Raw genomic sequence first — 230,686 nt, 5'->3', positions numbered from 1 at the left:
TATCTTTTTATGCGTTCAGGTCTTGGCGGCATGATTATTGCTTTGATTATCGGTCTTATCTACGCTCTGACCATGATCTTTCAATCGACAGAGATTGTCATGTCTATGAATGGGGCGCGTGAGGTTGATGAGCAAACAGCACCAGACCTCTACCATGTAGTAGAAGATATGGCCATGGTCGCTCAGATTCCCATGCCGCGTGTTTTCATCATTGAGGATTCTTCTTTAAATGCCTTTGCAACAGGTTCCAATCCTCAGAATGCAGCAGTCGCAGCCACTTCGGGTCTTCTGGCTATCATGAATCGTGAGGAGCTAGAAGCTGTTATGGGGCATGAAGTCAGTCATATCCGAAACTACGATATCCGCATTTCGACCATTGCTGTCGCCCTTGCCAGTGCCATTACCCTTCTGTCTAGTATGGCAGGACGGATGATGTGGTGGGGTGGCGCTGGTCGCAGACGAAGTGACGACGATCGAGATGGAAATGGATTGGAGATTATCATGCTTGTTATCTCTCTCTTAGCCATTGTTCTGGCACCTCTCGCAGCAACCTTGGTGCAACTAGCCATTTCCCGTCAGAGGGAATTTTTGGCGGATGCATCCAGTGTGGAGCTGACTCGCAATCCTCAAGGGATGATCAATGCCTTGCGCAAGTTGGACAATAGCGAGCCGATGCATCACCATGTTGACGATGCCAGCAGCGCTCTGCACATCAATGATCCCAAGAAAGGTGGCGGACTACAAAAACTCTTTTATACCCACCCACCTATCTCAGAACGAATCGAACGCTTGAAACAAATGTAAACAAAATCCAGAGAAGTCTCTCTGGATTTTTGCTATGTTCAAAATTTATAAATCTTGTAAATCAACAACTTCCAAACCATTTTCTGTCAAACGATAGAGACTCGTACAGACCTCTTTTAAGAAGCGTCTGTCATGCGAAACAGTGATCAGACCACCAGGATAAGAGGCAAAGAGTTTTCTGATTTCAGGTTGAGAAGTAGGAGAAAAATTTCGTGTAGGCTCATCCAGAAGGAGAAAGTTTGGTTTGCGTAACACTAAATCCAAAAGTAGGAGTTTGCCCTGTTGACCACCAGATAAGGAGCGAATTTGGTGCTGCATTTCTGGATAGCTGAAATTGAGACTGGCTAAGTGAGATTGGATTTTCTGTAGTTCCTCTTTTTCCCCAGTTTTTCTGAGGTAGGCTATAGGAGATAGATCCAATTCCAGTTTTTTGTGGTAATCTTGTGGCATAAAACCAAGCGAAATTTCTCTTTTGTCGCTTAGTATTTGCTGCAACTTAGCTAACAGTGTCGATTTCCCAACGCCATTGGGGCCGATGATACCGATTTTTTCTTGACCACGGATAGTTAGTTGAAGTCCTTGAGTTAAAACTCGGTCGCCAATGGACAAATTTTCCTTTTCCAGTCGGATTAAGGCTTTAGAAGCTGGTAATGGTTGTATATCTGAGAAGAAAAGTTGGATTTGTTCTTCTTCAAGCGGCTTTTGGGTCATGGACTGAGCTGCCTTTTCGTAGCGCTTTTCTTGAGAGAGAACATTTTTCATCTTCTTAGCCAGTAGGCGCCCAGCAACATCATTTTTAGTGTTACGTAAGGCAGTTTCTACATTTTGCTTAACTCGGCGATGTTTTTCCATGGTTTTGTCATAGGCTTTCTGGTCGTTAGCAGCTTGCTGGCTTTGTCTGGCAAAACTAGCCTTTCTCTGCTCACTGTAGCGATCATAGTCTAAATGCTCTACTAGCGTTTCCGCTTCTTTCCGATGCTTGACCAGTCGTAAGTGGACAATAGTATCTGCCGTTTGAGAGAGAAAGTCTTCATCATGGGAAATGAAAATAACGGTTTGCCTCATCTTCTGTATCTGCCTTTTTAGCCAATCAACAGTCTCAAGGTCTAAGTCATTTGAAGGTTCATCTAAAAATAGAACTTCAAAAGGTTTAGACAATTCATGAATGAGTTGAACTTTTAAGGCTTCGCCTCCAGAGAGGCTGCCAATTTCTTGGTCACTAGCGAAGCGATCACTATCAAAATGTAACTCCTCAGCCAAACGATAGAGGATACTGTAGTCTAATTCAGTAGAATCCAAAAAGAAGTAGTCGTGTAGAGATCTTTCTTTCAGGTCTTCAGCTAGCTTTTGTGGAATGTAGGCCAGTGATTGAAGGTCAGACTGGAGGTCTCCCTTGATAGTGAAATCAGGCAAAGCTTCCCCCATTAAAGCTCGTAGCAAGGTTGATTTGCCATTTCCTTCTTCACCAATAATAGCAACCTTTTCCCCGTCTTGGATAGTCATGCTTAAGTCAGATATAAGGTCTCGTAAATCTTTGTTTTGTGTGATGGTCAGATGATTGATTTTTATCATATTCTTGCCCTTTCTAGAATGTCCATAGTGCATAACAAAAAGCTCTACTTTATCTAGTAGAGCCCAAAGTCACTGTCAAAAACTCTATTATCCATGTAAAAAATCCCGTCAAGCTAAGTCAGTCTAACCCTATCCAACCCAAGAGGAGCAGATGGTTAGCTTTCTAGTTTTTTGATTTTCAAAGAGGATAAAGTACCAGAAGATCTAGTACAAAAAGAGCATGCAAAAAGAGACAAAAACAAGATCTACTAAATAAAGATTCTTTATTTGATAGATTAGTTGTTCATGTCTCCCTTACCTCCGAGTATTAGTACCTCTATCCTATACCTTTCAGGAAATTTTGTCAATAGAAAACAAGTAATTTCAAGCTCTAAAAACCCAAAACAGGTCCATAGAGAGTCAATACGTGTTTGACATGTTCGTAGTGGAACTTGTCATAGTTGCGCCAAGCGGTGCGTGCTTGATCATTCAGTTTTAGACTACCTAGTCCAATCAGAAGACTGGTACGTTGGTAAAATTTCTCAAGGTTGATTAAGATACTATTATCCAACTTTTCTGCTTTTTTTAGTTCCTTAAGAGTAGTGTTTAGCAGTTCTTGTAGACGAAGATCATCGACTGTGCCTTGTTTGCAGCTTTGGTAGCTTTTATTTAACTCGGATAGGAGTTGGTAAGCTTCGTTAATCAGGGCTTTGTCTTCCATATGAGCATCCTCCTTGCTCTGATGTATTCTTGCCTATAGTATAGCACTAATCAGAAAATATGTCATAGTAAATATGTTAAAAAATTCGAATTTTAATTACAAAGTTTGGAAAGCTGACTTATAGCCTTTTCATGGTATAATCAAGTGAGTACATCTTTATGGAGGAAATATGAAGTTAAATATTCAAGAAATTCGTAAGCAGCCTGAAGGCCTACACTTTGAACAAACTTTAGACCTTGTCGTAGACTTGCGTAAACGTAATCAAGAAATTTTAGATGTCAAAGATATCCTAGTAGTGGGAAAGGTCCAGTACGAAGACCGTCTGTATTTCCTAGATTATCAGTTATCTTATACTATTGTCCTTGCTTCCAGCCGCAGTATGGAGCCAGTTGAGTTGGAGGAGTCTTATCCAGTGACAGAGGTCTTCATGGAAGGAGCAACCAACCAACTGGATCAAGAAGTTTTAGACGATGACTTGGTCTTGCCTATCGAAAATGGGGAAATCGACCTTGCTGAGAGCGTTTCCGATAATATCTTGCTCAATATTCCTATCAAAGTCTTAACAGCAGAAGAAGAAGCTGGTCAAGGTTTTGTGTCTGGAAATGACTGGCAAATCATGACTGAGGAAGAATACCAAGCCCAACAAGCAGTCAAGAAAGAAGAAAACAGTCCATTTGCTGGCTTGCAAGGACTATTTGACGGAGACGAATAATGGTCTTGTCAAAAAAACGAGCACGAAAGGTGCTAGAAGAAATCATTGCCCTCTTCCCAGACGCCAAACCCAGCCTTGATTTTACCAATCATTTTGAACTCCTGGTTGCGGTCATGTTGTCAGCTCAGACAACAGATGCTGCTGTCAACAAGGCTACACCAGGTCTCTTTGCAGCTTTTCCAACGCCTCAAGCCATGTCTGTCGCGACTGAAAGTGAAATTGCTTCGCACATTTCTCGCCTAGGACTTTATCGCAATAAGGCCAAGTTTCTAAAAAAATGTGCCCAACAGCTACTAGATGATTTTGATGGTAAAGTCCCTCAGACTCGCGAGGAATTAGAAAGTCTAGCGGGTGTTGGACGCAAAACAGCCAATGTAGTTATGAGTGTGGGCTTTGGAATTCCAGCCTTTGCAGTGGATACCCATGTTGAACGTATCTGCAAGCACCATGATATTGTTAAAAAATCAGCCACACCCCTTGAAGTAGAAAAACGTGTCATGGATATTCTGCCACCAGAGAAATGGTTGGCAGCCCATCAAGCCATGATTTACTTTGGACGGGCTATCTGTCATCCAAAGAACCCAGAATGCGATCACTATCCCCAATTATATGATTTTAGTTCGTTATAAGATAAAAATTTTATGTTTTTTTCTTGCATTGATCCATTCTTTGTGATATAGTAATAACAATAAAATATTCCTTTAAACCTGTCCCGTGAGGCAGGCAAGGAGTCGGATCAATAGATAGCCGAAGTCTATACTGTCTATAGTAAGGCTAGTTTGGCTATACATTCTGAAGTCTCCTTGTTTAAGGAGACTTTTCTTTTTGGAGGTTTGTCATGAGGACAAAAGAAGTTGTAGACGAATTGACCGTCAAACGAGCGATTACTCGGATTACCTACGAGATTATCGAACGCAACAAAGATTTAAATAGAATCGTTCTGGCTGGGATTAAAACACGTGGAGTTTTCATCGCCCATCGTATCCAAGAACGTTTGGAGCAGTTAGAAAATGTCTCTGTTCCCGTAGTAGAATTGGATACTAAACCTTTCCGTGATGATGTCAAAAGTGGGGAAGATACCTCTGTAATCTCTGTTGATGTGACAGATCGAGAAGTCATTTTGGTGGATGATGTGCTCTATACAGGTCGTACTATTCGTGCAGCTATTGACAACATCGTCAGCCACGGTCGTCCTGCTCGTGTAAGTTTGGCAGTCTTGGTTGATCGTGGCCATAGAGAACTTCCAATCCGTCCGGACTATGTTGGAAAAAACATCCCAACCAGTCGTTCTGAAGAAATCATCGTAGAGATGACAGAACTAGATGGACAAGACAGAGTACTAATCACAGAACAAGCCTAAACACCAAAAGGAGTAAAAAAATGTCAGAAAATCAACAAGCTTTGCAACATGTCGTTTCTATGGAAGACCTTACTGTAGAACAAGTAATGAAATTGATTAAACGAGGAATCGAATTTAAAAACGGAGCGAGTGCTTCTTATGAGGAACAACATATCGTTTCCAACCTTTTCTTTGAAAGTTCAACTCGTACCCACAAATCCTTTGAGGTAGCAGAACTGAAACTTGGACTTGATCTTTTGGATTTCGATGTGAAGACCAGTTCAGTGAATAAGGGTGAAACACTCTATGACACAATCTTGACGCTGTCTGCACTTGGAGTGGATGCCTGTGTCATTCGTCACCCAGAGGTGGACTACTATAGAGAATTGATTGCTAGCCCGACCATCACAACTTCGATTATCAATGGTGGGGACGGTTCAGGGCAACACCCTAGCCAAAGTTTGCTTGATTTGATGACAATTTATGAAGAATTTGGACATTTTGAAGGTCTTAAGGTGGCCATCGCTGGCGACCTAAACCACTCTCGAGTAGCTAAGTCTAATATGCAAATTCTTAAACGCTTGGGAGCGGAGCTTTACTTTGCAGGTCCTGAGGAATGGAGAAGTGAGGAGTTTGAACATTACGGTCGCTTTGTATCAATTGATGAGGTGATTGATCAAGTAGATGTTATGATGTTTCTTCGTGTGCAGCATGAACGTCATGAAATTGTGACAGGATTTTCAAAAGAAGACTATCATATCCAGCATGGTTTGACACAAGAGCGCTATGACCGTTTGAAAGAAAAAGCAATCCTTATGCACCCGGCTCCAGTCAATCGTGACGTGGAAATCGCTGATCACTTGGTAGAAGCACCGAAATCACGTATTGTTCAGCAAATGACCAACGGTGTCTTTGTCAGAATGGCAATTTTAGAATCTGTGCTGGCCTATAGAAAAGCAAAATAAGGCACAAAGCGTTAAAAGATGTCTGAGAGCATCAACGAGAGGTGAGTAGATGAAAAAACGACTTCTAGTATTAGAAGATGGTACAGTATTTGAAGGCAAGGCCTTCGGAGCAGATATTGACGTAACGGGGGAAATCGTCTTTAATACAGGGATGACTGGTTACCAAGAGTCTATAACAGACCAGTCTTACAATGGACAAATCTTAACCTTTACCTACCCTTTGGTGGGAAATTATGGAATTAACCGTGACGACTACGAGTCAATCACTCCTACCTGTAAGGGAGTAGTAGTTTTTGAAGAAGCGCGTAGAGCCAGCAACTGGCGCAATCAAATGACCTTGGATGAATTCTTGAAAGCGAAGAAAATCCCAGGTATCTCAGGAATTGATACCCGGGCTTTGACAAAAATTATCCGTAAGCATGGTACCATGCGTGCAACCCTTACGCATGTTGGTGATACGATGGACCATATCATAGACCAGCTCCAAGCGACAGTTCTACCGACAGATAATATCAAGCAAGTCTCTACTAAGACAGCTTATCCTGCTCCTGGAGTTGGATTGAGTGTCGTATTGGTAGACTTTGGTCTCAAACACTCCATCTTACGCGAACTATCTAAGCGTAACTGTAACGTGACCGTTGTTCCATACACAACAACAGCAGAAGAGATTCTCCATCTCCATCCTGACGGGGTCATGTTGTCAAACGGTCCAGGTAACCCAGAAGATGTTCCCCAGGCGCTCGATATGATTCGTGGTGTGCAAGGAAAAATTCCGATCTTTGGTATCTGTATGGGACATCAACTTTTTGCTATGGCAAATGGTGCTAAGACCTACAAGATGAAGTTTGGTCACCGTGGATTTAACCACGCGGTGCGTGAAATTGCAACAGGCCGAGTAGACTTTACTAGCCAGAACCATGGTTATGCGGTTAGCCGTGAGGATTTGCCAGAGCATTTGATTATTACCCACGAAGAAATCAATGACAAGTCAGTTGAGGGTGTGCGTCACAGATACCAACCAGGTTTCTCTGTGCAATTCCACCCAGATGCAGCTCCAGGACCGCACGATGCAAGCTATCTCTTTGATGAATTTATCGAAATGATGGAGTCGTTTAAATCTGCTAATCGCTGATATAGGAAACTCTGTCAGAGGCTTGTCGAACAAAAAGGCAAGTCCTTTCTTTTAGTTGAGCAATGAGATGCTGAAAATTTTTACACTCGATTTATTATTGAAAAATCATCGGAGAATTTATTTAATGTCGCTCTGTGAGGCGACGAATAGAAAGGAGAAGGGGGGTCCGTATTTTCTGAACTGAATACGGGCTACGGACGGTGCTAAAAAGATAGTTATTCCTAGAACTGATAGTTCTTCGTCATAACTCCTATTTTAGCTTTGTCCGCTTGACGCCCTTAATATCTTATAAATGCCTAAACGTACTGATATTCAAAAAATTATGGTGATTGGTTCTGGTCCGATTATTATTGGTCAAGCTGCTGAGTTTGACTATGCTGGGACTCAGGCCTGCTTGTCGTTGAAAGAGGAAGGCTATGAGGTTGTTTTGGTGAACTCAAACCCTGCAACCATCATGACGGATAAGGAGATTGCGGATAAGGTCTACATCGAACCGATTACACTCGAGTTTGTGACACGTATTCTCCGTAAGGAACGTCCAGATGCTTTGCTTCCAACTCTTGGGGGTCAGACGGGTCTGAACATGGCCATGGAATTGTCTAAAAATGGTATTCTAGATGAGCTTGGTGTCGAACTTCTCGGAACTAAGTTGTCTGCCATTGACCAAGCTGAGGACCGTGACCTCTTTAAACAATTGATGGAAGAGCTTGAGCAACCAATCCCTGAATCTGAAATTGTCAACACAGTGGAAGAAGCTGTTTCCTTTGCGGCATCAATCGGCTACCCAGTTATCGTTCGTCCAGCTTTCACACTTGGTGGTACTGGTGGTGGTATGTGTGCCAACGAGGAAGAATTGCGTGAAATCGCTGAAAATGGGTTGAAACTGTCACCTGTTACCCAATGTTTGATTGAGCGTTCGATTGCAGGTTTCAAGGAAATCGAATACGAAGTCATGCGTGACTCGGCTGACAATGCCCTTGTGGTTTGTAACATGGAAAATTTTGACCCCGTTGGGATTCATACAGGGGATTCCATCGTATTTGCTCCTGCGCAAACCATGTCAGACTATGAAAACCAAATGCTACGTGACGCGAGCTTGAGCATTATCCGCGCCCTCAAGATTGAAGGCGGATGTAACGTTCAGCTAGCACTCGATCCCCACAGCTTCAAATATTATGTCATCGAAGTAAACCCACGTGTGTCTCGTTCATCAGCCCTTGCTTCTAAGGCGACAGGTTACCCAATCGCTAAATTGGCTGCCAAAATTGCCGTCGGTTTGACCCTGGATGAGGTTATTAACCCAGTTACAGGTTCAACCTACGCTATGTTTGAACCAGCCCTTGACTACGTCGTTGCTAAGATTCCACGTTTCCCATTTGACAAGTTTGAAAAAGGTGAGCGTCGTCTTGGAACTCAGATGAAAGCAACTGGTGAAGTAATGGCTATCGGTCGTAACATTGAGGAATCTCTTCTAAAAGCCTGTCGCTCACTTGAAATTGGGGTTCACCACAATGAAATGCCTGAACTTGCAGCGGTTTCAGATGATGCTTTGATTGAAAAGGTTGTCAAAGCCCAAGATGACCGTCTCTTCTACGTTTCAGAAGCCATTCGCCGTGGTTACACACCAGAAGAAATTGCTGAATTGACTAAGATTGATATCTTTTATCTAGATAAACTCTTGCACATCTTTGAAATTGAGCAAGAATTGGGTGCCCATCCACAAGATGTAGAAGTCTTGAAAACTGCCAAACTTAATGGTTTCTCAGACCGTAAGATTGCTGAACTTTGGGAAACGACAGTCGATCAAGTTCGCCAACTTCGTTTGGAAAACAAGATTGTCCCAGTATACAAGATGGTCGATACCTGTGCGGCAGAATTTGAATCAGAGACTCCATATTTCTATTCAACCTATGGTTGGGAAAATGAGTCTATCAAGTCTGATAAGGAATCCGTTCTAGTCCTAGGTTCAGGTCCAATCCGTATCGGACAGGGGGTTGAGTTTGACTATGCCACTGTTCACTCTGTTAAGGCTATTCAGGCTGCTGGTTATGAGGCTATCATCATGAACTCAAACCCAGAGACCGTTTCAACGGACTTCTCTGTATCTGATAAGCTCTACTTTGAACCATTAACTTTTGAAGATGTCATGAATGTTATCGACTTGGAGCAACCAAAAGGCGTTATTGTTCAGTTTGGTGGTCAAACAGCTATCAACCTTGCAGAGCCTTTGGCAAAAGCAGGAGTGACCATTCTTGGTACACAAGTTGCTGACCTAGACCGTGCGGAAGACCGCGACCTCTTTGAGCAAGCCCTTAAAGACTTGGATATTCCACAGCCACCAGGACAAACAGCAACCAATGAAGAAGAAGCGGTTCTTGCAGCTCGCAAGATTGGCTTCCCAGTCCTCGTTCGCCCATCTTATGTCTTGGGTGGACGTGCTATGGAAATCGTAGAAAACGAAGAAGACCTTCGTTCTTACATGCGTACAGCTGTTAAGGCAAGCCCAGATCACCCAGTCCTTGTTGATTCATACATCGTTGGGCAAGAATGTGAAGTTGATGCCATCTCAGACGGAGAAAATGTCCTTATCCCTGGTATTATGGAACATATCGAACGTGCTGGTGTCCACTCAGGTGACTCAATGGCCGTTTACCCACCACAAACCTTGTCGCAAAAGGTTCAGGAAACTATCGCAGACTACACTAAACGTCTAGCAATCGGTCTTAACTGTCTCGGAATGATGAACATTCAGTTTGTCATCAAGGATGAAAAAGTCTATGTTATTGAGGTCAATCCACGTGCCAGCCGTACGGTTCCATTCCTTTCTAAGGTAACCAATATTCCTATGGCTCAGGTAGCGACTAAGCTCATTCTTGGGCAAAGTCTTGAAGAACTTGGTTATCAAGATGGACTCTATCTAGAAAGCACTCGCGTTCACATCAAGGCGCCAGTCTTCTCTTTTACCAAACTAGCAAAAGTAGACAGCTTACTAGGTCCTGAGATGAAATCGACAGGGGAAGTCATGGGTTCTGATACAACTCTCGAAAAAGCTCTCTATAAGGCTTTTGAAGCTTCTTACCTGCACTTGCCAACCTTTGGAAATGTTGTCTTCACCATTGCAGATGATGCCAAAGATGAAGCCTTGGACTTGGCTCGTCGTTTCCAAAATATCGGTTACGGTATCCTCGCTACAGAAGGTACTGCAGCCTTCTTTGCTAGTCATGGACTGCATGCCCAGCCTGTTGGTAAGATTGGTGATGATGAGAAGGATATCCCAAGCTATGTCCGTAAAGGAAAAATCCAAGCGATCATCAATACTGTCGGAACCAAACGAACTGCTGACGAAGATGGTGAGCAAATCCGCCGTTCAGCCATTGAACACGGTGTGCCACTCTTTACAGCCCTAGACACAGCAGATGCCATGCTCAAGGTACTAGAAAGTCGCAGTTTTGTCACAGAAGCGATCTAGTTGATAAATATTTTTCACAGTTTTAAAGCCAGCGTCAAAAAACGCTGGCTTTTACAATACTGATATTGCCTATTTCAACTATCATTTGTTTTCTTAGGAATCATTCTAAAATGTGATATAATAAGGGTGAATTGGAAATAGGTAAACTATTTTCATCATTCTTTCAAAAAAATATTCTATTAAGAAATATGTAAAGACAGATTAGAAAGTGGGAAATCCCTATGTCCTCTTATGAAAAAGTCTCTCTTTCTGAGATCAATCAATCTATTGAGACTCCAAATAACAATCATTTTTGGCAAAATCTAAAAGCATTCTTAGGACCTGGTGCACTTGTGGCAGTTGGCTACATGGATCCTGGAAACTGGATTACCAGTGTGGTTGGTGGTGCTTCCTACAAATATAGTCTCTTATTTGTTATTTTGATTTCCTCCATCATTGCCATGCAGTTACAACAGATGGCTGGAAAGCTCGGTATCGTGACTAGGATGGACCTAGCACAGGCAACAGCTCATCATGCTCCCAAATGGCTTCGCTATAGTTTATGGGTGATTTTAGAATTGGCTTTAATGGCGACAGACTTAGCTGAGGTTCTAGGCTCAGCGATTGCCTTAAATCTTTTGTTTAAAATACCGATTATGATTGCTATCCTCCTAACCGTTTTAGATGTATTTTTGTTACTTTTATTGATGAAATTTGGCTTCAAAAAAATTGAAGCCATTGTTACGACTCTTATTTTAACCATATTAGCCATCTTTACCTATCTTGTGGCCTTATCCAATCCAAGTATTCAGGGTATCTTTGGTGGTTATTTACCGACTCCAACATTATTTGAAACACCATTGCCAGGTCATGAAAGCCAATTGACCTTGGCTCTAGGAATTGTAGGAGCGACAGTCATGCCCCATAATCTCTATCTTCATTCATCCCTATCCCAAACAAGGAAAATCAATCACAAAGATAAGAAGGATGTGCGGAAAGCCGTGCGTTTTATGACATGGGATTCAAATCTTCAGCTGTCCCTAGCCTTTATTGTCAATTCCTTGCTTCTCATTTTAGGTGCCTCCCTCTTTTTTGGTCATGCATCTGAAATTTCGGCCTTCTCCCAAATGTACAATGCTTTACAGGATTCGACAATAGCAGGAGCAATAGCCAGCTCAACCTTGTCAACTTTATTTGCCCTGGCCCTCCTAGCAAGTGGCCAGAATTCGACCATTACAGGTACCTTGACAGGACAGATTGTCATGGAAGGTTTCTTACATCTAAGATTACCTCAGTGGCTTATCCGTATCGGTACACGTATTTTTGCCTTGCTCCCTGTGATTATAGTCGCCGTCTTGTTTGGGCATCAAGAAAAAACCTTGGATCAGTTATTGGTCTATTCACAGGTCTTTCTTTCAATCGCTCTTCCGTTTTCAATCTTCCCCTTAATCTATCTGACCTCTAAGAAGTCACTGATGGGAGAATTTACCAATGCCAAGTGGAACACAATCCTAGGTTACGCAGTTTCTATTATCTTGACCATTCTCAATATCAAGCTTCTTTTCGATATTTTTTAAACTTGTTCAAATTAGTTCACGGCACTAGCTTGAAGCTTGATATTGAGATAATAGTAGTGGTTGATTCATAAAAAGAAGTAAAAAAAAGAACAGTTGAAACTGTTCTTTTTTTTATTATTTGAGACCGTATTTTTTGTTGAAACGATCCACGCGTCCATCTGCTTGAGTGAACTTTTGACGTCCAGTGTAGAATGGGTGTGAGTCTGATGAAATTTCCACACGGATCAATGGGTAAGTTTCGCCTTCGAACTCAACAGTTTCGTTAGAGCGTTTTGTTGAACCGCTAAGGAATTTGTAACCAGTAGTTGTGTCCATGAAGACAACTGGGCGATATTCTGGATGGATATCTTTTTTCATTTTGCAATATTTCCTTTCTGCCATGGTCTCTTTGCGAGCCATAGATTGTTACCTTACTAGTCTATCAGATTCTGAAAAGTTTGGCAAGTATTTTATCAGTTTTTAAACAAGTTTTTTAACTTTTGATAGATGATTTCGTTTTCTTCTAGACTATAGGAATTGGCACCACTGGCTAATGGATGCCCTCCCCCGTCGTGTTGTTTGGCTATTTCATTGATAGGGGTGATTTTACTGCGCATTCGCACACGGAAGTGACCGTCAGCTTGCTCAACAAAGATAGCCCAAGCCTTAACAGTATCAATTCGGCCAGGTGCTCCGACAATCGCCGCTGTTTCAGAATCCGTAACCTTATATTTTTCCAAGATGTTTTGAGTAAGCAGAACGCGTGCGGCTCCATTCTCATCAACTTCTAAATGATCATAGACAAAGCCTTGCAGTTTTGCAATCTTGAAGCTCATGGTATCCATTTGACGAGACAATCCAGCAAAGTCAAAATCAACTTCTCGGAGCTGGCCAGCTATCCTAAAGGTACGAGCACTAGTTGATGGGTAGAGAAAACGCCCCGTGTCCCCGACAATTCCTGCATAGAGAAGTCGTGCCGCTTCACTAGACAAGGCCAGCTGATTTTCTTGAGCAAATAGGGCAATCATTTCACTGGCACTGCTTGAACTTGTATCGACCCAAGATAGGTCACCATAGATATCATCATTTGGATGGTGATCGATTTTGATGGTGAAAGCAGCTTGTTCATAGCGTTTATCATCGATACGAGGACGATTTGCTGTATCACAAATAATAGCAAGAGCTCCTTGGTAGTCACTGTCTTGGACAGTATCCATTTCCGCCATCCAAGTTAGAGTTGGTTCGTTAAAACCGACGGCTTTGATGGTTTTTTCTGGAAAATGGTGTTCGAGAAGAGCTTTCAAGCCCACTTGGCTCCCTAAGGCATCAGGATCTGGTTTCATATGACGATGAATGATAATGGTATCGTATTCTTTGATTTTCTCTAAAATTTGCTGGCAAATTTCCATAAATAACCTCAATTCTTTCTCATTTCATTGTAGCACAAGAATTTTTATTTTTAAAATGAAAAAGATATGATATAATGGAGAAAGATAAATTGAGGAGGACGATATGGCATTAGCAAAAATTGTATTTGCCAGTATGACCGGTAATACCGAAGAAATTGCAGATATTGTAGCAGATAAATTGCGTGACTTGGGATTGGATGTCGATGTGGATGAATGTACGACTGTTGACGCTTCAGACTTCTTGGAGGCGGACATCGCAATCGTTGCGACTTATACTTACGGTGATGGAGAATTGCCAGATGAGATGATGGACTTCTACGAAGACCTAGCAGATCTCAACTTGAATGGCAAAATCTACGGAGTTGTTGGTTCAGGTGACACCTTCTACGACGAATTCTGTAAGGCTGTCGATGACTTTGATCGTGTTTTTGTAGCGACAGGAGCAGAAAAAGGTTCAGAGAGTGTTAAAGTAGATCTTTCTGCTGAGGAAGAAGACATCGAACGCTTGGAACAATTCGCTGAAGAATTGGCTGCAAAAGTAGGATAAGAAACAAGCTGCGCTGACTGGAAGGAGTCGGTGCAGTTTTTAGTAGTTAAACTAGATTTTACTAGCCTATTTGGTGGCTTTTTGATACAATAATTCAAATAAAGGAGGAGACACTATGGATTTAGCTAGTATTCGGCAAGAAATTGATCAAATCGACGACCAAATCGTTAAGCTCCTAGAAGAACGAATGCATTTGGTTGAGGGTGTAGTTGCCTATAAGAAGGCCTCAGGAAAACCTATTTTAGATAGTAAGCGAGAAGAAGTCATTTTTGAAAAGGTAAGGAGTCGTGTAACCAATAAGAGTTACCAAGAAACCATTGTTGCGACTTTTTCAGACATTCTCAAACGTTCGCGTGATTATCAGGATCAAAATATCAAATGAAAAAAGAACAATTCTATCCGCTCGGGATTTTCCTAGCTGCCATGTTGGGAGGACTTGTCCGCTATCTGGTTTCCACTTGCTTACCAGCCAGTCCAGACTTTCCTTGGGGGACCCTCCTTGTTAACTATCTGGGAATTTTCTGCTTGGTCTATCTGGTGAAAGGCTATCTGGTCTATAAGGGAACTAGTAAGGGCTTGGTTTTGGCGCTGGGGACAGGATTTTGTGGTGGCCTGACAACCTTTTCTAGTCTAATGCTTGATGCTGTGAAACTGCTTGATACTGGGCGTTATCTTAGTTTAGGCATCTACTTACTTTTGAGCATTGGTGGAGGTCTGCTCTTGGCTTATGTTCTAGGGAGGAAGAAATGGTAATCGTTTATCTTGCAATCGCCTGCGGGTTCGGTGCCCTGGTGCGTTATTTCTTTTCCCGCTATAATCAAGCTTCTAAATTGCCACTAGGAACTCTAACTGCCAATCTTCTAGGTTGTTTTTTGATTGGCTTACTCTACAATCATGTGGAGTCCAAGGAAATCTATGCTATCCTAGCGACAGGTTTTTGTGGAGGGTTAACGACCTTTTCAACCTTGAATGACGAGCTGCAAAGACTAATCAGTGACAAGAAGGTATTTTATAGCTATTTTCTCTTAACATATCTAGGCGGTTTTCTAGCGATTTTTTTAGGAATTCTGCTATAAATTTCTTTACTTTTAGGTGGAAATTTGGTAAACTGTATCTTGTGTGTAATGGACGCACAAAAATACAGTTTATCCGCTGAGGAAGGTTCCTCAAGATTGACAAAGATAGGAGAATAAAATGAATCCATTAATCCAAAGTTTGACTGAAGGTCAACTTCGTACAGATATCCCATCATTCCGTCCTGGTGACACTGTTCGTGTACACGCGAAAGTTGTCGAAGGTAACCGTGAACGTATCCAGATTTTTGAAGGTGTTGTTATCGCACGTAAAGGTGCTGGCATCTCAGAAAACTACACAGTTCGTAAAATCTCTAACGGTGTAGGTGTTGAGCGTATCTTCCCAATCCACACTCCACGTGTTGAAAAGATCGAAGTTGTTCGTTACGGTAAAGTACGTCGTGCGAAATTGTACTACTTGCGTGCTCTTCAAGGTAAGGCAGCTCGTATCAAAGAAATCCGTCGTTAATTCGACTAAAAAACTCTGCTCATTCAGCAGAGTTTTTCTCTAGCTCCCTTAGTTCAATGGATATAACAACTCCCTCCTAAGGAGTAGTTGCAGGTTCGATTCCTGCAGGGGGCAGTAATTCAATCAAAAAGCACTGAATGAACAGTGTTTTTTTTTCTTGTCTTAAAATAGAAACCATTTCAGATGAAAATGGAGGTGTGGTATAATGGACATAGATTATTAAGGAGAAAAAAATGAAAAAAGATTTATTCTGGGTTATTAGTGTTATGCTAATGCTTTCGACACTTTTTGCGCTGAATGGGTGTAGTTTGGGTGGTGAGACCATTCCCAAAAACAGAACAAAAGAACAGTACGAATTTGAAAAAACTTTTGAACCTATATTTAAATTTTTAGAACAAGACAAGAAAGATTTTACGGGATTAAAGGCATACACTAGTAGAATTTATATAAAAAATCAAGATGAAGTCAAAAAATACGAAGTGGACCTAGATATTATTCAAGCTGATATTAAAGGTGATTACACAATAACACTTGGGGAGAATAACGAAACTGTTCCGGTTACATATTCTAATGGTAAGTTAAATTATGGGTCAGAGGTAACTCCTTTATATGATGAAGAAATTCTTAATTTAGTGGTACAAAGAGATTTCTTTACTTCTTTAGATGTAAAGGAGACCTTTAAGAGTGCAGAAACAGAACTTCGTGAGATTGTATATCAGCCAGAAAATAATTCTGACCTCTATAGACATCTAAAAAGCAAATATGATTTACCAGAGGAAACAACATGTATAGTATTATTAAATCATTCTAGCTCAACTATATATAGAGTAACTATTCAACTAAAATCTAATCAAAAGATTGTGCAAATTAGTAGTGTTATATTTGAAAAAGAATGAGGTTTTCATGAACGAAATTGAAAAGAGTAATCGTTGGATTAAAAGGAAAAGTTATTGAAAATACAATATAAATGTTAACTAGGGAGAGAATATGAAAAATCATAAATACTTATTTTGGGTTGTTAGTGTAATGCTAATGCTTTTGACACTTTTTGCACTGAATGGATGTGCTTTAGGTGAAGAAACTATTCCCAAAAACAGGACAAAACAACAGTACGAATTTGAAAAAACGTTTGAACCTATGTTTAAATTTTTAGAACAAGACAAGAAGGAGTTTACAGGACTAAAGTCATACACTAGTGATGTTTATATAAAAAATCAAGATGAAGTCAAAAGGTATGAAGTGGACGTAGATATTAATCAATCTGACATTAAAGGGGAGTATACAATAACACTTGGGGAGGATAAAGAAACTGTTCCTGTTACATATTCTAATGGTAAGTTAAATTATGAGTCAGAGATAAATCCTTTATTTGATGAAGAAATTCTAAATTTAATGGTTTCAAGAGATTATTTCGCTTCCTTAGATGTTAAAAAAACATTTAAGAGCGCAGAAACTGAATTGAGTGATATTATTTACCAATCAGAAAATCAATCAGAGTTATATAAGAAAATAGTGGAAAAGTATAACCTTCCATCTGACACAAAACTTTCAGTTAGTCTTGGATATGCGTACTATGACAGATACGATATCCTACTAAGTTTAGAATCTGAAGAAAAATTAGTTCAAATCAGTGCTGCAATTTATTTAGTGAAAGTAAAGTAATTTTTTTAAGTCAATCAAAAAGATTATAATTTAAAAAGAAACATAAATACTAATTTATAACTGATTTTTAATGAGCAAAAGGAGATATTATGTTAAAATCGTACAAGTGGATATTCCTTGCAGTTTCTGTGCCTTTTCTTATTATCATTCTGTCTTATTTGTTTATGAGGCAGCCATTTGGCAACACTGGTAAGTTTATTCATGATCATGAAGATTCTATCAAGAGCGAAATTCTTGCTGATATAGACAGTCAAGGACAGTATATAAAGTCTGTGACGCTTTTACCAGGTTCTGCGAGGGGGTCTTTTGATAATGGTGGAGATGTAGGTGGAAATTATCATATTTATTTTACAGCCTATGTTAATAATAATCGCAAGCAGTCAATGAAAGTAGAATTATACTTTCCTGATGCTGGTATACCTCCTTTTACCTTTATAAAACCCAATCCTTATAAATCTCCTGAAACTATGAAGAGATGGTACTTGTCAGTACAAGAGGTATCAAGTGACCCCTCGTGGGATTGGAAGCGAGAGCAAGATAAATTGAATGAAATTATGAATAATCTTTTGAATGTTGCTGTTAGCAAAGGCAAGGATGCATCCTGGCAAGTTCGAAAAGAAATTATGATTCGTTTTCTAAACAAATGGCTACAAGAACATGAGGAAAATTTCAAACTAGCTATCCAAACCAACCTGTATCGAAACGACCCAGAATTGGAACAGAAATTAGGAAAGATTCAAAGTATAAGTGTAAGTGAATATCAAATGTACATTCCTTCGAGAAATAGCGACATTCGTTTTGATGTTAGATTTGAGAAATATCCTGAAGAAGTAGCTACTATAAACGTTCGCTTGCATTCCCAAGGGGAACAATCAGTTTTTGAGGATCCCTCAGTAGCTGCAACTATTAGTTTTGAAAGAGAACGTTTTGCTATAAAAACGAATTACGATTCCAAGTTGTTTCCAATTTTTAATCAAAGTCGATTTGGTAATAGTAATGGAGAAATATCTTATAAGCTCCCAAAAGACTATGAAAATCAATTTTTAATTCCTTAACTATCAAGCAAGCCATTGTGCTTGCTTTTTCTTTATCTTTATCTTTATCTTTATCTTCTATCTCACAAGATGCTAATTGTGTGTTATAAGAGTATATGGAAAGAGAAAAAGAGCAAATGACCTGCACCCCAAAAGTGAGACAGAAAAATCCAACTTTTGGGTGTAGGTTATGATTAGTGTTTTTTTTCTTGTCTTAAAATGGAAACCATTTCAGATGAAAATGGAGGTGTGGTATAATAGGAGAAAGTATAAGTGCTTATTTGAAGGGGAATTTCTCTCCTTATTATATGGGATTGGATTGAGTATTAGGATCTAGATTCCTGAGAAGGAATAATGATGTTTGAGTAAAGAAGAAAATAGAATGAAAATTTCTGGGACAAGAGGTAACATTACATTCGACTATGAAAATGGTTATGTTTTAAAAGCAGAGGAAGAGTTGTTGACTGATAATAGTTTTCTTGTATATAGGTCAAGCATACAGAATTGGGAGCCACCATACAATCACATTCGTATCTCACAAAAAGAGATAGATAAACTCATCGAGGAAGTGAACTCCATGATGACTGAGCAAACAGTTCAGATCGAATTGATCTGAGTTAGAGTAGGAGAAGGATTAAGAAAATCAATTACAGCGAACAGATGCTCACATGGGAGTGGGATTCTACTGAAATAAAGATAGAATTACCAGATATCATTCATGCAGAATTTAATAAGGATGAGAACATGGTGAGTGTTTATAGTGGGGAAAACTTTATTAGCAAAACAATTTTCTACTTTATCTACTAAACAGAACATTTCACACCTTCTATGTATCAATTGTAAAATTAAAAACTATCAGGGAGTGGTTGATTCAACTGAATGATGCTAATGGACTAGGAGATGAATATGAGACTACTTTGTTAGGGCATAGTTCAGAGGGGGGGAGTAGAAGTGATCTGTTTTTTGACTAAGGAGAAATGATGGAAAAAATTCGTTTTACTTATGGAAATTTTCGTTATTTAGTATTTGAATTCAATCATCAATACTATCTACTTGATAGAAGACCATGTCATTTGATAGGATATCTTTTTCCACCTATAAATTGGCTTTTCTTTCAACATGTGTATCCCATTACATCGGATGAGTACTGTAAAATAAAAGAAAAAAATGGACGTGCTACAAAACTCACTGTTTCAGCTTCTCTCGGTGCTGGGCTGAGTATCTTTTTATATAATTGGTTACGCGTTAACAAGATTGATATTACTAAGTATTTTGAAGCGAATCTCTCAATTTTTACGAAAATGGCACTCTTTTTAATGACTTTTCTTTTAACATATGTTCTGGTTGAATTATGTTACTATTCTCGGAAAAGAAGGATGTTTTCTGTGCTAGGGCGCGAACTTAGGCATTTACAATACTATAAAATCACGCCAATAAGAATCGACTTTAAACAATTGCTAGGATTTATAGTGGTTTTTGGTGGACTGGCATTCTTTATGGCATTGTATTATTTTTACTCAGGTAACTTACTGTTTGGCTTAATGGCAAATGCAATCATCTTTCTATATTTGTTGGCTTCTAATGTTACCTTTAGAACTGAGAGACATCACTTATATAAAATGAATGGTAAAATACTAAAATAAGATGTAGCCGATATCGAGATACTCCTCATAGCTTGGGAAAAACTCATGTTTTCTTAGATTAGTAAGGATTAAAATGCAAAAAATAAAATTATATTATAAAGGGAATCTTCGATACCTATTATTTCATTATCAGGGGAAACATTATCTATTAGATAGATCCCCTAAACATTTTCTTGGATATTTCTGTTTGCCTTTAAACTGGTATTTTTATCAGAAAGTTTATGCTATCTCAGATGAAGAACTTTTTAAAATCGAAGAAAAAACTCTAAGGCGAGCAAATTTATCCTTCCAACATCATTAGCTGCAGGATTGGCAGTTTTTGTGAATGCCTGGACTCGTATGAATCATATTGATTTATTTGCCAACTTTTATGTTAATTTTCCGATAGTAACTAGTTTGCTTTTAGTAGTTATTGGTCTATTATTCTCTTTTAGTTTGCTTCAGCTTTTATATTCTAAAAAGAAAAAAAGTTTGGAAAAATTACTCAATAGATCATTGGGACAATCTAATTATTATAAAATAAAACCAGTAAATTCATCGCGTTTTTACGTAAAAATGCTTCTTTCACGACTAAGTTTCTTTGTTTTAGCTCTTATATTTGCCCTAGCTTTTATCTATATAAAAAATGTTGCCATGCTTTTGATAATGATTTTAACAATGTTCATTTTTCTAGCAACCATAAACGTTGCCTTTACACCTGGAGATGAACGGGAATATGAGATAGTTGAAGTTAAATCAAACCAGAGGAAAAATTAAACGAAGTGATTGAGGTTAAAACTAGATTCGGAGAAAAGTTCCAATTAAAGTATTCCTATGGTTGAACAACAATGGATAAAATCAATGGGTAAACTTCCAGATGGTTATGTATCGCCACTTAAGCAAAAGAGATATACAAATGCAACTGAGGCTCCTATAGTCGGAAGATGTGATCCAGTCCGAGGAAATGAAATGTTTTAAAAAAGCTTATATCTTTTGATTGCAAATCAATGGTTGTGGAGTGTTTGAGTAAGAAAGGGAGTGGAAAATGACGGAAAATAGTAAAAACTATAAAGAACGAGTTCATCTAGGAGAATTTAAGAACAAATTGGTCTATTATGACTTAAAGACAAAGAAATTGTATTTTTCAATTCCAGAAAGAACTTCTAAGACTCAACAGTACGTTATACTTCCCCTGGTGTTGCTCTTTCTTCCTTTTATCAGATTTCTGAATGGATTGACAATCTTTAGTATACCTGCTCACAAGTATCTTTATTTGATTTTATTCTCTTGTATTTCCTTACTTTTCGGGAAATCAGTGGATGTCTATCTTAAAAAAGACCTGGATTTGTATCCTACACTATTTACGGATATCGAGTACTTAGAATTCTTAGAAGTAGCACAGAAAAATGGAGCTGTCGTTTCCTCCGTTATCCATGGTAACTTTATTAGTTTGATAGCATCTTTGATAGTCTATCTTGTATACCCCCAATTTTTAGGATTATTTTTCTATTCTATGCTTTTGTTTATTCTCTATTTGTGTATGGTCAATAATTTGCATAAGCGTAAGAAAGTAGTGGAGAGATTGATAAAGATCTCATGCACCAACTAGATCATTTTGTTTTTGCCTATGATAAAGAAGAATTAAAAAAGTAAAGAAAGTTGATTTATATGACAACAGAAATGCAGCAATACAAAAATTGTAGGATATTAAAAAACAATAATGATTATGAGATTCTGTGGAGTAGAGGGAAAGAAGTGCTTAACTTTCCCATTAGCCAAAAATTAGCAGAACGTGTTTCAAAATCAGAAAAAGATGCTTTAGAAGTAATGTTTTATTGTGAACATCATCGTTGGCCAAAGGCAGATGAGTTAGAAGATTATAATCAATCGGATACGATTGTACATAGAGGCAATGGATTTATTGTATATGAGACAGACGGCTATTACGAAATTAGCTTCTTTAAAGAAATTGGCGGAGCCATGGGGCCAGAAGTTCGCTATCCTATCACTAAAGAACTGATGTATAGAGCATTTGAATCTTCTAGGGGAGCATACGAAGTCATGATTTATGCTGAAACAGGGCGCTGGCCTTTATGGTAAAGAGGATGACATCATATAATATTTATAGTTGTGATGTCTGGATGGTTATTTCTTGAGGGAAGCCCTTCGTTTGGAAAAATTCTTGGCATAATCGTGTCTGTAATACTTACAGCTATTATAACAGCAGGAATCATGGGTAGTTTCTTTTCTGTTTCCTATGCCAAGAAATATCCAGATAGAAGAGAATTGCAGTAGGCTCGTTGTTATCAATTTTAATAAAATTAGGGAGAAAATTAGATAAAGAAATCAATTTTTAAAGCAAGTTTTGAAGAGAGTTTAAATTTGGAAGATGATGGGTTTTTACAGTATCAGAAACAAGATTATTATAATAAACTTGGGAAAGCCTTTAAGAAAGGGAAACCCTCTTTTTGGTTTGGTATTAAAACTTTTATTCTTAGTTTGTTGTTTCCGATAGGTGCAAATTTCATGCTCCTTGCTGTTACCCTATCATTACAAAATTCTGATCCTAAAGATTTAAGGTTACCAGTTTCTCAGTATCCTTTGCTAACAGTCGAGCTTTATTTAATTTGCTTGTTAATTTGGTTGTTATTGGTATTAATGGGTAAATTCTTTAAACGGACGTTTATTCTCCCTTATCGTTATCGATTTCATATTATAACTTTTATAATATGGTTTGCGTTTGAATTTAATTTGCTGGCAACAACTCTCTCTTTACCTATATTATCAATATGGGGGATCTTAGTACTTTTGGGGCTTCTAGTATTGTTGACGTATGTAATGTTAAGAACAGAGCTTAGAAGTTTGAAAAAACGAATGTATGGAGAAGTTAAGTCACTTACCTTACAAGATAAAATTGCTAAAGGCCTTGCTATTTATGGAGCAGGTATATTGGGCTTGGCTGTGATTGTTAATTATATTTTCAAAGCTTTTTCTATTAATTTTTCATCTTCCATAACTGGTTTTGGTCTCTTTATATTTTGGATTCTGTTGAATATTGCTTTAATCGCTATGATTGTATTTATGGAGTTTCCTTTCTTTTTAGAAGGCTATTACAAGTGGAAATACCCTGAAGAATACCGCGAGTGGGAAGGGAAAACTTTAGAAGAGTGGTATGGAAAAAAGTCAAAAATGTACAAGGAACATGTTAAAAAATCTAAGAAGAGATAAAGGTTTATATAATTTTTGATAAAAGGAGAAAAAATGAAGAAGTTATTTGTCGTCATCTTGTTATTGATTCTTGGAGCCTGCTCTAATGGAAAGGAAGCAGGGGGGACAGAGAAAAGTACACGCGATACAGTTGTAAACAAAGAGAAAGAATTGAAATTTGTAGTAGCACCTCAATATGAAGGTAAAACATCTGATTTAATTGAACTTGGTAAAAAATTAACCAAAGAACATCCAGAAATTGGAAGTAAGGGAAGTATGGTTATCTACTTTACAGGAGCAGTTTCAGATGGTAGAGCAGCACTAATGCTCGTCAATAAAACTGATGTAGATATCAAAAAAGATTTGGAGTTTTCACTGAGTTGGTCCTATGATGGCAAGGCCATTTTTGATAATCAAAAGATTAGCTATACTATCAAGGATAGTGGTGAGCTACCTTCTTACACAACCACGTTAATTTTGTTACCACTTAATTCAGAACAATTGGAACTTGTTGACTCGATGTCAGATCCATCTAAGATGGCACTTTCAATGTCCGATGTGAAGAGCGTGGAATAAGATAGGAGTTGAATATGACAACAGAAACCATTTTATTCTTATTTGCTACCATCGTCATTCTTTTATCCTTGATCTTTTTATCTGGTACATATCTCTACCTTTATTTTCGGGATAAAAAGATGGTACGTCTTGCCAAATCGTCTGTTAAGGGAACGGTTGTGGGCTATAGTAATTTTCAGGCTGGGAATCCTCCGATTGTTGAATATACGGTTAACGGAACTACTTATAGCAAGCCATTACGGTATTTTATAATCAAAACGGTTTCGCTTCCATGAGGCCCTATAAGTACATCTGATAACTTTACAAGAGAGGACATGTTGGCAAATTCCCTAACCTTTTATCGTAATTCCTTTATATCCTTTAATAACTTAATGTGTACGCATTTTCCAGTCTATTCGAAGATGACGGTATGGTATGATCCTGAAAAACCAAACAGAGCTTATGTGGAACGATACTGTGGGATCAACAAACTTTATAAATTGTTGGGGATCGGAAGTGCTATATTGTTAATCATGGCCTACGCTATTGTAGTACTTGCTTATTTGTTAGGGAGATGAGGTATAGATGTCAAACGTTAGTATAGTTGAAGCAGAAGAAATAAACTTAAGTATTTATTGGTCAAATTTGAAAGCAACATTCAGTGCTGAGATACAATATTGTTAATAAAAAATTAGAACTAGTTTTCCTATATTTTTACGTTGATTAGGTGAGATAAATAGCTTATAATGAAACTACCTTTTACGATAGATTGATAGAAAGATGACTTTATCGAAGTAATTCTATTTTAAAAAAGAATATCGTTTATTCATATTCTTATTGAAATTGTAAATTGTCAACAAAAGGAAGGTTCGACTTTCATGATGAAAAAAATAGCTTTAATCCTAATATCTTTTTTTACAATCCTGCTAATTTTTATTGGACCAGCTCAAGCAGATTTAGCGATACCAGATAGACCTTCCAATGGTATTTATGATCCAAATCATTATTTATCAGGGGTTGTTTCGGATAAACTACAGGAACTAAATAGCAAATCAGAAATTCAAATTGGCATTTATATTGTTGAGGGTCTAAATGGTGAATCTTTAGAAGAATTGTCCAATACTATAGCCAGAACTTGGAAAATCGGTTATTCGGATTCAGATAAGGGTGCATTATTACTGATTGCTATAAAAGATAGAAAGTTTCGGATTGAAACTTCTAATAATCTAGCTATTACATTGACTGATATAAAGGCTAAGAAAATATTAGATGCCTCTCGTGATAAGATGCGAGCCAAAGACTATGACGGTGCTGTTCTTGATATAATCCAAAACATTTCCAATCAAGAGTATAAATTAGCTGATGCACCTGTAGTAGAGAGGAATTATTTACTAGCATTCTTCAAAAAAGTATGGAATATATTCGGAGGTGTTATTATCTGGGTTGGTATCATTTCTATTGTTACATTTTTGATTTCTGCTGTTTGTTATATATCTGATTTTTTTATGTATGGATCTACTTCAAATAGAAAGAGAAAATCCAATAAAATGTATGAGGGTAGTGATAAATTATTCCCCTATGATGCTGCCTTTATTAATGATGGTTCATGGTCGCAAAAAGCACTAATAGACTTCCGTAGTCAAAATAGAGGTAAGTATCCTGAGAAAAGTAGCAGTGACTCCTCATCGTCTTGGTCGAGTGACGATTGGTCTGGTGGTGGTTTTGATGGTGGAGGATCATCAAGTGATTGGTAATTTAGCATAGTTCATAGCAATTTACCTACCTAGATGAACGAACTTAATCACTTTAAAAAATGATGGGATAGAAAAACTATTGATTTGAAAAAACCGCTCTCCAGAGCGGTTTTCGTCTATTCTTATCTTTTTACAATACCCACGTTCGAATAGCATGGGCAACGCCGGATTCGTCGTTTGTTTTGGTGATGTATTTGGCGATTTTTTTGAGTTCTGGATTTCCATTTTCCATGACAACGGGGTTGCCAACGACTTCCAGCATGGTACGGTCATTCTCTTCGTCCCCAATCGCCATGGTTTCATCTTTGGTCAATCCTAGTTTTTCAGCTAGATGGGTAATAGCTGAACCCTTATCTACATTCTTTTTAAGGAGTTCGAGGTAGAAAGGAGCAGATTTGTTGATGGAGTAGCGTTCGTAAAATTCTGCTGGTATCTTTTCAATAGCAGCATCGAGGATTTCTGGTTCATCGATGAACATACATTTGACAATTTCCTTGCCATCCATTTCTTCAGGAGTGCGGTAAAAGATAGGCATGTTGACGAGAGTTGATTCGTGCACTGTGTATTTTCCGATATTGCGATTGGCCGTGTAGATACCGTCCTTGGTAATAGCGTGCATGTGGACACCGAGTTTGCGACTGAGAAATTCCATATCGAGATAGTCCTCATAGGCTAAAGATTCGCTGATAATCTCATGGCCAGTAGCAGTTTCTTGGACAAGGGCACCGTTGAAGGTCACGACATAGTCACCTTGGTCTCTCAACTGCAAGTCGTCCAGAAGTTTGGCAACACCTGCGATAGGGCGACCAGTTGCAATCACGACTTTGACACCGGCTTGTTTAGCGTCTTGGATGGCAGAAAAGACTTCAGGAGTAATCTCCTTTTTACTGTTAACCAGGGTACCATCGATATCGACGGCGATTAGTTTAATACTCATAAATTTCCTCTATTCGTTCTTAGTTGGGGTAAAATGATCGTTCTCAATCAAGTGTAAAAATTGCTGGGTAATGCTTGCGAAGATGCTGTTTTGGTCCAACATTTCTTTTGGGAAATAGAAACGATTATCTCCGTGGCGACTGCCAGCAAGGGATTGAACGATAGGAGACAGGCTAGAGAGTTCTGCCAGTTCTCCATTTTTTTGTAAAATCTCAATCTGTGTCCGTGGATTTTTAGATTCGGGACGATAGATATCATAAGGGAGGTCAAAGTTCTTATGAATGGCAGTGTAGTAGTCGGGATCAAAGCCGATGTCTTCAACCAGTTGTCTCATGGTTATGAGTTGGTCTTGATCTTCTTCTGAAAAAGTAATGGATTTAAAGACCTTGCGGTTGACAAAGCGTTGCGACAAGTCTGCAAGAATCTTATCAGGACTGGTCATCCAGAGTTGGAAGTAGGTATTCATCACGCCATCATCCAGAGCTAGATAGTCAGACAAGGTCACATTTTTTTCAAAAAAAGGTAACAAATGGGGGGAAGTGCGCGCAAAGAAATCCATGTTTTCAGGATAGAGCTCCTTGGCGCGTTTGAGGAGATTTTGTAGAAGAACTTCCATGGCACGTGTTGCTGGGTGGAAATAAACCTGCATATACATCTGGTAGCGACTGAGGACATAGTCTTCGATGGCATGCATGCCATTGCGCTGAAAGGCAATCCCATTTTCGACTGGACGAATGACTCGGAGGATGCGAGTCAGGTCAAATTCTCCATAAGATGCTCCTGTAAAATAGGAGTCGCGCAAGAGATAGTCCATACGGTCCGCATCGATCTGACTGGAAATGAGTTGCACGACCTGTTTATTAGGATAGGTATGGTCGATGACACTGGCAACCTTTTTGGGGAAATCAGGCGCTACTTGTAGCAGGACTTGGTGAATCTCTGTCTCAGGACTTTGGATGATTTCCTGGGTAATGGCCTCATGATCTGTATCGAAGAGATTTTCAAAAGTATGGGAGTAGGCACCATGTCCAAGGTCATGAAGGAGTGCAGCGGTCATGGTCAAGAGAGACTCAGCAGGATCCCATTCTTCAGGATATTTTTCTTCAAAAATCTCTGTGATACGTCGTGCGATCTCATAGACTCCTAGACAGTGAGAGAATCGACTGTGTTCTCCCCCGTGGAAGGTATAACTGGAAGTCCCTAGTTGTTTGATACGGCGCAGACGTTGAAATTCTTTTGTATTGATCAAGTCGTATATGACCTGATTGTTTACATGGATGTAGTTGTGAACTGGGTCACGGAATACTTTTTCGTTCATATGACCATTATAGCAAAAAGCTTGAGTTTTTGGTAAAATAGTAGAACAAGAGAGAAGAAAGAGGACCTGATGTGAAGATTCGGATGCGAAATAGGATTCAGTTTGATGAACAGTTGGAAGTCATTGACCAGCTCTATGACGTGGAAGTGCGTGAAAAAGGGGATTTTAGCTATTTACTCTTTTATAATGAGGAAAAGGAAAAAGTGGTTCTCAAGTTTCATGGTCAAGAACTGGTGATGACTCGTTTCTCGAGTCCCAAAACCATCATGCGTTTTCTCAAGGATAGTGATAGTTTAGCCTATATTCCCACACCAATAGGCATGCAGGAGTTTATCATTCAAACGAGTCACTACAAACTGGATGGGCAAAAGATTGAGCTAGCCTATCAACTGCAAAATCAAGAGGGACAACCCTTTGTCAGCTATCAATTAGAAATTAGTTGGGGATAAGAAAAAGGTTGGCAAATGCCAACCTTATTTGATATAGAGTTCTTGATTTTTTAGGATGATTTCACGAACACTTGCAAATTTCTTGAGTTTTTTAAGTTCTTCAGGATGGGAGACGAGAGTGATAACATAGCCCTCTTTGCCCATGCGACCTGTACGCCCAGCACGGTGAGTGTAGGTTTCGATATCTCTAGGAACATCAAAGTTTACGACGCATTCTAGGCTATCGATATCAATCCCACGAGCCAGAAGGTCTGTTGCAAGGAGCAGGGTTAGCTGCTTGTCCTTAAACTTTTCTAAGATGACTTTTCTAAATTTAACATTGACATCGCTAGCGAGGGAAACGGCCAAGACATCGCGATACTGTAGTTTTTCCTCAGCACTTCCAAGATCTGACAAGCTGTTAAAGAAGACCAGACCACGGAAATCCTCAACATGAGCTAGCTTTCGTAGCATATCCACTCGGTGACGTTGGTCTACCTGCATGTAGAAATGTTGAATGTTGTCTAGTTTTTGATTAGAGAGATCAATAGTGCGCGTGTTTGGTGCAATCTTTTCTTGGTCAAACTTGGTCGTCGCACTCATGTAGATGAGTTGGTGGTCACGAGGTGCGTAGTGAGTGATTTTCTCGACAAAGTGAATCTGAGAATCATCGAGCAATTGGTCAAATTCATCCAGGATGATGGTTTCCACATTCATCATCTTGATTTTTTTCAATTTAATCAACTCAAAGATGCGGCCGGGAGTTCCAATCAGAATCTCTGGTCCTTTTTTGAGGCGTTCAATCTGGCGTTTCTGACTTGAACCTGATAGGAAGAGCTGAGCTGTTAAACCGATGGCTTCTGCCCACGTTTTACACACGTCAAAAATCTGTCCAGCTAGTTCTGTATTTGGTGCTAGAATCAAGAGTTGCTGGGCTTTTTTCTTTTGTAGTCTGAGAAGACTTGGAAGTAAATAAGCTAGCGTCTTACCAGTTCCTGTTGGGCTCACTCCCAGTAGGTTTTCTCCAGCAAGTATAGGCTCAAATAGTTGAGTTTGAATGGGGGTAAATTCTTGGAAACCGAGCTGGTCGCTCAGTTCTTGCCATTCAGTCGGTAGTTTGGTTTTCATTTTTCTGCCTCAAATCTAATGCCAGCAGTCTGGCGCATAGTATATAGTAGCTCATGAATAGAGCTTGCATCATCCAGCCAAGTCTGGTAGATCGTCTGGTCTGGTTGCTGGATCATCTGAGCAAACGCAGCAACTTCCTCAGTCATCGTATGAGGAGCCTGTTGGATAGGGAGTTGAACTTGATTTCCTTGGTGGTCGCTAAAAATAGCTGAGCAGACATGTTCAATCGTGTTGAGGGTCAAGGTTCCATCTGCTGTGTAAATCTCACAAGGAAGATTGGAAGTGATGTTTTTCCCAGCTTTGATATGAACTTGAAAGTCTGGGTAGAAGAGGATACCGTCTCCATTCAGGTCAATGCTATTGTCAAGCTGTTGTGCCTGATAAGTCGCGGCTTGAGCCTTTCCAAAGAGGCGAATAGTAGCATAGAGAGGATAAATCCCCAAATCCATAAGGGCTCCACCAGCAAAACGATCTGAAAAGACATTTGGCGTCTGCCCAGCTAACAAGTCCGGCATTTTGGATGAATACTTAGCATAATTGAAATCAGCTCCCAACACTTGCTTGTCTGCCAAAAAATTTTTGATAGTGGTAAAAGCTTCCTCGTGGTAATTACGAGCTGCCTCAAAGATAAAACAATTATTTTTCTCAGCTGTCTGTCTCAAATCCAGCCATTCTTGTGGCTGCGTGACAGCTGGCTTTTCAAGAATGACGTGCTTACCAAAAGACAAGGCAGTCTTGGTTTGCACAAAATGCAAGGAGTTTGGACTGGCGATATAGACTACATCAAAGGAAGATTTAAAGAAGTCTTCTAATTGATTAAAGAGTTGGATATTCTGATAGCGAGAAGCAAAGGTTGCGGCAGTTTCTCGTTTTCTAGAATAGACTGCAACCAGCTGGTATTCTCCGCTAGCATGGGCTGCTTCTATGAAATGATGGCTGATAGCCCCTGTTCCGATGACACCTAATTTAAGCATAAATACTCCTTTTCCGACTTCAATTCCTTCCTTCATTATAACATACAAAAGAAGGACTATCCAACAGATGGTAAAAATTTTCAAATGGACTACGCTTTTCTCAAAGAAAGTGGTACAATATTTAGATAAATAGATGAAATGAGAAGGGGGAGAAAATGAGATTATTACCAATAAGAAAAATATCACGTCAGTCTAAAAGACTAGCGCTTTTTTTGACTTTTTGTGCAGGATATGTCGATGCCTATACCTTTATCGTGCGAGGGAATACCCTAGTAGCAGGCCAAACTGGGAATGTCGTCTTTCTCTCTGTAGGACTCATTCAACACAATGTGTCAGATGCCAGTGCCAAAGTAATGACCTTACTTTCCTTTATGATGGGGGTCTTTTTACTGACATTGTATAAAGAAAAACTACGAATAGTTAAAAAGCCGATTTTGTCCTTGATACCACTCGCGGTCTTATCCATAATCATTGGGTTTGTTCCCTTGTCAGTAGACAATATCTACTTAGTCCCACCTTTAGCCTTTTGTATGGGATTGGTGACAACAGCCTTTGGAGAAGTTTCGGGGATTGCCTATAATAATGCCTTTATGACAGGGAATATTAAACGAACCATGTTGGCTTTTGGGGATTATTTTCGAACCAAGCATACGCCCTTCCTACGTGAAGCCTTGATTTTTGTTAGCTTGCTTAGCAGTTTTGTCTTTGGAGTCATTTTTTCGGCTTATTTGACGATTTACTATCAGGAGAAGACAATTCTAGGTATTCCTCTTATGATGAGTATCTTTTACTTCAGCATGCTTTTTGCTTCTTGGAGAAAAAAAGGGAAAGAAAAAGCTTAAATTTGATTGATTTTACTTGTAAGAAAAAAGAAGATATGCTATACTTGAAGAGTTGACTATGCACAATCCTGTGCAACCGCACGAACATCGTTGCTCGTCGTATACAAAATTTAAACTTTGTTATGCTTAGAGCTCTTCTTTTAAGTGGTTCGTCCCACGATGCTAGGCGAGTCTTCACAAAAATACGGGGAAACCCTAAAAATCATAGGAGGTGCATAATGAGCACATACGCAATTATCAAAACTGGCGGAAAACAAGTTAAAGTTGAAGTTGGTCAAGCAATCTACGTTGAAAAATTGAACGTTGAAGCTGGTCAAGAAGTTACTTTTAACGAAGTTGTTCTTGTTGGTGGTGAAAACACTGTTGTCGGAACTCCACTTGTTGCTGGAGCTACTGTAGTTGGAACTGTTGAAAAACAAGGAAAACAAAAGAAAGTTGTTACTTACAAGTACAAACCTAAAAAAGGTAGCCACCGCAAACAAGGTCACCGTCAACCATATACAAAAGTTGTCATCAACGCGATCAACGCTTAATTTTTAAGGAGAACACATGATACAAGCAGTCTTTGAGAGAGCCGAAGATGGCGAGCTGAGGAGTGCGGAAATTACTGGACACGCCGAAAGTGGCGAATACGGCTTAGATGTCGTGTGTGCATCGGTTTCTACGCTTGCCATTAACTTTGTCAATTCCATTGAGAAATTTGCAGGCTATGAACCAATCTTAGAATTAAACGAAGATGAAGGTGGCTATCTAAAGGTTGAAATACCAGCGGATCTTCCTTCGCACCAGAGAGAAATGACGCAGTTATTCTTTGAATCATTTTTCTTAGGTATGGCAAACTTATCGGAGAACTCTTCTGAGTTCGTCCAAACCAGAGTTATCACAGAAAACTAACACGGAGGAAAACATTATGTTAAAAATGACTCTTAACAACTTGCAACTTTTCGCCCACAAAAAAGGTGGAGGTTCTACATCAAACGGACGTGATTCACAAGCGAAACGTCTTGGAGCTAAAGCAGCTGACGGACAAACTGTAACAGGTGGATCAATCCTTTACCGTCAACGTGGTACACACATCTACCCAGGTGTAAACGTTGGACGTGGTGGAGACGATACTTTGTTCGCTAAAGTTGAAGGCGTAGTACGCTTCGAACGTAAAGGTCGCGATAAAAAACAAGTTTCTGTTTACCCGATCGCAAAATAAAAAGGTTCAGTGAGCCTTTTTATCCCGAGCCTTAAAATGAAAAGGCGAGGAAGCTAGAAGTAGCATAAAATCAGGCTTTCCGAGTTTTCGGAGAGCCTATTTTTTGTTTTGATATCTATATTTAATTTAATAGAGAGTAGTTAGCTTTGAGTTTGTGATGGATATCTTTTCCTTTTTGGAAAAGTTCTGAAATATGGTATAATGAACAGATAGAGAAGTTGGGGGTAAAAGATGAACATTCAACAATTACGCTATGTTGTGGCTATTGCCAATAGTGGTACTTTCCGTGAAGCTGCTGAAAAGATGTATGTTAGTCAGCCGAGTCTGTCTATTTCTGTTCGCGATTTGGAAAAAGAGCTAGGTTTTAAGATTTTCCGTCGAACTAGTTCGGGAACATTTTTGACTCGTCGTGGAATGGAATTTTATGAGAAAGCGCAAGAATTGGTCAAAGGCTTTGATGTTTTTCAAAATCAATATGCCAATCCTGAGGAAGAAAAGGATGAATTTTCCATTGCCAGTCAGCACTATGACTTCTTGCCACCGACGATTACGGCTTTTTCAGAGCGCTATCCTGACTATAAGAACTTCCGTATTTTTGAATCAACTACTGTTCAAATTTTAGACGAAGTAGCCCAAGGGCATAGTGAGATTGGGATTATCTACCTCAACAATCAAAATAAAAAGGGCATCATGCAACGGGTTGAAAAGCTTGGTTTAGAAGTTATCGAACTAATTCCTTTCCAGACTCACATTTATCTTCGTGAAGGGCATCCTTTAGCACAGAAAGAGGAATTGGTCATGGAGGACCTAGCGGATTTACCAACGGTTCGTTTTACCCAGGAAAAGGATGAGTACCTATACTATTCAGAGAACTTTGTCGACACCAGCGCGAGCTCGCAGATGTTCAATGTGACGGACCGTGCTACTTTGAATGGTATTTTAGAGCGGACAGACGCCTATGCGACAGGTTCTGGATTTTTGGATAGTGACAGTGTCAATGGCATCACAGTCATTCGTCTCAAGGATAATCTAGATAACCGCATGGTCTATGTCAAACGGGAAGAAGTGGAGCTTAGCCAAGCTGGTACTCTTTTTGTAGAAGTCATGCAAGAATATTTTGATCAAAAGAGGAAATCATGAAAAAAAGAGGAATAGTAGCAGTCATTGTACTGCTTTTGATTGGGCTGGATCAGTGGGTTAAAGCCTATGTTGTCCAGCAGATTCCACTGGGTGAAGTGCGTTCGTGGATCCCCAATCTCGTTAGCTTGACCTATCTGCAAAATAGAGGGGCAGCCTTCTCCATGCTGCAAGATCAGCAGTGGTTATTTGCTGTCATTACACTGGTCGTCATGGTAGGTGCCATTTGGTATCTACATAAACACATGGAGGACTCTCTCTGGTTGGTTTTTGGACTGACCTTGATAATCGCTGGAGGTCTGGGTAACTTTATCGACAGAATGAGTCAAGGTTTTGTGGTGGATATGTTTCACCTAGACTTTATCAACTTTGCGATTTTCAATGTGGCTGACAGCTATTTGACAGTTGGTGTCATTGTTTTATTGATTGCAATGCTAAAAGAGGAAGTAAATGGAAATAAAAATTGAAACTGGTGGGCAACGTTTAGACAAGGCTCTGTCTGACCTGACAGAATTGTCACGCAGTCTCGCTAATGAACAAATCAAGGCTGGACAAGTCTTGGTTAATGGGCAAGCCAAGAAAGCAAAATACACTGTCCAAGAGGGGGATATCGTCACCTACCATGTGCCAGAACCAGAGGTTTTAGAGTATGTGGCTGAGGATATTCCGCTCGAAATTATCTACCAAGATGAGGATGTAGCCGTCGTCAACAAACCTCAAGGGATGGTGGTTCATCCCAGTGCCGGTCATACTAGCGGAACCTTGGTCAATGCCCTCATGTACCATATCAAGGACCTATCAGGTATCAATGGGGTTCTCCGACCGGGAATTGTTCACCGTATTGACAAGGACACGTCTGGTCTCCTCATGATTGCTAAAAATGATGAGGCCCACTTAGCACTTGCCCAAGAACTCAAGGATAAGAAGTCTCTACGTAAATACTGGGCGATTGTTCATGGCAATCTTCCCAATGATCGTGGTGTCATTGAAGCACCGATTGGTCGGAGCGAAAAAGACCGTAAGAAACAGGCTGTGACTGCTAAAGGGAAGCCGGCAGTGACGCGTTTTCATGTCTTGGAACGTTTTGGTGATTATACCTTAGTGGAGTTGCAACTAGAGACAGGACGTACCCACCAAATTCGTGTTCACATGGCTTATATTGGCCACCCAGTCGCTGGGGATGAGGTCTATGGTCCTCGCAAGACCTTGAAAGGATATGGACAATTTCTCCATGCTAAAACTCTAGGATTTACCCATCCGAGAACAGGTGAAACTATGGAGTTCACGGCAGATATTCCAGAGATTTTTAAAGAAACGCTGGAAAGATTACGTCAAACTGAGAATAGATAAAAGAGTTGAGATGCCTGTCTCAACCTTTTTTATTTCAAGTCTTTTCTATTTTAAAGCATTCATGTTATAATGGATAAATATGAAGAATCGGAGTGAGAATATGAAGTACAAACGAATCGTCTTTAAGGTGGGGACTTCGTCCTTGACAAATGAAGACGGAAGTTTATCAAGGAGTAAAGTAAAGGCAATTACCCAACAATTAGCTATGTTGCATGAAGCTGGGCATGAGTTGATTTTGGTTTCTTCTGGGGCAGTAGCAGCTGGCTTTGGAGCTTTGGGCTTTAAAAAACGTCCGACCAAGATTGCAGATAAGCAGGCTTCGGCTGCAGTAGGACAAGGTTTACTCCTAGAAGAATACACGACTAACCTCCTCATGCGCCAAATCGTCTCCGCGCAAATCTTGCTGACACAGGATGATTTTGTAGATAAACGTCGTTATAAGAACGCCCACCAGGCTTTGTCTGTATTGCTTCATCGTGGTGCAATCCCCATCATCAATGAGAATGACAGTGTCGTCATTGACGAACTTAAGGTGGGTGATAATGACACCCTGAGTGCCCAGGTAGCGGCGATGGTCCAAGCGGATCTTTTGGTTCTCTTGACTGATGTGGACGGCCTCTATACTGGCAATCCTAATTCGGATCCAACAGCCAAACGACTTGAGAAAATCGAGACCATCAATCGTGAGATTATTGATATGGCTGGTGGAGCAGGTTCATCTAATGGGACCGGTGGGATGTTGACTAAGATCAAGGCGGCTACGATCGCGACGGAGTCGGGTGTGCCAGTCTATATCTGCTCGTCCATGAAATCAGATGCCTTGATTGAGGCAGCGAACGAGACCAAGTACGGTTCCTTCTTTGTTGCGCAAGAGAAGGGTCTTCGTACCCAGAAACAATGGCTAGCCTTCTATGCTCAAAGTCAGGGAACGATTTGGGTAGATGGTGGAGCCGCAGAAGCACTTTCAAAAAACGGGAAAAGCCTCCTTTTATCAGGTGTGGTAGAAGTGGAAGGGAACTTCTCTTACCATGATATTGTCACAGTAGCAGATAAAGAAACAGGTCAATCTCTTGGAAAGGGACGTGTCCAATTTGGCGTTTCAGCCCTAGAAGATATGCTCCGTTCTCAAAAAGCTAAGGGAGTCTTGATTCACCGTGATGACTGGATTTCCATCACTCCTGAAATCCAGCTGCTCTTTACAGAATTTTAGAGGTGAACGATGGTAAGTACACAAGAACAATTTGAACAGGTACAGGCTGTTAAAAAATCAATTAACACTGCTAGTGAAACAGTGAAAAACCAAGCCTTGCTAGCCATGGCTGATCATTTATTGGCAGCTACTGAGGAGATTTTAGTGGCAAATGCCCTCGATATGGAAGTGGCCAAGGGGAAAATCTCAGATGTTATGCTAGACCGTCTTTATTTGGATGAAGGACGTATAGAAGCTATGGCAAGAGGGATTCGTGAAGTGGTTGCTTTACCAGATCCCATTGGTGAAGTCCTAGAGACAAGTCGTCTTGAAAATGGCTTGCTTATTACCAAGAAACGTGTGGCTATGGGTGTTATCGGTATTATCTATGAAAGTCGTCCAAATGTGACGTCTGATGCGGCTGCCTTGGCTCTCAAGAGTGGTAATGCAGTCGTTCTTCGTAGTGGTAAAGATGCCTATCAAACTGCCCGTGCTATTGTCACAGCCTTGAAGAAGGGCTTGGAGACGACTAGCATTCATCCTGATGTGATTCAACTAGTGGAAGATACCAGCCGTGAAAGTAGCTATGCCATGATGAAGGCCAAGGGCTATCTAGACCTTCTCATTCCTCGTGGAGGAGCTGGCTTGATCAATGCGGTGGTTGAAAATGCTATCGTGCCTGTTATCGAGACAGGAACTGGGATTGTCCATGTCTATGTGGATAAGGATGCAGATGAAGACAAGGCTCTGTCTATCATCAACAATGCTAAAACTAGCCGTCCTTCTGTCTGCAATGCTATGGAGGTCTTGCTAGTTCATGAAGACAAGGCAGCAAGCTTCCTTCCTCGCTTGGAGCGAGTGCTGGTTAAAAGTCGGAAAGAAGCCGGGCTGGAACCAATTCAATTTCGCCTAGATAGCCAAGCAAGTCAGTTTGTTTCAGGTCAAGTAGCTGAGGCCCAAGACTTTGACACCGAGTTTTTAGATTATATCCTAGCGATTAAGGTCGTGAGCAGTTTAGAAGAAGCGGTTGCGCATATTGAAGCCCACAGTACCCATCATTCAGATGCCATTGTGACGGAAAATGCTGAAGCTGCAGCCTACTTTACAGATCAAGTGGACTCAGCAGCGGTGTATGTCAATGCCTCAACGCGTTTTACTGATGGTGGGCAATTTGGTCTTGGATGTGAGATGGGGATTTCTACTCAGAAACTGCATGCGCGTGGGCCGATGGGCCTGAAGGAATTGACCAGCTACAAGTATGTGGTTACTGGTAACGGACAGATAAGGGAGTAAGAGATGAAGATTGGATTTATCGGTTTGGGGAATATGGGAGCTAGCTTGGCTAAGGCTGTTTTGCAGGCCAAGACGGATGCTCAGATTCTCCTTGCCAATCGTAGTCAAGCTAAAGTAGGTGCTTTCATCGCCAACTTCGGTGGTCAGGCTTCCAGCAATGACGAAATCTTCGCAGAAGCAGATGTAATCTTTCTAGGAGTTAAGCCTGCGCAGTTTTCTGAACTGCTTTCTCAATACCAGGCCATTCTTGAAAAACGAGAGAGTCTTCTTTTGATTTCCATGGCGGCTGGATTGACTTTGGAAAAACTGGCAAGTCTTCTGCCAAGTCAACACCGAATTATTCGCATCATGCCCAATACACCAGTGGCTATCGGCCAAGGAGTGATTAGTTATGCCTTGTCTCCTAATTGTAGTGTTGAGGACAGGGAACTTTTTTGTCGGCTTTTAGCCAAGGCTGGTCTCTTGGTTGAAATAGGAGAAGGCTTAATAGATGCTGCGACAGGTCTTGCAGGTTGTGGACCGGCCTTTGTCTACCTCTTTATCGAGGCTTTAGCAGATGCGGGTGTGCAGACAGGATTGCCAAGAGAAACGGCCTTAAAAATGGCAGCCCAAACAGTAGTTGGTGCTGGGCAAATGGTTCTCGAAAGCCAGCAACATCCTGGAGTTTTGAAAGACCAAGTATGCAGTCCAGGTGGTTCGACTATCGCTGGTGTAGCAAGTCTGGAAGAACATGCCTTTAGAGGTACAGTCATGGACGCAGTTCATCAATCTTACAAACGAACACAAGAACTAGGTAAATAAGAGGTGGCTTTGTCTGCCTCTTTTGTGGTCGATTGAATGGAGAAGACACAAAAAGATTGTCACAAAAACCTATTTTTTTGATAGAATAGAAGGTAGAAAAAAAGAAATGAGTTAGACATGTCAAAAGGATTTTTAGTCTCTCTTGAGGGACCAGAGGGAGCAGGGAAAACCAGCGTTTTAGAGGCTCTGCTCCCAATTTTAGAGGAAAAAGGAGTAGAGGTGCTGACGACCCGTGAGCCAGGCGGAGTCTTGATTGGGGAGAAGATTCGTCAAGTGATTTTGGACCCAAGTCATACTCAGATGGATGCTAAGACTGAACTCCTTCTCTATATTGCCAGTCGTAGACAGCACTTGGTGGAAAAAGTTCTTCCAGCACTTGAAGCTGGCAAGTTGGTCATTATGGACCGCTTCATCGATAGTTCTGTTGCTTATCAGGGATTTGGCCGTGGCTTGGATATTGATGCCATTGATTGGCTCAATCACTTTGCGACAGATGGCCTTAAACCCGATTTGACCCTCTATTTTGATATTGACGTGGAAGAGGGGCTGGCTCGCATTGCTGCCAATAGTGACCGCGAGGTCAATCGTTTGGATTTAGAAGGATTAGACTTGCACAAAAAAGTTCGTAAAGGCTACCTTTCTCTTCTGGACAAAGAAGGAAACCGCATTGTCAAGATTGATGCGAGTCTTCCTTTGGAGCAAGTTGTGGAAACGACCAAGGCTGTCTTATTTGACAGAATGGGCTTGGCTAAATGAAACAAGATCAACTAAAGGCTTGGCAGCCAGACCAGTTTGACCGCTTTGTCCGTATCCTAGAACAAGATCAGCTCAATCACGCCTATCTCTTTTCAGGTTTCTTTGGAAGCTTGGAAATGGCGCAGTTTTTGGCTAAGAGCCTCTTTTGTACGGATAAAGTAGACGTTTTACCATGTGAGAAATGCCGAAACTGCAAGCTGATTGAGATGGAAGAATTTCCCGATGTTACTTTGATTAAGCCAGTCAATCAGGTCATCAAGACAGAACGAATTCGGGAATTGGTGGGTCAGTTTTCCCAATCAGGGATTGAAAGCCAGCAACAGGTCTTTATTATCGAGCAGGCCGAAAAAATGCATCCCAACGCGGCCAATTCTCTGCTCAAGGTCATCGAAGAACCCCAGAGTGAAGTTTACATTTTCTTCTTGACCAGCGATGAGGAAAAGATGTTGCCGACTATCCGAAGTAGGACCCAGATTTTTCACTTTAAAAAGCAAGAAGAAAAGCTCATCTTGCTCTTAGAACAAATGGGGCTTGTCAAGAAAAAAGCGACTCTTTTAGCCCAGTATTGTCAATCACGTGCTGAAGCAGAAAAGTTGGCTAATCAGGCAAGTTTTTGGACCTTGGTCGATGAAAGTGAACGCCTGCTGACCTGGTTATTAGCCAAGAAAAAAGAAAGTTATCTTCAGGTTGCTAAATTAGCCAGCTTGGCAGATGACAAGGAAAAACAAGATCAGGTCTTGCGAATCCTCGAAGTCCTCTGTGGGCAGGATCTTCTGCAAGCAAGAGTACGGATGATTCTGCAAGATTTGCTAGAAACTAGAAAAATGTGGCAAGCCAATGTCAGCTTTCAAAACGCCATGGAATATCTGGTTTTAAAAGAAATATAAACTCAAAAATGAACGATAAAGAAAGGAAAGGGCTGTTTTATGGACAAAAAAGAATTATTTGACGCGCTGGACGATTTTTCTCAACAGTTATTAGTGACCTTGGCCGATGTGGAAGCCATCAAGAAAAATCTCAAGAGCCTGGTAGAGGAAAATACAGCTCTTCGCTTGGAAAATAGTAAGTTGCGCGAACGCTTAGGGGAGGTGGAAGCAGATACTCCCGTCAAGGCAAAGCATGTTCGTGAAAGCGTCCGTCGGATCTATAAAGACGGATTTCACGTTTGTAATGATTTTTATGGACAACGTCGAGAGCAGGACGAGGAATGTATGTTCTGTGACGAGTTGTTGTACAGGGAGTAGGCATGCAGATTCAAAAAAGTTTTAAGGGGCAGTCTCCCTATGGCAAGCTATATCTAGTGGCAACTCCGATTGGTAATCTAGATGATATGACCTTTCGTGCCATCCAGACATTGAAAGAGGTGGACTGGATTGCTGCTGAGGACACGCGCAATACAGGTCTCTTACTCAAGCATTTTGATATTTCGACCAAACAGATCAGTTTTCATGAGCACAATGCCAAGGAAAAAATTCCTGATTTGATTGGTTTTCTGAAGGCGGGGCAAAGTATTGCTCAGGTTTCTGATGCGGGTCTGCCTAGCATCTCGGATCCTGGTCACGATTTAGTCAAGGCAGCCATCGAGGAAGAGATTGTAGTAGTGACAGTTCCAGGTGCTTCTGCAGGGATTTCTGCCTTGATTGCCAGTGGTTTGGCACCACAACCACATATCTTTTACGGTTTTTTACCGAGAAAATCAGGTCATCAAAAGCAGTTTTTTGAAACAAAAAAAGATTATCCTGAAACACAAATTTTCTATGAATCGCCCCATCGTGTAGCGGATACGTTAGAAAATATGCTAGAAGTCTACGGTGACCGCTCGGTAGTCTTGGTCAGGGAATTGACCAAAATCTATGAAGAATACAAAAGAGGAAACATCTCTGAATTGCTGGAAAGTATTGCTGATACACCGCTCAAGGGCGAGTGTCTTCTCATCGTTGAAGGTGCCAGTCAGGATGTGGAGGAAAAGGATGAGGAGGACTTGTTCATAGAAATCCAATCCCGTATCCAGCAAGGCATGAAGAGAAATCAAGCCATAAAAGAAGTTGCTAAACTCTACCAGCGGAATAAAAGTCAGCTCTATGCTGCCTACCACGACTGGGAAGAAAATCAATCTTAACGATAGGGAAATGAGTCCAGTTTTAATCAATTCTGAGACCTCAGTTTAAGAAAAAATCAGTATTTATAAAGAACAGTGTAATCCTTTTACACTGCTTTTCTATTGCATAAATAAATTTGCTATATTGAAATCAAAAATCTTGAAAAGAAGCTTCAAATTTGATAGAATTGAGGCTGGTGTATACTGGAGTAAAACATATATAAAAGTGCATCTCTTTTATACCAATTAACCATCGAATTTTATCAAAAAACTCTTGAAAAGCCATTGACTGACTAGGCTTGATGCTTGTGTTTCCGTGAAATTCTTACTTAAGTATCAAGCTTTGTTAATGATCATGAGGTTAACAAAGAGTGGAATTTTTAAAAAAGGAAAGGAATAGAATGTTTCGAAGTAAAAAATTTAACAAAGATTTCGAGATCGTAGATGAGAAAAAGCGCTATAAGCTTTACAAATCGGGGAAAAACTGGGTAAAAGCCTCGAATTCCCAACTGGATCTCTTCCGTATCGGTGGGATGGGAGAAGTTGTCTCGACTAGCCTATCTGACACTGAAGAACTTGACCACGCTCACTTGAATGCCAACACGCTTGCAGGTATAGGGGCCATCTTAGCCGCCGGGGCCGCAGGTTTTGTTGTAACTCAAGAGCAAACTGTATATGCAGATGAGACATCTGAGTACAAGGAACCTGGTAAGGCAGTCATCGCAACTGAGCCCCAAGCTGATGCGACAACTGAAGCCAGCAATAACTCTATCATTGCCCAAGCACAAGCAGAAGTGAAGGAACAAGCAGAGCAAGACTCTGTATCTGTTTCTGAGTCAGTCAGTCAATCTGTAAGTGCTTCTCTTTCGACAAGCGTTTCTGTATCAGCTAGTCTATCAGCAAGTGCGTCAGCTAGCAGTTCAGTTACTACCAGCCAGTCAGCTGTAAGTCCTGCTTCTGAGTCAGCCTCTGTTAGTGAAACTCCATCGCAATCAGCGAGTGTGCAAGCATCTGCCTCAACTCCTGTCTCTGAGTCAGCATCTGCTAGCGCTCAACCTGCTCCTTCAGTAAGTGTCCAAACTTCAGCATCTCTAGCTGAAAGCACTAGCTCTGTTAGCGAGTCAGAAGTTCAAACCTCTGTCTCAACTTTGACCTCAGCATCCCTTGATGTCAAGACTGCTCCTGCTGAGAGCCTTGCGACCAGCAAGCTAGGTGACGCCTTGTCAAGCGCAACCCAACTCAGCAGCCAAGTGGCAACAACTAGCAATAACCTAGCAGCTGGTGTGATCGCTGATAAGAATCAAGCCCAAGGCAAGGATGCGCTCAAACAAGCTGAGAAGAGTCAAACGGTAGATAAGACCGTGACCACTTCACCAAAAGAGTCTGTCAGTGCTTCTGCTAGTGCCAGTCAATCAACAAGTGGATCGAATGTTTCTGTAGTGTCAAGTTTGTCTGTTGAACAGAGTGGATCGACGACAGCAATTGACCAGCAACCTTCTACTTCAAAAGAAGCAAAGAACCTTGAAATTGACTCAGCTGAATTAAAAATAACTGAAATTACTGGTAAGAATAGTGTTAGTGGAGTTCAATCAACTTCTGTCACAACTAGCTTAATTGAAGCTGCTTCGGTTGCATTAGCATCTTCAGAAGTCACTGCTAAACAACAAGAAGAAAACCGTAGGAAGTTGACCAATCTTTCAGCTGAAATAGGTGACTATCTAGCAAAAGCGGTTGATTTACCAAATACGGATTCAGCTCTTGCTAAGGCCAATGCTGCAGTAACAGAAATTGAAAAAGCCCTGACTGATCCAACTAGTGATTTAACAACAGTATTGCAAAAAGCTACTTCAGCGCGTAATTCGATTGTCAATGCTGTGTTGGCGGCTAATTCTGGTGTACATGATGTACGAAATGGGACAGTGATTACTAGAGGGGCACACCTACGTGCAGCTTCTAATCCACCTACAATCTCTATGCCATCTAATATCACAATTTATAATGATGAATCAGTTAATTTCCAGATAAGGCTGAATGATGATAAAGGGATGGATAAAATCACGGCTTCCCCATCCAATGCTATTATTACAGGTTTACATGCACCGAACTATCCAACTAGCAAGAAAGGGGGATTTGGAGATCTATCCACCTATGATCAATGGGGGAATAAATCAGGTGCCCAAACCACATACACTATTAACATAATAGGGACGGTGGGTCGTGAAAACGGAACTTGGAAACCCTATAAGCCTGGTACCTATGTTCTGGAGTACACAGTAAGAGATATTCATGGCCTGACTGCGACAGCACGTACGAATTTCCATATCAAAGGCTTCAACGAACGCCACAACCCAGTTAGTGGGGATACCGTTATTGTTAAGAATCCCTCTTCTTTGACTGTAAGTGAACGCAATCAAGTACTTGAAAAATTTAAAGAAAAAAACCAGTCGCTTTTATCTGGTAGTGATTTTACGAAAGATGGCGTAACCGGAACGATTGCGGTAGCTGAAAATGGGAATATTACCATTACCTACCGTGATAATACTACAACTGTTATCCCAGCTAATGTGGATGCTGTTCCAGTTCCAAGTGCGACGGTGACTCGTAACGGTCAAACTCTAACACCTGTAAATGGCAACTATATTGTGTACGCAGGAGACGATATTCAAATTAATTTCACTGCTACAGATAATAGCGGGCAATTATCAGAATTTAAGATCGTTTCAAATGCAGATGCAAATGGCTCAGCCCTTGGAAGTAATTTCTTTGAAGATAATAAATATGGGACGGGAACTGTAGAGCATTTAACGGGGAATATCACAGCGACTACTGCTAGTCCAGCCCGTATTACTGTAAGAGCTCATTTGAATGATAATCTAGAGTATGATAAAAATGGTAGAAATAGTTGGCAACGCAATGCAGTAGCAACGGATAAGGCTGGTAATAGTAATAGTGCAGGAAATGATTCACCGGGCAATGTCCGTATTGTGCAAGGTAGGCTGACAGATATTATGGAAGGAGTAGCACCGACTGAAACCTTCCAAGTAGAGAATGTTTCTCAATTAAATTCTCAAGAAAAAGCACGTATATTAGCAGCCGTTGAAAAATTAAATAATAAGCGGGAAAAACGTATAGACTCTTTCACTATTAGTGATAATAGAACAGTTACCATTATCTATAAAGATAAGACTACGGATACGATTACTATAAAACTTTCTGACAGTGATTATAAGAGTAGAAGTGCTTCAACTAGTCTAAGTCAAAGACAGTCAACCAGTGCATCGGTAAGTGCCAGCACTTTAGCGAGCGCATCGCTCAGCGCAAGTCGCTCAGCTTCAGCCAGCGTAAGTGCAAGTCGCTCAGCTTCAGCCAGTGTAAGTTCAAGCCGTTCAGCGAGTGCATCAGTATCTGCAAGTCGCTCAGCGTCAGCCAGCGTAAGTTCAAGCCGTTCAGCGAGTGCATCGCTTAGTGCGAGTCAATCAGCTTCGGCAAGCGTAAGCTCAAGCCGTTCGGCAAGTGCATCAGTATCTGCAAGTCGCTCAGCTTCAGCCAGCGTAAGTTCAAGTCGTTCAGCGAGTGCATCAGTATCTGCAAGTCGCTCAGCTTCAGCATCTGTAAGTGCTAGCCAATCAGCAAGCGCATCAGTATCTGCAAGTCGCTCAGCTTCAGCGTCTGTATCAGCTAGCCGAAGTGCATCAGCATCTGTAAGTGCAAGTCAATCAGCAAGCACATCAGTAAGCGCAAGCCAAAGTGCTTCAGCATCTGTATCAGCAAGCATCAGTGCGAGCCAATCAGCATCAAGCTCAGCAAGTGCTAGTCAAAGTGCTTCAGCAAGTGCAAGCGACTCAGCATCTGTATCAGCTAGCCAAAGCGCTTCAGCATCAGCATCAGTAAGCTCAAGCGCTTCAGCATCAGTATCTGCAAGCCAATCAACTAGCGTATCAGTAAGCTCAAGTGAATCAACTTCAGCATCAGTAAGTGCTAGTCAATCAGCTTCAGCATCAGTATCTGCAAGCCAAAGCGCTTCAGCATCAGTAAGCTCAAGTGAATCAGCTTCAGCGTCTGTATCAGCTAGCCAAAGCGCTTCAGCGTCTGTATCTGCAAGTCAATCAACTAGCGCATCAGTAAGCTCAAGCCAAAGCGCTTCAGCGTCAGTATCAGCTAGCCAAAGCGCTTCAGCATCAGTAAGCTCAAGTGAATCAACTTCAGCATCAGTAAGTGCTAGTCAATCAGCTTCAGCATCAGTATCTGCAAGCCAATCAGCTTCAGCATCTGTAAGTGCAAGCGAATCAACTAGCGCATCAGTATCTGCAAGTGAATCAGCTTCAGCATCAGTATCTGCAAGTCAATCAACTTCAGCATCTGTATCTGCAAGCCAATCAGCAAGCGCATCAGTATCTGCAAGCGAATCAACAAGCGCATCAGTATCTGCAAGTCAATCAGCTTCAGCGTCTGTATCAGCTAGCCAATCAGCTTCAGCATCTGTAAGTGCAAGCCAATCAGCTTCAGCATCTGTAAGTGCAAGCGAATCAGCTTCAGCATCTGTAAGTGCAAGCGAATCAACAAGCGCATCAGTATCTGCAAGTGAATCAACTTCAGCGTCTGTAAGTGCAAGCGACTCAGCTTCAGCATCAGTATCTGCAAGCCAAAGCGCTTCAGCGTCTGTAAGTGCAAGCGACTCAGCAAGCGCATCAGTAAGCTCAAGTCAATCAACTTCAGCATCTGTATCAGCTAGTCAATCAGCAAGCGCATCAGTATCTGCAAGTCAATCAGCTTCAGCATCTGTAAGTGCAAGCGACTCAGCTTCAGCATCAGTATCTGCAAGTGAATCAACTTCAGCGTCTGTAAGTGCAAGCGACTCAGCTTCAGCATCAGTATCTGCAAGCCAAAGCGCTTCAGCGTCTGTAAGTGCAAGCGACTCAGCAAGCGCATCAGTATCTGCAAGTCAATCAACTAGCGCATCAGTAAGCTCAAGTCAATCAACTTCAGCATCTGTATCAGCTAGTCAATCAGCAAGCGCATCAGTATCTGCAAGTCAATCAACTAGCGCATCAGTAAGCTCAAGTCAATCAACTTCAGCATCTGTATCAGCTAGTCAATCAGCAAGCGCATCAGTATCTGCAAGTCAATCAACTTCAGCATCTGTATCAGCTAGCCAATCAACTTCAGCATCTGTATCAGCTAGCCAATCAACTTCAGCGTCTGTATCAGCTAGCCAATCAACTTCAGCATCAGTATCTGCAAGTCAATCAACTTCAGCATCTGTATCAGCTAGTCAATCAGCAAGCGCATCAGTATCTGCTAGCCAAAGTGCTTCAGCATCAGTAAGCTCAAGCGAATCAACTAGCGCATCAGTATCAACTAGCCAAAGCGCTTCAGCATCAGTATCTGCAAGCCAATCAACTAGCGCATCTGTATCTGCAAGCCAATCAACTAGCGCATCTGTATCTGCAAGCCAATCAGCAAGCGCATCAGTAAGCTCAAGTGAATCAGCTTCAGCATCAGTATCAGCTAGCCAAAGCGCTTCAGCATCAGCATCAGTAAGCTCAAGCGCTTCAGCATCAGTATCTGCAAGCCAATCAACTAGCGTATCAGTAAGCTCAAGTGAATCAACTTCAGCATCAGTAAGTGCTAGTCAATCAGCTTCAGCATCAGTATCTGCAAGCCAAAGCGCTTCAGCATCAGTAAGCTCAAGTGAATCAGCTTCAGCGTCTGTATCAGCTAGCCAAAGCGCTTCAGCGTCTGTATCTGCAAGTCAATCAACTAGCGCATCAGTAAGCTCAAGCCAAAGCGCTTCAGCGTCAGTATCAGCTAGCCAAAGCGCTTCAGCATCAGTAAGCTCAAGTGAATCAACTTCAGCATCAGTAAGTGCTAGTCAATCAGCTTCAGCATCAGTATCTGCAAGCCAATCAGCTTCAGCATCTGTAAGTGCAAGCGAATCAACTAGCGCATCAGTATCTGCAAGTGAATCAGCTTCAGCATCAGTATCTGCAAGTCAATCAACTTCAGCATCAGTATCTGCAAGCCAATCAGCAAGCGCATCAGTATCTGCAAGCGAATCAACAAGCGCATCAGTATCTGCAAGTGAATCAGCTTCAGCGTCTGTATCAGCTAGCCAATCAGCTTCAGCATCTGTAAGTGCAAGCCAATCAGCTTCAGCATCTGTAAGTGCAAGCGAATCAGCTTCAGCATCTGTAAGTGCAAGCGAATCAACAAGCGCATCAGTATCTGCAAGTGAATCAACTTCAGCGTCTGTAAGTGCAAGCGACTCAGCAAGCGCATCAGTATCTGCAAGTCAATCAACTAGCGCATCAGTAAGCTCAAGTCAATCAACTTCAGCATCTGTATCAGCTAGTCAATCAGCAAGCGCATCAGTATCTGCAAGCGAATCAACTTCAGCATCAGTATCAGCTAGCCAATCAGCTTCAGCATCAGTATCTGCAAGTGAATCAGCTTCAGCATCTGTAAGTGCAAGCGAATCAACTAGCGCATCAGTATCTGCAAGTGAATCAGCTTCAGCATCAGTATCTGCAAGTCAATCAACTTCAGCATCTGTATCAGCTAGCCAATCAGCAAGCGCATCAGTATCTGTATCAGCTAGCCAATCAACTAGCGCATCAGTATCTGCAAGTGAATCAGCTTCAGCGTCTGTATCAGCTAGCCAATCAGCTTCAGCGTCTGTATCTGCAAGTCAATCAGCTTCAGCATCTGTAAGTGCAAGTCAATCAACAAGCGCATCAGTATCTGCAAGTCAATCAGCTTCAGCATCTGTATCAGCTAGCCAATCAGCAAGCGCATCAGTAAGCTCAAGTGAATCAGCTTCAGCATCAGTATCTGCAAGTCAATCAACTTCAGCATCAGTATCAGCTAGCCAATCAGCTTCAGCATCTGTAAGTGCAAGCGAATCAACTAGCGCATCAGTATCTGCAAGTCAATCAGCTTCAGCATCAGTATCAGCAAGCCAATCAACTAGCGCATCAGTATCTGCAAGTCAATCAGCTTCAGCATCAGTAAGTGCAAGCGAATCAACTAGCGCATCAGTATCTGCAAGTCAATCAGCTTCAGCGTCTGTATCAGCTAGCGAATCAACTAGCGCATCAGTATCTGCTAGCCAATCAGCTTCAGCATCTGTAAGTGCAAGCGAATCAGCTTCAGCATCAGTAAGTGCAAGCGAATCAGCTTCAGCATCAGTAAGCTCAAGTCAATCAACTTCAGCATCTGTATCAGCTAGCCAATCAGCAAGCGCATCAGTATCAGCAAGTCAATCAACTTCAGCGTCTGTATCAGCTAGCCAATCCGCTTCAGCATCTGTATCAGCAAGCCAAAGCGCTTCAGCATCAGTAAGCTCAAGTGAATCAGCTTCAGCATCTGTAAGTGCAAGCCAATCATCTTCAGCATCTGTATCAGCTAGTCAATCAACTAGCGCATCAGTATCTGCAAGCCAATCATCTTCAGCATCTGTATCAGCTAGTCAATTAACTAGCGCATCAGTATCTGCAAGTCAATCAGCTTCAGCGTCTGTATCAGCTAGCGAATCAACTAGCGCATCAGTATCTGCTAGCCAATCAGCTTCAGCATCTGTAAGTGCAAGCGAATCAGCTTCGGCATCTGTAAGTGCAAGTCAATCAACTAGCGCATCAGTATCAGCAAGCGTATCAGCAAGCGTATCAGCAAGCGTATCAGTAAGCTCAAGTCAATCAACTTCAGCGTCTGTAAGTGCAAGCCAATCAACTAGCGCATCAGTAAGCTCAAGTCAATCAGCTTCAGCTTCTGTAAGTGCAAGCGAATCAACAAGCGCATCAGTATCTGCAAGCCAAAGCGCTTCAGCATCTGTATCAGCAAGTCAATCAACTTCAGCATCTGTATCAGCTAGCCAATCAACTAGCGCATCAGTATCTGCAAGCCAAAGCGCTTCAGCATCTGTAAGTGCAAGCGAATCAACAAGCGCATCAGTATCTGCAAGTCAATCAGCTTCAGCGTCTGTATCTGCAAGCCAATCAACTAGCGCATCAGTATCTGCAAGCCAATCAGCTTCAGCATCAGTAAGTGCAAGCGAATCAACTAGTGCATCAGTATCTGCAAGCCAATCAACTAGCGCATCAGTATCTGCAAGCCAATCATCTTCAGCATCTGTAAGTGCAAGCGAATCAACTAGTGCATCAGTATCTGCAAGCCAATCAACTAGCGCATCAGTATCTGCAAGTCAATCAGCTTCAGCATCAGTATCAGCTAGTCAATCAGCAAGCGCATCAGTAAGCTCAAGTCAATCAGCTTCAGCATCAGTATCTGCAAGTCAATCAGCTTCAGCATCTGTAAGTGCAAGCGAATCAACTAGCGCATCAGTATCAGCAAGTCAATCAACTTCAGCATCTGTATCAGCAAGCCAATCAGCAAGCGCATCAGTATCAGCAAGTCAATCAACTTCAGCATCTGTATCAGCAAGCCAATCAGCAAGCCAATCAGCAAGCGCATCAGTAAGCTCAAGTCAATCAGCTTCAGCATCAGTATCAGCTAGCCAATCAGCAAGCGCATCAGTATCTGCAAGCCAATCAGCTTCAGCATCTGTAAGTGCAAGCGAATCAACTAGTGCATCAGTATCTGCAAGCCAATCAACTAGCGCATCAGTATCTGCAAGTCAATCAGCTTCAGCATCAGTATCAGCTAGTCAATCAGCAAGCGCATCAGTAAGCTCAAGTCAATCAGCTTCAGCGTCTGTATCCGCTAGCCAATCAACTAGCGCATCAGTATCTGCAAGCCAATCAACTAGCGCATCAGTATCAGCAAGCCAATCAACAAGCGCATCAGTATCAGCAAGCCAAAGCGCTTCAGCATCTGTATCAGCAAGTCAATCAACTTCAGCATCTGTAAGTGCAAGCGAATCAACAAGCGCATCAGTATCTGCAAGCCAAAGCGCTTCAGCATCTGTAAGTGCAAGCGAATCAACAAGCGCATCAGTATCTGCAAGTCAATCAGCTTCAGCGTCTGTATCAGCTAGTCAATCCGCTTCAGCATCTGTAAGTGCAAGCCAATCAGCAAGCGCATCAGTAAGCTCAAGTCAATCCGCTTCAGCATCTGTATCCGCTAGCCAATCAGCAAGCGCATCAGTATCTGCAAGCCAATCAGCTTCAGCATCAGTAAGTGCAAGCGAATCAACTAGTGCATCAGTATCTGCAAGCCAATCAACTAGCGCATCAGTATCTGCAAGTCAATCCGCTTCAGCATCAGTATCAGCTAGTCAATCAGCAAGCGCATCAGTAAGCTCAAGTCAATCCGCTTCAGCGTCTGTATCAGCTAGCGAATCAGCAAGCGCATCAGTATCTGCAAGTCAATCAGCAAGCGCATCAGTATCTGCAAGTCAATCAACTTCAGCATCTGTATCCGCTAGCCAATCAGCAAGCGCATCAGTATCTGCAAGTCAATCAGCTTCAGCGTCTGTAAGTGCAAGCGAATCAACTAGCGCATCAGTATCTGCAAGTCAATCAGCTTCAGCATCTGTATCTGCAAGTCAATCAGCTTCAGCATCTGTATCTGCAAGCCAATCAACTAGCGCATCAGTATCTGCAAGTCAATCAGCTTCAGCATCTGTAAGTGCAAGCGAATCAACTAGTGCATCAGTATCTGCAAGCCAATCAACTAGCGCATCAGTATCTGCAAGTCAATCAGCTTCAGCGTCTGTATCAGCTAGTCAATCCGCTTCAGCATCTGTAAGTGCAAGTCAATCAGCAAGCGCATCTGTATCTGCAAGTCAATCCGCTTCAGCATCTGTATCAGCAAGCCAATCAGCAAGCGCATCAGTAAGCTCAAGTCAATCCGCTTCAGCATCTGTATCCGCTAGCCAATCAGCAAGCGCATCAGTATCTGCAAGCCAATCAGCTTCAGCATCTGTAAGTGCAAGCGAATCAACTAGTGCATCAGTATCTGCAAGCGAATCAACTAGCGCATCAGTATCTGCAAGTCAATCAGCTTCAGCATCAGTATCAGCTAGTCAATCAGCAAGCGCATCAGTAAGCTCAAGTCAATCCGCTTCAGCGTCTGTATCAGCTAGCCAATCAGCAAGCGCATCAGTATCTGCAAGTCAATCAGCTTCAGCATCTGTATCAGCTAGTCAATCAGCAAGCGCATCAGTATCTGCAAGCCAATCAGCTTCAGCATCTGTATCAGCAAGTCAATCAACTAGTGCATCAGTATCTGCAAGCCAATCAACTAGCGCATCAGTATCTGCAAGTCAATCAGCTTCAGCATCAGTATCTGCAAGTCAATCAGCTTCAGCATCTGTAAGTGCAAGTGAATCAGCTTCAGCATCAGTATCAGCTAGCGAATCAACAAGCGCATCAGTATCTGCAAGTCAATCAACTTCAGCATCTGTAAGTGCAAGTCAATCAGCAAGCGCATCTGTATCTGCAAGTCAATCCGCTTCAGCATCTGTATCAGCAAGCCAATCAGCAAGCGCATCAGTAAGCTCAAGTCAATCCGCTTCAGCATCTGTATCCGCTAGCCAATCAGCAAGCGCATCAGTATCTGCAAGCCAATCAGCTTCAGCATCTGTAAGTGCAAGCGAATCAACTAGTGCATCAGTATCTGCAAGCGAATCAACAAGCGCATCAGTATCTGCAAGTCAATCAGCTTCAGCATCAGTATCAGCTAGTCAATCAGCAAGCGCATCAGTATCTGCAAGTCAATCAGCTTCAGCGTCTGTAAGTGCAAGCGAATCAACTAGCGCATCAGTATCTGCAAGTCAATCAGCTTCAGCATCTGTATCTGCAAGTCAATCAACTTCAGCATCTGTATCCGCTAGCCAATCAGCAAGCGCATCAGTATCTGCAAGTCAATCAGCTTCAGCGTCTGTAAGTGCAAGCGAATCAACTAGCGCATCAGTATCTGCAAGTCAATCAGCTTCAGCATCTGTATCTGCAAGTCAATCAGCAAGCGCATCAGTATCTGCAAGTCAATCAGCAAGCGCATCAGTATCTGCAAGTCAATCAGCTTCAGCGTCTGTAAGTGCAAGCGAATCAACTAGCGCATCAGTATCTGCAAGTCAATCAGCTTCAGCATCTGTATCTGCAAGTCAATCAGCAAGCGCATCAGTATCTGCAAGTCAATCAGCTTCAGCGTCTGTAAGTGCAAGCCAATCAGCAAGCGTATCAGTAAGCTCAAGTCAATCAACTTCAGCATCTGTAAGTGCAAGCCAATCAACTAGCGCATCAGTATCTGCAAGTCAATCAGCTTCAGCATCTGTAAGTGCAAGCGAATCAACAAGCGCATCAGTATCTGCAAGCCAAAGCGCTTCAGCATCTGTATCAGCAAGTCAATCAACTTCAGCATCTGTAAGTGCAAGCGAATCAACAAGCGCATCAGTATCTGCAAGCCAAAGCGCTTCAGCATCTGTAAGTGCAAGCGAATCAACAAGCGCATCAGTATCTGCAAGTCAATCAGCTTCAGCGTCTGTATCAGCTAGTCAATCCGCTTCAGCATCTGTAAGTGCAAGTCAATCCGCTTCAGCGTCTGTATCAGCAAGCGAATCAACAAGCGCATCAGTATCTGCAAGTCAATCAACTTCAGCATCTGTAAGTGCAAGTCAATCAGCAAGCGCATCTGTATCTGCAAGTCAATCCGCTTCAGCATCTGTATCAGCAAGCCAATCAGCAAGCGCATCAGTAAGCTCAAGTCAATCCGCTTCAGCATCTGTATCCGCTAGCCAATCAGCAAGCGCATCAGTATCTGCAAGCCAATCAGCTTCAGCATCTGTAAGTGCAAGCGAATCAACTAGTGCATCAGTATCTGCAAGCGAATCAACTAGCGCATCAGTATCTGCAAGTCAATCAGCTTCAGCATCAGTATCAGCTAGTCAATCAGCAAGCGCATCAGTAAGCTCAAGTCAATCCGCTTCAGCGTCTGTATCAGCTAGCCAATCAGCAAGCGCATCAGTATCTGCAAGTCAATCAGCTTCAGCATCTGTATCAGCTAGTCAATCAGCAAGCGCATCAGTATCTGCAAGCCAATCAGCTTCAGCATCTGTAAGTGCAAGCGAATCAACTAGTGCATCAGTATCTGCAAGCCAATCAACTAGCGCATCAGTATCTGCAAGTCAATCAGCTTCAGCATCAGTATCTGCAAGTCAATCAGCTTCAGCATCTGTAAGTGCAAGTGAATCAGCTTCAGCATCAGTATCAGCTAGTCAATCAGCAAGCGCATCAGTATCTGCAAGCCAATCAGCTTCAGCATCTGTAAGTGCAAGCGAATCAACTAGTGCATCAGTATCTGCAAGCCAATCAACTAGCGCATCAGTATCTGCAAGTCAATCAGCTTCAGCATCAGTATCAGCTAGTCAATCAGCAAGCGCATCAGTAAGCTCAAGTCAAAGCGCTTCAGCGTCTGTATCTGCTTCAATCAGTACTTCAGTATCAGCAAGCACAAGCTTGAGCAACAGCGTGTCTGCATCAATCAGTGCATCTGAATCAGCAAGCACAAGCTTGAGCAACAGCGTGTCTGCATCAATCAGTGCATCTGAATCAGCAAGCACAAGCTTGAGCAACAGCGTGTCTGCATCAATCAGTACTTCAGTATCAGCAAGCACAAGCTTGAGCAACAGCGTAAGTGCATCAATCAGTGCATCTGAATCAGCAAGCACAAGCTTGAGCAACAGCGTAAGTGCTTCAATCAGTACTTCAGTATCAGCAAGCACAAGCTTGAGCAACAGCGTAAGTGCATCAATCAGTGCATCTGAATCAGCAAGCACAAGCTTGAGCAACAGCGTGTCTGCATCAATTAGTGCATCTGAATCAGCAAGCACAAGCTTGAGCAACAGCGTGTCAGCTTCAATCAGTGCGAGCCACTCAGCAAGCACAAGCTTGAGCAACAGCGTGTCTGCATCAATTAGTGCATCTGAATCAGCAAGCACAAGCTTGAGCAACAGCGTGTCAGCTTCAATCAGTGCGAGCCACTCAGCAAGCACAAGCTTGAGCAACAGTGTGTCAGCTTCAATTAGTGCATCTGAATCAGCAAGCACAAGCTTGAGCAACAGCGTGTCAGCTTCAATCAGTGCGAGCCACTCAGCAAGCACAAGCTTGAGTAACAGCGTATCTGCTTCAATCAGTGCGAGCCACTCAGCAAGCACAAGCTTGAGCAACAGCGTGTCTGCTTCAATCAGTGCATCTGAATCAGCAAGTACAAGCTTGAGCAACAGCGTGTCAGCTTCAATTAGTGCGAGCCACTCAGCAAGCACAAGCTTGAGTAACAGCGTATCTGCTTCAATTAGTGCTTCAGTATCAGCAAGCACAAGCTTGAGCAACAGCGTGTCAGCTTCAATTAGTGCGAGCCACTCAGCAAGCACAAGCTTGAGCAACAGCGTATCTGCTTCAATTAGTGCTTCAGTATCAGCAAGCACAAGCTTGAGCAACAGCGTGTCTGCATCAATTAGTGCATCTGAATCAGCAAGCACAAGCTTGAGCAACAGCGTGTCAGCTTCAATCAGTGCGAGCCACTCAGCAAGCACAAGCTTGAGCAACAGCGTGTCAGCTTCAATTAGTGCTTCAGTATCAGCAAGCACAAGCTTGAGCAACAGCGTGTCAGCTTCAATTAGTGCATCTGAATCAGCAAGCACAAGCTTGAGCAACAGCGTATCTGCATCAATCAGTACTTCAGTATCAGCAAGCACAAGCTTGAGCAATAGCGTGTCTGCTTCAATCAGTGCATCTGAATCAGCAAGCACAAGCTTGAGCAACAGCGTATCTGCCTCAATCAGTGCTAGCCAATCAGCAAGCACAAGCTTGAGTAACAGCGTATCTGCTTCAATTAGTGCTTCAGTATCAGCAAGCACAAGCATGAGCAACAGTGTGTCTGCATCAATTAGTGCATCTGAATCAGCAAGCACAAGCTTGAGCAACAGCGTGTCTGCATCAATTAGTGCATCTGAATCAGCAAGCACAAGCATGAGCAACAGCGTGTCTGCATCAATTAGTGCATCTGAATCAGCAAGCACAAGCTTGAGCAACAGCGTGTCTGCATCAATTAGTGCTTCAGTATCAGCAAGCACAAGCTTGAGCAACAGCGTGTCTGCATCAATTAGTGCATCTGAATCAGCAAGCACAAGCTTGAGCAACAGCGTGTCAGCTTCAATCAGTGCGAGCCACTCAGCAAGCACAAGCTTGAGCAACAGCGTGTCAGCTTCAATTAGTGCTTCAGTATCAGCAAGCACAAGCTTGAGCAACAGCGTATCTGCTTCAATCAGTGCTAGCCAATCAGCAAGCACAAGCTTGAGCAATAGCGTGTCTGCTTCAATCAGTGCATCTGAATCAGCAAGCACAAGCTTGAGCAACAGCGTGTCAGCTTCAATTAGTGCGAGCCACTCAGCAAGCACAAGCTTGAGCAACAGCGTGTCTGCTTCAATTGGTGCTTCAGTATCAGCAAGCACAAGCTTGAGCAACAGCGTGTCTGCATCAATTAGTGCATCTGAATCAGCAAGCACAAGCTTGAGCAACAGCGTGTCAGCTTCAATCAGTGCGAGCCACTCAGCAAGCACAAGCTTGAGCAACAGCGTGTCAGCTTCAATTAGTGCTTCAGTATCAGCAAGCACAAGCTTGAGCAACAGCGTGTCAGCTTCAATTAGTGCATCTGAATCAGCAAGCACAAGCTTGAGCAACAGCGTATCTGCATCAATCAGTACTTCAGTATCAGCAAGCACAAGCTTGAGCAATAGCGTGTCTGCTTCAATCAGTGCATCTGAATCAGCAAGCACAAGCTTGAGCAACAGCGTAAGTGCTTCAATCAGTGCTAGCCAATCAGCAAGCACAAGCTTGAGCAACAGCGTAAGTGCTTCAATCAGTGCTAGCCAATCAGCAAGCACAAGCTTGAGCAACAGCGTATCTGCATCAATCAGTACTTCAGTATCAGCAAGCACAAGCTTGAGCAACAGCGTGTCTGCCTCAATCAGTGCATCTGAATCAGCAAGCACAAGCTTGAGCAACAGCGTATCCGCTTCAATCAGTGCTTCAGTATCAGCAAGCACAAGCTTGAGCAACAGCGTGTCTGCCTCAATCAGTGCAAGCAACAACTCAGGTAGCGGTTCAGGTTCAACAAGCACAAGCAATGACTCAGCAAGTCAATCAGTTTCAGCATCTGTATCAGCTAGCCAAAGCGCATCAGCTTCAATCAGTGCAAGCAACAACTCAGGTAGCGGTTCAGGTTCAACAAGTACAAGCAATGGTTCAGGCGATGCCTCAACTTCAGCAAGTACTTCAGCAAGCTTGAGCAACAGCGTATCTGCATCAATTAGTGCGAGCCAATCAGCAAGCACAAGCTTGAGCGACAGCGTAAGTACCTCAGCTAGCTTGTCTGACAGTGCTTCAATCTCAAGCGCTTTGAACCACTCACAAGCTCCTGCACAACAACCTGCTGGACCAGGACGCTCAAACGGTAGAAAACTTCCAAATACAGGAACTGCAAGTAACCAATTTGCTGGTCTTGGATTAGGAGTAGCTGCCTTGGCAACTGCCTCTCTTCTTGGCAAGAAGAAGAAATCAGCAGCTTCTGAGATGGATTTAGAAGACTAAGTCCCAGAAATCGACTAAAATGAAATTGCTGATATCATTTTAGCGATGAACACAAGAACCCCAGATGGCTCAAGGCTATCTGGGGTTTGTTTGTAGGCTCATTTTTAATCTATAGGCCTTTTTAGTTCTTTCTGCCTACCTTTTTTGTTATACTAGTAGAAGTGATTATCTATAGAAAGTTTATGGGAGGCTGTTACTAAAAGCTAAGAAAAAGAAGAGCGGATTTTTCTCTTCGGATTTTTCTCCCATAATGGTAAAAAAGTCTTATGTCTCAATCTCATATCAATGTTATCGGAGCAGGTTTAGCAGGTTCTGAAGCAGCCTACCAAATCGCAGAGCGTGGTATTCCAGTTAAACTCTATGAAATGCGTGGTGTCAAGTCAACACCCCAGCACAAAACAGACAATTTTGCCGAGTTGGTCTGTTCCAATTCTCTTCGTGGGGATGCTCTGACAAATGCGGTTGGGCTCCTCAAGGAAGAAATGCGTCGCTTGGGTTCTGTTATCTTGGAATCTGCTGAGGCTACACGTGTTCCTGCGGGGGGTGCCCTTGCGGTGGATCGAGATGGTTTCTCCCAGATGGTGACTAAGAAAGTGGCCAACCACCCCTTGATTGAGGTGGTTCGTGATGAAATTACAGAATTGCCGACAGATGTTATTACAGTGGTCGCTACTGGTCCTTTGACCAGCGATGCTCTAGCTGAGAAGATTCATGCCCTTAATGACGGCGATGGATTCTATTTCTACGACGCGGCGGCGCCTATTATCGATGTCAATACTATCGATATGAGCAAGGTCTATCTCAAGTCTCGTTATGACAAGGGAGAGGCAGCCTACCTCAATGCTCCAATGACCAAGCAAGAGTTTATGGATTTTCATGAAGCCTTGGTCCATGCGGAAGAAGTACCGCTCAATTCTTTTGAAAAAGAAAAGTACTTTGAAGGTTGTATGCCTATCGAAGTCATGGCTAAGCGTGGCATTAAAACCATGCTTTATGGTCCTATGAAACCAGTTGGTCTGGAGTATCCAGACGATTATACAGGCCCTCGTGACGGGGAGTTCAAAACACCGTATGCAGTTGTCCAGCTTCGTCAGGATAATGCGGCTGGTAGTCTCTACAATATCGTCGGTTTCCAAACCCACCTCAAATGGGGAGAACAAAAGCGTGTCTTCCAAATGATTCCAGGTCTTGAAAATGCGGAGTTTGTTCGTTATGGTGTCATGCACCGCAATTCTTACATGGATTCACCAAATCTTCTCGAGCAAACCTACCGTTCTAAGAAACAACCCAATCTCTTCTTTGCAGGTCAGATGACGGGTGTGGAAGGCTATGTTGAGTCAGCAGCGTCAGGCTTGGTTGCAGGTATTAACGCGGCTCGACTCTTCAAGGGAGAAAGCGCAGCTATCTTCCCAGAGACCACAGCGATTGGAAGTCTAGCTCATTACATCACTCATGCAGATAGCAAACATTTCCAACCAATGAACGTCAATTTTGGGATTATCAAGGAGTTGGAAGGCGAGCGTATCCGTGATAAGAAGGCTCGTTATGAAAAAATTGAAGAGCGCGCTCTTTCTGACTTAGAGGAATTTTTAACGGTCTAATTTTTTTGAAAGAATTGCTCATGGTACTATAAAAATCTAAGAAATTGTGATAAAATAGGTAGGATGAAAAAAGGAGAGTAAAAATGGCGAATCCCAAGTATAAACGTATTTTAATCAAGTTATCAGGTGAGGCTCTTGCAGGTGAACGTGGCGTAGGGATTGATATCCAAACAGTTCAAAAAATCGCAAGAGAGATTCAAGAAGTTCATAGCTTAGGTATCGAAATTGCCCTTGTTATTGGTGGAGGAAATCTCTGGCGTGGAGAACCTGCAGCAGAAGCAGGAATGGACCGCGTTCAGGCAGATTACACTGGAATGCTTGGGACCGTGATGAATGCTCTTGTAATGGCAGATTCATTGCAGCAAGTTGGTGTTGATACGCGTGTGCAAACAGCTATTTCTATGCAACAAGTGGCTGAGCCTTACGTACGTGGACGTGCTCTTCGCCACCTTGAAAAAGGCCGTATCGTTATCTTTGGTGCTGGAATTGGTTCACCTTACTTCTCAACAGATACAACAGCAGCTCTTCGTGCGGCTGAAATCGAAGCGGATGCCATTCTTATGGCTAAAAATGGCGTAGATGGTGTTTATAATGCCGATCCTAAGAAAGACAAAACAGCCGTTAAGTTTGAAGAATTGACCCACCGTGATGTTATCAACAAAGGTCTTCGTATCATGGACTCAACAGCTTCAACCCTCTCTATGGACAACGACATTGACTTGGTTGTCTTTAACATGAACCAACCAGGCAACATCAAACGTGTCGTATTTGGTGAAAATATCGGAACAACAGTTTCAAACAATATCGAAGAAAAGGAATAAGAAAATTATGGCTAACGCAATTGTAGAAAAAGCTAAAGAGAGAATGACCCAGTCTCACCAATCACTTGCTCGTGAATTTGGTGGTATCCGTGCCGGTCGTGCCAACGCAAGCTTGCTAGACCGTATCCACGTAGAATACTATGGAGTCGAAACTCCTCTTAACCAAATCGCTTCTATCACTATTCCAGAAGCGCGTGTCTTGTTGGTAACACCATTTGACAAGTCTTCATTGAAAGACATCGAACGTGCCTTGAACGCTTCTGATCTTGGTATTACACCAGCTAACGATGGTTCTGTAATCCGCTTGGTTATCCCTGCTCTTACAGAAGAAACTCGTCGTGACCTTGCTAAAGAAGTGAAGAAGGTCGGTGAGAATGCTAAAGTGGCTGTCCGCAATATCCGACGTGATGCTATGGATGAAGCTAAGAAACAAGAAAAAGCAAAAGAAATCACTGAAGACGAATTGAAGACTCTTGAAAAAGATATTCAAAAAGTAACAGACGATGCTGTTAAACACATCGACGATATGACTGCCAATAAAGAAAAAGAACTTTTGGAAGTCTAAAAATAAACAAAAAAACTCAGTTGGCATTGCTGGCTGAGTTTTATTCGAAAGAAGGAAATATGAATACAAATCTTGCAAGTTTTATCGTTGGACTCATCATTGATGAAAATGACCGTTTTTACTTTGTGCAAAAGGATGGTCAAACCTATGCACTTGCCAAGGAAGAAGGTCAACATACAGTAGGGGATACGGTCAAAGGTTTTGCCTACACGGACATGAAGCAAAAACTTCGCCTGACAACCTTAGAAGTGACTGCGACTCAGGACCAATTTGGTTGGGGAACCGTAACAGAAGTTCGTAAGGACTTGGGTGTCTTTGTGGATACCGGTCTACCCGATAAGGAAATTGTGGTTTCGCTTGATATTCTCCCTGAGCTCAAGGAACTCTGGCCAAAGAAGGGGGATCAACTCTACATCCGTCTTGAAGTGGACAAGAAAGACCGAATCTGGGGCCTCTTGGCTTATCAGGAAGACTTCCAGCGTCTGGCTCGTCCTGCTTACAACAACATGCAGAATCAAAACTGGCCAGCCATTGTTTATCGTCTCAAGCTGTCAGGGACTTTTGTTTACCTACCAGAGAATAACATGCTTGGTTTCATTCACCCAAGTGAGCGCTATGCAGAGCCACGTTTAGGACAAGTATTAGAAGCGCGTGTCATTGGTTTCCGTGAGGTTGACCGCACTCTGAACCTCTCCCTTAAACCACGTTCTTTTGAGATGTTGGAAAATGATGCCCAGATGATTTTGACTTACTTGGAAAGCAATGGCGGTTTCATGACCTTGAATGATAAGTCATCCCCTGAGGACATCAAGGCAACCTTTGGCATTTCTAAAGGTCAGTTCAAGAAAGTACTCGGTGGCTTGATGAAGGCTGGAAAAATCAAGCAAGATCAGTTTGGTACAGAGTTGATTTAGGCTTTCTAAGTATGATAAAGAAACTTGAAGAAATGAGTTTAGAGGAACTCTGGCAACTTTTTCCTATTTTTCTGGTAGAGCATAAATCAGAGTGGAAAGACTGGTATGAATCGGAAAAAGCAAATCTGAAAAAAATACTGGGTGAAAATGTCATTAAAAGAATAGAACATATCGGTAGCACTGCTATCCCTAATATTTGGGCCAAGAACATCGTTGATATTCTATTAGAAGTAGGCAAAATAGAGGATTTAGCAAAGGTCAGGGATCTATTGGTGAAGAATGGTTGGCTAGTGATGTCGGAGAGTCCTAGCAGGATTTCGCTAAATAAAGGCTACACAGAGCAGGGCTTTGCCGAAAAAGTTTTTCATCTACATTTGCGACTGATGGGAGATCATGACGAGATTTATTTTAGAGATTATCTCTGTCAGCATCCAGATATCGCTCAAGCGTATCAGGAATTAAAACTGGATTTGTGGAAAAAATTTGAACACAATCGTGATGCCTATACAGCTGCTAAATCAGATTTTATAAATCACTATGTGTCAGAGGCTAAGTCCAGGAATTTTCAAGAATCAGAAAAGTTTCATCAAAAAAGTCTTGATAGGAGAAAGAATTGAGAAAATCATTTTACACTTGGCTCATGACTGAGCGCAATCCTAAAAGTAACAGTCCCAAAGCCATCTTGGCAGACCTCGCTTTTGAAGAGTCAGCCTTTCCAAAACACACGGATGATTTTGATGAGGTGAGTCGCTTTTTGGAGGAACATGCCAGTTTCTCTTTCAACCTAGGGGATTTTGACTCTATTTGGCAAGAATACTTAGAACACTAGAGACAATGAGATGAGGCTAGTATTTTATTGTTCTCTTTGCTATAATAAAAAGAAATAAAAGGATTAGAGAGGTTCTTTATTTGAAGGAACATTCAATAGACATTCAACTGAGTCATCCAGATGACCTGTTTCATCTTTTTGGTTCCAATGAACGCCATCTTCGTTTGATGGAAGAAGAGCTTGATGTGGTGATTCATGCTCGTACGGAGATTGTCCAGGTTTTGGGAGAAGAAGCTGCATGTGAAGAAGCCCGTCAGGTTATCCAAGCCTTGATGGTTTTGGTGAATCGTGGGATGACTGTCGGTACGCCAGATGTGGTGACTGCGATTAACATGGTCAAAAACGATGAAATTGACAAGTTTGTCGCCCTTTACGAAGAAGAAATTATCAAGGACAATACAGGCAAGCCTATTCGTGTCAAAACCTTGGGTCAAAAAATTTATGTGGATAGTGTCAAACAGCATGATGTGACCTTTGGAATTGGACCCGCAGGGACAGGGAAGACCTTCCTTGCGGTTACATTGGCAGTGACTGCTCTTAAACGTGGGCAAGTCAAGCGTATTATCCTAACTCGTCCAGCAGTGGAAGCTGGTGAGAGTCTTGGATTTCTTCCGGGTGATCTAAAAGAGAAGGTGGATCCTTACCTTCGACCAGTTTATGATGCCTTGTATCAGATTCTCGGTAAAGACCAAACGACTCGTCTCATGGAGCGTGAAATCATTGAGATTGCTCCTCTTGCTTACATGCGTGGACGGACTTTGGATGATGCCTTTGTCATTCTCGATGAGGCGCAAAACACGACCATCATGCAGATGAAGATGTTCCTGACGCGTTTAGGTTTTAATTCTAAGATGATTGTCAATGGAGATATCAGTCAGATTGACCTACCGCGTAACGTCAAGTCAGGTTTGATTGATGCCCAAGAAAAGCTCAAGAACATTCACCAAATTGATTTTGTTCATTTTTCAGCCAAGGATGTGGTTCGCCATCCAGTTGTCGCTCAAATTATCCGAGCCTATGAGCCAGCTCCAATTAAAAATGAAGAACAGAACCAAGAAACAGAATAGCAAAAAAGAGCAGTTCAGATGAAACTGCTCTTTCTCGTATCTGTGTTAATTAGTTGATGTCTTTAGACAAGTTCATCAATCGAAGTGTGCTCTTTATCTAGCCCTTGGGCAACTGGAAGGCTGGTTAAGTATCCTTGATAAGTTGTAACTCCTTCACGTAAGCCTTGATCTTCAGTGATTGCCTTCTTAAAGCCTTTTCCAGCTAAGGCTTCGATGTAAGGAAGGGTGACATTGGTCAGGGCGATGGTAGAAGTACGAGCTACGGCACCAGGGATGTTGGCAACAGCATAGTGGAGTACACCGTGTTTTTTATAGACGGGTTCATCGTGTGTTGTCACACGATCTGCTGTTGCGATAACACCGCCTTGGTCAACGGCAACGTCAACGATGACGGAGCCTGGACGCATTTGTTTGACCATCTCATCTGTCACCAATTTCGGTGCTTTGGCACCAGGGATGAGAACCGCTCCAATCACCACATCAGCATCTCTCACACTTGCTTCGATGTTGAATGAATTAGACATAAGAGTTTGAATTTGGTTTCCAAAGACTTCTTCTAGAACCGAGAGACGTTTCGCACTGATATCTAAAATAGTCACTTGAGCACCAAGTCCAAGGGCGATGCGGGCAGCATGTGTCCCGACAACACCGCCACCGATAATGGTTACTTTTCCTTTTGGAACACCTGGTACACCACCAAGTAGGACACCAGAACCACCAGCTTGTTTGGTAAGGAAGTGAGCTCCGATTTGAACCGCCATACGACCAGCAACCTCACTCATAGGAACGAGGAGCGGTAGTTGTCCTTGATTGTCACGAACAGTTTCGTAGGCAATTCCTGTTGTTTTTGCTGCTAACATAGCATCTGCTAATTCTGGAGCAGCTGCCATGTGCAAGTAAGTGAAGAGGAGAAGATCATCGCGCAAGTATCCGTATTCAGAAGCTAGTGGTTCTTTTACTTTCACGACTAATTCGGCAGCCCAGGCTTCAGCAGCAGTAGCGACAATCTCAGCTCCTTGCTTTTGATAGACTGCATCAGTAAATCCTGAACCGAGACCAGCATTTGTTTCGATGAGGACACGATGTCCACGAGAAACTAAGCTATGGACACCAGCAGGTGTGAGGGCAACGCGGTTTTCATTATTTTTAATTTCTTTTGGAATTCCAATTAACATAGAGATAACCTACCTTTCAATTGACGGGATTATTTTAACTGTCACATTCCATTTTATAAATCAAAAATGTGATGGTTTTATTGTATATGAAACCGCTTCAAAAATCAAGAAAAACTTGTTATCAAAATTTATTTGTGCTAGACTAATGAGAATCAAGCTTTAATGGAGGAAAAAGTATGGAATCAATATTTGTGAAATTTGCCCAGTATCCGTCTATAGAAACGGAGCGGTTGTTGCTCCGACCTGTAACCTTGAATGATGCAGAAGCTATGTTTGAATATGCCTCAGACAGAGAAAATACGCGCTACACTTTTCCAACCAATCAAAGCTTGGAAGAAACCAAGAATAACATTGCTCAGTTCTACTTGGCTAATCCCTTGGGACGCTGGGGGATTGAACTAAAAAGCAATGGAAAATTTATTGGAACCATTGACCTACACAAGGTCGACCCTGTCCTTAAAAAGGCTGCAATCGGCTATATTATCAATAAAGACTATTGGAATCAAGGATTGACGACGGAAGCCAATCGAGCTGTGATTGAGCTGGCTTTTGAGAAGATTGGAATGAACAAGTTGACCGCCCTTCACGATAAGGAAAATCCTGCATCTGGCAAGGTCATGCAGAAATCAGGCATGCGCTTTTCCCATGCAGAACCATATGCTTGTATGGATCAACATGAAAAAAGTCGAATCGTCACAAGAGTTCATTATGTCTTGACCAAGGAAGACTATTTTGCAAATAAATAAGCAGTTGAAAAGATTTTTCAGCTGTTTTTTTCTTTCTCTTGCGAATAACTTAAGAGAGGAGAAAATATGGAAGTCATTATCGAGAAAATCAAAGAATATAAAATCATTGTCATCTGTGCAGGTTTGGGTTTGGCCTTAGGCGGTTTTTTCCTGCTAAAGCCAAGTTCACAAACATCTGTGAAAGAAACAAATTTGCCGGCTGAAGTTGCAGCCGTTTCAAAGGATTCATCGTCTGAAAAAGAAGTGAAGAAGGAAGAAAAGGAAGAATCTCCTGAACAAGATCTGATCACAGTAGATGTCAAAGGTGCTGTTAAATCGCCGGGGATCTATGATTTGCCAGTAGGGAGTCGGGTCCATGATGCTGTTCAAAAGGCAGGTGGATTGACAGAGGAAGCAGATAGCAAGTCGCTCAATCTAGCTCAGAAAATCAGTGATGAGGCTCTGGTTTACGTTCCTACAAAGGGAGAAGAAGCTAGTCAGCAGACTGCCTCTGGAACGACTCCTTCGACAAGTAAAGAAAAGAAGGTCAACCTAAACAAAGCTAGTCTGGAAGAGCTCAAGCAGGTCAAAGGACTGGGAGGTAAACGAGCCCAGGATATTATCGACCATCGTGAGGCAAATGGTAAGTTCAAGTCTGTAGACGAACTCAAGAAGGTCTCTGGTATTGGCGCAAAGACCATAGAAAAGTTAAAAGACTATGTTACAGTGGATTAAGAGTCTTCCTATCCCCTTAATCTATCTGGGTTTTCTATTACTTTGGCTTTACTATGCCATTTTCTCAGTATCTTATCTTGCTTTACTAGGCTTTGTTTTTTTGCTGCTCTGTCTCTTTCATCAATTTCCTTGGAAATCTGCAGGCAAAGTTTTAGCGATTTGTGGAGCCTTTGGCTTTTGGTTTCTGTTTCAAGCTTGGCAGCAGAGTCAAGCTAGTCAAAACCTAGCGGATTCTGTTGAGAGGGTACGAATTTTGCCAGATACCATCAAGGTCAATGGAGATAGTCTGTCCTTTAGGGGCAAGGCCGACGGCCGTACTTTCCAAGTCTACTATAAACTCCAGTCCGAGGAGGAGAAAGAGCAATTTCAGGCCTTGACAGATATTTATGAGATAGAACTAGAAGGAAAACTGTCCGAGCCAGAAGGCCAGAGAAATTTTGGTGGATTTGACTACCAAGCCTATCTGAAGACTCAGGGGATTTACCAGACACTAACTATCAAGAGAATCAAGTCACTTAAACAGGTTCGCAGTTGGGATATAGGAGAAAATCTGTCCAGTTTACGTCGAAAGGCTGTAGTTTGGATCAAGACGCACTTTCCAGATCCTATGCGGAACTACATGACGGGGCTTTTGCTAGGACATCTGGATACGGACTTTGAGGAGATGAATGAGCTTTATTCTAGTCTAGGGATTATCCATCTCTTTGCCTTGTCTGGTATGCAGGTGGGCTTTTTCATGGATGCCTTTAAGAAACTCCTATTACGATTGGGCTTGACTCAAGAAAAGTTGAAGTGGCTAACTTATCCTTTTTCCCTTATCTATGCAGGTCTGACAGGATTCTCGACTTCGGTCATTCGTAGTCTCTTGCAAAAGTTACTAGCCCAACATGGTGTTAAGGGCCTGGATAATTTCGCCTTGACGGTTCTTGTCCTCTTTATCATCATGCCCAACTTTTTCCTGACGGCAGGAGGTGTCTTGTCCTGTGCCTACGCTTTTATCTTGACTATGACAAGTAAAGAAGGGGAGGGGCTCAAGGCTGTTGCCAGAGAAAGTCTAGTCATTTCCTTAGGAATATTGCCCATTCTATCTTTCTATTTTGCAGAATTTCAGCCTTGGTCTATCCTTTTGACCTTTGTCTTTCCCTTTCTTTTTGACTTGATTTTCTTACCACTCTTATCTATCTTGTTTGCCTTTTCTTTTGTCTATCCTGCCGTTCAATTTAACCTTATCTTTGAATGGTTGGAGGGCATAATTCGCTTGGTTTCGCAGATGGCAAGCAGGCCTTTGGTCTTTGGACAACCCAATGCATGGCTATTGATTCTTCTCTTAGTTTCATTAGCCTTGGTCTATGATATGAGAAAAAATATCAAAAGACTAGCAGGGTTTAGTCTCTTTATCGTGGGGCTCTTTTTCTTGACCAAATATCCACTGGAAAATGAAATCACTATGCTGGATGTAGGGCAGGGGGAAAGTATTTTTCTACGGGATGTGACTGGTAAAACCATCCTCATAGATGTGGGAGGCAAGGCAGAATCTGATAAGAAAATCGAATCTTGGCAGAAGAAGGTAACTACTAGCAATGCCCAGAAAACCTTGATTCCTTATCTTAAAAGTCGAGGAGTAGCTAAGATTGACCAGCTGATTTTGACCAACACAGACAAGGAACATGTTGGAGATTTGCTGGAGGTGACCAAGGCTTTCCATGTCGGGGAGATTTTAGTATCAAAAGGAAGTCTGACACAGAAGGAATTTGTAGCAGAACTACAAGCGACTAAAATCAAGGTACGCAGTGTGACAGCAGGGGAGAACTTGCCGATTTTTGGCAGTCAGTTAGAAGTATTATCTCCAAGGGAAATTGGAGAAGCTGATGCCGATGATTCCTTGGTTCTTCATGGAAAACTTTTGGATAAGCACTTTCTCTTTACTGGAAACTTGAAAGGGAAGGGAGAGAAAGAACTTTTAAAGCAATACCCTGACATAGAAGTGGATGTCTTGAAAGCAGGCCAGCATGGTGCTAAAACTTCATCAAATCCAGTTTTCCTAGAAAAACTCAAACCAGAGATCACTCTTATTTCAGTGGGTAAGAACAGTCGTGCCAAGCTCCCCCATCAGGAAACCTTGACACGATTGGAATCCATCAAGAGTAAGATTTACCGAACCGATCAGCAAGGAGCCATTCGCTTTAAAGGATGGAATAGTTGGCGAATGGAAAGTGTTCGTTAGGAAGGAAATGTTATATATTAGTGAAATAAACTGAAAATCTGTTGCATAATACTGAGAAAAACGATATAATAAAAGCGTTTTCAATAGTAATGATATAAAGGCAATGAAAACCTTGAAAAATCAGAAAAAGTTGTTTTATTAGCCAGTTTGTTATCTATTGATCTTTTTCAGTCCAGCGTATCTGCTGTGACAATCACTAAGTTATCGGTATGATTACAATACCGCTTGGAAGTATAGTATGAATCACCACAGACATAAAAATGTGTAAACATTTCAAGATGGTCTGCTTATTACTCTATAATGACTATAAAGTTGGTCCGATTGGCATTATGTTCGCTATGAGGTCATTAACTACTAGACAGGAAACTATTAATCGTTAAAAATTGAGAAAAAGGAGGGCTGGATATGTTAACTCTTACTCATGTTACCTTAAAAACGCGACAAGTCATCTTGCAAGATGCGGATTTCACCTTTAAAAAGGGTAGGATTTATGGCCTTCTTGCTATCAATGGCTCGGGAAAGACGACACTGTTCCGAGCTATTAGCAAGCTGCTTCCCCTTAGTAGTGGACATATCGCAGCCTCTCCTTCTTTGTTTTATTATGAGAGTGTTGAATGGCTGGATGGAAACTTAAGTGGGATGGACTACCTTCGTCTCATAAAGAACATCTGGAAGTCAGGCCTGAACTTGAGTGATGAAATCGCCTATTGGGAAATGTCTGACTATATCAGCCTTCCTATTCGTAAGTATTCCTTAGGGATGAAGCAACGCTTGGTGATTGCCATGTATTTCCTCAGTCAGGCGAAATGCTGGCTCATGGATGAGGTAACAAACGGTTTAGACGAATATTATCGACAGAAGTTTTTTGATAGGCTGGCACAAATCAATAGACAAGAACAGCTGGTTCTTTTGAGTTCCCACTACAAAGAGGAGTTGGTGGAGATTTGCGATAGCATGGTAACCATTCGTCAGGGGCAGATAGAAGAGGTTCCGTTATGAAAGATATTAGCCTATTTTTGTTAAAGAAAGTTTTCAAAAGTCGCTTAAACTGGATTATCTTACTTTTATTTGCATCTGTACTCGGTGTTACCTTTTATTTAAATAGTCGGACTGCAAACTCAGTCAGCTTGGAGAATCGGTTGGAAACTCGTATTGCAGCCAACGAGAGAGCTATCAATGAAAATGAAGAGAAACTCTCCCAAATGTCTGACACCAGCTCGGAGGAATATCAGTTTGCTAAAGAAAATTTAGACATACAAAAAAATCTTTTGACTCAAAAGAAAGAAATTGTGGCTTTGTTAAAAGAAGGACGCTGGAAAGAAGCCTACTATTTGCAGTGGCAAGATGAGGAAAAGCGTTATGAAATTGTATCGAAGGAATCGACTTCTGACTCTGACTTTAAAATGGCGGTTGACCGCGAACGAAAGACTTACCAAGCCCTGTATCCCTTGAACATAAAAGCCCACAATTTAGATTATCCGACTCACGGGATTGATCAGATTCTCTGGATTTTAGAGGCTATCATCCCAACCTTGTTTGTGATTGCTATTATTTTTATGCTAACACAACTGTTCGCAGAAAGATATCAAAATAATCTCGACACAGCTCAGTTGTATCCTTTTTCAAAAGTGACATTTGCCTTGTCTTCTCTTGGAGTTGGGGTGAGCTATGTAACCGTGCTGTTTATCGGAATCTGTGGATTTTCTCTTCTAGTGGGAAGTCTGATAAGTGGTTTTGGACAGTTAGATTATCCCTACCCGTTCTATAGCTTAACCAATCAAGAGGTGACTATTGGGAAGATACAAGATGTGTTATTTCCTAGTTTGCTCTTAACTTTCTTGGCTTTTATTGTCATTGTGGAAGTCGTCTACTTGATTGCTTACTTTTTCAAGCAAAAAATGCCTGTCCTCTTTCTTTCCCTCATCGGGATTGTTGGCTTATTGTTTGGTATCCAAACGATCCAGCCTCTTCAGAGTATTGCACATCTGATTCCCTTTACTTACTTGCGTTCAGTGGAGATTTTATCTGGAAGATTACCTAAGCAGATTAATAATGTAGATTTAAATTGTAGCATGGGTATTGTCTTACTTTCTTGCCTGATTATTCTTTTGTTAGTGGGGATTCTATTTATCGAAAGATGGGGAAGTTCACGTAAAAAAGAAGTTTTTAATAGGTCTTAGCGTTCCTATATGGAAGGTGAGGAAAAAACTAACACAGGGAGGGAACCAACTAGGTTCTCTCTTTTTGATGCGGACATCAAGAAGAAAACAGAAATTTTTTGAAAAAATGACTTTTTATCTTGACAAGGGCTAGAAAACTTGGTATCATATAAAAGTTGAGAAAAGCAGAAGTGAGAGCTTCTCGCCTTGTGACATCAAGTTGCCTGGCCCTACGGATGAAAAGTTTCTAAGAAACGCTATCATAACGTGCGGGCTTGTATCATTACGAGCCCGCTCTTGTTTTTCTCTAATAATAAAAAAGAGGTGAAAACCATAGCAAAGCAAGACTTATTCATCAATGATGAAATTCGTGTACGTGAAGTTCGCTTGATCGGTCTTGAGGGAGAACAGCTAGGCATCAAGCCACTCAGCGAAGCGCAAGCATTGGCTGATAGTGCAAATGTTGACTTAGTATTGATTCAACCCCAAGCAAAACCGCCTGTTGCTAAAATTATGGACTACGGTAAGTTCAAATTTGAGTACCAGAAAAAGCAAAAAGAACAACGTAAAAAACAAAGTGTTGTTACTGTGAAAGAAGTTCGTCTGAGTCCAACTATTGACAAGGGAGACTTTGACACAAAACTTCGCAATGCACGTAAATTCCTTGAAAAAGGAAATAAAGTTAAGGTATCTATTCGCTTTAAAGGGCGTATGATCACCCATAAAGAGATTGGTGCAAAAGTTTTAGCCGAGTTTGCTGAAGCAACACAAGATATTGCCATCATCGAACAACGAGCTAAGATGGATGGACGCCAAATGTTCATGCAGTTGGCGCCAGCAACTGACAAAAAATAGTTGTCAGAAAGTTAAATAAAGGAGAAAAAATCATGCCAAAACAAAAAACACACCGCGCATCAGCTAAACGTTTCAAACGTACAGGTTCTGGTGGACTTAAACGTTTCCGTGCTTACACTTCTCACCGTTTCCACGGAAAAACTAAGAAACAACGTCGTCATCTTCGTAAAGCATCTATGGTGCATTCAGGAGATTTCAAACGTATCAAAGCAATGCTTACTCGCTTGAAATAATAGCCTAACAGTAAGTAAACAATTCTAGGAAATATTTGGAGGAAATAAAACATGGCACGTGTTAAAGGTGGCGTTGTATCACGCAAACGTCGTAAACGTATTCTTAAATTAGCAAAAGGTTACTATGGAGCTAAACACATCTTGTTCCGTACTGCAAAAGAACAAGTAATGAACTCTTACTACTATGCATACCGTGACCGTCGTCAGAAAAAACGTGACTTCCGTAAATTGTGGATCACTCGTATCAATGCGGCAGCTCGTATGAACGGACTTTCTTACTCACAATTGATGCATGGTTTGAAATTGGCTGAAATCGAAGTTAACCGTAAAATGCTTGCTGACTTGGCTGTTAACGATGCAGCAGCTTTCACAGCTCTTGCAGATGCAGCTAAAGCAAAACTTGGTAAATAATAATTGATAAGACTGGAACAGAATTGTCCCAGTCTTTTTAGAAATAAAGGAGAAAGCTATGGCTTCAAAAATGCTACACACCTGCTTGCGAGTAGAAAACCTTGAAAAATCAATCGCCTTCTATCAAGATGCTTTTGGTTTTAAAGAATTGCGTCGCAAGGATTTTCCAGATTATGCCTTCACCATTGTCTATCTAGGACTTGAGGGTGATGACTACGAGTTGGAATTGACCTATAACTATGACCACGGCCCTTACGTGGTAGGAGATGGCTTTGCCCATATCGCCCTCAGCACACCTGACCTTGAGGCTCTTCATCAAGAACATAGTGCCAAAGGCTATGAGGTTACAGAGCCCAAAGGCCTACCAGGAACCCCACCAAACTATTACTTTGTCAAGGATCCTGACGGCTACAAGGTCGAAGTCATTCGTGAAAAATAATCCAGTAAAGTCAAGTAGAATGTTCGTTTTCTACTTGACTTTTTTTCATCTAAAGAGTATACTAATACAAATTTAACCTTTAAGGGGAGTCCAGAGAGACTCACAAGGTGTCAGATAAAAGGGATAGGGGACTCTCTGTGGAGACTTTTTAAGTGTGTGCATGAGTTCTAGCCTAACCCAACTGAGGCCTTGCATTAGCAAGGCCTTTTCTTTATCTGCTCCCCTTAAATTTAAGGAGGAAAAGTCATGAATCCCACATGTAAGAAGCGTTTGGGTACCATTCGTTTGGAAACCATGAAGGTGGTTGCTCAGGAGGAAATCGCGCCGGCAATCTTTGAATTAGTCCTAGAAGGGGAGATGGTTGAAGCCATGCGAGCAGGTCAATTTCTCCATCTGCGCGTGCCTGATGATGCCCATCTCTTGCGCCGTCCTATTTCAATTTCATCTATTGACAAGGCAAACAAGCAGTGTCATCTTATTTATCGGATAGAGGGGTCTGGGACTGCTATTTTTTCAACATTAAGTCAGGGTGATACTCTTGATGTGATGGGGCCTCAGGGAAATGGTTTTGACTTGTCTGACTTGGACGACCAGAACCGAGTTCTCCTCGTTGGTGGTGGGATTGGTGTTCCACCCTTGCTCGAGGTAGCCAAGGAATTGCATGCGCGTGGTGTGAAAGTAGTAACAGTTCTCGGTTTTGCTAACAAGGATGCTGTTATTCTCGAAACGGAATTGGCCCAATATGGTCAGGTCTTTGTAACGACCGATGATGGTTCTTATGGCATTAAGGGAAATGTGTCAGTCATCATCAATGACTTAGAAAATCAGTTTGACGCCGTCTACTCATGTGGAGCTCCAGGAATGATGAAGTATATCAATCAAAGATTTCATGATCACCCAAGAGCCTATCTATCTTTGGAATCTCGTATGGCTTGTGGAATGGGGGCCTGCTATGCCTGTGTCTTAAAAGTGCCAGATAGTGAGACGGTCAGCCAACGCGTCTGTGAAGATGGCCCTGTTTTCCGTACAGGAACAGTTGTATTATAAGGAGAAAGTCATGACTACAAATCGTTTACAAGTTTCTCTACCGGGCTTGGACTTGAAAAATCCCATCATACCAGCATCAGGCTGTTTTGGTTTTGGTCAGGAGTATGCCAAGTACTATGATTTAGACCTTTTAGGCTCCATTATGATCAAGGCGACGACACTTGAACCCCGTTTTGGTAATCCAACTCCTAGGGTAGCAGAGACACCTGCTGGTATGCTCAATGCAATCGGCTTGCAAAATCCGGGTTTAGAAGCTGTTTTATCTGAAAAGTTGCCTTGGCTGGAAAGAGAATATCCTACGCTTCCCATCATCGCCAATGTTGTAGGCTTTTCAAAACAAGAGTACGCTGCCGTTTCTCGAGGAATTTCGAAGGCAGCAAATGTAAAAGCGATCGAGCTCAATATATCCTGTCCCAATGTGGATCACGGCAATCATGGACTTTTGATTGGGCAAGACCCTGATCTAGCTTATGAAGTGGTAAAAGCGGCTGTGGAAGCTTCCCATGTGCCAGTTTATGTCAAGTTAACCCCTAGTGTAACGGATATCGTCACCATCGCCAAAGCCGCAGAAGATGCAGGAGCAAGTGGGTTAACCATGATCAATACTCTAGTCGGTATGCGCTTTGACCTCAAAACCAGAAAGCCAATCTTGGCCAATGGAACGGGTGGGATGTCAGGCCCAGCAGTCTTTCCAGTAGCCCTCAAACTCATCCGCCAAGTCGCCCAAACAACAGACCTGCCCATTATTGGAATGGGAGGAGTAGATTCGGCTAAAGCTGCGCTAGAAATGTATCTGGCTGGTGCCTCTGCTATCGGAGTTGGAACAGCTAACTTTACCAATCCTTATGCTTGTCCTGATATCATCGAAAATCTGCCAAAAGTCATGGACAAATATGGCATTAGCAGTTTGGAAAATCTCCGTCGAGAAGTTAAAGCCAGTCTGAGATAAACTAGGTCTTCCTTATCGTCAACAAGACATAGAATCTTCATCAATTTGTAATATTTCCGTTAGTTAACTATGTTACAATAAGGTTTATAAAATAGTAATAGTGTAGATAGTTTTCTACTGAGGAGAATAAAATGAAGAAGATACTACTTGCAAGTACTGTCGTTCTTTCTATGGCAGGATTTGCAAAGACATCTGTATATGCTGAAGAATCTCAGGTTACGAAAAAAACTCAGACCACAGATGTAGTCGAGAAAAAAGAGGAAGCTACTCCGAAAAAGGAAGTTCCCCAAGTGGAGCCCAAGAAAGAGCCGGTTGTAAAAGAGGAAAATTCTTCTAAAGATGACTCATCCAAAAAGGAAAAAAAAGAGGAAGTTATCGAGGAAGTTATCAAGGAAGGTTGGAAAAAAGAGCAAGGAAACTGGCGTTTTTATGAAAATAACCAGCCTGTCGTAAACTGGAAAAAAATTGGTGACGTCTGGTATTACTTTGATAAAAATGGCATTATGCTCAGTAATACCATAGTTGATGATTACCTTGTCAAAGGTAACGGTGCTATGGCGGAAAACGATTGGGTGAAAATATCTGACCAATGGTACTATGCAACAGCTTCAGGCAAGATTTCTCGCAATAAATGGGAAAAGATTGAAGGCGTCTGGTATTACTTTGACAAAAACGGTATTATGCTCAGTAATACTATAATTGATGATTACCTTGTCAAAGGCAACGGTGCTATGGCAGAAAATGATTGGGTAAAAATATCTGACAAGTGGTACTATGCAACAGCTTCGGGCAAGATTTCTCGCGACAAATGGGAAAAGATTGAAGGTTCTTGGTATTACTTTGATAAGGATGGTGTCATGCTTAGTCGCACCATCTATAATGACTATCTCTTCCAAGGTAGTGGTGCCATGGCAGAAAATGATTGGGTGAAAATATCTGACAAGTGGTACTATGCAACAGCTTCAGGCAAGATTTCTCGCAACAAATGGGAAAAAATAAAAGGAACATGGTACTATTTCAATAGCGATGGTGTGATGGCAAGTAGCCAGTGGAAAAGTGACTATTATCTGAAAGATAGTGGCGCTATGGCGGAAAAAGAGTGGATTTTTGATAAATCCTACAATAGCTGGTTTTACTTGAAGTCAGGTGGGACCTACGCTTCACGTGAATGGATTGGTTCATACTACCTTAAATCAGGTGGCTATATGGCCAAAAATGAATGGATTTTTGACAAAGATTACGATGCTTGGTACTATCTAAAAGATGATGGTCGATATGTAACAGGTACTTTTACGATCAAAGGTAAAGAGTATTCCTTCCAGAATAATGGGAAGTGGATATCAGAGGCAAAATATTACAAAGTGAAACCGATTACTGCTTATATTTATAGCGCTTCTGGTGAAAGATTGAGTTATGTATCCAAAGGAACTATCGTCTCACTTGGAGATGTCCAATCTAAAAAAGATAGTCAAATACCAGTCAATGTTTCTGGTTTATCTGGCTTCATGAATAAAAGTGATTTAGAAGCTATTGATAAAGATAGTGAATTTGTCCCTCATTATACAAGTGATGGCAAGTATTTTTACCATGAGTTATCACCTTATGTAAGTCTCCGTGTTGCGCCACATAGCTCAGCTATGACTATTGGTAAGAAATATTATTCAACTGATGGAATTCATTTTGATGGCTTTACCATTGAAAATCCCTTCCTCTTTAGAAATTTGACTAAACCAAGTAATTACAGCGCAGCCGAATTGGATAAAGTTTATTCTTTGATGAATATTCGGGATAGTCGCCTCGCTGGTAAGGGTGCTATTTTTAAGGAAGCTGAGAAACGCTATGGTGTGAATGCTCTTTACTTAATGGCTCATAGTGCACTTGAGAGTGCTTGGGGACGGAGCCAGATTGCCAAGGATAAGAATAACTTCTTTGGAATTGCAGCTTATGATTCGAGCCCATATACCTCGGCCAAAAAATTTGATGATGTGGATAAGGGGATCCTCGGCGCGGCTAAGTGGATTCGTGAGAACTACATTGACTATGGACGAGACCATCTTGGAAACAAGGCTTCTGGTATGAATGTACGCTATGCTTCTGACCCATACTGGGGAGAGAAAATTGCCAGTATCATGATGACTATCAATAGCAAACTTGGTGGGAAAGACTAGGGAAGAACAAAATCGGGAACCATGATAGATTGGTTGTCGATTTTTTGTTATAATAAAAAAAGTAGACAACAAAGGAGACACTCATGACATTTGAAGAAATCCTGCCTGGATTAAAGGCTAAGAAAAAATATGTACGAACTGGTTGGGGAGGGGCTGAAAACTATGTCCAACTTTTTGACACCATCGAACAAAACGGAGTTGCACTTGAAGTGACGCCCTATTTTCTAATCAACGTGTCCGGAGAAGGGGAAGGTTTTTCCATGTGGAGTCCGACACCTTGTGATGTTTTGGCGACAGATTGGGTAGAAGTGCATGACTAAACGTGTATTGATCACGGGAGTGAGTTTAGGGATCGGTCTGGCTCAAGCTCGACTCTTTTTAGAGAATGGCTATCAAGTTTACGGTGTGGATCAAGTCGAAAAGCCAATCTTAGACGGTGATTTCCACTTTTTACAGAGAGATTTAACTCTTGATTTAGAGCCTGTTTTTGACTGGTGCCCTCAGGTGGATGTCTTGTGTAATACTGCAGGAGTTTTGGATGCTTATAAGCCCCTATTGGAACAATCAGCGCGGGAAATTCAAGAGATTTTTGAAATCAACTACATAACTCCTGTTGAGCTAACTCGACATTATTTGACAAAAATGCTAGAAAATAAAAAAGGAATTATTATCAATATGTGTTCGATTGCCTCAAGCCTAGCTGGCGGAGGTGGTCATGCCTATACCTCGTCTAAGCACGCCTTGGCTGGCTTTACCAAGCAGTTGGCTCTAGACTATGCAGAGGCAGGTATTCAGGTCTTTGGTATCGCTCCAGGAGCTGTTAAGACAGCTATGACCGCCGCGGATTTTGAGCCAGGTGGGTTGGCAGACTGGGTGGCTAGTGAAACGCCCATCAAGCGCTGGATTGATCCAGAGGAAGTAGCAGAGCTTAGCTTTTTCTTAGCAAGTGGAAAAGCAAGCGCCATGCAAGGACAAATCATTACGATTGATGGTGGTTGGTCTTTGAAGTAGGAGAAGTTGGATGGAAATCAAAAATCACTTTGGAGTCTATGGCATTTGCTTTGAAAATGAGAAGCTTCTCTGCATTGAAAAAACGAGAGGCCCTTATCAACATCGTTATGATCTACCGGGTGGTAGTCAGCAACTTGGTGAAGGACTGACGAAAACTCTGATTAGAGAAGTTTTGGAAGAGACAGGATATAAGCTTAAGGGTTACGCTAATCCTAGGATTTATGATGTGCTGGTTCAAGAAGATGGGCAAGACTTTGCAGTACATCATATCATGGCCTTTTATGATATAGTACTCGATTTTGAACACTCTCAAAATTCAATTCCTCAGGAGGTTCTTGATGGAAGTAATGATTCAGCAAATGTACTTTGGTTGAATTTGGAAGAACTTACTACAGAAAATGCATCGCCATTAGTTTTGAAGGTTAAGTCTGAATTACTAGGATTTCCAGAATTAGATATGACAAGCTATAGAAATTGGAAGGTGAGAGATGAAAAATTATTTAATGAATGAAAGTATATTTCAGTATCCTGAATCATTTAAAAAAATGGTAGAACTCAATTTAGTTGATTTTGATATTTGGTATTTTTTAGATTCAGAATGGGCGCTATCTCTGTACAAGGGGTTGCAGGAAAGGTATCCAACAAGAAAGTTGATTCCATTCGCTAAAAGAGGAGATTGTGATGATACTGCTTGTTTTGAAATAGGAAAGAGCAATAGGGTTCAACTCATTCATGACTTTGCTGCAGAAGGCTGGGAGCAACGGGAAGAGTTTAATGACTTTTGGGAATGGGGAGAATATGCAGTCAACTGCATGATAGAATATAATAAAGATGATGGGATAGAGTAAAGGCTTATTGTAAGTATTAAAAGGAGTAGATACATGAATGTTAAAGAACTAATCGAAGAGGTTGAAAACGATGCTGAGTTAGTATCGTATTTAAACCTGGTCCCCAAAAAGAATAAAAAAACTCAGATGGATGCTATGCATGTTCTCAATCGCTTAAGTTATATCTTGTATCTGTCCGATAATACTGCTTTAGCTCAGTCAATGATTGATAAAATGGTTCAAGTTAACTTTGACGGTGATTATCGCTATTGGGAACCTGTGCAAAATTCTGCTTTACTGGCTATTCTGATAGATGAAGAAAAATATCTAACACAAGTAAGAGATAGGATTCTCTATGCATTAAATTATAGTGATGAAGTGAGTGTATTTGGGAAAAGAAAGGTACACAAACGTTTTTTGACAGGTTTTAGATTAAACTCTCTTCAAACAGAGTTAGAGAAAGCCAAGGATGAAGTTTCGCAAATGAATAAAAGAATGGGAATCTTATTTCATTTATTGTATTTAAAAACTTTTTCCAATGAATTGGAAATCGATCGGGATTTAGTTAATAATGAGATTCAAAGCATGATTTTAATTCTTCGTGACTATATTTTAATAAATGGATTTAAGCAACTCTATCCCTTTAAATAAAAAAGTAAATGAAAAGGAGTACCCATGACACCTCAAGAAATGTGGAAAGCATACAAGCAAATCAACCCCTCTATCGGCGATGAGATAGATGCCTGGGCTTTTGGAGTGGAAGCCGATCTCTTGGCAGATTTGGTTTTAAAAGGCGAAAAGACAGCAACCGCCTCAGCCTACGATCTCTACGCATTAGAAGGCGAATCTCTACCGCAAGAAGGGACATTTGACGTCATTTTAGATAGTCAAAATCAGGCTGTCTGCATTGTCGAAATTACAAAGGTTTCCGTTCAGCCCTTTCATCAAGTTTCTGCTGACCATGCCTTTAAGGAAGGGGAAGGTGACAAATCCCTAGCCTATTGGCGTCAGGTTCATGAGGACTGTTTCGCTGACTGGCTGAGAGAGGCAGGACTAACTTTTACGCCTGACAGCAAGGTCGTTTTGGAAGAGTTTCGCAAGGTCTACCCTCTGTAGACAGATAGAAGGAAGAAAGTTTTGGAAATCGCCGCCCAATCCTTTTTTCTTAAGCAAAACATGATATAATAAGTTTGTTTGAAGAAGAGCAACAGCTCTTAAACTTAGAATAGGAGAAAACTATGCAAGCAGTTGAACATTTTATTACGCAATTTGTTCCTGAACACTATGATTTATTTTTAGACTTGAGTCGTGAGACCAAGACGTTTTCTGGGAAGGTGACCATTACTGGTCAAGCACAGGGTGACCGTATTTCCCTTCACCAAAAAGACTTGGAAATCGCTTCTGTAGAAGTTGCGGGTCAAGCTCGTCCGTTTACAGTTGACCATGACAATGAAGCCCTTCATATCGAATTGGCTGAGGCTGGTCAAGTTGAATTGATTATTGTTTTTTCAGGAAAAATTACAGACAACATGACAGGGATTTACCCTTCTTACTACACAGTTGATGGAGTGAAGAAGGAAGTCTTGTCTACTCAGTTCGAGAGCCATTTTGCGCGTGAAGCCTTCCCATGTGTGGACGAGCCTGAAGCCAAAGCAACTTTTGATCTTTCTCTACGTTTTGACCAAGCAGAAGGTGAATTGGCCTTGTCAAACATGCCAGAAATTGATGTTGAAAACCGTAAGGAAACGGGTATCTGGAAGTTTGAGACAACACCTCGCATGTCTTCTTACTTGTTAGCCTTTGGTGCTGGTGATTTACAGGGGGTAACAGCTAAAACTAAAAACGGTACCCTCGTAGGTGTCTACTCAACCAAAGCCCACCCACTATCTAACCTTGATTTCTCACTAGACATCGCCGTTCGCTCAATCGAGTTTTACGAAGATTACTACGGAGTTAAGTATCCAATTCCTCAATCTCTCCATATTGCCCTTCCTGATTTCTCAGCAGGTGCTATGGAAAACTGGGGTCTTGTCACTTACCGTGAAGTTTACTTGGTTGTGGATGAGAACTCAACCTTTGCTAGCCGCCAACAAGTTGCCCTTGTTATCGCTCACGAACTTGCCCATCAATGGTTTGGAAACCTTGTGACTATGAAATGGTGGGATGACCTTTGGCTCAATGAAAGCTTCGCTAACATGATGGAATACGTCTGTGTCGATGCCATCGAGCCAACTTGGAATATCTTTGAAGACTTCCAAACAGGTGGTGTGCCGGGAGCACTTAAACGTGATGCGACTGATGGCGTTCAGTCTGTCCACGTCGAAGTTAAACACCCAGATGAAATCAATACGCTCTTTGACGGAGCTATCGTCTATGCCAAAGGAAGTCGCCTCATGCACATGCTTCGTCGTTGGCTCGGCGATGCTGATTTTGCTAAAGGTTTGCATGCCTACTTTGAAAAACACCAATATGGAAATACCATTGGTCGTGACCTATGGAATGCCCTTGGACAAGCGTCTGGTCGTGATGTGGCAGCCTTCATGGATTCTTGGTTGGAGCAACCTGGTTATCCAGTTCTTACTGTTAAAGTTGAGAATGATGTCTTGAAGATTTCGCAAAAACAATTCTTTATCGGTGAGCACGAAGACAAGAATCGTCTCTGGGTTGTGCCACTCAACAGCAACTGGAAAGGATTACCAGATACACTCGAAACTGAAAGTATTGAAATTCCTGGCTATGCAGCTCTTCTTGCTGAAAATGAAGGAGCTCTTCGTCTCAACACTGAAAATACTGCCCACTACATTACCGACTATCAAGGAGACTTGTTAGAAGCTGTTCTTGCTGAGCTAGAGACACTTGATAATACAAGCAAACTGCAAATCGTGCAAGAACGTCGTTTGCTTGCTGAGGCAGGTCACATTTCTTATGCTGACTTGCTACCTGTGCTTGATAAACTTGCTAAGGAAGAGTCTTACCTTGTGGTTTCAGCTGTTTCTCAAGTGATTTCTGCCCTTGAGCGCTTTATTGATGAAGGAACAGAAACTGAGAAATCCTTTAACCGTCTCGTTGCTAAATTGGCTCGTCACAACTATGACCGTCTTGGTTTTGAAGCTAAAGATGGTGAATCAGATGAAGATGAATTGGTTCGTCAGTTGACCATTTCCATGATGATTCGCTCCAATGATGCAGAAGCTAGTCAAGTCGCTAGCCAAATCTTTGCGACTCACAAGGAAAATCTTGCAGGACTTCCAGCAGCAATTCGCGCTCAAGTTCTCATCAATGAAATGAAACACCATGAGACCAAGGATTTGGTGGCAACTTATCTGGACCTCTACACTCATGCGACGGATGCAGTCTTCAAACGTCAGTTGGCAGGGGCTCTTGCCTATAGTAAAGATACGGATAATATCCAAACCTTGATTAGTTCATGGAAAGATAAATTTGTGGTGAAACCACAAGACCTTTCTTCATGGTATCTCCAATTCCTAGGACACCAAGCTACCCAAGAAACTGTTTGGGTTTGGGCGCGTGAAAACTGGGACTGGATTAAGGCAGCCCTTGGTGGTGATATGAGCTTTGATAGCTTTGTCATCTTCCCATCGCATATCTTTAAAACAGATCAACGCTTGGCAGAGTACAAGGAATTCTTTGAACCACAACTCTCTGACCTTGCTCTTAGCCGTAATATCAAGATGGGAATCAAGGATATTGCAGCGCGTGTTGACTTGATTAAGCGTGAGAAAGCGGCAGTAGAAGCTGTTGTAGCCCAATATGCTAAAGCTTAATTCGTTCGAAATGTAAATAAAAACTCAACTTTCTATCTGAAAACAAGAGAGAGTTGAGTTTTTTTTAAGGCAATTTTGGTATAATAATCATAACAAGGAGGAGTTTCTGATGATAAAAATCTTATTAGTAGAAGATGACCTAGGTCTGTCAAACTCAGTATTTGACTTTTTAGATGATTTTGCTGATGTCATGCAGGTCTTTGATGGTGAAGAAGGACTTTACGAAGCTGAGAGTGGCGTTTATGACTTGATTCTGCTTGACCTCATGTTGCCTGAAAAAAATGGCTTCCAAGTTTTGAAAGAATTGCGTGAAAAAGGAATTACAACCCCTGTCCTTATCATGACTGCTAAGGAAAGTTTGGATGACAAGGGACATGGTTTTGAGTTGGGAGCAGATGATTATCTGACCAAGCCTTTCTACCTTGAAGAACTCAAAATGCGGATCCAAGCCCTTCTCAAACGTTCAGGTAAGTTTAACGAAAATACCTTGACCTATGGGGATATTGTCGTCAACCTTTCAACGAATGAAGTAAAAGTGGAAGATACTCCTGTGGAACTGCTTGGAAAAGAGTTTGAGTTATTGGTTTACTTCCTTCAAAATCAAAATGTCATTCTTCCCAAGACACAAATTTTTGACCGTCTATGGGGATTTGATAGCGATACGACTATTTCCGTTGTAGAAGTCTATGTCTCAAAAGTTCGTAAGAAATTGAAGGGGACAGCCTTTGCTGAGAATCTTCAAACCTTGCGTAGTGTCGGGTATATTTTAAAAGATGTTCAATAAACTAAAAAAAACATGGTATGCGGATGATTTCAGTTATTTCATTCGAAACTTTGGAGTGTTCACCCTGATCTTCTCTGCTATGACCTTGATTATCCTTCAGGTCATGCACTCGAGTCTCTACACTTCTGTAGATGAAAAACTACAAGCCCTTAGCACTAGCCCTCAAGCTGTCATCCAATTAGCCCTTAATCGGGCAACTGAAGAAGTCAAAGATATTCAACCAGCAACAGCGGATGCCAGCAAGGCTGAAATCAAGCCCAATGTCAGCTCCAATACGGAAGTCTTGCTCTTTGACAAGGATTTTAACCAACTCTTACTGGGTAACCGCTTTTTAGGCTTGGACAAGATCAAACTGGACAAGAAAGAGTTGAATCATATTCGGCAAATCCAAGTTGTCAATAGCTACGGTCAGGAAGAAACCTACCGAATGATCTTGATGGAAACAAATTCGTCCACTGTTTCAAGCAATGTTAAATATGCGGCGGTTCTAATCAATACCAGCCAGCTTGAGCAAATCAGCCAAAATCACGAGCATTTAATTGTTGTAGTCATGGCTAGTTTCTGGCTCCTGTCTTTAATTGCCAGTGTTTACTTGGCACGTGTCAGTGTCAAACCCTTGCTGGAAAGTATGCAAAAGCAGAAGTCCTTTGTTGAAAATGCAAGCCACGAACTGAGAACACCTTTGGCTGTTTTACAAAATCGTTTAGAGACTCTCTTTCGAAAACCAGAAGCGACGATCATGGAATCCAGCGAAAGTATTGCTTCTAGCCTCGAAGAAGTTCGGAATATGCGTTTCCTTACAACCAACCTTCTCAATTTAGCACGTCGAGATGATGGACTTAAGCCAGAAATAGCAGAAGTTTCTCCACAATTCTTTAAAACCACCTTTACCAACTATGAGTTAATTGCTTCTGAAAATGATCGAGTTTTTGACTATGAAAATCGGATTTATCGTCCCTTCATGACCGATCAGTTGCTCTTAAAACAACTCATGACCATCTTGTTTGATAATGCCATCAAGTATACCGAAGAAGATGGAAAAATTGAGTTTGTGGTTTATGCTACAGATCGCCACCTCTATCTAACAGTAGCGGATAATGGGATTGGAATCTCAGCTGCTGACAAGAAGAAAATCTTTGACCGTTTTTACCGTGTAGACAAGGCGAGAACCCGTCAGAAAGGTGGCTTTGGCCTTGGATTATCTTTGGCCAAGCAGATTGTTGATGCCTTACGAGGAACGATTAGCGTAAAAGATAACAAACCTAGAGGAACGATTTTTGAAGTTAAAGTCGCTATCCAATCTCCTCCAAAACGAAAGAATAAATAAAAAAGACAGTTTTATAACTGTCTTTTCAGATAACTAGAAAATAGGTTGGTAGTAGTACCAACCTTTATTTTAGAATCTTTTGTTTAATAATCTTTCGTTGAAGTTGTAAAAGTGCGAAGCTTGTTCCCATAGCAACAATAAATGATAAAGCTGTATTTAGTTTTAAGGCCAAAAAGATAAAACTAAAAAGTGCCATAAAAATACAAAAACAAGCAATATTTACAAAAAATAAAATCTCTTTTAAGCCAGGGCCGACTGGGGCTTCCGGTGTATAATCTTGATAAAGCGGAGTTTGTTTTGATTCGGGAATTTGTTCAAACTCATAAGCTTCTAATTTTCTTGCGGGCATGATTCTCTCCTTAACAGTACCTAACTATTTTATCATTTTTTATGCAGAGAATTGTTACAGAATGGTTACAAAACTACTAAAGTCTCTTATCATCTTCTAAGTCACTCTTCTTGACACCCACTAGAGAAAGTGATAACATGGATGCTACACTTAAAACAGATGACCTGACTTTCTCTATTATAAATATACTGAGAAAGGAAAGGATAACTTATATAAATTGATAGCAAGCTGAGGCTTTTTCCTAAGATGATTTGTTAAGTTGCTACCTGGATACTTTTGAAGAGTATTGGTAGGAGTTGTTTTGAATGGATGGAAGGACAGAGATTCTGTCTATTGGACTGGGTGGCCTTCTTGCTACCTCTCGGGAAAGTAAAAGGAGATAAGCATGTATCTTGCTATCAAAGAGATATTACGAAACAAACTTCGATATAGTTTGATTCTAACGACCATTTTTCTTATCGCTTTTATGGTCTTTTTTATGACCAGTCTAGCTCTTGGTCTTGTGCGAAACAACCGAGCAGCTATTGATAATTGGCAAGCAACAGGTGTCGTTTTATCCGACTACGCAAATGATAATTTGACGGCATCCTTTATTCCTGAAAAGGACTACAAGGATAAGAATTCTGAAGAGGCTGCTCCATTGGGCTATATGTTCGCTGTAACCAATCTAGTCGATGGTAGTGAAAAGATCAACGTTTCCATCTTTGCTCAAAACTGGGATTCTTTTATCTCTCCTAGTTTGACGGAGGGTCGTTATCCTGAAGGAGATGATGAGGTTGTCGTGGATCAGTCTTTTGAGAACTATGGGATGAAGCTAGGTGATGCCATTCAGCTCAATGGAAGCGAGGCAAGTTACAAGATTGTAGGCCTGACTCAAGGAAATAAATTTTTCACTGAGCCTGTTGTCTTTACGAGTCTGACAACTTATTGGACCTTACAAGGAACCTTGAAAGCCAATCGTTCCATCTCTGCCTTGGTATTGAAAAATGACATAGAAGTGGTCGGCGATGGACTGAAACAGATTTCCATCCCAAAAATGATATCAAAAATTCCTGGTTACACCCCTCAGGTTAATGTATTTTCAGGGATGATTCTCGCTATGATTGTCATCTCAGGCTTGATTGTAGGTATTTTTGTTTATATCATTACCATCCAAAAACTAGGACTATATGGAATAATGCGGGCTCAGGGTATACAGATCAAAACCATTGTTTGGTCTCTTTTCTGTCAAATCTTCCTCTTAGCTGGTATGGGGATTGCTTTAGCCTTGCTTTCTATTGGTGGAGTGATTTTAGTTTTACCAGCTACCTTCTTTTTCTACCCAAGTTGGATAGCCTACTCTGTCCTAAGCTTGGTGATTTGCTTGATGGCCCTTCTAGGTGGTGTCATTTCACTTCCACGCTTGCTAAAGGTGGACCCGATTACTGCGATTGCAGAATGATAAGGAGAATAGTATGACAGCATTGATTGAAATGACTCAAGTGACAAAAACGTATGGGGAAGGAAAGATGAAAGTCGTGGCCCTGCATGAAACGAATTTTCAGCTAAATGCGGGAGAGTTCGTTGCTATCGTTGGGCCTTCTGGCTCTGGAAAGACGACCTTTTTAACAACTCTTGGACAACTTCAGGAAGCATCGAGTGGAAAGATTTTGGTAAAGGGGAAAGAAACAGGCAATTTGACGGAGAAGGAGAAAACAGACCTCCGTTTTAGAGAGTTTGGCTTTATTCTACAAGCTTCAAACTTAATTCCTTTTCTAACGGTCAAGGAACAGCTGGATTTGATTGACAGACTGGATAAGGGGAAAAATAGTAAAAGTGATCGAAAAGAGTTACTTGACTTGTTGGATTTGGAAAAGGTACAAGATCAGTATCCCAAGGCTCTATCAGGTGGTGAACGTCAACGTGCGGCGATTGCCAGAGCGCTCTATAACAATCCGAGCATCGTTCTTGCAGATGAGCCGACAGCCAGTCTAGACACCGAGCGTGCTTACCAAGTAACGGAGATGTTGGCCGCCATTGCCCATGAACAAGGTAGAGGAGTTGTTATGATTACGCATGATACTCGTCTTCTTGATAAGGTTGATCGTATTTATGTTATGAACGATGGCCACCTAGTTGAAGAAACACATGTATAAAATAGAGTGAATAGTACAAGTTACTGTTCACTTTTTTGATTGGGAAAGATAGAGATATGTTTAACATTTTGTGAAACTCCCAGTAACCATAGCTGATTTTTGAGAAATATGGTATAATTTTTCTTATGGAAAAGATTATCATTACAGCAACTGCTGAAAGTATTGAACAAGTTGAACAGTTACTCGAAGTTGGCGTAGACCGTATCTATGTCGGTGAGAAAGATTTTGGACTTCGTCTGCCAACGACCTTTAGTCATGAAGACTTACGCACCATCGCTAAGTTGGTTCATGAAGCAGGCAAGGAATTGATTGTCGCGGTTAATGCCCTCATGCACCAAGATATGATGGACCGTATCAAGCCATTCCTAGACTTCTTGGAAGAAATCAAGACAGACTATATTACTGTTGGGGACGCAGGTGTCTTTTACGTGGTCAACCGTGATGGCTATTCCTTCAAGACCATCTACGATGCTTCAACCATGGTGACAAGTAGTCGTCAGATTAACTTTTGGGGTCAAAAGGCAGGAGCTTCTGAGGCGGTTTTGGCGCGTGAAATTCCATCTGCTGAACTCTTCAAGATGCCAGAGATTTTGGAAATTCCTGCTGAAGTATTGGTTTATGGAGCTAGTGTCATTCACCATTCTAAGCGTCCGCTCTTGCAAAACTACTATAACTTCACGCACATCGATGATGAAAAGACACGTAAACGTGACCTCTTCTTGGCAGAACCGAGTGACCCAGAAAGCCATTATTCCATCTTTGAAGACAATCATGGTACTCATATCTTTGCAAATAACGACCTTGATTTGATGACCAAATTGACAGAATTGGTGGAGCATGGTTTTACTCACTGGAAACTTGAGGGACTTTACACCCCAGGTCAGAATTTTGTAGAAATTGCTAAACTCTTTATTCAAGCGCGTGACTTGATCCAAGAGGGGAATTTCAGCCATGACCAAGCCTTCTTGTTAGATGAGGAAGTGCGCAAGTTACACCCTAAAAACCGTTTCCTCGACACAGGATTCTATGATTACGATCCTGATATGGTTAAATAGGACACCAAAACCCGAAATAAAAATGTTCGGGTTTTTCAAGTGTATCCATGAAATAAAAACGGATACATGTTATAATAAAAATAGCTCTTTAATGGAGGTGTTTAAGTGGAGAATCTGAAAAAGATGGCAGGTATCAAGGCTGCTGAGTTTGTCAAGGATGGTATGGTAGTCGGTCTGGGAACTGGCTCTACTGCCTACTATTTCGTAGAAGAAATTGGTCGTCGGATCAAGGAAGAAGGTTTGCAGATTACTGCAGTGACGACTTCCAGTGTTACTGGTAAACAGGCTGAGGGTCTGAACATCCCGCTCAAGTCGATTGATCAAGTGGACTTTGTCGATGTGACGGTTGACGGGGCGGATGAAGTAGATAGCCAGTTTAACGGAATCAAAGGCGGTGGTGGTGCCCTTCTGATGGAGAAGGTTGTGGCAACGCCCTCAAAAGAATACATTTGGGTGGTAGATGAAAGCAAACTAGTAGAGAAACTAGGTGCTTTTAAATTGCCAGTAGAAGTGGTTCAGTATGGTGCAGAACAGGTCTTTCGTCGGTTTGAACGAGCTGGCTACAAACCAAGTTTTCGTGAAAAAGATGGCCAACGTTTTGTGACCGATATGCAGAACTTTATCATTGACCTAGCCTTGGATGTCATTGAAGATCCGATTGCTTTCGGACAAGAATTGGACCATGTCGTTGGTGTCGTAGAGCATGGCTTTTTCAACCAAATGGTGGATAAGGTCATCGTAGCGGGACGAAATGGCGTTCAGATTTTAACTTCAACAAAAGGGAAATAAAAGGAGACAGACTATGTCAAAATTTAATCGTATTCACTTGGTGGTACTGGATTCTGTTGGAATCGGAGCTGCACCAGATGCCAATAACTTTGTCAATGCAGGGGTTCCAGATGGAGCTTCTGACACACTAGGACACATTTCCAAAACAGTTGGTTTGAATGTGCCAAACATGGCTAAAATCGGTCTAGGAAATATTCCTCGTGAAACACCGCTGAAGACTGTACCATCTGAAAGCAACCCAATAGGTTATGCAACAAAATTGGAAGAAGTATCACTTGGTAAGGATACCATGACTGGACACTGGGAAATCATGGGACTCAATATTACTGAGCCTTTTGATACTTTCTGGAACGGATTCCCAGAAGAAATCTTGACAAAAATCGAAGAATTTTCAGGGCGCAAGGTCATTCGTGAAGCCAACAAACCTTACTCAGGAACAGCTGTTATCGACGATTTTGGACCACGTCAGATGGAAACTGGGGAGTTGATTATCTATACTTCAGCTGACCCTGTTTTGCAAATTGCTGCCCACGAAGACATTATTCCTTTGGATGAATTGTACCGTATCTGTGAATACGCTCGTTCAATTACACTTGAACGTCCTGCCCTTCTAGGCCGTATCATTGCTCGTCCGTATGTAGGTGAGCCTGGTAACTTCACTCGTACAGCTAACCGTCGTGACTTGGCTGTATCTCCATTTGCACCGACTGTTTTGGATAAATTGAACGAGGCTGGTATCGATACTTACGCTGTTGGTAAAATCAACGATATCTTTAACGGTGCGGGTATCAACCATGACATGGGCCACAACAAGTCAAACAGCCACGGAATTGATACATTATTGAAGACCATGGGACTTGCTGAGTTTGAAAAAGGATTCTCTTTCACAAACTTGGTGGACTTTGATGCCCTTTATGGACACCGCCGCAATGCTCATGGTTACCGTGATTGCTTGCATGAGTTTGATGAACGCTTGCCTGAAATTATCGCAGCCATGAGAGAGAACGACCTTCTCTTGATTACTGCGGACCATGGAAATGACCCGACTTATGCGGGAACTGACCACACTCGTGAATATATTCCACTTTTAGCTTACAGTCCTGCCTTTAAAGGAAACGGTTTGATTCCAGTTGGACATTTTGCAGATATCTCAGCGACAGTTGCGGATAACTTTGGTGTTGAAACTGCCATGATTGGGGAAAGTTTCTTAGATAAATTGGTATAAGATGACGAGATATGCTTTACTTGTTCGGGGCATTAATGTCGGAGGGAAAAATAGGGTTGTCATGGCGCAACTTCGTCAAGAATTGACAGAGTTGGGACTGGAAAAGATTGAAACCTACATCAACAGTGGCAACATTTTCTTTACTTCGACTGTTCCCAAAGCCCAATTGGTTGAAAAGTTAGAGGCTTTCTTTGAAGTCCATTATCCATTTATTCAGAGCTTTTCTTTACTGGGTCTAGAGGACTTTGAGGCGGAGCTTGACAATCTACCAGATTGGTGGACAAAAGACATGGCACGAAAAGATGTCCTCTTCTACACGGAGGGCTTGGATGTGGATCAAGTCATCGAGAAAGTGGACAGTTTGGAACTGGAAGATGAAGTGGTTCATTTTGGAAGACTTGGGATTTTCTGGGGGAAATTTTCTGAAGAATCTTACTATGCAACTGCCTATCACAAGTACTTGCTAAAGATGCCTTTCTACCGCCAAATCACCATTCGCAATGCTAAAACTTTTGACAAAATCGGTCAAATGCTAAAAAATAATAAAGGAGACACACAATGACATTTTTAGACAAAATCAAGGAAACAGCTGCTTTCCTGAAAGACAAGGGGATCCTAGCGCCTGAGTTCGGTCTAATCCTTGGATCAGGACTTGGAGAATTGGCAGAAGAAATCGAAAATCCAGTTGTAGTAGATTATGCAGATATCCCAAACTGGGGTCGCTCAACAGTAGTCGGACACGCTGGGAAATTGGTCTATGGTGAACTTGCAGGTCGCAAGGTCTTGGCTCTTCAAGGTCGTTTCCATTTTTACGAGGGAAATCCTCTTGAAGTGGTGACTTTCCCAGTACGTGTCATGAAAGTTCTCGGATGTGAAGGTGTCATTGTAACCAATGCAGCTGGAGGTATTGGATTTGGTCCTGGTACCTTGATGGCTATCTCAGACCATATCAATATGACGGGGCAAAACCCATTGATGGGTGAAAACTTGGATGACTTTGGTCCCCGTTTCCCTGATATGTCTAAAGCCTACACTCCAGAATACCGTGCTACTGCCCATGAAGTGGCTAAGAAACTCGGGATTAAGCTTGATGAAGGTGTCTATATCGGTGTAACTGGTCCAACTTATGAAACACCTGCAGAAATTCGTGCCTATAAGACACTGGGAGCAGATGCTGTTGGTATGTCTACGGTTCCTGAAGTTATTGTGGCAGCCCACTCAGGCTTGAAAGTTCTGGGAATTTCATGTATTACTAACTTTGCGGCTGGTTTCCAAGAAGAACTCAACCACGAGGAAGTTGTAGAAGTGACTGAACGTGTTAAAGGTGACTTTAAAGGCTTGCTTAAAGCGATTCTTGCTGAATTGTAATCATGTTAATAGAATTGAGGAGTATTTTTCGAGAAATCCCTTATAATTTTAGATTATTCATAGCAGTAATTCTGCAAGGAATAGTTTCGGGTTTATCTGGTATATTTCTCCATTATCTTTTAGAGATGGTGGAGGGGCTAGCTTTTGGTCAGTCAGAGCATCATAGTGGATTTTTGACAGATGGAGTTTCCTCCTCACGGATAGGACTAAGTTTAATAATCGTGGGTCTTAGCTCGTCCTTAGTCTGGTACTTCTTGCAAAAAGGGTCGAAGATTTATTCCATCAAAGCTCAGATGAAGGATGAGACTTCACAATACAAGCTTCATTTTTTAAGACAGCTATTTCATTCAATTTGGCAGATTATTGCAGTTGGAGGGGGAGCACCTATTGGCAAAGAAGCTGCGCCATGAGAGATTGGAACTCTATTTGCCGGGCCAATTGGAAAAATATGTATACTGTCTATGAAGGATCGCATCTTTCTCCTTGCTTGTGGTGCTGGTGCTGGTTTAGCGGCTGTCTATCAGGTTCCATTAACAAGTGTTTTCTTCGTTTTTGAGACTCTAGGAATTACTCTATCTATCAAGCGATTTGTCTTAGTCGGTTTGACTACCTATGTGTCAACCTATACAGCAGGATTGGTTATTTCAGATCATGCTCTCTACCAGATTCCAGCTATTGCATGGTCATTAAAGGAAGTGTGGATTGTCCCTTTATTACTTCTTTTCTTAACCCCCCTAGCTTGGCTTTTTGGTCGTTCAAGTAAAGAAGTGTCTTCAAACAGGATAAAAGATAAACGAATACTTCTCACATTGCCCTCAGCTTTTCTTTTTCTTGTTGGTCTGGCAAGTTCCTTTCCGCATCTACTTGGCAATGGACGCATGATGGCTCAGGAAATTTTAAATGGTAGCAGTGGTCAAACAGTGCTTCTCATGTTTTTCCTAAAAGCAGTGGTCGTTCTTATTATCCTTTGGGCAGGGGCCTATGGTGGTACTCTTACGCCATCTTTTGCCTTGGGGATGGCTGGAGCTGCTCTCTTGGGCATGATTCTAGGCTTGGACAGTCAGCCAAGTATTTTGCTTTTGGGATCGGTTTGCTTTTTATCTGTGACCTTGAGGGCGCCCATTTCTGCAACCGGATTACTTATAGGTTTCACTGGGCTAGGTTTAGATTCTCTTCCGTATCTCTTAGTAACTGCTTTCCTAGCTTATGGTTTTGCAAAAGTGTTAGATCGCTTTCCTTGGGCTAGCATACTGTGTAAGATGTCAAAGAATAAAGTAATTAGGTAGGAAATACCCGTTTCTTCTAATCAAGGATTTATCTTAAAAGATTAAAAACTATTGTCAGTTTATCAATAACTGTTTGAAATAAAAATGTAGTAGGCTTATCGGAGTCATGATTGAATACGATTTTTCCTAGCTATGAAATATAAAAATAAAAAAAAGAAAGGTAGAGCGTATGTTCTGATTTGAACACGAGCGGAAAACTTTTCATAACAATAAAAGAAAGGATGGGTAAACCGTATTTGCTGAACTGAATACGGGCGGAGAACTGTGTAAAAAAGATAAACTGTCTAGCATCTGCGATGCTTCGTCAGTTTCCTATTTTTACTTTGTTCTCTGTCGCCCTTTATATCTTAACTATGTCTATCCATATTGCTGCTAAGCAGGGTGAAATTGCTGATAAAATTCTTCTTCCGGGGGATCCTCTTCGTGCTAAGTTTATTGCGGAGAATTTCCTTGAAGATGCTGTTTGTTTTAACGAAGTGCGTAACATGTTTGGCTACACTGGTACTTATAAGGGTCACCGTATATCTGTCATGGGAACTGGGATGGGAATGCCATCAATCTCTATCTATGCACGCGAGTTGATTGTGGACTACGGGGTGAAAAAATTGATCCGCGTGGGAACTGCGGGTTCGTTAAATGAGGATGTCCACGTCCGTGAATTGGTCTTGGCACAGGCTGCTGCAACCAACTCAAACATCATACGCAACGACTGGCCACAGTATGATTTTCCACAAATTGCAAGTTTTGACTTGCTAGACAAGGCCTACCATATCGCCAAAGAACTTGGTATGACCACCCACGTTGGGAACGTTTTGTCGTCAGATGTCTTTTACTCAAACTATTTTGAAAAGAACATCGAGCTTGGTAAATGGGGAGTCAAGGCTGTGGAGATGGAAGCAGCAGCTCTTTACTATCTTGCTGCCCAACACCACGTTGATGCACTTGCTATCATGACCATTTCTGATAGCTTGGTCAATCCAGATGAAGACACTACTGCAGAAGAACGCCAAAACACCTTCACCGATATGATGAAGGTTGGTTTGGAAACCTTGATTGCAGAGTAAAATGTAAACGAAAATCCTGATTTCAAGTGGAATCAGGATTTTTTCATAGATGCGATTTTTTCGGGGTCTGGTGTGACACGGAGGGTCTTTTGTCCTGTGTAGGTTACAAAACCGGGTTTTCCTCCAGTTGGTTTGTTGAGTTTTTTGACTTCTATCATATCCACTTGCACGAGATTTGACAAGCGCCCTTTGGAGAAGTAGGCAGCTAGTTCGGCCGCATCTGTTTTAACTTCATCAGATGGATCAAGATTCCCTGAGATGACGACATGGCTTCCAGGGATGTCCTTGGCATGGAACCAAAGTTCCTCCTTGCGAGCCATTTTAAAGGTTAGTTCCTCGTTTTGCAGGTTATTGCGTCCGACATAGATGATGGTCTTGCCATCGCTCGCCAGATATTGTTCTGGTTTTTTGCGTTTGTGGATTTTCTCCCGCTGTCTTCTTCGGATGAAACCTGTTTGGATCAATTCTTCACGGATTTCAGCGATTTCCTCCAGCCCAGCTTGGTTGAGAACCGTTTCAACGCTTTCCAGATAAAGAATGGTGGCCTTGGTTTCTTCAATCAGTTCAGTCAGATATTTGACAGCTTCTTTGAGCTTCTGGTAACGTTTAAAATAGCGTTGGGCATTCTGGCTGGGAGTTAGTGCCTTATCAAGAGCAATTGTGATAGGCTGATTGGTGTAGTAGTTGTCCAAGGTAACCTGATCTTGGTCATTAGGTACTTGGTGGAGGAAGGTTGTCAGCAATTCTCCTTTTTGACGAAACTCCTCAGCATTGTCTGTCGCCAGTAACTCTTTTTCTTGTTTTTTCAGCTTATGTCGATTTTTCTGAAGTTCATTTTCAACACGACGAATCAGTTCACTGGCTTGCTGCTTAACGCGGTCTCGTTCAGCCTTGTCCTTATAGTAGGTGTCCAGCAAGTCAGAAAGACTGGTAAAAGGCTCTCCTACACGATTGGCAAAAGGAACTGGACTGAAAGAAGTCTCTGTTAGGTAAGGTTTGGTTTCTTGTCCAAAAAAGTGACGGAAAGTAGACAGTTTGTCATGAACCAATAGACTTTCCAGTTCGTTTGCCGTATCTCGCCCCAAACCTTGAAAGAGACTTTGAAGATTTTTTGCAGTTAGTTCTTGGGTTTGCAGGATTTCAAAGAGCTTTTCATCCTTGACAGTAAAAGGATTGAGAGACTCGGTACTTGGTGGAGCGATATAGGTCGATCCAGGAAGCAAGGTGCGGTAGCTATTTTGTGAAAAGCCGACGTGTTTGATGACTTCGAGGATTTTATGGCTACTTTTATCTACGAGGAGAATATTGCTGTGTTTGCCCATGATTTCGATAATCAGAGTCGCCTGAATATGATCCCCAATTTCGTTTTTATTGGAAACGGTGATCTCCACGATACGGTCGTTTTCCACTTGCTCAATTGATTCAATCAGAGCACCTTGCAAATACTTTCTCAAAACCATGATAAAAGTAGAAGGTTGGGCTGGATTTTCAAAAGTCGTTTGCGTCAGCTGGACGCGACCAAAAACGGGATGAGCAGAGAGGAGCAGGCGATGGCTTTGGCGATTGCTGCGGATTTGCAAGACCAACTCTTGTTCAAAAGGCTGATTGATTTTTTGGATGCGACCATTGACCAACTCTCTTCGCAATTCCTCAACCATGTGGTGTAAAAAAAATCCGTCAAATGACATCGTTCTCTCCTTGTGATTGTATTCCATAGTATTATATCAAAAAGGTAGAATAAAATCATGGAAATATGGTATAATAAAGCCAAGTAAAGAGAATCGAGAAGTACATGTATATTGAAATGGTAGATGAAACTGGTCAAGTTTCACAAGAAATCTTGCAACAAACCCAAGAAATTTTGGAATTTGCAGCCCAAAAAATAGGAAAAGAAGACAAGGAGATGGCAGTCACTTTTGTGACCAACGATCGTAGCCACGAACTCAACCTCGAGTACCGTGATACGGATCGTCCGACAGATGTCATCAGCCTTGAGTATAAACCAGAGTTGGATATTGCCTTTGATGAAGAGGATTTGCTTGAAAATCCTGAATTAGTAGAGATGATGTCTGAGTTTGATGCCTATATTGGGGAACTTTTCATCTCTATCGATAAAGCACATGAGCAGGCTGAGGAATATGGTCACAGCTTTGAGCGTGAGATGGGCTTCTTGGCAGTACACGGCTTTTTACACATTAACGGCTACGATCACTACACTCCGGAAGAAGAAGCGGAGATGTTCGGTTTACAAGAAGAAATTTTGACAGCCTATGGACTCACAAGACAATAAACGAAAATGGAAAAATCGTGACCTGGTATCCAGTTTAGAATTTGCCATCACAGGGATTCTGACTGCGATCAAGGAAGAACGCAATATGCGAAAACATGCAGTGACGGCTCTAGTAGTTATCCTTGCAGGTTTTGTTTTTCAGGTGTCACGAATCGAATGGCTCTTTCTCCTAATGAGCATTTTCTTAGTAGTAGCCTTTGAGATTATAAACTCTGCTATTGAAAATGTGGTGGATCTAGCCAGTCACTATCACTTTTCTATGTTGGCAAAGAAAGCCAAGGACATGGCAGCAGGTGCCGTGCTTGTGGTTTCCCTTCTTGCCGCAGTGACAGGTGCACTTATCTTTCTCCCACGCATTTGGGATTTACTATTTTAAACAATAAGAGGAAATTATGACATTTAAATCAGGCTTTGTAGCCATTTTAGGACGTCCCAATGTTGGGAAGTCAACCTTTTTGAATCACGTCATGGGGCAAAAGATTGCCATCATGAGTGACAAGGCGCAGACAACGCGCAATAAAATCATGGGTATTTACACCACGGATAAGGAGCAAATCGTCTTTATCGACACACCTGGAATTCATAAGCCTAAGACGGCTCTTGGAGATTTCATGGTGGAATCTGCCTACAGTACTCTGCGTGAAGTGGATACTGTTCTATTCATGGTGCCAGCTGATGAGCCACGTGGTAAGGGCGACGATATGATTATTGAGCGTCTGAAAGCTGCTAAGGTTCCTGTGATTCTAGTGGTGAATAAGATTGACAAGGTCCATCCAGACCAGCTTTTGGCTCAGATTGATGACTTCTGTAACCAGATGGACTTTAAGGAAATTGTTCCTATCTCAGCCCTTCAGGGAAATAACGTTTCTCATCTAATCGATATTTTGAGTGAGAATCTGGAGGAAGGTTTCCAGTACTTCCCATCTGATCAGATCACAGACCATCCTGAGCGTTTCTTGGTTTCAGAAATGATTCGTGAGAAGGTTCTCCATTTGACTCGTGAAGAGATTCCTCACTCAGTCGCAGTAGTAGTTGACTCTATGAAGCGTGACGAAGAGACAGACAAGGTTCATATCCGGGCAACCATCATGGTTGAGCGCGATAGCCAAAAGGGCATCATCATCGGAAAAGGTGGCGCAATGCTCAAGAAAATTGGGACCATGGCCCGTCGTGATATCGAACTCATGCTAGGGGACAAGGTTTTCCTAGAAACTTGGGTCAAGGTCAAGAAAAACTGGCGTGATAAAAAGCTAGATTTGGCTGACTTTGGCTATAATGAGAAAGAATATTAAGTAGAGGTGGGCTCATGCCTGCTTCTTGTTTTTACGGAAGGAGGACTTATGCCTGAATTACCAGAGGTTGAAACGGTTCGTCGTGGCTTAGAGAAATTAATTTTGGGAAAGAAGATTTCTAGTATAGAGATTGCTTATCCCAAGATGATTAAGACGGATTTGGACGAGTTTCAAAAGGAAGTGCCTGGCCAAGTAATTGAGTCCATGGGGCGCCGTGGCAAGTATCTGCTTTTCTACCTGACAGATAAGGTATTGATTTCCCATCTGCGGATGGAGGGCAAGTATTTTTACTATCCGGACCAGGTTCCTGAACGCAAGCATGCCCATGTTTTCTTCCAGTTTGAGGATGGTGGGACGCTTGTTTATGAGGATGTGCGCAAGTTTGGTACTATGGAACTGCTGGCGCCAGATCTTTTGGGCGCCTACTTTGTTTCTAAAAAATTAGGACCTGAGCCAAGAGAGCAGGACTTTGATTTGCAGGTCTTTCAAACTGCTCTAGCCAAGTCTAAAAAGCCTATCAAATCCCATCTCCTAGACCAGACCTTGGTAGCTGGTCTTGGCAATATCTATGTGGATGAGGTCCTCTGGCGAGCTCAGGTTCATCCAGCTAGACCTTCCCAGACTTTGACGGTAGAAGAAGCGTCGGCTATTCATGACCAAACCATTGCTGTTTTGGGACAGGCAGTTGAAAAGGGCGGTTCCACCATTCGAACCTATACCAATGCCTTTGGGGAAGACGGAACCATGCAGGATTTCCATCAGGTCTATGATAAGACTGGTCAAGAATGTGCACGCTGTGGAACTCTAATTGAGAAAATCCAATTAGGCGGACGTGGAACCCACTTTTGTCCAACTTGTCAAAGGAGAGACTGATGGGAAAAATTATCGGAATCACAGGAGGAATTGCTTCTGGTAAGTCAACTGTGACAAATTTCCTAAGAGAGCAAGGCTTTCAAGTGGTGGATGCTGATGCAGTCGTCCATCAGCTACAAAGACCTGGTGGGCGTCTTTATCAGCTCTTAGTTCAGCACTTTGGACAGGAAATTCTCTTAGAAAATGGAGAACTCAATCGCCCTCTCCTGGCTAGCCTCATCTTTTCAAATCCTGAGGAGCGGGAATGGTCTAAACAAACCCAAGGAGAGATTATTCGTGAGGAATTGACTGCACTGAGAGAACAGTTGGCTCAGACAGAAGCGATTTTTTTCATGGATATTCCCCTGCTTTTTGAACAGGACTACAGTGCTTGGTTTGATGAAACATGGCTGGTCTATGTGGACTGTGATATACAACTAGAACGTTTCATGAAACGGGATCATCTTTCTAAAGAAGTAGCAGAGTCCCGTCTGGCCGCCCAGTGGTCTTTAGAAGAAAAGAAAAAATTGGCGAGTCATGTCCTGGACAACAATGGAAATCGAGATCAACTTCTAGATCAGGTATCTTTTCTGCTTGATGGAGGTGAACATGATGACAGAGATTAGTTGGAAAGAGAATCTTCGTGTCGCCTGGTTCGGTAGTTTTCTAACGGGAGCCAGTATTTCCTTGGTCGTCCCTTTCATGCCTATCTTTGTAGAGCAGTTGGGAATCGAGAGTAACCAAGTTGCTTTCTATGCTGGATTAGCTATCTCAGTTTCGGCAGTTTCAGCAGCTTTGATTTCTCCTATCTGGGGTATTCTTGCTGACAAATATGGTCGAAAGCCCATGATGATTCGAGCTGGGCTTGCTATGACCATCACCATGGGAGGCTTGGCCTTTGTGCCGAACATCTATTGGCTAATCTTTCTTAGATTACTAAATGGCGTATTTACAGGTTTCGTACCGAATGCGACAGCTTTAATAGCCAGTCAAGTTCCCAAGGATAAGTCTGGCTATGCTTTGGGGACTTTATCAACTGGAGTAGTAGCTGGAACCCTAACCGGGCCCTTTGTGGGTGGCTTGATTGCTGAAATTTTTGGTATTCGCAATGTCTTTTTATTGGTGGGTGCTTTCCTATTTTTAGCTGCAATCCTAACCATTTTCTTCATCAAGGAAGATTTTCAACCAGTAGCTAAGGAGAAGGCTATCCCAACAAAAGAGTTGTTTAGTTCTATTAAACACTCTCATCTTTTGATTAACTTGTTTTTAACCAGCTTTGTCATTCAATTTTCAGCTCAATCAATTGGTCCCATTCTAGCTCTCTATGTTCGGGACTTAGGGCAGACTGAAAATCTCCTCTTTGTATCTGGTTTGATAGTATCCAGTATGGGATTTTCTAGCATGATGAGTGCTGGAGTGATGGGAAAACTAGGAGATAAGGTGGGAAATCATAGACTTTTAGTTGCAGCGCAGATTTATTCAGTCATCATTTACCTTCTTTGTGCCCATGCAACCAGCCCCCTTCAACTTGGCTTGTATCGTTTTCTCTTTGGTTTGGGAACGGGTGCTCTGATACCAGGTGTTAATGCATTGCTTAGTAAGATGACTCCCAAAGTAGGCATTTCAAGGATTTTTGCCTTTAACCAAGTCTTTTTCTACCTTGGGGGTGTTGTTGGTCCCATGACTGGTTCAGCAGTAGCAGGGCAATTCGGCTACCACTCTGTTTTTTATGCGACAGCAGCCTGTGTAGCTTTCAGTTGTTTATTTAACTTAGTTCAATTTAGATCATTATTAAAAGTAAAGGAAATCTCGTGCGAGTAAAAATTAATCTCAAATGCTCCTCTTGTGGCAGTATTAATTACCTAACCAGTAAAAACTCCAAAACCCATCCAGACAAGATTGAGGTTTTAAAGTATTGTCCCAAGGAAAGAAAAGTAACCCTACATCTTGAATCTAAGTAGAATTTATGGTAAAATAATAGGGATTTTAAGGAGTTTGATATGTACAACCTATTATTAACCATTTTATTAGTATTATCTGTTGTGATTGTGATTGCGATTTTCATGCAACCAACTAAAAACCAATCCAGCAATGTATTTGATGCCAGCTCAGGTGATTTGTTTGAACGTAGTAAAGCACGTGGTTTTGAAGCCGTGATGCAACGTTTGACAGGTATTTTAGTCTTTTTCTGGCTAGCCATTGCCTTAGCATTGACGGTATTATCAAGTAGATAAGAAATGGGCAGGACTAGGTCTTTGCCTATTTTTATTTTTATACTCTTCAAAAATCAAATTCAAACCACGTCAGCGTCGGCTTGTCGTACTCAAGTACTGCCTGCGCCTAGCTTTCTAGTTTGCTCTTTGATTTTTATTGAGTATTAAATGATGTTTGAGAAGGTCTTACAGTAAAAGAAAATTAAAAATCTAGAAAGAAAACATGAAAGATAAAATTAAAGAATATTTGCAAGAGAAGGGGCGAGTGACGGTAAATGACCTGGCTCAGGTTCTCGGAAAGGATGGATCCAAGGATTTCCGTGAGTTGATTAAAACCCTGTCTCTGATGGAAAGAAAGCACCAGATTCGTTTTGAAGATGATGGTAGCCTTGCCTTGGATCAGAAGAAGAAACATGAAATCACCCTCAAAGGGATTTTTCATGCCCATAAAAATGGCTTTGGTTTTGTCAGTCTAGAAGGGGAAGAGGACGATCTTTTTGTAGGAAAAAACGATGTCAACTATGCCATTGATGGCGATACCGTTGAGGTGGTCATCAAGAAAGTCGCTGACCGTAACAAGGGAACTGCTGCCGAAGCCAAAATTATTGATATTCTAGAACACAGTCTGACAACTGTTGTCGGGCAAATCGTTCTGGATCAGGAAAAGCCCAAGTATGCGGGCTACATTCGTTCAAAAAATCAGAAAATCAGCCAACCCATCTATGTTAAGAAACCAGCTATCAAGTTGGAAGGTACTGAGGTTCTCAAGGTCTTTATCGATAAATACCCAAGTAAGAAACATGATTTCTTTGTTGCTAGTGTCCTTGATGTGGTGGGGCACTCGACTGATGCTGGGATTGACGTTCTTGAAGTCTTGGAATCCATGGATATTGTCTCAGAATTCCCAGAAGCTGCTCTCAAGGAGGTTGAAAGTGTGCCGAATGCTCCATCAGAGAAGGATATGGAAGGTCGTCTTGATTTGAGAGATGAGCTTACCTTCACCATTGACGGCGCAGATGCCAAGGACTTGGACGACGCAGTTCACATTAAGCCTTTGAAAAATGGCAATATGGAACTCGGAGTTCACATCGCGGATGTTTCCTACTATGTGACAGAGGGTTCTGCACTTGACAAGGAAGCCCTTAACCGCGCGACTTCTGTTTATGTGACAGACCGTGTAGTTCCAATGCTTCCAGAACGACTGTCAAATGGTATCTGCTCTCTCAATCCTCAAGTAGATCGCTTGACCCAGTCTGCTATTATGGAAATTGATAAACATGGTCGTGTGGTTCATTACACCATTACCCAAACGGTTATCAAGACTAGTTTCCGTATGACCTATAGCGCTGTCAATGACATCCTGGCTGGCGACGAGGAAAAAAGACAAGAGTTTAAGAAAATTGTTCCTGGTATCGAACTCATGGCCAAGCTTCATGAAAGGCTAGAAAACATGCGTGAGAAACGTGGAGCTCTCAATTTTGATACTAATGAAGCTAAGATTCTAGTGGATAAAAAAGGCAAGCCTGTGGATATCGTTCTTCGCCAACGTGGCATTGCAGAGCGGATGATTGAGTCCTTCATGTTGATTGCTAACGAAACGGTTGCCGAGCACTTCAGTAAACTGGACCTACCTTTCATTTATCGGATTCACGAGGAGCCCAAGGCTGAAAAAGTTCAGAAGTTTATTGATTATGCTTCGAGCTTTGGTTTGCGGATTTATGGGACTGCCAGTGAGATTAGCCAGGAGGCGCTTCAAGACATCATGCGTGCTGTTGAGGGAGAACCCTATGCGGATGTATTGTCCATGATGCTTTTGCGTTCTATGCAGCAGGCTCGTTATTCTGAGCATAATCATGGTCACTATGGACTAGCTGCGGACTATTACACTCACTTTACCAGCCCAATTCGTCGTTATCCTGACCTTCTTGTTCATCGGATGATTCGTGACTATGGACGTTCCAAGGACGTAGCCGAGCATTTTGAACAGGTTATTCCTGAGATTGCTACCCAGTCTTCTAATCGTGAGCGTCGTGCCATCGAGGCAGAGCGTGAAGTCGAAGCAATGAAAAAGGCTGAGTACATGGAAGAATACGTGGGCGAAGAGTACGATGCGGTTGTGTCTAGCATCGTTAAATTCGGTCTCTTTGTCGAATTGCCAAATACAGTCGAAGGATTGATTCACATTACCAATTTGCCTGAATTTTATCATTTTAATGAACGGGATTTGACTCTTCGTGGGGAAAAATCAGGAACAACTTTCCGTGTAGGACAGCAAATTCGAATTCGAGTTGAAAGAGCGGATAAGATGACAGGTGAGATTGACTTCTCTTATATCCCAAGTGAGTTTGATGTCATCGAAAAAGGTTTGAAACAAGCTGGGCGCAAAGACAGAGGTCGTGGTTCAAGTCGTCGTTCAGACAAGAAGGAAGACAAGAGAAAATCAGGGCGCTCAAATGATAAGCACAAGCATTCACAAAAGGATAAAAAGAAAAAAGGCAAGAAACCTTTTTACAAGGAAGTAGCTAAGAAAGGAGCCAAGTATGGCAAAGGGCGAGGGAAAGGTCGTCGCACAAAATAAAAAGGCGCACCACGACTATACAATCGTAGATACGCTAGAGGCAGGAATGGTCCTGACAGGAACGGAAATCAAGAGCGTTCGAGCTGCTCGAATCAATCTCAAGGACGGCTTTGCCCAAGTAAAAAATGGGGAAGTCTGGCTGAGCAATGTTCATATTGCCCCTTACGAAGAGGGCAATATCTGGAACCAGGAACCAGAACGCCGTCGTAAACTCCTGCTCCATAAGAAGCAAATTCAAAAATTGGAACAAGAGACCAAAGGGACAGGAATGACCCTTGTTCCCCTTAAAGTCTATATCAAAGATGGCTACGCCAAGCTTCTTTTAGGACTTGCTAAAGGGAAACATGACTATGATAAACGGGAGTCTATCAAGCGTCGTGAACAAAACCGCGACATCGCGCGTGTGATGAAAGCTGTCAACCAGCGTTAAGAAGAGGAAGTAAAATGGAAAAATTAATTGCCTATAAACGGATGCCCTTGTGGAATAAACAGACCATGCCTGAAGCAGTTCAGCAAAAGCACAATACTAAAGTCGGCACCTGGGGAAAAATTACTGTCTTGAAGGGGGCACTCAAGTTTATTGAGTTGACAGAAGATGGTGAGGTTCTAGCTGAGCACCTCTTTGAGGCAGGGGCTGACAATCCCATGGCGCAACCGCAAGCCTGGCACCGAGTAGAGGCTGCAACAGACGATGTAGAATGGTACTTGGAATTTTATTGTAAACCTGAGGATTATTTCCCTAAGAAATACCAGACCAATCCAGTCCATTCAGAGGTCCTAGAGGCTGTGCAAACGGTGAAACCAGGAAGAGCCTTGGATTTGGGTTGTGGTCAAGGCCGTAACTCTCTCTTTCTCGCACAGAATGGTTTTGATGTGACAGCTGTGGATCAAAATGAATTGTCCCTTGAAATCTTGCAAAGCATTGTGGAACAAGAGGATCTAGACATGCCTGTCGGACTTTATGATATCAATTCAGCCAGCATTAGCCAAGACTATGATTTCATCGTATCGACAGTTGTTCTGATGTTCCTACAAGCGGACCGCATTCCAGCTATTATCCAAAATATGCAGGAGCACACCACGGTCGGTGGCTATAATCTTATCGTCTGTGCCATGGATACAGAGGATTATCCTTGCTCAGTCAACTTCCCATTCACCTTTAAAGAAGGGGAGCTAGCCGACTACTACAAGGATTGGGAATTGGTCAAGTATAATGAAAACCCAGGACATCTGCACCGTCGTGATGAAAATGGCAATCGCATTCAATTACGCTTTGCGACTATGCTAGCTAAAAAAATCAAGTAAATCAAACCTATACCAGCGAATAGAAACCACTTTGCAAGGTCTCTATTCGTTTTTGTTTGCGTTGGTTGATTGGGGCGAGCAGGATTTTATGCTATACTAGAAGTAGGAAATCTGAGCAGTAGGGCTGTATTGCTGATACACTCAGCGCAAGAAAGTCTTTATGATGGAGGTGGTCGAATGACGAGTCTTTTGGTGGAATTGTATGATCGGCATGTATTGGAAAAGAATGTCTACCAAGCCTTTATCAGTGATTGTGACGAGATTCTTTTTCTATCTTTGATAAAAATAAGCAATGAAGAGAAAGTTTCTCTCCGTCAGTTTATCCTTGAAGAAGTCCCCCATATCCAGCGTGTGACCTTTCGTCAGCTATCTTTAGAACAATTAACAGACCAGTTAGATTATTGCCTTGCAGGCTATGACCAAGTCCTTCTCGATGTTTTTGGCGGAGATTCACTACTAGCCTTATCTCTCTATCAATATGGCTTGGATCGCCACCTCCCCATCGTAGCCATGGATGTCGAACGAGGAAAACAATACAAGTGGGTAGCCGGTCAGTTAGAAAAAGAAGATTTGGACATTCCAACCCTAAGCATCCAACAGCTGATAGCTTTGCGTGGTGGAAAAATGCTCAAATCCAAACGCCCTATCCACTCAGCTCAGCAAATTGCAGCCATCAAAAAACTAGCCAGCTCTGCCATTGCCAATCCTTCCCACTGGTATCAAGTGACCCAATTTTTCTCTTTAGCCAAGACCAATGACCTTCATGCTGAGACAGAAAAAATACTGGAAAACAACGGCAAGTATTATCACTATCCAGAATCCCTCATCCCTTTACTTGTGGAAGCGGGGATGCTTTGTATGGAAAGCGAAGATAAGAAACGAGTAGCCTACAGCTTTCCAAGTCAAGAAGCTCAAGTTTTTTGCCGCAACAAGGGGCATATTTTAGAGGTATATCTCTATCTCTTGGCGCTTGAATCGCAGCTGTTTGATGAGTGCATGATAGGTGGTGAGATTGATTGGAATGGCATCTTTCCAGAGGCAGACAATGTTCAAAATGAGATTGATGTTATTCTAAGAAAGGGGCGCTCGATTACCTTTATCTCATGCAAGATGACAGATTTATCAGTCGAAGCCATCAACGAACTAGAAGTCTACGCCAATCATTTTGCTGGGGAGAGTTGCCTCAAGTTAATTGTCTGTACGGGAAAAATCAATCCGGTTTATGCCAATCGCTGTCAGGAATACGGCGTGCTGGTCATTAGAAGCGAGCAGATTCCCAATCTCATTCCCATGCTAAAAAAATTTTCTAAGAGACAAAAAAGATAAGAGATAATATCATGAAAGGCTGGAATTCCAGTCTTTTTTGCTTCTTTTTCGAATAGAAAAGAAAAGGAGGTAGACCAATGTTTGTAGCCAGAGATGCCAAGGGAAATTTGGTAAATGCCCTCGAAAAAGACGTAACTAAACAGCCCTACACTTGTCCAGCCTGTGGGGGCGGACTACGATTACGTCAAGGACAGAGTATTCGAACGCATTTTGCCCATGAAAGGTTAAGATATTGTATGGCTATTTTTGAAAATGAAAGTCCAGAACACTTGGGCAACAAAGAGGCCCTTTATCACTGGGCCAAGAAGGACAATCAGGTGGTCTTAGAATATAGTTTGCCCGAGATCCAGCAGATTGCAGATATTCTCGTAAACGAGAGACTAGCGCTGGAGGTTCAGTGCAGTCCCTTGTCTAAAAATCTTTTAGGCAATAGAAGTCAAGGATACCGCAGTCAGGGCTATCAGGTTATCTGGCTACTGGGAGAAAAACTCTGGTTAAAAGAGAGACTTACACAACTGCAAAGGGGATTTCTCTATTTTAGTCAAAATATGGGTTTCTTTGTTTGGGAACTGGATCTCAAAAGGAAAATTTTGAGACTCAAATATCTTCTGCATCAGGATCTACGTGGCAAGCTTCATTTTCAGGTCAAGGAATTTCCCTTTGGCCAAGGAAATCTCTTGGAAATTCTACGATTCCCCTATCAAAAACAAAAACTGCCTAGTTTTACGGTTGCCCAAGATTCAACTATCTGTCACTACATTCGCCAGCAGTTGTACTACCAAACACCCTACTGGATGAAGAAACAGGAGGAGGCCTATCATCAAGGAGACAATCTATTAAACCGTCAACTAGACGACTGGTATCCTCAGGTCAGACCGATAGAATCAGGAGATTTTTTGCAGATTGAAACGGATTTGACTAGCTATTATAGAAATTTTCAGGCTTACTATCACAAAAATCCGAAAAATAATCGCCAAAAGCTCTATCCACCAGCCTTTTATCACTTATATTTCTCAAAAAATGTGGTAAAATAGAAAGGATGGAGGAATCTTATGGTATTACAACGACATGAAATAAATGAAAAAGATACATGGGATCTTTCAACAATCTACCCAACAGACCAGGCTTGGGAAGAAGCCTTGAAAGATTTAACTGAAAAAGTACAAATAGCATCTCAGTATGAGGGACATCTCTTGGACAGCGCAGACAGTTTGCTTGAGATCACAGAATTCTCACTCGACTTGGAACGCCAAGTTGAAAAGCTTTATGTCTATGCACATATGAAAAATGACCAAGATACGCGTGAAGCCAAGTATCAAGAGTACTATGCTAAGGCAATGACCCTATACAGTCAGTTAGAACAAGCCTTTTCATTCTATGAACCTGAGTTTATGGAGATTAGCGAAGAGCAGTATGCGGCCTTCCTAGAAGCTCAACCAAAACTCCAAGTTTACAAGCACTTTTTTGACAAGCTCTTGCAAAAGAAAGACCATGTTCTTTCGCAACGTGAGGAAGAATTACTTGCTGGAGCAGGAGAAATCTTCGGCGCTGCTAGTGAAACCTTCGCTATTTTGGACAATGCGGATATTAGCTTCCCATACGTTCTTGATGATGAAGGCAAGGAAGTGCAACTCTCACATGGTACTTACATCCGTTTGATGGAGTCTAAAAACCGTGAAGTGCGCCGTGGTGCTTATGAAGCCCTTTATGCGACTTACGAGCAATTCCAACACACCTACGCTAAGACTTTGCAGACAAATGTTAAGGTGCAAAACTACCGCGCAAAAGTTCGCAACTATAAGAGTGCTCGCCATGCAGCCCTCGCAGCCAACTTTGTTCCAGAAAGTGTCTATGACAATCTAGTAGCAGCAGTTCGCAAGCACTTGCCACTCTTGCATCGTTACCTTGATCTTCGTTCAAAAATCTTAGGTATTTCTGATCTCAAGATGTACGATGTCTACACTCCACTGTCTTCAGTAGAATACAGCTTTACTTATGAGGAAGCCTTGAAAAAGGCAGAAGAAGCCTTGGCGATCTTGGGTGATGACTACTTGAGCCGTGTCAAACGCGCCTTCAGTGAGCGTTGGATTGATGTCTATGAAAACCAAGGCAAGCGCTCTGGTGCCTACTCTGGTGGTTCCTATGATACCAATGCCTTTATGCTTCTCAACTGGCAGGACAATCTAGACAATCTCTTTACCCTTGTCCACGAAACGGGTCACAGTATGCACTCGAGCTATACTCGTGAAACCCAACCATATGTTTACGGAGATTACTCTATCTTCTTGGCTGAGATTGCCTCAACAACCAACGAAAATATCTTGACAGAGAAATTATTGGAGGAAGTAGAAGACGATGCGACTCGCTTTGCTATCCTTAATAACTTTTTGGACGGTTTCCGTGGAACAGTCTTCCGTCAAACTCAATTCGCTGAGTTTGAACATGCTATCCACCAAGCAGACCAAAATGGAGAAGTCTTGACAAGTGATTTCCTCAATAAACTATACGCAGACTTGAACCAAGAGTACTATGGACTCAGCAAGGAAGACAATCCTCAGATCCAATACGAGTGGGCACGCATTCCACACTTCTACTATAACTACTATGTTTATCAGTATTCGACTGGTTTTGCAGCTGCTTCAGCCTTGGCTGAAAAGATTGTCCATGGTAGTCAAGAAGATCGTGACCGCTATATCGACTACCTCAAAGCAGGTAAATCAGACTATCCACTCAATGTTATGAGAAAAGCGGGTGTTGATATGGAAAAAGAAGACTATCTTAACGATGCCTTTGCAGTCTTTGAACGCCGCTTGAACGAGTTTGAAGCCCTTGTTGAAAAATTAGGACTAGCTTAAGATGGTAGAGTCTTACAGTAAAAATGCCAACCATAACATGCGTCGTCCCGTCGTCAAGGAAGACATCGTAGAACTCATGCGCCAGCGTCAAAAGCAGGTGACAGGCTCCCTGAAAGAATTGGAGACCTTCGCTCGTAAGGAAAATATTCCCATTATTCCTCATGAAACAGTTGCCTACTTCCGTTTTCTCATGGAAACTATGCAACCTAAGAACATTTTGGAAATTGGAACAGCTATCGGTTTTTCGGCCCTCTTGATGGCGGAACACGCGCCAGATGCCAAGATTACAACCATTGACCGTAATCCAGAAATGATTGGTTTTGCCAAGGAAAACTTTGCCCAGTTTGACAGTCGCAAGCAAATCACCTTACTTGAAGGTGATGCTGTTGATGTTTTATCTACTCTGACGGAGACTTATGACTTTGTCTTTATGGATTCGGCCAAGTCAAAGTACATCGTCTTTCTGCCTGAAATCCTCAAGCACTTGGAAGTCGGTGGAGTGGTGGTCTTGGATGATATTTTCCAAGGAGGAGATGTTGCCAAGGATATCATGGAAGTCCGCCGGGGTCAACGCACCATTTATAAAGGTTTGCAGAGACTTTTCGACGCAACTTTAGACAATCCAGGTCTAACAGCGACTCTAGTTCCACTTGGGGACGGCATTCTCATGCTGAGAAAAAATGTAGCAGATGTGCAGCTTCCTGAGAGTGAATGATTTTTAGAAAAATTTAAGACAATTTAGTAAAATAGAGAAGGTAACTTACCATAAAAGGAGTAAACATGAAGAAAAAACTATTGGCAGGAGCCATTACCTTATTATCTGTAGCGACTTTGGCTGCTTGTTCAAAAAGTTCTGAAGGGGCTGACCTCATCAGCATGAAGGGTGATGTCGTCACTGAACACCAATTTTATGAACAAGTCAAAAACAATCCAACTGCGCAACAAGTCTTGCTTAATATGACCATCCAAAAAGTATTTGAAAAACAATATGGTTCAGAAGTGACTGACAAAGAGGTGGATGATGCCGTTGCTGAGGAACAAAAGAAATACGGCGATAGCTACAACAGCGTACTTCAACGTGCGGGTATGACTCCTGAGACTCGTAAAGCTCAAATTCGCACAAGTAAGTTGGTCGAATTGGCAGTTAAAAAAGCAGCAGAAAATGAATTGACAGACGAAGCTTACCAAAAAGCTTTTGAGTCTTATACACCAGATGTAACAGCTCAGATCATCCGTATGGATAATGAAGACAAAGCAAAAGAAGTGCTTGAAAAAGCAAAAGCAGCAGGAGCTGATTTTGCTCAGTTGGCAAAAGACAACTCAAATGATGACAAGACAAAAGAAAATGGTGGCGAAATCACTTTTGACTCGGCTTCTACAGAACTTCCAGAACAAGTCAAGAAGGCGGCCTTTGCCTTGGATGTGAATGGTGTCTCTGATGTTATCACAGCGACTGGAACACAAGCCTACAGTACCCAATACTACATTATTAAGCTAACCAAGAAAACAGAAAAATCATCAAACCTAGATGATTACAAAGAAAAATTGAAAACAGTCATTTTGACGCAGAAACAAAACGATTCATCTTTCGTTCAGAGCGTTATCGGAAAAGAATTCCAAGCTGCAAATATTAAAGTGAAAGATCCTGTTTTCCAAAATATCTTTGCCCAATACGTTGGTGGTGCAGACTCAAACTCAAGCAGTAGCTCATCAGCAGAATAAAAAAGAAAATACAAACTTTGTCTTGAAGTTTGTATTTTTTAGTAATCAGTTTCGGCCAAATAGCAAAATTCGAAGGATTGGAGGATAAGAGTTTTTTTCTTTCTGAAAAAATGGTATAATAGCAATCAAAACTAGAAAATAAAACGGAATTAGGAACAGTTTTCTCTGTTTCTATTAGAGTGGTGACATATGAAAATTAGTAAAAGGCACCTATTGAACTATTCCATTTTGATTCCTTACCTCCTTTTATCGATTTTGGGTCTAATTGTTGTTTACTCAACTACGAGTGCTACCTTGATCCAAGAAGGGAAAAGTGCTCTTCAGTTAGCTCGGAACCAAGGAATGTTTTGGGTAGTTAGTTTGGTTTTGATTGCCTTAATTTATAAACTGAAACTTGGTTTTTTAAGAAATGAACGCTTGATTTTTATCGTTATGTTTGTAGAGATGATTCTCCTAGCTTTGGCTCGGCTAATTGGAACCCCAGTCAATGGTGCCTACGGTTGGATTTCTGTAGGACCTGTAACGATTCAGCCTGCTGAATATCTTAAGATTATCATTATTTGGTACCTAGCCCATCGATTCTCAAAACAGCAAGATGAGATAGCTGTTTACGATTTCCAAGTCTTGACTCAGAATCAGTGGTTACCTCGAGCTTTTAACGACTGGCGTTTCGTTTTACTGGTTTTGATTGGTAGTTTGGGAATTTTCCCTGACTTGGGAAATGCGACCATTCTGGTCTTGGTGTCACTGCTTATGTACACAGTTAGTGGAATTGCCTATCGTTGGTTCTCGACTATTCTAACTCTCTTAGCAGGAAGTTCCATTTTAGTCTTGTCTGTCATTCGTCTTGTTGGCGTTGAGAAGTTTTCTCAAATTCCTGTATTTGGTTACGTTGCTAAACGTTTTAGTGCCTTCTTTAATCCCTTTAATGACTTGGCGGGTGCAGGACACCAGCTCGCAAATTCCTACTATGCAATGGTAAATGGTGGCTGGTTTGGACTTGGATTAGGAAATTCCATCGAAAAGCGTGGTTATTTGCCAGAAGCCCACACAGATTTCGTCTTTTCAATTGTCATCGAGGAATTTGGATTTGTAGGAGCGGGTATGATTTTGGCACTCCTCTTCTTCTTGATTTTGAGAATCATCCTAGTCGGTATTCGAGCTAAGGATCCCTTTAACTCCATGGTTGCTATCGGTGTCGGGGGGATGATCCTTGTTCAGGTCTTTGTCAATATCGGTGGAATTTCCGGTTTGATTCCTTCTACAGGGGTAACCTTCCCCTTCCTTTCACAAGGGGGGAATAGTCTCCTAGTCTTATCTGTAGCCATTGCCTTTGTACTAAATATCGATGCCAGCGAAAAACGTGCCAAACTTATCAGAGAATATGAAGGTCAAACTTCTGTTGCTCTATAAGGATTGAATGGAAAGGAAAGTTTATGTCACTTCAAAAATTAGAAAACTATAGCAATAAAGCAGTCGTCCAAGAAGAAGTCTTGATTTTGACAGAGCTATTAGAAGACATCACAAAAAATATGCTTGCGCCTGAGACTTTTGATAAAATCATGCAGTTGAAGGATTTGTCTACAAGCGAAGACTATCAAGGACTCAATAAATTGGTGACCAGCCTTTCAAACGAGGAAATGATCTATATTTCTCGCTATTTCTCAATCCTTCCACTCTTGATCAATATCTCTGAAGATGTGGATTTGGCTTTTGAGATCAATCATCAAAATAATGTGGACCAGGACTATCTAGGAAAACTGTCAACAACCATTAAGATGGTGGCTGAAAAAGAAAACGCGGCTGCAATTTTGGAGCAGCTGAATGTGGTTCCAGTTTTGACGGCCCACCCGACTCAAGTACAACGCAAGAGTATGCTGGATTTAACCAATCATATCCATACACTCTTACGGAAGTACCGTGATGTCAAACTCGGCTTGATCAACAAAGAAAAATGGCACACAGATCTCCGTCGTTACATTGAAATTATCATGCAAACGGACATGATTCGCGAGAAGAAATTGAAGGTAACCAACGAAATCACCAACGTGATGGAGTACTATCAGAGTTCTTTCTTGAATGCTGTTCCACGTTTGACGGCTGAGTATAAAAAATTAGCTAAAGAACAAGGTATCGAGCTCCAACATCCAAAACCGATTACAATGGGGATGTGGATCGGAGGAGACCGTGATGGAAATCCTTTCGTAACAGCGGAAACCCTCAACAAATCAGCCTTGACTCAGTGCGAAGTCATCATGAACTACTACGATGAGAAGATTTATAACCTCTATCGTGAATTCTCACTTTCAACCAGTATTGTGAATGTTAGTGACAAGGTTCGTGAGATGGCGCTCAAGTCTCAAGATAATTCCATTTATCGTGAAAAAGAACTCTATCGTCGTGCCCTCTTTGACATCCAAGCTAAGATGCAGGCAACCAAGACCTATCTTATCGAAGACAAGGATGTTCATCCAAGATATGCTACTGCAGATGAATTTTACCAAGATTTATTGGCCATCCGAGATTCTCTATTAGAGAACAAAGGTGAGTACCTGATTTCAGGAGAATTTGTAGAGTTGATGCAGGCGGTTGAAATCTTTGGCTTCTATCTTGCCTCTATCGACATGCGCCAAGATTCTAGTGTTCATGAAGCCTGTGTGGCAGAATTGCTAGCATCCGCAGGTATCAACGACCACTATAGCGATCTGTCTGAAGATGAAAAATGCGCCCTCCTATTAAAAGAATTGGAAGAAGACCCTCGTATCCTCTCAGCGACTCATGCTGAAAAGTCAGAACTGCTTGAAAAAGAACTCTCTATCTTTAAAGCCGCTCGCAAGTTGAAGGATAAATTAGGTGAAAACGTCATCCGTCAAACCATCATCTCTCACGCAACAAGTGTATCCGATATGCTAGAACTTGCAATTATGCTTAAGGAAGTCGGCTTGGTAGATGCTCAAAAAGCCCGCGTTCAGATTGTTCCCCTCTTTGAAACGATCGAAGACTTGGATCACTCGGAAGAAACCATGAGAAGATATTTCTCTCTTCCTTTGGCTAAAAAATGGATTGCTTCAAAAGACAACTACCAAGAAATCATGCTTGGCTACTCTGATAGTAACAAGGACGGTGGTTACCTGTCATCATGTTGGACTCTATATAAAGCTCAACAGCAACTGACTGCTATTGGAGACGAATTTGGCGTTAAAGTTACCTTCTTCCACGGTCGTGGTGGTACCGTGGGTCGTGGTGGTGGCCCAACTTATGAAGCTATCACATCCCAACCACTCAAGTCTATTAAGGACCGCATCCGTCTGACTGAGCAGGGAGAAGTGATTGGAAACAAATACGGAAACAAAGACGCTGCCTATTATAACCTTGAAATGTTGGTTTCTGCAGCTATTAACCGTATGATTACCAAGAAGAAGAGTGATACTAACACATCAAATCGTTATGAAGCTATCATGGATCAAGTAGTGGACCGCAGCTACGATATCTACCGTGATTTGGTCTTTGGAAATGAACATTTCTATGACTATTTCTTTGAATCAAGTCCAATCAAGGCTATTTCAAGCTTTAATATCGGTTCGCGTCCAGCAGCTCGTAAGACTATTACAGAAATCGGTGGTTTGCGTGCCATCCCTTGGGTCTTCTCATGGTCACAAAGTCGTGTCATGTTTCCTGGATGGTACGGTGTGGGATCAAGCTTTAAAGAATTTATTGATCAAGATCCAAAGAATATTGAGATTCTTCGTGACATGTACCAAAACTGGCCTTTCTTCCAATCTCTGCTCTCTAATGTGGACATGGTCTTGTCTAAGTCCAACATGAACATTGCCTTTGAATATGCCAAGCTCTGTGAGGATGAAGAAGTGCAAGCCATCTATTACACCATTTTAGATGAATGGCAATTGACCAAGGACGTTATTCTAGCCATCGAAGGTTATGACGAACTCTTGGCGGAGAACTCTTACCTAAAAGACAGTCTAAACTATCGTATGCCTTACTTTAATATCCTTAACTACATCCAGTTGGAGTTGATCAAACGTCAACGTCGTGGTGAATTGTCAGCAGACGAAGAAAGACTGATTCATACAACTATTAACGGAATTGCAACCGGTTTGCGTAATTCAGGCTGATATTCTACAAACTTTCTCTTTTTCAAGGGGAAGTTTTTGAATTGTTTAAAAAATTCTAAAAATAAGCTTGACAAGTAGTTGAAAAATGATATAATTTAAACATTCAGAAAGTAATCATGCTCATTTTTTAGAGAGTCTGTGGTTGGTGAAAGCAGATAGATGAAATTGATGAAATTGGGCTGAATGTACTTAAGAATTTGAAATCATAAAAATTCGGTGAGCACACCTTATAGTGCAACTCGTGAATGCGAGAAAGAGCGATAGGGATATTCCCTATAATTGAGGTGGCACCGCGCATCGACGTCCTCACACAAGTTTTTTGTGTGAGGACTTTTTTGTTGGAGGAGACTTATGGAATTTAAACGATGGCGTCGCTTGTTTTGTTTAAAAGAGCATTATACAAGTGATTTAAAAGGAGAAAAAATATGAAAAATAAACGTTTAATTGGAATTATCGCTGGATTAGCAGTATTGGTAGTAGCTAGTTTGATCTATTCATCTATGAACAAGCCAGCAGCTAAGGTGGAGCAAAAAGTTGCTAAGGTTGGTGTCCTTCAGTTTGTTAGCCACCCCTCTTTAGACTTGATTTACCAAGGAATTCAAGATGGACTAGCTGAAGAAGGCTATAAGGACGACCAAGTAAAAATCGACTTTATGAACTCTGAAGGTGATCAGAGCAAGGTTGCAACCATGAGTAAACAGTTAGTAGCAAATGGAAACGATGTAGTTGTTGGGATTGCAACACCAGCAGCTCAAGGACTTGCAAGTGCTACTAAAGATCTACCAGTTATCATGGCTGCTATTACAGACCCAATCGGTGCTAACTTGGTCAAAGATTTGAAAAAACCAGGTGGCAACATCACAGGGGTATCAGACCACAACCCTGCTGAACAACAAGTAGAGTTGATAAAAACCCTCACACCAAATGTCAAAACAATCGGCGCTCTTTACTCAAGTAGCGAAGATAACTCAAAAACACAGGTAGAAGAATTCAAGGCTTATGCTGAAAAAGCAGGTTTGACAGTCGAAACCTTTGCCGTTCCATCAACCAATGAAATTGCTTCAACAGTTAATGTCATGACAAGTAAGGTTGATGCGATTTGGGTTCCAATTGACAACACCATCGCATCCGCATTCTCAACAGTTGTTTCAAGCAACCAAACAGCTAAAAAGCCAATCTACCCAAGTGCCACTGCCATGGTAGAAGCGGGAGGATTAGCATCTGTAGTAGTTGACCAACACGATCTTGGAGTGGCTACTGGTAAAATGATTGCCAAAGTTTTGAAAGGTGAAAAACCAGCTGATACGCCAGTTAATGTCTTTTCAACTGGTAAGTCAGTGATTAACAAAAAACTAGCGCAGGAACTTGGTATCACCACTCCTGAGTCCGTTCTAAAAGAAGCAGGACAAGTGATTGAATAAAGATAAAGGAGGAGCTGGACACATCTCCTCCCATTTTTACTAAAGAAAGAAATGAGTGAAAGATTATGATAGTATCCATTATTTCTCAGGGAATGGTCTGGGCGATTTTAGGTTTGGGAATCTTTATGACTTTCCGAATTTTGAATTTCCCTGATATGACTACTGAAGGCTCTTTTCCTCTAGGGGGAGCAGTAGCTGTAACCTTGATAACACAGGGAATCAATCCATTTTTAGCAAGCCTAGCCGCAGTAGGAGCGGGATGTCTAGCTGGTATGGCGACAGGTCTCTTATATACCAAAGGAAAAATTCCAACTCTCTTATCAGGGATTCTGGTCATGACTTCTTGCCATTCCATCATGCTCATGATTATGGGGCGTGCCAATCTGGGGCTTCTTGGAACCAAGCAAATTCAGGATGTCTTACCTTTTGATTCGGACCTTAACCAACTCCTGACTGGACTAATCTTTGTAGCTCTTGTAATTGGTCTCATGCTCTTTTTCCTAGATACCAAACTAGGTCAGGCCTACATCGCTACAGGTGATAATCCTGATATGGCTCGTAGTTTTGGTATCAATACTGGACGTATGGAACTCATGGGCTTGGTTCTCTCAAATGGGATTATCGCGCTTGCAGGGGCCTTAATTGCTCAACAAGAAGGATATGCGGATGTTTCACGAGGTATCGGGGTTATCGTAGTTGGTCTAGCTAGCTTGATTATTGGTGAGGTTTTGTTTAAGAGTTTGACTCTGGCAGAGCGCCTCATGACCATCGTCGTTGGCTCTATCGCCTATCAGTTCCTCGTCTGGGGAGTGATTGCTCTTGGATTTAACACAAGTTATCTTCGTTTGTACAGCGCCTTGATTTTGGCAGTTTGTCTCATGATTCCAACCTTCAAAAGCAAATACCTGAAAGGAGTCAAGTTTAGCAAATGACAGCAATTGTAGAATTAAAAAATGCTACCAAAGTCATCACGAATGGCTTTGATGAGGAAAAAATCATTCTGAATGATGTTTCTCTTGAAATTTTCGAACATGATTTCATTACTATCCTAGGTGGAAATGGAGCAGGGAAGTCAACGCTTTTTAACACTATTGCAGGTACCTTACCTTTAACAAGTGGAAGTATCCGTATCATGGGCGAGAACGTGACGCATTTTTCACCTGAAAAGCGGGCTAAGTACCTGTCTCGTGTCTTTCAGGATCCTAAGATGGGTACGGCTCCTCGTATGACGGTGGCGGAAAATCTCTTAATTGCCAAGTTTCGTGGTGAGAAGAGAGGACTCCTTCCTAGGAGACTCTCAAGTCATAGGGAAGAATTTCAGGCTACCATTGAAAAAGTGGGGAATGGCCTTGAAAAACATCTAGATACTCCGATTGAATTTCTATCAGGTGGACAACGTCAGGCCTTGAGTCTCTTGATGGCAACCTTGAAGCGACCTGAGTTGCTCTTGTTGGATGAACACACAGCAGCCCTTGACCCAAAAACAAGTGTGGCCTTGATGGAATTAACAGATGACTTTGTCAGCAAGGACCATCTAACAGCCTTGATGATTACCCATCATATGGAGGATGCACTGAAGTATGGCAATCGTCTGATAGTCATGAAGGAAGGCCGTATCATCCAAGACCTCAATAAAGAAGAAAAAGCTAAGATGAAAATCTCAGACTACTATCAATTATTTGAATAGATGAGTTAAATAATCATCAAAAAATAGAGAAGAGAAACTTAGAAGCATTAAAGTGTTTCTGAGTTTTTTATCTCCTCTTTCTATATAGAAGAATAAGGCAAAGAGAATTACGGAAAGCGTATGAAATGGTTTACTTTTTTTCAGAAATAAGCTATACTAGTTTACGTGAAACTATGATAACATGGAGGTATTGTGTATGGTTGACAAGCAAGTCATTGAAGAAATCAAAAACAATGCCAACATTGTGGAAGTCATAGGTGACGTGATTTCTTTACAAAAGGCTGGACGGAACTATTTGGGGCTCTGTCCTTTTCATGGTGAAAAGACCCCCTCTTTCAACGTTGTGGAAGACAAGCAGTTTTATCACTGTTTTGGATGTGGTCGTTCAGGAGATGTCTTTAAGTTCATCGAAGAATACCAAGGCGTGTCCTTCATGGAAGCCGTTCAGCTCTTAGGAGAGCGCGTCGGTATTCAACTAGCCATGCCTGTCCAGTCTCGTCCTCAACAAGCTTCTCCCCATCAAGCTCTATATGATATGCATGAAGAAGCTGCCCGTTTTTACCATGCAATCCTCATGACGACCAAGATGGGAGAAGAAGCAAGGGCTTATCTATATAAACGAGGCTTGACGGATGATGTTCTGAAGCATTTCCAGATTGGACTGGCTCCGGCAGAGAGAACCTATCTCTATCAACGTTTGGCTGATAAGTTTGAGGAAAAGGATTTATTGGATTCGGGCTTGTTTTATCTGTCAGATGGCAATCAATTTTATGATACTTTTTTTGGACGTATCATCTTTCCTTTAACCAATGACAAGGGGCAGGTTATTGCCTTTTCTGGTCGTGTCTGGCAAGAAACTGATACTCAGACTGCTAAGTACAAAAATAGTCGCTCGACTGCAATTTTTAACAAGAGTTACGAATTGTATCATTTGGACAGGGCAAAAAAGGGAACAGGTAAGATTACAGAACTCTACCTGATGGAAGGCTTCATGGATGTGATCGCAGCCTACCGTGCTGGTATAGAAAATGCTGTAGCTTCCATGGGAACAGCCTTAAGCAAGGAGCATGTTGACCACCTCAAACGCTTTACTAAAAAAATTGTTCTCAGCTATGATGGCGACAAGGCAGGGCAGGCAGCAACAGCCAAGGCTTTAGAGGAGTTAAAAGACTTTTCAGTGGAGGTTGTTCGAGTACCTGATGCCATGGACCCAGATGAGTATTTACAAAAGAATTCTGCTGAAGACCTAGCTTACCTCTTAACAAAGACTCGTATCAGTCCCATAGAGTTCTATATTCACCAACTCAAACCTGAAAATAGTGATAACTTGCAGGCGCAAATCGAGTTCATTGAAAAGATTGCGCCCTTAATTGCCAAAGAAAAGTCTATCACTGCCCAGAATTCTTATATCCACATTCTGGCGGACAATCTACCTTCTTTTGATTACCAACAGGTAGAGCAAATTGTAAATGAAAGTCGGATTGTTCAGAGACAGGAGAGAGTCAAAGAACATCCTAAACCAGCAACGATTAGTTTACCTGTGACGCGGCAACTGACATCAGTCATGAGAGCAGAGGCTCATCTCCTTTATAGGATGGCTGAGAATCCACTTGTTTTAAATGACTACCGCTTAAGAGAGAATTTTTTCTTTGATACCCCAGAATTTCAGATTCTTTACGAATTATTAAGTGTAGAGGGAGAAATCGGATCAGAGGAACTTTCTCATCAGACTCCTGAGGTTGAAAATGCTTGGTACCACGTGCTTAGCTTGGATTTGCCAGCTGAGATGTCGCCTCAAGAGCTAGCGGAGGTCGAAGCGACTCGAAACCGTGCCCTCCTCAGCAAGGACAACTTACGAATTAAAAAGAAAGTGCAGGAAGCTAGTCATGTAGGAGATACAGACACAGCCTTGGAAGAATTGCAACGATTGATTTCCCAAAAGAGAAGAATGGAGTAATAATGGCAACAAAACAAAAAGAAGTAACTACATTTGATGTGCAAGTAGCAGACTTTATCCGTAACCACAAAAAAACAGGAACAGCAACAGATGATGAAATCAACTCAAGTCTGGTGATTCCTTTTACCCTAGATGCAGACGGGATTGAAGACCTTTTGCAACGGATTCAGGATGCTGGAATTTCTATCACAGACAACGAAGGAAATCCAAGTGCGCGTGTTCTTAGTACAGAAGAAGAACCAGAACTCAGTGATGAGGACTTGATTGGCTCAACTTCTGCCAAGGTTAATGACCCTGTCCGTATGTATTTGAAGGAAATCGGGGTTGTTCCTCTCTTGACCAACGAAGAGGAAAAAGAATTGGCCCTAGCAGTTGAAGCAGGTGATATCGAAGCTAAACAACGTCTTGCAGAAGCCAACCTTCGTTTGGTGGTTTCTATCGCTAAGCGCTACGTAGGGCGTGGCATGCAGTTTCTTGACTTGATCCAAGAAGGAAACATGGGCTTGATGAAGGCTGTTGACAAGTTTGACTATTCAAAAGGATTCAAGTTTTCAACTTATGCAACTTGGTGGATTCGTCAGGCAATCACTCGTGCCATCGCTGATCAGGCTCGTACTATTCGTATTCCTGTTCACATGGTTGAAACGATTAACAAGCTAGTCCGTGAGCAGCGTAATCTTCTTCAAGAATTGGGACAAGATCCAACACCTGAACAAATCGCTGAGCGTATGGATATGACACCTGACAAGGTGCGTGAAATCTTGAAAATCGCTCAAGAACCAGTATCGCTTGAAACACCGATTGGTGAAGAGGACGATAGTCATCTTGGGGACTTTATCGAAGACGAAGTGATTGAAAATCCAGTAGACTACACAACTCGTATCGTCTTGCGTGAGCAGTTGGATGAGGTTTTGGATACTCTTACAGATCGTGAAGAAAACGTTCTGCGCCTTCGTTTCGGACTAGATGATGGGAAAATGCGTACTCTTGAAGATGTTGGGAAAGTCTTTAACGTGACTCGTGAGCGTATTCGTCAGATCGAGGCCAAGGCTTTGAGAAAATTGCGTCAACCAAGTCGCAGCAAACCCCTTCGTGATTTTATTGAAGACTAAGAGTGAGGAATAACATGGCTTATACAGAAGAGCAAATTGAAACGATCAAAACACGCATTTTAAATGCTTTGGAAGAAGTCATCGACCCTGAGTTGGGGATTGATATTGTAAACCTAGGTTTGATTTATGAAATTCGTTTTGATGGTGAAACAGGTCACACTGAAATTGATATGACCTTGACAACTATGGGTTGCCCACTGGCTGACCTTTTGACAGACCAGATACACGATGCGATGACAGATGTGCCTGAGGTAACTAATACCGAGGTCAAATTGGTCTGGTATCCAGCTTGGACTGTTGAAAAAATGAGTCGCTATGCACGTATCGCCCTGGGAATTAAGTAAAGAGTAAGAAAAATGTGAGAGACGATTGGAAAATGAGGAAATCTCCTTCTTTTTCCTCTGGTCTCTTCTTTCTTTTGCTGATTTTCTAGAAATAAAATGGTATAATGAAAGGTATGGAAAACGAAAAATTGCGTGTCAATATGCTAAGTTCAAGTGAAAAAGTGGCTGGTCAAGGGGTATCAGGAGCCTACCGTGAGTTGGTACGTCTCCTTCACCGCGATGCCAAAGACCAGTTGATTGTTACGGAGAATCTTCCTGTAGAGGCAGATGTAACTCATTTTCACACCATTGATTTCCCTTATTATTTATCTACATTTCAAAAGAAGCGATCTGGGAGAAAAATTGGCTATGTGCATTTTTTGCCTGATACGCTTGAGGGGAGTTTGAAAATTCCATTTTTCTTAAAGGGAATTATCAAATGCTATGTTTTTTCATTTTACAACCGAATGGAACACTTGGTGGTGGTTAATCCCATGTTTATCGAGGATTTAGTAGCAGCTGGTATTCCACGTGAAAAAGTAACTTATATTCCAAACTTTGTAAATAAGGAAAAATGGCATCCACTACCAGCTGACCAAGTAGCAAAACTTCGTCAGGAAATGGATTTAGCTGAGAATCAGTTTGTTGTTGTCGGTGCAGGTCAGGTTCAGAAACGTAAAGGGATTGATGATTTTATCCGTCTTGCTGAGGAATTGCCAGAAATTACTTTTATCTGGGCTGGTGGTTTTTCATTTGGTGGAATAACAGATGGTTATGAACGCTATAAAAAAATCATGGACAATCCACCTAAAAATCTAATTTTCCCCGGAATTGTGTCACCGGAACGGATGCGGGAACTTTACGCTATGGCGGATCTGTTCTTGCTACCAAGTTACAACGAATTATTCCCTATGACCATCTTAGAGGCGGCAAGTTGCGAGGCGCCGATTATGTTAAGGGATTTGGACTTGTATAAGGTCATCCTTGAAGGGAATTATCGTGCTACAAGTGATGTTTCTGAGATGAGAGAAGCAATCCTAGAATACAAGAATGACCAGGAAGCCTTAAAAGACTTGAAAGAAAAAGCTCGCGAGATCTCCAAAGAGTACTCTGAGGAGCATTTGTTGGAAATCTGGTTAAAATTTTATCGAGAACAGGCTGCTTTGGGCAAAAAGTGAGGTAATTTATGCGAATTGGTTTATTTACTGACACCTATTTCCCTCAGGTTTCCGGGGTTGCGACTAGTATTCGGACTTTGAAAACTGAGCTTGAAAAGCAGGGGCATGCAGTTTTTATCTTTACAACGACTGATAAAGACGTGAACCGATACGAGGATTGGCAAATTATTCGAATTCCGAGTGTCCCTTTCTTTGCGTTTAAGGATCGACGATTTGCCTACCGAGGTTTTACAAAGGCGCTTGAAATTGCCAAGCAGTATCAACTTGATATCATTCATACCCAGACAGAATTTTCACTAGGTTTGCTTGGGATTTGGATTGCAAGAGAATTGAAAATTCCTGTTATCCATACCTACCATACTCAGTACGAAGACTATGTACATTACATTGCTAAGGGCATGCTAATTCGTCCGAGTATGGTAAAATATTTGGTGCGTGGCTTCCTTCATGATGTAGATGGCGTGATTTGCCCTAGTGAGATTGTTCGTGACCTTTTATCTAAATACAAAGTCAAGGTTGAAAAGCGTGTCATCCCAACTGGAATTGAGTTGGCTAAGTTTGAACGACCTGAGATTAAGGAAGAGAATTTAACTGCTCTTCGATCTAAGCTTGGGATTAAAGAAGACGAGAAAATGCTGCTGAGCCTTTCACGTATTTCTTATGAGAAGAATATCCAAGCAGTCCTAAACGCCTTTGTTGAGGTATTGAAAGAAGAAGATAAGGTGAAGTTGGTTGTTGCTGGAGATGGTCCTTATCTGGACAGTCTGAAGGAACAAGCAGTGAAATTGCAGATCCAAGATCATGTGATTTTTACTGGTATGATTGCTCCAAGTGAGACAGCCTTATACTATAAAGCGGCTGATTTCTTTATCTCTGCATCCACTAGTGAAACCCAAGGCTTGACTTATCTAGAGAGTCTAGCCAGTGGAACGCCTGTTATCGCTCATGGCAATCCTTATCTGGATAATCTGATCAGTGACAAAATGTTTGGAACCCTCTACTATGGAGAGCACGATCTTGCAGGTGCAATCTTGGAGGCCTTGATCGCCACTCCAGATATGAATGAGCAGAAGTTGGCTGACAAGTTGTATGAGATTTCGGCTGAGAATTTTGGGAAACGAGTTCATGAGTTTTATCTCGATGCGATGATTTCAAATAAATTTGAGCAGGAACTACGTGGCGACGAACCCATGACACAGCGATTCTTAAAAACTATTTTGTACCTACCTCAGCAGGCTGTTTCAGCTCCAGTTAAAGAGTCCAAACGAATATTAAAGGCTTCTAAAAAGCAGTTGTCTAGCATCCGAGATTACTGGAGAGATTAGTAAAAATATAGGAGAATAAAATATGGCAAAAAAATTTATGAGAAGTGGTAGGGATCAAAAAATTGGAGGCGTTTGCGCAGGTGTAGCCCACTATTTTGATATTGACCCTACTATTGTCCGTGTGATTTGGGGCGTTCTTGCCTTTTGTTATGGGGCAGGGGTACTTGCTTACTTGATTTTATGGGTAATTGCACCTGTTTCTAGCGAATATTAAAAGAGAATCAGAATAGAACAAAGAGAAATAAAAAGGAGTCCAGATGGCTTTTGGAGATAATGGAAAACGTAAAAAAACAATGTTTGAAAAAGTAACGCTTTTTGTCGTGCTAATTATGTTGTTTGTAACCCTTGCTGGTATCTTTGCGACAGCGCTTGGAGCTTTTAGCAGATTCTAAGCAAGTTGCTAAGATAGAAACAATAACTAATGACTGGATTTTCCAGTCCTTTTTAAAGCGAGAAGAAAATATGAGTATGTTTTTAGATACAGCCAAGATCAAGGTCAAGGCTGGTAATGGTGGCGATGGTATGGTTGCCTTTCGCCGTGAAAAATATGTCCCGAATGGCGGTCCTTGGGGTGGCGATGGCGGACGTGGTGGTAACGTTGTTTTCGTTGTAGACGAAGGCTTGCGTACCTTGATGGATTTCCGCTATAACCGTCATTTTAAGGCCGAATCAGGTGAGAAAGGGATGACCAAAGGAATGCATGGACGTGGTGCAGAAGATCTTCGTGTTCGTGTACCACAGGGGACTACTGTACGTGATGCGGAAACAGGTAAAGTCATTACAGACTTGATTGAACATGGTCAAGAATTTATCGTTGCTCATGGCGGTCGTGGCGGTCGTGGGAATATCCGTTTTGCAACACCAAAAAATCCTGCACCTGAGATTTCTGAGAATGGGGAGCCAGGTCAAGAACGTGAGTTGCAACTGGAATTGAAGATTCTAGCGGATGTCGGCTTGGTCGGTTTCCCATCTGTTGGAAAGTCCACTTTGCTTAGTGTCATTACTTCAGCTAAACCAAAAATCGGCGCCTACCACTTTACGACAATTGTGCCAAATTTAGGTATGGTTCGTACCCAATCAGGTGAATCCTTTGCAGTAGCTGATTTACCAGGTTTGATTGAAGGGGCTAGTCAGGGAGTCGGTCTGGGAACTCAGTTCCTCCGTCACATCGAGCGTACACGTGTCATCCTTCATATTATTGATATGTCAGCTAGCGAAGGCCGTGATCCATATGAGGACTACCTAGCGATCAATAAAGAGCTGGAGTCATACAATCTTCGCCTCATGGAGCGTCCACAGATCATCGTAGCCAACAAGATGGACATGCCTGAAAGTCAGGAAAATCTTGAAGACTTCAAGAAAAAATTGGCGGCAAACTACGACGAGTTTGAAGAACTTCCAGCAATCTTCCCTATTTCTGGTTTGACTAAGCAAGGTTTGGCGCCTCTTTTGGATGCGACAGCTGAATTGTTAGATAAGACTCCTGAGTTCTTGCTCTATGACGAGTCTGATATGGAAGAAGAAGCTTACTATGGCTTTGATGAGGAAGAAAAGGCCTTTGAAATTAGCCGCGACGATGATGCTACATGGGTACTTTCTGGTGAAAAACTCATGAAACTCTTTAACATGACCAACTTTGATCGTGATGAGTCTGTCATGAAGTTTGCTCGTCAGTTACGTGGTATGGGGGTTGACGAAGCACTTCGTGCGCGTGGAGCCAAGGATGGAGATCTGGTCCGAATTGGTAAATTTGAGTTTGAATTTGTAGACTAGGAGATTGATATGGGAGATAAACCGATATCATTCCGAGATGCAGATGGAAACTTTGTCTCTGCAGCAGATGTATGGAATGAAAAGAAACTAGAAGAATTGTTTAATCGTCTCAATCCCAAACGTGCTCTTAGATTAGCACGAGAAAAAAAAGGCAATGAGAAGGCTGATAAAGAAGAAAAATAGCCTATCGACATTGATAAAAGAGAACCCCGTGATTGTATTCATCACGGGGAATTTTTTAGTCATTGAAGAAAAATGGTGGCGCAAATTTTTTAAGAATTTCAAAGCAAGTCTGTGCTTCTTCAGCATTTTCACAGATAAGAAGGCAGACATCATCACCACATACGGTGGCAATGATTTGTTTGAAATCAAGTGCATCGAGAACAGCTCCAAACGATTGGGCAAGGCCTGGCAAGGTTTTGAGGACAACCTGATGCTGGACAGGACGTAGCATGACCAAGCCATCTTCCATATAGTTTTCCAAGCGTTTTTCCCATTTGGAGATGGAACCAGTATTTAAAACATAGTAAGAATGATCTGCTTCGCGAACCTTTGATAGATTCATGGTTTTGATATCGCGTGAGAGAGTGGCCTGTGTGACTTGAATATCATTTTCAGCTAGTAAAGCTTGCAACTCTGCCTGTGTATGAATCTTATTTTTGGCTACAAGCGCACGGATGAGTTGGTGTCTATGTTCAGATTTATTCATATGAGGCTGGCTCCTTTTATGAGGGGATGGTGATGGAGGATTGTGTGAGATCGACTGTTAAGTGATAGTCTGTATTATCACGGACAGTGATTTCAAAGTCGGTAGTATAGAGAACAAGGCGAAGTGTGTCACCTTTTTTCAGCTTGTAAATCGTAGGTTGTAGGTCAAATTGGATTTCCATCCATTTTTCAGCTTCTATGCTCTCAACAGTTAGTAAATCATTTCGATTTTGTAAATTAAGGTAGCCTTTGGAGATGACACGTTGAACACTTGGATTGAATGGCAGTTCGCAGAGATTTTCAAGCATATGGTAGCGACCGTTGTCAATGGTTCTAGCACTTAAAACAGCTGGATAAGGCTGTAGATATTTCTTTTGTCCAAGTTCCAGCAGTTGAGCAGATAATAAGCCCTTGTTTGTACTTGATTTGACACGAAGTTTCAGCTCCACTCGACCATTTAAGTGGATGTCATTGGTCACTGGAAGGTCAATGGTGATTTGATTGGCTTTTCCTTGGTAAAGCTCTGTGTTGAAGGTCTGGTAAGTCTTGCCATAACGCTCAAAATCCTTTTGATCATACTGGTTTTGAATCACTTTTTCTTCAGTTCCAAGAGAGAAGGTATGCAGTTCATCCTGCTTGCCAAAGTCACCAAGCCCCTGCCATGTTTGCGGTGCGGTATTGTCCTGCCAGATGACAGTAGGAAGTTGATAGCCTGAGTCAAGTCCTAACAATTTCTTACTTAACAAGGCATTCATGGACTCACGGAAGTCAATTGACTGCCAGTTGTTCATATAGACATGGGCACCATGATGGAAAAAGAGGTGCTTATTGATATGAGTTGGAAGGGCATGGAACATCTGGTAAACATGAAGAGGTTTGACATTCCAATCTTGAGAACCATGCGTAAAGACGACCTCAGCTTTAACCTTGTGAGCATTGAGCAGATAGTTGCGGTCATGCCAAAATTGATTGTAGTCACCAGTCTTGCGATCAAGAAGCCCTTTTACCTTTTCTAAGTCTGCCTGATGAGCTTCATTACCACGGATATAGTCACCAGCTAGGAGATTGCGGGAGTAGGTCAATTCAGCAAGTGAGTCAAAATCCTCACCTGGATAACCACCAGGGCTGGTCACAAGACCATTTTCCCGATAGTAGTTATACCAAGAGGAAATACCTGCTTCAGCGATGATCACTTCTAAGCCATCAACACCAGTTGTCGCAAGACCATTAGACATGGTTCCTAGATAGGAAATACCTGTTGTTGCAACTTTTCCGTTTGACCAGTCAGCCTTGATTTGACGTTTGCGCGTGTGGTCAGTAAAGGCACGACAACGGCCATTAAGCCAGTCAATCACATTTTTATATGCTTCAATCTGCTGGTAGTCCCCATTGGTCATGAGACCTTGGGAATCCTTGGTTCCAACACCCGATACATAGAGATTGGCAAATCCTCTTGGGAGGAAGTAATCGTTGAGAGTATAAGAACTATTGATGTGAGCTAGCTTTTCTTCAGTTTCAGAGACGGTTTCTGCTTGACCATGAGGCTCGACAAAATTCAGCTTAGGCTCCTCGAGCTCAATGGTGTGGGGTAGCTTGACCTCAAGCTCTCCTTCCATTTTGTAGAGAGCCTTGTCGCTGGCTGTGTCGTTGGTGCCTTGGTGATAAGGGCTGGCAGTCATAAGAGCAGGGACTTGTCCATCGTGGCGTGGACGAATAATGCTGACCTTGACTAAGTCAGGGAGTCCGTCTTTATCAGTATCCACACTGCTCTCGACATACACGACTTCACGAATGACATCATGAGTAGAGAAGGTTGCTAAGCTCTTGCCGTTAAAGTAGTGGTAGTGATTATCTTCTGCAATAAGCCCATCACTAACAAGCTGGTCAATGAGTGTATTTCCCTTTTTGGTTCGCGTATTTAGCAATTGATAAAGATTTTCAATGAGATCTCCATAAACAATAGGAAATCCAGTTTCTTTACGGAATTGTTCGGCGTCCTCAAAGTCAACAAGATAGCTAAATCCTAAAAGTTGAAAAGCCACAGTATAAAAAATCTCAGGAGTCAGGTCACAATCTGACTGAAAGAAGGTAAGGAGATCAGTCTCCTTGTCTGCAGCTAAGACAGACAAAGGATAGTCGGTATTTTTATAAGTGAAAAAACTCCAGCGGACAAATTGTTCAAGTTGTTTTTTTGATGCTTGTTCTGGTGCCAACCTCAAACCAAGCTGGGATAACTCGCGTAAAACTTGCGAATGAGAAACGTGAAGATAGCTGAATTGATTAAAACGCATGGCGCTCTCCTTTGGAAATATTCTAAATTTAGTATATCAAAAATAAGGTAAAAAAGATATTGTTGACCTGTGATGAAGTCACTTTAAAAGGAATGGTCTTCTACCTTTTCATTCTAGTTTTTAAAATGGTATAATAGTATTATATCTAAAGCAAGGAGGAGATGGAATGATTGCACAGCTCGACACCAAGACTGTTTATAGTTTTATGGAAAGTGTGGTTTCAATTGAAAAATACGTACAAATGGCTAAAGAATACGGCTATTCTCACCTTGCTATCATGGATGTGGATAATCTCTATGGAGCCTATTATTTTCTAGAAGCAACTCGTAAGCATGGCATTCAACCTTTAATTGGTCTAGAAATGACCTTGATTATAGACGAGAAGGAGATTTCTTTCCGTTTTCTAGCTCTATCTACTAAAGGTTACCAAGAGTTGATGAAGTTATCCACTTTAAAAATGACTGGACGAAAAAATTGGTCTGACTTCACCTCCCACCTCGAAGATGTTGCCATTATTGTTCCCTATTTTGAGGGGATCGAACACTTAGATTTAGGCTATGACTATTATATCGGTGTTAGTCCAGATACTCCTCAAGAAGTCTTTACTAGGCCCATTCTTCCACTCTATCAAGTCAATTCTTTTGAAAAAGAAGATATTCAAGTTTTACAAATCTTATCGGCAATCAAGGATAATGTCAGCCTAAGAGAAGTGAATGTGCATTCACAACAAGGAATCTTTCTACCTGCCTCAGACTTGGAAGCACGTTTTATGAATCGCTTCCCTCAGGCGCTTGCCAATCTCCAAGGTCTGATAGAGAATGTAAGCTATCAAATCGATCCAAGTTTAAAACTTCCTCGCTTTAATCCTGAAAGACCTGCAGTAGAAGAACTTAGAGAGAGAGCTGAGCAAGGTTTGAGTGACAAGGGGCTAACCTCAGCTACCTATCATGAGCGATTGAATGAAGAATTAACTGTGATTCATGATATGGGCTTTGACGACTATTTCCTTGTAGTTTGGGATTTGCTCCGTTTTGGACGTTCCCAAGGCTACTATATGGGTATGGGGCGTGGTTCTGCTGTGGGTAGCTTGGTGGCCTACTCACTTGACATCACAGGAATTGATCCGGTTGAAAAGAACCTGATTTTCGAGCGCTTTTTAAATCGTGAGCGCTACACTATGCCTGATATCGATATCGACATCCCAGACCTTTATAGGCCAGAATTCATTCGCTATGTTCGTGATCGGTATGGTAGTCAACACGTGGCACAGATTGTCACTTATTCGACCTTTGGAGCAAAACAGGCAATTCGTGATGTTTTCAAACGCTATGGCGTTCCAGAGTACGAATTAACAAATATTACGAAAAAAATCAGTTTCCGAGATACGCTAACGACAGCCTATGAAAAGAATTTACAGTTTAGGCAGGTCATAAATAGCAAAATGGAATATCAAAAAGCTTTTGAGATTGCTCGAAAGATTGAAGGGTATCCTCGTCAGACCTCTATCCATGCAGCTGGGGTCGTTATGAGTGACCAGGACCTGACAGACTATATCCCGCTCAAATACGGTGAGGATATGCTGATCACCCAGTATGATGCTCATGGTGTTGAAGCTAATGGCCTTTTAAAAATGGATTTCCTAGGTCTGCGTAACCTAACTTTTGTCCAAAAAATGCAGGAATTATTGGCTGAGTCAGAAGGTGTTCATCTGAAAATCGAAGAGATTGACTTGGAAGACAAGGCAACTCTGGCCCTCTTTGCTTCTGGGAATACTAAAGGAATTTTTCAATTTGAACAACCTGGCGCTATTCGACTTTTGAAACGAGTTCAGCCGCAAGTCTTTGAAGAGGTAGTTGCCACAACCTCACTCAACAGACCGGGGGCAAGCGATTATATTGATAACTTTGTCGCTCGGAAGCACGGCAAAGAAAAGGTGACAGTGCTAGATCCTGCCTTGGAGGATATTCTCTCATCAACTTATGGTATCATGCTCTATCAAGAGCAGGTCATGCAGGTAGCTCAGCGCTTTGGAGGTTTCAGTCTTGGTAAAGCCGATATTCTCAGACGAGCCATGGGTAAGAAAAATGCTAAAGAGATGCATTTGATGAAGGAAGATTTTATCTCTGGAGCTATGAAATTGGGGCATACAGAAGAAAAGGCCAACCAAGTTTTTGCAGTGATGGAAAAGTTTGCAGGCTATGGATTTAACAGATCCCACGCCTATGCCTACTCAGCACTGGCTTTCCAGCTTGCTTATTTCAAGACACACTATCCTGCTATTTTCTTCCAAGTCATGTTGAATTATTCAAGCAGTGATTACATTGTAGATGCATTGCAGATGGGCTTTGAAGTAGCTCCCTTAGCAATCAAAAGCATTCCCTATCATGATAAAATTGCTCAGAAGAAAATCTATCTTGGTCTAAAAGCCATTAAGGGAATGCCAAGAGATTTGTCTTACTGGATTATTGAAAATCGTCCTTTCTCAAGCATTGAAGATTTTGTCACACGTCTTCCCAAGAATTACAAGAAACTGTCGCTTTTGACGCCTTTGGTTGAACTAGGGCTTTTTGATGAATTTGACAAGAATCGCCAGAAAATCTTAGTGAACCTACCAAACTTATTTGTCTTTGTTGAGGAGTTAGGTGGACTCTTTGCGGATACAAATTATAGTTGGACTGAATCTGATGATTTTACTGAGGCAGAGAAATTTTACAAAGAGCAGGAACTGATTGGGGTAGGTATCAGTCCCCATCCTCTCCAAACTCTTGCCAAACAAGCCCTATATCCGATCACTCCAATCACTAATCTAACCGAGGGAGCTCAAGCCACTCTCCTAGTTGAAGTTCAAAAGATTAAAGTGATTCGAACCAAGAAAGGCGAGAGTATGGCCTTTCTACAGGTTCATGATAGTAAGTCTCGGATGGATGTAACTGTATTTTCAGACCAATATAGAAAATTTGCTTCCATTTTATCCGAAGGTAAATTTTACTACATCAATGGCAAAGTTCAATCTCGAGATGGTCGTCTGCAAATGATTGCACAAGATTTGAAAGAAGCAGTGGCGGAACGATTCTGGATTCAAGTTAAAAATCATGAAAATGATAAAGAGATTTCAAATATCCTAGAACAACATAAAGGCTCTATTCCTGTAATTATCAGGTATGTTGAGGAAGAGAAAACAATTGTTTCCTCCCAACATTTTGTAAAAAAAGATCCCCTTTTACAGGAAAAATTAGAGGGAATTGTTATGAAAACGATTTATCGCTAAAAATACGGAAAATAGAAGAATTTTCGATTTAAATATGGTATAATCAGTAAGAATGTTAAAAGAAAAAGGAGCATAAACCAAATGAAACGTATTGCTGTTTTGACCAGTGGTGGAGACGCCCCTGGTATGAATGCTGCCATCCGTGCAGTAGTTCGCCAAGCAATCTCAGAAGGAATGGAAGTTTTTGGTATCTATGATGGATACGCAGGTATGGTTGCCGGTGAAATTTATCCACTTGATGCTGCTTCAGTAGGAGACATCATTTCACGTGGTGGTACTTTCCTTCACTCTGCTCGTTACCCTGAGTTTGCAAAACTCGAAGGTCAACTCAAAGGGATTGAGCAATTGAAAAAACACGGTATCGAAGGTGTCGTAGTCATCGGTGGAGACGGTTCTTATCATGGAGCTATGCGCTTGACGGAGCATGGATTCCCTGCTATTGGACTTCCAGGTACAATCGATAACGATATCGTAGGTACTGACTTTACAATCGGATTTGATACTGCAGTTACGACTGCTATGGATGCCATTGATAAGATTCGTGATACATCATCAAGTCACCGTCGTACTTTCGTTGTTGAAGTAATGGGACGTAACGCTGGTGATATCGCTCTTTGGGCTGGTATCGCAACTGGTGCTGATGAAATTATCATCCCTGAAGAAGGCTTCAAGATGGAAGATATCGTAGCTAGTATCAAAGCTGGTTATGAGCACGGTAAAAAACACAACATTATCGTTTTGGCAGAAGGTGTTATGTCAGCAGCTGAATTTGGTCAAAAACTAAAAGAAGCTGGAGATACAAGTGACCTTCGTGTCACAGAACTTGGTCACATCCAACGTGGTGGTTCACCAACTGCTCGTGACCGTGTATTGGCATCTCGTATGGGCGCACACGCTGTTAAACTCCTTAAACAAGGAATCGGTGGTGTCGCTGTTGGTATCCGTAACGAAAAAATGGTTGAGAATCCAATTCTTGGTACAGCAGAAGAAGGAGCTTTGTTTAGCTTAACTGCAGAAGGTAAGATTATTGTTAACAACCCTCATAAAGCTGATCTTGAACTTTCTGCTTTGAACAAGAGCTTGTCCTAATCAACTTTCATTAATTTGGTAACATGACCATAAAAGGTCGAATTATATAAAGGAGTCACAAAAATCATGAATAAACGTGTAAAAATCGTTGCAACTTTAGGTCCTGCGGTTGAAATCCGTGGTGGTAAAAAATTCGGTGAAGACGGATACTGGGGTGAAAAACTTGACGTTGAAGCTTCAGCTCAAAATATTGCTAAATTGATTGAAGCAGGAGCAAACACTTTCCGTTTCAACTTCTCACACGGTGACCACCAAGAACAAGGTGAGCGTATGGCAACTGTTAAACTTGCTGAGAAACTTGCAGGTAAAAAAGTTGGTTTCCTTCTTGATACTAAAGGGCCTGAAATCCGTACAGAATTGTTTGAAGGTGACGCAAAAGAGTACTCTTACAAAACTGGTGAAAAAATCCGTGTTGCAACTAAACAAGGAATCAAATCAACTCGTGATGTGATTGCTTTGAACGTTGCTGGTGCCCTTGATATCTACGATGATGTTGAAGTTGGTCACCAAGTTTTGGTTGACGATGGTAAATTGGGTCTTCGTGTTTTCGCAAAAGACGATGCAACTCGTGAATTTGAAGTAGTCGTTGAAAATGACGGTATCATTGCTAAGCAGAAAGGTGTAAACATCCCTAACACTAAAATTCCTTTCCCAGCTCTTGCTGAACGTGATAACGATGATATCCGCTTTGGTCTTGAACAAGGTATCAACTTCATCGCGATTTCATTCGTACGTACTGCAAAAGACGTCGACGAAGTTCGTGCAATCTGTGAAGAAACTGGTAATGGTCACGTTCAATTGTTTGCGAAAATCGAAAACCAACAAGGTATCGATAACTTGGATGAAATCATTGAAGCTGCTGACGGTATCATGATCGCTCGTGGTGACATGGGTATCGAAGTGCCATTCGAAATGGTTCCAGTTTATCAAAAAATGATCATCACTAAAGTGAACGCAGCAGGCAAAGTTGTTATCACAGCAACAAACATGCTTGAAACAATGACTGAAAAACCACGTGCAACTCGTTCAGAAGTATCAGACGTATTTAACGCTGTTATCGACGGAACTGACGCTACAATGCTTTCAGGTGAGTCTGCAAACGGTAAATACCCACTTGAGTCAGTAACAACAATGGCTACAATTGACAAGAATGCTCAAACCCTTTTGAAAGAATACGGTCGCTTGTCGTTTGTTAACTTGGCACGTAATTCTAAGACTGAGGTTATGGCTTCAGCTGTTAAGGATGCGACAAACTCTATGAACATCAAGTTGGTGGTTACTCTTACTAAGACAGGTCACACTGCTCGTTTGATTTCTAAATACCGTCCAGATGCTGATATCTTGGCAATCACTTTCGATGAATTAACTCAACGTGGATTGATGTTGAACTGGGGTGTTATCCCAGTAACAACTGAACGTCCATCAAACACTGATGATATGTTCGAACTTGCCGAAAAGATTGCAGTAGAACAAGGTTTGGTAGAATCTGGTGATGATATGATTATCGTTGCAGGTGTACCGCTTGGAGAAGCTGTCCGTACAAACACAATGCGTATCCGTACAGTACGTTAATCTAAACTTTTAAAAGCCTATCATACCAAGCTTTTGTGCTTGTGTGATGGGTCTTTTTTCTATTTTAGAAGATAAAAAGAGGGAGAATTTTATTAAACAGAAATGGGAAAAATAGGAGAACTATGGTATAATAGAATGTAAAGACCTTTTTAGTAAATTTTGAAAGAGTATAACATGAGAAAAATTGTCATCAATGGTGGACATCCATTGCAAGGTGAGATCACCATTAGCGGTGCTAAGAATAGTGTTGTAGCATTAATCCCTGCTATTATACTGGCAGATGATGTTGTCACTTTGGATTGTGTCCCAGATATTTCAGACGTTGCTAGTCTTGTCGAAATTATGGAAATCATGGGAGCGAAAGTAAAACGCTACGATGATGTTTTGGAGATTGATCCTAGAGGTGTTCAGAATATTCCAATGCCTTATGGTAAGATCAATAGCCTTCGTGCATCTTATTATTTCTATGGAAGTCTTTTAGGTCGTTTTGGTGAAGCTACGGTTGGACTTCCTGGCGGATGTGATCTTGGTCCTCGTCCGATTGACCTTCACCTAAAAGCCTTCGAAGCCATGGGAGCCAAGGTAAGCTATGAGGGAGATAATATGAATTTATCTGCCCAAGGTAAGGGACTTCACGGCGCAAGTATTTACATGGATACCGTCAGTGTTGGTGCAACGATTAATACCATGATTGCGGCTGTTAAGGCTAAGGGACGGACTGTTATTGAAAATGCGGCTCGTGAACCAGAAATCATCGATGTGGCTACCCTTTTGAATAACATGGGGGCTCACATTCGTGGTGCAGGGACTGATATTATCATTATTGATGGTGTCGAGCAACTTCATGGAACGCGTCACCAAGTTATTCCAGATCGTATTGAAGCAGGAACCTATATTTCACTTGCAGCAGCGGTTGGTAAAGGAATCCGTATTAACAATGTTCTCTATGAGCATTTAGAAGGTTTTATCGCCAAACTAGAGGAAATGGGCGTTCGCATGACAGTCTCTGAGGATAGTATCTTCGTTGAAGAACAGTCTGATTTGAAGGCCATCAATATTAAAACTGCCCCCTATCCAGGATTTGCAACGGATTTACAACAACCAATCACACCACTTTTATTAACTGCTCAAGGTCGTGGTACTATTATTGATACCATTTATGAAAAACGTGTCAACCATGTCTTTGAATTAGCAAAAATGGATGCAAATATTGCGACTACAAATGACCATATTTTCTACACTGGTGGACGAACTCTACAAGGTGCCAAGGTGAAAGCTACAGACTTGCGAGCTGGTGCTGCACTTGTGATTGCTGGACTGATGGCTCAAGGCCAGACTGAAATTACAAATATTGAGTTTATCCTTCGTGGCTACTCAGATATTATTGAAAAATTACGTAGTCTTGGAGCAGATATTACACTCGTCGAAGACTAAGCCATTGAGGTGATTATGAATATTTGGACCAAATTAGCAATGTTTTCTTTCTTTGAAACGGAACGCTTGTATTTGCGTCCTTTCTTTTTTAGTGACAGTCAAGCATTTTACGATATTGCTTCAAATCCGGAAAATCTGCAGTTTATTTTTCCCAGTCAAGCAAGTTTGGAAGAAAGTCAGTACGCACTTGCCAACTATTTTATGAAGGCTCCTTTGGGTGTTTGGGCAATCTGCAAGCAAGACAATCAGGAAATGATTGGTTCCATTAAATTTGAAAAAATAGATGAAATCAAGAAAGAAGCTGAGATTGGATATTTCTTAAAAAAGGATTCTTGGTCACAAGGTTTTATGACAGAAGTAGTTACCAAACTTTGTCAGCTCTCATTTGAAGAATTTGGTCTAAAACAATTATCCATCATCACTCATCTGGAGAATCAAGCTAGTCAAAAAGTAGCCTTAAAATCGGGATTTAGCCTCGTCCGACAGTTTAAGGGAAGCGATCGCTATACACGAAAAATGAGGGACTATCTTGAATTTCGATACATAAAAGGAGAATTCAATGAGTAAACACCAGGAAATCTTAAGTTATCTGGAAGAGTTACCAATAGGAAAACGTGTCAGCGTTCGTAGTATTTCCAATCACTTGGGTGTCAGTGATGGAACGGCTTATCGTGCCATTAAAGAGGCTGAAAATCGTGGAATTGTAGAAACTCGACCTCGTAGTGGAACCATTCGTGTCAAATCTCAGAAAGTGGCTATTGAAAAACTGACCTATGCAGAGATTGCAGAAGTCACCTCCTCTGAAGTGTTAGCTGGTCAAGAAGGTTTGGACAGAGAATTTAGCAAATTCTCCATTGGGGCCATGACCGAGCAGAATATTTTGTCCTATCTGAATGATGGTGGTCTTTTGATCGTAGGTGACCGTACTCGTATTCAACTTTTAGCTCTGGAAAATGAAAATGCGGTCCTTGTAACAGGTGGTTTTCATGTGCACGAGGATGTACTAGCTCTTGCCAATAAAAAGGGTATTCCTGTTTTACGAAGCAAGCATGATACTTTTACAGTTGCGACTATGATCAATAGAGCTTTGTCAAATGTACAGATTAAGACAGATATTTTAACAGTTGAAAAGCTCTATCGTCCCAGTCATGAGTATGGTTTCTTAAGAGAAACGGACACAGTGAAAGACTATCTAGATTTGGTACGTAAGAACAGAAGTAGTCGTTTCCCAGTCATCAATCAGCATCAAGTGGTTGTTGGAGTTGTTACCATGCGAGATGCGGGGGATAAATCACCTAGCACAACGATTGACAAGGTGATGACTCGTAGTCTCTTCCTGACAGGATTGGCAACGAATATAGCTAACGTCAGTCAACGGATGATAGCAGAAGACTTTGAGATGGTCCCAGTCGTGAGAAGCAATCAAACTTTGCTCGGAGTTGTAACGAGACGAGATGTTATGGATAAGATGAGTCGTTCTCAAGTTTCAGCCTTGCCGACTTTTTCAGAGCAAATCGGTCAGAAGTTGTCTTATCATCACGACGAAGTTGTGATTACAGTTGAACCCTTTATGCTTGAGAAGAACGGGGTTTTAGCAAATGGTGTTCTTGCTGAAATTTTAACTCACATGACACAGGATTTGGTAGCAAATAGTAGACGCAATCTCATCATCGAGCAGATGCTAATTTACTTCTTGCAAGCTGTTCAGATAGATGATACTCTGCGGATTCAGGCTCGGATTATTCACCACACGAGACGTTCAGCTATTATTGATTATGATATTTATCATGGGCATCAGATTGTTTCAAAAGCAAATGTTACGGTTAAAATTAATTAGAATCTAGGAGAAAAAATGATAACTTTAAAATCAGCACGTGAAATCGAAGCCATGGACAAGGCTGGTGATTTCCTAGCTAGTATCCATATAGGCTTACGTGATTTAATTAAGCCTGGCGTGGATATGTGGGAAGTTGAAGAGTACGTTCGTCGACGTTGTAAAGAGGAAAATTTCCTTCCTCTACAGATTGGCGTGGATGGGGCAGTCATGGATTACCCCTATGCCACTTGTTGCTCTCTTAACGACGAAGTAGCTCACGCTTTTCCACGTCATTACATCTTGAAAGATGGGGACTTGCTCAAGGTTGATATGGTTCTAGGTGGGCCGATTGCCAAATCAGATCTCAATGTGTCAAAACTCAACTTCAATAATGTTGAGCAAATGAAAAAATACACACAAAACTATACTGGCGGTCTAGCAGACTCATGTTGGGCTTATGCGGTTGGTACACCGTCTGAAGAAGTGAAAAACCTGATGGACGTGACCAAGGAAGCTATGTATATAGGGATTGAGCAAGCAGTTGTCGGCAATCGCATCGGTGATATCGGTGCAGCAATTCAGGAATATGCTGAAAGTCGCGGTTATGGTGTCGTTCGTGATTTGGTTGGTCATGGTGTTGGTCCAACTATGCACGAAGAACCAATGGTTCCTAACTACGGTATTGCAGGCCGTGGACTCCGTCTCCGTGAAGGAATGGTGCTAACCATTGAACCCATGATTAATACTGGTGACTGGGAAATTGATACAGATATGAAGACTGGCTGGGCTCATAAGACTATTGATGGTGGCCTATCTTGCCAATATGAACACCAGTTCGTGATTACCAAAGACGGCCCTGTTATCCTGACCAGTCAAGGTGAAGAAGGAACTTATTAAAAATGAAGGGAGCTCGTACCGCCCCCAAAAAGTTAGACAGAAAAATCAGCTCTTTGTCAACTGTAGTGAGTTGAAATCAGCTAAGATCTAGAAAGGACGAATTTCGTCCTTTCTTTTTTGATGTTGAGAGCGATGAAAATCCTTTTTTTGAAGTTTTCAAAGTTCCGAAAACCAAAGGCATTTCGTTTGATAAGTTTGCTGAAATTATTAGTCGCTTTTCATTATAGATCTTATGGGACTTTTTTTCTACAATAAAATAGGCTCCATAATATCCATAGGGGATTTACCCATTACAAATATTATAGAGCTTTTTTTGTGCAAAATTTCTAAATAAACTGATTAAATTCCTATTTTTCCCTATCATTGTCCCTGTTTTTTCTGGAGTTTTGGAGCTATAATAGTCCTATCAAATCAAAGAATGGAGGAAGGCAATGGACAATGTAATCTTTTTTATCAGTGTTTTTCTTGCTGGAATTCTTTCCTTCTTTTCTCCTTGTATTTTACCTTTGTTACCAGTTTATGCAGGGGTCTTGTTGGATGACAAAGATGGTTCTCAGGCTTCTAGCGAAAAATTTTCAATCTCACTTGTTAGTTTGTTACGAACTCTGGCTTTCATAGTGGGAATTTCCTTTATTTTTATCTTGCTGGGTTATGGAGCTGGTTTTTTAGGCGATTTGCTTTATGCCTCTTGGTTTCAGTATGTGACGGGTGCAGTTATCATTCTTTTAGGCTTGCACCAGATGGAAGTCCTACATTTTCAGGGACTTTACAAGGAAAGAAGGCTACAATTAAAGAGACAGGGGCAAAAGGGTAACGGCTATAGTCAGGCATTTTTACTGGGGTTGACCTTTAGTTTTGCTTGGACGCCGTGTGTGGGGCCAGTTTTGGGGTCTGTTTTGGCCTTGGCGGCTTCAGGTGGTTCAGGAGCTTGGCAGGGAGCTGGTCTCATGTTAGTTTACACGCTGGGTTTGGCGCTACCATTTTTGGTTCTAGCTCTTGCTTCCAGCTATGTTTTGAAACATTTCCGAAAACTCCATCCTTACCTCGGAACCCTCAAAAAAGTGGGTGGTTTCCTCATTATCGTGATGGGAATCTTGGTGCTTTTGGGAAATGCTTCCATTTTGACTGCATTATTTGAATAGAGAGGAAAAAGAAATGAAAAAATGGCAAACATGTCTCCTTGGAGTAGGCTCAATCTGTTGCTTGGCAGCCTGTTCGGCTAAAAACATGTCAGACGAGTCTACTATGAAGGAGCAAACCAAAACCGAACAAGTCAGTTCACAAACTGCCACCAAGGGTCAGGCAGTCGCTGATTTTGAACTGATGGGAGTAGATGGTAAGACCTATCGTTTATCTGACTACAAAGGCAAGAAAGTCTATCTTAAATTCTGGGCTTCTTGGTGTTCCATCTGTCTAGCCAGCCTTCCAGATACGGACGAAATCGCTAAGGATGCTGGTGATGACTATGTGGTCTTGACAGTGGTGTCTCCTGGTCACAAGGGAGAACAAGCGGAAGCGGACTTTAAGAACTGGTACAAGGGATTGGATTATAAAAATTTTCCAGTTTTGATTGACCCGTCAGGTAAACTCTTGGAAAGTTATGGTGTTCGTCCTTACCCAACTCAAGCCTTTATAGACAAGGAAGGCAAGCTGGTCAAAACACAACCAGGTTTTATGGATAAGGATATGATTTTAAAGACATTGAAAGAAATGGGGTAGAGAAAGGCTATGAACGATAAAGTAAAACTTTTTGTCTTGGCAGGGGTCATTCTCCTAGCCATAACCGGTTTCTATTTTCTATTGATGCGAAATGCAGGGCAGACAGATAGCTCGCAAATTGAGAAAGCATCAGTTAGCCAAGGAGGAAAAACAGTGAAAAAAACAGAAGTGAGCAAAGACGCAGACTTGCACGAAATTTATCTAGCTGGGGGATGTTTCTGGGGAGTGGAGGAATACTTCTCACGCGTTCCTGGAGTGACAGATGCCGTTTCAGGTTATGCAAATGGTAGAGGGGAAACAACCAAGTACGAATTGATTAACCAAACAGGACATGCAGAGACTGTCCATGTCACCTATGACGCCAATCAAATTTCCCTCAAAGAAATTCTGCTTCATTACTTCCGCATTATCAATCCAACCAGCAAAAATAAACAAGGAAATGATGTGGGGACCCAGTACCGTACTGGTGTCTATTACACAGATGATAAGGATTTGGAAGTAATAAACCAAGTCTTTGATGAGGTGGCTAAGAAATACGACCAACCTCTGGCAGTTGAAAAGGAGCCCTTGAAGAATTTTGTGGTGGCGGAGGATTATCACCAAGACTACCTAAAGAAAAATCCAAATGGCTATTGTCATATCAATGTCAATCAGGCTGCCTATCCCGTCATCGATGCCAGCAAATATCCTAAACCAAGCGATGAAGAATTGAAAAAGACCTTGTCACCTGAGGAGTATGCAGTTACCCAAAAAAATCAAACAGAACGAGCTTTTTCAAACCGCTATTGGGATAAATTTGAATCCGGTATCTATGTGGATGTGGCCACTGGCGAACCTCTCTTTTCATCAAAGGACAAGTTTGAGTCTGGTTGTGGTTGGCCTAGTTTCACCCAACCAATCAGTCCAGATGTTGCCACCTACAAGGAAGATAAGTCTTACAATATGACACGCGTGGAAGTGCGGAGCCGAGTTGGAGATTCTCACCTTGGCCATGTCTTTACGGATGGACCAGAGGACAAGGGGGGCTTACGCTACTGTATCAATAGTCTCTCTATCCGCTTTATTCCCAAAGACCAAATGGCAGAAAAAGGCTATGCCTATTTACTAGATTATGTCGATTAAGAAGTCTTTCCTAAGCAGTTAGTGGAGAATTTTGCTATACTGATACTAGTAAGTGGTAAAGGAGCAGAGCATGACCTACACAATCTTAATCGTAGAAGATGAATATCTGGTAAGACAAGGCTTGACCAAACTGGTCAATGTAGCAGCCTACGATATGGAAATCATCGGTCAGGCTGAAAATGGAAGACAGGCTTGGGAATTGATTCAAAAGCAGGTGCCGGATATCATTTTAACTGATATCAATATGCCTCAGCTAAATGGCATCCAGTTGGCCAGTCTGGTCCGAGAAACCTATCCTCAGGTTCACCTAGTTTTTTTGACAGGTTACGATGATTTTGATTATGCCTTGTCTGCCGTCAAACTCGGTGTAGATGACTACTTGCTCAAACCCTTTTCGCGTCAGGATATTGAGGAAATGTTGGGGAAAATCAAGCAAAAACTAGACAAGGAAGAAAAGGAAGAGCAGTTACAAGATTTATTAACTGATAAGTTTGAGGGAAATCTGGCCCATAAAATCCAGTCCCATCTGGCTGATAGCCAGTTTAGTTTAAAGAGCTTGGCCAGTGACTTAGATTTTAGTCCGACTTATTTGAGTTCCTTGATTAAGAAAGAGTTGGGCCTGCCTTTTCAGGATTACCTGGTGAGAGAGCGTGTTAAACAAGCCAAGCTCTTGCTTCTGACCACAGATTTAAAGATTTATGAGATAGCCGAAAAGGTTGGTTTTGAAGATATGAACTACTTTACCCAACGTTTTAAACAGATTGCAGGTGTGACACCTCGTCAGTTTAAGAAAGGGGAAGGCCGATGAAGCGTTCTTCTCTTTTAGTCAGAATGGTTATTTCCATCTTTCTGGTCTTTCTCATTCTCCTAGCTCTGGTTGGGACTTTCTACTATCAATCGAGTTCATCAGCCATTGAGGCCACCATTGAGGGCAATAGCCAAACGACCATCAGCCAGACTAGCCACTTTATTCAGTCTTATATCAAAAAATTAGAAACCACCTCTACCAGTTTGACTCAGCAGAAGGATGTCCTAGCCTATGCTGAGAATCCTAACCAAGACCAAGTCAAGGGAATCCGAGATCTGTTTTTGACGATCTTAAAGGCAGACCAGGACTTGAAAACGGTGGTACTCGTCACCAAATCCGGTCAGGTTATTTCTACAGATGACAGTGTGCAAATGAAAACTTCATCTGATATGATGGCTGAGGATTGGTACCAAAAGGCTATTCATCAGGGAGCTAAGCCAGTTTTAACCCCAGCTCGTAAATCAGATAGTCAGTGGGTTATTTCTGTCACTCAAGAACTGGTTGATGCAAAGGGAGCCAATCTTGGTGTGCTTCGATTAGACATTTCTTACGAAACTCTGGAAGCCTATCTTAACCAACTCCAGTTGGGCCAGCAGGGCTTTGCCTTTATCATCAATGAAAACCATGAATTTGTCTACCATCCGAAACACACAGTCTATAGCTCAGCGAGTGAAATGGAGGCTATGAAACCCTACATCGAGACGGGGCAGGGCTATACGCTGGACCATCAATCCTACGTTAGTCAGGAACAGATTGCAGGAACAGATTGGACGGTTATAGGCGTGTCTTCGTTGGAGAAGTTAGACCAGGTTCGGAGTCAACTCATGTGGACCTTGCTTGCTGCTAGTGCCTTATCTCTTCTTGCCTGTCTCTGTTTGGTGTGGTTCAGTCTCAAGCGCTGGATTGCTCCCTTGAAGGATCTGAGAGAAACCATGCTGGAAATTGCTTCTGGTACACAAAATCTTCGTGCTAAGGAAGCTGGTGCCTATGAACTGAGAGAAGTGACTCGCCAGTTTAATGCCATGTTGGATCAGATTGATCAGCTGATGGCAGATGTTCGCAGGCAGGAAGAAACGACTCGGCAGTATGAACTTCAAGCACTATCAAGCCAGATTAACCCCCATTTCCTCTACAATACTTTGGACACCATCATCTGGATGGCTGAATTTCAGGATAGTCAGCGAGTGGTTCAGGTGACCAAGTCCTTGGCAACCTATTTCCGCTTGGCGCTCAATCAAGGAAAGTATTTGATTTCTCTTTCTGATGAAATCAATCATGCCCGCCAGTACCTCTTTATCCAGAAACAACGCTATGGTGATAAGCTGGAGTATGAGATTGATGAAGAACCTGACTTTGATAACCTAGTCTTACCCAAGTTGGTGTTGCAACCTCTTGTAGAAAATGCTCTTTACCATGGCATTAAGGAGAAGGAAGGTCAGGGCCATATTAAAGTTTCTGTTCAGAAAAAGGATACAGGGCTTGTCATCTGCATTGAGGATGATGGCGTTGGTTTCCAAGCTGCTGGCGATAGTAGTCAAAGTCAGCTCAAACGTGGAGGAGTTGGCCTTCAAAATGTCGACCAACGACTCAAACTTCATTTTGGAGACAATTACCAGATGAAGATTGATTCTGCACCCGAAAAAGGAACGACGGTTGAAATATACATCAATAAAATAGAAACAAGTTAGCTCCCAGTCAATTCTGGGAGTTTTGCTTTTTAAAATCAGAATGATTAGTTGGCCTTGATAAAATCAGTAAAAAAAGATATGATAGATAGTGACAAAAGAGCTATCAAGTATGAAGGAAAAAGACATTCAAAGAGCAACAAGCTAGATTGTAGAAGATGTATTAGAAAAGGCTAATTTGAAGCAAGGAGCTATCTTTGTTTTGGGCCTTTCTTCTAGCGAAGTTTTAGGTGGCCATATTGGCAAGGAATCCAGCTAAGAAATTGGGGAAATCATTGTGAAGATCATCCCATCCTAGATATCCTATAGGAAAAAGGAATTCACCTAGCTGTTCAAGGCTGTGAACACGTCAATCGGGCTCTGGTCGTTGAACGTCAAGTGGCGGAGCAGTTTGGTCTGGAAATCGTCAGTGTCCTTCCTACACTTCATGCAGGAGGTTCGGGTCAATTGGCAGCCTTTAAGTCTATGAAAGACCCTGTCGAAGTGGAGTTCATCAAGGCCCATGCTGGGTTGGATATCGGAGATACCGTAATTGGCATGCATGTCAAGCATGTACAGGTTCCGATTCGACCGGTACTACGTGAGATTGGGCATGCCCATGTAACGGCTTTAGCTAGTCGTCCAAAACTCATCGGAGGTGCGCGTGCACAGTATCCTGAAGACTTCATAAGAAAGTCATAAGTGGGCTGAAAGTTATCGTAAATTAGAGATGTTTCAAGTATGTAGAGGTATAAGGTTGGAAAATTGTGTTTATATCGTTTCAGGGCCCCCAGGCGTTGGAAAGAGCACTGTCAGCAAAGAGTTGGCCTATTCTTTTGACAAAAGTGCAGTGATAGAGGGGGATATGATTTACTTAATGATTAAAGGAGGTCTCGTAGCTCCTTGGGAAGATGATAGATTTTACATGGATTTGTTCTGGGATAATATCATCAGTCTGACCAATAATTTCTTGGATCGTGGCATTACTGTTGTGATAGAGTATGTCATATTTGAAGAGCAACTGAAGAAAATTGCAGCCTTCTTAAAAGAAAAACGAATTAAGCTAAAATATTGTGTCCTAATGGCTCAAGAAGAAACCTTGAAAGAGAGAGACTCTTCTCGAAAAGAAATTGAGAGAACAGGCGATTTATCAATCCAAGCAAGAAAAGAGTTTCTAGCTAAAAATAGTGATAAACATCATTTTCTATTCACGGATGATTTAGATATCAAGGAAACGGTAAACATCATTAAAACTTCAAATCAATTTTTAATTTCTGAACAGTAAAAGACATGGAGAGTAAGGGTATAGAAACCAAGACTCTCCTTTTTTTGTTGAATTCTTGTGCAAAGTACTCCAAACAAGACCATCTTTTACAAGAAGAAGGTGGGCTATCTGATGGAAATTGCCAAAAATAGAAAAAAGCAACTTAGAGAAGATTTTTAGTTATGGAAATCAATAAACAAAGCTGGATTTAGCTGTTCTAGGTTGGCCTTTTTGTGCTATACTTAGGATATGCATAGAAAAACAGTGATTGATTTTAGGGCTTTGGGTGAGAGATACACCTTTACCCAGCCCATCAGAGAGTTAAAAACGAGAGATTTATCAGAAGTGGCAGACTTGTTGGCACAAGTGGAAAGCTACCAAGAGCATGGAACGGATACCGTAGAAACATTGGATGAGAGGGATTTTAACCAGCATAACAGGGTCTAAACTAGGACGACCTTTATCTTCAGAATAAGTATCTGCGACTAAGTCATAGATGAAGGAAAAATCGATCACTTGCTCAACCTGACGAAGAAAATGGGCTTGCGGAACGAGTTCATCTAGCGTGTAAAAACCAACTTGATTGCGGTTATATTCGAGATTTTCTTTGTGAAACATAGGAAATACCTCACAACTTTTCTTACCTCTATTATACGACTTTACACAAAGAAAAGCCCTTAGAAATTTGTAGTCTAAGGACTTTGTCTTCAATCTGAGGAGCTTAGCTCCTTTTTTTGTGTTAAGTTTAGATAAAATAGACAAGCGTAGCAAAGTTGTCACAAATTTTTTCTTTTGTAGTAAAATAAGATTAGAATTTTGTGAAAGTAGGTAATTCGTTGGAGTCGATTATATTTCTAGTGTCCGTTTTTTTAGCTGGTGTTTTGTCCTTTTTTTCACCCTGTATCTTCCCTTTGCTGCCAGTCTATGCTGGTATTTTACTGGATGATCACGGAAATTCGAAAAGTTTTCGCTTTTTGGGAAGAGACGTCGCCTGGTCAGGCTTAATTCGGACCTTGTGCTTTATTGCAGGAATCTCCCTCATTTTCTTTATTTTGGGATTTGGAGCTGGATTCCTAGGGCACATGCTCTATGCAGACTGGTTTCGTTATGCTATGGGGACAGTCATTATTCTTTTAGGGCTTCACCAGATGGAAATCTTGCATTTCAATAAACTGGAAGTTCAAAAGACAGTCACCTTCAAACAATCAAAGTCAAATCACTATCTATCAGCCTTTTTGCTTGGGATAACCTTTAGTTTTGGTTGGACCCCTTGTATCGGACCAGTTTTGAGTTCGGTCTTGGCTCTTGCAGCTTCAGGAGGGAATGGTGCTTGGCAAGGAGCTATACTAACCTTAGTGTACACATTGGGAATGGCTCTACCTTTCCTTGTTCTGGCCTTGGCTTCGGGATGGATCATGCCCTATTTTAGCAAATTAAAACCCCATATGATCCTACTAAAGAAAATCGGGGGAGCTTTGATTATTTTGATGGGATTATTATTAATGCTAGGGCAGTTAAATGCCTTGTCAGGAATTCTTGGATAAAAGGAGAAAAAGATGAAAAAAGTTATTTTTGCTGGATTGAGCCTCATGTCTCTATTCTTGTTGATTGCCTGTGGTGAAAAAGAAACCAAACAAACGGAAAATCCTAAACAGTCTACTGTACAGCAAATCGCGGTCGGTAAGGATGCGCCAGACTTCACCTTGCAGTCTATGGATGGCAAAGAAGTGAAACTATCGGACTATAAAGGGAAAAAGGTCTATTTAAAATTCTGGGCTTCTTGGTGTGGACCTTGTCGAAAGAGTATGCCCGAGTTGATGGAATTAGCTGCAAAACAAGATCGAGACTTTGAAATCCTAAGTGTCGTTGCACCAGGTCTACAAGGTGAAAAAACAGTTCAAGACTTTCCAAAATGGTACCAAGAACAAGGCTACAAGGATATACCAGTTTTATATGATACGCAAGCAACTACCTTCCAAGCCTACCAAATTCGTAGTATTCCAACAGAATACTTAATTGACAGCCAAGGAAAAATCGGAAAAATCCAATTTGGAGCTATTAGCAATGCAGATGCGGAAGCAGCATTTAAAGAAATGAAATAAAATAAAGAAAAAATCGCGATTCTTCGCGATTTTTTATAGTTTTTCATTGATAAAGCGGATAAATTGATTCCACCAAACTTTTAAGAAGAAGGCTTTTTCAATTTTCTTTTCAGCGACCATTTCAAAAGAAGGTTTTTCAGAAGTGAGATAACCTTGACCGACCAAATCTTGGTCATCATAGGTTAGATGACCAACAACAGTTTCAGCTTCTAGTGGCGCTGTCTCGGCCTTGGTTTTTGGAGTAAACTGCAGGCTTGATGATGCTCGACTTCCCAATCGTTGTATGACAGTGATATCAGATTTAGCAACAGCAGTTACGGTATCTTCCTTCCCATCAAGTACAGAAACTTTGCTATCTTTGTAGGCCTCTCCCTTCTGGACAATCGTTTTGAGAGCATAATTAGATGTTATATAGTCCAAAAGAGAAGAAGTAGCAGTAAAGCGAGCGTAAGGATTACTGTTTTGCTGGTCAGCGTTTAAGACAACTGTGATAATTCGCATACCTTTTTCGGTAGTTGTTCCAACGAAAGAAGCTCCCGCCTTGTCTGTTGTACCAGTTTTGAGCCCATCAACTCCACCTCGATATGCTGGCATCCCTTCCAACATATAGTTAGTAGAGTGAATTTCCATACCAGCAAATGTTGATGAAGATTTCTTGGTGATTTCTAAAACTTGAGGGTAATCTCTGATGAGGTTTCGAGCGATGATTGCAACATCGTAAGCACTTAGTTTGTTTTCCTCATCCTTTTTAGAACCAGGATAGATATTATTTCCCAGTGTTTCGTTATTAAGTCCAGTAGTATTGACAATAGTAGCATCTTGGATACCCCATTCAAGAAGTTTCGCCCTCATCTTGTCAACGAAGTCTTTCTCTGAACCAGCAATTTTTTCAGCAAGAGCAATGGCTGCACTATTGGCACTTGATACTAGAGTTGCTTCCAATAATTGTTCCACTGTATACTTGCGCGCTTCCATAGGGACGTTACTCGCCTCAGAATTAGTTGTAAGTTTGTAAGGATAGTCCGAAATATCAACGGGTGTAGACAGACTGATGGTTCCTTGTTCCAAGGCTTCATAGACTAGGTAGACAGTGAGAATCTTGGTGATAGAAGCAATTTCTACAGGCTGATTTGCATCTTTCTCGTAGAGGATTTTTCCAGTTGTAGCCTCGACAGCAATGGCATGTTTAGCAGCAACGTCAAAATCTTGCGCAGATACAGTGGGGATGGCTGTACCAAAAATGATAAGAGTTAGTAAGGTTAAAATTATTTTCTTCATAGTAGTTTTATTCTATCACAAAGCGAAAAAATATTCTCGTTTTTATAGCAAAGCCATCTTATCTTTTTGAAGAATTATGGTAAAATAGAAAGAAGGAGGCGCCTATGTTCCGTAGAAACAAGTTATTTTTTTGGACAGCTGAAATTTTACTATTAACTCTTATTTTCTACCTTTGGAGAGAGATGGGAGCGATTGTCACACCTTTTGTGATGGTAGCTAATACCATTATGATTCCATTTTTGCTCGGAGGATTTTTCTATTACCTGACAAATCCCATCGTAACATTTCTAGAAAAGAAATGTAAAGTCAATCGTTTGATAGGTGTGCTCATCACTCTTTGTGCCTTGATTGGTACAATAGTAGTAGGGGTAGTCTACTTGCTACCGATTTTGATCAATCAGTTGACAAGCTTGATTATTTCTAGCCAGAATATCTATAGCCGCTTGCAAGATTTGATATATGATTTATCAATGAATCCAATCTTTCAAAATATTGATATTCAAAAAACCATTCAACAGTTGAATTTATCTTACGTTGATATTTTACAAAATATTCTCAACAGTGTGAGCAATAGTTTAGGCAGCGTTCTTTCAGCCTTGTTTAGTACAGTTTTGATTCTCATTATGACACCAGTCTTTTTGATTTATTTCTTGCTTGATGGTCATAAATTCCTTCCGATGTTGGAACGAACAATCCTAAAACATGATAAATTAAACTTCTCCAGTCTCTTGAAGAATCTGAACGCCACTATCGCACGTTATATCAGTGGGATTGCGATTGATGCTGTTATTATCGGATGTTTGGCTTATATTGGATACAGTACGATAGGGTTGAAATATGCTCTAGTCTTTGCTATTTTTTCTGGTTTGGCAAATCTGATTCCTTATGTTGGACCAAGTATCGGTCTGATTCCTATGATTATTGCCAATGTCTTTACTGATCCGCACAGAGTTCTCATTGCAGTAATTTATATGCTGATTATCCAACAGGTGGATGGGAATATCCTCTACCCTCGTATCGTTGGAGGGGTTATGAAGGTTCATCCAATCACCATTCTGGTCCTTCTCTTACTTTCTAGCAATATTTATGGTGTTATCGGAATGATTGTAGCAGTGCCAACATATTCTATCCTAAAAGAAATTACTAAGTTCTTGGCGAAATTATATGAAAATCATAAAGAAGCCAAAGAAAAAGAACTGGAAAAATCAGAATCAATCTAAAAATCAGGGAGACCTGATTTTTTTGATAAAAAGACTTGAGGTTAGACTGGTCAAAAGTGTTTTAAATGATTCTGTTGGAGAAGGAAAAGAATGGGAAATTATGAGATTTAGAATAATTCACAAAATGTGTGTAAAACACTTGCAATTTAGCTGAAATTTGATAAAATAGTAAGGAAAGTTAGACTGTATTGCCTACTGTCTATCTATAAAATATATTTTATTGGAGGCTTTTACTCAAATGGCAAAAGAAAAATACGATCGTAGTAAACCACACGTTAACATTGGTACTATCGGACACGTTGACCACGGTAAAACTACCCTAACTGCAGCTATCACAACTGTTTTGGCACGTCGCTTGCCTTCAGCAGTTAACCAACCTAAAGACTATGCGTCTATCGATGCTGCTCCAGAAGAACGCGAACGCGGTATCACTATCAACACTGCGCACGTTGAGTACGAAACTGAAAAACGTCACTATGCCCACATCGACGCTCCAGGACACGCGGACTACGTTAAAAACATGATCACTGGTGCCGCTCAAATGGACGGAGCTATCCTTGTAGTAGCTTCAACTGATGGACCAATGCCACAAACTCGTGAGCACATCCTTCTTTCACGTCAGGTTGGTGTTAAACACCTTATCGTCTTCATGAACAAAATCGACTTGGTAGACGACGAAGAATTGCTTGAATTGGTTGAAATGGAAATCCGTGACCTCTTGTCAGAATACGACTTCCCAGGTGACGATCTTCCAGTTATCCAAGGTTCAGCTCTTAAAGCTCTTGAAGGTGACTCTAAATACGAAGACATCATCATGGAATTGATGAACACTGTTGATGAGTACATCCCAGAACCAGAACGTGATACAGACAAACCATTGCTTCTTCCAGTCGAAGACGTATTCTCAATCACTGGACGTGGTACAGTTGCTTCAGGACGTATCGACCGTGGTACTGTTCGTGTTAACGACGAAATCGAAATCGTTGGTATCAAAGAAGAAACTCAAAAAGCAGTTGTTACTGGTGTTGAAATGTTCCGTAAACAACTTGACGAAGGTCTTGCCGGAGATAACGTAGGTGTCCTTCTTCGTGGTGTTCAACGTGACGAAATCGAACGTGGACAAGTTATCGCTAAACCAGGTTCAATCAACCCACACACTAAATTTAAAGGTGAAGTCTACATCCTTACTAAAGAAGAAGGTGGACGTCACACTCCATTCTTCAACAACTACCGTCCACAATTCTACTTCCGTACTACTGACGTTACAGGTTCAATCGAACTTCCAGCAGGTACTGAAATGGTAATGCCTGGTGATAACGTGACTATCGACGTTGAGTTGATCCACCCAATCGCCGTAGAACAAGGTACTACATTCTCTATCCGTGAGGGTGGACGTACTGTTGGTTCAGGTATGGTTACAGAAATCGAAGCTTAATTCGATTTAGTTCCCAGAAGAACAATTATTTAAGTCAGACACTAAAAGAATCTTGCTTTGCAAGGTTCTTTTTTTCTTCTTGCTCTATTTGAAGTGTCTCCACTCTAGCAGTATAATCGTTTTTTTGGTATAATAAAGGTTATGGAAATCGAAAAAACCAATCGCATGAATGCACTTTTTGAATTTTATGCCGCGCTCTTGACGGACAAGCAGATGAACTATATTGAGCTTTATTATGCAGATGACTACAGTCTTGCTGAGATTGCTGAAGAGTTTGGTGTCAGTCGTCAGGCTGTTTATGATAATATCAAGCGGACAGAAAAGATTCTAGAAGATTATGAGATGAAACTGCACATGTACTCGGACTACATTGTTCGCAGTCAGATTTTTGACCAGATCTTAGAGCGTTATCCCAAGGATGAATTTCTGCAGGCGCAGATAGAAATTTTAACAAGTATTGACAATCGGGAGTAATCATGGGCAGTCTAGTTATTTATCAAGGATTACCTTGCAAACTATTAGCCGCAGAGGAACCATTTCCTACTCGACTACAGATTATCTCGCCCAATGATATCTCCAAAGCTATGAAAATAGGTTTTAGCTGTTGGGGATATCCAAATGAAATCATGAAAGAAATCACACCCGAAGAACTTGAGTGTTTGCAACATTTCGGACGATTTCCACTGAATTGAGTAAATAGGAGAAAAAAATGGCATTTGAAAGTTTAACAGAACGTTTACAGAACGTCTTTAAAAATCTACGTAAAAAAGGAAAAATATCTGAGGCTGATGTCCAAGAAGCGACCAAAGAGATTCGCTTGGCCTTACTGGAGGCCGACGTTGCCTTGCCTGTTGTAAAGGACTTTATCAAGAAGGTTCGTGAACGTGCAGTAGGACACGAGGTCATTGATACCCTCAATCCTGCCCAACAGATTATCAAAATTGTTGATGAGGAACTGACAGCTGTTTTAGGTTCTGATACGGCTGAGATTATCAAGTCACCTAAGATTCCAACGATTATCATGATGGTCGGTTTGCAAGGGGCTGGTAAAACAACCTTTGCCGGTAAGCTAGCCAACAAACTCAAGAAGGAAGAAAATGCCCGTCCATTGATGATTGCGGCGGATATCTATCGTCCAGCTGCCATCGATCAGCTGAAAACACTTGGACAGCAAATTGATGTACCAGTGTTTGCTCTTGGAACTGAAGTTCCAGCGGTTGAGATTGTTCGTCAAGGTTTGGAGCAAGCGCAAGCCAATCACAACGACTATGTCTTGATTGATACCGCAGGGCGTTTGCAGATTGACGAACTCCTCATGAATGAGCTTCGTGACGTTAAGGCTTTGGCTCAGCCAAATGAAATTCTGCTCGTAGTTGATGCCATGATTGGTCAAGAAGCGGCCAATGTTGCCCGTGAGTTCAATGCTCAGTTAGAAGTAACTGGTGTCATCCTTACTAAGATTGATGGGGATACACGTGGAGGTGCGGCCCTATCGGTTCGTCACATTACTGGAAAACCAATCAAGTTCACTGGTACGGGTGAAAAGATTACAGATATTGAAACCTTCCACCCAGATCGTATGTCTAGCCGTATCCTTGGCATGGGGGATATGCTTACTCTTATTGAGAAAGCTTCTCAAGAATACGATGAGCAAAAAGCCCTTGAAATGGCTGAGAAGATGCGCGAAAACACCTTTGATTTCAATGATTTCATCGATCAATTGGATCAGGTGCAAAACATGGGGCCAATGGAAGATTTGCTTAAGATGATTCCAGGTATGGCCAACAATCCAGCCCTTCAAAATATGAAGGTGGATGAGCGCCAGATTGCGCGCAAACGTGCCATCGTGTCTTCGATGACACCTGAAGAACGTGAAAATCCTGATTTGTTAAATCCAAGTCGTCGTCGTCGTATTGCTGCTGGATCTGGAAATACTTTTATCGAAGTGAATAAATTCATCAAGGACTTTAACCAGGCCAAACAGCTCATGCAAGGTGTCATGTCTGGAGATATGAACAAGATGATGAAACAAATGGGAATCAATCCAAATAACCTCCCTAAGAATATGCCAAATATGGGAGGCATGGATATGTCTGCCCTTGAAGGCATGATGGGGCAAGGTGGTATGCCTGACTTGTCAGCTCTTGGAGGAGCAGGAATGCCAGATATGAGCCAGATGTTCGGTGGAGGTCTCAAAGGTAAAATCGGTGAATTTGCCATGAAACAGTCCATGAAACGCATGGCTAACAAAATGAAGAAAGCGAAGAAAAAACGCAAATAAAAAAGGAAAGCTGAAGTGCTTTCCTTTTTTATATAAAATATGTGCTTTCTATGATTAGGCAATTTTCTTAATCGAAAAATTACGAAATGGAAAGAGTAATTTCAAATCCTTGCATCCATTCGGATTTTACTGTGATGTCGATTTTTAAAGCATCTGCTAATTGTTTGACCAGATAGAGGCCCATGCCTGTTGATTTTTTCCTTGTCTCTCCTGAATCACCTGTAAAGCCTTTTTCAAAGATATGAGGGAGATCACAAGCTTTAACTCCGCAACCATTATCCCTAATAATCAGACTTGTGCGCCCCTTATCCTTTGATATAGAAATGCTGAGTTTGGGCTTGTCAGAGCTATATTTAAGGGCGTTGGCGAGGATTTGAGAGAGGATAAATTCAAAACTGCGTTGATCGGTGTAGCAGGTTCCTTGTATATTTTCTAGCTGAATCGTAAAATTCTTTTCTTTGAGTAAGGGATCAAAGTTTTCCAAGAGATCTTGGATACACTCTTTTAGGTCAAGGTCTTCAAATAGAAAATCATTTTTCTCACTTTTCACCCTGTAATAGAATAGGATTTGTGATACATTTCCTTGGATTTGATTCTTCACATAGTCCAACTTAAAAGCTGTATCCTTCGGCAGCTGGTCACTTTGATTATCCAAAAGGAGGGAAAGAAGCGATAGAGGGAGTTTAATCTCATGCGCCCATTTTTCAACATAGTCCTCGTATTCGGCTAGTAATGAGTTGAGCTTTCCTATTTCAGCCTGCTTTTGATAAAGTGTATCTGCCATTTGTTCAATGCTTTCTTTCTCTGAGGCACTTGATAAATGCAATAATTCAAGCTCAGTATCCGTCTTGGGATTGGCTATAAAGGCTTTATAGGCAGCGGATTTTTTTCTTTCTTTTCTTATCAGTAGGAATGATAGAATGAAAAAAAGCAGGACAGTAGTTAAAAGATAGAGAAGGATGAGGGCTTGAAACATTCTCACATCTGAAAGCCAAAGCAGAATCGCTGTGAATAGATCAAATGCTAAGAGAACAAGTAACCAGGGCAGGTAAGTAGCTAGATATTTAAGATTCTGTTTCATCTGGACTTTCCTCTTCTAGCTTGTAACCAATACCTCTGACAGATTTGACTTGAAGGGCAATGCCAGCCTGCTTCATCACTTTTTTCAGCCTTGCAATATTTACTTGAAGAGCATTTTCATCGATGAACTCAGTTGTATTCCACAGTTTCATGCTTAGTTCTTCTTTTGTGACGACAGAATCAGTTGCCACTAATAAGGTTTCTAACAATTTCCCTTGATTTTGAGGAAGTAAAATCGAATGTCCATTGATATAAAGGGTATAGGTATTTCTATCCAGCAGGAAATTATCTTTTTCAAGCAAATTTTGTCTACCTTCATAGCGTTTCAAGATATTTTCTATACGAGCCAAGAATCTTTCTTTTTTGAAAGGTTTTGTTAGATATTCATCTGCCCCTAATTTTAGGGCGTAGATCTCATCTTTTAGTTGTTCACGGGAGGTGAGAACCAATATTGGCACAGAGCGTTTTGACTTGAGATTTTTACAAATTTGAAAACCTGTTTCTCCTGGCAAATTCAAATCCAGTATGATTAGATCCGTATCGTATTGCAGTACTTGCTGGCTTGTATCTTTGAAGTCAGTCAACTTATCAACTTGATAACCCGTTTTCTCTAACAAAATAACAATTTCATCTCGAATCAAGGCTTCATCTTCAATAACCAGAATATGCTTCATATCGATTCCTCCTTTTCCTATTTTATTCTACCTTATTCATCTCTTTTGGGTTCCATTAAGGACAACAAGTACTTGTTGCTATTTTTCTTTACAATTCTGATATAGATGACTTCAAAGCCTGCTAAGAGCAGTACTATCAGCATGGCTGTGATAAATTTTTGCCCCATGGCCATTCTTGCACTGGCTGGTACTATTCCTGTGAGGAGGGAGCCCACTCCGAAGCTACTACTGATAAGTGCAAGGGCTATTGGCAGACCGAAATACCAATTGATTTGCTTTTCTGACGATTTACAAAGAGTTTCGTAGTTGGCTCCGAGATGGATCAAGGTTTGGTATCGTCTGTAGGATTGTCTTTGTCCCATCAAAAACTGAACGCCAATGATTGTATTTGCCACAACAAGGAAGATGATAGCCAGATAGATGGTGATATAGCTGGCAGAGATAATGTAAAATAATTGTCTTCCCATATTTTGTATATAGCTTTCATAGCCAAGAGAGGTTTGATTTAGCTTTTCATTCGTATCTGAGATAGCTCTCATCAAGCCTTTTTCCTTGACTAGCTCAGGAGCTAAGATACCGCTGACATAGTTCGAATAGTGACCGTCTGTATAGCTCATAAAGGTCTCATCTGGGACTATGAGGGCAACAGAGAGGGTGATTTCACGATCCGTTACAATTGGTAAAGACTCCACCTCTCCAATCAATTTTACATCATTTTCCATGACTTTGATTTGAGGCTTCGTCTTCAGAACAGAGTTGACGAGACTTTCATCTGGGAGAAAATCTTTCCCCATATACAAGTAGGCTTCCTTGCTAGTTAATTTTAGAGGAGGGAGATTGGCAGCCTTTCTAAGTTCATTGTATTCGGAAACTGGCATGAGGTGGGAATTAGTAGACTGTTTAAATTTATGGAGCAAAATTTCCTTGTTCTTGCTGCCTTTTTGCTTTTTCAACTCCTTGATGACCTCTTCGAAGGACACGGACTCGTGTTCTTTAGGTTTGCCGACTTTAATTTGCAGAATCTTTGAAAACTGTGATGCTAGTCCAGCAGCTTCAAGCTCTTTTTTAACTGTATTTACATCAAGATTTTCATCTGTTTCCTGCTTGCTATCTCTAAATGTATAATCCAATACGTGGGTTTGATTGCCTGAATTGCCACTTGCAATGGCAACACCTGCTCCAAAGAGGCACAAGGCAGAGAAGATTAAGAGAGAGCAGATAGCCAGTATAGTTGAGCGCTGGATAACTAATTCCTGAATCTGTCTAAAATTATAGGCATGAAGTTTTCGATTGTTTCCAAGCTTGACCAAAAAGTCTATAAATAAACGCATACCAAAGAAGAGGAGGATAGTTCCTAGAGTCCCCAAGAAAACAGTGATACCCATGGTTATGACACTTTTCCAAGCTCGTCCACTCATACCCATGTAATAGGCTGTTCCTAGAAGCAAAATCCCGAGGACAGAAGCAAGAAGGTACACACCCTTTGGGAGTAGTTTCTTCATCCCAGAAGGAGAATAGGATAGCAAGTTTCCGATTTCCTTATTAGCTGTTTTTGCACTTAAAAGGACAAAAACAGCTAATTTTACGGCTAGGAAGCCAATGACTGTATAGAGTAGAGCTGTGGTAGATAGAGAAAATTGATGTTCAATAATACCTAGTCCCACAATTTTAGCGGTTATTAGGCTGATCAGTTCTGAAATCAAGATAGAAATAGGAAGACCTATTCCAAGAGCAAGGATACTGTTTCTCAAATCCTCAAGCAGGAGTAGCAAGAAGAGTTTGCTTCTTCGCATGCCTAGTGTGAGATAGACACCAAATTCATGTTTTCTTCTTTCCATCTGCATACTGCTTGCGAAGTAGACTAGAAAAAAGAGAATAAAGAGCGTTGCTACGTAAAGAATAGGAATCATGCTAAAGAGTTTATTTACAGCGTGACTCTCTATTTGTTTTAGAAAGATCATCACATCTTGATGGGACAAAGAAAGGATGATGTAAAAGGAGATAATAGAAAGAACCATGGAACTGAAGTACAAGCCATTATTCTTTCGATCTCTCTTGCTATTTCTTGAGACTAATTTAGAAAACATTGCCATCACCTCCAGCTAGCGCTGCCATGACCTTTAGTATTCTGTGGTAAAAATCTTCTTGACTTTCTCTTGGATAATCGCGTCGGATTTCATGGAATAGTTTTCCGTCTTGGATAAACAAGATGCGGTTGCAAAAGCTGGCAGCGACGGAATCGTGTGTCACCATGAGAATGGTGGTTTCTTCCACTTGATTCATTTCGGATAATTTTTGCATCAAAATGGTTGCATTTTTTGAATCCAAAGCCCCTGTGGGCTCATCCGCAAATACAATCTTAGGGTCTAAAATCAAGGCACGAGCAGCAGCTACCCTTTGCCGTTGACCACCTGATAATTGAGATGGGAACTTATCCAGAAGTTCAGAAATATCCAGATATTGGGAAAGCAATTCTAATCGAACCTTACTTTCGTTGGCATCGACCTTGTGCAAAGACAAGGGAAGTAAAATATTTTCTTTGGCTGTCAGATTGTCCAAAAGCTCAAAATTTTGAAAGAGGTAACCGATTTCCTTACCACGATAATCAGCTAACTGACTACCTTTTAATTGACTTAAATCCTTATCTTGCATTTGAATGGAGCCGTCAGTTGGCTTTATGATAGTGGCGAGACAGTTAAGAAGGGTTGTTTTCCCAGAACCACTGCTCCCCATAATCCCTAAGAACTCACCTTTGACAACTTTAAAAGATATACCGTTCAAGGCTTTGGTGATATTCGGCTCTTTTCCATAATGCTTTGTTAATGATTCTACTCGTAAAATTGTTTCCATGTGAAACACCTCCATCTTTTGTTACTTTCATTATAATATGAATCAGAGTAGAATAACACTTACGGATGATGTAAGAAATCTTTATCGCTGATTTTTATAGTCAGGTTATTGGACTTATACTTACTATATTATAGCATGGTTTTAGGGATTTAAAAAGAGGAGTCTCGGAAGATACTCCAATTTAAAAGCAAATGCTATGAGAGAAGAAGTAACCAGAATGGCTGGAAAAGTAGTGGGGAGTGATAATAATATCAGAAAGAGTAAATTTAATGGGAATCAGCATAGAATTAAATTGCGTTAAATAGATAAGTGAATCTTATTTCTCTAACTAATAATATAACAGTAAATGAATTGATTTTACTGTTATTTTAATTTATAATTATAATAGGTCAAACTTTCAGTTTTTGTTTAGAAGTATATCTAATACAAAACATAAAACTATGTAATATTATATTAAGTTATTGGAGGATGCATTGATGCCAAGAAAAGGAGTGACTGTTTACGATTTATTGATTTCTTGCCCCGGAGATGTTAATGATTATCTTGAGTTAATTAAAGAAGCTGTTGATAACTTTAATAAACTTTATGGTAGTTTGAATAATATACAAGTATCAGTCAAGCATTGGTCAACGGATAGTTTTCCTGAGTCGGGTAATAAACCACAGGAATTATTAAATAAGCAAATTGTTAGGGACTGTGATGCAGCTGTTGCTATATTTTGGACAAGATTTGGTACTGCAACAGATAGGTATGGTTCTGGAACGGAAGAAGAAATTGAGGAGATGTTATTAGCAAAAAACAAGTTTTTATGTATTTTCTAGATATTCCTATAACTCCTTCAGAAATAAATGAGGAGCAATTTGCTGCTGTAAAAAATTTCAAAGAAAGATATAAGGATAGAGGAATATTTTTTACAGTTAAGGACAAAAGTGAATTTAAACGTCATTTTACAAATCACTTAACATTATATTTTTTAAATTTAGTTGACGAGAAAGAAACTTTTCAAAATGAACGATTAAAACCTCTTTTAACGATAAGAGATAAGAATACATCTTCCGACGAATGTTCTGTTCCTATAAAATTTAATTTACTAGAGTCAAAATTTTTAAATGAAAACTACAAGAAAATTATTGACTATATTGAAGAATTAAATAAAACTGTTATTTCTGAGGTTCCAACTAAAGTAGATAATAATACTAAAAAGTTGACTCTTTCTCTAAATGAAGAAGATAACGTTAATTTTCTGTCTAAAATAGCTGATGATGTGACTATTAGTGATGATTTTAAAAAACTCATAAACGATTTTGCAATCAAAGAGGAAATCAAACTACATGAGAATTTCTGGTGTTTAGGAAATTTGAAGAAACATAAAATTCAAGTGCCAACACCTTTCGGAAAAAGTGCGCCTTCGTATATTGGAACCGATGAAGAAAGGAACCGATTTTCTTTATTAAAAAAATTATACTGGGAAATAATATCATTCAATGAATACACAGAATATTTTACATTCATGGATAACATTGAATATATAGAGTTAATGGTTTCTAATATAGGTAAGACATATGATGAAGATATTGATATTAAACTAATTGTACCTAAAGGTTGTCTTTTGAAACAACATGACTTATTGTATCCAGGAGAAAATATAATAGAGGAGGTACAGGAAATTAAAATAGAAGAAATCCTATTTAAAATTGAAGAAACTGATACTGTTTGCGCATATGATTATCCTCAGCACCCCTTATTACGGTCAGAAGAAATAAATGTTTCTCCACTTCTAACATATAATAGAACATCTAGTTATGAAAGCCAAAAAAACTATTATAAAGATTCATTAAACGATATATTTATATACAGATATTTTGATAAACCAGAATCTGATATTTTAAGGTTTGATATTGAGTATTTGAAACATAACATTTCAATGGCATTTCCTTCTAAACTATTATTTAAAAAAGTTCCTAGAACAATTGAATATGAAATAACATCGAAGTTTACACCAGATATGGTGAAAGGAAAAATAAATCTAAAATCCGATTAATTTGCTAATAAAGTAGGTTGTTTTATAATAAATATATGAATAGGAACATGATTTAATGATGGTAAAATGAATCAGAAAAAAAGTTAAGTAGTGAGTTTGAAGTTAAAAATGATTTATATCGTGTTTATGAATTAAATGAAAATGATAGTGATTATTTCAGAATTGTTAGCGAATCAAAGAAGGGGGTATATGTAGAGAGTACTAAAACTGTTAAAAAGATTTTAGATTTAGACACTGAAAAATAGTTTTGGTGCTAAATTGGTGCTATGGGAAAAATAAAAACGCTGAAATCATTGATTTCAAGCGTTTTTTTGAATAACTTACTCTACTCCCACTCAACGGTTGCTGGTGGTTTACTTGTAATGTCGTAGACGATACGGTTAACGTGGTCTACTTCGTTTACGATACGTACTGAGATTTTTTGAAGGACTTCCCAAGGAATTTTAGCAAAGTCAGCTGTCATACCATCGATAGAAGTGATAGCACGGATTGCGATCGTGTAGTCATACGTACGACCGTCACCCATAACACCGACTGAACGAACACCTGTATTAACTGTGAAGTATTGCCAGATATCACGGTCAAGACCAGCTTTAGCGATTTCTTCACGAAGGATAGCATCTGATTCGCGGACTGTTTCAAGTTTTTCTTCAGTGATTTCACCCATGACACGGATAGCAAGTCCTGGACCTGGGAATGGTTGACGCCATACGATGTGGTCTGGCATACCAAGCTCTGTACCAAGGGCACGAACTTCATCCTTATAAAGAGTGTTCAATGGTTCAATCAATTCAAACTGCATGTCTTCTGGAAGACCACCAACATTGTGGTGTGATTTGATGGTTTGAGCAGTATCTGTACCAGACTCAATCACGTCAGTGTAAAGCGTTCCCTGAGCAAGGAATTTTACATCTTTTAGCTTACTAGCTTCGTCATCAAAGACATAAACAAACTCATTACCGATGATCTTCCGTTTTTGTTCAGGGTCAGAAACGCCAGCAAGTTTATCAAGGAATCGTTTAGCAGCATCTGCCTTGACGATATTCAACCCAAACTTACCACCAAGCATGTCCATAACTTGGTCTGCTTCCCCTTTACGGAGAAGACCGTGGTCTACAAAGATACAGATTAATTGATCACCGATTGCTTTTTGAAGAAGAACTCCAACAACAGAAGAGTCAACACCACCTGATAGACCGAGAAGAACACGCTTGTCACCTACAGTTTCACGGATTTTTTTGATCTGCATATCGATGAAGTTGTCCATTGACCAATCACCCTTAGCCTGACAGATGTTAAGGGCAAAGTTGCGCAGGATATCATTCCCATATACAGAATGGCGAACCTCTGGGTGGAATTGGATACCATAGATGTGCTTGTCAGGGTTTTCAATAGCTGCATAAGGACAGTCAGCAGATGTTCCAGTACGAACAAAATCAGCTGGAATCTCTGTAACAGCATCGCCATGGCTCATCAAAACAATCTGTTCTTCAGGAGTTCCTTCAAAGAGGGCAGAAGTGGTATGGGTAAGTGGTGATTGGCCATACTCACGGTTACCAGCATCACCTGCAGGGACGACTTTTCCTCCAAGTTTATGAGTTAAAAGTTGCATACCGTAGCAGATTCCCAAAATTGGAATGCCAAGTTCAAAAATTTCTGGGTCAATATCAAATGAACCATCTTCGTATACAGAGTTTGGTCCACCAGAGAGGATGATCCCAACAGGGTTAATCGCACGAACCTCTGCGGCTGAGATTTTGTGACTTTTTAGCTCTGAAAAAACACCAATTTCACGAATACGGCGTGAAATCAGCTGGTTGTATTGGCTACCATAGTCCAGCACGATGATTTTTTCGACATCTTGCAAATCAGTTGAAATGTTGCTCATCTTTTTCCTTTCTCAAAAGAAATATCTTCTTCAATATTCTATCACAAATAGGGGCGAATTACCAACTAAACAAGGCAAAGTTTGACTTTTTCTAATTAAATACGGTACAATAGAGAAAATATAGAAAAGAAGTGAAAATCATGTTACCAGCTTATATGAAAATCCACGATCAGATCAAGAAGGATATAGATGAGCATCATTGGAAAATCGGAGAGAGACTTCCAAGTGAGCGAGATTTAGCGGAACAGTTTCAGGTTAGTCGGATGACCTTGCGACAAGCTATCTCTCTCTTGGTTGAGGAAGGAGTTTTGGAGCGTCGTGTAGGAAGTGGAACCTTTGTTTCTAGTACTCGGGTCCAAGAAAAAATGCGGGGGACGACCAGTTTTACGGAGATTGTCAAATCTCAGGGGAAAGTTCCTTCCAGTCAACTCATTTCTTATAGAAGAACCATTCCAAATGAGCAAGAGGTCGCTAAGCTAGGGATTACTCCAACAGAGAATATTATCCGCATGGAACGGGTGCGTTATGCTGACCAAGTTCCGTTAGTCTATGAAGTAGCATCTATACCTGAGAAATTTATTAAGGATTTCAAAAAAGAAGAAATCACCAGTCATTTCTTCCAAACCTTGCAGCAGCATGGCTACCGGATTGGCAAATCCCAACAGACCATTTATGCGAGATTGGCTAAGGAAAAGATAGCTCATTATCTGGAAGTTGAAAAAGGGCATGCCATTTTAGCCTTGACTCAGGTCTCTTATCTTGAAGATGGGACGGCTTTTGAATATGTAAAAAGTCAATACGTGGGCGAACGTTTTGAATTTTATCTTGAAAATAACTAGTCTAGAAAGGCTAGTTTTTTGTTTTAGAAAAGATTAGAATTGTCAAAACAATCTGTCTAGGCTTGATTTTATCGCTTATTTACTATAAAATGAGAAGGAAAAACGTCAAACTTTTATATTGCAAATAGGAGAAAAAATGACAAAAACATTAAAACGTCCTGAGGTTTTATCACCTGCAGGAACTTTAGAGAAGCTGAAAGTAGCTGTTCAATATGGTGCGGACGCAGTCTTCATAGGTGGACAGGCCTATGGTCTTCGTAGCCGTGCTGGAAACTTTACCTTTGAACAGATGGAAGAAGGCGTCCAGTTTGCTGCTAAGTACGGTGCCAAGGTCTATGTGGCTGCTAACATGGTTATGCACGAAGGAAATGAAGCTGGTGCTGGAGAATGGTTCCGTAAATTACGTGACATAGGGATTGCGGCAGTTATCGTGTCAGATCCGGCCTTAATCATGATTGCAGCAACTGAAGCACCAGGTCTTGAAATCCACCTTTCCACTCAAGCCAGTGCGACTAACTATGAAACTCTAGAATTTTGGAAAGAACTTGGCCTAACTCGCGTGGTTTTGGCCCGTGAAGTCTCAATGGAAGAATTAGCAGAGATTCGCAAACGTACAGACGTTGAAATCGAAGCCTTTGTCCATGGAGCTATGTGTATTTCCTACTCAGGACGCTGTACGCTTTCAAACCACATGAGTATGCGTGATGCTAACCGTGGTGGTTGTTCACAGTCTTGCCGTTGGAAATACGACCTTTACGATATGCCATTTGGTCAAGAACGTAAGAGCCTTAAAGGTGAAATCCCAGAGGAATTTTCAATGTCAGCCGTTGATATGTCTATGATTGACCATATTCCAGATATGATTGAAAATGGTGTAGACAGTCTCAAGATTGAAGGTCGTATGAAGTCCATTCACTATGTTTCAACAGTAACAAACTGTTACAAGGCAGCTGTGGATGCTTATCTTGAAAGCCCTGAAAAGTTTGAAGCCATCAAACAGGACTTGGTGGATGAGATGTGGAAGGTAGCCCAACGTGAATTGGCAACAGGATTCTACTATGGTACGCCATCTGAGAATGAACAGTTATTTGGCGCTCGTCGTAAGATTCCTGAGTACAAGTTTGTCGCTGAAGTCGTTTCTTATGATGATGCGACCCAAACAGCAACCATTCGTCAACGGAATGTAATCAACGAAGGTGACCAAGTTGAGTTTTACGGCCCAGGTTTCCGCCATTTTGAAACCTATATCGAAGATCTTCATGATTCAAAAGGCAATAAAATCGACCGCGCTCCAAATCCAATGGAACTCTTGACGATCAAGGTTCCACAACCTGTGCAAGCAGGTGACATGGTCCGTGCTCTCAAGGAAGGGCTCATTAACCTCTATAAGGAAGACGGGACAAGCGTTACAGTTCGTGCTTAGATAAGGAAAAGTGAATGATTCAAGCTCATGGTTTATTGGTAGATGACGAAAGCAGGTGTGTTCACTACCATAGTGTAAAGGATATCGTCTCCCTCCAGTGTTATGAATGCAGGAAATACTACGCTTGCTATCAGTGCCACAATGCTATGGAAACGCATTTGTTTTCTCCTTATCCCTTGAGGCTTTCTGAGGATCGCCCGATTTTATGTGGGGCTTGTAAGAGGACAATGACTTTTCAAAAATATCAAAAACAGGTAGCTTGTCCTTATTGTAGCGCTCCATTTAATCCAGGTTGTAAACAACATCATTCATTTTATTTTAAATAGACAAAAATAGATCCAAGTTTTTAAGCTTGGGTCTTTTATTTTGCTTCAGAAACCTTAGTAAAAATACGGAGTTTCTTATGGAAACCGGTTAAAAATTTCTATACAATCGTACTAAAAATAGTAAAATTAGAAATAAATTATCTGAAACGCTTTCAATGTTAGTAAAAAGTTGACAAAAACAAATTTTAGGACTAAACTAAGTAAGTAAATTTAAATAAAAAAGGAGAATTTATAATGAATTTAACATTTTTCGGTCTTTGTCTTGCCTGTATGGGTGTATCCCTTGCAGAAGGATTTTTGATGAACGGTTTGTTCAAATCAGCAGCTCGCCAACCAGACATCATTCCACAATTGCGTAGCTTGATGATCATGGGGATTGCCTTTATTGAAGGAACTTTCTTTGTAACTCTTGTCTTTTCATTTATCATCAAATAAAGAGAAGTATAAATTGGAAAAAGGGAGGATTCTAGATGGAAGAAAGTATCAATCCAACCATCAATATCGGTCCTGTTACCTTTGATTTAACCTTGACAGCCTTAACCTTGCTGTCTGTGGCAGTTATTTTTGGCTTTATCTATTGGGCGAGTCGTAGTATGACTCTGAAACCCAAAGGGAAGCAAAATGTACTTGAGTATATTCATGACTTTGTTGTTGGATTTACAGAACCCAATGTTGGTTCACGGTACATGAAAGATTACTCACTCTTTTATTTGTGCTTGTTTCTTTTTATGGTCATCGCAAACAACCTTGGTTTGATGGCAAAACTTCAAATGACGGATGGTACTAACCTTTGGACTTCGCCAACTGCGAATTTGCAATTTGACTTGGCTTTGTCTTTTGGTATTATTTTGATGACCCACATAGAAGGGATTCGTCGCCGAGGCGTTAAAAAGTATCTAAAAGCTTTTGTGACACCAGGTTTCATGACACCGATGAATCTCCTTGAAGAAGTCACGAATTTCCTATCACTTGCTTTGCGGGTGTTCGGAAATATCTTTGCCGGGGAAGTGATGACAAGCTTGCTTATCTTGCTTTCTCACCAGGCCTTTTATTGGTATCCAATTGCATTTGTTACCAACCTTGTCTGGACGGCATTTTCTGTGTTCATTTCCTGTGTTCAGGCTTATGTGTTCACAGTCTTGTCTTCTATGTATCTAGGAAATAAAATTAATGATGAAGAGTAGAAAGGAGTAACTGATGCACGTAACAGTAGGTGAATTGATTGGTAACTTTATTTTAATAGCTGGCTCTTTTATCCTTTTGATCGTCTTAGTCAAAAAATACGCATGGTCAAACTTGACAAGTGTCTTCGAAGAACGGGCAGAAAAAATTGCTGCAGATATTGATGGAGCTGAACAAGCTCGTCAAAAAGCGGAAACTCTTGCTCAAAAGCGCGAAGATGAGTTGGCAGGTAGCCGTACCGAAGCTAAAACAATCATTGAGAATGCCAAGGAGACAGCAGAGAAGAGTAGAGCAGATATTCTGGCGGAAGCGAAACTAGAAGCAGGTCGCTTGAAAGAAAAAGCGAACCAAGAAATTGCTCAAAACAAAGCTGAAGCTTTACAAAGCGTTAAGGGTGAGGTAGCAGATTTGACGATTAGTCTAGCTGGAAAAATTATCTCACAAAACCTTGACGGTCAAACCCATAAAGAACTCATTGATCAGTACATCGATCAGCTAGGAGAAGCTTAATGGACAAAAAGACAGTAAAGGTAATTGAAAAATACAGCATGCCTTTTGTCCAATTGGTGATTGAAAAAGGAGAAGAAGACCGTATCTTTTATGACTTAGCTCAAATCAAGCAAGTCGCTGAAGAAACAGGCTTGCCTTCTTTTTTAAGTCAAGTGGCAGTAGCTGAGTCGGATAAGGAAAAAACAGTTCGTTTTTTCCAAGACTCTGTTTCACCTTTAATGCAAAACTTTATTCAGGTTCTGCTATACAATCACAGAGCGAATTTATTTTATGAACTAATTGTAGATTGTTTGAGTCGACTTGAAAAAGAAACCAATCGATTTGAAGTGACGATTGCCTCTGCTCATCCTTTAACAGATGAGCAGAAGGCACGGTTGCTCCCTTTGATTGAGAAAAAAATGTCTCTGAAAGTTCGGAGTATCAAAGAACAAATCGATGAAAGTCTAATTGGTGGTTTTGTCATTTTTGCCAATCACAAGACAATTGATGTGAGTATTAAACAGCAACTTCGTGTTGTTAAAGAAAATTTGAAATAGAAAGTGGTGTTCTTTTGGCAATTAACGCACAAGAAATCAGCGCTTTAATTAAGCAACAAATTGAAAATTTCAAACCCAATTTTGATGTGACTGAAACTGGTGTTGTAACCTATATCGGGGACGGAATCGCACGTGCCCACGGCCTTGAAAATGCCATGAGTGGAGAGTTGTTGATTTTTGAAAATGGCTCTTATGGTATGGCGCAAAACTTGGAGTCAACAGACGTTGGTATTATCATCCTCGGTGACTTTACGGATATCCGTGAAGGCGATACAATCCGCCGTACAGGTAAAATCATGGAAGTCCCAGTTGGTGATAACTTGATTGGACGTGTTGTGGATCCACTTGGTCGTCCAGTTGATGGTCTTGGAGAAATCCATACTGACAAGACTCGTCCAGTAGAAGCATCAGCTCCTGGTGTTATGGAGCGTAAGTCTGTTTCAGAACCATTGCAAACAGGTTTGAAAGCTATTGACGCCCTTGTACCGATTGGTCGTGGTCAACGTGAGTTGATCATCGGTGACCGTCAGACAGGGAAAACAACTATTGCGATTGATACAATCTTGAACCAAAAAGGTCAAGATATGATCTGTATCTATGTAGCGATTGGACAAAAAGAATCAACCGTTCGTACACAAGTAGAAACACTTCGTCAGTACGGTGCCTTGGACTACACAATCGTTGTGACAGCCTCTGCTTCACAGCCATCTCCATTGCTCTTCCTAGCTCCTTATGCTGGGGTAGCTATGGCAGAAGAGTTTATGTACCAAGGCAAGCATGTTTTAATCGTTTATGATGATCTTTCAAAACAAGCGGTAGCTTATCGTGAGCTTTCCCTCTTGCTTCGTCGTCCGCCAGGTCGTGAAGCCTTCCCAGGGGATGTTTTCTACCTCCACAGCCGTTTGCTTGAGCGCTCAGCTAAAGTTTCTGACGAGCTTGGTGGCGGATCAATCACAGCCCTACCATTTATTGAGACGCAAGCAGGTGATATCTCTGCCTATATCGCGACCAACGTGATTTCAATCACAGATGGACAAATCTTCCTTGGAGATGGTCTCTTTAATGCAGGGATTCGTCCAGCTATTGATGCAGGTTCATCTGTATCTCGTGTAGGTGGTTCCGCTCAAATTAAAGCCATGAAGAAGGTTGCTGGTACTCTTCGTATCGACCTTGCTTCATACCGTGAGTTGGAAGCCTTCACTAAGTTTGGTTCGGACTTGGATGCAGCAACTCAGGCTAAGTTGAATCGTGGTCGTCGTACGGTTGAAGTTCTGAAACAACCAGTTCATAAACCATTACCTGTTGAGAAACAAGTAACCATTCTTTATGCTTTGACACATGGTTTCTTGGATACGATTCCTGTAGATGACATTGTTCGTTTTGAGGAAGAGTTTCATGATTTCTTTGATGCACAACATCCAGAGATTTTGGAAACTATTCGTGAAACAAAAGACTTGCCAGAAGAAGCAGTCTTGGATGCTGCGATTACAGAGTTTCTCAATCAATCCAGCTTCCAATAAGAATAGAGGTGTCAGATGGCAGTATCTCTAAATGATATTAAAACAAAAATCGCCTCAACAAAAAATACTAGTCAAATCACTAATGCCATGCAAATGGTATCGGCTGCCAAGTTAGGTCGCTCTGAAGAAGCAGCACGCAATTTTCAAGTTTATGCTCAGAAGGTTCGTAAGCTTTTGACGGATATTCTACATGGTAACGGATCTGGTGGTTCTACCAATCCGATGCTCATCAGTCGTCCAGTTAAGAAAACAGGCTATATCGTTATTACTTCAGACCGTGGCTTGGTTGGAGGTTATAATGCTTCCATCCTTAAAGCTGTGATGGAGCTGAAAGAAGAATATCATCCAAATGGTGATGACTTTGAAGTTATCTGTATTGGTGGTATGGGGGCTGACTTTTTCAAGGCTCGTGGCATTCAACCAATCTATGAATTGCGGGGCTTGGCCGACCAACCAAGTTTTGATGAAGTTCGTAAAATTATTTCAAAAACGATTGAGATGTACCAAAATGAACTCTTTGATGAACTCTATGTCTGCTATAATCACCACGTCAATACGCTTACCAGTCAAATGCGTGTGGAGCAAATGCTTCCGATTGTTGACCTCGATCCGAACGAAGCAGATGAGGAGTATAGCTTGACATTTGAGTTGGAAACAAGCCGAGAAGAAATTTTGGAGCAATTGTTGCCACAGTATGCTGAAAGTATGATTTACGGGGCTATTATCGATGCCAAGACAGCTGAAAATGCTGCAGGTATGACAGCTATGCAAACAGCGACTGATAATGCTAAGAAGGTCATCAATGATTTGACAATCCAGTATAACCGTGCCAGACAGGCGGCGATTACACAAGAAATTACAGAAATCGTAGCGGGGGCTAGTGCCTTAGAATAAGGCTTTGCCTCCCTCGTATCAAAATGAACTTAGGCCCTAGATGAACTAGGAACCGACAGTATCTTATATAGAATAGGAGAAGGAGATGAGTTCAGGTAAAATTGCTCAGGTTATCGGACCCGTTGTAGACGTTTTGTTTGCAGCTGGGGAACCACTTCCTGAGATTAACAATGCACTTGTCGTCTACAAAAATGACGAAAGAAAAACAAAAATCGTCCTTGAAGTAGCCTTGGAGTTGGGTGATGGTATGGTCCGTACGATCGCCATGGAATCAACAGATGGTTTGACTCGTGGTATGGAAGTTTTGGACACAGGCTGTCCAATCTCTGTGCCAGTAGGTAAAGAAACTTTGGGACGTGTCTTCAACGTTTTGGGGGATACTATTGACTTGGATGCTCCTTTCGCTGAAGACGCTGAGCGTCAGCCAATTCATAAGAAAGCTCCAACTTTTGATGAATTGTCTACCTCATCTGAAATCTTGGAAACAGGGATCAAGGTTATCGACCTTCTTGCCCCTTACCTAAAAGGTGGTAAAGTTGGACTCTTCGGTGGTGCCGGAGTTGGTAAAACTGTCTTGATCCAAGAATTGATTCACAACATTGCTCAAGAACATGGTGGTATTTCAGTATTTACCGGTGTTGGAGAACGTACTCGTGAGGGGAACGACCTTTACTGGGAAATGAAAGAATCAGGCGTTATTGAGAAAACAGCCATGGTATTTGGTCAGATGAATGAGCCACCAGGAGCACGTATGCGTGTTGCCCTTACTGGTTTGACAATCGCTGAATACTTCCGTGATGTAGAAGGTCAAGACGTTCTTCTCTTCATTGACAACATTTTCCGTTTCACTCAAGCTGGTTCAGAAGTATCTGCCCTTTTGGGTCGTATGCCTTCAGCCGTTGGTTACCAACCAACACTTGCTACGGAAATGGGGCAATTGCAAGAACGTATCACATCAACCAAGAAGGGTTCTGTAACCTCTATTCAGGCCATCTACGTGCCAGCGGATGACTATACTGACCCAGCGCCAGCAACAGCCTTCGCTCACTTGGATTCAACGACTAACTTGGAACGTAAGTTGGTACAATTGGGGATTTACCCAGCCGTTGATCCGTTGGCTTCAAGCTCTCGTGCCTTGGCACCTGAGATTGTCGGAGAAGAGCACTATGCAGTTGCTGCGGAAGTCAAACGTGTCCTTCAACGTTACCATGAATTGCAAGATATCATTGCTATCCTTGGTATGGATGAGCTTTCTGATGAAGAAAAGACCTTGGTTGCCCGTGCCCGTCGTATCCAGTTCTTCTTGTCACAAAACTTCAACGTTGCGGAGCAATTTACTGGCCAACCTGGTTCTTATGTACCAGTAGCAGAAACGGTTCGTGGTTTTAAGGAAATCCTTGAAGGGAAACATGACCACTTGCCAGAAGATGCCTTCCGTGGAGTTGGTTCAATCGAAGACGTCATTGCTAAGGCAGAGAAAATGGGATTTTAAGAGGTGATCTATGGCTCAGTTAACTGTCCAGATCGTGACACCAGATGGCCTCGTCTATGATCACCATGCCAGCTTTGTATCGGTACGAACTCTGGATGGTGAGATGGGGATCTTGCCACGACATGAAAATATGATTGCGGTTTTAGCGGTTGATGAAGTAAAGGTAAAACGAATCGATGATGATACTCATGTGAACTGGATTGCAGTGAACGGAGGGATTATCGAGATTGCCAATGACATCATTACCATTGTAGCCGACTCAGCAGAGCGTGCTCGTGATATCGATATCAGCCGTGCTGAACGTGCTAAACTTCGCGCTGAACGTGAAATCGAAGAAGCTCAAGACAAGCACTTAATCGACCAAGAACGACGCGCTAAGATTGCTCTTCAACGTGCCATTAACCGTATCAATGTCGGAAATAAACTATAACCAAAAAATGAACTTGAATCTCAAGTTCATTTTTTGGTTATCTTAGTTCGCAAAGTTGATGCAAACTGCTTCAGGGACATGGAAGTCGTTAGAAAGCTCCGCAAGACGACCACTTTCAGGATTGCGCTTAAAGACCGTTGCATTATCAGAATCTTGATGAACAGCAATGAGAAACTCTTGATCAGGAGTTAGGTCGAAATCACGTGGATTTTGTCCATGTGTTGGTACGATTTCTAATAATTCCAGACTGCCATCAGCGAGGATTGTATAGACGGCAATGGAATCATGGCCTCGATTGGATGCATAAAGGTATTTACCATCTTTTGAGAGACGAATGGCAGCAGTAGCATTGAAATCCTCGTAACCATCTGGTAAGGTTGAAATGACTTGCATGCGTTCAAATTCACCAACCCCATCGTAAATCAAGACTTCAATGGTACTATTTAGTTCGCAGATGAGATAGGCAATCTTATAGTGGTGGTGGAAAACGATGTGGCGAGCACCTGCTCCAGACTGGCTGTGATAAGTGTGGAGCTTACTTAGTTTTCCTTCTGGGCTAACATCATAGGTCGTCACCTCGTCAGTACCTAGATCACATGTGACGAGATACTGATCAGGTGTTAGATCCGTAAAGTGTACATGTGGGGAAGATTGGTTTTCATGAGGACCTTGTCCGCTATGCTGGTCCCGATCCGTTTGGATGAGACTACCATCTGCTTGGCGCTGATAAACCAGAACTTGACCTTTGTGGTAGTTAGCTCCGTAAACGAGACTGCGCTTTTCATCCACTGCCACATAACAATGGGGAGCGCCTTCTTCAACCACATGATTTAACAAAGTACCATCGGTTTTGTAAGCAGCGATTCCACCTAAGCCATCCTGGCTCCCTACGGTGTATAAGTGTTGCTGTTGGTCAAAGGCAAGGTAGGTCGGACTTGGTTCAGCAGCAAAGAGTTCAAGATTTGCAAGCTGGCCTGTTTCTGTATCAAAATCTGCCTTGTAAATCCCTTTAGATGAGCGACGAGTATAAGTTCCAAAATAAACAGTTTCTTTCATGTCCATACCTCTTAATAATGATAAGTTCATTATACCACAAAATGACATTCAGGAAGTGTTCGTTTAATCTATGTAAGCACTTTAATAAGGGTTATTTCAGATTAAAAATGGTATAATGAAAGAATGACAGAAAGGATGTATTTATGGAACATAAAGAGAAACATTTTAGCCTATCTTGGTTTTTCAAGTGGTTTTTAGATAACAAAGCTATCACTGTATTTTTAGTAACCTTGTTACTGGGGCTAAACATTTTCATTCTAAGTAAGATTAGTTTTATCTTTTTACCCGTTTTGGATTTTTTAGGGGTTGTCATGTTGCCAGTTATTTTATCTGGTTTACTTTACTACCTCCTCAATCCGATTGTTGACTGGATGGAGAAACACAAGATCAATCGTGTCCTTGCCATTAGTATTGTTTTTGTCATTATTGGACTCTTTATCATTTGGGGTCTGGCAGTCGCAATTCCAAATTTCCAACGCCAAGTCTTAAATTTTGCAAAGAATGTGCCGACTTATCTTAAGGATGCTGATATGGTTATCAATGACCTTGTAACCAAACGCTTGCCAGATGATTTTAGACCGCAGTTGGAGCAGGTTCTTGCAAATGTTTCTACAGAAGCAACGATATGGGCCAGCAAAATTTCTTCTCAAGCCGTTAACTGGGTCAGCGCCTTTATCAGTAGCGTTTCTCAGGTGATTGTAGCGGTCATTATCGTACCTTTTATGCTCTTTTATCTTTTGAGAGATGGGAAAGGCTTGCGGGATTACCTAACTAAATTTATCCCAAACAAGTTAAAAGAACCTGTCGGACAAGTTTTGTCAGATGTTAATAAACAGTTGTCAAACTACGTTAGAGGGCAGGTTACAGTTGCTATTATCGTGGCGATTATGTTTATTATCTTCTTTAAGATTATTGGTCTCAGATATGCTGTCACTCTAGGTGTAACGGCTGGTATCCTCAATCTAGTACCTTATCTAGGTAGTTTCCTTGCCATGCTTCCTGCTTTGGTTTTGGGCTTGATTGCAGGACCTGTGATGCTTTTGAAAGTAATTATTGTCTTTATTGTTGAACAAACGATTGAAGGTCGCTTCGTTTCTCCGCTTATTTTAGGTAGTCAGCTAAATATCCATCCGATCAATGTCCTCTTTGTTCTCCTAACTTCAGGTTCTATGTTTGGTATTTGGGGAGTCTTGCTGGGAATTCCTGTCTATGCTTCTGCCAAGGTCGTTATCTCGGCTATCTTTAACTGGTATAAAAAAGTCAGCGGTCTGTATGAAGAGGAAGGGGAGGAAATCAAGAGTGAACAATAGTCAACGCATGCTCCAGGCTTTGGATGAACAGGATTTAACCAAGGCGGATCAGTATTTTCACAAAGCCCTCGAAACAGATTCAAGCGAAGTTCTTTACGAACTAGCAAGCTATCTTGAGGGAATTGGCTTTTATCCTCAAGCAAAAGAAATTTACCAAAATATTGTTACAGAATTTCCAGAGGTGAATCTGAACTTAGCAAGTATTGCTAGCGAGGATGGCAATGTTGAGGAAGCATTTGCTTACCTTGAGGAAATCACACCTGAAAGTGACTGGTATGTATCGGCTTTGGCCTTGAAGGCAGACCTCTATCAGTTGGAGGGATTGACAGATGTAGCGCGTGAAAAGTTACTGGAAGCCCTAAACTACTCAGACGATCCCTTATTAGTTTTTGGTTTGGCTGAGTTGGATAGCGAGTTAGGGAATTATCAGGAAGCCATTCAGGGCTATGCTCAATTAGACAATCGCTCCATCTATGAGCAAACGGGTGTCTCAACCTATCAGCGAATCGGCTACGCTTATTCCCAGTTAGGCAAGTTTGAAGCTGCTACAGAGTTTTTAGAAAAAGCCTTGGAACTAGAATACGATGACCAAACTGCCTTTGAACTAGCTAGTCTTTACTTTGACCAAGAAGAGTACCAAAAATCTGTTCTTTACTTTAAGCAGATTGATACCATTTCACCAGATTTTGAAGGATATGAGTATGGTTATAGTCAAGCTTTACACAAGGAACATCAGGTGGAAGAGGCCCTTCGTATCGCTAAACAAGGTTTGGAGAAAAATCCGTTTGAAACTCGGCTCTTGCTAGCAGCCTCACAGTTTTCGTATGAATTGCATGATTCTGGTGCTGCAGAGCAGTTTCTCCTTACTGCCAAAGAAGATGCAGAAGATACAGAAGAGATTATCCTTCGTCTCGCAACCATTTATATGGAACAAGAGCGGTTTGAGGATATTATCGCTCTCCAAAGTCAAGAACCTGAAAACGTCCTGACCAAGTGGATGATTGCACGTTCTTACCAGGAAATAGAGGATTTAGATAAGGCCTATGAGCTCTATCAAGAACTGTCGTCTGACCTCAAGGACAATCCAGAGTTTCTGGAGCAATATACTTATCTCTTGCGTGAATTAGGGTATTTTGAAGAAGCCAAGATGCAAGCAGAGGTATATTTAAAACTGATTCCAGATGATGTTCAGATGCAAGAACTGCTAGAAACACTTTAAAAATATCCTATAAAGCAAAACTGTATCTAGTCATTTTGATGGATGCGGTTTTTTTATTTTCAAAAGGAAACAGAATTTTTTTACAATAACCCTTGCTAAATTGTTTATTTATGCTATAATAGGAATAATTATTTTTAGGAGGTGCAGTATGTCTTATTTGTTTGAGATATTACCGAGTTTATTGAGCGGTGCAAGCATGACTTTACAGGTTTTTGTATTGGTCTTGATTTTTTCTATTCCCTTGGGCGTTTTGATTGCTTTTGCCTTGCAAGTCCATTGGAAACTCCTCCATTATCTGATCAACATTTATATCTGGATCATGCGGGGGACACCCTTGCTCTTGCAATTGATCTTTATCTATTATGTGCTCCCAAATATTGGGATTCGTTTGGATCGCCTTCCTGCGGCTATTATTGCCTTTGTTTTGAATTATGCAGCTTACTTTGCTGAAATCTTCCGTGGGGGGATTGATACCATTCCTAAGGGTCAATATGAGGCTGCTAAGGTCTTGAAGTTTAGCCCTTTTGCCACAGTGCGCTATATTATCTTACCACAGGTGACCAAAATTGTTCTACCTAGTGTATTTAATGAAGTCATGAGTTTGGTCAAGGATACTTCTTTGGTCTATGCCTTAGGTATTTCAGATTTGATTTTGGCTAGTCGTACAGCAGCCAACCGTGATGCTAGTCTGATTCCTATGTTCTTGGCAGGAGCAATTTACTTGATTTTGATTGGTATCGTGACTATCCTTGCCAAAAAAGTTGAGAAGAAGTACAGTTACTATAGATAGGAGGTTGCCATGTTAGAATTACGAAACATCAACAAGGCCTTTGGTGGCAAACAAATCTTAACTAATTTCAGCCTATCAATTCCTGAAAAGCAAATCCTCGCAATCGTAGGTCCATCAGGAGGCGGAAAAACAACCTTATTACGTATGTTAGCTGGACTGGAAACTATCGATTCTGGAGAAATCTACTATAACGGTGAATCTCTAGCTTTAGACGAACTAGAAAAGCGCAACCTACTAGGATTTGTCTTCCAAGATTTTCAACTTTTCCCTCATTTATCAGTTCTGGACAATCTGACCCTATCGCCTGTGAAAACTATGGGAATGAAGCAGGAAGAGGCTGAGAAGAAGGCGCGTGGACTCTTGGAACAGTTAGGACTAGCAGGGCACGCAGATGCTTATCCCTTCTCACTATCAGGTGGGCAAAAGCAGCGGGTGGCTTTGGCGCGTGCCATGATGATTGACCCAGAAATCATTGGTTACGATGAACCAACTTCTGCCTTGGATCCAGAATTACGCTTGGAAGTGGAAAAACTGATTTTGCAAAATAGGGAACTTGGGATGACGCAAATTGTGGTTACCCACGATTTACAATTTGCTGAAAATATTGCAGATGTATTATTAAAAGTAGAGCCTAAATAGGAGGAAAAATGATGAAAAAATTGATGCTTGTATTAGTCAGTCTAATGACTGCTTTGTTCTTAGTAGCTTGTGGGAAAAATTCTAGTGAAACTAGTGGAGATAATTGGTCTAAGTACGAGTCTAACAAGTCTATTACTATTGGGTTTGATAGTACTTTTGTTCCAATGGGATTTGCTCAGAAAGATGGTTCCTATGCAGGATTTGATATTGATTTAGCTACAGCTGTTTTTGAAAAATACGGAATTACGGTAAATTGGCAACCGATTGATTGGGATTTGAAAGAAGCTGAATTGACAAAAGGAACGATTGATCTGATTTGGAATGGCTATTCAGCTACAGACGAACGTCGTGAAAAGGTAGCATTCAGTAACTCATATATGAAGAATGAGCAGGTATTGGTTACTAAGAAATCGTCAGGTATCACGACTGCAAAAGATATGACTGGAAAGACTTTGGGAGCTCAAGCTGGTTCATCTGGTTATGCGGACTTTGAAGGAAAGCCAGCGATTTTGAAGGATATTGTCGCTAATAATGAAGCGAATCAATACCAAACTTTTAATGAAGCCTTGATTGATTTGAAAAACGATCGAATTGACGGCCTATTGATTGATCGTGTCTATGCAAACTATTATTTAGAAGCAGAAGGCGTTTTAAACGATTATAATGTCTTTACAGTTGGACTAGAAACAGAAGCTTTTGCAGTTGGAGCACGTAAGGAAGATACAACTCTGGTTAATAAGATAAATGAAGGATTTTCTAGTCTTTACAAGGATGGTAAGTTCCAAGAAATTAGTCAAAAATGGTTTGGAGAAGATGTAGCAACCAAAGAAGTACAAGAAGGACAGTGAGATAAAATAGTGGATGAGACTGCGTTTTGATTAGCAAAACGTAGTCTTTTTATCAATTGAGAAAGAGCATGATATCCATTTAATATAGCGGATTGAATCTGGAATAGTATACTGTGACTTCTAAAACATTGCTAGAAATTGATTTGACTTTCCCAATCAATTTGTTCAGATTTTATTTCATTTCACTATATTCTGGAAAGATTTTCTAAAATTTTTCCTCAAATTGAGTCTCTTTTCTTATCAAAAAACCTCTGGCAAAAACCAGAGGATAAGGGGTTATTTCATTGTTGGGAAGAGTAGAACGTCACGGATAGTGGTTGTATCAGTGAGGAGCATGCAGAGACGGTCAATACCGATTCCCAAACCACCTGTTGGTGGCATACCATATTCAAGGGCCTCGATGTAATCGTAGTCGATACCTGTTGCTTCGTCGTCACCAAGTTCTTTAGCTTTTGCTTGGGCTTCAAAACGGCTAAGTTGGTCGATTGGGTCGTTCAACTCGGTAAAGGCATTACCGTATTCCTTGGTCATGATGAAGAGCTCAAAGCGGTCAGTAAAGCGTTCGTCTTCAGGATTTTTCTTAGCGAGTGGAGACACAGCTACTGGATGTCCATAGACAAAGGTTGGTTGGATCAATGTTTCTTCGACAAATTCTTCAAAGAAGGCGTTGATAATGTGACCGACTTCAGTGTAATGTTTTTCAACTGGAACTTTCTTCTCAGCAGCGATAGCTTTAGCTTCCTCGAAGGTCATGTCTTGCCAGAAATCTACACCAGTAATTTCCTTGATAGCATCCACCATGTGAACACGTTTAAATGGTTCATTGATCTTGATTTCAGTACCTTGATAGTTAACTGGGCCATCACCTTTGACTGCCTTAGCAGCGTGTTGGATAATACCTTCAGTCAAGTCCATGATATCTTGGAAGTCTGCATAAGCTTGGTAAACTTCGATAGAAGTGAATTCAGGGTTGTGAGTAGCGTCCATTCCTTCGTTACGGAAGATACGGCCAATTTCATAGACACGTTCCATACCACCAACGATAAGACGTTTCAAGTGAAGCTCGGTCGCGATACGAAGTACCATGTCAATGTTTTGGGCATTGTGGTGAGTGATAAATGGACGAGCAGCAGCACCACCAGCTTCGTTGTGAAGAACAGGTGTTTCCACTTCAAGGAAACCTTTTTGATCAAGATAACGACGGATTTCAGAGATGATTTTTGAACGAGTGACAAAACGTTCAAAGCTTTCACGGTTAGAAATCAAGTCAAGGTAACGTTTACGGTAAATTGTTTCAACGTCAGTCAAACCGTGGAATTTTTCAGGAAGCGGACGAAGCGCTTTAGACAAGTGCGTTATGTGTGTGGCCTTGATAGAGAGCTCTCCCATATCTGTACGCATCACTTCACCTTCGACACCAAGGAAGTCACCGAGGTCAGCCTTTTTGAAGATTTCGTAGTTTTCTTCACCGACTTCATCTTTACGAACGTAGATTTGGATTTGACCTTCTCGGTCTTGAAGATGGGCAAAGCCAACTTTCCCTTTACCACGTTTAGTTACTAAACGTCCAGCGATAGTAGCAGTTTCATTTAATTCATGTAATTGTTCTTTATCAAGTTCCGCAAATTTATCTTTAAGTTCTTGTGAGTTAGCAGTACGTTCAAAACGTTTTCCGAAGGGATCAATTCCTTGCTCACGGAGCGCAGCCATTTTTTCACGGCGAACGATCTGCTGGTCATTTAGTTCTTCCATATGTTCTGTTGACATGGGTTCCTCCTAATTTTACTCAAAATTTGATACGATGAGTCATTTTTTACGATACTCCCATTTTATCATAAATAGTCAAGAAATTCACGGATATTCTTTGAAAACTAAAAAGAACTTGACCATTGGGATCAAGTTCGATTATTTTTCTTGATAGGAAGTGTCATTCCATCTTTCAAGAGTGAAGGTTTCAAAATCCTCGGTTTCTAAAACTGTCAGACTAGCATTTGCTAAACCACCTTCTTTGCGAAGATGAGCCTCTTTATAGCCTAGAAGAGTACGTAGGCTAGCAGTGAGATTTGCACCATGACCGACGATTAGAATGTTTTCAGCCGGACTTCCTTTCAGAGATTTGATAAATTGAATAGTACGCTGAGTCGTAGTGTAGAGGGATTCCGCTTCAAACATCTTCGTATCAAACTGAGCCAGATTAGAGCGAAAGGCCTTTATTTGTTGTGGATAGATGGCATTGAGCGTTGCGATTTTCAAACCTTCAAGTTTGCCAAGTTGCCATTCGCGTAGTTCTGGAATACTTTCTAAAGGACAGGGGGTCTGGAGTTGGCTTTGGATAATCTCAGCAGATTTGACTGCTCGAGGTAAATCACTTGAATAAATCTGATCAAAAGGAATATCCTTAAGATACTGGCCAAGTTGCTTTAGGATATCAATAGACTCTGGAAGAAGGGGAGAGTCGCCACTAGCACCTTGAAAACGTCCTTCAAGATTCCAGAGGGTGCGACCATGACGAACAAAATAGAGTTTCATGACTTACTTTCCTCCAAGATATCAGCAAAATCCGCTTTTACAAAGCTGGCTAAGTCTTGAGGTCGGATGATGATACTATGCCCGACTTCCCCAGCAGAGACGATGATTTTATCCAAATCCAAAGCTGTCTGATCAATAAAAATGGGATAATTGTGTTTCTGACGAATACCGACGGGGTTATTAGCCCCATGAATATAGCCTGTCGTTTTTTCTAGGTCTTTTTGAGGAATCATGCTCACTTTTTTATTGCCAGAAACCTTTGCTAGTTTTTTCTCAGCGAGGTGTTCTGTTATGGGAACGATTCCGATAATTGGCCCCGTTTTGTCCCCTAATAGAGCCAAGGTTTTAAAGATATGAGTTCGATCATATTCTGAAGGAAGTTCACCCTCAAGCGCGTTGATCTGAATACCAGTATGGTCAATACCCGCCTTGGTCAAGATTTGTTCTACCAAGGTTTTTTTAATCTTAACTTTCTTTGCCATTATTTATACTTATCCTCCAATTGACTCATCCAGATACCAAGCCAAATACCAAGTGCAAAGAAGAAGGCGATGAGAACATAGCTCACAATAGAAAGTCCAGTATATTGGATACTTTCAGCATTTCCAGCATTTGGAATCAAAATTAAGAGGGTGCTTGATAGAACAATTCCGATGATAAAGTGATAAACACGGGAGTGATAGTTGTTCAAGGCGTAATCCATTAATTTTGAAAAGATAATGAGGGTTGCTCCTGCACCAATCCCGATGGGAAGGAAGGTACCAAACAAATCAAAGGTCTTAAAACCAGTGAGCATTGGAGCGTACAGTCCTAAAATCAAGAGTAGATTTGACGGACTTAAACCAGGCACCAAGACACCAAGAGCTAAAAGAACACCTGCTAAGATGAAGTTTGCAAAACTAGCACTGAGTGAACCTACAACAAAATTGAGCGCGTAAAGACCCAATCCTGAAAGGATAAAGGTAGACCAGAACCAGACTAGGTCAATCTTATCACGATCAGATTCTCGAGTAGATTCTTTAAGGAGGCTAGGAACTGTACCGATGATAGCTCCAGCAAAGCTCCATAAAACATAGACTTGGTAATTTTCTAGCAGATACTCGATTGGATAGGAAAACAAACCAATGCCTAGCAACATCCCGATAGCTACTGGAATAAAGTATAGGACATTCTCTTTAAAATCTTTAAAGGGGTGAGCCAGAAAGCCAATCATTCGCTCGTAAATACCCAAAATAGCTGCTAAAACACCGCCAGAAATTCCCGGTAGGATAAATCCTAATGCGATGACGATTCCTTTAATAACTCGTGCAATCCATGAAAACATAATAAAATCCTCAATTTCATAAAATTCTTTCTCTATGCTATCAATTATAACACAGACGGGGAGAAAATGAAAAAACAAGTGAAAAAGTTTGTTATTTTCACTTGTCTTATGGTCTTAAAAATAGTTTTCTGAAAGTTTCTTCCTTGTCTTTGTCAGCAGAAATCAAATTGATGTCCAAATGATGTTCAAATCCTGCAATTCTCCCCTTAGATGTGTACTGGTGGAGATCATATTCCAGATCGGTATTTGGCTTCGTTTCAAAATAACCAGAGTTGGTTCCATAGGAAGGAATCCAAATAGCAGAGAACTTATCCGTACTGATACTGTGCTCTTGCATGAAGTAAACCCCAACGTAGATGCCGATGTTTTTAGCGCCGAGAGCTGCCAGTTTGGAACGAAAGGCCTCAACACCTTCATTCATATCAGACATTGTTTTTTCTTCAACATCTAACCAGTAGTAGCTAGGATTGTAGGGAGAAGCAGCATTATAGAAAACTTCAGCAGCCTTCTCCATATCTTCTTTACTTTTTCCAGCTACATAGGCATAAACCCCCACAGGGACATTCCGTTTTTGAAATTCTGATACGTGATTTTTATAGGCTTTATCGACACCATTGATAAAGGCAGCATCATTTGTTTCAGTGTGCTGAGCCCCATTGTGCACGCGAACGATAACACCAGAAATGTTTTGAGATAAGGTGTCGTAGTTAATCTCCTCAGGTCTTTGCCAACCAGAGACGTCGATAATGGGTTTGTCAAGATTATGCAAGGCTTGTGTTTCAACTTGAAGAGCATTTGGTTTTGTTTTGATAGGATGATCCTCAAAACTTGGTCTATTGAGGAGTAAAATCGCTATGAAAATTCCAAATAAACTAAAAATAATAGCTGGATGAATTTGTTTTCTCATACTTATTTAGTTTATCGTAAAAATTTAAAAAAATCAAAGGAAACAGTCTAGAAATGTAGACAAGTAGGGGAGATTTTCAGGAAAGCACCTGTTTGTTTGTTCTTTAAAAGTAAAATTATGGTATAATATAAGGGAATTTTTACAGAAAAGAGAATAGTATGTCAAATTATGCCATTATTTTAGCAGCGGGTAAGGGTACTCGCATGAAATCAGATCTTCCTAAGGTACTTCATAAAGTAGCAGGAATTTCGATGTTGGAACACGTTTTTCGTAGTGTTGGTGCTATTCAACCTGAAAAGACGGTTACCGTAGTGGGACACAAGGCTGAGTTAGTTGAGCGAGTCTTGGCTGGACAGACAGACTTTGTCACTCAATCGGAACAACTGGGCACAGGGCATGCTGTCATGATGGCAGAGCCCATTCTCCAAAATCGTTCTGGACATACCTTAGTCATCGCTGGGGATACTCCTCTGATTACAGGTGAAAGCTTGAAAAATCTCTTGGATTTCCATATCAATCACAAAAATGTAGCGACTATTTTAACGGCTGAAGCGGCAAATCCTTTCGGATACGGTCGAATTGTCCGCAACGATAATGCTGAAGTTCTTCGTATTGTTGAGCAGAAAGATGCCACTGATTTTGAAAAACAAATCAAGGAAATCAATACTGGAACTTACGTATTTGACAATGAACGCCTTTTTGAAGCCCTTAAAAACATCAACACTAACAATGCACAAGGAGAGTATTATATTACCGATGTGATTGGTATTTTCCGTAATGCGGGTGAGAAGGTTGGGGCCTATACTCTCAAGGATTTTGATGAAAGTCTTGGAGTAAATGACCGTGTAGCTCTTGCGACTGCGGAAGCAGTGATGCGTCGCCGTATTAATCAAAAACATATGGTCAATGGTGTCAGCTTTGTCAATCCAGATGCAACTTACATCGACATTGATGTCGAGATTGCTCCTGAAGTCCAAATCGAAGCCAACGTTACCTTGAAAGGTCAAACGAAGATTGGGGCGGAAACTGTTTTAACAAATGGAACTTATATCGTGGATAGCACCATTGGAGCTGGAGCTGTGATTACGAATTCTATGATTGAGGAAAGTAGTGTTGCGGACGGTGTGACGGTCGGTCCCTATGCCCACATTCGTCCAGGTTCAAGCTTAGCTTCCCAAGTTCACATTGGAAACTTTGTTGAAGTAAAAGGGTCGTCCATCGGTGAAAAGACCAAGGCTGGTCATTTGACCTATATCGGAAACTGTGAAGTAGGTAGCCATGTTAACTTCGGTGCAGGTACGATTACAGTAAACTATGACGGGAAAAACAAGTACAAGACTGTGATTGGCAACAATGTCTTTGTTGGTTCAAATTCAACTATCATCGCCCCTGTAGAACTTGGGGATAATTCTCTCGTTGGTGCTGGTTCAACCATTACCAAGAATGTTCCTGCTGATGCCATTGCGATCGGTCGTGGACGACAAGTTAACAAAGATGAGTACGCAACACGCTTGCCTCATCATCCTAAGAACCAGTAGGAGTTTGTCATGGAATTTGAAGAAAAAACGCTTAGTCGGAAGGAAATCTATGAAGGCCCTATCTTTAAACTAGTGCAAGACCAGGTGGAATTACCTGAAGGAAAGGGAACTGCCCAACGTGACCTGATTTTTCACAATGGAGCTGTTTGTGTTCTGGCCGTGACAGCTGAGGACAAAATCGTTCTCGTTAAGCAATACCGAAAGGCTATCGAGGCGGTTTCTTATGAGATTCCTGCTGGTAAACTAGAACTTGGTGAAAATGCTGATCCAATGGCAGCGGCACTTCGTGAATTGGAAGAAGAAGTTGCCTACACAGCTAAGTTAGAGCTCTTGTACGATTTCTATTCTGCGATTGGTTTTTGCAACGAAAAACTAAAACTCTACCTTGCTAGTGATTTGGTCAAGGTGGAAAACCCTCGTCCACAAGATGATGATGAAACCTTGGAAGTTTTAGAAGTCAGTCTAGAGGAAGCCAAGGATCTGATCCAGTCAGGTCATATCTGTGATGCCAAGACCATCATGGCGATTCAGTACTGGGAACTACAAAAGAAATAGAGGAGAAACCCATGGGAAAACCTTTATTAACAGACGAAATGATTGAACGTGCCAACCGAGGTGAGAAAATCTCAGGACCACCTCTTCAAGATGATGAGGAAACCAAGATCCTACCAACGTCTTCACAACATTTTGGTTATTCACGTTCTAAAGACCACGGTTTTAGTCAAGATACACTTACAATCGAAGTAGAACCAACGATTCATAAGAGCCGCCGCATTGAGAACACTAAGAGAAATGTTTTTAATTCAAAACTCAATAGAATTCTATTTGCGGTAATTTTACTTTTGATTTTGTTAATTTTAGCGATGAAACTCTTGTAATTGAAAGGACTTGAAATGAAAATTGGAATCATTGCTGCCATGCCAGAAGAACTCGTATATTTGACTCAGAATTTGGATAAACCTCAAGAAGTCCAAGTTCTCGGAAATACTTACTATACAGGGCTTATTGGCAAGACAGAAGTTGTTCTAGTTCAGAGTGGGATTGGGAAGGTCATGTCGGCTATGAGTGTAGCAGTGTTAGCTAACCACTTCCAAGTAGAAGCTATCATCAATACAGGATCAGCAGGTGCTCTTGCTGAAGGGATTGCTGTTGGTGATGTCGTGATTGCGGATAAACTTGTCTACCATGATGTGGATGTGACTGCTTTTGGCTATGCTTATGGCCAAATGGCGCAACAACCTCTTTACTTTGAATCAGACAAAACCTTTGTAGCCAAAATCCAAGAGAGTCTATCTCAGTTGGACCAAAACTGGCACCTAGGCTTGATTGCTACAGGAGACAGCTTTATAGCTGGGGATGATAAAATTGCTAGTATCAAATCCCACTTTCCAGATGTTTTAGCAGTTGAAATGGAGGGGGCAGCCATTGCTCAAGCGGCTCAGGCTCTTGACCTACCTTTCCTCGTCATTCGCGCTATGAGTGACAATGCCAATCACGAAGCCTCTATCTCTTTTGATGAGTTTATCATTGAAGCTGGCCGTCGTTCTGCCCAAGTTTTACTAGCCTTTTTAAAGGCTTTGAATTAAGCCAAAATTTGACAGTTTTTCTTGCTTATGATAAGATTTAAATAAAGAAAAGCTAGAAAACGTTTCAGAGGATATTATGAGTATTGAAATGACCGTCAGCGAGATTGCAGAGGTCTTAGGACTATCTCGTCAGGCAATCAACAATCGTGTCAAAGAACTTCCAGAAGAGGACACGAAAAAAAATGACAAAGGTGTAACTGTAGTTACTCGAAGTGGCTTAATCAAGCTAGAAGAAATCTACAAAAAAACGATTTTTGAAGATGAACCAGTCAGTGATGATGTCAAACAACGCGAACTGATGGAAATCTTGGTCGATGAGAAAAATGCTGAAATTCTTCGTTTGTACGAGCAACTCAAGGCCAAGGACCAGCAACTGGCAGAAAAAGATGAGCAGATGCGCATCAAAGACCGCCAGATTGCTGAAAAGGACAAACAATTGGACCAACAGCAACAATTAACTCTTCAAGCTATGAAGGATCAAGAAAGCTTGAAACTCGAGTTGGACCAAGCAAAAGAAGAAGTCCAAGCAACCAAAAAAGGCTTTTTTGCTCGCCTATTTGGAGGAAAATAAAGAAGCTGTTTGGGTTATTCACTAACCTAATAGCTTCTTTTCTTATTTGTAGTTTAAATCGAGTCGAAATTGAGGTAAAAGATGGAAAAATTAAGAGACTATATCGCCTTTGACTTAGAATTCAATCAACACGAAGGGGTTACCCATTTAATTCAGGTATCAGCAGTTCGTTTTCAAGATGGTCATGAAATAGATGCCTTTGATTCTTATGTCCATACCAGCGTGCCTTTAAAGAGTTTTATCAATGGTTTGACAGGAATTACAGCTGAAACCTTGAAAGATGCGCCAAAAGTAGAGCAAGTTTTAAAATACTTTCAGGGATTTGTTGGCAACTTACCCATTGTTGGCTACAATGCATCCAAGAGTGATTTACCTATTCTCTTGGAGCATGGCTTGGACTATCGTGACCAGTACAAGGTCGACCTATATGATGAGGCTTTTGAACGTCGTAGTTCCGACCTACACGGCATTGCCAACCTCAAACTGCAAACTGTGGCGAATTTTTTAGGCTTTAAAGGTCAATCACATAATAGTTTAGAAGATGCTCGCATGACAGCGCGTGTTTACGAAGCCTTTCTGGAGTCTGACGAAGGAAAACTATTATTAGAAGAACAGAGCAATCTATCCATGAATCCCTTTGGTGGGCTAGACTTATCTCAATTTCTAGACTAGGAGTGCTTATGAAACCTGAAAAACCTAAAAAACTAGGTTTTAGGAAAATTTACCTCAACCTAGATAAAGTTCTCTTCCTCTTTTTCTTAATTTTCATGATGGTGGAATATCTGTGGTTACCTCTCAATTCTTTTCTTGCTGGTCTTTTACTAAGCCAGACGGGCTATTTGTTTATTTCTTACAATAATATTTTTGCTATTATCACGAGTTCTCCTTTAATCAGCCTGGCCTTTCTCGTCTTGATTGTAATCAATCTTTTGGTGGCCTATTTCCAGATTTGCCTCCTCTTTATTGGGGCGCGTCACCTTCTCTACCACGAAAAGAGAACCTTGATTGAGTACAGTCGCAAAGTTTTCCAGCAAAGTTTTCTGTTCATGAAACGCTTGAGCTTCTGTAAGATGGCCTTTGTCTTCTTCTACGTAGCCATGCTCTTTCCTTTCATCAGGAAAATTTTAAAAATTTATTACTTAAATAAAATCGTTATTCCAGACTTTATCGTAACTTATCTGGAAGACAAGTACTGGCTAGTAGGTTTGATGATTTTTGCATCTGCTTGGATTTTGCTCTATGTGTCTGTCCGACTCATGTTTGTCCTTCCAAAGATTCTCTTTGAAAAGAAGACTGTGAGAGAGGGAGTAAAATTTAGTCTGCAAAAGACAAAAAAACAAGTTCTCTTTTATGCTTGGAACTTGCTACTCATTATTATTAAAACCTATCTCTTTTTCTTCCTCCTCTTGACTCCCTTGCTAATGGGACAGATTGTAATTGACAATTTAACACAGAAAGAATCACTGATTCTTGGAGTTATCAACTTTGTCCTGATAAAGAACATCCACTATATGGCGTTGACCTATTTCCTTGTTAAGTTTGTTTCCTTTTTGACAGGTGAGGAACTGGAGATTATGCCAAGAAGAAAAAAAGACCATTTGATGAGATGGGGAGTTATGGGCTGCGCTAGTATCTTTTTTGCGCTGGAAGGTTATATCTATCTGGAAGCTCCTGTGACAAATACCCCTTTAGTCATTTCACATAGGGGCGTTTCAAATAAAAATGGTGTACAAAACACTGTACAGTCTTTGGAAAAAACAGCGCAACTGAAACCAGATTTGATTGAAATGGATGTACAGGAGACCAAAGATGGTCAGTTTGTGATGATGCATGACGCCAATCTTAAGAACTTAGCAGGTATCAACGCTAATCCTCAAGACTTGACTCTAGAGGAGTTGACAGGGTTAGATATTTCTGAAAATGGCTATCGAACCAAGATATCTAGTTTTGATGACTATCTCAATCGCGCGAATGAACTTCATCAAAGATTGTTGATTGAAATCAAAACCAGTAAAAAAGACAGTCCACAAATGATGGAACGTTTTCTGGAGAAGTATGGCTCTATTATCAAGCAGTATGGTCATCAGATGCAATCACTAGACTATCATGTGATTGACCAAGTTTTGAAATATGATTCGACTATTCCAGCTTATTTCATCTTGCCTTATAATAGTATTTTCCCAAAAACCAAGGCAACTGGCTATACCATGGAGTATTCAACATTGGATGAATATTTTGTTACTAAACTTTGGTATACAGAACAAAAGCTTTACGTATGGACCATCAATAGCTCTGACGCACTTGATAAATCGTTGCAGTTGTCAGTGGATGGGATGATTACAGATGACACGGAGATGCTACAGGAGACTTTAGCAGCAGCTCAGGAAGATCCAGAATACACCGATCTCCTTTTGAAAAAAGCTACGGAGTTCTTTAATTTCTAACAGAGAAAAAAAGGAGAAGTGAACCTTCCTCCTTTTTCTGTAGGTGATTAGAATGGTAATTTTCCAGCGAAAGCACCTAGTTTTTTCTTAGTCGTTTCGTCGATTTGTTCTAGAGCAGCGTTGATGGCTTGAACGGTCATATCAGACAAGGTTTCTAGATCTTCTGGATCTACAACTGCTGGACTGAAGTCAATACTAACAACTTTTTTATCTCCAGTTAAGGTCGCTTGGACAAGGTCTTGAGCAGATTTTCCAACAAATTGCATAGCAGCGAGTTCTGCTTGACTTTGTTCCATTTGTTTTTGAAGTTTTTGTGCTTGGCGCATCATGTTTTGCATGTTCATCATAGTGATTTACAGTTTCCTTTTTCTATTATTTTCTTTTTTTATTTTATCAATTTTAGGGGTAAAAGTCTATTATTAGTTTTAGATAGCTAATATTAAATTTTCTGACAATTTGTTGAAAAACTAAGGAAAGGATGTTATAATGGAACGTAAAATAAATTCAGGCTTTCTGAACCAATAGGAGTAAATAATGAAAAAACTAGGTGTTGTCCTTTTATCTTCTGCTTTGCTATTGACAGCATGTGCAGTCCGTTTTGAAAAATCAACCGAGACAAGTGATTCATCTAAGGTGACAGGTTTATCAGATGACAAACAAAAATTGCTTGATAAGGCAACCGCAGATTATAAGACCTTTGTCCAAGGACAAATTGATAAACTCTTAACAGATACAGAAGGCTTTGTCCAGCTTTTGAAAGACGGAAAACTGGAGGAAGCCAAGAAAGCTTATCCACTTGTTCGTATGGCTTATGAACGTTCAGAACCAATCGCTGAGAGTTTTGGTGAGTCAGATGTCAAGATTGACTTCCGTTTAGCAGACTATATGGACGAAAACAAGACTGAGGAAGGTTGGTCAGGTTTCCACCGTATCGAGCGTATCCTTTGGGAAGAAAACACAACTAAAGGAACTGAAAGTTATGGCGATCAATTAGTCAATGATATCAAAGAATTGAAGGCTAAGATTGCAACTGTGGATGTGGACTACAAGGTTATGTTGACTGGAGCAGTTGACTTGCTCAATGAAGTAGCGACAAGCAAAATTACAGGTGAAGAGGAAATTTATTCTCACACAGACTTGTATGACTTCCGTGCCAATATCGAAGGTGCTGAGAAGATTTTCCAACTCTTTAAACCTTTACTAGAAAAATCAGATGCTGATTTAGTTAAAGAATTAGAAGCTGATTTCAAATCTGTTAATAGTTTGTTGGACAAACATATGACGGACAAGGAGCACTACAAACTTTATACAGACTTAACAAAGGAAGACACCAAAGAATTGGCTGAAGCCGTGACAAAACTTGGTGAACCTCTATCACAAATGGGTAAATTTCTTGATGGAGAATAAGCAGTATGACTAAGAAAGACGAAAATTTTTTTGAGAAAAAAATGGACCGTCGAGAATTTCTAAAAAAAGCGGGTATTGGAGGTGCTGGACTAGCACTTGGTCTCTCTGGTGCCTCCGCTTTTTTAGCGCCTAAGCTAGACAAACAGGAAAAAATCTCGTACGGTAATGAAAAGATTGACTTTTATGGGAAACACCAAGCGGGTATCACGACCCCTATGCAGAAGAATATCTATTTTGTTGTCCTAGATTTGCATACGATAGATAAAGATAAGATTATCCAGCTTTTTAAGGATTGGACAGATTATAGTAGCAAGTTGGTAGAAGGAGAATTGGTCAAAAAAGATGGTCAGAATGCTCTCTTGCCACCTAGTGACACTGGAGAAACCGTGGGGCTAAATCCTCATCGTTTAACGCTGACTTTTGGTGTGTCTGCTAGTTTCCTAAAAAAGATGAAATTAGAGCAAAAGCGTCCTCAACTTTTTAGGGATTTTCCACCCTTTCCAAAGGAGCAACTGCGTGAAAAATATACTGGGGGAGATATTGTTATCCAAGCCTGTGCAGATGACGAGCAGGTTGCTTTTCATGCTATTCGCAACCTCATTCGTAAAGGGAGAAATGCAGTGACCCTCCGTTGGAGCCAATCTGGATTTGCTGCTATTGGGGATCGTATGGAGACACCACGCAACCTTTTTGGTTTCAAAGATGGAACAGCCAATGTGACCAAAGAAAAGGATTTTGATCGTGTTGTCTGGGCCGACAGCAAGGACTGAATGGAAAATGGATCCTATATGGCTGTTCGCCGCATCCAGATGTTTCTCGATACCTGGGATCGAACCAATCTTGAAGAGCAAGAAAATACCTTTGGTCGTTATAAGGAAAGTGGCGCCCCTTTTGGGAAGAAGAATGAGTTTGATGAAGTAGATTTGAGTCTGTTGCCAGATGATTCGCATGTTCGATTAGCCAAAGAGGTAGAGAAGCCACTCTTACGACGATCTTATTCATACTCGGATGGAATTGATGATAAGACTGGACAATTTGACACGGGATTACTCTTTATTTCTTTCCAAAAGGATCCAGATAATTTTGTCAAGGTTCAAACCAACCTCGGAGCTACAGACAAGATGAATGAGTATGTAACCCACATTGGTAGCGGTCTTTTTGCCTGCTTTGGTGGAGTAGAGAAAGGAGGCTATATTGGTCAGAAATTATTGGAAGACTAACATTTGTTTCTTGGCTTTGTCTTTTCTCTTGTTAGCTAGTTCTCCTGTCGGTGCGAAGGAAAGTCTGAGTTCTTATTTTGTAAAGATTACCGATGCCTCTCAGGCTGTAAAAAATGGAAATCAGGCAGAAGCCAAGGCCCTAGTTAGAGAAATGGCGATGGATTTTGAAACAGTAGAACATGCTGATTCGGATGCTGGAAAGGCTGTCAAGGAGAAACTTGCTCTGTCAGGGGAGATTAGTGAAGAAAATCTGACACAAATCTCTTCTGCCCTTCTAGCTTTTGAAAAAGAACAAAATCCAATAGATCTGAATGCGGAGAAGGAAAAACTTGTCAGTCGCTTAAGACCACGTTTTGAGACTTTGGATAAGGCAGTTTCTTCCAAAGATATAGAGCAAGTCCGAGAAGCCTATAAAAAAATGAATTCAACTTGGACACTCAATGAAAGTGTCGTCCGCGATAACAGTACAGCTCATTATGGTCAAGTAGAAACAGCTATTTCTTTCTTACGGAGTAGCATTGAAACAGAGCCGACAGATTATAATGCAATTCAGTCTTCTTTTAATGACTTAAAAACTGCCATCGATAACTTCGTGGCTGGTAAAGAAGTGGCGACAAGTTCCTCTAATCTAAGTCTCAAAGACGGTATTGCCCTTTTGAAGAAGGCTTTGGAACAATTCCAAGCTGGTGACCAAGCATCAGGAGCAGCTAGTATGAAGGAATTCATCACTATCTGGCCAACGATTGAGGGTTCTGTTAGCACGACCAATCCTTCCCTCTACACCCGAGTCGAAAGCGAAAGTCCTGTAATCATGGTCAAGGGAAGTGAGAAGGAATATCAAGAAAAATTAGAAAAACTGATTGCGGATTTATCTCAAATTGATACGACTGCAAGCTACAATGCTTTTGATGCCATGCTCATTCTCTTACGTGAAGGAGTAGAGGCCCTCTTAATCGTCATGGCCTTGGTCACAACATTAAAAGCAGCCAAGATGCGTAAAGGGCTCAAGTGGGTATACGGTGGGGCCCTAACAGGTATCGTTGCGAGTCTAGTGATTGCATTTATACTACAAATTGCCTTTCCAGCTGTAACATCAGGGGCCAATCGTGAAATCATCGAAGGATCCGTTGGTATTTTTGCAGTAGTGATGATGATTTTGATCGGTATCTGGCTTCATAGCAAGTCCTCTGTCAAAAAATGGAATGACTTTATGGATTCGCAGATGAAAACGGTGACCAAAACAGGTTCATTCATTTCCATGTTTGCTCTTAGTTTTCTAGCTGTTTTTCGTGAAGGGGCAGAGACCATTCTATTTTACGTAGGTATTTTACCGAGAATATCTCGTTTTGAGTTTATCCTTGGTATTTCTCTAGCTTTGTTAGTCTTGCTGATTATTGCATTTCTGATGAACAAGGCGAGTCAATTCTTCCTACCTCATAAGGTCTTTTTCTTACTGACGTGGATGATTTATGCTCTTGCCTTCAAGATGCTAGGTGTTAGCGTACATGCTCTCCAGCTGACCAATATGGCACCTAACCACTTATTGACTGGTTTCCCTACTATCGACCTCTTGGGCATCTATCCAAGTTGGGAAGGTTTAGGAAGTCAGCTAGTCTTTTTGCTAATTGTTTTGGCTGTCACATTGAGACAGGGTGAAAAGTAGATGGATGCAAAAGAATTGACAATCATTGAACATCTGGTAGAATTTAGAAAGAGATTCATTGCTGTTATAGTCTGCTTTTTTATAGTTTTCTGCGGAGCTTTATTGTTTGCAGATCAGCTTTACTACTATCTAACTCAGTCCTTTAATCAAAAGTTGATTGTATTAGGTCCAAATGATATTCTGTGGATTTATTTGCGCTTGGCGAGTCTGATGTCCTTTACCATTACGCTACCTTTTACAGTTTATCAGATTTGGAGTTTTGTCAAACCAGGGCTGAAAATCGAAGAAGCAAGAGCAATCTTTGCCTATATTCCAGCTAGTTTTATTTGCTTTCTACTTGGACTAGCCTTTGGATTCTACTTTGTAACGCCTGCCTTACTTCAAGTGCTATTAGGACTTGGCGAAGGATTATTTGAAACTCAATTAACAGCGCAGAACTACTTAGACTTTGTTTTTCAAACAACTATTCCTTTGGCATTCATCTTTGAATTGCCAGTCATCATCGCTTTTTTAACGTCGATCGGCTTGATTGGACCAGGTCTCTTAGTTACCTATAGACGTTATGCCTACTTTATTTTATTGGTACTAGCTGTTATTTTGACACCAGCTGATTTTATTAGCGATCTAGCCATGACAATTCCTTTAATCTCGCTCTATGAGCTTAGTATTGTAATTAGCAAGAGGATAATAAAGAAAAAAATGAAAGGAGAAAAGAATGGGAATCTTACGTGATATCGGTGCTCCAGGATTGATTATCATCGTTCTAGGTGCACTCTTAATCTTTGGACCAAAACGTTTACCAGAACTGGGTGAATCAATCGGTAAAATGCTGTCTGAGTTTAAAAAGGCAGTTAAAGGAGCTGGTGACCAAGATCAGGAAAACTAATCTATTCCATCATCATGCATAAAAACAAGAAAGTTAGGAACTGTAGCTGTCTAGGTCTAGGTGAGCAGTTTCCTAGCTTTTTATTGTATTCTAAAAAATGTGTTTAAGCTTTCTTTAAGGTTTCTATTATATTCTAAAGAACTCTATATTAACCGAACGTTAAATGGAGGATTTAGAGGATAATCTATTTTTCTTTCTTAATTTGTTATGATCTTTTCAGATTTATTTGCATATTGTTCACTTTTCGGTCGAAATAGTGTGTTAATTCAACTAAATGACGCTCTATCTTTTCTTCATGATAACGATAGATTGTGATATAATAGATGGTAATGAGTTTTTTAGAATAAACTAAAGGAGAATATAAATGATCTATGCAGGGATCCTAGCCGGGGGAACTGGCACACGCATGGGAATTAGTAATTTACCAAAGCAATTCTTAGAATTAGGTGATCGTCCTATTTTGATCCACACAATTGAAAAATTTGTCTTGGAGCCAAGCATTGAAAAAATTGTAGTTGGAGTTCATGGAGATTGGGTTTCACACGCTGAGGACCTGGTTGACAAGTATCTTTCTCTTCACAAGGATCGTATCATCATTACCAAGGGTGGTGCTGATCGCAATAGCAGTATTAAGAAAATTATTGAAGCCATTGATGCCTACCGTCCAATTACTTCAGAAGATATCGTGATTACCCACGACTCTGTTCGTCCATTTATCACGCTCCGCATGATTCAGGACAATATCAAGCTTGCTCAAGATCATGATGCAGTTGACACAGTAGTAGAAGCTGTTGATACCATTGTTGAAAGTACCAATGGTCAGTTTATCACTGATATTCCAAATCGTGCTCACCTCTATCAAGGTCAAACACCTCAAACCTTCCGCTGTAAGGATTTCATGGATTTGTATGCTTCCCTATCTGATCAAGAAAAGGAAATCCTAACGGATGCATGTAAGATTTTTGTTATCAAAGGGAAAGACGTTGCCTTAGCCAAAGGCGAATACTCAAACCTTAAAATCACAACTGTAACAGACTTGAAAATCGCGAAAAGCATGATTGAGAAAGACTAAGGCTATGATTAATCAAATTTATCAACTGACAAAACCAAAGTTTATCAATGTAAAATATCAAGAAGAGGACATTGATCAGGAGAATCATATCCTGATTCGTCCAAATTATATGGCGGTTTGTCATGCGGATCAACGTTACTATCAAGGGAAACGCGATCCAAAGATATTGGCTAAAAAACTCCCTATGGCTATGATTCACGAATCTTGTGGAACTGTTATTTCCGATCCAACTGGGACTTATGAAGTCGGTCAAAAGGTAGTTATGATTCCAAATCAACCGCCTATGCAGAGTGACAAAGAGTTCTACGAAAACTACATGACAGGAACCTACTTCCTATCTAGTGGTTATGATGGCTTTATGAGAGAATTTGTCTCTCTTCCAAAAGACCGAGTCGTTTCTTATAATGATATCGAAGATACAGTTGCTGCCATCACCGAGTTTGTAAGTGTCGGTATGCATGCTATGGATCGATTCCTGCATCTTGCTCATAGCAAGAGAGAGCGCATTGCTGTTATCGGAGATGGTAGTTTGGCCTTTGTGGTTGCAAATATTATCAATTATACCTTGCCAGAAGCAGAGATTATCGTGATTGGACGCCATTGGGAAAAATTGGAGCTCTTCTCTTTTGCAAAAGAGTGCTACATCACGGATAATATCCCAGAGGATTTGACCTTTGATCATGGGTTTGAGTGTTGCGGTGGCGATGGTACAGGCCCAGCTATCAATGACTTGATTCGCTATATTCGTCCACAGGGAACGATTCTCATGATGGGAGTAAGTGAATACAAGGTTAATATCAATACACGAGATGCTTTGGAAAAAGGATTGTTATTAGTAGGCTCATCTCGTTCAGGACGCGTCGATTTTGAGAAGGCCATTCAAATGATGGAAGTTAAAAAGTTTGCGAATCGTCTGAAGAATATCCTTTATGTTGAAGAGCCTGTGAGAGAAATCAAGGACATTCACCGTGTCTTTGCTACAGACCTTAATACTGCTTTTAAAACAGTATTTAAGTGGGAAGTGTAGAAGATGGAGGTTAATTGTGGAGAAACTCATCAAAGAAAAAATTTCTTCTTTACTATCTGATGAAGAGGAAGTACTCAGTGTTGAACAGCTGGGAGGCATGACCAACCAAAACTATTTGGTCAAAACAACCAACAAACCCTATATTGTTAAGTTTTTCGGAAAAGGAACTGAAAAGCTCATCAATCGTCAAGATGAAAAATACAATCTTGAATTGTTGAAAGATTTGAATCTAGATGTCAAGAATTATCTTTTTGATATTGAGTCAGGAATCAAGGTAAATGAGTACATTGATTCTGCCACAACGCTTGATTCCACTTCAATCAAGACCAAGTTTGAAAAGATTGCACCAATTTTACAAACCATTCACTCTTCAGGAAAAGAGCTAAGAGGAGAGTTTGCTCCTTTTGAGGAAATCAAAAAATATGAATCCTTAATTGAGGGAAATATCCTTTACGCTAATTATGAAGCTGTAAGAAAAGATGTATTTTCACTAGAGAAAAGGTTGGCTGATTTGGGTGTTGACAGAAAGTCTTGTCATATCGACTTGGTACCAGAAAACTTTATCGAGTCACCCCAAGGACGCATGTATTTGATCGACTGGGAATACTCTTCTATGAATGATCCGATGTGGGATTTGGCAGCTCTCTTTTTGGAGTCTGAATTTACAAATCAGGAAGAAGAAGATTTCCTAACCTACTATGAGAGTGACAAAACTCCAGTATCTCGTGAAAAGATTCGAATCTATAAAATTTTACAAGATACTATCTGGAGTTTGTGGACAGTGTACAAAGAAGATCAAGGCGCTGACTTTGGAGATTATGGTGTGAGTCGTTACCAAAGAGCGGTTGACGGTTTGACCTATTATGGGGGTTAGGATGAAGAATAAAAATGGTGTTTCTTTTGGTCTGTTCTCAGGTATCTTCTGGGGGCTAGGTCTGACAATCAGTGCTTATATCTTTTCAATTTTTACAAATCTTTCCCCCTTTGTGGTGGCAGCGGCACATGACTTCTTGAGTATCTTTATTTTATTAGCTTTTCTCTTGATTAGAGAAGGAAAAGTTCGCTTGTCAATCTTTCTAAATATTCGGAATGTCAGTGTTATTATCGGAGCCTTGCTAGCTGGACCAATAGGAATGCAGGCCAATCTTTATGCAGTTAAGTATATCGGTAGTTCTCTTGCGTCTTCAGTATCAGCCATCTATCCAGCCGTTTCTGTTTTACTAGCATTTTTCATTTTGAAACACAAGGTATCTAAGAATACTGTGTTTGGTATTTTTTTGATTATCGCTGGTATTATTGCCCAGACTTACAAAGTTGAGCAGGTTAATTCTTTTTATATCGGAATTCTTTGTGCATTAGTTTGCGCCATCGCTTGGGGAAGTGAAAGCGTTCTTAGTTCCTACGCCATGGAAAGTGACTTGAGTGAAATTGAAGCACTATTAATCCGCCAAGTAACCTCATTCTTGTCATATCTTGTCATTGTCCTCTTTTCTCATCATTCATTTGCAGAAGTAGCAGATGGGCAATTGCTCGGTTTGATGTTAGTCTTTGCAGCATGTAATATGATTTCATACTTAGCCTACTACATTGCTATCAACCGTTTACAACCTGCAAAAGCAACTGGTTTGAACGTAAGCTATGTCGTATGGACAGTATTGTTCTCAGCAGTGCTTTTAGGTACACCACTCGATATGGTGACCATTGTTACATCGCTTGTTGTCATGGCTGGTGTTTATATTATTATTAAAGAATAAAGGAGAATAGCGTGAAAGCAATTATCTTGGCAGCGGGGTTGGGAACTCGTCTGCGCCCTATGACTGAAAATACCCCTAAAGCCTTGGTTAAGGTCAATCAAAAACCTTTGGTAGAATACCAAATTGAGTTTTTGAAAGAGCGAGGAATTGATGAGATTATTATTGTTGTTGGCTACCTCAAAGAACAATTCGACTACCTAAAAGAAAAATATGGTGTTCGTTTAGTCTTTAACGATAAGTATGCCGATTACAACAATTTTTACTCACTTTATCTCGTTAAAGAAGACTTAGCTAACAGCTATGTTATTGATGCGGATAACTATCTTTTCAAAAATATGTTTAGAAACGATCTTAAACGTTCGACCTATTTCAGTGTTTATCGTGAAGACTGTGAGAATGAATGGTTCTTGGTTTACGGTGATGACTATAAAGTTGAAGACATCATCGTTGATAGCAAGGCTGGTCGTATTCTGAGCGGCGTATCATTCTGGGATGCTCCAACTGCAGAAAAAATTGTTGGTTTTATTGACAAAGCATACGCAAGCGGCGAATTTGTTGATCTCTATTGGGATAACATGGTTAAGGATAATATCAAAGAATTAGATGTGTATGTTGAAGAATTAGAAGGCAACAGCATCTATGAAATCGATAGTGTTAAGGACTATCAAAAGCTAGAAGAAATTTTATCTTCCATTAACTAAATAACATTAGAATTAGTAACAAAAAGACCCATTTTGGTCTTTTTTTGTTTGAAATGCACGAAAATAGAATTTAAAAAGATTGTTTGATAATGATTGTAATTAATTAACAAAACACAATCAACAAAAAAGAAACAAAATAAAACAAAAAGTATTGACAACGATTTCATATAGTGTTATACTTATAACGTAAAAGTTAATTGAAAGAAGGGAAAATGTTATGGGATTAGATCATTTCTTTGACAAAGACCTCGTGTTTTGCTTAGAAGCGGATAATCAAGAACAACTCTTTGATCAGGTAGCAACCTTATTGGAAGAACGAAAAATCGTGACTCCAACTTATCGTGAAGCCTTGATCACGCGTGAAAAGTCATTTCCGACTGGCTTAGATATGGAATTTCTGGGAAAGGACTTGCCAAACGTAGCGATTCCTCATACAGATATTGTTCATAATCTGGCTGAGAAAGTAGTGGTTGTTCGATTAGAGAAACCAGTAACTTTTCACAATATGATTGCTCCTGATAAGGAAGTGGAAGTATCTCTACTCTTCTTTATCATAAACAACTCAAGTTCGAGTCAAACCAACATTCTTGCTCAGTTAATGGACTTCTTTACAGGAAATGGACATCTGGAAGATTTATCAAAAATTTCCGAACCAGAAAAACTTTATGCTTACATTGCTGAAGCAACAGCTTAAATCGTACATTATAAAAAATAAATCGGAGGAAATCCAAATGATTAAAATTCTCGCTGCCTGCGGTGCAGGTGTTAACTCAAGTCATCAAATCAAAAGTGCTCTTGAAGAAGAACTTTCAAACCGTGGTTACGATGTTCACTGTGATGCAGTTATGGTGAAAGATGTAAACGAAGACCTTATCAAGGGCTACGATATCTTTACACCAATCGCTGCAACAGATCTTGGTTTTGAACCAGGTATTCCAGTTATTGAAGCTGGACCAATCTTGTTCCGTATTCCAGCGATGAGCGCTCCAGTATTTGACAATATTGAGGCAGCTATCAAAGAACACGGACTAAGTTAATTATTATTTTGTAAGATTCCATAAAAATAAAGGGAGGAACTATTATGGATGTCATTATCGAACTAGCCAATAAGATTTTCAAGCCAGTCTTGGAAATGGGTGGTCCTATCATCATGCTGATCATCTTGACAGTATTGGCTCTACTTTTTGGAGTGAAATTCTCCAAAGCGCTTGAAGGTGGTATCAAACTTGCCATCGCACTTACTGGTATCGGTGCTATCATCGGTATGCTCAACGGAGCTTTCTCAGCATCTCTTGCGAAATTCGTTGAAAACACTGGTATCCAATTGAATATCACTGACGTTGGTTGGGCACCACTTGCTACGATCACTTGGGGATCTGCTTGGACACTTTACTTCTTGCTTGTGATGTTGATTGTCAACGTTGTGATGCTTGCAATGAAGAAAACGGACACACTTGACGTCGATATCTTTGATATCTGGCACTTGTCAATCACTGGTCTTTTGATCAAATGGTATGCAGACAACAATGGAGTTAGCCAAGGGGTTTCACTCTTCATCGCAACTGCTGCAGTTGTCCTTGTAGGTGTTTTGAAAATCATCAACTCTGACTTGATGAAACCAACTTTCGATGACCTTCTTAACGCACCAAGTTCATCACCAATGACTTCAACTCACATGAACTACATGATGAACCCAGTTATCATGGTCTTGGATAAAATCTTCGATAAAGTATTGCCAGGTCTTGATAAATATGACTTTGACGCTGCAAAATTGAACAAGAAAATCGGTTTCTGGGGATCAAAATTCTTCATTGGTTTCATTCTTGGTATCGTTATTGGTTTGATGGGAACTCCACACCCAGTTGCTGGTGTAGAAGGAGCTGATAAATGGGAACTTGTTATTAAAGGTTGGTTGAGCCTTGGTTTGACTGCCGGTGTCTGCTTGGAGCTCTTCTCACTTATCGGATCTTGGTTCATCGCAGCCGTAGAACCACTTTCACAAGGTATCACAAACGTTGCTACTAAACGTCTTCAAGGACGTAAATTCAACATCGGTCTTGACTGGCCTTTCATCGCTGGTCGTGCTGAAATCTGGGCTTGTGCCAACGTACTTGCTCCAATCATGCTAGTAGAAGCTGTGCTTCTTTCAAACGTAGGAAATGGTATCTTGCCTCTTGCAGGTATCATCGCCATGGGTGTAACTCCAGCTCTCTTGGTTGTTACTCGTGGTAAATTGCTCCGTATGATCATCTTTGGAACACTCTTGTTGCCACTCTTCCTTCTTTCAGGTACTCTTATCGCTCCATTTGCAACTGAACTTGCTAAAGGTGTAGGTGCCTTCCCAGAAGGTGTGAGCCAAACTCAATTGATCACTCACTCAACTCTTGAAGGACCAATCGAAAAACTATTTGGTTGGGCAATCGGTAATGCTACAACAGGTGATATTAAAGCAATCCTTGGTGCAGCAGCCTTCCTTGTATTCTATGTAGGTATCTTTGCTTGGTATAGAAAACAAATGATCAAACGTAATGAAGAATACGCAGCAAATGCTAAATAATTCGCTCCTATAAAATGTAAATTGTGAAAACTAGGTTGCCAATTTCCGACATTGGGAGTGGCAACCTAGTTTTTTATATAAAGATCTAAAAATAGTTGGAGAACATTATGGTAATTGAAATCAAATCAGACCAGTTAACGGTCCAGTTTAAAACCTTAGGTGGCGCCTTGTCGTCGATCAAGGATCGAGAAGGCATTGAGTATCTGTGGCAAGGAGATGCCACTTACTGGAGTGGACAGGCGCCAGTACTTTTTCCAATCTGTGGTTCTTTGAGAGAAGACACAGCCTTCTATAGCCACGAAAATGGAACAGAAACAAAAGGAAACATTCCTCGTCATGGTTTGGTCCGTAAAAAAGAATTTGACTTAGTTGATCAAACAGAAAACAGCGTAACCTTTGCTATCGAAGATGATGAGAATACTTATCAAAACTATCCTTATCATTTCCGTCTTGAAATCACTTATCTAGTGACCGGCAAGACTGTTCGTACTCAATACAAAGTCTTTAATAAAGAAACGAATAAAGTAATGCCATTCTTTATAGGAGGTCATCCAGGATTTAATTGTCCTCTACTCGATGATGAAGTCTATGAAGATTACTATTTAGAGTTTGAGAAAGAAGAGACTTGCTCTGTTCCACGTCCTTTCCCAGAAACAGGAATGTTAGACTTCCAGGATAGAAGTCCATGGCTAGAGGGGCAAAAAGTATTAGACCTTTGCTATGATTTGTTTAGTATAGATGCAGTGACTTTGGATGAGTTGCAATCTAAAACAATTGCCCTTCGTTCTCGTAAGCATGAGAAGGGATTAAAAGTACACTTCCAAGAGTTCTCAAATCTCATCATTTGGTCAACTTTGAATAAGGGACCATTCATTGCGTTTGAACCTTGGTCAGGTTTATCAACTTCACTTGAAGAAGGAAATCATCTAGAAGATAAGAAAAACGTTCGTCTCTTAGGACCAGGCAAAGTTGATCAGATTGGTTTTGATATTGAAATCTTTTAAATAAAAAATAAAACACAAAAACAAACATTAACTGTTGACTTTTTCCAAAAATAGGAGTATATTATGTTTGTAAGCAACAAATGATGTTTGTAACAAACAAATAATCACTTGTTATATTCTCTTTCGCGGAGAAAGATTGTTTCTAGGAAATTGATTTCCTGTATTTGGATAAGGTGTTATTCATCTCATTCAATCAAATTTGTCAATAAACTGCTAGAAAGTCTTTTGTAGGTAAACTGCTAGCTATAAAAGTCTTTACTGGCCTAGAATAATAAAAAGGAGTATACAATATGTCTATTGTTATCGGTGCAGATGCTGCAGGTTTAAGATTGAAAGAAGTTGTGAAAGACTTCCTGGAAAAAGAAAACTTCCACGTAGTGGATGTTACAGCAGAAGGCCAAGACTTTGTCGATGTGACTCTTGCTGTTGCTGCAGAAGTAAACAAAGAAGAACAAAATCTTGGTATCGTGATTGACGCTTATGGTGCTGGTCCTTTCATGGTCGCAACTAAAATCAAAGGAATGGTTGCTGCAGAAGTTTCAGATGAACGTTCAGCTTATATGACTCGTGGACACAACAACTCACGTATGATCACTATGGGTGCACAACTTGTTGGTGACGAATTGGCCAAAAACATTGCTAAAGGTTTTGTTAATGGTAAATACGACGGTGGACGTCATCAGATTCGTGTCGACATGTTGAACAAAATGTGTTAATTAGATTACAGTAAGAAAGGTAAGATAAAAATGAGAATTGCAATTGGATGTGACCACATCGTAACAGATGAAAAAATGGCGGTTTCAGAATTTTTGAAATCAAAAGGATATGAAGTCATCGACTTTGGTACATATGACCACACACGTACTCACTACCCAATCTTTGGTAAAAAAGTTGGTGAAGCCGTTACAAGCGGTCAAGCTGATCTTGGGGTATGTATCTGTGGTACTGGTGTTGGTATCAACAACGCTGTAAATAAAGTTCCTGGTGTCCGTTCTGCCTTGGTTCGTGATATGACAACAGCTCTTTATGCTAAAGAAGAACTCAATGCCAACGTTATTGGTTTTGGTGGTAAGATTACTGGTGAATTGCTTATGTGCGATATCATTGAAGCTTTCATCAATGCTGAATACAAACCATCTGAAGAAAACAAAAAATTGATTGCGAAAATCGAGCATGTTGAAACTCACAATGCTCATCAAGCAGATGCAAACTTCTTTACAGAATTCCTTGAAAAATGGGATCGCGGTGAATACCACGACTAAGAGGTGACGCATGATTTTAACAGTCACAATGAATCCATCCATTGATATTTCTTATCCTTTGGATGAATTGAAAATTGACACTGTCAACCGTGTGGTGGACGTGACCAAGACAGCTGGTGGTAAAGGGCTCAATGTTACACGAGTTCTTTCAGAATTTGGTGATTCTGTTGCTGCTACTGGTTTGGTCGGTGGTAAACTTGGTGAGTTTTTGGTTGAAAATATCGATAATCAAGTAAAGAAAGATTTCTTCTCCATTCAGGGAGAAACTCGTAACTGTATCGCTATTCTCCACGGAGACAACCAAACAGAAATCCTTGAAAAAGGACCCGAAGTTCTGGAACAAGAAGGGCAAGATTTCTTGGCTCATTTCGAAAATCTTCTTGACACTGTGGAAGTAGTAGCTATCTCAGGTAGTCTGCCAGCAGGTCTTCCAGTTGACTACTATGCAAGCTTGGTAGAACTTGCTAATCGCGCAGGAAAATCAGTTGTTCTGGACTGCTCAGGTGCAGCTCTTCAGGCGGTCCTTGAATCACCACACAAACCAACAGTTATCAAACCAAATAATGAAGAATTGTCTCAGCTTCTTGGGAAAGAAGTTTCAGAAGATTTGGATGAATTAAAGGAAGTTCTTCAAGAGCCTCTATTTGCAGGGATTGGGTGGATTATCGTTTCACTTGGTGCAAATGGTGCTTTTGCAAAACATGGGGATACTTTCTATAAAGTAGATATTCCTAGAATTCAGGTAGTCAATCCTGTTGGATCTGGTGACTCTACTGTGGCAGGGATTTCCTCAGGACTTCTTCATAGGGAATCGGATGCAGAACTCCTCATCAAGGCCAATGTCCTTGGTATGCTTAACGCTCAAGAAAAAATGACAGGTCATGTGAATATGGCTAACTATCAAGGTCTATACGACCAACTAATCGTAAAAGAGGTATAAAATGGTTTTAACAGAACAAAAACGTGTACGCTTAGAAAAACTCTCAGATGAAAATGGTATTATCTCAGCTCTTGCCTTTGACCAACGTGGTGCTTTGAAACGCCTCATGGCTCAATACCAAACGGAAGAGCCAACAGTTGCTCAAATGGAAGAACTTAAAGTATTGGTTGCAGATGAATTGACAAAATACGCATCATCTATGCTTCTAGACCCAGAGTATGGTCTCCCAGCTACAAAAGCGCTTGCTCCAAATGCTGGTCTTCTCCTTGCTTATGAGAAAACTGGTTACGACACAACAAGCACCAAACGCTTGCCAGACTGCCTGGATGTTTGGTCTGCAAAACGTATCAAGGAACAAGGTGCAGACGCTGTTAAGTTCTTGCTTTACTATGACGTAGACAGCGCTGACGAACTCAACCAACAAAAACAAGCCTACATCGAACGCATCGGTTCTGAGTGTGTGGCGGAAGATATTCCATTCTTCCTTGAAATCCTCGCTTACGATGAAAAAATCGCTGACGCAGGTTCTGCAGAATATGCGAAAGTAAAACCACACAAGGTTATCGGTGCCATGAAAGTCTTCTCAGACCCACGCTTCAATATCGATGTCTTGAAAGTGGAAGTTCCAGTCAATGTTAAATACGTTGAAGGCTTTGGTGATGGTGAAATTGTGCATACTCGCGAAGAAGCAGCAGCCTTCTTCAAAGCTCAAGACGAAGCAACAAATCTTCCATACATCTACTTGAGTGCAGGTGTGTCAGCTAAACTCTTCCAAGAAACACTTGTCTTTGCCCACGAATCAGGCGCAAACTTCAACGGCGTTCTTTGTGGACGTGCAACATGGGCTGGATCAGTTGAAACTTACATCAAAGACGGTGAAGCAGCAGCTCGTGAATGGCTACGTACAACTGGATTTGAGAACATTGACGAACTCAACAAGGTTCTTCAAACAACAGCGACTTCATGGACTGAACGTGTATAAGTTTTCCCCCTAATCTTAGGAACATTGATCTAAATAAAAATTTTTAAAAAAGTTGAATGTAAAGGTTTACAAAAAAACTTACTTGTGCTATACTTAAATCACAAGTTAATACAAGGTGAGTGTTACTAAGTAATATTAGGCATGATCACAGGTGGATTAGAAATCAAAGGATTTTCTAGTTCATTTGTGGTCATTTTTTGTACTCATATACCTTTAAGATATAAAAGGAGGTTGACATGTATCGAATTCTAAATCCAATGAATCACAATGTTTCACTTGTCAGAAATGATAAAGGAGAAGAGGTGATTGTAATTGGTAAAGGGATTACATTTGGAAAGAAGAAGGGGGATTTGATTGCTGAAAATCAGGTTGAGAAAATCTTTCGGATGAAGACAGAAGAGTCCAGAGAAAACTTTATGGCTCTTCTCAAAGATGTTCCGCTTGATTTTATCACAGTGACCTACGAGATCATTGATAATCTTTCTAAGAAATATCACTATCCGATTCAAGAATATCTCTATGTGACCTTGACAGATCATATTTACTGTTCTTATCAAGCTCTAACACAAGGAAGGTACAAGGATAGCAATCTGCCAGATATTTCTGCCAAGTATCCTGTCGCTTTTCAAATAGCAAAGGAAGCCTTTGAAATTTATCGTCAGAAGTTGACAGATCATTTCCCTGAGGATGAAATTATTCGGATCGCTTATCATTTCATCAATGCCGAAGGGGAGAACGAAGTTCAAGTGGTTGAGTCGATTGATAAGAGGAAAGAAATTCTCAGGAATGTTGAAGAAGTGCTGAAGAGTTACTCTATTCAACGAACTAAAGAGAATAACCATTTCTATGATCGCTTTATGATTCATCTCAACTATTTTTTGGATTATTTAGACCGTTCCAGAGATGATAATCAATCTCTTCTGGATATGGAAGATCATATTAAACAATCCTATCCAAAAGCGTTCGAGATTGGTTCCAAGATCTATGATGTGATTACGCAACATACGGGTCTTGATTTGTATAAAAGTGAACGAGTTTATCTAGTTCTACATATCCAACGTTTATTGTCATAAAAATTTAATTAAAAATACATAAGGAGCATTCTATCATGAATAGAGAAGAAGTAACATTGTTAGGTTTTGAAATCGTAGCCTATGCTGGCGATGCTCGTTCAAAACTATTGGAAGCCTTGAAGGCTGCTGAAGCTGGCGATTTTGCGAAAGCAGATAGCTTAGTCGAGGAAGCTGGTGGCTGTATCGCCGAGGCTCATCACGCGCAAACAAGTCTATTGACTAAGGAAGCAGCTGGTGAAGATTTGGCCTATAGTGTAACCATGATGCATGGCCAGGATCACTTGATGACAACTATCTTGTTAAAAGATTTGATGCACCATTTAATCGAACTCTACAAGAGAGGAGTTAAGTAATGAATAAATTAATTGAATTTATTGAGAAAGGAAAACCTTTCTTTGAGAAACTATCTCGTAATATCTATCTTCGTGCCATTCGTGATGGTTTCATTGCTGGTATGCCTGTCATTCTCTTCTCAAGTATCTTTATCTTGATTGCTTTTGTACCAAACTCATGGGGCTTTAAATGGTCTGATGAAGTTGTCAATCTCCTCATGAAACCTTATAGCTATTCAATGGGGATTCTGGCTCTCTTGGTAGCTGGTACAACAGCTAAGTCATTGACGGACTCAGTAAACCGTAGCATGGAAAAAACCAACCAAGTCAACTATATGTCAACACTGTTGGCTGCGATTGTTGGTTTGTTGATGTTGGCAGCTGATCCGATTGAAGGTGGCTTTGCAACAGGATTCCTTGGAACAAAAGGTTTGCTTTCAGCCTTCCTTGCTGCCTTTGTTACTGTAGCCATCTATAAGGTTTGTGTTAAGAACAACGTCACTATTCGTATGCCTGACGAAGTTCCACCCAATATCTCACAAGTTTTTAAAGATGTGATTCCATTCACTCTATCTGTTGTTTCTCTTTATGTCCTTGATTTACTTGCTCGCCAGTTTGTTGGAGCCAGCGTTGCAGAATCAATCGGTAAATTCTTTGCACCATTATTCTCTGCTGCTGATGGTTATCTAGGTATTACCATTATCTTTGGAGCCTTTGCCTTCTTCTGGTTTGTTGGTATCCACGGTCCTTCAATCGTCGAACCTGCTATCGCAGCTATTACCTATGCAAATGCTGAAGTCAACTTGAACCTTCTCCAACAAGGGATGCATGCGGATAAGATCCTTACTTCTGGTACACAAATGTTTATCGTTACCATGGGTGGTACTGGTGCAACACTAGTTGTTCCTTTCATGTTCATGTGGTTAACAAAATCAAAACGTAACCGTGCAATCGGACGTGCGTCTGTTGTTCCAACATTCTTTGGAGTAAACGAACCAATCCTGTTTGGTGCACCACTTGTCTTGAACCCAATTTTCTTTATTCCATTTATCTTTGCGCCAATTGCCAACGTATGGATCTTTAAATTCTTCATTGAAACGCTTGGCATGAACTCATTTACTGCCAACCTTCCTTGGACAACACCAGGTCCGCTCGGTATTGTTCTCGGTACAAACTTCCAATTCTTGTCATTTGTACTTGCTGCTTTGTTAATCCTTGTTGACGTAGCCATCTACTATCCATTCCTCAAGGTTTATGATGAACAAATTCTTGAAGAAGAGCGTTCAGGTAAAGCCAATGATGAATTGAAAGAAAAAGTAGCAGCAAACTTCAATACTGCCAAAGCAGATGCTATTCTTGAAAAAGCAGGTGTAGAAGCAGCGCAAAACACAATCACAGAAAAAACAAATGTTCTCGTTCTCTGTGCAGGAGGAGGTACAAGTGGTCTCCTTGCAAATGCTCTAAACAAGGCAGCTGCAGAGTACAAAGTTCCTGTTAAAGCAGCAGCTGGTGGCTATGGTGCTCACCGTGAAATGTTGCCTGAGTTTGATCTGGTTATCCTTGCTCCTCAAGTTGCTTCAAACTTTGAAGACATGAAGGCCGAAACTGACAAACTTGGTATCAAACTTGCTAAGACAGAAGGTGGCCAATACATTAAATTGACTCGCGATGGAAAAGGCGCTCTTGCCTTTGTTCAAGCGCAGTTCGAAGAATAAAATGTAAATAGCGAAGAAGTGAGATGGAGGAACTCCTCCCAACTATACCCCCATCTCATTTCTATTTCTTGAAAGGTGAATCAAATGACAAAAACACTTCCAAAAGACTTTATTTTTGGCGGAGCAACAGCAGCCTACCAAGCAGAAGGTGCTACACATACTGATGGTAAAGGGCCAGTCGCCTGGGACAAATACCTCAAAGATAACTACTGGTACACTGCTGAACCAGCCAGTGATTTCTATCACAAATATCCAGTTGACCTCAAACTTGCAGAAGAATATGGTGTCAATGGTATCCGTATTTCAATCGCTTGGTCACGTATCTTTCCAACTGGTTACGGGAAAGTCAATGCCAAGGGAGTTGAGTTCTATCACAAGTTGTTTGCAGAATGTCACAAACGGCATGTTGAGCCCTTCGTGACTCTTCATCACTTTGACACGCCAGAAGCACTTCATTCAAACGGAGATTTCCTGAATAGAGAAAACATTGATCACTTTGTGGATTATGCGGCCTTCTGTTTTGAAGAATTTCCTGAAGTTAACTTTTGGACAACCTTTAATGAAATTGGGCCGATAGGAGATGGTCAGTATTTGGTTGGGAAATTCCCTCCAGGTATTCAGTACGACCTTGCCAAAGTCTTCCAATCTCATCACAATATGATGGTGTCGCATGCGCGTGCAGTAAAACTTTTCAAGGATAAGGGATATAAGGGGGAAATTGGTGTGGTTCATGCCCTGCCTACTAAGTATCCTCTGAATCCAGATAATCCAGCAGATGTTCGTGCAGCCGAGTTAGAAGATATTATCCATAACAAGTTTATCCTAGACGCGACTTATCTAGGACGATATTCCGAAGAAACCATGGAAGGTGTCAACCATATCTTAGCAGTTAATGGTGGAAGCTTAGATCTGCGTGAAGAAGACTTCGCAGTCCTAGAAGCTGCAAAAGACCTGAATGACTTCCTCGGTATTAACTACTATATGAGTGATTGGATGCAAGCCTTTGATGGCGAAACAGAAATCATTCATAACGGTAAGGGTGAAAAAGGAAGCTCTAAGTATCAGATTAAGGGAGTTGGACGTCGAGTAGCTCCAGATTATGTGCCACGTACGGACTGGGATTGGATTATCTATCCTCAAGGTTTGTATGATCAAATCATGCGCGTGAAGAAAGATTACCCAAATTACAAGAAAATCTACATCACAGAGAATGGTCTCGGATACAAAGATGAGTTTGTGGATGGAACAGTCTACGATGATGGACGGATTGATTATGTTAAGAAACATATGGAAGTGATTGCAGATGCAATCTCCGATGGAGCCAATGTAAAAGGCTACTTTATCTGGTCGCTGATGGATGTCTTTTCTTGGTCAAATGGCTATGAAAAGCGTTATGGACTATTCTATGTTGATTTTGAGACCCAGGAGCGCTATCCAAAGAAATCGGCTCACTGGTACAAGAAACTAGCTGAGACACAACTTATTGATTAAAATTCAACAAAAATTCCCCACCAAAAGGCAGGGGAATTTTTATGGTTTTGATAAAAGAATGGTTGTTTGTTTCGACAGATCTTCAAATGTCTCCTGACTCAGTTTGGAATCTGAAACGATTGTATCAATCTCTGAGATATTGTAGAAAGTGTAAAAATCAAACTTATTAAACTTGCTGTGGTCTGCCAGTAAGTATTTTTTATTGGCATTGTTCAAGGCGATTCGTTGCGCTTCGCCCTCTTCCTCACTGAAGGTGGCAATAGCCTTATCCTTGATACCATTACAACTTACAAAAGCCTTAGAGAACTGAAGATTGGTCAAATCCTGTAAGGTAAGTGTTCCTACAAAAGCACCAGTGATAGAGCGATAATTTCCGCCAATCAAGATCAGATCTGTTAGTTTTCGTTCGTTTAGGATGAGAAAAACAGGAAGACTGTTTGTTACAACACGAATATTATCAATTGGGAGCTCACGAGCAAAACATTCTAAGGTTGTTCCTGGCCCGATAAAAATGGTTTCACCTTCGTCAATCAAATGACCTGCAAAACGGCTAATTTCTTGTTTTTCAGCAATCTGTAAGCCTTGTTTTTCGACGTTTGAGCGTTCGTTGTTTAATAGAGAACCTGTACGAAGTTTTTCAGCACCACCATGCACACGAACCAGCAAATCCTTATCTGCTAATTCTTGTAAGTAGCGGCGAGCTGTCATATCTGACACATCCAGACGCGTCATGATTTCTTTTACGGTAATGGTTCCTTTAGTATTCACTGTTTCTAAAATACTATCTAGTTTTTCTTGCTTCAGCATCCTTGTCACCTCGATTTCTACTATTATTATCTTACCATAAAACGCTCAATCAATCAAATAGAAAAAAACAAAACAAAACAAAAACAAAAATACCATGGTTGTTTTAAACAAACCATGATATTTTGAATGATTGGTCAAATTAGTCTAAACCGTAGTTGTAATCCTCATCTTGCATAGCTTCAACTTCACCAAGGAGGTAACCATTTCCGACTTGAGAGAAGAAGTCGTGGTTGGATGTTCCTGTTGAAATACCGTTCATAACGATTGGGTTGACATCATCAGCTGAATCTGGGAAGAGTGGATCTTGTCCTAGATTCATAAGGGCCTTATTGGCATTGTAGCGAAGGAAGGTTTTAACTTCTTCGGTCCAACCAACACCGTCATAGAGACTTTCTGTATAACCTTCTTCGTTCTCATAGAGGGTATAGAGCAGGTCGTACATCCATTCTTTAAGTTTTTCTTGCTCTTCTTCAGGTAATTCATTGAAACCGAGTTGGAATTTATAACCAATGTAAGTTCCGTGAACAGATTCGTCACGGATAATCAACTTGATAATTTCCGCAACATTGGCAAGTTTGTTGTTACCTAGATAGTAGAGCGGTGTAAAGAAACCAGAGTAGAAGAGGAAGGTTTCAAGGAAGACGCTGGCAACCTTCTTTTCAAGAGGCGTACCATTGAGGTAGATTTCGTTGATAATTTCAGCTTTTCTTTGAAGGTAGGGGTTAGTGTTGGTCCATTCAAAGATTTCTTCGATTTCAGCCTTGGTATTCAAGGTTGAAAAGATAGAAGAGTAAGATTTTGCGTGGACAGACTCCATAAACTGGATGTTGTTGAAAACAGCTTCCTCATGCGGTGTACGGATGTCTGAGCGAAGCGCCTGAACTCCTGTTTCAGATTGCATGGTATCCAAAAGGGTCAAACCACCAAAGACTTTTCCAACCAAGTCTTTTTCTTTGTTTGATAGTTTTCTCCAGTCGTCTAGGTCATTTGACAAGGGGATACGCGTATCGAGCCAGAATTGCTCCGTCAGCTTTTCCCAAGTTGATTTGTCGATGACATCTTCGATGGCATTCCAGTTAATGGCTTTGTAGTAAGTTTCCATTTGAAATCTCTTTCTGTATGTAATAATGCGATTGTCAAATCATCTCTATTTTATCATAGTCTGAGAAGAGTATCGCACAAAAAGTCGGAGGCCCGACTTTTTAGTTTTTCATAGTATTTAAGATACTTATCAAGTTTTGTCTGGCGAGTAACTTAATCAGTAATCTGAGAAAATGTAGTTTCCTCAAGCAAAAATTAAATCACACAACTTTCACATTGATTAGCGCCGACCTCTCCACCGTCGTCTGTAAAGGTACGGACGTAGTAAATTGACTTGATACCCTTGTTAAAGGCATAGTTACGAAGGATAGACAAGTCACGTGTCGTTTGTTTGTTTTCTTTCTTCCATTCATAAAGACCTTTTGGAATATCGCTACGCATGAAGAGGGTGAGTGAAAGCCCTTGATCCACGTGCTCTGTTGCAGCAGCGTAAACATCAATCACCTTACGCATATCCATGTCATAAGCAGAAGTGTAGTAAGGAATGGTATCTGTAGACAAGCCTGCAGCTGGATAGTAGATTTTACCGATTTTCTTCTCTTGACGTTCTTCGATGCGTTGCGTAATAGGATGGATAGAAGCAGAAACGTCGTTGATGTAGCTGATAGAACCATTTGGAGCTACAGCAAGGCGGTTTTGGTGATAAAGACCATCTGCTTGAACCTTTTCGCGAAGTTCAGCCCAGTCAGCAGCACTTGGAATAAAGACATCTTTGAAGAGTTCTTTAACACGGTCTGATTTTGGAACAAATTCGCCTGTCACATACTTTTCGAAGTAGCTTCCGTTAGCATAGTCTGATTTGTCAAAGTTGTGGAAGGTTACACCACGCTCGCGAGCGATATTGTTTGATTCTACCAAGGTCCAGTAGTTCATAAGCATAAAGTAGATGCTTGTAAATTCAACTGACTCAGGAGATCCGTATTCGATGAGTTGTTGGGCAAGGTAACTATGAAGTCCCATGGCACCAAGACCAAAGGTGTGAGCCAAACTATTTCCGTGGTCGATAGTAGGAACAGCTACGATGTGCGAACTATCTGTAACGAAAGTAAGGGCACGAACCATAGCGCGGATAGAACGACCAAAGTCAGGTGAGGTCATCATGTTGACCACGTTTGTTGATCCAAGGTTACATGAAACGTCTGTTCCCATTTGAAGGAATTCTTGAGCATCGTTGATCAAGCTTGGTTCTTGAACTTGAAGAATCTCAGAACACAAGTTACTCATGATGATTTTTCCATCAACAGGATTTGCACGGTTGGCTGTATCAATGTTGACTACATAAGGGTAACCAGACTCTTGTTGCAATTTAGAAATTTCAGTTTCCAAATCACGAGCTTTGATTTTTGTCTTGCGGATGTTTGGATTTGCGACCAATTCATCGTATTTTTCAGTGATGTCGATATAGTTGAACGGCACACCATATTCAAGCTCTACAGAGTATGGGCTAAAGAGATACATTTCTTCATTTTTACGAGCCAATTCGTAGAATTTATCTGGTACCACTACACCAAGTGAAAGAGTCTTCACACGAACTTTTTCATCGGCATTTTCTTTCTTAGTAGAAAGGAAGGCGATGATGTCAGGGTGAAAGACGTTGAGGTAGACAACCCCAGCACCTTGACGTTGCCCGAGTTGGTTTGAGTAAGAGAAGCTGTCTTCAAAAAGCTTCATAACTGGTACGACACCAGAAGCAGCACCTTCATAACCTTTGATAGGAGCTCCGGCTTCACGAAGGTTGCTGAGGGAAATTCCCACACCACCACCGATACGTGAAAGTTGAAGAGCTGAGTTGATGGAACGTCCGATAGAGTTCATATCATCAGTCACCTGAATCAAGAAACAGGATACCAACTCCCCACGACGAGCACGTCCAGCATTCAAGAAGGAAGGAGTAGCAGGTTGGTAGCGTTGGTGGATGATTTCATTGGCAATATCAGTCGCAATCGCTTCATCACCATCTGCAAAATATAGTGCGTTAAAGAAGACACGGTCTTCCATGCTTTCAAGATAGTATTCCCCGTCGTTAGTCTTCAAGGCATATTGATTATAGAACTTATAGGCAGCCATGAAAGACTTGAATTGAAAGTTTTGGTCCTTGATAAATTGATGCAATTCTTCCAAAAACTCTGAACGGTATTTCTTGATAAATGCTGTTTCAATGTAGTTGTGTTCAATGAGGTAGTTGATTTTATCAGTGATTGAATCAAAAACCATAGTGTTTGGAACCACATTTTCTTTAAAGAAGGCATCCAAGGCTTCTTTATCTTTATGAAGCATGATTTGTCCATTGACAGGACGGTTGATTTCGTTATTGAGACGGAAGTAAGTCACGTCCTCAAGATGTTTTAATCCCATAAAATTTCCCTTATCTAATTACAAAAGAAAGGCCTCTAAGTTAGCCCTAGAAGCAATTTCTTCTGGATGATGTACTAAGATTATGCTAATTGTTTCAGTTTTCCTGGTTGGAAACCTGAAAAGACTTCAGTTGGTGTTTGGATAACAGGAGCAGCGCTGAAACCAAGCTCTTTAACTTGGTCGATATACTCTGGTTGCTCGTCGAGATTGATCTCACGATAAGCGACATTGTTGCTATCCAAGAAACGTTTGGTCATTTTACATTGTACACAATTATTTTTAGAATAAACCGTTACCATTTCGTAACTCCTCATAAAATTTGATTACTTTCTTAGTATATCAGAAAAAAAAACTTTGTCAAACTTTTTAAACTAAATCTTGTGCCTAAAAGTTACAGTTTTAAAATTAAAATACAAGATATAGTGGTTTTTGAAAGAAGTTGAAAATGGCAAAAATCGTAAGAGCATGAATAAGTTTAGCGGAGACAATGCTTTAACAAAACTGAAACTGTAATATTAATGAAAAAAAGAAAGTCTCTGCACAAGATGTCCCTATATTTTGTATTAAAATATTTAAAAGATAACTAAAATGAAGATGTTAGATTATACTGCATTCATCCAAATAGATTATGAATTTCGTATTCTTGATAGAGAGTATATAACTGTAATTTTTGGGAAGTATTCGCTTTATGTGGTATACTAGTAGTGACCATAGAACTTATAGATAGGAATAAATTTAAAAATGAAGCTATGAAAAGAGTTTATAGCGATTACGATATTTAGGTATATAGACTATTTAAAAAATATAAAAGACAGTAGATGAGTTAGATAAATGTTGAATATGCAAAAACTATTAGAATAGAGTTATTCACTTTAGAAACTTATACTTACTGTGGAAATATATAGTATAATGTTGTTAGGGAAATAGGATTAATAGATTAATAAATGAAAGAATGCAAATCAGGAGGTGCGTGGTGAAAGAAAACGAGGTTATTTTAAAACGGCAATCTACTCGTGTATTTTTTAAGAATGGGGATACGGATTTTTTCTTTAATTGGTTGCTAGGAATCGGTGAAGTTTTTGGCTTCTCTCATGGAGAGCTGTATTATCTTGCTCAAAAGTTAGGTAATTCACCAAAACCTGATGACTGGAAAAATGAGTTTTTATCACATGTGAACTATCTTGAACAAAAGGTTAGTAATTTAGGTTTGAGTGAACAAACAAAGGCGCAGTATTATCTCGCACAGACCTACTCACTTCGATCGGCAATCCAGTTTACTGATCCATTTTCTGCCGAATACTTACCTATCGTTTGTCAAATGGAGAAGGCGTTCTCTAGTGCAATTCATTCACTAGGTACACCGATTGAAAAACTAACTATTGCTTATCAGGATTCCTACTTGCCTGGTTATTATCTTCATAGCGGTGATAATTGCCCAACGCTGATTATGATCGGTGGAGGTGATACTTATCGCGAAGATTTATTTTATTTTGCAGGATATCCTGGATGGATACGAAATTATAATGTTTTAATGGTTGACCTTCCTGGTCAAGGGAGCAATCCTAGTAGAGGGCTAATCTTTGGTGTGGATGCCTCTATTCCAATTTCATTATGCATAGACTGGTTGGAAAATAGAAATCCTAAACTAAATTATTTAGCCATTTATGGTGTCAGCGGAGGGGGATATTTTACCGCACAAGCTGTCGAAAAGGATCCAAGAATTCATGCTTGGATTGCTAGTACCCCTATTTACGACGTTGCAGAGCTCTTCAGAAAAGAATTCGGATCAAGTTTGAAAGCACCTAGTTGGTTAATAAATGCCATTTTAAAATTAGCTGGAAATTTGAATGAATCAGCAAATTTGAATCTTAAAAAGTATGCATGGCAGTTTGGTACTTCTGATTTTAAGAGTGCTATTGATGATGTATTTAACTATGCAAAGAATGTAGATTATAAAAAAATTCAATGCCCATGCCTGTTTATCATGGGAAAGGGTGAGGGTGCTGAACTGCAGCATCAAACTAAGGTAATTTATGAATCACTTAAATCTAAAAATCAACAAACTAAACTTCAAGTATTTGAGGCGGAAAGTGGTGCGGACGCTCATTGCCAAGTCAATAATTTAAGACTCGCCCATAATGTCGTTTTTGATTGGTTGGATACTTTATTTGAATGGAATCAATCAAAGTTTTAGTTCTACTTATACTACTTAGATATATCTACATTTTTACTGTTAGGTGCTACAAGCCTATTTTACTTTAAGTAGCAAATTGAATAAATTCTCTACTGTTGATGGTAAGAGTAGGTTTTAGAATTTCAGTATTTGATGAAGCCTTTTCAAATAATAGGTTGGCTGAGTTATATTAATTATAACTAAATAGTATTATTTTTTCATTATTTACTAGGATTGTCTTCTGATTGATATTAAGAGAAAATAGCTTTGAAAATTGAATTTTGATGATAACATTTTTGAACAATTAGTGTTTAGATATGCTATTTAATTGCTAGAGTGCTCATTATAATAGAAAAAGAAGTAATTTCATTTTCAGTAAAAGTCCATAAAATACTTGAAAAATTATCTTGAAGATGATATAATACAATCTTGTAAGGGTTATCACATATAACTCAAAAAGAAAACACTTAAAGGAGAGTCAAACTATGGCTTCTAAAGATTTCCACGTAGTGGCAGAAACAGGTATTCACGCACGTCCAGCAACATTGTTGGTTCAAACAGCTAGCAAATTTGCTTCAGATATCACTCTTGAGTACAAAGGTAAATCAGTAAACCTTAAATCTATCATGGGTGTTATGAGTCTTGGTGTTGGCCAAGGTGCTGACGTTACAATTTCAGCTGAAGGTGCAGATGCTGACGACGCAATCGCTGCTATCACTGAAACTATGGAAAAAGAAGGATTGGCATAAGGAAAATGACAGAAATGCTTAAAGGAATCGCAGCATCTGATGGTGTTGCAGTTGCAAAAGCATATCTACTCGTTCAACCGGATTTGTCATTTGAGACTGTTACAGTCGAAGATACAAACGCAGAAGAAGCTCGCCTTGATGTCGCTCTAAAAGCATCACAAGACGAGCTTTCTGTTATCCGTGAGAAAGCAGTAGGTACGCTCGGTGAAGAAGCAGCTCAAGTTTTTGACGCTCACTTAATGGTTCTTGCTGACCCAGAAATGATTAGCCAAATCAAGGAAACAATCCGTGCGAAGAAAGTGAATGCAGAAGCAGGTCTGAAAGAAGTAACAGACATGTTTATCACTATCTTTGAGGGCATGGAAGACAACCCATACATGCAAGAACGTGCAGCGGATATCCGCGACGTGACAAAACGTGTATTGGCAAACCTCCTTGGTAAAAAATTGCCAAACCCAGCTTCTATCAATGAAGAAGTGATCGTGATTGCGCACGACTTGACTCCTTCTGATACAGCTCAATTGGACAAAAACTTTGTTAAAGCTTTTGTAACCAACATCGGTGGACGTACAAGCCACTCAGCTATCATGGCACGTACACTTGAAATTGCTGCTGTATTGGGTACAAACAACATCACTGAAATCGTTAAAGATGGTGACATTCTTGCCGTTAACGGTATCACTGGTGAGGTTATTATCAACCCAACTGATGAGCAAGCAGCAGAATTCAAGGCTGCTGGTGAAGCTTATGCGAAGCAAAAAGCTGAATGGGCACTCTTGAAAGATGCACAAACAGTGACTGCTGATGGTAAACACTTTGAATTGGCTGCCAACATCGGTACTCCAAAAGACGTTGAAGGTGTCAATGACAATGGCGCTGAAGCTGTTGGCCTTTACCGTACAGAGTTCTTGTACATGGATTCTCAAGACTTCCCAACAGAAGATGAGCAGTACGAAGCTTACAAGGCTGTACTTGAAGGAATGAACGGTAAACCTGTTGTCGTTCGTACAATGGATATCGGTGGAGACAAGGAACTTCCTTACTTCGATATGCCTCACGAAATGAACCCATTCCTTGGATTCCGTGCCCTTCGTATCTCTATTTCTGAAACTGGAGATGCTATGTTCCGCACACAAATCCGTGCCCTTCTTCGTGCATCTGTTCATGGTCAATTGCGTATCATGTTCCCAATGGTTGCGCTCTTGAAAGAATTCCGTGCAGCTAAAGCAGTCTTTGACGAAGAAAAAGCAAACCTTCTTGCTGAAGGTGTTGCAGTTGCGGACAATATCCAAGTTGGTATCATGATCGAGATCCCTGCAGCAGCCATGCTTGCAGATCAATTTGCGAAAGAAGTTGACTTCTTCTCAATTGGTACAAATGACTTGATCCAATACACAATGGCAGCAGACCGTATGAACGAACAAGTTTCATACCTTTACCAACCATATAACCCATCAATCCTTCGTTTGATCAACAACGTTATTAAAGCAGCTCACGCTGAAGGTAAATGGGCTGGTATGTGTGGTGAGATGGCTGGTGACCAACAAGCTGTTCCACTTCTTGTCGGAATGGGCTTGGATGAGTTCTCTATGTCAGCGACATCTGTACTTCGTACACGTAGCTTGATGAAGAAACTCGACACAGCTAAGATGGAAGAGTACGCAAACCGTGCCCTTACAGAATGCTCAACGATGGAAGAAGTTCTTGAACTTCAAAAAGAATACGTTAATTTTGATTAATCGAAAGATCCCTGTAACTAAGTTGCAGGGACTTTTTTTGGTATTTTTAAAAGAAATTTCAGGAAAGCTGATTACATGAAACCTTTTAAAGAAAAAGTAGTGGAGCAGAATGAAAAATACTTAACTGGTTCATAAAATCCTTGACAAGTTGCAAATTTAGGAGTAAACTATTAACCAGTTAAGTAATAGAGAGGAGTTTCTGCAATTTAGAAATGAATTGCAAATAGAAATATCAAAAAGAAAGAGAGTTTCGATGAAAATTAATAAAAAATACCTTGCTGGTTCTGCGGCAGCTTTAATTTTAAGTGTCTGTTCTTACGAGTTGGGACTGTATCAAGCTAGAACAGTCAAAGAAAATAATCGTATTTCCTATATAGATGGAAAACAGGCGGCACAAAAAACGGAGAATCTGACTCCTGATGAAGTCAGCAAGAAAGAAGGCATCAATGCGGAGCAAATCGTCATCAAGATAACAGACATGGGCTATGTCACTTCGCATGGCGACCACTATCATTACTATAATGGCAAAGTCCCTTATGACGCTATCATCAGTGAAGAGTTGCTGATGAAGGATCCAAACTACCAGCTCAAGGACGAGGATATTATCAGTGAAATCAAGGGTGGTTATGTGATCAAGGTAGATGGAAAATACTATGTTTACCTTAAGGATGCAACCCATGCGGATAATGTCCGTACAAAAGAAGAAATCAATCGGCAAAAACAAGAACATAGTCAGCATCGTGAAAGAGGGACTTCAGCAAACGATGGTGCGGTAGCCTTGGCACGTTCACAGGGACGCTACACCACAGATGATGGTTATATCTTTAATGCCTCTGATATCATAGAAGATACAGGTGATGCCTATATCGTTCCTCATGGCAATCACTTCCACTATATTCCTAAGAGTGACTTGTCTGCCAGCGAATTGGCTGCTGCAGAAGCCTTTCTATCTGGTAGAAGTGGCCAATCAAATATGCCTACTTATCGCCGTACCAATAACAACAGTGCTAGCAGCGATGTAGATAGATGGACTCCATCCTATAATAATCAAGGCAACAGCTATAACAATCAAAGCAACAGCTATACGAACACGAACACAGCTAACAACAGTAGCGACGATAACCAAGCAAGTCAAAGTGATGAGGATATTGATGGCCTTCTGAAACAACTTTATGCCTTGCCACTCAGCCAACGACACGTAGAATCTGATGGCCTTGTTTTCGACCCAGCACAAATCACAAGTCGCACAGCCAGAGGTGTAGCTGTCCCTCATGGTAACCATTACCACTTTATCCCTTATGAACAAATGTCTGAATTGGAAGAACGAATCGCTCGTATTATTCCTCTTCGTTATCGTTCGAACCATTGGGTACCAGATTCAAGGCCAGAAGAACCAAGTCCACAACCGACTCCAGAACCTAGTCCAAGTCCGCAACCTACACCAAATCCTCAATCAGCTCCAAGCAATCCAATTGATAAAAAGTTGGTCAAACAAGCGATTCGAAAAGTAGCTGATGGCTATGTATTTGAGGAGAATGGAGCCTCACGTTATATTTCTGCCAAGGAACTTTCAGCAGAAACAGCAGCAGCCATTGATAGTAAACTAGCCAAGCAAGAAAGTTTGTCTCATAAGCTAGGAGCTAGGAAAACCAACCTCCCATCTGGTGATCAAGGATTTTACAATAAGGCTTATGATTTACTAGCAACAGTTCATCAAGACTTACTTGATAATAAAGGGCGTCAAGCTGATTTTGACGCTTTAGATAAACTGTTGGAACGACTCAATAATGACTCAAGTGATAAAGTGAAGTTGGTGGATGATATCTTGGCCTTTCTAGCACCGATTCGTCATCCAGAACGTTTAGGAAAACCAAATGCGCAAATTGCCTACACTGATGATGAGATTCAAGTAGCCAAGTTGGCAGGCAAGTATACAACAGAAGATGGCTATATCTTTGATCCTCGTGATATCACCAGTGATGAGGGGGATGCTTATGTAACTCCACATATGACCCATAGTCATTGGATTAAGAAAGATAGTTTGTCTGAAGCCGAAAGAGCGGCAGCCCAGGCTTATGCTAAAGAGAAAGGTTTGACTCCTCCTTCAACAGACCATCAGTATCCAGGAAATACAGAGGCTAAAGGAGCAGAAGCAATCTACAACCGCGTGAAAGCAGCTAAGAAGGTGCCCCTTGATCGTATGCCTTACAATCTCCAACATACTGTGGAAGTCAAAAACGGTAGTTTAATCATACCTCATTATGACCATTACCATAACATCAAATTTGAGTGGTTTGACGAAGGACTTTATGAGGCACCTAAGGGGTATAGTCTAGAAGATCTCTTTGCGACTGTCAAGTACTATGTCGAACATCCAAACGAACGTCCGCATTCAGATAGTGGTTGGGGCAATGCAAGTGACCATGTTCAAAGAAACCAAAATGGTCAAGCTGATACCAATCAAACGGGAAAACCATCAGAGGAGAAACCTCGAACAGACAAACCTGAGGAAGAAAAGCCACGCGAAGAGAAGCCTCAAAGTGAGAAACCAGAATCTCCAAAACCAACTGAGGAGCCGGAAGAAGAGTCACCAGAGGAACCAGAAGAACCTCAGGTCGAGACTGAAAAGGTTGAAGCGAAGTTGAGAGAGGTTGAAGAGCTACTTACAAAGATCCAAGACCCCATTATCAAGTCCAATGCCAAAGAAACTCTCACTGGCTTAAAAAATAACCTGCTATTTGGTGCTCAGGATAACAATACCATTATGGCTGAAGCTCAAAAGTTGTTGGCATTGTTAAAGGAGAGCAAATAGACGTAGTAGCATTTTCTAGATCCTAAAAACAGGATAGGAGAGCTAGAAAAGTTAAAATCGAAAAATGAGAACAGAATGTGAGTTCTAGTTCTCATTTTTTTCATGGAAATGTGCAAAATAACTTGACATATAATGTAAATAAAGATAAACTATTTACTAGTTAATTAAATGGTTAAATACTAGTTAAGGAGTAATGATGAAAAAAAGAACAATCCTATTATTGATGGCCAGCTTGTTGGCTCTTGTCTTAGGAGCATGTAGTCAAAAAGAAAAACAAGAAGCAAAAGGGATGAAGATTGTCACAAGTTTTTACCCAGTCTATACCATGGTCAAAGAGGTATCAGGTGACTTGAATGATGTTCGGATGATTCAGTCAAGTAGTGGAATTCACTCATATGAACCTTCAGCGAATGACATTGCTGCTATTTATGACGCGGATGTATTTGTCTACCACTCGCATACACTGGAGTCTTGGGCGGGAAGTCTAGATCCTAACTTAAAAAATTCAAAAGTTAAAGTTTTAGAAGCTTCTGAAGGAATGACGTTGGAGCGTGTACCAGGTTTGGAAGATGTTGAAGCTGGTGACGGTATTGATGAAAAAACACTCTACGACCCTCACACTTGGTTAGATCCAGAAAAAGCAGGTGAAGAGGTACAGATTATCGCTGACAAACTTTCGGAGATTGACAGTGCTAATAAGGAAACGTATCAAAAGAATGCCAAAAACTTTATCGCTAAAGCCCAAGAATTGACTAAGAAGTACCAGCCTATTTTTGAAAAAGCGAGTCAAAAGACTTTTGTTACACAACATACAGCCTTTTCTTATCTCGCTAAACGCTTTGGATTGAAACAACTTGGTATAGCAGGGATTTCCCCTGAACAAGAACCAAGTCCGAGACAACTAACAGAAATTCAGGAATTCGTTAAGACCTATAAGGTTAAAACCATCTTTACTGAGAGCAATGCTTCTTCTAAAGTCGCTGAGACCTTGGTCAAATCAACGGGAGTTAGTCTAAAGACACTCAATCCTTTGGAAGCAGATCCCGAAAATGACAAAACTTACTTAGAAAATCTAGAAGAAAATATGAATGTTCTTGCAGAAGAATTAAAATGAGGAGATGATAAAAATGAAGAAGAAATACCTTGCAGCAGGATCGGCTCTTGTCCTTTCCCTAAGCATTTGCATCTATGCATTGAACCAACACCAGATGGAAGGAAACAAAGATAATAACCGTGTGTCTTATGTCGATGGGAAACAAGACTCTCAAAAAACAGAGACCCAGACACCAGATCAAGTTAGCAAAAAAGAAGACATTCAGGCTGAACAAATTGTCGTGAAAATCACCGATCAAGGTTATGTGACTTCACACGGTGATCACTTCCATTATTACAATGGTAAAGTTCCTTTTGACGCGATTTTCAGCGAAGAGCTTTTGATGAAAGATGCCAATTATCAACTGAAAGATGCTGATATTGTCAATGAAATCAAAGGTGGTTATATTATCAAGGTGGATGGTAAGTATTATGTCTACCTTAAAGATGCGGCTCATGCTGATAATATTCGTACGAAGGACGAAATTGAGCGCCAAAAACAAGGTCATACTCATGATGCACCAACCTCTAACAGTGCAGTGGCGCTTGCTCAATCGCAAGGTCGCTATACCACTGATGATGGGTACATCTTTAATCCATCTGATATTATAGAGGATACTGGTGATGCTTATATTGTCCCTCATGGTGGACATTATCACTATATCCCAAAGAGTTCCTTGTCTGCTAGCGAATTGGCTGCTGCCCAAGCCTACCTCTCTGGAACTAGAAAACAGCCAAGTGTGACTGACTATCGTCCAAGCCAAAATGGAACCAGTCAAACCACTAATTCTAGTCAACAAACTGAAACACCAAGCAATCCAGAAGAGAACCTTCAGAATTTATTAAAACAGCTCTATGCACTTCCAAGTAATCAACGTTATGCAGAATCTGATGGCTTGATTTTTGACCCTGCTAAGATTTCAAGCAGAACACCGAGTGGCGTAGCGATTCCTCACGGAAATCACTATCATTTCATTCCGTATACAAAGCTTTCTGCTTTGGAAGAAAAGATTGCACGTATGGTTCAGTTGAGTGATGGTAATTCTACGTTTTCTCCATCTGTAAAAACAACTAAAGTCGATCAGCTACTTTCGACTCCACTGTTTAACAGAGGAGCAGAAAATCATTCTACAAATACAGGAACTTACTCAACAGATGATGGTTATGTCTTTAATCCAAATGATGTAGTGGAAGATACTGGGAACGCCTATATTGTAAGACACGGGAATCATTTCCATTACATCCCTAAGTCATCACTTACAACTGGACCTCAATCCTTGCCAAACAATACCACAAGGCCTGTACCAGTAGCTCCTTCACATCATGATGAAGAACATGATCATGGTTTTGCAGCTGACCGTGTCATTAGTGAAGATGAGCAAGGGTTTGTAGTTTCTCATGGAGATCACGCTCATTATTTCTTTAAGAAGGACTTGACTGCAGCCCAAATCAAAGCTGCCCAAGATCACTTGAAAAAAAATCATCAGTCTCAGCATGTTCAACCACTTGCAAAGACTGTGGAAAGTTTCTCAAGAGATGCTAGCGATGAAGAAAAAATCAAGTATATCTCACAGACTTACGGGGTTCCGCTCGAAGCAATTCGTATTTCAAATGGCTTCTTTGTCTTTGGAAATCCGGATCAAGCCTATGATCCAACCCATATCCATCCCTATGCTGTTCGAAAAGAACATGTTCGTATTCCTCTCCAAACTGGGAATCCAGAACTGGATTTCCTAAATGAACTTTATACGACTGCCCTACGTGATGGGGTATCTCCTTATAGTTTACAGGTAGAAAATGGTAGTTTTGTTATTCCTCATGGTGACCACAATCACTACATTAAGGTTCAGACCAAGGGATATGAGGTAGCATTAAAGAACAAGATTCCAGCCCTACAATCGACCTATCAACCTGGGGCTTTTGATGAACAAACTGTTCTATCTAAGGTGGATCAACTTTTAGCAGAAAGCAGAAGTCTCTACAAAGACCAGCCAATCATGCAGAGACGGGTTGAACTTGCTTTGGGGCAGTTCACCGAAAATATGAAAAAACTGGCAACAAACTCAACTGCTGGATACCTAGCAGCCTTGGATCTCTTTGATAAACAATACATCCATGTGGATCAAAGTGTGGCACCAGTTGAAACTTCACCTTTAGATAAGAAGTATCAATCCCTAGTAGATAAGATCAATACACTGGATACAGATACTTATGGCTTGCCTAAGAAAGATCTTTTGGTACATTTGCAGGAAGCTAAGCTAGCACAGGATGAGACAGAGTTGGCTGCCATTGAAGCGAAACTTCAGGCCTTGCAAGATTTCAGAGATCGAACAGGGGTTACAACAGTAGAGTACATCAAGTATTTCTATGAACATGTATCTGATGGTCGTTTGAGAGAAGAACTTCGGAACCGTGTTGCCCAGTTGACATGGGAACTTTACCAGTCACAATCTTTCCTCAAAGCAACCGACTTGAACAAGTTATTCCCAACTATTTACCAAACTAAGCTAGAAGTAGAAGAAGCTCTCAAAGAAGAACCCGTATCTACAAAAGCTGGTAAGACTATTCTAGATACGGAAAAAGTAGATAGTCAAACTGCTAAGACCGCCATCTATGAATTCCTAAAAGAACTCTACGGTGATTTTATGCCAGAAGAACGGGTTAGCCATGTTAAGAAGGAAGAAGTGGATGCTCTTCTAACAAAAGCTGCCCAACTCCTAGCGCGTGTCAAAGAAGACGGGGTCAAACAATCCCTAGCTGAAGAAGTAGCTAATATCAAAGCGGCTACTGAAAAGGAAAATGCAGACCTTGACGAAGCTAAAACACAACTTGAGGATCTTTTAAATCGTATTGCAGCAACTATCCAACGGGAAGAAAAACAGGCTGAACAAGATCCACAAACCGTGATTATCTATCAAAAACTCTATAATGTCTTGCTCTCTCTTCACAAGTACTTAGAGGATAACAAAGGATCCGATGCTGACTTTGAACGTGTTGATGCCCTATTTGATCAACTTGCAGCCAAAAGCAGTGATAAAGAAGGTCTCCTCAGTCTAGCTAAAGAAATCATTAGCTTGAACCAGGAACTCCGTTCAAAAGCAAGTGAAACTGATAGCCAATCTAAGTCCGAGAAAGACAGTGAAACAGCTGCTTCTCAACCAACAGAAAAGCAAGCACAAAGTGAGTCTGAGACAAGTGTTCAACCAAATGAATAAAAAGAAAGGCGAAGTAGCTGAGCTACCTCGTCTTTTTTAGTCTTTATAAGATACAATGCCAATGATGGTATCCACCGCACGCTCCATTGTCTGAAGGCTGACGTATTCAAAACGTCCATGCATGTTTTCACCACCTGCAAAGATATTTGGAGTTGGGATCCCCATAAAGGAAATCTTAGACCCATCTGTTCCACCACGAATTGGTTCGATAATTGGCGCGATCCCTAAATCTTCCATAACAGCTTTAGCAATGGTAACAGGCGTCATGTCTTTCTCGATGACTTCTTTCATATTGTAGTACTGGTCTGTCAGAGTCAAGCTAACGCGATCATTCCCAAGTTCTTGATTCATCTTGTCAGCAATAGACTGCATAGCTGCTTTACGTGCTTCAAAGGCATCCTTTTCAAAGTCACGGATGATGTAGCTTGCGCTCGCCTCCTCGACACTACCTGACACATCCATAAGATGATAGAAACCTTGGTAACCATCTGTCAGTTCAGGTCGGTCATTCTCAGGAAGTTGATTATGAAAATCAATCGCTAGCTGAAGGGCATTTACCATCTGGCCTTTAGCGGTACCAGGGTGAACATTACGTCCTTGGAAATGCAATTCAGCAGCAGCTGCTGAGAAAGTCTCGTACTGAAGCTCCCCTAGTGGGCCACCATCAACAGTATAGGCAAAGTCAACGTCAAAGTCTTCAGCATCAAAATTGTTAGCTCCAACACCGATTTCTTCATCTGGTCCAAAACCAACTCGAATCTCACAGTGTTTGATTTCGGGATGAGCAGTCAGATATTCAATAGCAGTCATAATCTCAGCGATCCCTGACTTGTCATCAGCACCCAGCAAGGTCGTGCCATCAGTTGTGATAAGCGTTTGACCTGGATATTTCTCAAGACTCTTAAAGTCAACTGGATCCAGTTTAAATCCAGAATCACCTAAGTCGATAGCTCCACCATCGTAATTTTCGATGACTTGCGGATTAACTCCCTCAGCATTAAAATCAGCAGTATCCATGTGGGAGATGAAGCCAATCTTACGTGTCAGGCTGGGATCATTAGCTGGTAAGGTACCAATTGCGAAACCATTCGGGAGGTAGTAAACATTTTGCAGACCAACACGTTTCATTTCAGGAATAAGAATATTGGTCGCAAAATCTACCTGGCTTTGCGTACTTGGAGTAGTAGTCGAGTGTTCATCGGAACGTGTATTGACCTTAACGTAGGTCAAGAAACGCTCTAAAAGGTTGGGATAAGTCATAAAAACTCCTTTAATATCATTTTTTTCATTGTATCATAGAATGGAGAGAAAGACAAAGAGAAGTAAATAAAAATAAAATGAATGAAAGCGTTTATTTATGATATATTTCATGGTACAATGGTAATTGAAAAAATATCACAAGGACATATCAATGAAAAAAGCAATTTTAATGATGACATTCGGTTCACCAGAAGAGATTACCTTTGAGAGTGTGGCGGATTTTTTTACCAATATTCGTCGTGGAGTTAGACCCGAAGATCACGAGATTCAGACTCTCTATGACAACTATGTTCGTATAGGTGGAACACCGCTTCAGAGGATTACACGTGAGGAGGTCAATTTAGTCAAGGAACGTTTAGGAGAAGAGTATGGCATCTACTTTGCTAACAAATTTTCTCGGCCCTTTATCCCTGATGTGATCAAGCAGATGGAGGCTGATGGTGTTGAAGAGTGTATTTGTTTGATTTTGGAACCACATTATTCCTTCTACTCGGTTATGGGGTATGAAAAGTTTCTGGAGAGCCAGCAAATACAATTTTTAGTCATTAAGGATTGGTATCAGCAACAGTCTTTGCTGGACTTCTGGACAGATGAGATTAGCAAAATTTTACGAAACCAGGTAGGAGAAGAGTCCTTTAAGGTAATTTTCTCAGCCCATAGTGTTCCAATTTTTGCCTTGGACTTTGGAGATCCTTATATCGATCAGATTTTCGATAATAGCAAGCTAATCGCTGAACAACTCGGATTGACGGGCGATCAGTATACCAACACTTGGCAGAGCGAGAGTGATATTGGAATTCCTTGGATCAAGCCAGATGTACTTGAGTATCTGAGAGAACAGAAACAACATCCAGAGCATTATATTTTTGTACCAATTAGCTTTATCAGTGAACATATTGAAGTTCTTTTTGATAACGATGTAGAATGTTATGAATTATGTCAAGAATTAGGTGTCACCTACCATCGACCACCTATGCCAAACACAGACTCTCGTTTAATTGATGCTTTAGTTGCTACTGTAAGAGCTAATGAACAAAAAGAATTTAAGGAATTTCTCCCAGAAGAAGAAACCTTTGATGAGCTAGCGCCTTCAGCAACTACTAAGGACATCATGGAGGAGACAGACGACCTTCAGATGCCAGAATTTGTCAAAAAACTCATTGAGAAAAAAGGCCGTGAAAATGTGAAGATGCCTTACTTGATTAAGAAAATGCTAGAAAAGGCTGGTAAATTGCCGAAAGAGTAAAGAGTAAAGAAAAAGGATTTAGCATGAAGCTAGATCCTTTATTTGTCTTATTTTTTCTCAAGAAGAGCTTTGATTTCTTGAAGGACTTCAAGTTCAGTTGGAGCAGCAGGTGTATCTTCGGCTGGCTCTTCTTTCTTAGTGAGGTTTTGAGCTTTTTCAACAGCTTTGATAACGAAGAAAAGGACAGTGCCAATCACTAAGAAGTTGATAACAGCACTCAAGAAGCTACCATAACCAACACCATTCCATGAAAGTTCAGCGATGCGTTCAACGTTCGCCGCTTTCAAAGCTGGGTTCAAGATAAGTGGAGTGATGATGTCATTTACAAGTGAAGTAACGATAGCACCAAAAGCAGAGGCGATGATCACACCGACAGCGAGGTCAACGACATTGCCACGAAGCAAAAATTCTTTAAGATCTTTTAACATTTTCATAATTTCCTTTCAAAAACTAATCTTAATTGTACCTGAAATACCTAAATATTGCAACCTTAATGCTTAATGACATCCATTTCATTTATAAAAAACGTATACTTTACTAAAAATATAGTTAAGAATGATAATCAAAACCTGCGCAATTAGCGTTTCGATGGTATTTACCTGATCTAGTTGTTCGTTGACAAATTGCCCGATAATATCGGGATAAGATGTAACAAAGATATAAGTTAAAAGAACGTCAAGACCAAGAGTAGAGAGACGAGCTAAGAAAAACTTAGCCAGGCGAGTCGGCCAATTCTTTCGCTTTTGTTTAAAGACGATAGTGTCATTTGTGATAAAAGCAAAGAGAATCCCAATGATATTTGCGAGTGCGGTTGCTAGGATTTCCTGGTGGCCGATATGGTAAATAAGCAAACGTGATAAAATCGAGATCAGAGTAGTAGCTCCACCGAAAAATAAGTAGGAGAGAATCTCGTTATCAAAGAAAGCTTTTATTTGATTTTTCATGGTTTTAGTATAGCATAAAGTCATATATTATGCTATACTGGTAAGGTTGATTCAATCAACCCTTGGTGCTTAGCTTCTTTCACCAAGCATATTTTACGCGGGAAACCGCCAAAGGAGAAAACATGAAAAAATTAACTGTTCGTGACATGGCAGATATTGCTATCGTTGCTGCTATCTATGTGGTTTTGACCATCACCCCACCCCTTAATGCCATTAGCTACGGTGCCTACCAGTTCCGTATTTCTGAGATGATGAATTTCTTGGCCTTTTACAATCCCAAATATATCATCGGTGTGACGATTGGATGTATGATTGCTAATTTCTTTAGCTACGGTCTAATAGATGTCTTTGTCGGTGGGGGATCTACCCTAGTTTTCCTTAGTCTAGGTGTATGGCTATTTAGCAAGTACAAGAAAGACTATCTGTTCAATGGTTTGATTCGAAAAGATCATTTCTTCTTTTCAATCCTCTTCTCAATTTCAATGATTACCATTGCAGCTGAACTCCATATCGTTGCAGAAGCTCCGTTCTTCTTGACATGGTTCTCTACGGGAATTGGTGAGTTTGCATCACTTATCGTAGGTGCGATTTTGATTGGTAAACTGGGACAGCGAATCGATCTAACAAAATAAGGAGTTTATAAGCTAGATTCTTGCTAAATCTAGCTTTTTTCATTCCATAAAATTAAAAGAGAGCGCTTGACAATAGCATAGAACTATAGTATACTTTTTAGGTAAGCTGATTTAGCTCAGTTGGCAGAGCGCATCCATGGTAAGGATGAGGTCGCCGGTTCAATCCCGGCAATTAGCATGATAGAGACGGAAAAACCTTGGGAGACCAAGGTTTTTCTTATACTTCTGTGAAAATGAAGCTAAAGAGTTTTGGCTATTGACAAAAGTGACTCTATCTAGTAGAATAGTAGTTGCGATGAGTCGATAGGTAGTCTTCGGATTACTATTGAGCATAAGGAGGTCATAACGCAGGAGCGGACCTTGATGAGTTGTGTGAACCTGCTCATCACATGAAGATGCCTCTTAGTCCCTAGTCGAATGGCTAGGGATTTTTAGTTTTCAGAAAATATAGTCTAAAAATGCTTTTCAATTTCTGGAAAAAGTAGTATAATACATCTATTATAGAAATTTTTAGAAAATTCCGAAAGAGGTTAGTTATGGGATATACAGTTGCTGTAGTCGGCGCGACAGGTGCTGTCGGAGCTCAGATGATAAAAATGTTGGAAGAATCAACACTTCCAATCGATAAAATCCGTTTACTTGCTTCTGCACGTTCAGCAGGCAAGACTTTGAAATTTAAAGATCAAGATATTACGATTGAAGAAACGACTGAGACCGCTTTTGAGGGTGTTGATATTGCACTCTTCTCAGCGGGCGGTTCGACATCTGCTAAGTATGCACCATACGCAGTGAAAGCTGGAGCGGTAGTAGTAGATAATACATCTTACTTCCGCCAAAATCCATATGTTCCTTTGGTTGTTCCAGAGGTCAATGCTCATGCACTTGATACCCACAACGGAATCATTGCCTGCCCAAACTGTTCAACAATCCAAATGATGGTGGCGCTTGAGCCTGTTCGTCAAAAATGGGGCTTGGACCGTATCATCGTTTCAACTTACCAAGCGGTCTCAGGTGCTGGTATGGGAGCGATTCTTGAAACACAACGTGAACTTCGTGAAGTCTTGAATGACGGTGTGAATCCACGTGATTTGCATGCGGAAATCTTGCCTTCAGGCGGTGATAAGAAACACTATCCTATCGCCTTTAATGCTCTTCCACAAATCGATGTCTTTACTGACAATGATTACACATACGAAGAGATGAAGATGACCAAGGAAACTAAGAAAATCATGGAAGATGACAGCATTGCAGTATCTGCAACATGTGTGCGTATTCCAGTCTTGTCAGCTCACTCTGAGTCAGTTTATATCGAAACAAAAGAAGTGGCTCCAATCGAAGAAGTGAAAGCAGCTATTGCAGTCTTCCCAGGTGCTGTTCTTGAGGATGATGTGGCTAACCAAGTCTACCCACAAGCCATCAATGCTGTCGGCTCACGTGATACCTTTGTTGGTCGTATCCGTAAAGACTTGGATGCTGAAAAAGGAATTCACATGTGGGTTGTTTCAGATAACCTCCTCAAAGGTGCTGCTTGGAACTCTGTACAGATTGCAGAAACGCTTCACGAACGTGGATTGGTTCGCCCAACAGCTGAGCTGAAATTTGAATTGAAATAATGTTTTAGGAGTTCGAATGAACTCCTTCTTTGAAATAGAGAGGTGTTTCACATGTCTTACCAAGATCTAAAAGAGTGTAAAATCATCACGGCCTTCATTACCCCCTTCCATGAGGATGGTTCCATCAACTTTGATGCCATTCCTGCCTTGATTGAGCATTTATTGGCCCATCATACAGATGGTATTTTGTTGGCTGGAACGACAGCTGAAAGTCCAACCTTGACCCACGATGAAGAGTTGGAACTCTTTGCTGCTGTACAAAAGGTTGTAAAGGGACGTGTTCCTTTGATTGCGGGTGTAGGTACCAATGACACACGTGACTCGATTGAATTTGTCAAAGAAGTAGCAGAATTTGGTGGATTTGCTGCAGGACTTGCAATCGTACCATACTATAACAAACCTTCTCAAGAAGGCATGTATCAGCACTTTAAAGCTATTGCAGACGCTTCTGACTTACCTATTATCATTTATAACATTCCAGGGCGTGTGGTTGTCGAATTGACTCCAGAAACCATGCTTCGCTTGGCTGACCATCCTAATATCATCGGTGTTAAAGAATGTACCAGCTTGGCCAATATGGCTTACTTGATTGAACACAAGCCAGAAGAGTTCTTGGTCTATACTGGTGAGGACGGAGATGCTTTCCATGCCATGAACCTTGGTGCGGATGGGGTTATTTCTGTTGCCTCTCATACAAATGGGGATGAAATGCACGAAATGTTTACTGCCATTGCAGAAAGCGATATGAAGAAAGCTGCAGCTATTCAGCGTAAATTCATTCCTAAAGTCAATGCCCTCTTCTCTTATCCAAGTCCTGCTCCTATTAAGGCGGTTCTTAACTATATGGGATTTGAAGCTGGACCAACTCGTCTACCTCTAGTTCCAGCACCAGAAGAAGATGCCAAACGCATTATCAAAGTTGTCGTAGATGGCGACTACGAAGCAACTAAGGAAACTGTAACAGGTGTCTTAAGACCAGATTACTAATAAAGACAATAAAATCCATGACCGCAAGAACGATCATGGATTTCTTATTTTCCTAAACAGAATTGGCTAAACAATTGAGTAATAAGCTCATCTGGCGCTGCATCACCAGTAATTTCTCCAAGAATTTCCCAAGTACGGGTCAAGTCAACTTGCAACAAATCAACTGGCATCCCAAGTTCTAGTCCTTCATTAACTGCTTGCAAGCTTTCAACAGCCTTCTCAATCAAGGAAATATGACGGGCGTTGGACAGGTAAGTTGCATCTTGCTCGACTAAACCAGCATTTTCAAAGAAGAGGTTGTTAATGCGTTCTTCAATCTTATCAATGTTTTGATTTTTAAGAACTGAGATACGAATGACATCTTCTGGAAGTTCGGAAGTTTCAATCGCTTCAGGCAGGTCAGTTTTATTGAGTAGAATAATGCGATTAGTGTCCTGACTGATTTCTAGGAGTTGGCGGTCTTGGGCGGTTAGTGGTTCACTGGCATTTAGAACCAGTAGAACCAAGTCAGCTTCCTTGAGGGCTTTTTTCGAACGCTCAACACCGATTTGTTCAACGATATCATCTGTTTCACGGATACCAGCTGTATCAATCAATTTGAGTGGGACACCGTTGATGTTGACGTATTCTTCGATGAC

231 protein-coding genes, 2 tRNA genes, 8 pseudogenes, 1 riboswitch and 3 other annotated features (2 of these 245 only partly in view) are annotated in these 230,686 nt (G+C 40.9%); of the genes and pseudogenes, 200 read left to right on the top strand and 41 right to left on the bottom strand.

The features are described from left to right. A protein-coding gene (gene htpX, locus EJF26_RS04125) for a zinc metalloprotease HtpX (protein WP_000895753.1) crosses the window boundary here: on the top strand, nucleotides 1-804 show its 3' portion. The gene continues 96 nt to the left of window position 1, outside the view; only the last 804 of its 900 coding nucleotides appear in the window; the start codon falls outside the window, past its left edge; the stop codon is at nucleotides 802-804. A 45-nt stretch (nucleotides 805-849) separates the two neighbouring features. Here the strand turns inward: htpX and EJF26_RS04120 are convergent, their stop codons facing one another. Both EJF26_RS04120 and EJF26_RS04115 read right to left on the bottom strand, forming a co-directional pair. Next, nucleotides 850-2,409 (bottom strand): ATP-binding cassette domain-containing protein, encoded by a 1,560-nt coding sequence (locus tag EJF26_RS04120; RefSeq protein WP_004246866.1) that lies wholly within the window; start codon nucleotides 2,407-2,409, stop codon nucleotides 850-852. A 337-nt stretch (nucleotides 2,410-2,746) separates the two neighbouring features. Continuing rightward, entirely contained in the window at nucleotides 2,747-3,076 is a 330-nt protein-coding gene (locus EJF26_RS04115; RefSeq protein WP_000389542.1) for a hypothetical protein, read from the bottom strand. Nucleotides 3,077-3,245: 169 nt separating this feature from the next. Here EJF26_RS04115 and EJF26_RS04110 point away from each other — a divergent pair, with 169 nt between their 5' ends. The 7 genes from EJF26_RS04110 to EJF26_RS04080 all read left to right on the top strand — a co-directional run bounded on the left by EJF26_RS04110 (nucleotide 3,246) and on the right by EJF26_RS04080 (nucleotide 12,249). Further along, nucleotides 3,246-3,788 (top strand): YceD family protein, encoded by a 543-nt coding sequence (locus EJF26_RS04110; RefSeq protein WP_000773205.1) that lies wholly within the window; start codon nucleotides 3,246-3,248, stop codon nucleotides 3,786-3,788. Beyond that, nucleotides 3,788-4,417 (top strand): endonuclease III, encoded by a 630-nt coding sequence (gene nth / locus EJF26_RS04105; RefSeq protein WP_000244442.1) that lies wholly within the window; start codon nucleotides 3,788-3,790, stop codon nucleotides 4,415-4,417. The genes EJF26_RS04110 and nth overlap by 1 nt, the downstream gene beginning before the upstream one ends. A gap of 209 nt (nucleotides 4,418-4,626) precedes the next feature. Beyond that, the gene (pyrR, locus tag EJF26_RS04100) at nucleotides 4,627-5,148 is read left to right on the top strand and encodes a bifunctional pyr operon transcriptional regulator/uracil phosphoribosyltransferase PyrR (RefSeq protein ID WP_001259299.1); all 522 of its coding nucleotides are present in this window, start codon (nucleotides 4,627-4,629) and stop codon (nucleotides 5,146-5,148) included. Between the two features lie 20 nt (nucleotides 5,149-5,168). Then, nucleotides 5,169-6,092 (top strand): aspartate carbamoyltransferase catalytic subunit, encoded by a 924-nt coding sequence (locus EJF26_RS04095; RefSeq protein ID WP_001293858.1) that lies wholly within the window; start codon nucleotides 5,169-5,171, stop codon nucleotides 6,090-6,092. 49 nt (nucleotides 6,093-6,141) lie between these two features. Further along, entirely contained in the window at nucleotides 6,142-7,224 is a 1,083-nt protein-coding gene (locus tag EJF26_RS04090) for a carbamoyl phosphate synthase small subunit (protein WP_000746720.1), read from the top strand. A gap of 292 nt (nucleotides 7,225-7,516) precedes the next feature. After that, a complete protein-coding gene (gene carB / locus EJF26_RS04085) occupies nucleotides 7,517-10,693 on the top strand; it encodes a carbamoyl-phosphate synthase large subunit (protein WP_004246843.1) in 3,177 nt (1,058 codons plus the stop codon). Between the two features lie 221 nt (nucleotides 10,694-10,914). Next, nucleotides 10,915-12,249, top strand: a complete 1,335-nt coding sequence (locus EJF26_RS04080) for an Nramp family divalent metal transporter (RefSeq protein ID WP_000100449.1) — start codon at nucleotides 10,915-10,917, stop codon at nucleotides 12,247-12,249. Between the two features lie 114 nt (nucleotides 12,250-12,363). On the opposite strand, the gene EJF26_RS04075 is transcribed toward EJF26_RS04080, so the two are convergent. Both EJF26_RS04075 and EJF26_RS04070 read right to left on the bottom strand, forming a co-directional pair. Continuing rightward, nucleotides 12,364-12,606 (bottom strand): type B 50S ribosomal protein L31, encoded by a 243-nt coding sequence (locus EJF26_RS04075; RefSeq protein WP_000710762.1) that lies wholly within the window; start codon nucleotides 12,604-12,606, stop codon nucleotides 12,364-12,366. 95 nt (nucleotides 12,607-12,701) lie between these two features. Further along, a complete protein-coding gene (locus EJF26_RS04070) occupies nucleotides 12,702-13,637 on the bottom strand; it encodes a DHH family phosphoesterase (RefSeq protein ID WP_000401783.1) in 936 nt (311 codons plus the stop codon). A gap of 103 nt (nucleotides 13,638-13,740) precedes the next feature. Here EJF26_RS04070 and EJF26_RS04065 point away from each other — a divergent pair, with 103 nt between their 5' ends. The 18 genes from EJF26_RS04065 to EJF26_RS03970 all read left to right on the top strand — a co-directional run bounded on the left by EJF26_RS04065 (nucleotide 13,741) and on the right by EJF26_RS03970 (nucleotide 25,560). Next, a complete protein-coding gene (locus tag EJF26_RS04065; protein WP_001162126.1) occupies nucleotides 13,741-14,184 on the top strand; it encodes a flavodoxin in 444 nt (147 codons plus the stop codon). Between the two features lie 115 nt (nucleotides 14,185-14,299). Continuing rightward, entirely contained in the window at nucleotides 14,300-14,566 is a 267-nt protein-coding gene (locus tag EJF26_RS04060; RefSeq protein ID WP_000362351.1) for a chorismate mutase, read from the top strand. Further along, nucleotides 14,563-14,937 carry a fluoride efflux transporter CrcB gene (crcB, locus tag EJF26_RS04055; protein ID WP_000712090.1) on the top strand — a complete coding sequence of 125 codons (375 nt, stop codon included), beginning with the start codon at nucleotides 14,563-14,565 and terminating at the stop codon, nucleotides 14,935-14,937. The genes EJF26_RS04060 and crcB (EJF26_RS04055) overlap by 4 nt, the downstream gene beginning before the upstream one ends. Beyond that, nucleotides 14,931-15,260, top strand: coding sequence for a fluoride efflux transporter CrcB (gene crcB / locus EJF26_RS04050; protein WP_000237400.1), 330 nt, complete (start codon nucleotides 14,931-14,933; stop codon nucleotides 15,258-15,260). The genes crcB (EJF26_RS04055) and crcB (EJF26_RS04050) overlap by 7 nt, the downstream gene beginning before the upstream one ends. Before the next feature lie 118 nt (nucleotides 15,261-15,378). Then, nucleotides 15,379-15,726 carry a 50S ribosomal protein L19 gene (gene rplS, locus EJF26_RS04040; RefSeq protein WP_001068669.1) on the top strand — a complete coding sequence of 116 codons (348 nt, stop codon included), beginning with the start codon at nucleotides 15,379-15,381 and terminating at the stop codon, nucleotides 15,724-15,726. A 42-nt stretch (nucleotides 15,727-15,768) separates the two neighbouring features. Then, a tRNA-Arg gene (locus tag EJF26_RS04035) sits at nucleotides 15,769-15,840 on the top strand. A gap of 119 nt (nucleotides 15,841-15,959) precedes the next feature. Further along, the gene (locus EJF26_RS04030) at nucleotides 15,960-16,622 is read left to right on the top strand and encodes a hypothetical protein (protein WP_000710932.1); all 663 of its coding nucleotides are present in this window, start codon (nucleotides 15,960-15,962) and stop codon (nucleotides 16,620-16,622) included. Between the two features lie 91 nt (nucleotides 16,623-16,713). Continuing rightward, nucleotides 16,714-17,388 (top strand): hypothetical protein, encoded by a 675-nt coding sequence (locus tag EJF26_RS04025; protein ID WP_000788526.1) that lies wholly within the window; start codon nucleotides 16,714-16,716, stop codon nucleotides 17,386-17,388. An 89-nt stretch (nucleotides 17,389-17,477) separates the two neighbouring features. Then, a complete protein-coding gene (locus EJF26_RS04020; protein WP_000920505.1) occupies nucleotides 17,478-18,443 on the top strand; it encodes a hypothetical protein in 966 nt (321 codons plus the stop codon). 340 nt (nucleotides 18,444-18,783) lie between these two features. Continuing rightward, entirely contained in the window at nucleotides 18,784-19,038 is a 255-nt protein-coding gene (locus EJF26_RS04015) for an Imm74 family immunity protein (protein WP_260467739.1), read from the top strand. 364 nt (nucleotides 19,039-19,402) lie between these two features. Further along, a complete protein-coding gene (locus EJF26_RS04005; RefSeq protein WP_000411547.1) occupies nucleotides 19,403-20,065 on the top strand; it encodes a DUF443 domain-containing protein in 663 nt (220 codons plus the stop codon). Between the two features lie 73 nt (nucleotides 20,066-20,138). Further along, entirely contained in the window at nucleotides 20,139-20,366 is a 228-nt protein-coding gene (locus EJF26_RS10050) for a DUF443 domain-containing protein (protein WP_255261618.1), read from the top strand. Between the two features lie 8 nt (nucleotides 20,367-20,374). Further along, entirely contained in the window at nucleotides 20,375-20,821 is a 447-nt protein-coding gene (locus tag EJF26_RS04000) for a hypothetical protein (protein WP_255261619.1), read from the top strand. An 891-nt stretch (nucleotides 20,822-21,712) separates the two neighbouring features. Next, nucleotides 21,713-22,144, top strand: a complete 432-nt coding sequence (locus tag EJF26_RS03990; protein WP_000206121.1) for a hypothetical protein — start codon at nucleotides 21,713-21,715, stop codon at nucleotides 22,142-22,144. A 282-nt stretch (nucleotides 22,145-22,426) separates the two neighbouring features. Further along, on the top strand, nucleotides 22,427-23,272 hold the full coding sequence (locus EJF26_RS03985; RefSeq protein WP_000389127.1) for a hypothetical protein: 846 nt from the start codon (nucleotides 22,427-22,429) through the stop codon (nucleotides 23,270-23,272). Nucleotides 23,273-23,305: 33 nt separating this feature from the next. Next, nucleotides 23,306-23,827, top strand: coding sequence for a hypothetical protein (locus EJF26_RS03980; protein WP_000732965.1), 522 nt, complete (start codon nucleotides 23,306-23,308; stop codon nucleotides 23,825-23,827). 14 nt (nucleotides 23,828-23,841) lie between these two features. Then, on the top strand, nucleotides 23,842-24,102 hold the full coding sequence (locus EJF26_RS10045; RefSeq protein WP_000206211.1) for a hypothetical protein: 261 nt from the start codon (nucleotides 23,842-23,844) through the stop codon (nucleotides 24,100-24,102). Nucleotides 24,103-24,687: 585 nt separating this feature from the next. Next, nucleotides 24,688-25,560 (top strand): TPM domain-containing protein, encoded by an 873-nt coding sequence (locus EJF26_RS03970; protein ID WP_125844912.1) that lies wholly within the window; start codon nucleotides 24,688-24,690, stop codon nucleotides 25,558-25,560. 130 nt (nucleotides 25,561-25,690) lie between these two features. On the opposite strand, the gene yidA is transcribed toward EJF26_RS03970, so the two are convergent. Beyond that, entirely contained in the window at nucleotides 25,691-26,497 is an 807-nt protein-coding gene (gene yidA, locus EJF26_RS03965; protein ID WP_000023492.1) for a sugar-phosphatase, read from the bottom strand. Nucleotides 26,498-26,506: 9 nt separating this feature from the next. Continuing rightward, the gene (locus EJF26_RS03960) at nucleotides 26,507-27,814 is read right to left on the bottom strand and encodes an HD domain-containing protein (protein ID WP_001003529.1); all 1,308 of its coding nucleotides are present in this window, start codon (nucleotides 27,812-27,814) and stop codon (nucleotides 26,507-26,509) included. 71 nt (nucleotides 27,815-27,885) lie between these two features. Between EJF26_RS03960 and EJF26_RS03955 the strand changes: the two genes are divergently transcribed. Continuing rightward, nucleotides 27,886-28,263 carry a YwiB family protein gene (locus EJF26_RS03955; protein WP_004246895.1) on the top strand — a complete coding sequence of 126 codons (378 nt, stop codon included), beginning with the start codon at nucleotides 27,886-27,888 and terminating at the stop codon, nucleotides 28,261-28,263. Nucleotides 28,264-28,287: 24 nt separating this feature from the next. Here EJF26_RS03955 and EJF26_RS03950 read toward each other — a convergent pair whose 3' ends face one another. Next, nucleotides 28,288-29,370, bottom strand: coding sequence for a DEAD/DEAH box helicase (locus tag EJF26_RS03950; protein WP_000850568.1), 1,083 nt, complete (start codon nucleotides 29,368-29,370; stop codon nucleotides 28,288-28,290). Next, complete coding sequence (locus EJF26_RS03945; protein WP_000915875.1) at nucleotides 29,367-30,344, bottom strand: Gfo/Idh/MocA family protein; 978 nt, start codon at nucleotides 30,342-30,344, stop codon at nucleotides 29,367-29,369. The genes EJF26_RS03950 and EJF26_RS03945 overlap by 4 nt, the downstream gene beginning before the upstream one ends. Nucleotides 30,345-30,499: 155 nt before the next feature. Between EJF26_RS03945 and EJF26_RS03940 the strand changes: the two genes are divergently transcribed. The 4 genes from EJF26_RS03940 (at nucleotide 30,500) to rpmA (ending at nucleotide 32,390) form a co-directional block, all read left to right on the top strand. After that, nucleotides 30,500-31,186 carry a YoaK family protein gene (locus tag EJF26_RS03940; RefSeq protein ID WP_001238355.1) on the top strand — a complete coding sequence of 229 codons (687 nt, stop codon included), beginning with the start codon at nucleotides 30,500-30,502 and terminating at the stop codon, nucleotides 31,184-31,186. Between the two features lie 64 nt (nucleotides 31,187-31,250). Continuing rightward, nucleotides 31,251-31,370, top strand: a sequence feature (ribosomal protein L21 leader region). A 34-nt stretch (nucleotides 31,371-31,404) separates the two neighbouring features. After that, nucleotides 31,405-31,719, top strand: a complete 315-nt coding sequence (rplU, locus tag EJF26_RS03935; RefSeq protein WP_000109137.1) for a 50S ribosomal protein L21 — start codon at nucleotides 31,405-31,407, stop codon at nucleotides 31,717-31,719. A 16-nt stretch (nucleotides 31,720-31,735) separates the two neighbouring features. Next, nucleotides 31,736-32,080 (top strand): ribosomal-processing cysteine protease Prp, encoded by a 345-nt coding sequence (locus EJF26_RS03930; RefSeq protein WP_000613705.1) that lies wholly within the window; start codon nucleotides 31,736-31,738, stop codon nucleotides 32,078-32,080. Nucleotides 32,081-32,096: 16 nt separating this feature from the next. Next, the gene (rpmA, locus tag EJF26_RS03925) at nucleotides 32,097-32,390 is read left to right on the top strand and encodes a 50S ribosomal protein L27 (protein WP_000916509.1); all 294 of its coding nucleotides are present in this window, start codon (nucleotides 32,097-32,099) and stop codon (nucleotides 32,388-32,390) included. Nucleotides 32,391-32,554: 164 nt separating this feature from the next. Here rpmA and EJF26_RS10040 read toward each other — a convergent pair. Next, nucleotides 32,555-32,629 (bottom strand): annotated as a pseudogene (locus tag EJF26_RS10040) (AraC family transcriptional regulator); the annotation flags it as partial. On the opposite strand from EJF26_RS10040, the gene EJF26_RS03920 reads away from it, so the two are divergent. The 14 genes and pseudogenes from EJF26_RS03920 (at nucleotide 32,622) to EJF26_RS10520 (ending at nucleotide 45,499) form a co-directional block, all read left to right on the top strand. Then, nucleotides 32,622-33,530, top strand: coding sequence for a LysR family transcriptional regulator (locus tag EJF26_RS03920; RefSeq protein WP_001025717.1), 909 nt, complete (start codon nucleotides 32,622-32,624; stop codon nucleotides 33,528-33,530). The pseudogene EJF26_RS10040 and the gene EJF26_RS03920 overlap by 8 nt on opposite strands. Next, complete coding sequence (lspA, locus tag EJF26_RS03915) at nucleotides 33,527-33,994, top strand: signal peptidase II (RefSeq protein WP_000745694.1); 468 nt, start codon at nucleotides 33,527-33,529, stop codon at nucleotides 33,992-33,994. Before EJF26_RS03920 ends, lspA begins: the two co-directional genes overlap by 4 nt. Next, nucleotides 33,978-34,877, top strand: a complete 900-nt coding sequence (locus EJF26_RS03910; RefSeq protein ID WP_000403223.1) for an RluA family pseudouridine synthase — start codon at nucleotides 33,978-33,980, stop codon at nucleotides 34,875-34,877. Before lspA ends, EJF26_RS03910 begins: the two co-directional genes overlap by 17 nt. Before the next feature lie 100 nt (nucleotides 34,878-34,977). Next, a complete protein-coding gene (proB, locus tag EJF26_RS03905) occupies nucleotides 34,978-36,087 on the top strand; it encodes a glutamate 5-kinase (protein WP_000875731.1) in 1,110 nt (369 codons plus the stop codon). Nucleotides 36,088-36,096: 9 nt separating this feature from the next. After that, entirely contained in the window at nucleotides 36,097-37,359 is a 1,263-nt protein-coding gene (locus EJF26_RS03900; protein WP_000255285.1) for a glutamate-5-semialdehyde dehydrogenase, read from the top strand. A gap of 3 nt (nucleotides 37,360-37,362) precedes the next feature. Beyond that, nucleotides 37,363-38,160, top strand: coding sequence for a pyrroline-5-carboxylate reductase (proC, locus tag EJF26_RS03895; protein ID WP_000689667.1), 798 nt, complete (start codon nucleotides 37,363-37,365; stop codon nucleotides 38,158-38,160). A 117-nt stretch (nucleotides 38,161-38,277) separates the two neighbouring features. Continuing rightward, nucleotides 38,278-38,916 carry a dTMP kinase gene (tmk, locus tag EJF26_RS03890; RefSeq protein ID WP_000033373.1) on the top strand — a complete coding sequence of 213 codons (639 nt, stop codon included), beginning with the start codon at nucleotides 38,278-38,280 and terminating at the stop codon, nucleotides 38,914-38,916. Then, nucleotides 38,913-39,803: a DNA polymerase III subunit delta' gene (locus tag EJF26_RS03885; RefSeq protein WP_000806721.1), complete on the top strand. Its 891-nt coding sequence runs from the start codon at nucleotides 38,913-38,915 to the stop codon at nucleotides 39,801-39,803. Before tmk ends, EJF26_RS03885 begins: the two co-directional genes overlap by 4 nt. Before the next feature lie 39 nt (nucleotides 39,804-39,842). Then, nucleotides 39,843-40,160: a DNA replication initiation control protein YabA gene (yabA, locus tag EJF26_RS03880; RefSeq protein WP_000358229.1), complete on the top strand. Its 318-nt coding sequence runs from the start codon at nucleotides 39,843-39,845 to the stop codon at nucleotides 40,158-40,160. A gap of 2 nt (nucleotides 40,161-40,162) precedes the next feature. Then, on the top strand, nucleotides 40,163-41,035 hold the full coding sequence (gene rsmI, locus EJF26_RS03875; RefSeq protein WP_001166886.1) for a 16S rRNA (cytidine(1402)-2'-O)-methyltransferase: 873 nt from the start codon (nucleotides 40,163-40,165) through the stop codon (nucleotides 41,033-41,035). A 380-nt stretch (nucleotides 41,036-41,415) separates the two neighbouring features. Then, nucleotides 41,416-41,514 (top strand): annotated as a pseudogene (locus tag EJF26_RS10340) (KxYKxGKxW signal peptide domain-containing protein); the annotation flags it as partial. A gap of 1,473 nt (nucleotides 41,515-42,987) precedes the next feature. Further along, nucleotides 42,988-44,157, top strand: a pseudogene (locus EJF26_RS10335) (sialoglycan-binding domain-containing protein); the annotation flags it as partial. A 604-nt stretch (nucleotides 44,158-44,761) separates the two neighbouring features. After that, a complete protein-coding gene (locus EJF26_RS10525; protein WP_221933271.1) occupies nucleotides 44,762-44,905 on the top strand; it encodes a hypothetical protein in 144 nt (47 codons plus the stop codon). Nucleotides 44,906-45,289: 384 nt separating this feature from the next. After that, nucleotides 45,290-45,499, top strand: a complete 210-nt coding sequence (locus EJF26_RS10520; RefSeq protein WP_221933270.1) for a hypothetical protein — start codon at nucleotides 45,290-45,292, stop codon at nucleotides 45,497-45,499. Here the strand turns inward: EJF26_RS10520 and EJF26_RS10515 are convergent. Beyond that, nucleotides 45,473-45,733 carry a hypothetical protein gene (locus tag EJF26_RS10515; protein WP_221933269.1) on the bottom strand — a complete coding sequence of 87 codons (261 nt, stop codon included), beginning with the start codon at nucleotides 45,731-45,733 and terminating at the stop codon, nucleotides 45,473-45,475. The genes EJF26_RS10520 and EJF26_RS10515 overlap by 27 nt on opposite strands. A 9-nt stretch (nucleotides 45,734-45,742) precedes the next feature. Further along, entirely contained in the window at nucleotides 45,743-45,943 is a 201-nt protein-coding gene (locus EJF26_RS10510; protein WP_221933268.1) for a hypothetical protein, read from the bottom strand. A 996-nt stretch (nucleotides 45,944-46,939) separates the two neighbouring features. On the opposite strand from EJF26_RS10510, the gene EJF26_RS10505 reads away from it, so the two are divergent. The 4 genes from EJF26_RS10505 to EJF26_RS10490 all read left to right on the top strand — a co-directional run bounded on the left by EJF26_RS10505 (nucleotide 46,940) and on the right by EJF26_RS10490 (nucleotide 49,489). Then, on the top strand, nucleotides 46,940-47,149 hold the full coding sequence (locus tag EJF26_RS10505) for a hypothetical protein (RefSeq protein WP_221933267.1): 210 nt from the start codon (nucleotides 46,940-46,942) through the stop codon (nucleotides 47,147-47,149). Between the two features lie 330 nt (nucleotides 47,150-47,479). Beyond that, the gene (locus EJF26_RS10500) at nucleotides 47,480-47,725 is read left to right on the top strand and encodes a hypothetical protein (RefSeq protein WP_221933266.1); all 246 of its coding nucleotides are present in this window, start codon (nucleotides 47,480-47,482) and stop codon (nucleotides 47,723-47,725) included. 1,062 nt (nucleotides 47,726-48,787) lie between these two features. Continuing rightward, a complete protein-coding gene (locus EJF26_RS10495; protein WP_221933265.1) occupies nucleotides 48,788-48,937 on the top strand; it encodes a hypothetical protein in 150 nt (49 codons plus the stop codon). A gap of 390 nt (nucleotides 48,938-49,327) precedes the next feature. After that, on the top strand, nucleotides 49,328-49,489 hold the full coding sequence (locus EJF26_RS10490) for a hypothetical protein (RefSeq protein ID WP_221933264.1): 162 nt from the start codon (nucleotides 49,328-49,330) through the stop codon (nucleotides 49,487-49,489). A gap of 285 nt (nucleotides 49,490-49,774) precedes the next feature. Here EJF26_RS10490 and EJF26_RS10485 read toward each other — a convergent pair whose 3' ends face one another. Then, complete coding sequence (locus EJF26_RS10485) at nucleotides 49,775-49,933, bottom strand: hypothetical protein (protein WP_221933263.1); 159 nt, start codon at nucleotides 49,931-49,933, stop codon at nucleotides 49,775-49,777. Between the two features lie 516 nt (nucleotides 49,934-50,449). On the opposite strand from EJF26_RS10485, the gene EJF26_RS10480 reads away from it, so the two are divergent. The 4 genes from EJF26_RS10480 to EJF26_RS10465 all read left to right on the top strand — a co-directional run bounded on the left by EJF26_RS10480 (nucleotide 50,450) and on the right by EJF26_RS10465 (nucleotide 52,009). Further along, a complete protein-coding gene (locus EJF26_RS10480) occupies nucleotides 50,450-50,599 on the top strand; it encodes a hypothetical protein (RefSeq protein ID WP_221933262.1) in 150 nt (49 codons plus the stop codon). A gap of 960 nt (nucleotides 50,600-51,559) precedes the next feature. Continuing rightward, nucleotides 51,560-51,709 carry a hypothetical protein gene (locus EJF26_RS10475; RefSeq protein WP_221933261.1) on the top strand — a complete coding sequence of 50 codons (150 nt, stop codon included), beginning with the start codon at nucleotides 51,560-51,562 and terminating at the stop codon, nucleotides 51,707-51,709. Continuing rightward, nucleotides 51,710-51,859, top strand: coding sequence for a hypothetical protein (locus EJF26_RS10470; protein ID WP_221933260.1), 150 nt, complete (start codon nucleotides 51,710-51,712; stop codon nucleotides 51,857-51,859). It abuts the gene before it with no gap. Next, complete coding sequence (locus tag EJF26_RS10465; protein ID WP_221933259.1) at nucleotides 51,860-52,009, top strand: hypothetical protein; 150 nt, start codon at nucleotides 51,860-51,862, stop codon at nucleotides 52,007-52,009. It begins immediately after the preceding gene. A 1,357-nt stretch (nucleotides 52,010-53,366) separates the two neighbouring features. On the opposite strand, the gene EJF26_RS10210 is transcribed toward EJF26_RS10465, so the two are convergent. Beyond that, entirely contained in the window at nucleotides 53,367-56,090 is a 2,724-nt protein-coding gene (locus tag EJF26_RS10210) for a coiled-coil domain-containing protein (RefSeq protein WP_313904171.1), read from the bottom strand. Here EJF26_RS10210 and EJF26_RS10205 point away from each other — a divergent pair. The 8 genes from EJF26_RS10205 to EJF26_RS03835 all read left to right on the top strand — a co-directional run bounded on the left by EJF26_RS10205 (nucleotide 56,032) and on the right by EJF26_RS03835 (nucleotide 62,356). After that, entirely contained in the window at nucleotides 56,032-56,559 is a 528-nt protein-coding gene (locus EJF26_RS10205; protein ID WP_312023111.1) for an LPXTG cell wall anchor domain-containing protein, read from the top strand. The genes EJF26_RS10210 and EJF26_RS10205 overlap by 59 nt on opposite strands. Nucleotides 56,560-56,825: 266 nt before the next feature. Beyond that, nucleotides 56,826-58,160, top strand: coding sequence for a methylenetetrahydrofolate--tRNA-(uracil(54)-C(5))-methyltransferase (FADH(2)-oxidizing) TrmFO (trmFO, locus tag EJF26_RS03865; RefSeq protein ID WP_000083352.1), 1,335 nt, complete (start codon nucleotides 56,826-56,828; stop codon nucleotides 58,158-58,160). An 83-nt stretch (nucleotides 58,161-58,243) separates the two neighbouring features. Next, the gene (gene pyrH / locus EJF26_RS03860; RefSeq protein WP_000002991.1) at nucleotides 58,244-58,981 is read left to right on the top strand and encodes a UMP kinase; all 738 of its coding nucleotides are present in this window, start codon (nucleotides 58,244-58,246) and stop codon (nucleotides 58,979-58,981) included. Nucleotides 58,982-58,988: 7 nt separating this feature from the next. After that, nucleotides 58,989-59,546, top strand: coding sequence for a ribosome recycling factor (frr, locus tag EJF26_RS03855; protein ID WP_001262236.1), 558 nt, complete (start codon nucleotides 58,989-58,991; stop codon nucleotides 59,544-59,546). Between the two features lie 59 nt (nucleotides 59,547-59,605). Continuing rightward, entirely contained in the window at nucleotides 59,606-60,460 is an 855-nt protein-coding gene (gene cvfB / locus EJF26_RS03850) for an RNA-binding virulence regulatory protein CvfB (protein WP_001095460.1), read from the top strand. Nucleotides 60,461-60,471: 11 nt separating this feature from the next. Then, nucleotides 60,472-61,077, top strand: a complete 606-nt coding sequence (locus tag EJF26_RS03845; protein WP_029745494.1) for a GrpB family protein — start codon at nucleotides 60,472-60,474, stop codon at nucleotides 61,075-61,077. Then, nucleotides 61,074-61,289, top strand: a complete 216-nt coding sequence (locus EJF26_RS03840) for a YozE family protein (RefSeq protein WP_001232085.1) — start codon at nucleotides 61,074-61,076, stop codon at nucleotides 61,287-61,289. The genes EJF26_RS03845 and EJF26_RS03840 overlap by 4 nt, the downstream gene beginning before the upstream one ends. An 80-nt stretch (nucleotides 61,290-61,369) precedes the next feature. After that, nucleotides 61,370-62,356, top strand: a complete 987-nt coding sequence (locus EJF26_RS03835) for a PhoH family protein (RefSeq protein ID WP_000658171.1) — start codon at nucleotides 61,370-61,372, stop codon at nucleotides 62,354-62,356. A gap of 62 nt (nucleotides 62,357-62,418) precedes the next feature. On the opposite strand, the gene ald is transcribed toward EJF26_RS03835, so the two are convergent. Continuing rightward, nucleotides 62,419-63,531 (bottom strand): alanine dehydrogenase, encoded by a 1,113-nt coding sequence (gene ald, locus EJF26_RS03830; RefSeq protein WP_000904717.1) that lies wholly within the window; start codon nucleotides 63,529-63,531, stop codon nucleotides 62,419-62,421. Between the two features lie 176 nt (nucleotides 63,532-63,707). Between ald and EJF26_RS03820 the strand changes: the two genes are divergently transcribed. The 21 genes from EJF26_RS03820 to EJF26_RS03715 all read left to right on the top strand — a co-directional run bounded on the left by EJF26_RS03820 (nucleotide 63,708) and on the right by EJF26_RS03715 (nucleotide 83,210). Next, nucleotides 63,708-64,277 (top strand): GNAT family N-acetyltransferase, encoded by a 570-nt coding sequence (locus EJF26_RS03820; RefSeq protein WP_000443761.1) that lies wholly within the window; start codon nucleotides 63,708-63,710, stop codon nucleotides 64,275-64,277. Between the two features lie 66 nt (nucleotides 64,278-64,343). Next, nucleotides 64,344-64,991 (top strand): helix-hairpin-helix domain-containing protein, encoded by a 648-nt coding sequence (locus tag EJF26_RS03815; protein ID WP_000452007.1) that lies wholly within the window; start codon nucleotides 64,344-64,346, stop codon nucleotides 64,989-64,991. Then, complete coding sequence (locus tag EJF26_RS03810) at nucleotides 64,975-67,215, top strand: DNA internalization-related competence protein ComEC/Rec2 (RefSeq protein ID WP_000942440.1); 2,241 nt, start codon at nucleotides 64,975-64,977, stop codon at nucleotides 67,213-67,215. The genes EJF26_RS03815 and EJF26_RS03810 overlap by 17 nt, the downstream gene beginning before the upstream one ends. A 405-nt stretch (nucleotides 67,216-67,620) precedes the next feature. Further along, nucleotides 67,621-68,214, top strand: coding sequence for an ABC transporter ATP-binding protein (locus EJF26_RS03800; RefSeq protein WP_000956988.1), 594 nt, complete (start codon nucleotides 67,621-67,623; stop codon nucleotides 68,212-68,214). Beyond that, nucleotides 68,211-69,395 (top strand): ABC transporter permease, encoded by a 1,185-nt coding sequence (locus tag EJF26_RS03795; RefSeq protein ID WP_000652065.1) that lies wholly within the window; start codon nucleotides 68,211-68,213, stop codon nucleotides 69,393-69,395. The genes EJF26_RS03800 and EJF26_RS03795 overlap by 4 nt, the downstream gene beginning before the upstream one ends. Before the next feature lie 156 nt (nucleotides 69,396-69,551). Further along, nucleotides 69,552-69,683 (top strand) — a sequence feature (ribosomal protein L20 leader region). A 15-nt stretch (nucleotides 69,684-69,698) separates the two neighbouring features. After that, nucleotides 69,699-70,229 (top strand): translation initiation factor IF-3, encoded by a 531-nt coding sequence (gene infC, locus EJF26_RS03790; protein WP_000848184.1) that lies wholly within the window; start codon nucleotides 69,699-69,701, stop codon nucleotides 70,227-70,229. Between the two features lie 32 nt (nucleotides 70,230-70,261). Beyond that, on the top strand, nucleotides 70,262-70,462 hold the full coding sequence (gene rpmI, locus EJF26_RS03785; protein ID WP_001125942.1) for a 50S ribosomal protein L35: 201 nt from the start codon (nucleotides 70,262-70,264) through the stop codon (nucleotides 70,460-70,462). A 51-nt stretch (nucleotides 70,463-70,513) separates the two neighbouring features. Then, complete coding sequence (gene rplT, locus EJF26_RS03780; protein ID WP_000124834.1) at nucleotides 70,514-70,873, top strand: 50S ribosomal protein L20; 360 nt, start codon at nucleotides 70,514-70,516, stop codon at nucleotides 70,871-70,873. 58 nt (nucleotides 70,874-70,931) lie between these two features. After that, nucleotides 70,932-71,312, top strand: a complete 381-nt coding sequence (gene gloA / locus EJF26_RS03775; RefSeq protein ID WP_000157143.1) for a lactoylglutathione lyase — start codon at nucleotides 70,932-70,934, stop codon at nucleotides 71,310-71,312. Between the two features lie 246 nt (nucleotides 71,313-71,558). Continuing rightward, nucleotides 71,559-72,359, top strand: a complete 801-nt coding sequence (locus tag EJF26_RS03770; RefSeq protein WP_001070096.1) for a dihydroorotate dehydrogenase electron transfer subunit — start codon at nucleotides 71,559-71,561, stop codon at nucleotides 72,357-72,359. Next, on the top strand, nucleotides 72,322-73,308 hold the full coding sequence (locus EJF26_RS03765; RefSeq protein ID WP_080563306.1) for a dihydroorotate dehydrogenase: 987 nt from the start codon (nucleotides 72,322-72,324) through the stop codon (nucleotides 73,306-73,308). The genes EJF26_RS03770 and EJF26_RS03765 overlap by 38 nt, the downstream gene beginning before the upstream one ends. A gap of 131 nt (nucleotides 73,309-73,439) precedes the next feature. Then, a complete protein-coding gene (locus tag EJF26_RS03760; protein WP_000722157.1) occupies nucleotides 73,440-75,476 on the top strand; it encodes a glucosaminidase domain-containing protein in 2,037 nt (678 codons plus the stop codon). Nucleotides 75,477-75,559: 83 nt separating this feature from the next. Next, nucleotides 75,560-75,796 (top strand): DUF2829 domain-containing protein, encoded by a 237-nt coding sequence (locus EJF26_RS03755; RefSeq protein WP_000141913.1) that lies wholly within the window; start codon nucleotides 75,560-75,562, stop codon nucleotides 75,794-75,796. Beyond that, the gene (locus EJF26_RS03750) at nucleotides 75,789-76,487 is read left to right on the top strand and encodes a 3-oxoacyl-ACP reductase (protein WP_000167098.1); all 699 of its coding nucleotides are present in this window, start codon (nucleotides 75,789-75,791) and stop codon (nucleotides 76,485-76,487) included. The genes EJF26_RS03755 and EJF26_RS03750 overlap by 8 nt, the downstream gene beginning before the upstream one ends. Nucleotides 76,488-76,497: 10 nt before the next feature. Next, nucleotides 76,498-76,998 carry an NUDIX hydrolase gene (locus EJF26_RS03745; protein WP_000403619.1) on the top strand — a complete coding sequence of 167 codons (501 nt, stop codon included), beginning with the start codon at nucleotides 76,498-76,500 and terminating at the stop codon, nucleotides 76,996-76,998. Further along, nucleotides 76,976-77,335 carry a hypothetical protein gene (locus EJF26_RS03740; RefSeq protein ID WP_000800853.1) on the top strand — a complete coding sequence of 120 codons (360 nt, stop codon included), beginning with the start codon at nucleotides 76,976-76,978 and terminating at the stop codon, nucleotides 77,333-77,335. Before EJF26_RS03745 ends, EJF26_RS03740 begins: the two co-directional genes overlap by 23 nt. A 33-nt stretch (nucleotides 77,336-77,368) precedes the next feature. Next, on the top strand, nucleotides 77,369-77,965 hold the full coding sequence (locus tag EJF26_RS03735) for a DUF6707 family protein (RefSeq protein ID WP_001101063.1): 597 nt from the start codon (nucleotides 77,369-77,371) through the stop codon (nucleotides 77,963-77,965). Nucleotides 77,966-77,989: 24 nt separating this feature from the next. Further along, the gene (locus EJF26_RS03730; RefSeq protein ID WP_000188803.1) at nucleotides 77,990-78,430 is read left to right on the top strand and encodes an ASCH domain-containing protein; all 441 of its coding nucleotides are present in this window, start codon (nucleotides 77,990-77,992) and stop codon (nucleotides 78,428-78,430) included. Between the two features lie 122 nt (nucleotides 78,431-78,552). Further along, nucleotides 78,553-81,099, top strand: coding sequence for a M1 family metallopeptidase (locus tag EJF26_RS03725; protein ID WP_001149137.1), 2,547 nt, complete (start codon nucleotides 78,553-78,555; stop codon nucleotides 81,097-81,099). Nucleotides 81,100-81,208: 109 nt separating this feature from the next. Then, the gene (gene ciaR / locus EJF26_RS03720) at nucleotides 81,209-81,883 is read left to right on the top strand and encodes a two-component system response regulator CiaR (RefSeq protein ID WP_000590630.1); all 675 of its coding nucleotides are present in this window, start codon (nucleotides 81,209-81,211) and stop codon (nucleotides 81,881-81,883) included. Then, entirely contained in the window at nucleotides 81,873-83,210 is a 1,338-nt protein-coding gene (locus tag EJF26_RS03715; protein WP_000482352.1) for a sensor histidine kinase, read from the top strand. The genes ciaR and EJF26_RS03715 overlap by 11 nt, the downstream gene beginning before the upstream one ends. A 64-nt stretch (nucleotides 83,211-83,274) precedes the next feature. Here the strand turns inward: EJF26_RS03715 and EJF26_RS03710 are convergent, their stop codons facing one another. Next, nucleotides 83,275-83,559, bottom strand: coding sequence for a DUF3270 domain-containing protein (locus EJF26_RS03710; protein ID WP_001111509.1), 285 nt, complete (start codon nucleotides 83,557-83,559; stop codon nucleotides 83,275-83,277). 385 nt (nucleotides 83,560-83,944) lie between these two features. Between EJF26_RS03710 and EJF26_RS03705 the strand changes: the two genes are divergently transcribed. From EJF26_RS03705 to deoD, 9 genes and pseudogenes are all read left to right on the top strand, one after another. Then, the gene (locus tag EJF26_RS03705; protein WP_000280274.1) at nucleotides 83,945-85,000 is read left to right on the top strand and encodes an ABC transporter permease; all 1,056 of its coding nucleotides are present in this window, start codon (nucleotides 83,945-83,947) and stop codon (nucleotides 84,998-85,000) included. A 13-nt stretch (nucleotides 85,001-85,013) separates the two neighbouring features. Next, nucleotides 85,014-85,694 carry an ABC transporter ATP-binding protein gene (locus tag EJF26_RS03700; protein ID WP_000125736.1) on the top strand — a complete coding sequence of 227 codons (681 nt, stop codon included), beginning with the start codon at nucleotides 85,014-85,016 and terminating at the stop codon, nucleotides 85,692-85,694. Between the two features lie 125 nt (nucleotides 85,695-85,819). Next, the gene (locus tag EJF26_RS03695) at nucleotides 85,820-86,749 is read left to right on the top strand and encodes a peptidase U32 family protein (protein ID WP_000411185.1); all 930 of its coding nucleotides are present in this window, start codon (nucleotides 85,820-85,822) and stop codon (nucleotides 86,747-86,749) included. Nucleotides 86,750-86,854: 105 nt separating this feature from the next. After that, complete coding sequence (rpiA, locus tag EJF26_RS03690; protein WP_000429262.1) at nucleotides 86,855-87,538, top strand: ribose-5-phosphate isomerase RpiA; 684 nt, start codon at nucleotides 86,855-86,857, stop codon at nucleotides 87,536-87,538. A 13-nt stretch (nucleotides 87,539-87,551) separates the two neighbouring features. Next, the gene (locus tag EJF26_RS03685) at nucleotides 87,552-88,763 is read left to right on the top strand and encodes a phosphopentomutase (protein ID WP_000033126.1); all 1,212 of its coding nucleotides are present in this window, start codon (nucleotides 87,552-87,554) and stop codon (nucleotides 88,761-88,763) included. Between the two features lies 1 nt (nucleotide 88,764). Then, nucleotides 88,765-89,325, top strand: coding sequence for a DUF1697 domain-containing protein (locus EJF26_RS03680; RefSeq protein WP_004245928.1), 561 nt, complete (start codon nucleotides 88,765-88,767; stop codon nucleotides 89,323-89,325). Continuing rightward, entirely contained in the window at nucleotides 89,322-90,131 is an 810-nt protein-coding gene (locus EJF26_RS03675; RefSeq protein WP_000143350.1) for a purine-nucleoside phosphorylase, read from the top strand. The genes EJF26_RS03680 and EJF26_RS03675 overlap by 4 nt, the downstream gene beginning before the upstream one ends. 2 nt (nucleotides 90,132-90,133) lie before the next feature. Next, nucleotides 90,134-91,417: pseudogene (locus EJF26_RS03670) on the top strand (chloride channel protein). A 353-nt stretch (nucleotides 91,418-91,770) separates the two neighbouring features. Further along, nucleotides 91,771-92,481, top strand: coding sequence for a purine-nucleoside phosphorylase (deoD, locus tag EJF26_RS03665; RefSeq protein ID WP_025168923.1), 711 nt, complete (start codon nucleotides 91,771-91,773; stop codon nucleotides 92,479-92,481). 32 nt (nucleotides 92,482-92,513) lie between these two features. On the opposite strand, the gene pavA is transcribed toward deoD, so the two are convergent. Then, nucleotides 92,514-94,169: an Rqc2 family fibronectin-binding protein PavA gene (pavA, locus tag EJF26_RS03660; RefSeq protein WP_000006751.1), complete on the bottom strand. Its 1,656-nt coding sequence runs from the start codon at nucleotides 94,167-94,169 to the stop codon at nucleotides 92,514-92,516. A gap of 104 nt (nucleotides 94,170-94,273) precedes the next feature. On the opposite strand from pavA, the gene ybeY reads away from it, so the two are divergent. From ybeY to EJF26_RS03510, 30 genes are all read left to right on the top strand, one after another. Beyond that, nucleotides 94,274-94,771, top strand: a complete 498-nt coding sequence (ybeY, locus tag EJF26_RS03655) for an rRNA maturation RNase YbeY (RefSeq protein ID WP_000275167.1) — start codon at nucleotides 94,274-94,276, stop codon at nucleotides 94,769-94,771. Beyond that, on the top strand, nucleotides 94,752-95,147 hold the full coding sequence (locus EJF26_RS03650; RefSeq protein WP_000378175.1) for a diacylglycerol kinase family protein: 396 nt from the start codon (nucleotides 94,752-94,754) through the stop codon (nucleotides 95,145-95,147). The genes ybeY and EJF26_RS03650 overlap by 20 nt, the downstream gene beginning before the upstream one ends. A gap of 16 nt (nucleotides 95,148-95,163) precedes the next feature. After that, the gene (gene era, locus EJF26_RS03645) at nucleotides 95,164-96,063 is read left to right on the top strand and encodes a GTPase Era (protein WP_000143272.1); all 900 of its coding nucleotides are present in this window, start codon (nucleotides 95,164-95,166) and stop codon (nucleotides 96,061-96,063) included. A gap of 48 nt (nucleotides 96,064-96,111) precedes the next feature. Continuing rightward, nucleotides 96,112-96,936 carry a DNA-formamidopyrimidine glycosylase gene (gene mutM, locus EJF26_RS03640; protein WP_001114612.1) on the top strand — a complete coding sequence of 275 codons (825 nt, stop codon included), beginning with the start codon at nucleotides 96,112-96,114 and terminating at the stop codon, nucleotides 96,934-96,936. After that, a complete protein-coding gene (gene coaE / locus EJF26_RS03635) occupies nucleotides 96,936-97,541 on the top strand; it encodes a dephospho-CoA kinase (RefSeq protein ID WP_000516175.1) in 606 nt (201 codons plus the stop codon). Before mutM ends, coaE begins: the two co-directional genes overlap by 1 nt. Further along, entirely contained in the window at nucleotides 97,528-98,736 is a 1,209-nt protein-coding gene (locus tag EJF26_RS03630; RefSeq protein ID WP_025168924.1) for a multidrug efflux MFS transporter PmrA, read from the top strand. Before coaE ends, EJF26_RS03630 begins: the two co-directional genes overlap by 14 nt. After that, nucleotides 98,727-98,876, top strand: coding sequence for a 50S ribosomal protein L33 (gene rpmG / locus EJF26_RS03625; RefSeq protein ID WP_001809104.1), 150 nt, complete (start codon nucleotides 98,727-98,729; stop codon nucleotides 98,874-98,876). The genes EJF26_RS03630 and rpmG overlap by 10 nt, the downstream gene beginning before the upstream one ends. 39 nt (nucleotides 98,877-98,915) lie before the next feature. Then, complete coding sequence (gene secG, locus EJF26_RS03620; RefSeq protein ID WP_000282517.1) at nucleotides 98,916-99,149, top strand: preprotein translocase subunit SecG; 234 nt, start codon at nucleotides 98,916-98,918, stop codon at nucleotides 99,147-99,149. A gap of 202 nt (nucleotides 99,150-99,351) precedes the next feature. Then, nucleotides 99,352-101,706 carry a ribonuclease R gene (gene rnr, locus EJF26_RS03615; RefSeq protein ID WP_000653284.1) on the top strand — a complete coding sequence of 785 codons (2,355 nt, stop codon included), beginning with the start codon at nucleotides 99,352-99,354 and terminating at the stop codon, nucleotides 101,704-101,706. After that, nucleotides 101,669-102,136: an SsrA-binding protein SmpB gene (gene smpB / locus EJF26_RS03610; RefSeq protein ID WP_001051742.1), complete on the top strand. Its 468-nt coding sequence runs from the start codon at nucleotides 101,669-101,671 to the stop codon at nucleotides 102,134-102,136. Before rnr ends, smpB begins: the two co-directional genes overlap by 38 nt. A gap of 14 nt (nucleotides 102,137-102,150) precedes the next feature. Continuing rightward, nucleotides 102,151-103,011 (top strand): SAM-dependent methyltransferase TehB, encoded by an 861-nt coding sequence (gene tehB, locus EJF26_RS03605; RefSeq protein WP_000413063.1) that lies wholly within the window; start codon nucleotides 102,151-102,153, stop codon nucleotides 103,009-103,011. Nucleotides 103,012-103,188: 177 nt separating this feature from the next. Then, on the top strand, nucleotides 103,189-104,337 hold the full coding sequence (locus EJF26_RS03600; protein WP_000202634.1) for a PDDEXK family nuclease: 1,149 nt from the start codon (nucleotides 103,189-103,191) through the stop codon (nucleotides 104,335-104,337). A 77-nt stretch (nucleotides 104,338-104,414) separates the two neighbouring features. Further along, entirely contained in the window at nucleotides 104,415-105,371 is a 957-nt protein-coding gene (locus tag EJF26_RS03595; RefSeq protein ID WP_000495882.1) for a competence protein CoiA, read from the top strand. An 18-nt stretch (nucleotides 105,372-105,389) separates the two neighbouring features. Further along, nucleotides 105,390-107,192: an oligoendopeptidase F gene (pepF, locus tag EJF26_RS03590; RefSeq protein WP_000244091.1), complete on the top strand. Its 1,803-nt coding sequence runs from the start codon at nucleotides 105,390-105,392 to the stop codon at nucleotides 107,190-107,192. A gap of 1 nt (nucleotide 107,193) precedes the next feature. After that, nucleotides 107,194-107,907: an O-methyltransferase gene (locus EJF26_RS03585; protein ID WP_000230398.1), complete on the top strand. Its 714-nt coding sequence runs from the start codon at nucleotides 107,194-107,196 to the stop codon at nucleotides 107,905-107,907. Nucleotides 107,908-107,972: 65 nt separating this feature from the next. After that, a complete protein-coding gene (gene prsA / locus EJF26_RS03580; protein WP_000727957.1) occupies nucleotides 107,973-108,914 on the top strand; it encodes a peptidylprolyl isomerase PrsA in 942 nt (313 codons plus the stop codon). Between the two features lie 189 nt (nucleotides 108,915-109,103). Further along, entirely contained in the window at nucleotides 109,104-110,327 is a 1,224-nt protein-coding gene (gene ftsW, locus EJF26_RS03575; RefSeq protein WP_000703365.1) for a cell division peptidoglycan polymerase FtsW, read from the top strand. Between the two features lie 23 nt (nucleotides 110,328-110,350). After that, a complete protein-coding gene (gene ppc / locus EJF26_RS03570; RefSeq protein WP_000058156.1) occupies nucleotides 110,351-113,047 on the top strand; it encodes a phosphoenolpyruvate carboxylase in 2,697 nt (898 codons plus the stop codon). A gap of 95 nt (nucleotides 113,048-113,142) precedes the next feature. Then, nucleotides 113,143-113,358: a binding site (T-box leader), on the top strand. A gap of 114 nt (nucleotides 113,359-113,472) precedes the next feature. Then, a complete protein-coding gene (trpX, locus tag EJF26_RS03565) occupies nucleotides 113,473-114,468 on the top strand; it encodes a tryptophan ABC transporter substrate-binding protein (RefSeq protein ID WP_000792176.1) in 996 nt (331 codons plus the stop codon). Nucleotides 114,469-114,533: 65 nt separating this feature from the next. After that, nucleotides 114,534-115,400 carry an ABC transporter permease gene (locus EJF26_RS03560; protein ID WP_000637246.1) on the top strand — a complete coding sequence of 289 codons (867 nt, stop codon included), beginning with the start codon at nucleotides 114,534-114,536 and terminating at the stop codon, nucleotides 115,398-115,400. Next, nucleotides 115,397-116,155, top strand: coding sequence for an ABC transporter ATP-binding protein (locus tag EJF26_RS03555; RefSeq protein ID WP_000125432.1), 759 nt, complete (start codon nucleotides 115,397-115,399; stop codon nucleotides 116,153-116,155). The genes EJF26_RS03560 and EJF26_RS03555 overlap by 4 nt, the downstream gene beginning before the upstream one ends. A 196-nt stretch (nucleotides 116,156-116,351) precedes the next feature. After that, nucleotides 116,352-118,112, top strand: a complete 1,761-nt coding sequence (dnaG, locus tag EJF26_RS03550) for a DNA primase (protein WP_000227884.1) — start codon at nucleotides 116,352-116,354, stop codon at nucleotides 118,110-118,112. A gap of 2 nt (nucleotides 118,113-118,114) precedes the next feature. Next, complete coding sequence (gene rpoD, locus EJF26_RS03545) at nucleotides 118,115-119,224, top strand: RNA polymerase sigma factor RpoD (protein WP_000201893.1); 1,110 nt, start codon at nucleotides 118,115-118,117, stop codon at nucleotides 119,222-119,224. A gap of 14 nt (nucleotides 119,225-119,238) precedes the next feature. Continuing rightward, nucleotides 119,239-119,568, top strand: coding sequence for a metal-sulfur cluster assembly factor (locus EJF26_RS03540; protein WP_000331930.1), 330 nt, complete (start codon nucleotides 119,239-119,241; stop codon nucleotides 119,566-119,568). A 113-nt stretch (nucleotides 119,569-119,681) separates the two neighbouring features. Then, complete coding sequence (locus EJF26_RS03535; protein ID WP_004246701.1) at nucleotides 119,682-120,725, top strand: glycosyltransferase family 4 protein; 1,044 nt, start codon at nucleotides 119,682-119,684, stop codon at nucleotides 120,723-120,725. A gap of 8 nt (nucleotides 120,726-120,733) precedes the next feature. Beyond that, complete coding sequence (locus EJF26_RS03530; protein WP_001219463.1) at nucleotides 120,734-122,050, top strand: glycosyltransferase family 4 protein; 1,317 nt, start codon at nucleotides 120,734-120,736, stop codon at nucleotides 122,048-122,050. Nucleotides 122,051-122,072: 22 nt separating this feature from the next. Next, nucleotides 122,073-122,264: a PspC domain-containing protein gene (locus tag EJF26_RS03525; RefSeq protein WP_001074503.1), complete on the top strand. Its 192-nt coding sequence runs from the start codon at nucleotides 122,073-122,075 to the stop codon at nucleotides 122,262-122,264. 43 nt (nucleotides 122,265-122,307) lie between these two features. Then, complete coding sequence (locus EJF26_RS03520) at nucleotides 122,308-122,442, top strand: DUF4044 domain-containing protein (RefSeq protein WP_000863854.1); 135 nt, start codon at nucleotides 122,308-122,310, stop codon at nucleotides 122,440-122,442. Nucleotides 122,443-122,512: 70 nt separating this feature from the next. Continuing rightward, a complete protein-coding gene (gene obgE / locus EJF26_RS03515; protein ID WP_000061650.1) occupies nucleotides 122,513-123,823 on the top strand; it encodes a GTPase ObgE in 1,311 nt (436 codons plus the stop codon). 9 nt (nucleotides 123,824-123,832) lie between these two features. Then, the gene (locus EJF26_RS03510; RefSeq protein WP_000502573.1) at nucleotides 123,833-124,006 is read left to right on the top strand and encodes a hypothetical protein; all 174 of its coding nucleotides are present in this window, start codon (nucleotides 123,833-123,835) and stop codon (nucleotides 124,004-124,006) included. 55 nt (nucleotides 124,007-124,061) lie between these two features. On the opposite strand, the gene EJF26_RS03505 is transcribed toward EJF26_RS03510, so the two are convergent. Together EJF26_RS03505 and EJF26_RS03500 are read right to left on the bottom strand one after the other, a co-directional pair. Then, nucleotides 124,062-124,532 carry an arginine repressor gene (locus EJF26_RS03505; protein WP_001043005.1) on the bottom strand — a complete coding sequence of 157 codons (471 nt, stop codon included), beginning with the start codon at nucleotides 124,530-124,532 and terminating at the stop codon, nucleotides 124,062-124,064. Nucleotides 124,533-124,548: 16 nt separating this feature from the next. After that, complete coding sequence (locus EJF26_RS03500) at nucleotides 124,549-126,822, bottom strand: Xaa-Pro dipeptidyl-peptidase (RefSeq protein WP_001211997.1); 2,274 nt, start codon at nucleotides 126,820-126,822, stop codon at nucleotides 124,549-124,551. 166 nt (nucleotides 126,823-126,988) lie between these two features. Between EJF26_RS03500 and EJF26_RS03495 the strand changes: the two genes are divergently transcribed. The 7 genes from EJF26_RS03495 (at nucleotide 126,989) to EJF26_RS03465 (ending at nucleotide 136,898) form a co-directional block, all read left to right on the top strand. Beyond that, nucleotides 126,989-130,090, top strand: a complete 3,102-nt coding sequence (locus tag EJF26_RS03495) for a DNA polymerase III subunit alpha (protein WP_000561562.1) — start codon at nucleotides 126,989-126,991, stop codon at nucleotides 130,088-130,090. Between the two features lie 81 nt (nucleotides 130,091-130,171). Further along, nucleotides 130,172-131,179: a 6-phosphofructokinase gene (gene pfkA / locus EJF26_RS03490; protein WP_000820874.1), complete on the top strand. Its 1,008-nt coding sequence runs from the start codon at nucleotides 130,172-130,174 to the stop codon at nucleotides 131,177-131,179. A 66-nt stretch (nucleotides 131,180-131,245) separates the two neighbouring features. Next, nucleotides 131,246-132,751, top strand: a complete 1,506-nt coding sequence (gene pyk, locus EJF26_RS03485) for a pyruvate kinase (protein ID WP_001042823.1) — start codon at nucleotides 131,246-131,248, stop codon at nucleotides 132,749-132,751. 174 nt (nucleotides 132,752-132,925) lie between these two features. Continuing rightward, the gene (locus EJF26_RS03480) at nucleotides 132,926-134,185 is read left to right on the top strand and encodes a UDP-N-acetylglucosamine 1-carboxyvinyltransferase (protein ID WP_001227075.1); all 1,260 of its coding nucleotides are present in this window, start codon (nucleotides 132,926-132,928) and stop codon (nucleotides 134,183-134,185) included. Nucleotides 134,186-134,200: 15 nt separating this feature from the next. Beyond that, nucleotides 134,201-134,752, top strand: a complete 552-nt coding sequence (locus tag EJF26_RS03475; protein ID WP_001028749.1) for a GNAT family N-acetyltransferase — start codon at nucleotides 134,201-134,203, stop codon at nucleotides 134,750-134,752. Continuing rightward, nucleotides 134,745-136,022, top strand: a complete 1,278-nt coding sequence (gene spxR, locus EJF26_RS03470; RefSeq protein ID WP_000033804.1) for a CBS-HotDog domain-containing transcription factor SpxR — start codon at nucleotides 134,745-134,747, stop codon at nucleotides 136,020-136,022. Before EJF26_RS03475 ends, spxR begins: the two co-directional genes overlap by 8 nt. A gap of 15 nt (nucleotides 136,023-136,037) precedes the next feature. Beyond that, complete coding sequence (locus tag EJF26_RS03465; protein WP_000631551.1) at nucleotides 136,038-136,898, top strand: methionyl aminopeptidase; 861 nt, start codon at nucleotides 136,038-136,040, stop codon at nucleotides 136,896-136,898. Nucleotides 136,899-136,978: 80 nt separating this feature from the next. Here EJF26_RS03465 and EJF26_RS03460 read toward each other — a convergent pair. Then, nucleotides 136,979-137,116, bottom strand: a pseudogene (locus tag EJF26_RS03460) (transposase); the annotation flags it as partial. Nucleotides 137,117-137,329: 213 nt separating this feature from the next. Between EJF26_RS03460 and ccdA2 (EJF26_RS03455) the strand changes: the two are divergent. The 7 genes and pseudogenes from ccdA2 (EJF26_RS03455) to EJF26_RS03425 all read left to right on the top strand — a co-directional run bounded on the left by ccdA2 (EJF26_RS03455) (nucleotide 137,330) and on the right by EJF26_RS03425 (nucleotide 143,496). Beyond that, nucleotides 137,330-138,040 (top strand): thiol-disulfide oxidoreductase-associated membrane protein CcdA2, encoded by a 711-nt coding sequence (gene ccdA2 / locus EJF26_RS03455; protein WP_000370902.1) that lies wholly within the window; start codon nucleotides 137,330-137,332, stop codon nucleotides 138,038-138,040. Nucleotides 138,041-138,053: 13 nt separating this feature from the next. Next, nucleotides 138,054-138,617 carry a redoxin family protein gene (locus EJF26_RS03450; protein WP_000759261.1) on the top strand — a complete coding sequence of 188 codons (564 nt, stop codon included), beginning with the start codon at nucleotides 138,054-138,056 and terminating at the stop codon, nucleotides 138,615-138,617. A 9-nt stretch (nucleotides 138,618-138,626) separates the two neighbouring features. Beyond that, nucleotides 138,627-139,739, top strand: coding sequence for a peptide-methionine (R)-S-oxide reductase MsrB (gene msrB, locus EJF26_RS03445; protein WP_000998584.1), 1,113 nt, complete (start codon nucleotides 138,627-138,629; stop codon nucleotides 139,737-139,739). 70 nt (nucleotides 139,740-139,809) lie between these two features. Then, nucleotides 139,810-140,547, top strand: a complete 738-nt coding sequence (locus EJF26_RS03440; protein WP_000222623.1) for a response regulator transcription factor — start codon at nucleotides 139,810-139,812, stop codon at nucleotides 140,545-140,547. Beyond that, nucleotides 140,544-142,235 (top strand): cache domain-containing sensor histidine kinase, encoded by a 1,692-nt coding sequence (locus EJF26_RS03435; RefSeq protein ID WP_000831086.1) that lies wholly within the window; start codon nucleotides 140,544-140,546, stop codon nucleotides 142,233-142,235. Before EJF26_RS03440 ends, EJF26_RS03435 begins: the two co-directional genes overlap by 4 nt. Nucleotides 142,236-142,380: 145 nt before the next feature. Further along, nucleotides 142,381-142,913, top strand: a pseudogene (locus tag EJF26_RS03430) (TIGR01440 family protein). 55 nt (nucleotides 142,914-142,968) lie between these two features. Further along, complete coding sequence (locus tag EJF26_RS03425) at nucleotides 142,969-143,496, top strand: AAA family ATPase (RefSeq protein ID WP_000426564.1); 528 nt, start codon at nucleotides 142,969-142,971, stop codon at nucleotides 143,494-143,496. 363 nt (nucleotides 143,497-143,859) lie between these two features. Here the strand turns inward: EJF26_RS03425 and EJF26_RS03415 are convergent. Continuing rightward, nucleotides 143,860-144,093, bottom strand: a pseudogene (locus tag EJF26_RS03415) (transposase); the annotation flags it as partial. 218 nt (nucleotides 144,094-144,311) lie between these two features. Between EJF26_RS03415 and ccdA2 (EJF26_RS03410) the strand changes: the two are divergent. Beyond that, entirely contained in the window at nucleotides 144,312-145,019 is a 708-nt protein-coding gene (gene ccdA2 / locus EJF26_RS03410; protein WP_025168927.1) for a thiol-disulfide oxidoreductase-associated membrane protein CcdA2, read from the top strand. A 12-nt stretch (nucleotides 145,020-145,031) separates the two neighbouring features. Further along, on the top strand, nucleotides 145,032-145,577 hold the full coding sequence (gene sdbB, locus EJF26_RS03405; protein ID WP_000755588.1) for a thiol-disulfide oxidoreductase-associated lipoprotein SdbB: 546 nt from the start codon (nucleotides 145,032-145,034) through the stop codon (nucleotides 145,575-145,577). 33 nt (nucleotides 145,578-145,610) lie between these two features. Here sdbB and pbp3 read toward each other — a convergent pair whose 3' ends face one another. Then, nucleotides 145,611-146,855: a D-alanyl-D-alanine carboxypeptidase PBP3 gene (pbp3, locus tag EJF26_RS03400; RefSeq protein ID WP_000720661.1), complete on the bottom strand. Its 1,245-nt coding sequence runs from the start codon at nucleotides 146,853-146,855 to the stop codon at nucleotides 145,611-145,613. 104 nt (nucleotides 146,856-146,959) lie between these two features. Between pbp3 and EJF26_RS03395 the strand changes: the two genes are divergently transcribed. The 5 genes from EJF26_RS03395 (at nucleotide 146,960) to ffh (ending at nucleotide 151,791) form a co-directional block, all read left to right on the top strand. Beyond that, complete coding sequence (locus EJF26_RS03395; protein WP_000489832.1) at nucleotides 146,960-148,075, top strand: AI-2E family transporter; 1,116 nt, start codon at nucleotides 146,960-146,962, stop codon at nucleotides 148,073-148,075. 238 nt (nucleotides 148,076-148,313) lie between these two features. Next, a complete protein-coding gene (tuf, locus tag EJF26_RS03390) occupies nucleotides 148,314-149,510 on the top strand; it encodes an elongation factor Tu (RefSeq protein ID WP_001040719.1) in 1,197 nt (398 codons plus the stop codon). Nucleotides 149,511-149,651: 141 nt separating this feature from the next. Further along, on the top strand, nucleotides 149,652-149,984 hold the full coding sequence (locus tag EJF26_RS03385) for a putative DNA-binding protein (protein WP_000402069.1): 333 nt from the start codon (nucleotides 149,652-149,654) through the stop codon (nucleotides 149,982-149,984). Nucleotides 149,985-149,986: 2 nt separating this feature from the next. Then, nucleotides 149,987-150,202 carry a hypothetical protein gene (locus tag EJF26_RS10020; protein ID WP_000535217.1) on the top strand — a complete coding sequence of 72 codons (216 nt, stop codon included), beginning with the start codon at nucleotides 149,987-149,989 and terminating at the stop codon, nucleotides 150,200-150,202. A 17-nt stretch (nucleotides 150,203-150,219) separates the two neighbouring features. After that, nucleotides 150,220-151,791 (top strand): signal recognition particle protein, encoded by a 1,572-nt coding sequence (gene ffh, locus EJF26_RS03375; RefSeq protein ID WP_000863610.1) that lies wholly within the window; start codon nucleotides 150,220-150,222, stop codon nucleotides 151,789-151,791. A 79-nt stretch (nucleotides 151,792-151,870) separates the two neighbouring features. On the opposite strand, the gene EJF26_RS03370 is transcribed toward ffh, so the two are convergent. Genes EJF26_RS03370 through EJF26_RS03355 form a run of 4 tightly spaced genes read right to left on the bottom strand, consistent with a single transcriptional unit; the run spans nucleotide 151,871 to nucleotide 156,395 of the window. Continuing rightward, nucleotides 151,871-152,872 carry a sensor histidine kinase gene (locus EJF26_RS03370; RefSeq protein ID WP_000812624.1) on the bottom strand — a complete coding sequence of 334 codons (1,002 nt, stop codon included), beginning with the start codon at nucleotides 152,870-152,872 and terminating at the stop codon, nucleotides 151,871-151,873. Beyond that, nucleotides 152,856-153,545 (bottom strand): response regulator transcription factor, encoded by a 690-nt coding sequence (locus EJF26_RS03365; protein ID WP_000680569.1) that lies wholly within the window; start codon nucleotides 153,543-153,545, stop codon nucleotides 152,856-152,858. Before EJF26_RS03365 ends, EJF26_RS03370 begins: the two co-directional genes overlap by 17 nt. Nucleotides 153,546-153,577: 32 nt before the next feature. Further along, nucleotides 153,578-155,632: an FtsX-like permease family protein gene (locus tag EJF26_RS03360; RefSeq protein ID WP_000491813.1), complete on the bottom strand. Its 2,055-nt coding sequence runs from the start codon at nucleotides 155,630-155,632 to the stop codon at nucleotides 153,578-153,580. After that, nucleotides 155,622-156,395 (bottom strand): ABC transporter ATP-binding protein, encoded by a 774-nt coding sequence (locus EJF26_RS03355; protein ID WP_000447872.1) that lies wholly within the window; start codon nucleotides 156,393-156,395, stop codon nucleotides 155,622-155,624. The genes EJF26_RS03360 and EJF26_RS03355 overlap by 11 nt, the downstream gene beginning before the upstream one ends. Nucleotides 156,396-156,871: 476 nt before the next feature. Between EJF26_RS03355 and EJF26_RS10015 the strand changes: the two genes are divergently transcribed. Both EJF26_RS10015 and EJF26_RS03350 read left to right on the top strand, forming a co-directional pair. Continuing rightward, nucleotides 156,872-157,216, top strand: coding sequence for a DUF4062 domain-containing protein (locus EJF26_RS10015; RefSeq protein ID WP_004246029.1), 345 nt, complete (start codon nucleotides 156,872-156,874; stop codon nucleotides 157,214-157,216). Next, on the top strand, nucleotides 157,204-158,436 hold the full coding sequence (locus EJF26_RS03350) for a hypothetical protein (RefSeq protein ID WP_004246746.1): 1,233 nt from the start codon (nucleotides 157,204-157,206) through the stop codon (nucleotides 158,434-158,436). The genes EJF26_RS10015 and EJF26_RS03350 overlap by 13 nt, the downstream gene beginning before the upstream one ends. Nucleotides 158,437-158,761: 325 nt before the next feature. Here the strand turns inward: EJF26_RS03350 and guaA are convergent, their stop codons facing one another. After that, complete coding sequence (gene guaA, locus EJF26_RS03345; protein ID WP_000065697.1) at nucleotides 158,762-160,324, bottom strand: glutamine-hydrolyzing GMP synthase; 1,563 nt, start codon at nucleotides 160,322-160,324, stop codon at nucleotides 158,762-158,764. 140 nt (nucleotides 160,325-160,464) lie between these two features. Between guaA and EJF26_RS03340 the strand changes: the two genes are divergently transcribed. From EJF26_RS03340 to EJF26_RS03290, 11 genes are all read left to right on the top strand, one after another. Next, nucleotides 160,465-161,163 (top strand): GntR family transcriptional regulator, encoded by a 699-nt coding sequence (locus EJF26_RS03340; protein ID WP_000936178.1) that lies wholly within the window; start codon nucleotides 160,465-160,467, stop codon nucleotides 161,161-161,163. A gap of 136 nt (nucleotides 161,164-161,299) precedes the next feature. Beyond that, nucleotides 161,300-162,586, top strand: a complete 1,287-nt coding sequence (locus EJF26_RS03335) for a peptidase U32 family protein (protein ID WP_000169099.1) — start codon at nucleotides 161,300-161,302, stop codon at nucleotides 162,584-162,586. Nucleotides 162,587-162,600: 14 nt separating this feature from the next. Then, on the top strand, nucleotides 162,601-162,912 hold the full coding sequence (locus tag EJF26_RS03330; protein WP_080563308.1) for a CHY zinc finger protein: 312 nt from the start codon (nucleotides 162,601-162,603) through the stop codon (nucleotides 162,910-162,912). A gap of 234 nt (nucleotides 162,913-163,146) precedes the next feature. After that, complete coding sequence (locus tag EJF26_RS03325) at nucleotides 163,147-163,347, top strand: F0F1 ATP synthase subunit C (RefSeq protein ID WP_001054552.1); 201 nt, start codon at nucleotides 163,147-163,149, stop codon at nucleotides 163,345-163,347. A 35-nt stretch (nucleotides 163,348-163,382) separates the two neighbouring features. Next, nucleotides 163,383-164,096, top strand: coding sequence for a F0F1 ATP synthase subunit A (gene atpB / locus EJF26_RS03320; RefSeq protein WP_000392857.1), 714 nt, complete (start codon nucleotides 163,383-163,385; stop codon nucleotides 164,094-164,096). 13 nt (nucleotides 164,097-164,109) lie between these two features. Then, on the top strand, nucleotides 164,110-164,604 hold the full coding sequence (gene atpF / locus EJF26_RS03315) for a F0F1 ATP synthase subunit B (RefSeq protein WP_000558541.1): 495 nt from the start codon (nucleotides 164,110-164,112) through the stop codon (nucleotides 164,602-164,604). Next, complete coding sequence (locus EJF26_RS03310; protein WP_000359022.1) at nucleotides 164,604-165,140, top strand: F0F1 ATP synthase subunit delta; 537 nt, start codon at nucleotides 164,604-164,606, stop codon at nucleotides 165,138-165,140. The genes atpF and EJF26_RS03310 overlap by 1 nt, the downstream gene beginning before the upstream one ends. Before the next feature lie 14 nt (nucleotides 165,141-165,154). After that, nucleotides 165,155-166,660 carry a F0F1 ATP synthase subunit alpha gene (gene atpA, locus EJF26_RS03305; RefSeq protein WP_000996627.1) on the top strand — a complete coding sequence of 502 codons (1,506 nt, stop codon included), beginning with the start codon at nucleotides 165,155-165,157 and terminating at the stop codon, nucleotides 166,658-166,660. A 15-nt stretch (nucleotides 166,661-166,675) separates the two neighbouring features. After that, nucleotides 166,676-167,554, top strand: coding sequence for a F0F1 ATP synthase subunit gamma (locus EJF26_RS03300; RefSeq protein ID WP_000301235.1), 879 nt, complete (start codon nucleotides 166,676-166,678; stop codon nucleotides 167,552-167,554). An 85-nt stretch (nucleotides 167,555-167,639) separates the two neighbouring features. Then, nucleotides 167,640-169,046 (top strand): F0F1 ATP synthase subunit beta, encoded by a 1,407-nt coding sequence (atpD, locus tag EJF26_RS03295; RefSeq protein WP_000094366.1) that lies wholly within the window; start codon nucleotides 167,640-167,642, stop codon nucleotides 169,044-169,046. A gap of 10 nt (nucleotides 169,047-169,056) precedes the next feature. Next, nucleotides 169,057-169,476, top strand: a complete 420-nt coding sequence (locus EJF26_RS03290; RefSeq protein ID WP_000068036.1) for a F0F1 ATP synthase subunit epsilon — start codon at nucleotides 169,057-169,059, stop codon at nucleotides 169,474-169,476. Between the two features lie 42 nt (nucleotides 169,477-169,518). On the opposite strand, the gene EJF26_RS03285 is transcribed toward EJF26_RS03290, so the two are convergent. Continuing rightward, nucleotides 169,519-170,532 carry a lactonase family protein gene (locus EJF26_RS03285; protein ID WP_000665612.1) on the bottom strand — a complete coding sequence of 338 codons (1,014 nt, stop codon included), beginning with the start codon at nucleotides 170,530-170,532 and terminating at the stop codon, nucleotides 169,519-169,521. Between the two features lie 143 nt (nucleotides 170,533-170,675). Between EJF26_RS03285 and EJF26_RS03280 the strand changes: the two genes are divergently transcribed. The 5 genes from EJF26_RS03280 to EJF26_RS03260 all read left to right on the top strand — a co-directional run bounded on the left by EJF26_RS03280 (nucleotide 170,676) and on the right by EJF26_RS03260 (nucleotide 175,338). Beyond that, nucleotides 170,676-171,842: an AI-2E family transporter gene (locus EJF26_RS03280; RefSeq protein ID WP_004245974.1), complete on the top strand. Its 1,167-nt coding sequence runs from the start codon at nucleotides 170,676-170,678 to the stop codon at nucleotides 171,840-171,842. Next, nucleotides 171,832-173,061 carry a tetratricopeptide repeat protein gene (locus EJF26_RS03275; protein WP_004246128.1) on the top strand — a complete coding sequence of 410 codons (1,230 nt, stop codon included), beginning with the start codon at nucleotides 171,832-171,834 and terminating at the stop codon, nucleotides 173,059-173,061. The genes EJF26_RS03280 and EJF26_RS03275 overlap by 11 nt, the downstream gene beginning before the upstream one ends. A gap of 148 nt (nucleotides 173,062-173,209) precedes the next feature. Next, complete coding sequence (locus EJF26_RS03270; protein WP_000120844.1) at nucleotides 173,210-173,851, top strand: amino acid ABC transporter permease; 642 nt, start codon at nucleotides 173,210-173,212, stop codon at nucleotides 173,849-173,851. A gap of 9 nt (nucleotides 173,852-173,860) precedes the next feature. After that, complete coding sequence (locus tag EJF26_RS03265) at nucleotides 173,861-174,490, top strand: amino acid ABC transporter ATP-binding protein (RefSeq protein WP_000891749.1); 630 nt, start codon at nucleotides 173,861-173,863, stop codon at nucleotides 174,488-174,490. Nucleotides 174,491-174,501: 11 nt separating this feature from the next. Continuing rightward, nucleotides 174,502-175,338 (top strand): amino acid ABC transporter substrate-binding protein, encoded by an 837-nt coding sequence (locus EJF26_RS03260; RefSeq protein WP_025168928.1) that lies wholly within the window; start codon nucleotides 174,502-174,504, stop codon nucleotides 175,336-175,338. Nucleotides 175,339-175,614: 276 nt separating this feature from the next. Here the strand turns inward: EJF26_RS03260 and lysS are convergent, their stop codons facing one another. From lysS to EJF26_RS03235, 5 genes are all read right to left on the bottom strand, one after another. After that, nucleotides 175,615-177,105: a lysine--tRNA ligase gene (gene lysS / locus EJF26_RS03255; RefSeq protein ID WP_000102438.1), complete on the bottom strand. Its 1,491-nt coding sequence runs from the start codon at nucleotides 177,103-177,105 to the stop codon at nucleotides 175,615-175,617. Between the two features lie 138 nt (nucleotides 177,106-177,243). After that, the gene (locus EJF26_RS03250; protein WP_000780801.1) at nucleotides 177,244-177,867 is read right to left on the bottom strand and encodes a histidine phosphatase family protein; all 624 of its coding nucleotides are present in this window, start codon (nucleotides 177,865-177,867) and stop codon (nucleotides 177,244-177,246) included. Further along, on the bottom strand, nucleotides 177,864-178,349 hold the full coding sequence (locus tag EJF26_RS03245) for an aminoacyl-tRNA deacylase (protein WP_001085908.1): 486 nt from the start codon (nucleotides 178,347-178,349) through the stop codon (nucleotides 177,864-177,866). Before EJF26_RS03245 ends, EJF26_RS03250 begins: the two co-directional genes overlap by 4 nt. Beyond that, nucleotides 178,349-179,191 (bottom strand): DUF368 domain-containing protein, encoded by an 843-nt coding sequence (locus EJF26_RS03240; protein WP_000493296.1) that lies wholly within the window; start codon nucleotides 179,189-179,191, stop codon nucleotides 178,349-178,351. Before EJF26_RS03240 ends, EJF26_RS03245 begins: the two co-directional genes overlap by 1 nt. A 106-nt stretch (nucleotides 179,192-179,297) precedes the next feature. After that, nucleotides 179,298-180,098 (bottom strand): glycoside hydrolase family 25 protein, encoded by an 801-nt coding sequence (locus EJF26_RS03235; protein WP_001231216.1) that lies wholly within the window; start codon nucleotides 180,096-180,098, stop codon nucleotides 179,298-179,300. A 158-nt stretch (nucleotides 180,099-180,256) separates the two neighbouring features. On the opposite strand from EJF26_RS03235, the gene glmU reads away from it, so the two are divergent. The 7 genes from glmU to EJF26_RS03200 all read left to right on the top strand — a co-directional run bounded on the left by glmU (nucleotide 180,257) and on the right by EJF26_RS03200 (nucleotide 186,237). Next, the gene (gene glmU, locus EJF26_RS03230) at nucleotides 180,257-181,636 is read left to right on the top strand and encodes a bifunctional UDP-N-acetylglucosamine diphosphorylase/glucosamine-1-phosphate N-acetyltransferase GlmU (protein WP_000073768.1); all 1,380 of its coding nucleotides are present in this window, start codon (nucleotides 180,257-180,259) and stop codon (nucleotides 181,634-181,636) included. Nucleotides 181,637-181,645: 9 nt separating this feature from the next. Continuing rightward, nucleotides 181,646-182,191, top strand: a complete 546-nt coding sequence (locus EJF26_RS03225; RefSeq protein ID WP_000393803.1) for an NUDIX hydrolase — start codon at nucleotides 181,646-181,648, stop codon at nucleotides 182,189-182,191. A gap of 11 nt (nucleotides 182,192-182,202) precedes the next feature. Then, nucleotides 182,203-182,514, top strand: a complete 312-nt coding sequence (macP, locus tag EJF26_RS03220; protein WP_000517871.1) for a cell wall synthase accessory phosphoprotein MacP — start codon at nucleotides 182,203-182,205, stop codon at nucleotides 182,512-182,514. A 15-nt stretch (nucleotides 182,515-182,529) separates the two neighbouring features. Continuing rightward, on the top strand, nucleotides 182,530-183,222 hold the full coding sequence (locus tag EJF26_RS03215) for a 5'-methylthioadenosine/adenosylhomocysteine nucleosidase (protein ID WP_004246174.1): 693 nt from the start codon (nucleotides 182,530-182,532) through the stop codon (nucleotides 183,220-183,222). Nucleotides 183,223-183,298: 76 nt separating this feature from the next. Then, a complete protein-coding gene (gene rocS, locus EJF26_RS03210) occupies nucleotides 183,299-183,793 on the top strand; it encodes a chromosome segregation protein RocS (RefSeq protein WP_000021247.1) in 495 nt (164 codons plus the stop codon). A gap of 81 nt (nucleotides 183,794-183,874) precedes the next feature. Further along, entirely contained in the window at nucleotides 183,875-184,465 is a 591-nt protein-coding gene (locus EJF26_RS03205; protein ID WP_000413622.1) for a 3'-5' exonuclease, read from the top strand. An 8-nt stretch (nucleotides 184,466-184,473) separates the two neighbouring features. Further along, nucleotides 184,474-186,237 carry a glycerophosphoryl diester phosphodiesterase membrane domain-containing protein gene (locus EJF26_RS03200; protein ID WP_000801699.1) on the top strand — a complete coding sequence of 588 codons (1,764 nt, stop codon included), beginning with the start codon at nucleotides 184,474-184,476 and terminating at the stop codon, nucleotides 186,235-186,237. 47 nt (nucleotides 186,238-186,284) lie between these two features. On the opposite strand, the gene EJF26_RS03195 is transcribed toward EJF26_RS03200, so the two are convergent. Further along, complete coding sequence (locus tag EJF26_RS03195; RefSeq protein ID WP_000981527.1) at nucleotides 186,285-186,584, bottom strand: YbaB/EbfC family nucleoid-associated protein; 300 nt, start codon at nucleotides 186,582-186,584, stop codon at nucleotides 186,285-186,287. A gap of 187 nt (nucleotides 186,585-186,771) precedes the next feature. On the opposite strand from EJF26_RS03195, the gene efeO reads away from it, so the two are divergent. The 22 genes and pseudogenes from efeO (at nucleotide 186,772) to lacG (ending at nucleotide 207,323) form a co-directional block, all read left to right on the top strand. Beyond that, on the top strand, nucleotides 186,772-187,644 hold the full coding sequence (gene efeO, locus EJF26_RS03190; protein WP_000733096.1) for an iron uptake system protein EfeO: 873 nt from the start codon (nucleotides 186,772-186,774) through the stop codon (nucleotides 187,642-187,644). A 5-nt stretch (nucleotides 187,645-187,649) separates the two neighbouring features. Next, nucleotides 187,650-188,864 (top strand): annotated as a pseudogene (gene efeB / locus EJF26_RS03185) (iron uptake transporter deferrochelatase/peroxidase subunit). Next, entirely contained in the window at nucleotides 188,839-190,527 is a 1,689-nt protein-coding gene (locus EJF26_RS03180) for an FTR1 family iron permease (protein WP_000252111.1), read from the top strand. Before efeB ends, EJF26_RS03180 begins: the two are co-directional and overlap by 26 nt. Then, complete coding sequence (tatC, locus tag EJF26_RS03175; RefSeq protein ID WP_000338946.1) at nucleotides 190,528-191,259, top strand: twin-arginine translocase subunit TatC; 732 nt, start codon at nucleotides 190,528-190,530, stop codon at nucleotides 191,257-191,259. Then, nucleotides 191,243-191,413, top strand: a complete 171-nt coding sequence (locus EJF26_RS03170; protein WP_000512109.1) for a twin-arginine translocase TatA/TatE family subunit — start codon at nucleotides 191,243-191,245, stop codon at nucleotides 191,411-191,413. Before tatC ends, EJF26_RS03170 begins: the two co-directional genes overlap by 17 nt. A gap of 364 nt (nucleotides 191,414-191,777) precedes the next feature. Beyond that, nucleotides 191,778-192,485: an IspD/TarI family cytidylyltransferase gene (locus tag EJF26_RS03165; RefSeq protein ID WP_000638512.1), complete on the top strand. Its 708-nt coding sequence runs from the start codon at nucleotides 191,778-191,780 to the stop codon at nucleotides 192,483-192,485. A gap of 4 nt (nucleotides 192,486-192,489) precedes the next feature. Then, nucleotides 192,490-193,512: a ribitol-5-phosphate dehydrogenase gene (locus EJF26_RS03160; RefSeq protein ID WP_000609901.1), complete on the top strand. Its 1,023-nt coding sequence runs from the start codon at nucleotides 192,490-192,492 to the stop codon at nucleotides 193,510-193,512. Between the two features lie 16 nt (nucleotides 193,513-193,528). Continuing rightward, entirely contained in the window at nucleotides 193,529-194,386 is an 858-nt protein-coding gene (locus EJF26_RS03155) for a phosphotransferase family protein (RefSeq protein ID WP_000413080.1), read from the top strand. 1 nt (nucleotide 194,387) lies between these two features. After that, a complete protein-coding gene (locus tag EJF26_RS03150; protein ID WP_000791826.1) occupies nucleotides 194,388-195,266 on the top strand; it encodes a DMT family transporter in 879 nt (292 codons plus the stop codon). Nucleotides 195,267-195,277: 11 nt separating this feature from the next. Then, entirely contained in the window at nucleotides 195,278-195,967 is a 690-nt protein-coding gene (locus tag EJF26_RS03145) for a sugar phosphate nucleotidyltransferase (protein ID WP_000643948.1), read from the top strand. A 217-nt stretch (nucleotides 195,968-196,184) separates the two neighbouring features. Then, nucleotides 196,185-196,661 (top strand): PTS sugar transporter subunit IIA, encoded by a 477-nt coding sequence (locus EJF26_RS03140; protein WP_000521968.1) that lies wholly within the window; start codon nucleotides 196,185-196,187, stop codon nucleotides 196,659-196,661. 37 nt (nucleotides 196,662-196,698) lie between these two features. Further along, nucleotides 196,699-197,004, top strand: a complete 306-nt coding sequence (locus EJF26_RS03135) for a PTS sugar transporter subunit IIB (RefSeq protein ID WP_000590551.1) — start codon at nucleotides 196,699-196,701, stop codon at nucleotides 197,002-197,004. 44 nt (nucleotides 197,005-197,048) lie between these two features. Continuing rightward, nucleotides 197,049-198,524 (top strand): PTS galactitol transporter subunit IIC, encoded by a 1,476-nt coding sequence (locus EJF26_RS03130; protein ID WP_000382509.1) that lies wholly within the window; start codon nucleotides 197,049-197,051, stop codon nucleotides 198,522-198,524. Nucleotides 198,525-198,631: 107 nt separating this feature from the next. Beyond that, nucleotides 198,632-199,528 (top strand): aldose 1-epimerase family protein, encoded by an 897-nt coding sequence (locus EJF26_RS03125; RefSeq protein WP_000234157.1) that lies wholly within the window; start codon nucleotides 198,632-198,634, stop codon nucleotides 199,526-199,528. Between the two features lie 290 nt (nucleotides 199,529-199,818). After that, the gene (gene lacA / locus EJF26_RS03120) at nucleotides 199,819-200,244 is read left to right on the top strand and encodes a galactose-6-phosphate isomerase subunit LacA (RefSeq protein WP_000029277.1); all 426 of its coding nucleotides are present in this window, start codon (nucleotides 199,819-199,821) and stop codon (nucleotides 200,242-200,244) included. 30 nt (nucleotides 200,245-200,274) lie between these two features. Continuing rightward, complete coding sequence (lacB, locus tag EJF26_RS03115; protein WP_001216908.1) at nucleotides 200,275-200,790, top strand: galactose-6-phosphate isomerase subunit LacB; 516 nt, start codon at nucleotides 200,275-200,277, stop codon at nucleotides 200,788-200,790. Between the two features lie 10 nt (nucleotides 200,791-200,800). Beyond that, nucleotides 200,801-201,730 (top strand): tagatose-6-phosphate kinase, encoded by a 930-nt coding sequence (locus EJF26_RS03110; RefSeq protein ID WP_000604258.1) that lies wholly within the window; start codon nucleotides 200,801-200,803, stop codon nucleotides 201,728-201,730. A 1-nt stretch (nucleotide 201,731) separates the two neighbouring features. Then, on the top strand, nucleotides 201,732-202,712 hold the full coding sequence (gene lacD, locus EJF26_RS03105; RefSeq protein WP_000244547.1) for a tagatose-bisphosphate aldolase: 981 nt from the start codon (nucleotides 201,732-201,734) through the stop codon (nucleotides 202,710-202,712). Nucleotides 202,713-202,948: 236 nt separating this feature from the next. Then, entirely contained in the window at nucleotides 202,949-203,785 is an 837-nt protein-coding gene (locus EJF26_RS03100) for a PRD domain-containing protein (RefSeq protein ID WP_000285740.1), read from the top strand. 35 nt (nucleotides 203,786-203,820) lie between these two features. Continuing rightward, nucleotides 203,821-204,138 carry a PTS lactose/cellobiose transporter subunit IIA gene (locus EJF26_RS03095; protein WP_001078319.1) on the top strand — a complete coding sequence of 106 codons (318 nt, stop codon included), beginning with the start codon at nucleotides 203,821-203,823 and terminating at the stop codon, nucleotides 204,136-204,138. Next, nucleotides 204,138-205,832 carry a lactose-specific PTS transporter subunit EIIC gene (locus tag EJF26_RS03090; RefSeq protein ID WP_001037364.1) on the top strand — a complete coding sequence of 565 codons (1,695 nt, stop codon included), beginning with the start codon at nucleotides 204,138-204,140 and terminating at the stop codon, nucleotides 205,830-205,832. Before EJF26_RS03095 ends, EJF26_RS03090 begins: the two co-directional genes overlap by 1 nt. 84 nt (nucleotides 205,833-205,916) lie before the next feature. Further along, nucleotides 205,917-207,323, top strand: coding sequence for a 6-phospho-beta-galactosidase (gene lacG, locus EJF26_RS03085; RefSeq protein ID WP_000169297.1), 1,407 nt, complete (start codon nucleotides 205,917-205,919; stop codon nucleotides 207,321-207,323). A 39-nt stretch (nucleotides 207,324-207,362) separates the two neighbouring features. Here the strand turns inward: lacG and EJF26_RS03080 are convergent, their stop codons facing one another. The 4 genes from EJF26_RS03080 to nrdH form a co-directional block, all read right to left on the bottom strand. Beyond that, nucleotides 207,363-208,130, bottom strand: a complete 768-nt coding sequence (locus EJF26_RS03080) for a DeoR/GlpR family DNA-binding transcription regulator (RefSeq protein ID WP_000917593.1) — start codon at nucleotides 208,128-208,130, stop codon at nucleotides 207,363-207,365. Between the two features lie 139 nt (nucleotides 208,131-208,269). Continuing rightward, a complete protein-coding gene (gene nrdF / locus EJF26_RS03075; protein WP_000451379.1) occupies nucleotides 208,270-209,232 on the bottom strand; it encodes a class 1b ribonucleoside-diphosphate reductase subunit beta in 963 nt (320 codons plus the stop codon). A gap of 194 nt (nucleotides 209,233-209,426) precedes the next feature. Beyond that, nucleotides 209,427-211,586: a class 1b ribonucleoside-diphosphate reductase subunit alpha gene (gene nrdE, locus EJF26_RS03070; RefSeq protein ID WP_000523270.1), complete on the bottom strand. Its 2,160-nt coding sequence runs from the start codon at nucleotides 211,584-211,586 to the stop codon at nucleotides 209,427-209,429. Between the two features lie 80 nt (nucleotides 211,587-211,666). Continuing rightward, nucleotides 211,667-211,885: a glutaredoxin-like protein NrdH gene (gene nrdH, locus EJF26_RS03065; protein WP_000259240.1), complete on the bottom strand. Its 219-nt coding sequence runs from the start codon at nucleotides 211,883-211,885 to the stop codon at nucleotides 211,667-211,669. Between the two features lie 674 nt (nucleotides 211,886-212,559). Between nrdH and EJF26_RS03060 the strand changes: the two genes are divergently transcribed. From EJF26_RS03060 to EJF26_RS03035, 6 genes are all read left to right on the top strand, one after another. Then, nucleotides 212,560-213,780 carry an alpha/beta hydrolase family protein gene (locus EJF26_RS03060; protein WP_000662008.1) on the top strand — a complete coding sequence of 407 codons (1,221 nt, stop codon included), beginning with the start codon at nucleotides 212,560-212,562 and terminating at the stop codon, nucleotides 213,778-213,780. Nucleotides 213,781-214,244: 464 nt separating this feature from the next. Beyond that, nucleotides 214,245-214,508 carry a phosphocarrier protein HPr gene (locus tag EJF26_RS03055; RefSeq protein WP_000146948.1) on the top strand — a complete coding sequence of 88 codons (264 nt, stop codon included), beginning with the start codon at nucleotides 214,245-214,247 and terminating at the stop codon, nucleotides 214,506-214,508. A gap of 5 nt (nucleotides 214,509-214,513) precedes the next feature. Further along, the gene (gene ptsP, locus EJF26_RS03050; protein ID WP_025168929.1) at nucleotides 214,514-216,247 is read left to right on the top strand and encodes a phosphoenolpyruvate--protein phosphotransferase; all 1,734 of its coding nucleotides are present in this window, start codon (nucleotides 214,514-214,516) and stop codon (nucleotides 216,245-216,247) included. Nucleotides 216,248-216,500: 253 nt separating this feature from the next. Next, nucleotides 216,501-219,059 carry a pneumococcal-type histidine triad protein gene (locus tag EJF26_RS03045; protein WP_000700234.1) on the top strand — a complete coding sequence of 853 codons (2,559 nt, stop codon included), beginning with the start codon at nucleotides 216,501-216,503 and terminating at the stop codon, nucleotides 219,057-219,059. Between the two features lie 196 nt (nucleotides 219,060-219,255). Next, nucleotides 219,256-220,173 carry a metal ABC transporter solute-binding protein, Zn/Mn family gene (locus tag EJF26_RS03040; protein WP_000747437.1) on the top strand — a complete coding sequence of 306 codons (918 nt, stop codon included), beginning with the start codon at nucleotides 219,256-219,258 and terminating at the stop codon, nucleotides 220,171-220,173. A 13-nt stretch (nucleotides 220,174-220,186) separates the two neighbouring features. Next, nucleotides 220,187-223,366, top strand: coding sequence for a pneumococcal-type histidine triad protein (locus tag EJF26_RS03035; RefSeq protein WP_000731451.1), 3,180 nt, complete (start codon nucleotides 220,187-220,189; stop codon nucleotides 223,364-223,366). Between the two features lie 36 nt (nucleotides 223,367-223,402). On the opposite strand, the gene pepT is transcribed toward EJF26_RS03035, so the two are convergent. Further along, nucleotides 223,403-224,626: a peptidase T gene (gene pepT, locus EJF26_RS03030; RefSeq protein ID WP_000222071.1), complete on the bottom strand. Its 1,224-nt coding sequence runs from the start codon at nucleotides 224,624-224,626 to the stop codon at nucleotides 223,403-223,405. A 151-nt stretch (nucleotides 224,627-224,777) separates the two neighbouring features. Here pepT and hemH point away from each other — a divergent pair, with 151 nt between their 5' ends. Further along, nucleotides 224,778-225,872, top strand: a complete 1,095-nt coding sequence (hemH, locus tag EJF26_RS03025; RefSeq protein ID WP_000709267.1) for a ferrochelatase — start codon at nucleotides 224,778-224,780, stop codon at nucleotides 225,870-225,872. A gap of 47 nt (nucleotides 225,873-225,919) precedes the next feature. On the opposite strand, the gene mscL is transcribed toward hemH, so the two are convergent. Together mscL and EJF26_RS03015 are read right to left on the bottom strand one after the other, a co-directional pair. Beyond that, nucleotides 225,920-226,300, bottom strand: coding sequence for a large conductance mechanosensitive channel protein MscL (gene mscL, locus EJF26_RS03020; RefSeq protein WP_000910209.1), 381 nt, complete (start codon nucleotides 226,298-226,300; stop codon nucleotides 225,920-225,922). Between the two features lie 84 nt (nucleotides 226,301-226,384). Further along, nucleotides 226,385-226,816, bottom strand: a complete 432-nt coding sequence (locus EJF26_RS03015; protein ID WP_004245858.1) for a GtrA family protein — start codon at nucleotides 226,814-226,816, stop codon at nucleotides 226,385-226,387. 28 nt (nucleotides 226,817-226,844) lie between these two features. Further along, a riboswitch (PreQ1 riboswitch) is annotated at nucleotides 226,845-226,941 on the top strand. Here EJF26_RS03015 and EJF26_RS03010 point away from each other — a divergent pair. The 4 genes from EJF26_RS03010 (at nucleotide 226,939) to dapA (ending at nucleotide 230,048) form a co-directional block, all read left to right on the top strand. Next, nucleotides 226,939-227,448, top strand: coding sequence for a QueT transporter family protein (locus EJF26_RS03010; RefSeq protein ID WP_000737311.1), 510 nt, complete (start codon nucleotides 226,939-226,941; stop codon nucleotides 227,446-227,448). (Overlaps the previous riboswitch by 3 nt.) Before the next feature lie 105 nt (nucleotides 227,449-227,553). Beyond that, a tRNA-Thr gene (locus EJF26_RS03005) sits at nucleotides 227,554-227,626 on the top strand. A 358-nt stretch (nucleotides 227,627-227,984) separates the two neighbouring features. After that, nucleotides 227,985-229,061 (top strand): aspartate-semialdehyde dehydrogenase, encoded by a 1,077-nt coding sequence (locus tag EJF26_RS03000; RefSeq protein ID WP_000542466.1) that lies wholly within the window; start codon nucleotides 227,985-227,987, stop codon nucleotides 229,059-229,061. Nucleotides 229,062-229,112: 51 nt separating this feature from the next. After that, nucleotides 229,113-230,048: a 4-hydroxy-tetrahydrodipicolinate synthase gene (dapA, locus tag EJF26_RS02995; protein ID WP_000121614.1), complete on the top strand. Its 936-nt coding sequence runs from the start codon at nucleotides 229,113-229,115 to the stop codon at nucleotides 230,046-230,048. A 44-nt stretch (nucleotides 230,049-230,092) separates the two neighbouring features. Here the strand turns inward: dapA and mnmE are convergent, their stop codons facing one another. Then, a protein-coding gene (gene mnmE, locus EJF26_RS02990; protein WP_000632743.1) for a tRNA uridine-5-carboxymethylaminomethyl(34) synthesis GTPase MnmE crosses the window boundary here: on the bottom strand, nucleotides 230,093-230,686 show its final stretch. Its footprint extends 780 nt past the window's final position; only the last 594 of its 1,374 coding nucleotides appear in the window; its start codon lies off the right edge, out of view; the stop codon is at nucleotides 230,093-230,095.

The sequence above is a fragment of the Streptococcus oralis subsp. dentisani genome (assembly GCF_007475365.1).
GTDB classification, from domain to species: domain Bacteria; phylum Bacillota; class Bacilli; order Lactobacillales; family Streptococcaceae; genus Streptococcus; species Streptococcus mitis_AX.
This window is presented reverse-complemented; position numbering and strand designations above follow the sequence as displayed.

Coding starts and splice junctions, on each gene's coding strand:
- EJF26_RS03260 (WP_025168928.1), top strand. CDS start 174,502: ATGAAAAAATTGATGCTTGTATTAGTCAGTCTAATGACTGCTTTGTTC.
- EJF26_RS03395 (WP_000489832.1), top strand. CDS start 146,960: ATGTTCCGTAGAAACAAGTTATTTTTTTGGACAGCTGAAATTTTACTA.
- EJF26_RS03160 (WP_000609901.1), top strand. CDS start 192,490: ATGATTAATCAAATTTATCAACTGACAAAACCAAAGTTTATCAATGTA.
- nrdH (WP_000259240.1), bottom strand. CDS start 211,885: ATGGTAACGGTTTATTCTAAAAATAATTGTGTACAATGTAAAATGACC.
- EJF26_RS10045 (WP_000206211.1), top strand. CDS start 23,842: ATGACAACAGAAACCATTTTATTCTTATTTGCTACCATCGTCATTCTT.
- EJF26_RS04115 (WP_000389542.1), bottom strand. CDS start 3,076: ATGGAAGACAAAGCCCTGATTAACGAAGCTTACCAACTCCTATCCGAG.
- rocS (WP_000021247.1), top strand. CDS start 183,299: ATGAGTATTGAAATGACCGTCAGCGAGATTGCAGAGGTCTTAGGACTA.
- EJF26_RS03240 (WP_000493296.1), bottom strand. CDS start 179,191: ATGTTTTCATGGATTGCACGAGTTATTAAAGGAATCGTCATCGCATTA.
- EJF26_RS03730 (WP_000188803.1), top strand. CDS start 77,990: ATGACACCTCAAGAAATGTGGAAAGCATACAAGCAAATCAACCCCTCT.
- ald (WP_000904717.1), bottom strand. CDS start 63,531: ATGTTAATTGGAATTCCAAAAGAAATTAAAAATAATGAAAACCGCGTT.
- glmU (WP_000073768.1), top strand. CDS start 180,257: ATGTCAAATTATGCCATTATTTTAGCAGCGGGTAAGGGTACTCGCATG.
- crcB (WP_000712090.1), top strand. CDS start 14,563: ATGAAAAAAGAACAATTCTATCCGCTCGGGATTTTCCTAGCTGCCATG.
- tehB (WP_000413063.1), top strand. CDS start 102,151: ATGGAAAAATTAATTGCCTATAAACGGATGCCCTTGTGGAATAAACAG.
- EJF26_RS03290 (WP_000068036.1), top strand. CDS start 169,057: ATGGCTCAGTTAACTGTCCAGATCGTGACACCAGATGGCCTCGTCTAT.
- lspA (WP_000745694.1), top strand. CDS start 33,527: ATGAAAAAAAGAGGAATAGTAGCAGTCATTGTACTGCTTTTGATTGGG.
- pavA (WP_000006751.1), bottom strand. CDS start 94,169: ATGTCATTTGACGGATTTTTTTTACACCACATGGTTGAGGAATTGCGA.
- EJF26_RS03465 (WP_000631551.1), top strand. CDS start 136,038: ATGATAACTTTAAAATCAGCACGTGAAATCGAAGCCATGGACAAGGCT.
- gloA (WP_000157143.1), top strand. CDS start 70,932: ATGGCTTCAAAAATGCTACACACCTGCTTGCGAGTAGAAAACCTTGAA.
- EJF26_RS03475 (WP_001028749.1), top strand. CDS start 134,201: ATGAATATTTGGACCAAATTAGCAATGTTTTCTTTCTTTGAAACGGAA.
- EJF26_RS10015 (WP_004246029.1), top strand. CDS start 156,872: ATGCCAAGAAAAGGAGTGACTGTTTACGATTTATTGATTTCTTGCCCC.
- EJF26_RS03700 (WP_000125736.1), top strand. CDS start 85,014: ATGACAGCATTGATTGAAATGACTCAAGTGACAAAAACGTATGGGGAA.
- EJF26_RS03800 (WP_000956988.1), top strand. CDS start 67,621: ATGTTAACTCTTACTCATGTTACCTTAAAAACGCGACAAGTCATCTTG.
- EJF26_RS03385 (WP_000402069.1), top strand. CDS start 149,652: ATGGAAATCGAAAAAACCAATCGCATGAATGCACTTTTTGAATTTTAT.
- EJF26_RS03500 (WP_001211997.1), bottom strand. CDS start 126,822: ATGCGTTTTAATCAATTCAGCTATCTTCACGTTTCTCATTCGCAAGTT.
- EJF26_RS03200 (WP_000801699.1), top strand. CDS start 184,474: ATGAAACCTGAAAAACCTAAAAAACTAGGTTTTAGGAAAATTTACCTC.
- EJF26_RS03215 (WP_004246174.1), top strand. CDS start 182,530: ATGAAAATTGGAATCATTGCTGCCATGCCAGAAGAACTCGTATATTTG.
- pepT (WP_000222071.1), bottom strand. CDS start 224,626: ATGACTTATCCCAACCTTTTAGAGCGTTTCTTGACCTACGTTAAGGTC.
- EJF26_RS03695 (WP_000411185.1), top strand. CDS start 85,820: ATGGAAAAGATTATCATTACAGCAACTGCTGAAAGTATTGAACAAGTT.
- smpB (WP_001051742.1), top strand. CDS start 101,669: ATGGCAAAGGGCGAGGGAAAGGTCGTCGCACAAAATAAAAAGGCGCAC.
- EJF26_RS03095 (WP_001078319.1), top strand. CDS start 203,821: ATGAATAGAGAAGAAGTAACATTGTTAGGTTTTGAAATCGTAGCCTAT.
- proC (WP_000689667.1), top strand. CDS start 37,363: ATGAAGATTGGATTTATCGGTTTGGGGAATATGGGAGCTAGCTTGGCT.
- EJF26_RS03600 (WP_000202634.1), top strand. CDS start 103,189: ATGACGAGTCTTTTGGTGGAATTGTATGATCGGCATGTATTGGAAAAG.
- pbp3 (WP_000720661.1), bottom strand. CDS start 146,855: ATGAAGAAAATAATTTTAACCTTACTAACTCTTATCATTTTTGGTACA.
- EJF26_RS03940 (WP_001238355.1), top strand. CDS start 30,500: ATGAGATTATTACCAATAAGAAAAATATCACGTCAGTCTAAAAGACTA.
- EJF26_RS03920 (WP_001025717.1), top strand. CDS start 32,622: ATGAACATTCAACAATTACGCTATGTTGTGGCTATTGCCAATAGTGGT.
- EJF26_RS03535 (WP_004246701.1), top strand. CDS start 119,682: ATGGAAAACGAAAAATTGCGTGTCAATATGCTAAGTTCAAGTGAAAAA.
- secG (WP_000282517.1), top strand. CDS start 98,916: ATGTACAACCTATTATTAACCATTTTATTAGTATTATCTGTTGTGATT.
- pfkA (WP_000820874.1), top strand. CDS start 130,172: ATGAAACGTATTGCTGTTTTGACCAGTGGTGGAGACGCCCCTGGTATG.
- EJF26_RS03325 (WP_001054552.1), top strand. CDS start 163,147: ATGAATTTAACATTTTTCGGTCTTTGTCTTGCCTGTATGGGTGTATCC.
- nrdF (WP_000451379.1), bottom strand. CDS start 209,232: ATGGAAACTTACTACAAAGCCATTAACTGGAATGCCATCGAAGATGTC.
- EJF26_RS03685 (WP_000033126.1), top strand. CDS start 87,552: ATGTCAAAATTTAATCGTATTCACTTGGTGGTACTGGATTCTGTTGGA.
- EJF26_RS04060 (WP_000362351.1), top strand. CDS start 14,300: ATGGATTTAGCTAGTATTCGGCAAGAAATTGATCAAATCGACGACCAA.
- EJF26_RS03755 (WP_000141913.1), top strand. CDS start 75,560: ATGACATTTGAAGAAATCCTGCCTGGATTAAAGGCTAAGAAAAAATAT.
- msrB (WP_000998584.1), top strand. CDS start 138,627: ATGAACGATAAAGTAAAACTTTTTGTCTTGGCAGGGGTCATTCTCCTA.
- rpmI (WP_001125942.1), top strand. CDS start 70,262: ATGCCAAAACAAAAAACACACCGCGCATCAGCTAAACGTTTCAAACGT.
- efeO (WP_000733096.1), top strand. CDS start 186,772: ATGAAAAAACTAGGTGTTGTCCTTTTATCTTCTGCTTTGCTATTGACA.
- EJF26_RS03100 (WP_000285740.1), top strand. CDS start 202,949: ATGTATCGAATTCTAAATCCAATGAATCACAATGTTTCACTTGTCAGA.
- EJF26_RS03300 (WP_000301235.1), top strand. CDS start 166,676: ATGGCAGTATCTCTAAATGATATTAAAACAAAAATCGCCTCAACAAAA.
- EJF26_RS03125 (WP_000234157.1), top strand. CDS start 198,632: ATGGTAATTGAAATCAAATCAGACCAGTTAACGGTCCAGTTTAAAACC.
- EJF26_RS03135 (WP_000590551.1), top strand. CDS start 196,699: ATGATTAAAATTCTCGCTGCCTGCGGTGCAGGTGTTAACTCAAGTCAT.
- EJF26_RS03585 (WP_000230398.1), top strand. CDS start 107,194: ATGGTAGAGTCTTACAGTAAAAATGCCAACCATAACATGCGTCGTCCC.
- EJF26_RS03675 (WP_000143350.1), top strand. CDS start 89,322: ATGACATTTTTAGACAAAATCAAGGAAACAGCTGCTTTCCTGAAAGAC.
- EJF26_RS03745 (WP_000403619.1), top strand. CDS start 76,498: ATGGAAATCAAAAATCACTTTGGAGTCTATGGCATTTGCTTTGAAAAT.
- nth (WP_000244442.1), top strand. CDS start 3,788: ATGGTCTTGTCAAAAAAACGAGCACGAAAGGTGCTAGAAGAAATCATT.
- rpmA (WP_000916509.1), top strand. CDS start 32,097: ATGTTAAAAATGACTCTTAACAACTTGCAACTTTTCGCCCACAAAAAA.
- EJF26_RS03980 (WP_000732965.1), top strand. CDS start 23,306: ATGAAGAAGTTATTTGTCGTCATCTTGTTATTGATTCTTGGAGCCTGC.
- EJF26_RS03970 (WP_125844912.1), top strand. CDS start 24,688: ATGAAAAAAATAGCTTTAATCCTAATATCTTTTTTTACAATCCTGCTA.
- EJF26_RS03990 (WP_000206121.1), top strand. CDS start 21,713: ATGACAACAGAAATGCAGCAATACAAAAATTGTAGGATATTAAAAAAC.
- EJF26_RS03930 (WP_000613705.1), top strand. CDS start 31,736: ATGATACAAGCAGTCTTTGAGAGAGCCGAAGATGGCGAGCTGAGGAGT.
- EJF26_RS03495 (WP_000561562.1), top strand. CDS start 126,989: ATGATTGCACAGCTCGACACCAAGACTGTTTATAGTTTTATGGAAAGT.
- yidA (WP_000023492.1), bottom strand. CDS start 26,497: ATGAGTATTAAACTAATCGCCGTCGATATCGATGGTACCCTGGTTAAC.
- atpD (WP_000094366.1), top strand. CDS start 167,640: ATGAGTTCAGGTAAAATTGCTCAGGTTATCGGACCCGTTGTAGACGTT.
- EJF26_RS03505 (WP_001043005.1), bottom strand. CDS start 124,532: ATGAATAAATCTGAACATAGACACCAACTCATCCGTGCGCTTGTAGCC.
- proB (WP_000875731.1), top strand. CDS start 34,978: ATGAAGTACAAACGAATCGTCTTTAAGGTGGGGACTTCGTCCTTGACA.
- lacA (WP_000029277.1), top strand. CDS start 199,819: ATGTCTATTGTTATCGGTGCAGATGCTGCAGGTTTAAGATTGAAAGAA.
- EJF26_RS03015 (WP_004245858.1), bottom strand. CDS start 226,816: ATGAAAAATCAAATAAAAGCTTTCTTTGATAACGAGATTCTCTCCTAC.
- EJF26_RS03000 (WP_000542466.1), top strand. CDS start 227,985: ATGGGATATACAGTTGCTGTAGTCGGCGCGACAGGTGCTGTCGGAGCT.
- EJF26_RS03900 (WP_000255285.1), top strand. CDS start 36,097: ATGGTAAGTACACAAGAACAATTTGAACAGGTACAGGCTGTTAAAAAA.
- EJF26_RS04095 (WP_001293858.1), top strand. CDS start 5,169: ATGTCAGAAAATCAACAAGCTTTGCAACATGTCGTTTCTATGGAAGAC.
- ptsP (WP_025168929.1), top strand. CDS start 214,514: ATGACAGAAATGCTTAAAGGAATCGCAGCATCTGATGGTGTTGCAGTT.
- EJF26_RS03450 (WP_000759261.1), top strand. CDS start 138,054: ATGAAAAAATGGCAAACATGTCTCCTTGGAGTAGGCTCAATCTGTTGC.
- EJF26_RS03170 (WP_000512109.1), top strand. CDS start 191,243: ATGGGAATCTTACGTGATATCGGTGCTCCAGGATTGATTATCATCGTT.
- carB (WP_004246843.1), top strand. CDS start 7,517: ATGCCTAAACGTACTGATATTCAAAAAATTATGGTGATTGGTTCTGGT.
- ybeY (WP_000275167.1), top strand. CDS start 94,274: ATGTATATTGAAATGGTAGATGAAACTGGTCAAGTTTCACAAGAAATC.
- EJF26_RS04005 (WP_000411547.1), top strand. CDS start 19,403: ATGGAAAAAATTCGTTTTACTTATGGAAATTTTCGTTATTTAGTATTT.
- EJF26_RS03520 (WP_000863854.1), top strand. CDS start 122,308: ATGGCTTTTGGAGATAATGGAAAACGTAAAAAAACAATGTTTGAAAAA.
- EJF26_RS03285 (WP_000665612.1), bottom strand. CDS start 170,532: ATGAAAGAAACTGTTTATTTTGGAACTTATACTCGTCGCTCATCTAAA.
- EJF26_RS10050 (WP_255261618.1), top strand. CDS start 20,139: ATGCAAAAAATAAAATTATATTATAAAGGGAATCTTCGATACCTATTA.
- EJF26_RS04030 (WP_000710932.1), top strand. CDS start 15,960: ATGAAAAAAGATTTATTCTGGGTTATTAGTGTTATGCTAATGCTTTCG.
- EJF26_RS03365 (WP_000680569.1), bottom strand. CDS start 153,545: ATGAAGCATATTCTGGTTATTGAAGATGAAGCCTTGATTCGAGATGAA.
- EJF26_RS03165 (WP_000638512.1), top strand. CDS start 191,778: ATGATCTATGCAGGGATCCTAGCCGGGGGAACTGGCACACGCATGGGA.
- EJF26_RS03330 (WP_080563308.1), top strand. CDS start 162,601: ATGATTCAAGCTCATGGTTTATTGGTAGATGACGAAAGCAGGTGTGTT.
- EJF26_RS03555 (WP_000125432.1), top strand. CDS start 115,397: ATGACAGCAATTGTAGAATTAAAAAATGCTACCAAAGTCATCACGAAT.
- EJF26_RS03595 (WP_000495882.1), top strand. CDS start 104,415: ATGTTTGTAGCCAGAGATGCCAAGGGAAATTTGGTAAATGCCCTCGAA.
- spxR (WP_000033804.1), top strand. CDS start 134,745: ATGAGTAAACACCAGGAAATCTTAAGTTATCTGGAAGAGTTACCAATA.
- EJF26_RS03750 (WP_000167098.1), top strand. CDS start 75,789: ATGACTAAACGTGTATTGATCACGGGAGTGAGTTTAGGGATCGGTCTG.
- trpX (WP_000792176.1), top strand. CDS start 113,473: ATGAAAAATAAACGTTTAATTGGAATTATCGCTGGATTAGCAGTATTG.
- atpF (WP_000558541.1), top strand. CDS start 164,110: ATGCACGTAACAGTAGGTGAATTGATTGGTAACTTTATTTTAATAGCT.
- EJF26_RS03225 (WP_000393803.1), top strand. CDS start 181,646: ATGGAATTTGAAGAAAAAACGCTTAGTCGGAAGGAAATCTATGAAGGC.
- lacG (WP_000169297.1), top strand. CDS start 205,917: ATGACAAAAACACTTCCAAAAGACTTTATTTTTGGCGGAGCAACAGCA.
- hemH (WP_000709267.1), top strand. CDS start 224,778: ATGAAAAAAGCAATTTTAATGATGACATTCGGTTCACCAGAAGAGATT.
- EJF26_RS03710 (WP_001111509.1), bottom strand. CDS start 83,559: ATGCCCGCAAGAAAATTAGAAGCTTATGAGTTTGAACAAATTCCCGAA.
- EJF26_RS03440 (WP_000222623.1), top strand. CDS start 139,810: ATGACCTACACAATCTTAATCGTAGAAGATGAATATCTGGTAAGACAA.
- mutM (WP_001114612.1), top strand. CDS start 96,112: ATGCCTGAATTACCAGAGGTTGAAACGGTTCGTCGTGGCTTAGAGAAA.
- pepF (WP_000244091.1), top strand. CDS start 105,390: ATGGTATTACAACGACATGAAATAAATGAAAAAGATACATGGGATCTT.
- nrdE (WP_000523270.1), bottom strand. CDS start 211,586: ATGGGATTAAAACATCTTGAGGACGTGACTTACTTCCGTCTCAATAAC.
- EJF26_RS04090 (WP_000746720.1), top strand. CDS start 6,142: ATGAAAAAACGACTTCTAGTATTAGAAGATGGTACAGTATTTGAAGGC.
- ppc (WP_000058156.1), top strand. CDS start 110,351: ATGTCACTTCAAAAATTAGAAAACTATAGCAATAAAGCAGTCGTCCAA.
- EJF26_RS04110 (WP_000773205.1), top strand. CDS start 3,246: ATGAAGTTAAATATTCAAGAAATTCGTAAGCAGCCTGAAGGCCTACAC.
- dnaG (WP_000227884.1), top strand. CDS start 116,352: ATGGTTGACAAGCAAGTCATTGAAGAAATCAAAAACAATGCCAACATT.
- ciaR (WP_000590630.1), top strand. CDS start 81,209: ATGATAAAAATCTTATTAGTAGAAGATGACCTAGGTCTGTCAAACTCA.
- EJF26_RS03795 (WP_000652065.1), top strand. CDS start 68,211: ATGAAAGATATTAGCCTATTTTTGTTAAAGAAAGTTTTCAAAAGTCGC.
- EJF26_RS03035 (WP_000731451.1), top strand. CDS start 220,187: ATGAAGAAGAAATACCTTGCAGCAGGATCGGCTCTTGTCCTTTCCCTA.
- EJF26_RS04065 (WP_001162126.1), top strand. CDS start 13,741: ATGGCATTAGCAAAAATTGTATTTGCCAGTATGACCGGTAATACCGAA.
- tatC (WP_000338946.1), top strand. CDS start 190,528: ATGGATGCAAAAGAATTGACAATCATTGAACATCTGGTAGAATTTAGA.
- lacB (WP_001216908.1), top strand. CDS start 200,275: ATGAGAATTGCAATTGGATGTGACCACATCGTAACAGATGAAAAAATG.
- EJF26_RS03090 (WP_001037364.1), top strand. CDS start 204,138: ATGAATAAATTAATTGAATTTATTGAGAAAGGAAAACCTTTCTTTGAG.
- EJF26_RS10515 (WP_221933269.1), bottom strand. CDS start 45,733: ATGCTGAAGTTGATTGACTTGAGCTTACTGATGCGCTTGCTGAGTCGC.
- EJF26_RS10510 (WP_221933268.1), bottom strand. CDS start 45,943: ATGCGCTTGCTGAGTCGCTTGCACTTACAGACGCTGAAGCGCTTTGGC.
- EJF26_RS03250 (WP_000780801.1), bottom strand. CDS start 177,867: ATGAAACTCTATTTTGTTCGTCATGGTCGCACCCTCTGGAATCTTGAA.
- EJF26_RS03680 (WP_004245928.1), top strand. CDS start 88,765: ATGACGAGATATGCTTTACTTGTTCGGGGCATTAATGTCGGAGGGAAA.
- rpoD (WP_000201893.1), top strand. CDS start 118,115: ATGGCAACAAAACAAAAAGAAGTAACTACATTTGATGTGCAAGTAGCA.
- prsA (WP_000727957.1), top strand. CDS start 107,973: ATGAAGAAAAAACTATTGGCAGGAGCCATTACCTTATTATCTGTAGCG.
- EJF26_RS03910 (WP_000403223.1), top strand. CDS start 33,978: ATGGAAATAAAAATTGAAACTGGTGGGCAACGTTTAGACAAGGCTCTG.
- EJF26_RS03530 (WP_001219463.1), top strand. CDS start 120,734: ATGCGAATTGGTTTATTTACTGACACCTATTTCCCTCAGGTTTCCGGG.
- EJF26_RS10020 (WP_000535217.1), top strand. CDS start 149,987: ATGGGCAGTCTAGTTATTTATCAAGGATTACCTTGCAAACTATTAGCC.
- obgE (WP_000061650.1), top strand. CDS start 122,513: ATGAGTATGTTTTTAGATACAGCCAAGATCAAGGTCAAGGCTGGTAAT.
- trmFO (WP_000083352.1), top strand. CDS start 56,826: ATGTCTCAATCTCATATCAATGTTATCGGAGCAGGTTTAGCAGGTTCT.
- ffh (WP_000863610.1), top strand. CDS start 150,220: ATGGCATTTGAAAGTTTAACAGAACGTTTACAGAACGTCTTTAAAAAT.
- pyrH (WP_000002991.1), top strand. CDS start 58,244: ATGGCGAATCCCAAGTATAAACGTATTTTAATCAAGTTATCAGGTGAG.
- frr (WP_001262236.1), top strand. CDS start 58,989: ATGGCTAACGCAATTGTAGAAAAAGCTAAAGAGAGAATGACCCAGTCT.
- lacD (WP_000244547.1), top strand. CDS start 201,732: ATGGTTTTAACAGAACAAAAACGTGTACGCTTAGAAAAACTCTCAGAT.
- EJF26_RS03265 (WP_000891749.1), top strand. CDS start 173,861: ATGTTAGAATTACGAAACATCAACAAGGCCTTTGGTGGCAAACAAATC.
- guaA (WP_000065697.1), bottom strand. CDS start 160,324: ATGAGCAACATTTCAACTGATTTGCAAGATGTCGAAAAAATCATCGTG.
- era (WP_000143272.1), top strand. CDS start 95,164: ATGACATTTAAATCAGGCTTTGTAGCCATTTTAGGACGTCCCAATGTT.
- EJF26_RS03885 (WP_000806721.1), top strand. CDS start 38,913: ATGAAACAAGATCAACTAAAGGCTTGGCAGCCAGACCAGTTTGACCGC.
- EJF26_RS03820 (WP_000443761.1), top strand. CDS start 63,708: ATGGAATCAATATTTGTGAAATTTGCCCAGTATCCGTCTATAGAAACG.
- sdbB (WP_000755588.1), top strand. CDS start 145,032: ATGAAAAAAGTTATTTTTGCTGGATTGAGCCTCATGTCTCTATTCTTG.
- EJF26_RS03150 (WP_000791826.1), top strand. CDS start 194,388: ATGAAGAATAAAAATGGTGTTTCTTTTGGTCTGTTCTCAGGTATCTTC.
- EJF26_RS03705 (WP_000280274.1), top strand. CDS start 83,945: ATGTATCTTGCTATCAAAGAGATATTACGAAACAAACTTCGATATAGT.
- EJF26_RS03715 (WP_000482352.1), top strand. CDS start 81,873: ATGTTCAATAAACTAAAAAAAACATGGTATGCGGATGATTTCAGTTAT.
- EJF26_RS03140 (WP_000521968.1), top strand. CDS start 196,185: ATGGGATTAGATCATTTCTTTGACAAAGACCTCGTGTTTTGCTTAGAA.
- EJF26_RS03725 (WP_001149137.1), top strand. CDS start 78,553: ATGCAAGCAGTTGAACATTTTATTACGCAATTTGTTCCTGAACACTAT.
- EJF26_RS03435 (WP_000831086.1), top strand. CDS start 140,544: ATGAAGCGTTCTTCTCTTTTAGTCAGAATGGTTATTTCCATCTTTCTG.
- EJF26_RS04075 (WP_000710762.1), bottom strand. CDS start 12,606: ATGAAAAAAGATATCCATCCAGAATATCGCCCAGTTGTCTTCATGGAC.
- EJF26_RS03080 (WP_000917593.1), bottom strand. CDS start 208,130: ATGCTGAAGCAAGAAAAACTAGATAGTATTTTAGAAACAGTGAATACT.
- EJF26_RS03360 (WP_000491813.1), bottom strand. CDS start 155,632: ATGTTTTCTAAATTAGTCTCAAGAAATAGCAAGAGAGATCGAAAGAAT.
- EJF26_RS04025 (WP_000788526.1), top strand. CDS start 16,714: ATGAAAAATCATAAATACTTATTTTGGGTTGTTAGTGTAATGCTAATG.
- EJF26_RS03010 (WP_000737311.1), top strand. CDS start 226,939: ATGAAAAAATTAACTGTTCGTGACATGGCAGATATTGCTATCGTTGCT.
- pyk (WP_001042823.1), top strand. CDS start 131,246: ATGAATAAACGTGTAAAAATCGTTGCAACTTTAGGTCCTGCGGTTGAA.
- EJF26_RS03770 (WP_001070096.1), top strand. CDS start 71,559: ATGAATCCCACATGTAAGAAGCGTTTGGGTACCATTCGTTTGGAAACC.
- crcB (WP_000237400.1), top strand. CDS start 14,931: ATGGTAATCGTTTATCTTGCAATCGCCTGCGGGTTCGGTGCCCTGGTG.
- EJF26_RS03815 (WP_000452007.1), top strand. CDS start 64,344: ATGGAAGTCATTATCGAGAAAATCAAAGAATATAAAATCATTGTCATC.
- EJF26_RS03280 (WP_004245974.1), top strand. CDS start 170,676: ATGGAACATAAAGAGAAACATTTTAGCCTATCTTGGTTTTTCAAGTGG.
- EJF26_RS03765 (WP_080563306.1), top strand. CDS start 72,322: ATGGCCCTGTTTTCCGTACAGGAACAGTTGTATTATAAGGAGAAAGTC.
- EJF26_RS03560 (WP_000637246.1), top strand. CDS start 114,534: ATGATAGTATCCATTATTTCTCAGGGAATGGTCTGGGCGATTTTAGGT.
- EJF26_RS04120 (WP_004246866.1), bottom strand. CDS start 2,409: ATGCACTATGGACATTCTAGAAAGGGCAAGAATATGATAAAAATCAAT.
- lysS (WP_000102438.1), bottom strand. CDS start 177,105: ATGTCAACAGAACATATGGAAGAACTAAATGACCAGCAGATCGTTCGC.
- EJF26_RS03630 (WP_025168924.1), top strand. CDS start 97,528: ATGACAGAGATTAGTTGGAAAGAGAATCTTCGTGTCGCCTGGTTCGGT.
- EJF26_RS03055 (WP_000146948.1), top strand. CDS start 214,245: ATGGCTTCTAAAGATTTCCACGTAGTGGCAGAAACAGGTATTCACGCA.
- EJF26_RS03735 (WP_001101063.1), top strand. CDS start 77,369: ATGAATGTTAAAGAACTAATCGAAGAGGTTGAAAACGATGCTGAGTTA.
- EJF26_RS03350 (WP_004246746.1), top strand. CDS start 157,204: ATGTATTTTCTAGATATTCCTATAACTCCTTCAGAAATAAATGAGGAG.
- ftsW (WP_000703365.1), top strand. CDS start 109,104: ATGAAAATTAGTAAAAGGCACCTATTGAACTATTCCATTTTGATTCCT.
- EJF26_RS03195 (WP_000981527.1), bottom strand. CDS start 186,584: ATGATGAACATGCAAAACATGATGCGCCAAGCACAAAAACTTCAAAAA.
- cvfB (WP_001095460.1), top strand. CDS start 59,606: ATGAATACAAATCTTGCAAGTTTTATCGTTGGACTCATCATTGATGAA.
- EJF26_RS03235 (WP_001231216.1), bottom strand. CDS start 180,098: ATGAGAAAACAAATTCATCCAGCTATTATTTTTAGTTTATTTGGAATT.
- rsmI (WP_001166886.1), top strand. CDS start 40,163: ATGCAGATTCAAAAAAGTTTTAAGGGGCAGTCTCCCTATGGCAAGCTA.
- EJF26_RS04020 (WP_000920505.1), top strand. CDS start 17,478: ATGTTAAAATCGTACAAGTGGATATTCCTTGCAGTTTCTGTGCCTTTT.
- ccdA2 (WP_000370902.1), top strand. CDS start 137,330: ATGGACAATGTAATCTTTTTTATCAGTGTTTTTCTTGCTGGAATTCTT.
- pyrR (WP_001259299.1), top strand. CDS start 4,627: ATGAGGACAAAAGAAGTTGTAGACGAATTGACCGTCAAACGAGCGATT.
- EJF26_RS03270 (WP_000120844.1), top strand. CDS start 173,210: ATGTCTTATTTGTTTGAGATATTACCGAGTTTATTGAGCGGTGCAAGC.
- tmk (WP_000033373.1), top strand. CDS start 38,278: ATGTCAAAAGGATTTTTAGTCTCTCTTGAGGGACCAGAGGGAGCAGGG.
- EJF26_RS10485 (WP_221933263.1), bottom strand. CDS start 49,933: ATGCTGAAGCGCTTTGGCTTGCAGATACTGATGCGCTTGTTGATTCGC.
- coaE (WP_000516175.1), top strand. CDS start 96,936: ATGGGAAAAATTATCGGAATCACAGGAGGAATTGCTTCTGGTAAGTCA.
- EJF26_RS03310 (WP_000359022.1), top strand. CDS start 164,604: ATGGACAAAAAGACAGTAAAGGTAATTGAAAAATACAGCATGCCTTTT.
- EJF26_RS03370 (WP_000812624.1), bottom strand. CDS start 152,872: ATGAAACAGAATCTTAAATATCTAGCTACTTACCTGCCCTGGTTACTT.
- EJF26_RS04080 (WP_000100449.1), top strand. CDS start 10,915: ATGTCCTCTTATGAAAAAGTCTCTCTTTCTGAGATCAATCAATCTATT.
- EJF26_RS04070 (WP_000401783.1), bottom strand. CDS start 13,637: ATGGAAATTTGCCAGCAAATTTTAGAGAAAATCAAAGAATACGATACC.
- EJF26_RS03335 (WP_000169099.1), top strand. CDS start 161,300: ATGACAAAAACATTAAAACGTCCTGAGGTTTTATCACCTGCAGGAACT.
- EJF26_RS03650 (WP_000378175.1), top strand. CDS start 94,752: ATGGACTCACAAGACAATAAACGAAAATGGAAAAATCGTGACCTGGTA.
- deoD (WP_025168923.1), top strand. CDS start 91,771: ATGTCTATCCATATTGCTGCTAAGCAGGGTGAAATTGCTGATAAAATT.
- EJF26_RS03355 (WP_000447872.1), bottom strand. CDS start 156,395: ATGGAAACAATTTTACGAGTAGAATCATTAACAAAGCATTATGGAAAA.
- rplS (WP_001068669.1), top strand. CDS start 15,379: ATGAATCCATTAATCCAAAGTTTGACTGAAGGTCAACTTCGTACAGAT.
- EJF26_RS03760 (WP_000722157.1), top strand. CDS start 73,440: ATGAAGAAGATACTACTTGCAAGTACTGTCGTTCTTTCTATGGCAGGA.
- EJF26_RS03205 (WP_000413622.1), top strand. CDS start 183,875: ATGGAAAAATTAAGAGACTATATCGCCTTTGACTTAGAATTCAATCAA.
- EJF26_RS03960 (WP_001003529.1), bottom strand. CDS start 27,814: ATGAACGAAAAAGTATTCCGTGACCCAGTTCACAACTACATCCATGTA.
- EJF26_RS03110 (WP_000604258.1), top strand. CDS start 200,801: ATGATTTTAACAGTCACAATGAATCCATCCATTGATATTTCTTATCCT.
- rplU (WP_000109137.1), top strand. CDS start 31,405: ATGAGCACATACGCAATTATCAAAACTGGCGGAAAACAAGTTAAAGTT.
- EJF26_RS03845 (WP_029745494.1), top strand. CDS start 60,472: ATGATAAAGAAACTTGAAGAAATGAGTTTAGAGGAACTCTGGCAACTT.
- EJF26_RS03945 (WP_000915875.1), bottom strand. CDS start 30,344: ATGCTTAAATTAGGTGTCATCGGAACAGGGGCTATCAGCCATCATTTC.
- EJF26_RS03525 (WP_001074503.1), top strand. CDS start 122,073: ATGGCAAAAAAATTTATGAGAAGTGGTAGGGATCAAAAAATTGGAGGC.
- EJF26_RS03245 (WP_001085908.1), bottom strand. CDS start 178,349: ATGGCAAAGAAAGTTAAGATTAAAAAAACCTTGGTAGAACAAATCTTG.
- EJF26_RS03130 (WP_000382509.1), top strand. CDS start 197,049: ATGGATGTCATTATCGAACTAGCCAATAAGATTTTCAAGCCAGTCTTG.
- rnr (WP_000653284.1), top strand. CDS start 99,352: ATGAAAGATAAAATTAAAGAATATTTGCAAGAGAAGGGGCGAGTGACG.
- atpB (WP_000392857.1), top strand. CDS start 163,383: ATGGAAGAAAGTATCAATCCAACCATCAATATCGGTCCTGTTACCTTT.
- tuf (WP_001040719.1), top strand. CDS start 148,314: ATGGCAAAAGAAAAATACGATCGTAGTAAACCACACGTTAACATTGGT.
- mscL (WP_000910209.1), bottom strand. CDS start 226,300: ATGTTAAAAGATCTTAAAGAATTTTTGCTTCGTGGCAATGTCGTTGAC.
- EJF26_RS03480 (WP_001227075.1), top strand. CDS start 132,926: ATGAGAAAAATTGTCATCAATGGTGGACATCCATTGCAAGGTGAGATC.
- EJF26_RS03340 (WP_000936178.1), top strand. CDS start 160,465: ATGTTACCAGCTTATATGAAAATCCACGATCAGATCAAGAAGGATATA.
- EJF26_RS03740 (WP_000800853.1), top strand. CDS start 76,976: ATGAAAAATTATTTAATGAATGAAAGTATATTTCAGTATCCTGAATCA.
- dapA (WP_000121614.1), top strand. CDS start 229,113: ATGTCTTACCAAGATCTAAAAGAGTGTAAAATCATCACGGCCTTCATT.
- EJF26_RS03540 (WP_000331930.1), top strand. CDS start 119,239: ATGGCTTATACAGAAGAGCAAATTGAAACGATCAAAACACGCATTTTA.
- macP (WP_000517871.1), top strand. CDS start 182,203: ATGGGAAAACCTTTATTAACAGACGAAATGATTGAACGTGCCAACCGA.
- EJF26_RS03510 (WP_000502573.1), top strand. CDS start 123,833: ATGGGAGATAAACCGATATCATTCCGAGATGCAGATGGAAACTTTGTC.
- EJF26_RS03040 (WP_000747437.1), top strand. CDS start 219,256: ATGAAAAAAAGAACAATCCTATTATTGATGGCCAGCTTGTTGGCTCTT.
- rplT (WP_000124834.1), top strand. CDS start 70,514: ATGGCACGTGTTAAAGGTGGCGTTGTATCACGCAAACGTCGTAAACGT.
- EJF26_RS03810 (WP_000942440.1), top strand. CDS start 64,975: ATGTTACAGTGGATTAAGAGTCTTCCTATCCCCTTAATCTATCTGGGT.
- EJF26_RS03950 (WP_000850568.1), bottom strand. CDS start 29,370: ATGAAAACCAAACTACCGACTGAATGGCAAGAACTGAGCGACCAGCTC.
- EJF26_RS03045 (WP_000700234.1), top strand. CDS start 216,501: ATGAAAATTAATAAAAAATACCTTGCTGGTTCTGCGGCAGCTTTAATT.
- yabA (WP_000358229.1), top strand. CDS start 39,843: ATGGACAAAAAAGAATTATTTGACGCGCTGGACGATTTTTCTCAACAG.